General features: G+C 47.2%; 193 protein-coding genes and 1 tRNA gene (2 of these 194 cut by a window edge). 69 read left to right on the forward strand and 125 right to left on the reverse strand.

Annotated features, from left to right (window positions below; translation table 11 throughout):
• Positions 1 to 1,252: the beginning of a CusA/CzcA family heavy metal efflux RND transporter gene (locus QZT80_RS04115; RefSeq protein ID WP_295118068.1), read on the reverse strand. It extends 3,104 nt beyond the left edge of the window; only the first 1,252 of its 4,356 coding nucleotides appear in the window; the start codon lies at positions 1,250 to 1,252; its stop codon lies off the left edge, out of view.
• A 76-nt stretch (positions 1,253 to 1,328) separates the two neighbouring features.
• Positions 1,329 to 1,709: a hypothetical protein gene (locus QZT80_RS04120; RefSeq protein WP_295118070.1), complete on the reverse strand. Its 381-nt coding sequence runs from the start codon at positions 1,707 to 1,709 to the stop codon at positions 1,329 to 1,331.
• Positions 1,710 to 2,085: 376 nt separating this feature from the next.
• Between QZT80_RS04120 and QZT80_RS04125 the strand changes: the two genes are divergently transcribed.
• The gene (locus QZT80_RS04125; RefSeq protein ID WP_295118073.1) at positions 2,086 to 3,303 is read left to right on the forward strand and encodes a hypothetical protein; all 1,218 of its coding nucleotides are present in this window, start codon (positions 2,086 to 2,088) and stop codon (positions 3,301 to 3,303) included.
• Between the two features lie 120 nt (positions 3,304 to 3,423).
• Positions 3,424 to 4,371: a hydrogen peroxide-inducible genes activator gene (locus QZT80_RS04130; protein ID WP_295118076.1), complete on the forward strand. Its 948-nt coding sequence runs from the start codon at positions 3,424 to 3,426 to the stop codon at positions 4,369 to 4,371.
• Positions 4,372 to 4,448: 77 nt separating this feature from the next.
• Here QZT80_RS04130 and QZT80_RS04135 read toward each other — a convergent pair whose 3' ends face one another.
• Both QZT80_RS04135 and QZT80_RS04140 read right to left on the reverse strand, forming a co-directional pair.
• Positions 4,449 to 6,587: a carboxy terminal-processing peptidase gene (locus QZT80_RS04135; protein ID WP_295118079.1), complete on the reverse strand. Its 2,139-nt coding sequence runs from the start codon at positions 6,585 to 6,587 to the stop codon at positions 4,449 to 4,451.
• A gap of 205 nt (positions 6,588 to 6,792) precedes the next feature.
• Entirely contained in the window at positions 6,793 to 7,986 is a 1,194-nt protein-coding gene (locus QZT80_RS04140) for a PQQ-dependent sugar dehydrogenase (RefSeq protein WP_295118082.1), read from the reverse strand.
• 211 nt (positions 7,987 to 8,197) lie between these two features.
• Here QZT80_RS04140 and QZT80_RS04145 point away from each other — a divergent pair, with 211 nt between their 5' ends.
• The 3 genes from QZT80_RS04145 to QZT80_RS04155 all read left to right on the forward strand — a co-directional run bounded on the left by QZT80_RS04145 (position 8,198) and on the right by QZT80_RS04155 (position 10,447).
• Positions 8,198 to 8,740 (forward strand): hypothetical protein, encoded by a 543-nt coding sequence (locus tag QZT80_RS04145; RefSeq protein WP_295118085.1) that lies wholly within the window; start codon positions 8,198 to 8,200, stop codon positions 8,738 to 8,740.
• Entirely contained in the window at positions 8,721 to 9,095 is a 375-nt protein-coding gene (locus QZT80_RS04150; protein WP_295118088.1) for a type II toxin-antitoxin system PemK/MazF family toxin, read from the forward strand. The genes QZT80_RS04145 and QZT80_RS04150 overlap by 20 nt, the downstream gene beginning before the upstream one ends.
• A gap of 89 nt (positions 9,096 to 9,184) precedes the next feature.
• Positions 9,185 to 10,447, forward strand: a complete 1,263-nt coding sequence (locus tag QZT80_RS04155; protein ID WP_295118091.1) for an MFS transporter — start codon at positions 9,185 to 9,187, stop codon at positions 10,445 to 10,447.
• A 91-nt stretch (positions 10,448 to 10,538) separates the two neighbouring features.
• Here the strand turns inward: QZT80_RS04155 and QZT80_RS04160 are convergent, their stop codons facing one another.
• Together QZT80_RS04160 and QZT80_RS04165 are read right to left on the reverse strand one after the other, a co-directional pair.
• Positions 10,539 to 10,955 (reverse strand): YkgJ family cysteine cluster protein, encoded by a 417-nt coding sequence (locus QZT80_RS04160; protein ID WP_295118093.1) that lies wholly within the window; start codon positions 10,953 to 10,955, stop codon positions 10,539 to 10,541.
• Positions 10,846 to 11,769 carry a hypothetical protein gene (locus QZT80_RS04165; RefSeq protein WP_295118095.1) on the reverse strand — a complete coding sequence of 308 codons (924 nt, stop codon included), beginning with the start codon at positions 11,767 to 11,769 and terminating at the stop codon, positions 10,846 to 10,848. The genes QZT80_RS04160 and QZT80_RS04165 overlap by 110 nt, the downstream gene beginning before the upstream one ends.
• Before the next feature lie 470 nt (positions 11,770 to 12,239).
• Here QZT80_RS04165 and gcvP point away from each other — a divergent pair, with 470 nt between their 5' ends.
• Together gcvP and QZT80_RS04175 are read left to right on the forward strand one after the other, a co-directional pair.
• Entirely contained in the window at positions 12,240 to 15,113 is a 2,874-nt protein-coding gene (gcvP, locus tag QZT80_RS04170) for an aminomethyl-transferring glycine dehydrogenase (RefSeq protein ID WP_295118097.1), read from the forward strand.
• A 266-nt stretch (positions 15,114 to 15,379) separates the two neighbouring features.
• Positions 15,380 to 18,208: a TonB-dependent receptor gene (locus tag QZT80_RS04175; RefSeq protein WP_295118099.1), complete on the forward strand. Its 2,829-nt coding sequence runs from the start codon at positions 15,380 to 15,382 to the stop codon at positions 18,206 to 18,208.
• 52 nt (positions 18,209 to 18,260) lie between these two features.
• Here the strand turns inward: QZT80_RS04175 and QZT80_RS04180 are convergent, their stop codons facing one another.
• On the reverse strand, positions 18,261 to 18,770 hold the full coding sequence (locus tag QZT80_RS04180) for a DinB family protein (protein WP_295118102.1): 510 nt from the start codon (positions 18,768 to 18,770) through the stop codon (positions 18,261 to 18,263).
• A 72-nt stretch (positions 18,771 to 18,842) separates the two neighbouring features.
• Here QZT80_RS04180 and QZT80_RS04185 point away from each other — a divergent pair, with 72 nt between their 5' ends.
• The 4 genes from QZT80_RS04185 to QZT80_RS04200 all read left to right on the forward strand — a co-directional run bounded on the left by QZT80_RS04185 (position 18,843) and on the right by QZT80_RS04200 (position 22,750).
• Positions 18,843 to 19,124 (forward strand): hypothetical protein, encoded by a 282-nt coding sequence (locus QZT80_RS04185; protein ID WP_295118105.1) that lies wholly within the window; start codon positions 18,843 to 18,845, stop codon positions 19,122 to 19,124.
• A gap of 151 nt (positions 19,125 to 19,275) precedes the next feature.
• On the forward strand, positions 19,276 to 21,168 hold the full coding sequence (locus tag QZT80_RS04190; RefSeq protein ID WP_295118108.1) for a CocE/NonD family hydrolase: 1,893 nt from the start codon (positions 19,276 to 19,278) through the stop codon (positions 21,166 to 21,168).
• A gap of 102 nt (positions 21,169 to 21,270) precedes the next feature.
• Entirely contained in the window at positions 21,271 to 21,981 is a 711-nt protein-coding gene (locus QZT80_RS04195) for a hypothetical protein (protein ID WP_295118111.1), read from the forward strand.
• 55 nt (positions 21,982 to 22,036) lie between these two features.
• Positions 22,037 to 22,750: an FKBP-type peptidyl-prolyl cis-trans isomerase gene (locus QZT80_RS04200; protein ID WP_367112850.1), complete on the forward strand. Its 714-nt coding sequence runs from the start codon at positions 22,037 to 22,039 to the stop codon at positions 22,748 to 22,750.
• Between the two features lie 253 nt (positions 22,751 to 23,003).
• On the opposite strand, the gene QZT80_RS04205 is transcribed toward QZT80_RS04200, so the two are convergent.
• From QZT80_RS04205 to QZT80_RS04240, 8 genes are all read right to left on the reverse strand, one after another.
• A complete protein-coding gene (locus tag QZT80_RS04205; protein ID WP_295118114.1) occupies positions 23,004 to 23,999 on the reverse strand; it encodes a chorismate synthase in 996 nt (331 codons plus the stop codon).
• A 1-nt stretch (position 24,000) separates the two neighbouring features.
• Positions 24,001 to 25,287: a 3-phosphoshikimate 1-carboxyvinyltransferase gene (aroA, locus tag QZT80_RS04210; protein WP_295118117.1), complete on the reverse strand. Its 1,287-nt coding sequence runs from the start codon at positions 25,285 to 25,287 to the stop codon at positions 24,001 to 24,003.
• Positions 25,288 to 25,309: 22 nt separating this feature from the next.
• Positions 25,310 to 26,335, reverse strand: a complete 1,026-nt coding sequence (gene aroB, locus QZT80_RS04215; RefSeq protein ID WP_295118120.1) for a 3-dehydroquinate synthase — start codon at positions 26,333 to 26,335, stop codon at positions 25,310 to 25,312.
• Positions 26,336 to 26,366: 31 nt separating this feature from the next.
• Positions 26,367 to 27,455, reverse strand: a complete 1,089-nt coding sequence (locus tag QZT80_RS04220; protein WP_295118123.1) for a chorismate mutase — start codon at positions 27,453 to 27,455, stop codon at positions 26,367 to 26,369.
• A 55-nt stretch (positions 27,456 to 27,510) separates the two neighbouring features.
• A complete protein-coding gene (locus tag QZT80_RS04225) occupies positions 27,511 to 28,353 on the reverse strand; it encodes a prephenate dehydrogenase (RefSeq protein ID WP_295118125.1) in 843 nt (280 codons plus the stop codon).
• Between the two features lie 12 nt (positions 28,354 to 28,365).
• Positions 28,366 to 29,526: an aminotransferase class I/II-fold pyridoxal phosphate-dependent enzyme gene (locus tag QZT80_RS04230; protein WP_295118128.1), complete on the reverse strand. Its 1,161-nt coding sequence runs from the start codon at positions 29,524 to 29,526 to the stop codon at positions 28,366 to 28,368.
• Between the two features lie 19 nt (positions 29,527 to 29,545).
• Positions 29,546 to 30,373: a prephenate dehydratase gene (locus QZT80_RS04235; protein WP_295118131.1), complete on the reverse strand. Its 828-nt coding sequence runs from the start codon at positions 30,371 to 30,373 to the stop codon at positions 29,546 to 29,548.
• 1,095 nt (positions 30,374 to 31,468) lie between these two features.
• Positions 31,469 to 31,672 carry a hypothetical protein gene (locus tag QZT80_RS04240; protein WP_295118134.1) on the reverse strand — a complete coding sequence of 68 codons (204 nt, stop codon included), beginning with the start codon at positions 31,670 to 31,672 and terminating at the stop codon, positions 31,469 to 31,471.
• A 136-nt stretch (positions 31,673 to 31,808) separates the two neighbouring features.
• On the opposite strand from QZT80_RS04240, the gene QZT80_RS04245 reads away from it, so the two are divergent.
• Together QZT80_RS04245 and QZT80_RS04250 are read left to right on the forward strand one after the other, a co-directional pair.
• Entirely contained in the window at positions 31,809 to 32,375 is a 567-nt protein-coding gene (locus QZT80_RS04245; protein ID WP_295118136.1) for a sigma-70 family RNA polymerase sigma factor, read from the forward strand.
• 35 nt (positions 32,376 to 32,410) lie between these two features.
• Positions 32,411 to 33,502, forward strand: a complete 1,092-nt coding sequence (locus QZT80_RS04250) for a serine protease (RefSeq protein ID WP_295118139.1) — start codon at positions 32,411 to 32,413, stop codon at positions 33,500 to 33,502.
• Between the two features lie 98 nt (positions 33,503 to 33,600).
• On the opposite strand, the gene QZT80_RS04255 is transcribed toward QZT80_RS04250, so the two are convergent.
• The 9 genes from QZT80_RS04255 to QZT80_RS04295 all read right to left on the reverse strand — a co-directional run bounded on the left by QZT80_RS04255 (position 33,601) and on the right by QZT80_RS04295 (position 45,857).
• On the reverse strand, positions 33,601 to 34,335 hold the full coding sequence (locus QZT80_RS04255) for a carboxypeptidase-like regulatory domain-containing protein (protein WP_295118142.1): 735 nt from the start codon (positions 34,333 to 34,335) through the stop codon (positions 33,601 to 33,603).
• A 121-nt stretch (positions 34,336 to 34,456) separates the two neighbouring features.
• Complete coding sequence (locus QZT80_RS04260) at positions 34,457 to 34,642, reverse strand: CsbD family protein (protein ID WP_295118145.1); 186 nt, start codon at positions 34,640 to 34,642, stop codon at positions 34,457 to 34,459.
• Positions 34,643 to 34,712: 70 nt separating this feature from the next.
• A complete protein-coding gene (locus QZT80_RS04265; RefSeq protein ID WP_295118148.1) occupies positions 34,713 to 35,645 on the reverse strand; it encodes a hypothetical protein in 933 nt (310 codons plus the stop codon).
• Positions 35,646 to 35,906: 261 nt separating this feature from the next.
• The gene (xylA, locus tag QZT80_RS04270; protein WP_295118150.1) at positions 35,907 to 37,235 is read right to left on the reverse strand and encodes a xylose isomerase; all 1,329 of its coding nucleotides are present in this window, start codon (positions 37,233 to 37,235) and stop codon (positions 35,907 to 35,909) included.
• Positions 37,236 to 37,283: 48 nt separating this feature from the next.
• Positions 37,284 to 38,771 (reverse strand): FGGY family carbohydrate kinase, encoded by a 1,488-nt coding sequence (locus QZT80_RS04275; protein WP_295118153.1) that lies wholly within the window; start codon positions 38,769 to 38,771, stop codon positions 37,284 to 37,286.
• A 123-nt stretch (positions 38,772 to 38,894) separates the two neighbouring features.
• Positions 38,895 to 40,568, reverse strand: coding sequence for a sodium/sugar symporter (locus QZT80_RS04280; RefSeq protein WP_295118156.1), 1,674 nt, complete (start codon positions 40,566 to 40,568; stop codon positions 38,895 to 38,897).
• A gap of 215 nt (positions 40,569 to 40,783) precedes the next feature.
• Complete coding sequence (locus tag QZT80_RS04285) at positions 40,784 to 42,265, reverse strand: alpha-L-fucosidase (RefSeq protein ID WP_295118159.1); 1,482 nt, start codon at positions 42,263 to 42,265, stop codon at positions 40,784 to 40,786.
• Between the two features lie 9 nt (positions 42,266 to 42,274).
• Positions 42,275 to 44,656 (reverse strand): glycoside hydrolase family 95 protein, encoded by a 2,382-nt coding sequence (locus QZT80_RS04290; protein ID WP_295118162.1) that lies wholly within the window; start codon positions 44,654 to 44,656, stop codon positions 42,275 to 42,277.
• A 79-nt stretch (positions 44,657 to 44,735) separates the two neighbouring features.
• Positions 44,736 to 45,857: an FAD-binding oxidoreductase gene (locus QZT80_RS04295; RefSeq protein ID WP_295118164.1), complete on the reverse strand. Its 1,122-nt coding sequence runs from the start codon at positions 45,855 to 45,857 to the stop codon at positions 44,736 to 44,738.
• A gap of 269 nt (positions 45,858 to 46,126) precedes the next feature.
• Here QZT80_RS04295 and QZT80_RS04300 point away from each other — a divergent pair, with 269 nt between their 5' ends.
• Positions 46,127 to 47,101 carry a glycosyltransferase family 2 protein gene (locus QZT80_RS04300; RefSeq protein WP_295118167.1) on the forward strand — a complete coding sequence of 325 codons (975 nt, stop codon included), beginning with the start codon at positions 46,127 to 46,129 and terminating at the stop codon, positions 47,099 to 47,101.
• A gap of 64 nt (positions 47,102 to 47,165) precedes the next feature.
• Here the strand turns inward: QZT80_RS04300 and ilvA are convergent, their stop codons facing one another.
• From ilvA to QZT80_RS04340, 8 genes are all read right to left on the reverse strand, one after another.
• Positions 47,166 to 48,422 (reverse strand): threonine ammonia-lyase IlvA, encoded by a 1,257-nt coding sequence (ilvA, locus tag QZT80_RS04305; RefSeq protein ID WP_295118171.1) that lies wholly within the window; start codon positions 48,420 to 48,422, stop codon positions 47,166 to 47,168.
• 66 nt (positions 48,423 to 48,488) lie between these two features.
• Positions 48,489 to 49,532 carry a ketol-acid reductoisomerase gene (gene ilvC, locus QZT80_RS04310; RefSeq protein WP_295118174.1) on the reverse strand — a complete coding sequence of 348 codons (1,044 nt, stop codon included), beginning with the start codon at positions 49,530 to 49,532 and terminating at the stop codon, positions 48,489 to 48,491.
• An 84-nt stretch (positions 49,533 to 49,616) separates the two neighbouring features.
• On the reverse strand, positions 49,617 to 50,201 hold the full coding sequence (ilvN, locus tag QZT80_RS04315) for an acetolactate synthase small subunit (protein ID WP_295118177.1): 585 nt from the start codon (positions 50,199 to 50,201) through the stop codon (positions 49,617 to 49,619).
• A gap of 37 nt (positions 50,202 to 50,238) precedes the next feature.
• Positions 50,239 to 52,002, reverse strand: coding sequence for a biosynthetic-type acetolactate synthase large subunit (gene ilvB / locus QZT80_RS04320; RefSeq protein WP_367112851.1), 1,764 nt, complete (start codon positions 52,000 to 52,002; stop codon positions 50,239 to 50,241).
• On the reverse strand, positions 51,968 to 53,647 hold the full coding sequence (gene ilvD / locus QZT80_RS04325) for a dihydroxy-acid dehydratase (RefSeq protein ID WP_295118180.1): 1,680 nt from the start codon (positions 53,645 to 53,647) through the stop codon (positions 51,968 to 51,970). Before ilvD ends, ilvB begins: the two co-directional genes overlap by 35 nt.
• 309 nt (positions 53,648 to 53,956) lie before the next feature.
• Positions 53,957 to 54,859, reverse strand: a complete 903-nt coding sequence (locus tag QZT80_RS04330; protein ID WP_295118182.1) for a branched-chain amino acid transaminase — start codon at positions 54,857 to 54,859, stop codon at positions 53,957 to 53,959.
• Positions 54,860 to 55,340: 481 nt separating this feature from the next.
• Entirely contained in the window at positions 55,341 to 56,405 is a 1,065-nt protein-coding gene (locus QZT80_RS04335; RefSeq protein ID WP_295118185.1) for an aminoglycoside phosphotransferase family protein, read from the reverse strand.
• A gap of 15 nt (positions 56,406 to 56,420) precedes the next feature.
• Complete coding sequence (locus tag QZT80_RS04340) at positions 56,421 to 57,323, reverse strand: sugar phosphate nucleotidyltransferase (protein WP_295118188.1); 903 nt, start codon at positions 57,321 to 57,323, stop codon at positions 56,421 to 56,423.
• A gap of 128 nt (positions 57,324 to 57,451) precedes the next feature.
• On the opposite strand from QZT80_RS04340, the gene QZT80_RS04345 reads away from it, so the two are divergent.
• From QZT80_RS04345 to QZT80_RS04360, 4 genes are all read left to right on the forward strand, one after another.
• Positions 57,452 to 58,783, forward strand: a complete 1,332-nt coding sequence (locus tag QZT80_RS04345) for an alpha-L-fucosidase (RefSeq protein ID WP_295118191.1) — start codon at positions 57,452 to 57,454, stop codon at positions 58,781 to 58,783.
• A 60-nt stretch (positions 58,784 to 58,843) separates the two neighbouring features.
• On the forward strand, positions 58,844 to 61,102 hold the full coding sequence (locus tag QZT80_RS04350) for a family 20 glycosylhydrolase (protein ID WP_295118194.1): 2,259 nt from the start codon (positions 58,844 to 58,846) through the stop codon (positions 61,100 to 61,102).
• Positions 61,103 to 61,106: 4 nt separating this feature from the next.
• On the forward strand, positions 61,107 to 62,000 hold the full coding sequence (locus QZT80_RS04355; protein WP_295118197.1) for a 1-aminocyclopropane-1-carboxylate deaminase/D-cysteine desulfhydrase: 894 nt from the start codon (positions 61,107 to 61,109) through the stop codon (positions 61,998 to 62,000).
• Between the two features lie 115 nt (positions 62,001 to 62,115).
• Positions 62,116 to 62,790, forward strand: a complete 675-nt coding sequence (locus QZT80_RS04360; protein WP_295118199.1) for a hypothetical protein — start codon at positions 62,116 to 62,118, stop codon at positions 62,788 to 62,790.
• A 568-nt stretch (positions 62,791 to 63,358) separates the two neighbouring features.
• Here the strand turns inward: QZT80_RS04360 and lipB are convergent.
• Positions 63,359 to 64,078 (reverse strand): lipoyl(octanoyl) transferase LipB, encoded by a 720-nt coding sequence (gene lipB / locus QZT80_RS04365; RefSeq protein ID WP_295118202.1) that lies wholly within the window; start codon positions 64,076 to 64,078, stop codon positions 63,359 to 63,361.
• Between the two features lie 95 nt (positions 64,079 to 64,173).
• On the opposite strand from lipB, the gene QZT80_RS04370 reads away from it, so the two are divergent.
• On the forward strand, positions 64,174 to 65,229 hold the full coding sequence (locus tag QZT80_RS04370; RefSeq protein WP_295118204.1) for an RluA family pseudouridine synthase: 1,056 nt from the start codon (positions 64,174 to 64,176) through the stop codon (positions 65,227 to 65,229).
• Positions 65,230 to 65,412: 183 nt separating this feature from the next.
• Entirely contained in the window at positions 65,413 to 67,131 is a 1,719-nt protein-coding gene (locus QZT80_RS04375) for a gliding motility-associated C-terminal domain-containing protein (protein ID WP_295118207.1), read from the forward strand.
• Positions 67,132 to 67,271: 140 nt separating this feature from the next.
• Here the strand turns inward: QZT80_RS04375 and QZT80_RS04380 are convergent, their stop codons facing one another.
• From QZT80_RS04380 to QZT80_RS04410, 7 genes are all read right to left on the reverse strand, one after another.
• Positions 67,272 to 68,192 carry a hypothetical protein gene (locus tag QZT80_RS04380; RefSeq protein ID WP_295118210.1) on the reverse strand — a complete coding sequence of 307 codons (921 nt, stop codon included), beginning with the start codon at positions 68,190 to 68,192 and terminating at the stop codon, positions 67,272 to 67,274.
• A gap of 155 nt (positions 68,193 to 68,347) precedes the next feature.
• Positions 68,348 to 69,226 (reverse strand): anti-sigma factor, encoded by an 879-nt coding sequence (locus QZT80_RS04385; RefSeq protein WP_295118212.1) that lies wholly within the window; start codon positions 69,224 to 69,226, stop codon positions 68,348 to 68,350.
• Positions 69,227 to 69,231: 5 nt separating this feature from the next.
• Positions 69,232 to 69,783 carry a sigma-70 family RNA polymerase sigma factor gene (locus QZT80_RS04390; RefSeq protein WP_295118215.1) on the reverse strand — a complete coding sequence of 184 codons (552 nt, stop codon included), beginning with the start codon at positions 69,781 to 69,783 and terminating at the stop codon, positions 69,232 to 69,234.
• A gap of 67 nt (positions 69,784 to 69,850) precedes the next feature.
• Positions 69,851 to 70,429, reverse strand: coding sequence for a peptide deformylase (def, locus tag QZT80_RS04395; protein ID WP_295118218.1), 579 nt, complete (start codon positions 70,427 to 70,429; stop codon positions 69,851 to 69,853).
• A 60-nt stretch (positions 70,430 to 70,489) separates the two neighbouring features.
• Positions 70,490 to 70,912 carry a Holliday junction resolvase RuvX gene (gene ruvX / locus QZT80_RS04400; protein ID WP_295118221.1) on the reverse strand — a complete coding sequence of 141 codons (423 nt, stop codon included), beginning with the start codon at positions 70,910 to 70,912 and terminating at the stop codon, positions 70,490 to 70,492.
• A gap of 25 nt (positions 70,913 to 70,937) precedes the next feature.
• Positions 70,938 to 71,816 (reverse strand): UbiA-like polyprenyltransferase, encoded by an 879-nt coding sequence (locus tag QZT80_RS04405; RefSeq protein ID WP_295118224.1) that lies wholly within the window; start codon positions 71,814 to 71,816, stop codon positions 70,938 to 70,940.
• A 43-nt stretch (positions 71,817 to 71,859) separates the two neighbouring features.
• Positions 71,860 to 72,399 carry an RNA methyltransferase gene (locus QZT80_RS04410; RefSeq protein ID WP_367112852.1) on the reverse strand — a complete coding sequence of 180 codons (540 nt, stop codon included), beginning with the start codon at positions 72,397 to 72,399 and terminating at the stop codon, positions 71,860 to 71,862.
• Between the two features lie 78 nt (positions 72,400 to 72,477).
• On the opposite strand from QZT80_RS04410, the gene mutS reads away from it, so the two are divergent.
• Positions 72,478 to 75,087, forward strand: a complete 2,610-nt coding sequence (gene mutS / locus QZT80_RS04415; protein ID WP_295118227.1) for a DNA mismatch repair protein MutS — start codon at positions 72,478 to 72,480, stop codon at positions 75,085 to 75,087.
• A gap of 95 nt (positions 75,088 to 75,182) precedes the next feature.
• On the opposite strand, the gene QZT80_RS04420 is transcribed toward mutS, so the two are convergent.
• The 5 genes from QZT80_RS04420 to QZT80_RS04440 all read right to left on the reverse strand — a co-directional run bounded on the left by QZT80_RS04420 (position 75,183) and on the right by QZT80_RS04440 (position 83,977).
• The gene (locus tag QZT80_RS04420) at positions 75,183 to 76,484 is read right to left on the reverse strand and encodes a cytochrome c (RefSeq protein ID WP_295118230.1); all 1,302 of its coding nucleotides are present in this window, start codon (positions 76,482 to 76,484) and stop codon (positions 75,183 to 75,185) included.
• 3 nt (positions 76,485 to 76,487) lie between these two features.
• Positions 76,488 to 77,063 carry a redoxin domain-containing protein gene (locus tag QZT80_RS04425; RefSeq protein ID WP_295118233.1) on the reverse strand — a complete coding sequence of 192 codons (576 nt, stop codon included), beginning with the start codon at positions 77,061 to 77,063 and terminating at the stop codon, positions 76,488 to 76,490.
• Between the two features lie 68 nt (positions 77,064 to 77,131).
• Positions 77,132 to 78,853 (reverse strand): SusD/RagB family nutrient-binding outer membrane lipoprotein, encoded by a 1,722-nt coding sequence (locus tag QZT80_RS04430; protein ID WP_295118236.1) that lies wholly within the window; start codon positions 78,851 to 78,853, stop codon positions 77,132 to 77,134.
• 25 nt (positions 78,854 to 78,878) lie between these two features.
• Positions 78,879 to 82,220 carry a SusC/RagA family TonB-linked outer membrane protein gene (locus QZT80_RS04435; RefSeq protein ID WP_295118239.1) on the reverse strand — a complete coding sequence of 1,114 codons (3,342 nt, stop codon included), beginning with the start codon at positions 82,218 to 82,220 and terminating at the stop codon, positions 78,879 to 78,881.
• 722 nt (positions 82,221 to 82,942) lie between these two features.
• A complete protein-coding gene (locus tag QZT80_RS04440) occupies positions 82,943 to 83,977 on the reverse strand; it encodes a LacI family DNA-binding transcriptional regulator (protein ID WP_295118242.1) in 1,035 nt (344 codons plus the stop codon).
• Between the two features lie 369 nt (positions 83,978 to 84,346).
• Between QZT80_RS04440 and QZT80_RS04445 the strand changes: the two genes are divergently transcribed.
• The 5 genes from QZT80_RS04445 to QZT80_RS04465 all read left to right on the forward strand — a co-directional run bounded on the left by QZT80_RS04445 (position 84,347) and on the right by QZT80_RS04465 (position 92,417).
• Positions 84,347 to 85,222, forward strand: a complete 876-nt coding sequence (locus tag QZT80_RS04445; RefSeq protein WP_295118244.1) for an AraC family transcriptional regulator — start codon at positions 84,347 to 84,349, stop codon at positions 85,220 to 85,222.
• Positions 85,223 to 85,544: 322 nt separating this feature from the next.
• Complete coding sequence (locus QZT80_RS04450) at positions 85,545 to 86,129, forward strand: RNA polymerase sigma factor (protein ID WP_295118246.1); 585 nt, start codon at positions 85,545 to 85,547, stop codon at positions 86,127 to 86,129.
• 169 nt (positions 86,130 to 86,298) lie between these two features.
• Positions 86,299 to 87,315, forward strand: a complete 1,017-nt coding sequence (locus tag QZT80_RS04455; RefSeq protein WP_295118248.1) for a FecR family protein — start codon at positions 86,299 to 86,301, stop codon at positions 87,313 to 87,315.
• A 5-nt stretch (positions 87,316 to 87,320) separates the two neighbouring features.
• Positions 87,321 to 90,782 carry a SusC/RagA family TonB-linked outer membrane protein gene (locus tag QZT80_RS04460; RefSeq protein WP_295118251.1) on the forward strand — a complete coding sequence of 1,154 codons (3,462 nt, stop codon included), beginning with the start codon at positions 87,321 to 87,323 and terminating at the stop codon, positions 90,780 to 90,782.
• A gap of 33 nt (positions 90,783 to 90,815) precedes the next feature.
• Positions 90,816 to 92,417 (forward strand): RagB/SusD family nutrient uptake outer membrane protein, encoded by a 1,602-nt coding sequence (locus tag QZT80_RS04465; RefSeq protein ID WP_295118254.1) that lies wholly within the window; start codon positions 90,816 to 90,818, stop codon positions 92,415 to 92,417.
• Between the two features lie 83 nt (positions 92,418 to 92,500).
• Here the strand turns inward: QZT80_RS04465 and QZT80_RS04470 are convergent, their stop codons facing one another.
• Positions 92,501 to 93,316, reverse strand: a complete 816-nt coding sequence (locus QZT80_RS04470; RefSeq protein ID WP_295118257.1) for an alpha/beta hydrolase family protein — start codon at positions 93,314 to 93,316, stop codon at positions 92,501 to 92,503.
• A 99-nt stretch (positions 93,317 to 93,415) separates the two neighbouring features.
• On the opposite strand from QZT80_RS04470, the gene QZT80_RS04475 reads away from it, so the two are divergent.
• Positions 93,416 to 94,285, forward strand: a complete 870-nt coding sequence (locus QZT80_RS04475; protein WP_295118260.1) for an SPFH domain-containing protein — start codon at positions 93,416 to 93,418, stop codon at positions 94,283 to 94,285.
• A gap of 8 nt (positions 94,286 to 94,293) precedes the next feature.
• Entirely contained in the window at positions 94,294 to 94,470 is a 177-nt protein-coding gene (locus QZT80_RS04480) for a hypothetical protein (RefSeq protein WP_295118263.1), read from the forward strand.
• A gap of 97 nt (positions 94,471 to 94,567) precedes the next feature.
• Here the strand turns inward: QZT80_RS04480 and QZT80_RS04485 are convergent, their stop codons facing one another.
• Complete coding sequence (locus QZT80_RS04485) at positions 94,568 to 96,898, reverse strand: M1 family metallopeptidase (protein ID WP_295118266.1); 2,331 nt, start codon at positions 96,896 to 96,898, stop codon at positions 94,568 to 94,570.
• A gap of 35 nt (positions 96,899 to 96,933) precedes the next feature.
• Positions 96,934 to 97,530, reverse strand: coding sequence for a HupE/UreJ family protein (locus QZT80_RS04490; RefSeq protein ID WP_295118269.1), 597 nt, complete (start codon positions 97,528 to 97,530; stop codon positions 96,934 to 96,936).
• A gap of 68 nt (positions 97,531 to 97,598) precedes the next feature.
• Between QZT80_RS04490 and QZT80_RS04495 the strand changes: the two genes are divergently transcribed.
• Positions 97,599 to 98,087 carry a DUF6702 family protein gene (locus QZT80_RS04495; RefSeq protein ID WP_295118272.1) on the forward strand — a complete coding sequence of 163 codons (489 nt, stop codon included), beginning with the start codon at positions 97,599 to 97,601 and terminating at the stop codon, positions 98,085 to 98,087.
• Positions 98,088 to 98,619: 532 nt separating this feature from the next.
• Here the strand turns inward: QZT80_RS04495 and QZT80_RS04500 are convergent.
• The 30 genes from QZT80_RS04500 to QZT80_RS04645 all read right to left on the reverse strand — a co-directional run bounded on the left by QZT80_RS04500 (position 98,620) and on the right by QZT80_RS04645 (position 129,885).
• On the reverse strand, positions 98,620 to 99,912 hold the full coding sequence (locus QZT80_RS04500; RefSeq protein ID WP_295118275.1) for a phenylacetate--CoA ligase family protein: 1,293 nt from the start codon (positions 99,910 to 99,912) through the stop codon (positions 98,620 to 98,622).
• A 10-nt stretch (positions 99,913 to 99,922) separates the two neighbouring features.
• Positions 99,923 to 100,303 (reverse strand): holo-ACP synthase, encoded by a 381-nt coding sequence (gene acpS, locus QZT80_RS04505; protein ID WP_295118277.1) that lies wholly within the window; start codon positions 100,301 to 100,303, stop codon positions 99,923 to 99,925.
• A complete protein-coding gene (locus QZT80_RS04510) occupies positions 100,300 to 101,985 on the reverse strand; it encodes a C45 family peptidase (RefSeq protein ID WP_295118280.1) in 1,686 nt (561 codons plus the stop codon). Before QZT80_RS04510 ends, acpS begins: the two co-directional genes overlap by 4 nt.
• Before the next feature lie 11 nt (positions 101,986 to 101,996).
• On the reverse strand, positions 101,997 to 103,505 hold the full coding sequence (locus QZT80_RS04515; RefSeq protein ID WP_295118283.1) for an NAD(P)/FAD-dependent oxidoreductase: 1,509 nt from the start codon (positions 103,503 to 103,505) through the stop codon (positions 101,997 to 101,999).
• Positions 103,492 to 107,352: a trifunctional MMPL family transporter/lysophospholipid acyltransferase/class I SAM-dependent methyltransferase gene (locus tag QZT80_RS04520; RefSeq protein WP_295118285.1), complete on the reverse strand. Its 3,861-nt coding sequence runs from the start codon at positions 107,350 to 107,352 to the stop codon at positions 103,492 to 103,494. The genes QZT80_RS04515 and QZT80_RS04520 overlap by 14 nt, the downstream gene beginning before the upstream one ends.
• Positions 107,353 to 107,382: 30 nt before the next feature.
• Positions 107,383 to 108,588, reverse strand: a complete 1,206-nt coding sequence (locus QZT80_RS04525) for a DUF2062 domain-containing protein (RefSeq protein WP_295118288.1) — start codon at positions 108,586 to 108,588, stop codon at positions 107,383 to 107,385.
• A 15-nt stretch (positions 108,589 to 108,603) separates the two neighbouring features.
• Entirely contained in the window at positions 108,604 to 108,978 is a 375-nt protein-coding gene (locus tag QZT80_RS04530) for a 3-hydroxyacyl-ACP dehydratase (protein WP_295118290.1), read from the reverse strand.
• Entirely contained in the window at positions 108,978 to 109,601 is a 624-nt protein-coding gene (locus QZT80_RS04535; RefSeq protein WP_295118293.1) for a hypothetical protein, read from the reverse strand. The genes QZT80_RS04530 and QZT80_RS04535 overlap by 1 nt, the downstream gene beginning before the upstream one ends.
• Positions 109,579 to 110,211, reverse strand: a complete 633-nt coding sequence (locus tag QZT80_RS04540; RefSeq protein ID WP_295118296.1) for an outer membrane lipoprotein carrier protein LolA — start codon at positions 110,209 to 110,211, stop codon at positions 109,579 to 109,581. Before QZT80_RS04540 ends, QZT80_RS04535 begins: the two co-directional genes overlap by 23 nt.
• Complete coding sequence (locus QZT80_RS04545; RefSeq protein ID WP_295118299.1) at positions 110,204 to 110,980, reverse strand: polysaccharide deacetylase family protein; 777 nt, start codon at positions 110,978 to 110,980, stop codon at positions 110,204 to 110,206. The genes QZT80_RS04540 and QZT80_RS04545 overlap by 8 nt, the downstream gene beginning before the upstream one ends.
• On the reverse strand, positions 110,974 to 112,020 hold the full coding sequence (locus QZT80_RS04550) for a beta-ketoacyl synthase N-terminal-like domain-containing protein (RefSeq protein ID WP_295118302.1): 1,047 nt from the start codon (positions 112,018 to 112,020) through the stop codon (positions 110,974 to 110,976). The genes QZT80_RS04545 and QZT80_RS04550 overlap by 7 nt, the downstream gene beginning before the upstream one ends.
• Before the next feature lie 5 nt (positions 112,021 to 112,025).
• A complete protein-coding gene (locus tag QZT80_RS04555) occupies positions 112,026 to 113,222 on the reverse strand; it encodes a beta-ketoacyl synthase (protein ID WP_295118305.1) in 1,197 nt (398 codons plus the stop codon).
• Positions 113,222 to 113,479, reverse strand: a complete 258-nt coding sequence (locus tag QZT80_RS04560) for a phosphopantetheine-binding protein (protein ID WP_295118308.1) — start codon at positions 113,477 to 113,479, stop codon at positions 113,222 to 113,224. Before QZT80_RS04560 ends, QZT80_RS04555 begins: the two co-directional genes overlap by 1 nt.
• Before the next feature lie 7 nt (positions 113,480 to 113,486).
• A complete protein-coding gene (locus QZT80_RS04565) occupies positions 113,487 to 114,095 on the reverse strand; it encodes a hypothetical protein (RefSeq protein WP_295118311.1) in 609 nt (202 codons plus the stop codon).
• The gene (locus QZT80_RS04570) at positions 114,082 to 115,335 is read right to left on the reverse strand and encodes an NAD(P)/FAD-dependent oxidoreductase (RefSeq protein WP_295118313.1); all 1,254 of its coding nucleotides are present in this window, start codon (positions 115,333 to 115,335) and stop codon (positions 114,082 to 114,084) included. Before QZT80_RS04570 ends, QZT80_RS04565 begins: the two co-directional genes overlap by 14 nt.
• 35 nt (positions 115,336 to 115,370) lie before the next feature.
• Positions 115,371 to 116,441 carry a methyltransferase gene (locus QZT80_RS04575; RefSeq protein ID WP_295118316.1) on the reverse strand — a complete coding sequence of 357 codons (1,071 nt, stop codon included), beginning with the start codon at positions 116,439 to 116,441 and terminating at the stop codon, positions 115,371 to 115,373.
• Between the two features lie 50 nt (positions 116,442 to 116,491).
• Positions 116,492 to 117,649 carry a beta-ketoacyl synthase N-terminal-like domain-containing protein gene (locus QZT80_RS04580; protein ID WP_295118319.1) on the reverse strand — a complete coding sequence of 386 codons (1,158 nt, stop codon included), beginning with the start codon at positions 117,647 to 117,649 and terminating at the stop codon, positions 116,492 to 116,494.
• 8 nt (positions 117,650 to 117,657) lie between these two features.
• The gene (locus tag QZT80_RS04585) at positions 117,658 to 118,083 is read right to left on the reverse strand and encodes a thioesterase family protein (protein WP_295118322.1); all 426 of its coding nucleotides are present in this window, start codon (positions 118,081 to 118,083) and stop codon (positions 117,658 to 117,660) included.
• 26 nt (positions 118,084 to 118,109) lie between these two features.
• A complete protein-coding gene (locus QZT80_RS04590) occupies positions 118,110 to 118,763 on the reverse strand; it encodes a hypothetical protein (RefSeq protein ID WP_295118325.1) in 654 nt (217 codons plus the stop codon).
• Between the two features lie 5 nt (positions 118,764 to 118,768).
• Positions 118,769 to 119,197, reverse strand: coding sequence for a 3-hydroxyacyl-ACP dehydratase (locus tag QZT80_RS04595; protein WP_295118328.1), 429 nt, complete (start codon positions 119,195 to 119,197; stop codon positions 118,769 to 118,771).
• Between the two features lie 102 nt (positions 119,198 to 119,299).
• Positions 119,300 to 120,211, reverse strand: a complete 912-nt coding sequence (locus QZT80_RS04600) for a lipid A biosynthesis acyltransferase (protein WP_295118331.1) — start codon at positions 120,209 to 120,211, stop codon at positions 119,300 to 119,302.
• Positions 120,211 to 120,468: a phosphopantetheine-binding protein gene (locus QZT80_RS04605; protein WP_295118334.1), complete on the reverse strand. Its 258-nt coding sequence runs from the start codon at positions 120,466 to 120,468 to the stop codon at positions 120,211 to 120,213. Before QZT80_RS04605 ends, QZT80_RS04600 begins: the two co-directional genes overlap by 1 nt.
• A 99-nt stretch (positions 120,469 to 120,567) precedes the next feature.
• Positions 120,568 to 121,788 (reverse strand): beta-ketoacyl synthase, encoded by a 1,221-nt coding sequence (locus QZT80_RS04610; protein ID WP_295118337.1) that lies wholly within the window; start codon positions 121,786 to 121,788, stop codon positions 120,568 to 120,570.
• A gap of 130 nt (positions 121,789 to 121,918) precedes the next feature.
• Positions 121,919 to 122,647 (reverse strand): 3-oxoacyl-ACP reductase FabG, encoded by a 729-nt coding sequence (gene fabG / locus QZT80_RS04615; protein WP_295118339.1) that lies wholly within the window; start codon positions 122,645 to 122,647, stop codon positions 121,919 to 121,921.
• Positions 122,648 to 122,729: 82 nt separating this feature from the next.
• Positions 122,730 to 124,265 (reverse strand): histidine ammonia-lyase, encoded by a 1,536-nt coding sequence (gene hutH, locus QZT80_RS04620; protein ID WP_295118342.1) that lies wholly within the window; start codon positions 124,263 to 124,265, stop codon positions 122,730 to 122,732.
• 180 nt (positions 124,266 to 124,445) lie between these two features.
• Entirely contained in the window at positions 124,446 to 125,741 is a 1,296-nt protein-coding gene (locus QZT80_RS04625) for a hemolysin family protein (RefSeq protein WP_295118345.1), read from the reverse strand.
• A gap of 23 nt (positions 125,742 to 125,764) precedes the next feature.
• Positions 125,765 to 126,496 (reverse strand): ZIP family metal transporter, encoded by a 732-nt coding sequence (locus QZT80_RS04630; RefSeq protein WP_295118348.1) that lies wholly within the window; start codon positions 126,494 to 126,496, stop codon positions 125,765 to 125,767.
• Positions 126,493 to 127,086, reverse strand: a complete 594-nt coding sequence (locus QZT80_RS04635) for a phosphatase PAP2 family protein (RefSeq protein WP_295118351.1) — start codon at positions 127,084 to 127,086, stop codon at positions 126,493 to 126,495. The genes QZT80_RS04630 and QZT80_RS04635 overlap by 4 nt, the downstream gene beginning before the upstream one ends.
• A 1-nt stretch (position 127,087) precedes the next feature.
• A complete protein-coding gene (locus tag QZT80_RS04640) occupies positions 127,088 to 127,870 on the reverse strand; it encodes a class I SAM-dependent methyltransferase (protein WP_295118354.1) in 783 nt (260 codons plus the stop codon).
• Positions 127,867 to 129,885, reverse strand: coding sequence for an LTA synthase family protein (locus QZT80_RS04645; protein WP_295118357.1), 2,019 nt, complete (start codon positions 129,883 to 129,885; stop codon positions 127,867 to 127,869). The genes QZT80_RS04640 and QZT80_RS04645 overlap by 4 nt, the downstream gene beginning before the upstream one ends.
• Positions 129,886 to 130,036: 151 nt before the next feature.
• On the opposite strand from QZT80_RS04645, the gene glmM reads away from it, so the two are divergent.
• Positions 130,037 to 131,422, forward strand: coding sequence for a phosphoglucosamine mutase (gene glmM, locus QZT80_RS04650; RefSeq protein WP_295118359.1), 1,386 nt, complete (start codon positions 130,037 to 130,039; stop codon positions 131,420 to 131,422).
• A 275-nt stretch (positions 131,423 to 131,697) separates the two neighbouring features.
• Positions 131,698 to 132,825 carry a cysteine desulfurase family protein gene (locus tag QZT80_RS04655; RefSeq protein WP_295118361.1) on the forward strand — a complete coding sequence of 376 codons (1,128 nt, stop codon included), beginning with the start codon at positions 131,698 to 131,700 and terminating at the stop codon, positions 132,823 to 132,825.
• A 119-nt stretch (positions 132,826 to 132,944) separates the two neighbouring features.
• Here the strand turns inward: QZT80_RS04655 and QZT80_RS04660 are convergent, their stop codons facing one another.
• The 7 genes from QZT80_RS04660 to QZT80_RS04690 all read right to left on the reverse strand — a co-directional run bounded on the left by QZT80_RS04660 (position 132,945) and on the right by QZT80_RS04690 (position 138,115).
• Positions 132,945 to 133,340, reverse strand: coding sequence for a hypothetical protein (locus tag QZT80_RS04660; protein WP_295118364.1), 396 nt, complete (start codon positions 133,338 to 133,340; stop codon positions 132,945 to 132,947).
• Positions 133,341 to 133,475: 135 nt separating this feature from the next.
• Positions 133,476 to 134,231 (reverse strand): hypothetical protein, encoded by a 756-nt coding sequence (locus QZT80_RS04665; RefSeq protein ID WP_295118366.1) that lies wholly within the window; start codon positions 134,229 to 134,231, stop codon positions 133,476 to 133,478.
• On the reverse strand, positions 134,218 to 134,526 hold the full coding sequence (locus QZT80_RS04670; protein ID WP_295118368.1) for a hypothetical protein: 309 nt from the start codon (positions 134,524 to 134,526) through the stop codon (positions 134,218 to 134,220). The genes QZT80_RS04665 and QZT80_RS04670 overlap by 14 nt, the downstream gene beginning before the upstream one ends.
• An 80-nt stretch (positions 134,527 to 134,606) precedes the next feature.
• Positions 134,607 to 135,311 (reverse strand): LytTR family DNA-binding domain-containing protein, encoded by a 705-nt coding sequence (locus tag QZT80_RS04675; RefSeq protein ID WP_295118370.1) that lies wholly within the window; start codon positions 135,309 to 135,311, stop codon positions 134,607 to 134,609.
• Positions 135,289 to 136,548, reverse strand: a complete 1,260-nt coding sequence (locus QZT80_RS04680; RefSeq protein ID WP_295118373.1) for a sensor histidine kinase — start codon at positions 136,546 to 136,548, stop codon at positions 135,289 to 135,291. The genes QZT80_RS04675 and QZT80_RS04680 overlap by 23 nt, the downstream gene beginning before the upstream one ends.
• 195 nt (positions 136,549 to 136,743) lie before the next feature.
• Positions 136,744 to 137,103 carry a DUF4907 domain-containing protein gene (locus QZT80_RS04685; protein ID WP_295118376.1) on the reverse strand — a complete coding sequence of 120 codons (360 nt, stop codon included), beginning with the start codon at positions 137,101 to 137,103 and terminating at the stop codon, positions 136,744 to 136,746.
• Positions 137,096 to 138,115: a kelch repeat-containing protein gene (locus tag QZT80_RS04690; RefSeq protein WP_295118379.1), complete on the reverse strand. Its 1,020-nt coding sequence runs from the start codon at positions 138,113 to 138,115 to the stop codon at positions 137,096 to 137,098. The genes QZT80_RS04685 and QZT80_RS04690 overlap by 8 nt, the downstream gene beginning before the upstream one ends.
• Positions 138,116 to 138,388: 273 nt before the next feature.
• Here QZT80_RS04690 and QZT80_RS04695 point away from each other — a divergent pair, with 273 nt between their 5' ends.
• A complete protein-coding gene (locus QZT80_RS04695) occupies positions 138,389 to 139,690 on the forward strand; it encodes a DUF4270 family protein (RefSeq protein ID WP_295118381.1) in 1,302 nt (433 codons plus the stop codon).
• A gap of 15 nt (positions 139,691 to 139,705) precedes the next feature.
• Positions 139,706 to 140,950, forward strand: a complete 1,245-nt coding sequence (locus QZT80_RS04700) for a hypothetical protein (protein WP_295118384.1) — start codon at positions 139,706 to 139,708, stop codon at positions 140,948 to 140,950.
• A gap of 36 nt (positions 140,951 to 140,986) precedes the next feature.
• Here the strand turns inward: QZT80_RS04700 and QZT80_RS04705 are convergent, their stop codons facing one another.
• Positions 140,987 to 142,381 carry a GH1 family beta-glucosidase gene (locus QZT80_RS04705; RefSeq protein WP_295118387.1) on the reverse strand — a complete coding sequence of 465 codons (1,395 nt, stop codon included), beginning with the start codon at positions 142,379 to 142,381 and terminating at the stop codon, positions 140,987 to 140,989.
• Positions 142,382 to 143,326: 945 nt separating this feature from the next.
• Here QZT80_RS04705 and QZT80_RS04710 point away from each other — a divergent pair.
• The gene (locus tag QZT80_RS04710; RefSeq protein WP_295118388.1) at positions 143,327 to 144,367 is read left to right on the forward strand and encodes a formylglycine-generating enzyme family protein; all 1,041 of its coding nucleotides are present in this window, start codon (positions 143,327 to 143,329) and stop codon (positions 144,365 to 144,367) included.
• 60 nt (positions 144,368 to 144,427) lie between these two features.
• Here the strand turns inward: QZT80_RS04710 and QZT80_RS04715 are convergent, their stop codons facing one another.
• The 3 genes from QZT80_RS04715 to QZT80_RS04725 all read right to left on the reverse strand — a co-directional run bounded on the left by QZT80_RS04715 (position 144,428) and on the right by QZT80_RS04725 (position 148,415).
• Positions 144,428 to 146,749, reverse strand: a complete 2,322-nt coding sequence (locus tag QZT80_RS04715; protein ID WP_295118392.1) for a M56 family metallopeptidase — start codon at positions 146,747 to 146,749, stop codon at positions 144,428 to 144,430.
• Between the two features lie 40 nt (positions 146,750 to 146,789).
• Positions 146,790 to 147,146, reverse strand: coding sequence for a BlaI/MecI/CopY family transcriptional regulator (locus QZT80_RS04720; RefSeq protein ID WP_295118395.1), 357 nt, complete (start codon positions 147,144 to 147,146; stop codon positions 146,790 to 146,792).
• 102 nt (positions 147,147 to 147,248) lie between these two features.
• Positions 147,249 to 148,415, reverse strand: coding sequence for a carboxypeptidase-like regulatory domain-containing protein (locus tag QZT80_RS04725; protein WP_295118398.1), 1,167 nt, complete (start codon positions 148,413 to 148,415; stop codon positions 147,249 to 147,251).
• Positions 148,416 to 148,477: 62 nt separating this feature from the next.
• Between QZT80_RS04725 and QZT80_RS04730 the strand changes: the two genes are divergently transcribed.
• Entirely contained in the window at positions 148,478 to 149,563 is a 1,086-nt protein-coding gene (locus QZT80_RS04730; protein WP_295118401.1) for a TlpA disulfide reductase family protein, read from the forward strand.
• 133 nt (positions 149,564 to 149,696) lie between these two features.
• Here the strand turns inward: QZT80_RS04730 and QZT80_RS04735 are convergent, their stop codons facing one another.
• The 18 genes from QZT80_RS04735 to QZT80_RS04820 all read right to left on the reverse strand — a co-directional run bounded on the left by QZT80_RS04735 (position 149,697) and on the right by QZT80_RS04820 (position 166,549).
• Positions 149,697 to 150,830, reverse strand: a complete 1,134-nt coding sequence (locus QZT80_RS04735) for a TlpA disulfide reductase family protein (protein WP_295118404.1) — start codon at positions 150,828 to 150,830, stop codon at positions 149,697 to 149,699.
• Positions 150,831 to 150,909: 79 nt separating this feature from the next.
• The gene (locus QZT80_RS04740) at positions 150,910 to 151,998 is read right to left on the reverse strand and encodes a TlpA disulfide reductase family protein (RefSeq protein ID WP_295118407.1); all 1,089 of its coding nucleotides are present in this window, start codon (positions 151,996 to 151,998) and stop codon (positions 150,910 to 150,912) included.
• A gap of 9 nt (positions 151,999 to 152,007) precedes the next feature.
• A complete protein-coding gene (gene hisIE / locus QZT80_RS04745) occupies positions 152,008 to 152,601 on the reverse strand; it encodes a bifunctional phosphoribosyl-AMP cyclohydrolase/phosphoribosyl-ATP diphosphatase HisIE (protein WP_295118410.1) in 594 nt (197 codons plus the stop codon).
• Between the two features lie 48 nt (positions 152,602 to 152,649).
• Positions 152,650 to 153,405: an imidazole glycerol phosphate synthase subunit HisF gene (gene hisF / locus QZT80_RS04750; RefSeq protein ID WP_295118413.1), complete on the reverse strand. Its 756-nt coding sequence runs from the start codon at positions 153,403 to 153,405 to the stop codon at positions 152,650 to 152,652.
• A gap of 6 nt (positions 153,406 to 153,411) precedes the next feature.
• The gene (gene hisA, locus QZT80_RS04755; RefSeq protein WP_295118415.1) at positions 153,412 to 154,137 is read right to left on the reverse strand and encodes a 1-(5-phosphoribosyl)-5-[(5-phosphoribosylamino)methylideneamino]imidazole-4-carboxamide isomerase; all 726 of its coding nucleotides are present in this window, start codon (positions 154,135 to 154,137) and stop codon (positions 153,412 to 153,414) included.
• A gap of 3 nt (positions 154,138 to 154,140) precedes the next feature.
• A complete protein-coding gene (gene hisH / locus QZT80_RS04760) occupies positions 154,141 to 154,734 on the reverse strand; it encodes an imidazole glycerol phosphate synthase subunit HisH (RefSeq protein ID WP_295118417.1) in 594 nt (197 codons plus the stop codon).
• Between the two features lie 8 nt (positions 154,735 to 154,742).
• Positions 154,743 to 155,513 (reverse strand): tryptophan synthase subunit alpha, encoded by a 771-nt coding sequence (gene trpA / locus QZT80_RS04765; protein WP_295118419.1) that lies wholly within the window; start codon positions 155,511 to 155,513, stop codon positions 154,743 to 154,745.
• Positions 155,514 to 155,519: 6 nt separating this feature from the next.
• The gene (gene trpB / locus QZT80_RS04770; RefSeq protein WP_295118422.1) at positions 155,520 to 156,728 is read right to left on the reverse strand and encodes a tryptophan synthase subunit beta; all 1,209 of its coding nucleotides are present in this window, start codon (positions 156,726 to 156,728) and stop codon (positions 155,520 to 155,522) included.
• A gap of 8 nt (positions 156,729 to 156,736) precedes the next feature.
• Complete coding sequence (locus QZT80_RS04775) at positions 156,737 to 157,372, reverse strand: phosphoribosylanthranilate isomerase (RefSeq protein WP_295118425.1); 636 nt, start codon at positions 157,370 to 157,372, stop codon at positions 156,737 to 156,739.
• Positions 157,369 to 158,172, reverse strand: a complete 804-nt coding sequence (gene trpC, locus QZT80_RS04780; protein ID WP_295118428.1) for an indole-3-glycerol phosphate synthase TrpC — start codon at positions 158,170 to 158,172, stop codon at positions 157,369 to 157,371. The genes QZT80_RS04775 and trpC overlap by 4 nt, the downstream gene beginning before the upstream one ends.
• 10 nt (positions 158,173 to 158,182) lie before the next feature.
• Positions 158,183 to 159,175, reverse strand: a complete 993-nt coding sequence (gene trpD, locus QZT80_RS04785) for an anthranilate phosphoribosyltransferase (protein WP_295118431.1) — start codon at positions 159,173 to 159,175, stop codon at positions 158,183 to 158,185.
• Positions 159,176 to 159,211: 36 nt separating this feature from the next.
• Positions 159,212 to 159,781: an aminodeoxychorismate/anthranilate synthase component II gene (locus tag QZT80_RS04790; RefSeq protein WP_295118433.1), complete on the reverse strand. Its 570-nt coding sequence runs from the start codon at positions 159,779 to 159,781 to the stop codon at positions 159,212 to 159,214.
• Positions 159,782 to 159,783: 2 nt separating this feature from the next.
• Positions 159,784 to 161,193, reverse strand: a complete 1,410-nt coding sequence (locus QZT80_RS04795; RefSeq protein WP_295118436.1) for an anthranilate synthase component I family protein — start codon at positions 161,191 to 161,193, stop codon at positions 159,784 to 159,786.
• A gap of 271 nt (positions 161,194 to 161,464) precedes the next feature.
• A complete protein-coding gene (gene hisB, locus QZT80_RS04800) occupies positions 161,465 to 162,601 on the reverse strand; it encodes a bifunctional histidinol-phosphatase/imidazoleglycerol-phosphate dehydratase HisB (RefSeq protein WP_295118439.1) in 1,137 nt (378 codons plus the stop codon).
• Positions 162,598 to 163,638, reverse strand: coding sequence for a histidinol-phosphate transaminase (hisC, locus tag QZT80_RS04805; protein WP_295118442.1), 1,041 nt, complete (start codon positions 163,636 to 163,638; stop codon positions 162,598 to 162,600). Before hisC ends, hisB begins: the two co-directional genes overlap by 4 nt.
• Positions 163,639 to 163,649: 11 nt before the next feature.
• Entirely contained in the window at positions 163,650 to 164,933 is a 1,284-nt protein-coding gene (gene hisD / locus QZT80_RS04810; RefSeq protein WP_295118445.1) for a histidinol dehydrogenase, read from the reverse strand.
• An 11-nt stretch (positions 164,934 to 164,944) separates the two neighbouring features.
• Positions 164,945 to 165,802 (reverse strand): ATP phosphoribosyltransferase, encoded by an 858-nt coding sequence (hisG, locus tag QZT80_RS04815; RefSeq protein ID WP_295118448.1) that lies wholly within the window; start codon positions 165,800 to 165,802, stop codon positions 164,945 to 164,947.
• A gap of 243 nt (positions 165,803 to 166,045) precedes the next feature.
• Positions 166,046 to 166,549, reverse strand: a complete 504-nt coding sequence (locus QZT80_RS04820; RefSeq protein WP_295118451.1) for a sigma-70 family RNA polymerase sigma factor — start codon at positions 166,547 to 166,549, stop codon at positions 166,046 to 166,048.
• Positions 166,550 to 167,087: 538 nt separating this feature from the next.
• On the opposite strand from QZT80_RS04820, the gene QZT80_RS04825 reads away from it, so the two are divergent.
• Complete coding sequence (locus tag QZT80_RS04825; protein ID WP_295118454.1) at positions 167,088 to 167,330, forward strand: hypothetical protein; 243 nt, start codon at positions 167,088 to 167,090, stop codon at positions 167,328 to 167,330.
• Positions 167,331 to 167,439: 109 nt separating this feature from the next.
• Here QZT80_RS04825 and lepB read toward each other — a convergent pair whose 3' ends face one another.
• From lepB to QZT80_RS04840, 3 genes are all read right to left on the reverse strand, one after another.
• On the reverse strand, positions 167,440 to 168,393 hold the full coding sequence (gene lepB / locus QZT80_RS04830) for a signal peptidase I (protein WP_295118456.1): 954 nt from the start codon (positions 168,391 to 168,393) through the stop codon (positions 167,440 to 167,442).
• Positions 168,394 to 168,625: 232 nt separating this feature from the next.
• The gene (locus QZT80_RS04835; protein WP_295118459.1) at positions 168,626 to 170,314 is read right to left on the reverse strand and encodes a RagB/SusD family nutrient uptake outer membrane protein; all 1,689 of its coding nucleotides are present in this window, start codon (positions 170,312 to 170,314) and stop codon (positions 168,626 to 168,628) included.
• A 22-nt stretch (positions 170,315 to 170,336) separates the two neighbouring features.
• Positions 170,337 to 173,333 (reverse strand): SusC/RagA family TonB-linked outer membrane protein, encoded by a 2,997-nt coding sequence (locus QZT80_RS04840; protein WP_295118462.1) that lies wholly within the window; start codon positions 173,331 to 173,333, stop codon positions 170,337 to 170,339.
• A gap of 822 nt (positions 173,334 to 174,155) precedes the next feature.
• Here QZT80_RS04840 and QZT80_RS04845 point away from each other — a divergent pair.
• The 16 genes from QZT80_RS04845 (at position 174,156) to QZT80_RS04920 (ending at position 194,910) form a co-directional block, all read left to right on the forward strand.
• Complete coding sequence (locus QZT80_RS04845) at positions 174,156 to 174,848, forward strand: hypothetical protein (RefSeq protein WP_295118465.1); 693 nt, start codon at positions 174,156 to 174,158, stop codon at positions 174,846 to 174,848.
• Between the two features lie 223 nt (positions 174,849 to 175,071).
• A complete protein-coding gene (locus tag QZT80_RS04850) occupies positions 175,072 to 175,692 on the forward strand; it encodes an RNA polymerase sigma-70 factor (protein ID WP_295118468.1) in 621 nt (206 codons plus the stop codon).
• 119 nt (positions 175,693 to 175,811) lie between these two features.
• Entirely contained in the window at positions 175,812 to 176,981 is a 1,170-nt protein-coding gene (locus QZT80_RS04855) for a FecR domain-containing protein (RefSeq protein ID WP_295118471.1), read from the forward strand.
• 390 nt (positions 176,982 to 177,371) lie between these two features.
• Complete coding sequence (locus tag QZT80_RS04860; protein WP_295119244.1) at positions 177,372 to 181,343, forward strand: SusC/RagA family TonB-linked outer membrane protein; 3,972 nt, start codon at positions 177,372 to 177,374, stop codon at positions 181,341 to 181,343.
• Between the two features lie 11 nt (positions 181,344 to 181,354).
• Positions 181,355 to 182,785 (forward strand): RagB/SusD family nutrient uptake outer membrane protein, encoded by a 1,431-nt coding sequence (locus QZT80_RS04865; protein WP_295118474.1) that lies wholly within the window; start codon positions 181,355 to 181,357, stop codon positions 182,783 to 182,785.
• Positions 182,786 to 182,796: 11 nt separating this feature from the next.
• Positions 182,797 to 183,765, forward strand: coding sequence for a DUF1735 domain-containing protein (locus tag QZT80_RS04870; RefSeq protein WP_295118477.1), 969 nt, complete (start codon positions 182,797 to 182,799; stop codon positions 183,763 to 183,765).
• Between the two features lie 27 nt (positions 183,766 to 183,792).
• Entirely contained in the window at positions 183,793 to 185,181 is a 1,389-nt protein-coding gene (locus QZT80_RS04875) for a TlpA disulfide reductase family protein (protein WP_295118480.1), read from the forward strand.
• 239 nt (positions 185,182 to 185,420) lie between these two features.
• Positions 185,421 to 185,831: a hypothetical protein gene (locus QZT80_RS04880; protein ID WP_295118482.1), complete on the forward strand. Its 411-nt coding sequence runs from the start codon at positions 185,421 to 185,423 to the stop codon at positions 185,829 to 185,831.
• Positions 185,828 to 186,034 (forward strand): helix-turn-helix transcriptional regulator, encoded by a 207-nt coding sequence (locus tag QZT80_RS04885; protein WP_295118485.1) that lies wholly within the window; start codon positions 185,828 to 185,830, stop codon positions 186,032 to 186,034. Before QZT80_RS04880 ends, QZT80_RS04885 begins: the two co-directional genes overlap by 4 nt.
• Before the next feature lie 30 nt (positions 186,035 to 186,064).
• Positions 186,065 to 186,292, forward strand: a complete 228-nt coding sequence (locus QZT80_RS04890) for a DUF6268 family outer membrane beta-barrel protein (RefSeq protein WP_295118488.1) — start codon at positions 186,065 to 186,067, stop codon at positions 186,290 to 186,292.
• 96 nt (positions 186,293 to 186,388) lie between these two features.
• Positions 186,389 to 187,258: a lysophospholipid acyltransferase family protein gene (locus tag QZT80_RS04895; protein WP_295118491.1), complete on the forward strand. Its 870-nt coding sequence runs from the start codon at positions 186,389 to 186,391 to the stop codon at positions 187,256 to 187,258.
• A gap of 550 nt (positions 187,259 to 187,808) precedes the next feature.
• Entirely contained in the window at positions 187,809 to 188,372 is a 564-nt protein-coding gene (locus QZT80_RS04900) for a sigma-70 family RNA polymerase sigma factor (RefSeq protein WP_295118494.1), read from the forward strand.
• Positions 188,373 to 188,533: 161 nt separating this feature from the next.
• Positions 188,534 to 189,748 (forward strand): FecR family protein, encoded by a 1,215-nt coding sequence (locus QZT80_RS04905; RefSeq protein WP_295118497.1) that lies wholly within the window; start codon positions 188,534 to 188,536, stop codon positions 189,746 to 189,748.
• Between the two features lie 200 nt (positions 189,749 to 189,948).
• Positions 189,949 to 193,368 carry a TonB-dependent receptor gene (locus QZT80_RS04910; RefSeq protein ID WP_295118500.1) on the forward strand — a complete coding sequence of 1,140 codons (3,420 nt, stop codon included), beginning with the start codon at positions 189,949 to 189,951 and terminating at the stop codon, positions 193,366 to 193,368.
• A 20-nt stretch (positions 193,369 to 193,388) separates the two neighbouring features.
• Entirely contained in the window at positions 193,389 to 194,126 is a 738-nt protein-coding gene (locus QZT80_RS04915) for a hypothetical protein (RefSeq protein ID WP_295118502.1), read from the forward strand.
• Positions 194,127 to 194,145: 19 nt separating this feature from the next.
• Positions 194,146 to 194,910: a hypothetical protein gene (locus QZT80_RS04920; RefSeq protein WP_295118505.1), complete on the forward strand. Its 765-nt coding sequence runs from the start codon at positions 194,146 to 194,148 to the stop codon at positions 194,908 to 194,910.
• Between the two features lie 713 nt (positions 194,911 to 195,623).
• Here QZT80_RS04920 and QZT80_RS04925 read toward each other — a convergent pair.
• Both QZT80_RS04925 and QZT80_RS04930 read right to left on the reverse strand, forming a co-directional pair.
• Positions 195,624 to 196,784: a PepSY domain-containing protein gene (locus tag QZT80_RS04925; RefSeq protein WP_295118508.1), complete on the reverse strand. Its 1,161-nt coding sequence runs from the start codon at positions 196,782 to 196,784 to the stop codon at positions 195,624 to 195,626.
• A 76-nt stretch (positions 196,785 to 196,860) separates the two neighbouring features.
• Positions 196,861 to 199,197: a TonB-dependent receptor gene (locus tag QZT80_RS04930; protein WP_295118511.1), complete on the reverse strand. Its 2,337-nt coding sequence runs from the start codon at positions 199,195 to 199,197 to the stop codon at positions 196,861 to 196,863.
• A gap of 1,797 nt (positions 199,198 to 200,994) precedes the next feature.
• Between QZT80_RS04930 and QZT80_RS04935 the strand changes: the two genes are divergently transcribed.
• Both QZT80_RS04935 and QZT80_RS04940 read left to right on the forward strand, forming a co-directional pair.
• Positions 200,995 to 201,249 carry a hypothetical protein gene (locus tag QZT80_RS04935; protein WP_295118514.1) on the forward strand — a complete coding sequence of 85 codons (255 nt, stop codon included), beginning with the start codon at positions 200,995 to 200,997 and terminating at the stop codon, positions 201,247 to 201,249.
• A gap of 350 nt (positions 201,250 to 201,599) precedes the next feature.
• Positions 201,600 to 202,862 (forward strand): hypothetical protein, encoded by a 1,263-nt coding sequence (locus QZT80_RS04940; RefSeq protein ID WP_295118517.1) that lies wholly within the window; start codon positions 201,600 to 201,602, stop codon positions 202,860 to 202,862.
• A gap of 567 nt (positions 202,863 to 203,429) precedes the next feature.
• Here the strand turns inward: QZT80_RS04940 and QZT80_RS04945 are convergent.
• Both QZT80_RS04945 and QZT80_RS04950 read right to left on the reverse strand, forming a co-directional pair.
• The gene (locus tag QZT80_RS04945) at positions 203,430 to 205,175 is read right to left on the reverse strand and encodes a S8 family serine peptidase (RefSeq protein WP_295118519.1); all 1,746 of its coding nucleotides are present in this window, start codon (positions 205,173 to 205,175) and stop codon (positions 203,430 to 203,432) included.
• A gap of 26 nt (positions 205,176 to 205,201) precedes the next feature.
• Positions 205,202 to 205,633 (reverse strand): hypothetical protein, encoded by a 432-nt coding sequence (locus QZT80_RS04950; protein ID WP_295118521.1) that lies wholly within the window; start codon positions 205,631 to 205,633, stop codon positions 205,202 to 205,204.
• 503 nt (positions 205,634 to 206,136) lie between these two features.
• Between QZT80_RS04950 and QZT80_RS04955 the strand changes: the two genes are divergently transcribed.
• The 3 genes from QZT80_RS04955 to QZT80_RS04965 all read left to right on the forward strand — a co-directional run bounded on the left by QZT80_RS04955 (position 206,137) and on the right by QZT80_RS04965 (position 209,409).
• Positions 206,137 to 206,907, forward strand: a complete 771-nt coding sequence (locus QZT80_RS04955; RefSeq protein WP_295118523.1) for a hypothetical protein — start codon at positions 206,137 to 206,139, stop codon at positions 206,905 to 206,907.
• A 256-nt stretch (positions 206,908 to 207,163) separates the two neighbouring features.
• Positions 207,164 to 208,501, forward strand: coding sequence for a hypothetical protein (locus QZT80_RS04960; protein ID WP_295118525.1), 1,338 nt, complete (start codon positions 207,164 to 207,166; stop codon positions 208,499 to 208,501).
• A gap of 218 nt (positions 208,502 to 208,719) precedes the next feature.
• Positions 208,720 to 209,409, forward strand: coding sequence for a hypothetical protein (locus QZT80_RS04965; RefSeq protein WP_295118528.1), 690 nt, complete (start codon positions 208,720 to 208,722; stop codon positions 209,407 to 209,409).
• Here QZT80_RS04965 and QZT80_RS04970 read toward each other — a convergent pair whose 3' ends face one another.
• From QZT80_RS04970 to QZT80_RS04980, 3 genes are all read right to left on the reverse strand, one after another.
• Entirely contained in the window at positions 209,410 to 210,489 is a 1,080-nt protein-coding gene (locus QZT80_RS04970) for a restriction endonuclease (protein WP_295118531.1), read from the reverse strand.
• A 337-nt stretch (positions 210,490 to 210,826) separates the two neighbouring features.
• Positions 210,827 to 210,897, reverse strand: a tRNA-Gln gene (locus tag QZT80_RS04975).
• A gap of 170 nt (positions 210,898 to 211,067) precedes the next feature.
• Positions 211,068 to 211,547 carry a hypothetical protein gene (locus tag QZT80_RS04980; protein ID WP_295118534.1) on the reverse strand — a complete coding sequence of 160 codons (480 nt, stop codon included), beginning with the start codon at positions 211,545 to 211,547 and terminating at the stop codon, positions 211,068 to 211,070.
• A 411-nt stretch (positions 211,548 to 211,958) separates the two neighbouring features.
• On the opposite strand from QZT80_RS04980, the gene QZT80_RS04985 reads away from it, so the two are divergent.
• From QZT80_RS04985 to QZT80_RS05015, 7 genes are read left to right on the forward strand one after another with little or no spacing between them, the layout of a single operon-like run.
• Complete coding sequence (locus QZT80_RS04985; RefSeq protein WP_295118537.1) at positions 211,959 to 212,591, forward strand: hydrolase; 633 nt, start codon at positions 211,959 to 211,961, stop codon at positions 212,589 to 212,591.
• Positions 212,592 to 213,953, forward strand: coding sequence for an alginate export family protein (locus QZT80_RS04990; protein ID WP_295118541.1), 1,362 nt, complete (start codon positions 212,592 to 212,594; stop codon positions 213,951 to 213,953). It abuts the gene before it with no gap.
• An 18-nt stretch (positions 213,954 to 213,971) separates the two neighbouring features.
• Complete coding sequence (locus QZT80_RS04995; protein ID WP_295118544.1) at positions 213,972 to 214,667, forward strand: M17 family peptidase N-terminal domain-containing protein; 696 nt, start codon at positions 213,972 to 213,974, stop codon at positions 214,665 to 214,667.
• 11 nt (positions 214,668 to 214,678) lie between these two features.
• Positions 214,679 to 216,535 (forward strand): amidohydrolase, encoded by a 1,857-nt coding sequence (locus QZT80_RS05000; RefSeq protein ID WP_295118546.1) that lies wholly within the window; start codon positions 214,679 to 214,681, stop codon positions 216,533 to 216,535.
• 17 nt (positions 216,536 to 216,552) lie between these two features.
• The gene (locus QZT80_RS05005) at positions 216,553 to 216,984 is read left to right on the forward strand and encodes a DoxX family protein (protein ID WP_295118549.1); all 432 of its coding nucleotides are present in this window, start codon (positions 216,553 to 216,555) and stop codon (positions 216,982 to 216,984) included.
• 11 nt (positions 216,985 to 216,995) lie between these two features.
• Entirely contained in the window at positions 216,996 to 217,469 is a 474-nt protein-coding gene (locus QZT80_RS05010; RefSeq protein WP_295118552.1) for a DNA starvation/stationary phase protection protein, read from the forward strand.
• A gap of 4 nt (positions 217,470 to 217,473) precedes the next feature.
• The gene (locus QZT80_RS05015; RefSeq protein ID WP_295118555.1) at positions 217,474 to 218,148 is read left to right on the forward strand and encodes a YoaK family protein; all 675 of its coding nucleotides are present in this window, start codon (positions 217,474 to 217,476) and stop codon (positions 218,146 to 218,148) included.
• A 44-nt stretch (positions 218,149 to 218,192) separates the two neighbouring features.
• Here the strand turns inward: QZT80_RS05015 and QZT80_RS05020 are convergent, their stop codons facing one another.
• The 5 genes from QZT80_RS05020 to QZT80_RS05040 all read right to left on the reverse strand — a co-directional run bounded on the left by QZT80_RS05020 (position 218,193) and on the right by QZT80_RS05040 (position 221,438).
• Complete coding sequence (locus QZT80_RS05020; protein WP_295118558.1) at positions 218,193 to 218,657, reverse strand: VOC family protein; 465 nt, start codon at positions 218,655 to 218,657, stop codon at positions 218,193 to 218,195.
• Between the two features lie 52 nt (positions 218,658 to 218,709).
• Entirely contained in the window at positions 218,710 to 219,525 is an 816-nt protein-coding gene (locus QZT80_RS05025) for a helix-turn-helix domain-containing protein (RefSeq protein ID WP_295118560.1), read from the reverse strand.
• Positions 219,526 to 219,558: 33 nt separating this feature from the next.
• Entirely contained in the window at positions 219,559 to 219,777 is a 219-nt protein-coding gene (locus QZT80_RS05030) for a hypothetical protein (RefSeq protein WP_295118563.1), read from the reverse strand.
• 143 nt (positions 219,778 to 219,920) lie between these two features.
• Positions 219,921 to 220,823, reverse strand: coding sequence for an AraC family transcriptional regulator (locus tag QZT80_RS05035; RefSeq protein ID WP_295118566.1), 903 nt, complete (start codon positions 220,821 to 220,823; stop codon positions 219,921 to 219,923).
• Between the two features lie 213 nt (positions 220,824 to 221,036).
• A complete protein-coding gene (locus QZT80_RS05040; RefSeq protein ID WP_295118569.1) occupies positions 221,037 to 221,438 on the reverse strand; it encodes a response regulator in 402 nt (133 codons plus the stop codon).
• A 125-nt stretch (positions 221,439 to 221,563) separates the two neighbouring features.
• On the opposite strand from QZT80_RS05040, the gene QZT80_RS05045 reads away from it, so the two are divergent.
• Positions 221,564 to 222,907, forward strand: a complete 1,344-nt coding sequence (locus QZT80_RS05045) for an FAD-binding oxidoreductase (RefSeq protein ID WP_295118572.1) — start codon at positions 221,564 to 221,566, stop codon at positions 222,905 to 222,907.
• Between the two features lie 51 nt (positions 222,908 to 222,958).
• Here QZT80_RS05045 and QZT80_RS05050 read toward each other — a convergent pair whose 3' ends face one another.
• A complete protein-coding gene (locus QZT80_RS05050; RefSeq protein ID WP_295118575.1) occupies positions 222,959 to 223,369 on the reverse strand; it encodes a contact-dependent growth inhibition system immunity protein in 411 nt (136 codons plus the stop codon).
• A gap of 189 nt (positions 223,370 to 223,558) precedes the next feature.
• Between QZT80_RS05050 and QZT80_RS05055 the strand changes: the two genes are divergently transcribed.
• The 4 genes from QZT80_RS05055 (at position 223,559) to QZT80_RS05070 (ending at position 227,324) form a co-directional block, all read left to right on the forward strand.
• Positions 223,559 to 224,359, forward strand: coding sequence for a hypothetical protein (locus QZT80_RS05055; protein ID WP_295118578.1), 801 nt, complete (start codon positions 223,559 to 223,561; stop codon positions 224,357 to 224,359).
• Between the two features lie 497 nt (positions 224,360 to 224,856).
• Complete coding sequence (locus QZT80_RS05060) at positions 224,857 to 226,203, forward strand: alkaline phosphatase family protein (RefSeq protein WP_295118581.1); 1,347 nt, start codon at positions 224,857 to 224,859, stop codon at positions 226,201 to 226,203.
• Between the two features lie 235 nt (positions 226,204 to 226,438).
• On the forward strand, positions 226,439 to 226,987 hold the full coding sequence (locus QZT80_RS05065) for a hypothetical protein (protein WP_295118584.1): 549 nt from the start codon (positions 226,439 to 226,441) through the stop codon (positions 226,985 to 226,987).
• Position 226,988: 1 nt separating this feature from the next.
• Positions 226,989 to 227,324 carry a helix-turn-helix transcriptional regulator gene (locus QZT80_RS05070; RefSeq protein WP_295118587.1) on the forward strand — a complete coding sequence of 112 codons (336 nt, stop codon included), beginning with the start codon at positions 226,989 to 226,991 and terminating at the stop codon, positions 227,322 to 227,324.
• A 49-nt stretch (positions 227,325 to 227,373) separates the two neighbouring features.
• Here QZT80_RS05070 and QZT80_RS05075 read toward each other — a convergent pair whose 3' ends face one another.
• Both QZT80_RS05075 and QZT80_RS05080 read right to left on the reverse strand, forming a co-directional pair.
• Positions 227,374 to 229,401 carry a RagB/SusD family nutrient uptake outer membrane protein gene (locus QZT80_RS05075; protein ID WP_295118590.1) on the reverse strand — a complete coding sequence of 676 codons (2,028 nt, stop codon included), beginning with the start codon at positions 229,399 to 229,401 and terminating at the stop codon, positions 227,374 to 227,376.
• 17 nt (positions 229,402 to 229,418) lie between these two features.
• Positions 229,419 to 230,686: the 3' portion of a TonB-dependent receptor gene (locus QZT80_RS05080; protein ID WP_295118593.1), read on the reverse strand. 1,957 nt of this gene lie beyond the right edge of the window; 1,268 of the gene's 3,225 nt are visible here — the last part of the coding sequence; its start codon lies off the right edge, out of view — the gene reads right to left on this strand; its stop codon occupies positions 229,419 to 229,421.

The raw sequence follows: 230,686 nt of genomic DNA on the forward strand, positions 1-230,686 counted from the left end.
ACAAGGTTGATTCTACGATGATCACGGCACCGTCTACTATCAATCCAAAGTCGATAGCACCGAGGCTCATCAGGTTGCCCGATACGCCAAAGAGGTTCATCAGACAAACGGCGAACAACATGGATAGTGGAATAACGGAGGCTACGATGATACCCGCACGCACATTCCCCAGCAATACGACCAGCACGAAAATCACGATGAGCGCGCCTTCCAGCAGGTTATGCGTTACCGTATCGATGGCGTTATTCACCAGCTTGGTCCTGTCGAGGAAAGGCGCTATTTCCAGGCCTTCGGGCAGCGTGGCGCTGATCTTTTCGATCTTATCTTTTACACTGGCGATAACGCGGCTGGAGTTTTCGCCTTTGAGCATCAGCACAATAGCGCCTACCACTTCTTTATGCTGATTATAAGTAAGCGCTCCGTAACGGATGGCATGCCCGATCTGCACCGTAGCAATATCCCTGATCAACACCGGCGCTCCGCCTGTATTGTTCTTCACCACTACGTTCTCGATATCTTCTATACTTTCCACCAAACCCTCCGCCCTTATATAATACGCTGCAGGCTGGCGTTCGATATAGGCACCACCGGTGTTTTCGTTATTACGGTGCAGGGCGTCAAATACATCGTTCACGCCAATGTTCATACTCCTCAGCTTATCCGGATCGATCGCTACTTCGTACTGCTTCAGGAAGCCGCCGAAGCTGCTCACGTCGGCCACACCGGGTGTGCCCAGCAGTTGCCGGCGCACGATCCAGTCCTGGATACTGCGCAGTTCAGTGGCATCATATTTATCTTCAAAGCCCTTTTTAGGGCGTATCATATACTGGTAAATTTCACCAAGCCCGGTAGTCATCGGCATCATTTCGGGGGCACCCATGCCCTCCGGTATTTCTTCCCGGGCAATGGAAATACGCTCCTGCACCTGCTGGCGGGCCAGGTATTGGTCTACATCATCGTCAAATACCACGGTAAGCACCGAAAGGCCGAAACGCGATACGGAACGGATGTCTACAATACCCGGGATAGTGGCCATGGCCTGCTCTACAGGATAGGTAATAAATTGTTCTATTTCCTGGGCGGCCAGCGAAGGCGACACGGTAACCACCTGCACCTGGTTATTGGTAATATCCGGCACGGCGTCGATGGGTAGACGGGTGAGGGAGTATACACCACAGACCACCAGGACCAATGTAAATATGGCAACGATCAGTTTCTGCCTGATCGAAAAAGCAATAATCTTCTGTAACATGTATGAAATACAACGATAAATAATAACAGTCTGCCCGTATTACAGGCACTGTTTTTTACAACGCATTAATTACATGTTAACAGCGGGGTGGCTGGAAAATATTGATGAGGATATCGCGGGAGAAGAAGTGGCCCGTACGCGGCCCCTTGGTGGTTTCGGTTACCGTAAAGTGTTCGTTAAGGCTAAAAGATGCCACCGGCTCAAACTTGTGGCTGGCAAACATCGCATAACAATCGTCGTAATGGAAAGGCAGGTCCTCATGATCGTTATGGTATTTAGTCATGTGCTGCGCGTCGCAATAATGAAGATTGAAGAAGGAGAAAATGCTGATATCCGGGTTCTCCCGCTGGTGAAACTGGTAATGTTTCACTAGCGCCGACATCTTTCCCAGCTCCGGCATAATTACGTTACCGGTGCTGAAATGAAGGGAAAGCAGTATGACAAGCCATTGTTTCACTGGCAGCAAAAGTAATAAAAAAGGTTGAAGGCCGATGTTTAACCCTGGGTTAAATTACACTTCGTTATCAGTGAGTTAAGGCCTGATAGTTGCTGCATACCGGTCATGGGTAATTACCGCGCAGCCTTACTGCACATAAGGCTCAGCAGTGCTCGCCGCTCATCACATTAGTGATTTGAAGATAAACGCTTATGCAGTAGTATAAATTCTTATCTTTGTGGCTTGAAGTTTTTGGCATCATATTTTCTTAATATCTGAAACTTAAAAAAGGCCTGATTTCATGCTTAACCTTAAACCTGCGGAAACATTGATGTATAGCACTTTACATACGACAACGGGGCTGCAAGAAAAACCAAGTCTGAACAAAAAGCATCACATGAAATTAATTCGAATTGTGCTGCCATTACTGCTGCTTATCATTTCGCAGGCGGTTATGGCGCAAGATCCGGAGATTAAACCTCCGGTAATTAAAGCGACGCCGGATACAACTATCAAGAAGATCCTGGAAGAATTACAGAAGGTGACCGATAGCGACAAACAAAACTCCAGCACCATCCAGGTACTGATGCAGAGCCGTGAGATCGATAACCAGACGAAATACCAACTGATCAGGGACAATATTGTCAATGCCAGCGAAACGTATTATTTCCTCAATAAAAAGATCATCGACTTAAAATCACGTACCACTAGTAATAACCTGGACGTGTTCATTACCTCGCTCAACAACCCGGAGAGCAAGGAACTCGGCTTTTCACTCAGCGACCGCATCGTGGAACTGGTAGAAAAGATCATCCTGAAAGGCAAGTCCGATAAGAGCGACCGTAGCGGCAAACTCATCGAATCGACTAAATCTATCATCAACAGCCCGATCTTTAAAAGCCTTACTTCTCTTACTCCTCCCCTGGCGATTGCCAACTCGGTAATGACCTTCCTGCACAGCGTAAGCCAGAGCAATAAGGCTATTAACCAGAAGTCACTGCAGGATTTCGAGAAGGAACTGAATAAATACGTGATTTACTACACCGCCCTCAACGACGCGAACCAGAAGTTCGAGTTTGGCCTCAATTTTAATAAAGACCAGCTTTCCCTGTTGCAGGATAATATGTACGATCACCTCCTGTTTACCGTTACGGCGCTTAAAATGCCGCCTCCGAACAGGGGTAACAAAACCATCGCGGAAACACTCAACGACTTCTTCTTCGACTTTAAGAAAGACAAGGTGATCGATTATTTTAACAAACTGGAAGAAAAGTATACGTCTAAAGGAAAGCTCAACTACGAGAAATTGCTGCAGGAAAATGCGAACCTGAAAGAGGCGAACAATCAGCTGGAAGACCTGGTACTGCAAACCAAACGTTTCGAGAATCTTTATAACGAGTACTTTACCCTGCTGGACAGCTACCACACTAAGGTAAATGCCTCCCTAAAACTGGCGCAGGATAATGGCCTGGCGGAGAAAGGCATCATCGAGGTGAAACAGAATGAGTTCCGTGGTCTGAAAAACGAAGCTGTTAATGAAATACAGGCTTCCATCAACATCCGCGAACTATACACCAATGTAGAGAAAATCAAATACCGTTACAGGATATTCTAAACGGTTGACATATAAACTATTAAGGCCCCGGATAACGTCCGGGGCTTTTTTATGCCCATTTGTTAAAGTATTATAGCTTATTCGGTGGTTATAGATTTCATCAATATCTTTGTTGTTACCATGACAACTGTACAACTTGAATATATAGTCGCTGTAGACACCTACCGTAGCTTCGTGGCCGCCGCTGATAAGTGTTTTGTAACGCAACCCACCCTCAGCATGCAGATCCAGAAGCTGGAGGATGAGCTGGGCATTAAACTGTTTGACCGCAGTAAACTGCCGGTAGTACCTACGGAAATAGGTACGGCTGTTATTTCCCAGGCACGCACTATATTGAAGGAAAACTCCCGTATCAGGGAAATCATTTCCGATCAGAAAAAAGAGATACAGGGTGTGCTGAAAGTAGGTATTATACCTACCCTGGCCCCCTACCTGCTGCCCAGGGTGCTTACCGCCTTTATGAAGAAGTACCCCAGGGTAAAGCTGGAAATATGGGAGTATCCTACCGAGCAAATCATACAACTGTTAAAGCAGGAGCAATTAGACTGCGGACTACTGGCAACTCCCCTACACAACCAGCACCTCGAGGAGCATCCGCTGTTCTACGAGAACTTCGTGGTGTTTACGGCTAAGAACAATAAACTTTCTGAGAAGAAGGTAGTGAGCGCCGAAGAACTGGATATTAAGGAGGTGTGGCTGCTGAATGAGGGCCATTGTATGCGCAACCAGGTACTCAACATCTGTCGCGATAAATTTACCATGGGCGAGTTCCGTAACCTGGAATACAATACAGGCAGCGTGGAAACATTAAAGAAGATGGTGGAACTGAACGAAGGTTACACCATTCTGCCCGAGCTTTCTTTACAGGAGCTGTCGGCCCGGCAAATGAACATGGTGCGCTTTTTTAAGGCACCGGAGCCGGTGAGGGAGATCAGCCTCGTTACCCACCGCTACTTCATCAAGCAGGCCGTAATTGAGGCGTTTAAGAAGGAAATACTGGCCAGCGTGCCGGATAAGATGAAGGTAAAGAAGAGCAAGAAGATAGTAGATATTATTATGGAGAAGTAGCGATATTCCAACCTATAATGAAAAAGGGAACAGCCGTGAAAGCTGTTCCCTTTTTCTATTTAAACTTAAAAAAATGCTTAGTTAGCCACAGATGTAGCTGGTTTCAGTTTAGGGTAAGAAATACCGATAAGGTCATTCATTACATTCACTGCTTCGTCCAGGTAAACGTCCTTTGTTCTGATACGCAACCAGTCTTTGTTACGGGCCATTTTGGCGGAGTCGCCGGCCAGCCTGTCCAGATCCGTTTTAAGGCTGTGGATGTTAAGCTCTTTCGATTTCTCGTTAGCAGCATCGTATTTCTTCAGCGCGGCGGCATTTGCTTTTTGTTCAGCTTTGTAAGTCTGGAGGTTCAGGGAGTAATCCTTCTGCAAGTCCAGTTTCTTCAGCGTTGACACATTTTCTTTGATCATTTTGAAAGCTTCATTGCCAGCTATACGTGCTTCGCTTTTCTTTTTCAGCGCCTGCACATCTACAGGGTCGGCCCAGGTAGTGTAAGTAGCTTTAGGCACTTCGTCCCATTTCAGCGCGTCCTTATCTTTCCTTTCGCCTACTTCATAGTAAGGATCGGGGAGCTGGATATCGGCCTCCACGCCTTTGAGCTGGGTAGAACCACCGTTGATGCGGTAGAACTTCTGTACGGTCAGTTTCAAACCGCCCAGGCTGCCCAGTGCATCTGTTTTCACAAAACCGTCGAGTTCCAGCAACCTTTGTACCGTGCCTTTACCGAAGGAAGTGCTGCCGATGATTACCGCGCGTTTGTAGTCCTGCATGGCTGCTGCCATAATTTCGGAAGCAGATGCGCTGTACTCGTTCACCATAATGGCCAGGGGGCCATCATAATGTACGCTTTTATCCCTGTCGCTCTGCACCTGTACGCGGCCGCCACGGGAGCGAACCTGTACCATCGGACCGTCTGGTACGAAAAGACCGGCCATTTCCACTACGTCCGGCAGCGAGCCACCGGGGTTAAAGCGAAGGTCGAGTATGATACCTTCTACATTTTCCGCTTTCAGCTTTTTGATTTCTTTAGCCACGTCTTTAGCGCAGGAAGCACCATCGCGGTCGTTGAAGTCGGCGTAGAAGTCGGGAAGGTAGATGTACCCAATTTTATGGTCGCCATTGATAATGGCAGATCTGGCGAAAGTTTCGTCGAGGATGATCTCATCGCGCACGATGGCTACGTCTTTAATCGTACCATCAGTACTTTTAACGGTGAGGCGAACTTCGGTACCCTGTGCGCCACGGATCAGTTTCACCGCGTCTTCCACAGCGTAACCGGTAATGTCCACGGGTTCTTTTTCCGCCTGGGCCACTTTCACGATCACGTCACCTGCTTTCAGTTTACCCTGTTTCCAGCTTGGGCTACCGGTAACGATGCTGGTGATCTTGATCCTGCCGTCTTCTTCCAGCAACTGGGCGCCAATACCGTAGAACTTGCCGGCCATCATTTCCTGGAAATATCTTTTATCCGCAGGCGGCATGTAGTCGGTATGCGGGTCCATGGTGGTGGTGATCGCATTTACATACATGGCGAAACGGTCGTCGTCATTATCTTTTTTGCTTTGCAGGCGTTCGAAGTAGCGGTCGTACATTTTTTTCACTTTTGCACGTGCTTCTTCTTCCATCGCTGTTTCCGTTTTCACTTTGTAATCAGCTTTGCCTTTCTCTTTGTCCTGCAGTTCCTGCAGGTCGATGAGTTTTTCCATGGTGCGGTACTTCAGCACCTTACGCCATGCTTCTTTACGGGCCGCTTCGTCCTTAGGGAACTCCAACGCATCCACATCCAGCACTACTTTCTCATTCTTCGAAAAATCGAAAGGCTGTTGCAGTAAAGCCGGGTAAATAGCTGCCGCTTCTGCTACCCTTTTCTTCACAACTTCTGTAGTAGCCGTGAACAGGTCCAGCGATGCACCGTTCATCAGTTCATCGTCTACATGGTTTTCCAGGGTCTTCAGTTTGGCCACGTCGCCTGCCAACAGGAATTTCTTCTCCGGGTCAAGGCTTTTGATGTATTTATCAAATACTTCTTTGGAAAATGCATCATTAATTTCTTTAGGCTGGTAATGCCCTTCTTTCAGTATTTGCCCTACCAGCGACATTACCGCTTCGTAACGGCCGGGGGGATCACCTGCACTGCCATACCTGGCAAACGCAAACACACCGGCGGAAACAATGATCAGTAACACCGGGATTATCACTTTCAGTTTCATTCTCATATCATCCAGATTGAACGTTCTCAAATATAGGCCAAAACGTATGCCCGATACGGACTGGCACGGCGTTTTAACAAAAAATTACGCAGTATTCGCATCAATTTAACGATTTTATACAACATTTTGCGCGCCTGCCAGTCCTGGTTAACACTATATAACGCAAAAAAGTTGCCCTCTTTTATAAGGGCCGTTAAATTGACTATAATTGTCAGGCTTTAACCAGTTTATACACCGCTCCTTTAGGGTTTGCACCGGCCGGAATGCTCACCAGCACGTACAATTCCCCCGCTTCGTCCTGCCCCCAGCTGAGTATCTGCATATTGGCAGGTTTACCCACCAGTTCCAACTCCTGACCTGTCCATTTGGCACCCGCGGGTACCAAAGTCCACGATTTACCATTGTAGTCGCCGAAAACATATTGACCACGCAGCGCCGGTATAGCATTACCGCGGTATACATACCCACCGGTGATGCTTATACCCTGGTCGTGATCATATTCGTGGATGGGCTCGATAAGTTTGGTCTTATCTCCTTCCGATTCCCTGAAGCCGTGATAGCCTTCCATAATACGCCAGCCGTAGTTACCGCCTTTCGTAATGATGTCCACTTCTTCATATTTGTTTTGCCCTACATCACCTGCAAAGAGGCGTTTAGTGCCTTTGTCGAAAGACATCCGCCAGGCGTTACGCAGGCCGTAAGCCCATATTTCAGGCTTTATGCCCGGTTTATTAACGAAGGGATTGTCTTTAGGTACGCTATACGGAGTCCCGTTCACGTCTATACGCAGAATTTTACCCAGCCAGGTATCCATGTTCTGACCGTTACCGGTAGCACCGTGCCTGTCGCCTGCGCCACCGCCATCGCCGAGAGAGATGTAGAGGTAGTTGTCAGGACCGAAAGCAAGGTCGCCACCATTGTGGTTCGACTCCGGCTGTTCGATTTCCATTACCGTTCTTTTCGAGTCCTTATCCGCCAGGTCAGGATTGGCGGACGACACCTTATATTCCGCTACCAGGCTTTTATGATTGCTGCCTTTAGTTGATGATGGAACGCTATAATACAGGTAGAACTTGCCGTTTGATTTAAACCTGGGATGAAAGGCAATACCGAGCAGTCCGCGTTCGTCGTAGCCCGGGTTGATCTTTACCATTTCCGCGCTCACGTCGAGGAAAGGCTGGGGCTGCAGTTTACCGTTCCGGATAATCCATACGCGGCCTTCCTTCTGGCAAACGAACTGGCGGTTGCTGCCATCGCCGGGTACAGCCATGGCAACAGGCGAAAGGACCTGGTCGGTAACGAGCTGCAGTTTTACTTTTTGCGGCGGGGCCGGGGTATTAGAGGTGGCGTGTAATACCTGTGAGGGTAACAATGCAGCCAGTGCGAGCAATCGCAATAATTTCATGGTCGATAGTTATATGCTATAAAAATAGAGATTGCGGGTATATGGTGTGCAAGTATTTGACGAAAGGTAATTTTAAGCAGCTGACATGTTGAGTTTCTACTTCTTTTTTTTGAATGTTAATAAGTTTTTTTTCACCTGTAACCCTTTATCAGAAAGCGTTTGAAAAATGGTGCATGTATACACCTGACGCGAAAAACAGGAGTATCAAAAGGTGAATGTTGGAATCATTTTATGCTTTAACTTCGAAAAAAATAGCGAAAAAGGTATGATTCTATTCAACTATCATCGCCTGATTTTGCAAGAGCACAAAGTGAGCGAATCGCTCTCAAACCTTTTGCAGATCTACAGTTTGTTCAAAACCCGTTGGTTAGTCAGGAGGATCAACGAAAAGTTAACCCAACAACTGAAAAACTTTGAGGCGATACACCAGTTTCTTCTACTCAATCAGCCACATTTGAAAAACCAAAGGTTATTTCCGCACATGCAGATTTGCAATGCCGTGCATAAAACACTTTATCCTATGTGGGGCAAAGCAGAGCGGGCGCTTGAGAAAGCCGACGATCCTGAATTACGAAAGATTTTTGAGTTGCTACAACAGCTTATCAATGTCGTACACGACATCATTATTGTGTTGAGGCGTAACACCCGAAAATTCCGTCGCGCACCACGGTCGGAAGAAGCCAGAGCGGCTGTCCTAAGTTCTAACAAAGCCCTAGGAAGAATTTTATCTACATATGAAAGTAAGCCAACGTGATGTTTTTTTGTTACCCCATCCATTAGGAAACGAGAATGGGGAGCCGCATCCGCACATTGTACTATCCACTAACGACGCCAACCATTGTGAGGAAACCTTTATCGCAGTTATGTTCACCAGTTCTACTTTTACCGTTGATGAGTATTCATTTAAGCTGGACAACAGTATGTTTGAAAAACCACTGCAAAAAGAATATTCGCATGTCAGGATACACCTTGTGTGCCTGGCGGTTAACGAAGCAATCCTGTCACATAAGCTTAACAGGATGAAGGCCGGAGCGTTTGACAACCTGATGAAGGAAATTGGAGAGATGCTATTCGAATTCGAATTCCAACGACTCAGGCACCATCCTTAAAATTCAATTAATCTGCCGAAACGTAAACCCGGTTTAATACCGCATTGCCTATCTTTGCAGCACCATGTTCGGTGCTAAAATAAAACAGATTGGACAATACCATTAAACCAGACCCTTACGCTTCACTCCGGCTACCAGAATTCAAGTACTTCCTTGTGGTCCGCTTTGCGGTCATCTTCGCGCTGGCCATGCAATTTGCGGTAATTGAATGGAAGGTTTATGAATTGACGAACGATCCTCTTTCTCTCGGCCTTATCGGGCTGGCGGAGATCGTTCCATCATTCAGCCTGGCGCTGTTCGCCGGGCATATGGTGGATAAAAGAGAGAAGCGGGGCATACTGCTAAAATGTGTACTGGCCTACATCGTTATTGGCACTGCGCTGTTCCTGCTCACCTGGGATAAAGTGGTAGCGGGTATGGACAAGCGGCATGTCGTGAATCTGGTATATGTGATGGTGTTTTTCGGCGGTGTGGTAAGGGCCTTCGTATCACCTTCTACGTTTACCATGTTATCGCTGCTCGTGCCGCGTAACCTGTTGGCCAATGGGGCTACCTGGAGTACTTCGGCCTGGCAGATAGGCGGCATCATTGGCCCTGCGCTGGGCGGACTATGTATTCACTGGATGGGTGTACACTGGACGATGTTGCTGGTAGTGGGCATTTTCCTGCTGCCGTTGATCAGTCTACTCCAGATAAAACCCAAACCGATATTGTACAAGGAAGCGGGGGAATCGATCAAAGAGAGCCTCACGAAGGGTTTGAAGTTTGTATGGAATAAAAAGGTAATCCTGAATGCCATGTCGCTCGACCTGTTCGCGGTATTGTTTGGAGGCTCCGTAGCGATACTGGCCGTGTATGCGCAGGACATCCTGAAAGTAGGCCCACAGGGTTATGGGTTGATGCGTGCAGCCCCGGCAGTAGGCGCGTGTATTACCATGGTGATACTGGCTTACAGGCCGCTGGTTAATAAACCAGGCATCAAGTTACTGGCAGCAGTGTTTGGGTTCGGGTTAAGTATGATCGTATTCGGCCTGTCGAAGAACTTCGCGCTTTCTTTACTGGCGTTGTTCATGAGCGGCATGCTCGATGGTATCAGTGTGATTATCCGTCAAACCATCCTGCAATTGAAAACGCCGGATGATATGAGAGGCCGTGTAGCCTCGGTTAGCTCGATGTTCGTTGGTTCCAGCAATGAGCTGGGTGCCTTTGAAAGCGGAGTAGCAGCGAGGTTAATGGGTACAGTAGCATCCGTGGTGTTTGGGGGCTGCGTTACATTGGGCGTGGTAATTACAACGTACGTGATTTCACCGGCGATGCGGCAGTTGGATTTACGGGGGGATAAAAACGATTAGTGTTGAAGGCAGGTTCACTCTTCTCCCTGTCGCTTGCCTTCATCTTGCGGCGACCGGGCGTGCAGTAAATAAGAAAGGCAAAAATCCTCCGCTACCCTATCTTTTCACGCAATTTTTCCAGCACGTAATAAACGGCAGGACAAATCGTGCTGTTCAGGTAAGTAGTATTGGGTCTTTTGAAAAACTCATCGCTATCGGTGTATGGATAGTTACGGCAATCACCGGGGCGTATGTCGTAGATGCTGCACATATTGTCTTCACCCAGAAAGGTGCATGGACTGCCTTTTACCACGTAATCGCCATCCGAATCCAGGCGAAGGTACGACTCTATGAACACGGACTCCTTGAGTCCAAGTCCTTTGGAGATGCGCTTAATATCCGGCGTTTTAAAGCGGGGGCTAATTCCTTTGCAACAGCCTGCGCACTTTAGGCAATCGATTTGTTCGAAGGCTTCGTCGTGAAGGTCCGGCAACAGGCGCTCCGCTCCTTTTCCCTTTTTCAACTGCATCTTTTGCAGGAATTGTTTGTTGGCCTTCTGCTTTTCCTTCGCTTTCAGCTCCCACTTCTCCAATATGCCCGACATCTGCATCTTTTTCTGCAAAAGTAGGAAAATAAGAGGGTAGACAAGCAGTAGATCCCGGATCAGCCGGTGTTATGTCCGTCTTTTCGGCTACAGGGTGAGCATGGGGAGGCAGGGTAGCCGGGGCTGGTCGCCTTTCGGGCGCCTTCGCTCTCCCTTCGAAATCGTACTCTTCCACCACGCTATTGCCCGGCATGTCGAGCGCCGTTACTACAATGCGGCAAACAAGGGCACTTTCCACTGTCGCAGCAGCGATATATTGCCAGATGGAGGACTTGCACTTACTGGTTTTGCCGCGGTCCAGCACGATGGCAGGCCCGGTTTCGAGCAGGTTATCCGCCTGATCGTAGATCGAAATCGTCACCGCATGCACCATTACATTGTCTTTCGCCATCACTACGATAGCGCCACCAGGGTTGCCGGTGTAGCCACTGGCATCTACCTGCATAATTTCCGGGCCATGGAAATAATCCTTCACCGCCATGTTTTGCACATTGGCGCCAGCGGTGCGACGTTTATAGTACATTTCTTTCATAGCCGGGTTGGCCAATACTTCACCGGCGTAAATGTTAGCCGCGGAAAAGCGGTCCCTGGCCTTCTGCTGCGCGGGTTTACACGGACCCGGACGTTTGCTCGGCACCACCCCAATGCAGGTTTTACCGTTTCGCTGGTAAAACACGCAGATGTCACCGAACTTTCCACTGGCCCCATGCGTAATCGCATTGAACTTTTTTTGGATCATATTGCTGTTGTTTTAGATTGTTAATGAATGAGTTACCTGCCAAATGCAGGGGAGCAAAGAAGGCAAAAATCATGCCCTTTTCACCCATTTTAAACCATCGGAAACCACAGCAGGGACAGGCGTTTCGGGCAAACAGCACCCCTCAAAAGCTTACTGGAGGCCACCCATGCCCTCGGCCTGCCCTTAAACTGCCCTTCAACTGCCCTTTGCCCGGAACAATTTCGGGGGGTTGACTGTTGTTGGCATTAAGTAGCTGATAAGGATTACTACCGGTGAACGGAGCGTCGCAACGGCGGCCTTATTGCGTGTTCTGCCGCCCGTCAACTGATCAATAAACACTACTATGACAAATCGGCCCTGCGGAGAAAGGCATTTATCACCACTGTTTCCACATGGGCACGCCGCTTTTGGCCGTTGCTTAAAAAGATGATAGCTTTGCGCATTCTTTTCTAATAATACCTGCTTGTATAATGAATTTATTGGATATTCAACAAAATGAATTTGTTCACCGCCATATTGGGCCGAACGAATCAGAAACCCGTAAGATGCTTGCAACCATTGGCGAAACGGGTATAGATGAACTGGTGAACAAAACAGTACCGGCATCCATTCGTATGAACACTTTGCTGGACATACCACATGCGATGAGTGAACACGATTATCTCGTGCATCTGAAAGCGGTATCTCTAAAAAACAAGGTATTTAAAAACTATATCGGACAAGGTTATTACGATACGATTACGCCCAGCGTGATCCTGCGTAACGTGTTCGAAAACCCGGGATGGTACACGCAGTACACGCCTTACCAGGCGGAAATCTCCCAGGGCCGCCTGGAGAGCCTGCTCAACTACCAGACGATGGTGAGCGACCTTACAGCGCTGCCTATTTCTAACGCATCCCTGCTGGACGAGGCCACTGCCGCTGCTGAAGCGATGGCGATGTTCTTTAACCAGTTGAACCGCGACCATGATCACCTGGTACGCCCTAAATTCTTCGTAGATGCGAAGGTGTTGCCACAAACGATCGACGTGGTAATTACCCGCGCCGAGCCGCTGAACATCGAAGTAGTTACTGGTAACTTTACCACTGCCGCTATCGATGAATCTTACTTCGGCGCACTGTTACAATATCCTGATACAGAAGGTAACGTACACGATTACCGCACCTTTATCGATAAAGTACACGCTGCTGGCGCTTACGTAGCCATGGCTACCGACCTGCTGGCGCTTACGCTGCTGACCCCTCCGGGCGAACTGGGTGCTGATGCTGCTGTGGGTTCTGCCCAGCGCTTCGGTGTTCCTTTGGGCTTTGGCGGTCCGCACGCTGCGTTCTTTGCTACTAAAGATGAATTCAAACGTGCGATCCCGGGCCGTATCATTGGTGTGAGCATTGATGCCACCGGCGACCGTGCATTACGTATGGCACTGCAAACCCGCGAGCAGCACATCAAACGCGAAAAAGCAACGTCTAACATCTGTACCGCACAGGCACTGCTGGCTAACATGGCGGCTATGTACGCTGTGTACCACGGTCCTAAAGGCCTGCGACACATCGCTACCCGCGTTAACCTGCTCACCGCTGCTTTGGTCACTAAACTGAAAGCTGCCGGTGTTAAAGTACTGAACAACTCTTTCTTCGATACCATTAGCATTGAAGTGGCTGATGCCGCCGCGCTCCGCACTAAAGCTGAAGCTGCAGGCATCAACTTCCGTTATGGCACTGGTCATGTGGTTGGTATTTCGCTCGACGAAACTACCAGCCTGAAAGACCTGAACAATGTTCTGGAAGTATTTAACGCTGGTCATGTTGGTGTTTCTGATACCAAAAATGAAGCAGTGGTGCCGGCTGAACTGTTACGAGAGTCTTCTTACCTGCTGCACCCGGTGTTTAACACCCATCACAGCGAGTCGGAAATGATGCGTTACCTGAAGTTCCTGGAAAATAAAGACCTTTCGCTGAATACCTCGATGATCTCCCTCGGTTCCTGCACCATGAAACTGAATGCAGCTACTGAAATGATTCCTTTGAGCTGGGCACACTGGAGCAAAATGCATCCTTTCGCGCCTATCTCACAGGCAGCAGGTTACATGCAGATCGTGGAAGAACTGAGCGCCTACCTTTCTACCATCACCGGTTTCGACGCCTGCAGCCTGCAACCTAACAGTGGTGCCCAGGGCGAATACGCTGGTTTGCTCGTTATCCGCGAGTACCACGAAAGCCGTGGCGAAGGTCACCGTAACGTAATGCTCATCCCGATCTCCGCTCACGGCACCAACCCTGCGAGCGCTGTAATGGCTGGCTTTAAAGTGGTGATCGTAAAAGCACTGGACAATGGCTACATCGATGTGGCCGACCTGAAAGCGAAAGCGGCTGAACATGCAGCTAACCTGGCAGGTATTATGATCACCTACCCTTCTACCTACGGTGTGTACGAAGAGAGCGTGAAAGAAATTTGTAACGTGATCCACCAATACGGCGGACAAGTATATATGGACGGTGCGAACATGAACGCGCAGGTAGGTTTAACGGCTCCGGGCCTTATCGGCGCAGACGTTTGCCACCTGAACCTCCACAAAACATTCGCTATACCACACGGTGGTGGCGGTCCGGGTATGGGCCCCATCTGCGTAGCCAAACACCTGGCGCCGTTCCTGCCTTCTCACGTACATTTACAGGAAGGACAGAATGGTCACCAGCAGGCTAACGCCGTGTCAGCAGCGCCATTCGGCAGTGCGAGCATCCTGTTGATCTCTTACGCTTACATTCGTATGCTGGGCAACGTTGGTGTTCGTAAGGCTACTGAGTTCGCCATCCTGAACGCTAACTACATGAAAGCAAGATTGCAGAACGATTACGAAGTGTTGTACTCTGGTGTAAACGGTACCTGTGCGCACGAGTTCATCGTTGACCTGCGTCCGTTTAAAGCTACTGCGGGCATTGAGGCCGAAGATGTGGCCAAACGCCTGATGGATTACGGTTTCCACGCTCCTACCATGAGCTTCCCTGTAGCCGGCACCATCATGATCGAGCCTACAGAAAGTGAAGATAAAGATGAACTGGACCGCTTCTGCGACGCCATGCTGGCTATCCGCGAAGAGATCCGCGCCATCGAGAACGGTACTGCCGACAAAGCGAACAACGTACTGAAAAATGCACCGCATACACAGTTCGTGATCACTGCTGATGAATGGACGCGTCCTTACACCCGCCAGCAGGCAGCGTTCCCGCTGGAGTATATCAGGCATAACAAATTCTGGCCTTCTGTAAGCCGCGTAAATAATACGCATGGCGACAGGAACCTGATTTGCACCTGTGAGCCGGCGAGCGCTTATGCAGAAGCATAATTAACTTTGATTATAGTAAGAGGCCGGCGTAACAGCCGGCCTTTTTTCTTATCCAGCTCCATATATTCTGTATCCCTCATCGAAATAAGTAAACCCATCCTCCGTTTATAGACAGCAATACCCGTGATGTTACTAATGCGTATCATGGTAATGAAAACCCTTCATCCTCGAAAACTTATCAACTATACTGTTTTAACATTCCTTTAAACTAAAAAACCAGGATTATTACGAAATGTTCGTAATTTAGCACCCTAACCACTTTTAGCATGATGTTGCGTTACCTATTCCTTGCCGTTATGACCCTGCTTTCGAGCATCCATGGCTTGGCCCAATCAAAGATCAACTGGACGGGAAAAGTAGTTGATTCTACCACGAAAGAAATACTGGAACTTGCCACTGTAGCGGTAAATGATAGTAAAGACAGCTCAATGGTCACTTATACGTTGACTGATAATAAAGGGCATTTTAAACTTGAATCACTGCCGGTGGGTAAAACACTGGTGCTGTTGATATCCTACACAGGGTATAAGCAGTACAGGCGGGTGATAAAGGTTGAACCCGGCGAAAACAAAGACCTGGGTACTTTCATACTGTCTCCGAGTTCGCGGTCTTTAAATGAGGTAGTAGTTGAGGGCGAAAAGCCTCCTATCGCCTTTAAGAATGACACCCTGGAGTTCAACGCATCTTCCTTTAAAACCAAACCCAATGCGGTAGTAGAAGACCTGCTGAAGAAACTGCCCGGTGTAGACGTAGACCAGGATGGAAAAATAACGGTGAACGGCAAACCGGTATCGAGGGTACTGGTAGATGGTAAAGAGTTTTTCGGGAATGATCCTAAGATCGCTACCAAGAACCTGCCTAAAGAGATCGTGGATAAAATACAGGTGGTAGATACTAAAACCAAGGTGCAGGAACTCTTAGGGCAGAAGACAGATGGAGAAGATAAAACTATCAACATCACTTTAAAAGAAGATAAGAAGAACGGACTGTTCGGCCGTATTACCGGCGGCATAGGCACCCAGCATCGATATGATGCAAGCGCGATGGTGAATATGTTCAACAAGAAAAGACAGTTTAGCGTATTGGGCGCCGTTAATAACCTGAACAACACTGGTTTTTCGATGGATGATATGATGGGCGTTCAGAACGGTGGCGGCAACCGTGGTGTTGCGGTTTCTGTATCTGGCGGTAACATGAGTATTTCAGCGAATGGCATAACGCTTGGCGGTATAGGCGGCGAAGGTATCCGTCGCATTGCCACAGGAGGTATCAACTATAATGAAGATTTCTCCCAAAAGCTCAAAATGAACGGCAGCTACTTTTATAACTATGCCGATACCCGCACCGAAAGTTCGATCCGCCGCGAAAACATCAACCTGGATACTTCTACTTTTTATAATGAACGCAGATCGGGCGTAGGTACTTCGGAAAATAACCGCCTGGACATGAACCTGACTTACTCGATCGATTCCACTACCACACTGATCGTACAGCCTAACCTGTCGAACACGCAAAGCACCAACTTTGCACGCAGCATAGCCAGCACCACGAACGAAGACGGATCACTGATCAACTCTTCCAACACGGTTAACCGCTCTGAAAGCAACAACCTGAACTTCAGGAACAATATGAGCCTGGTAAAACAGCTGAACAAAAAAGGGCGTAGTCTTTCCTTAGAATTTAACAACAACTATGGCAAAAATACTTCAGATGGATATGTGGAAGCAGAGAACCATTATGTCATCGGCGGGCAGGACTCAATGACCCTGATTAACCAGTACACCCGCAGTATTGGCGACAACCAGGGCTACGGTGGTAGTATTACTTATATAGAGCCATTGAACAAAGTGCTGCGGCTCGAATTAAGGTACGGCGTAAACTACTCCCTTAACAACACCGAGCGCCGCACGTATAATTATGATCCTTCGAAAGGGTATGACGACCTCGATTCTTTGTACAGCAACAAGTTTCGTTCTACTACCCTGCAACAAACACCGCAGGTAACATTAAACCTGCAGGGCAAAAAATTCAGTGGTACGATCGGCGGCGGCATGCAGTTCAATACGCTTAAGAACTATTCTTACTTCCTGGATGATTCCATCACGCTGCGGCAGCAGTCGTTTGTCCCTAATACGCGGATTACCTATGCCTTCAGCAACTTTACACGCATTGGCTTAAATTATAGTCTTTATACGCAACAACCCACCATCGACCAGTTGCAGCCCGTGCAGGATAATACCAACACCTTGTTCCAGCGGCTGGGTAATCCGGACCTTAAAAGCGCCTTCCGCCATAACATCGGTTTTAACTTTAATACCGGTACCCCTAAAGGGTTCTTTATGGGACTGAACGGTAGCTTCTCCCCGGTTACCAATAACATTACCAACGAAACTTATTTTGATGAAAAAGGCGTGCAGATATCACGGCCGATAAACGTGGGCGGGAATTACGGAAGTAACATATTCATGTACTCTTCTTTCTCTAAGAAAACAAAAGACTGGAATCATCGCATAAACCTCAACGGTGGTGTTTCGATGAATAAATCCATCAGTTATACGACCAAGTCTAACAAAGAGCGGCTGGAGAACGAAACCTACAATTACAGCGTTGCTCCATCACTGAACTATAATATTACCTTTAAGGAACTGTTCGATATTTCGCCGGGTTACCGTATTAACTACCGGAAAAACACCAGCACCCTTAATGCGATGGGTAATACCGATTTCGTATCCCATACCGCGAGCTTCAGCAATGCGTTGTATTGGCCTAAGAACTTCGTGTGGGAAAACGATATCAACTACACCTATAACAGTAATATGTCGCCCGGTTACCGGAAAGATTTCACACTCTGGAACATGTCTGTTTCCAGGATGATGCTGAAAAACAACCGCGGCACCATCAAACTAAGTGTATACGACCTGCTGAACCAGAACACGTCTGTGCGCAGGAACGTATCGCAATACAGCATTGAAGACACGCAAACGATGATCGTACAGCAGTACTTCATGCTCAGTTTTACCTACAACATCAGCAGCTTCGGCGGGGGCACGGCACCTGCACGTAAAGCGGGCGGGCCAAGGATGATGAGGTTCTAAAAGATCTTTTAAACAATAACGCCGCCCCATTAACCGGAGCGGCGTTATTGCTTTAGAAATAGCGTTCTATCAATACCTGCCGGTGGTGCAATGCGTGACCGGCGGTAATAAATCCAAGACTGTTAACCGTTATAGGGCTGTTGCTCGCTGTGCCTGTACGCTGCAGTTCTGTTTCGTTCAGCGACTTAAACAGGTATTCGGTGGATGAGCGAACGGCCTTGAACTCAGCGATCATATCTATCCAATCCAACCCATCTACTCGGGCCTGTTCGGCATAATCGTTCTCTTCAAACGAAGCCAATGGCGTTTTATCTGCCCGCGCAATACGTAACGCCCGGTAAGCAAAAATGCGTTCGGCATCTGTGATATGCTGTAACACCTGCTTCACCGTCCACTTACCCGGGGCATAAGCATAATCGAGTTTATCAGCCGGTATTTGCTCAAAGAACGACACTATTTCAGGGGTGTTGGCGAGTATGGCGCTAAGGGCATCGTTCTGGGGCACCAGTTTAATGTAAGTGCCATAAAAGGGATTATAGTCACTGGTTGCTGGTTTTGGCATAACATTCAATTTTTTACAAAATTACACGTTTAAAGTTCGTAACCGGTATCTTTGATGTAACTGAAAATTGATATGGACCTTATTACCGCAGACATTACACTTCTCATTCCTTTCTTTCTGCACCTGGTGATATTTATACTGCTGCGCAAAAAGAGGCGGTTTATGTCGGAGGCGTTCGTACTCTCACTGCTTATCTACTGGATATTTTTCACCATCGTATTATGGCCCAGCCTGCCCGCTTTTATGGCCGTTATGTTTTTAGTGATGGGTGTGCCCATGCTGGCGCTGATGGCGCACCTGGTATACCTGATGCTGGCTGCCATCGTGTATGCCGTGGGTAAAAAAACAAATTAATATTCGCCCGCTGTCCCGTTCATACCTGCTGCGGGATGATCGCAGCATTGATCAACAGGTTAAAACGCAACTGACCCGTTCATCATAAAAGACAGATCCCCACTTTTGCTTTTCCCTAATTTGTAAGGGCAACATCTAAATTAGTTTGTTTATGAAGAAATGGCTGCTCCTGGCAGGACTAATTCTATTAATGGCGCCCGCATTTGCCGGGCAGATCAACGCCGACTCCCTCTGGTTCCGGGAACATTACACTAAGAAAGAAGTATATATCCCGATGCGCGATGGGGTGAAACTGTTTACCACCATTTACATTCCGAAGGATGAAAGTGAAAAACACCCGGTGCTGATGACGCGTACGCCCTACTCATGCGCGCCTTACGGCGAAAAAGAGTTTGCACCGTACTACAGGCGTTACCTCAATGTGTACCTGCGCGAAAACTACATTATGGTAACGCAGGACGTGAGGGGAAGATGGATGAGCGAAGGAGTGTTTGAGGATGTGCGGCCCTTCAATCCCAATAAAAAAAACAAGAAAGATATTGATGAAGCGAGTGATACCTACGATACGATCGACTGGCTGGTGAAAAACGTAACTGGTAATAACGGCCGTGTAGGCGTGTTCGGCATCTCCTACCCTGGTTTTTATTCTACCATGGCCGCACTCAGCAATCACCCCGCCCTTAAAGCAGTAAGTCCGCAAGCCCCCGTTACCGACTGGTTCCAGGGCGACGACTTTCACCACAACGGTGCATTTATGCTGGCCGATGCGTTCAGCTTTTACTCGTCATTTGGCAAACCCAGGCCTAAACCTACTACGGAGGGGCCGGCAGGTTTCGATTTCCCTAACTTCGACAACTACAAGTTTTACCTCGAAACAGGTGCCATTAGCAACTTTACTAAGCTCATGGGCGATAGCATCCTGTTTTGGAAAGATATGATGGCCCATGGTAACTACGATGCCTGGTGGAAAGCCCGCAACGTGCGTAACTTCACCAGCAATGTACAGCCGGCCATACTAACTGTAGGCGGCACTTTCGATGCGGAAGACTGCTTCGGTGCATGGAGTACTTACAAAGCGATAGAGGAGAAAAGTCCAAAAGCCAGTAACCGCCTGGTTATGGGCCCCTGGTACCATGGACAGTGGGCAGCGCAGGATGGTGGCCATTTGGGCAACATGCAGTTTGGCACCAACACCTCTGAATGGTACCAGCGAAATATAGAGATCCCTTTCTTTAACTATTACCTGAAGCAAAAAGGTGCAGAGCCTAAGATAGCCGAAGCCACCATCTTCTTCACCGGCGAAAACCAGTGGAAGACGTTTGCCAAATGGCCGCCGGCTGAGGCAAAAGAAACACCGCTTTACCTCGGCAGCAATGGTAGCCTGAGTTTCAGCAGGCCAACAATAGCAAAGGCCGCCACCTCCTACACCAGCGATCCGTCTAAACCGGTACCTTATACAGAAGACGTGCATTTTAACCGCACCATCAACTATATGACCGACGACCAACGCTTCGCTGCCCGCAGGCCGGACGTACTGGTGTTCCAAACGCCGGTGCTGGAAGAAGACATTACCCTCTCCGGCCCCGTACTGGCCGATTTACAGGTAAGCATCAGCAGCACCGATGCCGACTTCGTGGTAAAGATCATCGACGTATTCCCCGACAATTTCAGGTATGCGGAAGACGCTGAAAGCGAGCATAGACGTGTACCCTCCAGCACCTACCCTATGGGCGGTTACCAGATGCTGGTACGTGGTGAGATCATGCGCGGTAAATTCAGGAACAGCTTCGAAAAGCCTGTACCCTTCGTACCTGGTGTGCCCGCTGAAGTAAAATTCACACTACCCGACGTGGCACATACCTTCCGGAAAGGCCACAGGATTATGATACAGGTACAAAGCAGCTGGTTCCCTCTCGCCGACAGAAACCCGCAGCAGTTCATGGACATATATAAAGCCACGGATGCTGATTTCAAAAAAGCGGAGATCAACATCCTGCACGAAGCAGCCCATCCTTCGCAGATCGTGCTGCCTGTGCTGAAATGATATTAAACTTGTCCAGGATGAAGTCCCGGCCGGTTTCGGCCGGGACTTCATCTTTATGAATACCTTATCTTTACCATATTCACGTTAAAAACCCAAATTCACATGAAGCGCATTTTCTCCATTACATGTATGTTGCTCGCACTATTTGTCCATGCAACACAGGCACAGTCGTTAGACGGGGCATGGGAACTTAAAGACAGTTCTCCTGGTGTCACCGTATCGCTGATCATTGAAGGCAATTACTTTATGCAAAGTGTTTACAATGAAAGCGAAAAGGCTTTTGTTCAGAGCTTTGGCGGTACACTTAAAAAGGCCGGCAACAGCGACCTGGAAGTAAAAATGGACTTTAACACCGAGAACAAAGAGCAGGTAGGGCAAACCTTCACCGTGTCTTATTCCCTTTCCGGCAGCACCCTCAGCGTAGTGATCAACGGCGACGCACAGGAGTGGACGCGTAAAGACGATGGCAGTGGTCCGCTGGCCGCCGTATGGCGCATATCAGCCCGGGAGCAGGAAGGCAAAATGAACGAGATGAAGCCAGGTGCCCGTAAAACACTGAAGATATTGTCTGGAGGCCGTTTCCAGTGGGCAGCCATTAATACCGAAACCGGGGAGTTTTTTGGTACAGGCGGCGGTACTTACACCTTTAAAGACGGCAAATACACCGAAAACATCAAGTTTTTCTCCCGCGATGGCACCCGCGTAGGGATGTCTTTAACGTTCGACGGTAAAGTAGAAGGCGACAACTGGCATCATAGTGGATTGAGTTCCAAGGGCGAAAAGATTTCGGAGATCTGGACTAAAGTTAAATAAGAAGCTGGTATATATTGGATTTTGCCCTTATATTGCACGGAAATTTCATCAATCTATGATCAAGAAATGCCTGATTATCGGCGCAATAGGAGCACTATCCCTGCAAGCCTGTACTAAAAAAGTTGTTCCGGCAGCCACCGTGGTTGCTCCGGAGCCTCCAAAACCTTTATTGCAAAACGGTATGGATACCCTTAGCTTTGCGCTGGGTAAAGATATCGGCAACTCTATCAAAACGCAGGGTCTCGACAGCCTGAACATGGATGTGTTTATGACAGCCATCAAGTTTAGTCTGGCCGGTAAAGATACTTTGCTCACGCAACAAGAAATATCTATGTCTATATCAGATTATTTACAGAAAATGAAAACAGAGAAACTGACGAAGAACAGAGAAGCGGGTCAGAAGTTTTTGGAAGCAAACAAGACCCAGCCAGGCACCATCGTACTGCCCAGCGGTTTACAGTACCAGATCATGAAACATGGCACCGGTACTATTCCCAAAGCTACAGACAGGGTTAAAACACACTACGTGGGCACCCTCATCGACGGCACTGTGTTCGACAGCTCCGTTGAAAGAGGCGAACCAGCAGTATTCCCCGTTAACGGCGTAATCAGCGGCTGGACAGAAGCCCTCACCCTGATGCCAGTAGGTTCTAAATGGAAACTGTTTTTACCAGACAGCCTCGCTTATGGTGAAAGACAAGCGGGCCAGAAGATTTTGCCGGGAAGTGCTTTGGTGTTTGAGGTGGAGTTGCTGGATATTGTGAAGTAAGAATTATAAAATATATGGAGAAAAGCGTCCCGATGTTGTTTGGGGCGCTTTTTTTATGGGGGGGGCGTTTAGGATGTACGCGGACAGCTTGTTCGTTTATTGTAAACCGTATTTGATCACAAGGAAACCGGTTTAGCCGCACACGTCCAGACACCAGGTGAGGCTACGATCCATACACCGCCTCATTTCCACCAAACAAAAAAAGGCGCTGCAGTTCACACCGCAACGCCTTTCCGTATTTTACACTTTTACACTATTTCCAGATCCTAGCACGCTGGTTCTCCAGCAGCATGAAATCGGCCAGCACCATGGCTGTTACCGCTTCTAACACAACTGGTACGCGCAGTGCGATACAGAGGTCGTGGCGGCCTTTAACGCTAAAGGTGCCTACTTCGCCTGTAGTAATATTCAGCGTTTGCTGATCTTTTGGGGTGCTGGAGGTAGGTTTCACCGCAATACGGAACACCAGCTGGTTCCCGTTGGTAATACCACCTACAATACCGCCTGCATGATTGGTAGCTGTTTTACCGCTAGCATCGATGATGGCGTCGTTATGTTCTACACCTTTCATTTTAGCCGCTGCAAAACCAGCACCGAACTCAATGCCTTTAATGGCAGGAATCGCAAATACAGCGTGCGCAATAGCCGACTCCACCGAATCGAAGAATGGTTCGCCGAGGCCTATCGGAAGACCATCCACCACGCATTCAACAATACCGCCTACAGAGTCCTTAGCCGCTATTGCGGCTTCCAGTCCCTTTTCAGGATCAGGGAACCCGCCTATCTCCTTAATCGTTGCATTAACCTGAATACCATCGCCCAATATCTTTTTGGCAATCACCCCTGCGGCTACCAGGTTAAGCGTTAAACGGCCGCTAAAATGGCCGCCTCCGCGATAATCCTCGAAGCCTCCGTATTTGTGTGTAGCCACAAAGTCGGCGTGGCCGGGGCGGGGAAACTCACGCAGCTTATCGTAATCGGTGCTGCGGGTGTTGTTATTTTCAAATAAGATGGTGATCGGTGCGCCGGTGGTATGCTCTTTAAACACACCCGATTTCAGGAAAGGCAGATCGTCTTCCTTACGCGGAGTAGTGCCTTTGGCGCCTGCCTTACGGCGTTCCAGGTCGGGCAAAAAGTCCTCCTGCTTCAAAGGTAAACCCGCGGGTACTCCGTCGATGTTTACACCTACACATTCGCCGTGCGACTCGCCAAATACATGTACCCTGAATATTCTGCCAAAACTGTTCATACTAATGTTTTAATGCTGTTTCTGTACTGGTTACCGTTACGGTAGCGCCCAACTGTGCAATATGGTCGAAGAACTCGGGATACGATTTATTGATCGCTTCCGCATTCTCGATCTCCACCTCACCATCGGCCGTAAGTGCCGCTACGGCACAGGCCATGGCTATACGGTGGTCGTTGCGGGAATGTACGGCCGCGCCCTTAATGCCGGTGCCGCCATGTACATACATCACATCGCCATCGAGATCGATCTTAATGCCCATTTTACCGAATTCGTCCTGTAAGGTAAGTCCGCGGTCGCTTTCTTTGTGCGCCAGGCGACTTACGCCCAGTATTTTGGTTACACCTTTACAATTGGCCGCCAGCGCCACCAATGGTGGAAACAGGTCGGGACAATCAGTAGCATCGAATTCGAATGGTTTCAGCTCACCATTGTTACCAATGATCACGGTGTACAGTCCGGGCAGGATGTCTGCACCAGCGCTTTCCAGCGCCTGCAGGATAGCCTTGTCCGACTGTGCAGAACCGGTGTTAAGATGTTTCACTTCCGCCTTACCCGCTACAGCCGCAGCTACCAGCAGGAAAGCCGCACCGCTCCAGTCGCCTTCCACGGTATACTCTACCGCTTTGTACGATTGCTTTTTAGCAAAACGGAAACGCTCGAAATTATCATTCTCCACCTTTACGCCGAACAGCTCCATAATTTGCAGCGTAAGCGCGATATAAGGTTTGCTTTTCAGGTCTTTCACGGTAATAGTAGCATCTTCCGCCACGTTACCGAAAGCCATCAAAAGGCCAGTGAGGAACTGGGAACTCAGCGAACCATCTATCTCCACATTGTTAGCCTTTAACGGGCCGTGAATGTTGAGCGGCAGTTTGCCGTCTTTCGTTTTGCACTCCACGTCCAGTTTAGGCAATACCTCCGCAAAGAAGTCCATGGGCCTTGTTACCAGGCTGCCATGTCCCACGATCGTGATCGGCTTTTCAGATAATGCTGCTATAGGCGTAAACATGCGTATACCTAAACCAGATTCGCCGCAGTTGATTTCCGTAGAAACCGGCGCTACGCCATTGCTGGTAATTTCGTAATGATCGTCTTTTTTCACCACAGTGGCGCCCAGTCTTCCGGCTACGTCCAGCGCAGCCAGGCAGTCGTTACTGAGGCCCGGGTTGCGGATGATGCTGGTGCCCTTAGCCAGTAAGGATGCCGCTACCGCACGCTGCATAGCGCTTTTGGATGGATTGGCGGTAACGATGCCTTTAATGGTGCCGGGTGATACCTTTACTTTCATGCTTTTGTTTTTGTGTTACGCTTTACAATTCGTCCAGTAATTTTTTCAGCTCATCGATCGGTATCGGGTGCGTAACCGCCCTTCCGATGTCTTCAAGCAGGATGAAATGGATAAAATCCTTTTCTCTCTTTTTATCCAGCTTAAAAATGGAAAAAATCTGTTCCCTGTCCGAGGTTAAAGTAACCGGCAAATGATAATCGTTGATAAGCCTGATGAGGCGGTTCGTTTGTTCTGTGGGCAAACCTATGAGCTTTTCAGAGAACTTGGCGGCGGCTACCATACCGATGGCTACGGCCCGGCCGTGCGCAATGCTCTCTATCTTTTCCACTGCATGCCCCAGCGTATGGCCGAAGTTTAACCAGCGGCGTGAACCGTTCTCAAACTCATCTTCCAGCACGATGCGGGTTTTGATTTCCACTGAACGTTCTACCAAAAACTGCAGTACTTCCACGGAACGGCTTAAAGCCGCTTCCCTGTTTTCTTCCAGGTAAGTGAACAACGCGGCGTCCTGGATAGCTGCATACTTAATGATCTCCGCAAATCCATTGTGCCACTCATCGTCCGGCATGGTAGACGGCAGCGTATAATCAAACAATATGAATTGAGGCTGATTGATAGTGCCCAGCATGTTTTTATGCATACCATGGCTCACCCCGTTTTTACCGCCGATAGACGCATCTACCTGTGCCAGTAACGTAGTGGGTACAAAACCGAACGGAATACCGCGCATGTAAATGCTGGCGGCAAATCCTGTAAGGTCAGTAACCATCCCGCCACCAATACCTACCAGCATGGTTTTACGGTCGGCTTCCAGTTCTATCAGCCCGTTAATCACCTGCTCCACTACTTCCATCGACTTATGCTCTTCGCCATCAGGAATTACCAGCTTGCGCCAGCCCTTCAGCGTTTCGCCATAATGTTTGTCCACATTCTCATCCAGCAAAAGGATCGTGCGGCTCTTGTCCACATACTTATCCAATTCCTGTAAATCTGCTCCCAGGTAATACTCCGATTGTTGTGTCTGGAACTTGTATGATAACGTTGTCATATGTTCGAATAACCCTGCGGTTAGATTTTTATTATTGTTCGTTCATCACCTTGTTCTGGCGGTTGATGGATTCGAGGTGAACTGCGTCGAAGTATTTCTGGATAAAATCTTTTGACAGGCCCAGCTTGTCGCCTTTAGCGATGTTGCGGTCCAGTATCTCGTTCCAACGGTTGGTTTGCAGGATGGTGATGCCGTTTTCTTTCTTGTAAGCACCGATCTTCTCAGCGATTTTCATACGGTTGCCCAGCAACAGCATAATTTCATCATCGATCTGGTTGATCTGCGCACGCAGTTTATCCAGGGCAGAGTTGAATTCATTTTTATCGGTATGCTCGCGGCGCCATACGATGCCGTCCAGCAGTTCTGCAAATTTCTCAGGCGTGATCTGTTGTTTCGCGTCGCTCCATGCATTATCCGGATCGATGTGTGTTTCTACCATCAGACCATCGTAATCCAGGTCGATCGCTTCCTGCGATACAGCCTGCAGAATGTCGCGGCGGCCAGAGATGTGGCTGGGGTCACAGATCATTGGTAATTCAGGGTGGCGGCGTTTCAGTTCGATAGCCAGGTGCCACATGGGGGCATTGCGGTATTCGGTGTTGCCGTAGCTGGAGAAACCGCGGTGGATCAAACCAACTTTTTTAATACCAGCTTTCTGTATCCTTTCTACCGCGCCGATCCAGAGTTCCAGGTCGGGGTTGATAGGGTTTTTAATGAGAACGGGAACGTCCACGCCTTTTAACGCATCAGCGATATCCTGTACAGAGAAAGGGTTTACGGTAGTACGGGCACCAATCCAGAGAATGTCTACACCGAAATGCAGCGCATCTTCTACTTGTTTAGCGGTAGCTACTTCCACTGTAACCGGTAAACCAGTCAGTTCCTTTGCTTTCTGCAGCCACGGTAAACCTTTGGTACCAATGCCTTCGAAAGAACCGGGGCGGGTACGTGGTTTCCATATACCGGCACGTAATACGTCTACTTTACCTGTGGCAGCCAGCCGCTGCATAGTCGCCAGTGTTTGCTCTTCTGTTTCCGCGCTGCAGGGGCCCGATATGATCAGTGGCTTCTTATCTGATGTTGGATCGCCGAATTTCGTATTTGCTAAGATCTGTTCCATATGAAAAAGTGTATGTGTAAATTAAGAAAAGTGTTTGTTAATTAAGGATTTATGATTACTTCAGTATCTTTTTGATCTTGTTCGACTTCTGGATGAGCTTGTAGAAAGCATCGTAGTCCTCTTCTTCCAGCAACTGCTTCATGTGCTGCAGCTGGCTGATATGTTCTTCCAGCACGTCGAGTACATTATTGCGGTTGTGTTTAAAGATGGGCACCCACATGTCGGGCGAGCTTTTGGCAAGACGAACGGTGCTTTCGAAACCACCGCTGGCCAGTTCAAAAATGCGGCCCTGCTCCTTCTCCTTTTCCAGCACCGTAAGGGCAAGGGCAAAGGAAGTGATGTGGGAGATGTGTGATACATAGGCTGTGTGCAGGTCATGCTCTTCAGCATTCATATACACCAAGCGCATACCCACTTTGTCTACGATATTTTCTACGATTTCCAGCGCATCTTCTGCACTGTTCTTTACATCACAAAGCACCATGGTTTTGTTGGTAAAGAGGTTTCTTACAGCAGCTTCGGGCCCGCTATACTCGGTGCCGGCCATCGGGTGGGCGGCTACGAAGCGCTTCCGTTGGGGATGACCGGCAACGAGTTGTAATAATTTATCTTTTGTAGAACCCACATCCATCACCACATGGTCGGCTTTCACCTTGTCGAGGATAGAGGGCAGCAGCTTTAACATAGCATCTACGGGTATAGCCAGTATCACGAGTTGCGAGCGGCTCATCGCATCTTCCAGCGAAGCCGTTTCGTCAACAATGTTCAACTCACGTGCTTTACGCAGGTTGTCTTCGTTCTGGTCCACACCAATGATCCAGTTAGCCACGCCCTTTTCTTTAAGGCTGAGGGCCAGCGAGCCGCCAATTAAACCAACTCCTACTACCGTTGCGATCATCTTGTTTATAGTTTATTTAGATTGCTTTATCCTTTCAATGGCTTCTTCAAAAACCTTCTCATCTTTACAAAGGCTCACCCTGATATAACCGTTACCGTTAGCTCCGAAAATACCGCCGGGCGTAATAAATACACGCGCCTTCTGCAATATCTCATCGCTTACCGCGTAACCATCTGCATACCCCGCTGGCATCTTCGCCCATACGAACATGCCTACCTGGTTAGTATCGTACGTAGCACCAATGAGGTCGAGCAATTCGAATACTTTATTACGGCGGCCTGCGTATATTTTATTGAGCCCTTCGTACCAGTCTTTATCCAGTTCCAATGCTTTTACGGCGGCCATTTGTACGGGCTGGAACATACCACTGTCCATATTACTTTTGAAGCGCAACACCTCACTGATCCACTTTGCATTGCCAGCCAGCATGCCTACACGCCATCCTGCCATGTTAGACGATTTGCTCAGCGAGTTCAGCTCCAGTACCACGTCCCTGGCACCTGGTACGGCCAGCAGACTTTGAGGGTTATCGTTCAAAATAAAGCTGTACGGATTATCATGACACAGCAGTATGTTATGTTGCCTTGCAAATGCGATCAGCTTTTCGAAGAAGCCTGGTGTAGCCTGTGCGCCTGTCGGCATATGCGGATAGTTCACCCACATCAGTTTCACTTTGCTCAAATCCTGTTTCGCCAAAGCTTCCAGATCAGGCTGCCAGTTGTGCGCCGCTTCCAGGTTGTAAGTAACCGGAGTGGCACCGCTCAGTTGCACGGCAGAACGATAGGTAGGATAACCGGGATCGGGGATCAGCGCTTCATCACCTTCCTGTAAAAAGGTCATACAAATATGCATGATCCCTTCTTTAGAACCGATCAGCGGCAGTACTTCCGTTTCCGCATCCAGCTGCACGTCATAATATTTCTTATACCAGTTAGCAATGGCCTGCCTCAGTGCGGGAATACCTTTGTATCCCTGGTAGGCATGCGTATTAGGAAGTGCGGCGTTTTCATTTAAAGCCGCTACTACAGACGGATGCGGTGGCAGGTCCGGACTACCTATACCGAGGTTGATCACGTTGGCGCCTGCTTTGTTCATCGTATCTATCTCTCTTAATTTCTTAGAGAAGTAGTACTCTTCCGTATGCTGCAATCTCCTGGCTACTGAAATTTCCATGGTATTCGCTTTGGTGTGTTTATACGTGTGTTAATCCTTTCTTATAAATTCCCAGAATCGTCAGCTGGTCTGTTAATGGTTCTATTTTCTTTAATGCTTTTCTGAAGTGCTTCAGGTCTTCAAACTCCATATCTGCATGGAAGTAATACGTCCATTCTTTTGCCGGGATGGGGAACGACTGGATTTTGGAGAGGCCTATCCCTTCTGCCGCGATCATGCTCAGCACCTTGGCCAGGCTTCCGCTTTCGTTCGGTGTTTGGAAATATACAGAAGATTTGTTGGCATCTTCCGCAGGCTCCACACTGTTACGCGCAATAGCGAGAAAGCGCGTATAGTTGTTTTTGGCCGTATGAATATTGGGCGCTATTATGTCCAGCTCATAAATTTCGGCAGCCAGTTTACCTGCAATAGCGGCAATGGTTTTCGACTTCTTTACGTGTACATTTTTCGCGCTAAGGGCCGTATCTTCCGATTCCACCAGTTTGATGTGCGGGTACTTTTCCAAAAACGCCATGCACTGCAAAAGCGCCATGGGATGAGAATGTACCTCTCTTATATCTTCAATGCGCTGACCAGGCAAAACCATCAGGTGTTGATTGATCTGCAGGTATACCTCGCCCGTAACGTGCAGACCTGAGTTTTTAATCAGGCTGTAGTTAGGCAGAATGCTGCCGGCAATAGAGTTTTCGATGGCCATCATTCCGGCATCAGCTTCCTTACCTTGTTTCACTTTTTTTACCAGCTCTGAAAAGGAAGAACAGGCTTCAATTTCGGTTTGTTTGCCGTAATACCGCTGTGCGGCTAGCTGGTGAAAACATCCTTCAAATCCCTGAATTGCGATACGCATTGTTGTTAGTTAATGATTTTAATGATAGGTATCCGGATAATAAAAAAGAAAAAGGGCCCCTTGAGTCGGGACCCTTTCATTTTGCTTTAGCTTTTATGTCAGCCTGAATTTACAAAAGAGTCCCCTGCTTCTCCTGATAAAAGAAGTAAAAGAAAAAGTAAAAAAAGTAAAGGCAGAAACTCTTGTGTGACATATCAATTTGACTATAGTACATTAAAAAAGGCCTTCGGATAACCCGAGGCCCTTTCTTTATATTTTATCAGCATTTGACAAAAGGAACCCCGGCTATTTCTGATACCAGAAAAAGTAATAACCGTAAAAGTATCCAAAAGTCTGTTGCATTTTGTTTGCTTGTTAATTGTTCGACAAATGTAATGCAGGATTTTAATTTTCCAACCTATTAGGGTAAAAATTAAATTTATTTCACCAATAACTATATTTAGATAGATATTATTCAAAATAAGACCCTATTAAATTAATAATGATGATAGTTGTATCAACAACAATTCACTATTCAGCCGCCGTTGTGTCACTCCCTTCAGCGGCGGAATCATTTATGGGCGTTTTTATACAATTGTCGCAAACACCCCCGCGGATACTAAAACATGCCTCACCGTCCGCTCACCGTCCGCTTACCGTCCGCTCAGGTGCCGCTCAGGTTATATCCAGGTTATATCTGTCCTCCATGTTCGTACCTACATGAGTAGTGGGGTCAGGACAAGCTGAGATTGTTAATAATAAAATCGGCCCATCGTATCAATCATCTGCGTCTATCAGGTATAGTAAGCCGGCCGTTTTAGACATCTCCGCATTAAATTCTCTTGTCGCAACTATACCTTTGGCGCCACATTTACCCAAAAACACTACGCCTAACCTATTCATTAAGTTGCGCCCGGTGTATACACACAGTACCCTAAAAAAAGAAAGACCACATTCGATGAGATGATCCTCATATTGCCTGAAGCTGCCTAAGCCAGTCGGTGTATACACCTAACTTCTTAGTCAGCCAGCCCGGACAAACATGCCCTAAAAAAGGAAAGACCACCTTCCAGAGGAAGGTGGCCCTATAAAACCTTTATTTTGCTTTGCCTAAAATTAGTGAGCAGCAGCAGCAGAATCAACTGGTACGATAGCAGCAGAATCAACTGGTACGATAGCAGCAGAATCAACTGGAACTACAGCAGCAGAATCGATTGGAGCAGCAGTTGAATCTTCAGCTGGTTTAGTAGCGTTGTTGCAAGAAGCAGCGAAAAGACCCAGGGCCAGAGCGAAGAAAGATACTTTCAGTACGTTTTTCATGATTAATAAGATTTGAGTGTTTTAGAAAATGATATTTAACCTTTATACCGGATCAGAAGAAAGGTAACCCACTATTTTAAAAAAATATTTTTTTCGGTTACTTTGGGTTACTAAATGCAGTAAAGCGTATTAATAAGTGAGTAACAATCAACATATCGAAAGGGACCAGGAATTATTGGAAGGCTTAGCTAACAACGATGATAAGTCATTGGAAACCATCTATTCAGATAATTTTCCAATGATTTACAGGATGGTTTTACAAAATAATGGGTCGGAGGCTGACGCCAAAGACCTGTTCCAGGAGTCGGTGATCATACTATATGAAAAGGTGCAGGAGGGCGGATTTGTACTGACCAGCAAGCTGAAAACTTACATTTATGCCGTTTGCAGGCGTATTTGGCTAAAAAAATTACAGGGGCAGGCCTGGCAGGGCAGTATAACTGAAGAACTGGAGGCCATTACCCCCGTAGAGGATACCATAGAAGAGGCAGAAAAGCGGGATGAGCAGTATGGTATTATGGAAAAGGCCATGTCGCACATGGGAGAACCCTGCAAAACTATACTGGAAGATTATTACATCCACAAGCGCTCTATGCAGGAGATTTCGGAAAAATTCGGTTACACGAACTCCGAAAACGCCAAGAATCAGAAGTATAAGTGCCTGATGAGATTGAAGAAACTATTTTTTGCACAATATAAATAAAGTAGAGAGGGTCATAAGTGATGAATGATATCCACTTGATACAAGAAATTGAGCGATACCTCGCTGGCGAGATGAGCACACTGGAAGCTGCCGCCTTCGAGTCTAAACGCCGAACCAATCCTGAGGTTGACCAACAGGTAGTTGAACATCAACTGCTTGTGAAGCAACTTGAGGCATTTGGCAACAGGAAGAACCTCCTGGGTAAACTCAATGCTATCCACGAAAAAACTGATCTCCACGATCTGCGTGCCGAATTTGCGCCTAAAACGGCAAAAATACGGTACATGAACCGTCGCACCATTACTGCTATTGCAGCGGCTGCCTGTGTGGCACTGGTTACTTCGCTTTCCACCATCGCCATTATGCAGAAAGCGGCTAAGAAATCTACCACTGCACAGTATGAGAGCGTTAGAAGAGAACTGAACAACGTGCGGGCGTCTACAAATGAGATCATCGAAAAAATTACACCTAAAAAGGGAGCTCCGCTCAACCCGGGTAACTATGGTGGCACTTGTTTCGCGATCAACCGTTACGGCTATATGCTTACCAACCGTCACGTTATTGGGGGTGCCGATTCCATCTATATCCAAAATAACAAAGGTGAAGTTTTTAAAGCCATCAGCGTATTCGAAGATATTTCCAGCGATCTGGCGGTAATCAGGATTGCTGACTCGTCTTTCCGCAGTGCAGCGTTGCCTTACTCACTTAAACCTCAGAGTGTACGCCTTGGTGAAGAAGTATTTACGATGGGCTTCCCTCGTGACGAAGTAGTTTACGGTAAAGGCTACATCAGTGCGCAAACGGGATTTAATGGTGATACAATTACTTACCAGGTATCTATCCCGGTTCTCCCGGGTAACAGTGGCGCTCCCCTGCTTGACAACAGAGGACAGGTGGTAGGCATTATTGCTGGCAGACAACGTGCTTCCGATGGTATCGCTTTCGCGGTAAAATCAGCGAACCTCAAACGCCTGCTGGACGAAATGCCTAAGGAGAGCATCTCTAAAAAGGGTAAAAAAGATATCAAATCTAACACCGCCAGCCTGGAAGGCCTAAATCGTGAAGACCAACTGAAGAAACTGGAAGACTATGTATACATGGTGAAGGTGTACAAAGCAACAAAGTAAACACACTCGTTTATATAAAAAAAAGCATCCTCCCGGGGATGCTTTTTTTATATCGGCAGTACTCAGGTACAACAGGTTTTTATATCCATATAAAGTAACTACTTTTTATTCGCCCAGGTACGATAGCGATCGGTGGTCCAGTAGATGAGGTCTTCATTTAACATACCACGTAACTGGTTATAAGTGGGCTTGTTGGCATTCATGAAATTAAGCAGCGAATCGCCGGTAAGGCCAGTTACTTTGTTCACGAACTGCTTGGAGTACCGGAACTCAATATATTCTTCCACCTCGTTGGTTTCAAATTTCTCCTTAAATCTTCTCTTATCCTTTTCTCCCTGCGAATAGCGGGTGAAAGGGCTGAAAATAATACCAAAACCTTCGGGACGTTTGCTTTTATCTACAAGGCTTTTGTCTGGCACTTCCAATATATGGCGGAACTCATCGGCCCTGGCCAGGGAGTCGAGCTGATAGGCATTGTAACGGGAAGTAATTTCTACTGCCTTCAGGAAATGTTCCTCCACATCCAGTGACGCGTTATGCACTTCGGTGCCCCCGGTTTGTTTCACCACAAAGGTATCCGCGTGGTAACCAACATAAGAAAGTACGATGGTGTCGTTCTGATGGCCCGTAATTTTATAATATCCTCCTTTATCGGTGAATACACTTTGCCGGGTAGACAGGTTCCTCGCAGAAGCTGGGTATAAAATCAGGCGGGTAGATTTATCTACCAACTGCCCGCGGACTGTTACAGGGCTCAACTGCTGCGCGTGTGCGCCAACCGAAAGTATAACCAGGCCAGCGGCCGTAATAAATAAAGACAAATAGGATCTCATATCATCAAAACAAATTCGTAACAAAATAGTTAAACGTTCGGCGGGGTATATATTCCCGTTGTTAAATGTATCACAAAAAAAAAGCCGGTCCCCCATTAAGGAGACCGGATTCCTAATTTTTTTAAAAGGAATGGAGTAATGTGATCACTTCATCCCTGGATTTGCCAAGCTTAATCTGGATCCTACCGATCAGGCGATCTTCTTTTCCTTCTTCGTAGAGTAAATCGTCTTCCGTAAGCTCTGCGAAAAGTTGTTTGAGTTTGCCTTTGATCTCGTTCCACTGGCCTTGAAAAATAAATCTGTCCATAATTGTCAGGTTTAAGCGTGAACAATCAGGGGAAAATCACTTTTCAGAGGCCAAATCCGTGCCAAACGGATCAGCTCACCTTGATAGTCGTGGTGTAATCTGTGCTTTTACCGGCAGCCAGTCTTTTAAGCATAATGCCATTGTTGAATGCATCCGGAGGGGCACTCAGATTTTCTATGGCGATGCTGTTACGGTGAGGCGGTGTGTAAACCTGGAGTATCGGGTAACTCTCTTCGGGCGAAAGCGCGATGGTGATACCTTTTACCGGATCGTACAACCGGCACATTGGCTGAGGCTGTATGAAATTGAGGGTAAAGGAATTATCGAGTGTAACCCCGTTAAGGCTGGTCAGTTTTTTAAAGTTCTGGTAACGCACCAGCCTGCCGGTTGGGATCAGGCTGCTATCGAACTCCACTATTTCATTGGCAAAGAACTGCAGCTCCAACTGATCTACAGGTGTACCGGTAGTAAAGTACGGATGCCAGCCGTCCATGATCGGAATAGGACCGGTGTGACGGTTGGTAATGCGGGTGGATAGCTTAAGCTCGTTCCAGCCCATCAGCTTAAAATGTGTATGAATAGTAAAGGGGAACGGGTAACCAGGATCTTCACCATTATATTCGTACTCGAGTGTAATGGCTACGTGACGGGCAGTTATTTCCTCTTCAATTACTTCAAAGTTCGCGTCGAACAGCAGCCCGTGTATCGGTGATTTTTCGATGTTATATTCAAGACCATCCCATATATAGCTGCCATTTCTAAGGCGGCAGGCGAAGGGACTGAGTTTTACGCTTTTGAAGCTGGTACGTACTTCCTCGTTATATTCGTCGAGTCCGTTATAGTTATCTATGAGGTTAAGCGGTTTTCCGTCGTGTTGTATTTTAAAACCGTGCAACATGGCCCCGTAGTTGGGTACTATATCCACCTGTGTATTGTTAACATTATCCTTTAAAGTGATAACATAGAAACCGTTTTCTTCATTTCGATTAATGCTAAAGCCCATTGTCTTTCCTGAATTGTGCGGTTAAATTACGAAGTGTTTTAGATAGTTTCCGCAGATAGGTCAATAATTCTATAAAAGATAATGGCGGGGAGTGCCGGCACACCTCACTCAAATCTGCCATGGCATTGAATTTCCACACTATTAACAAATAAATCATAATCGGTTGGCGGATGTTGATTTTGTCAATTAACCCTTTATTTCAGACAACAAAAAAAGCGGGGAAAGGTTTAACCCTCCCCGCTTCAACCGTATCAAAAGCGATTAAATGTACCTGTTTACCAGGTTTTCCAGCCATTCCTGGCGTCCGCTGGTTTGTTTGGCCTCGCCATTGGCCAGGGCAAACGTGCGAAGATCTTCGAGCGTCAGTTTGCCTTCCTCAAACTCCCTGCCCTTACCACTATCAAACGAGGCGTAGCGGTCTTTACGGAATTGTTTGTAAGGCGATTCGCGCAGTATTTTATCAGCGATAATAGCCGAGCGGGCAAAATTATCGATACCACCGATGTGGGCGTGGAAGATATCTTCAAGGTCGGTAGAGTTGCGACGGGTTTTGGCGTCGAAGTTAACACCGCCGCCGGCAAAACCACCCGCTTCCAGGATCACCAGCATCGTTTCCACCATTTCGTTCAGGTTATTGGGAAACTGGTCGGTATCCCATCCATTTTGATAGTCGCCACGGTTAGCATCTATGCTGCCCAGCATACCAGCATCGGCAGCCGTTTGCAACTCATGCTGGAAAGTGTGGCCAGCGAGTGTGGCGTGGTTCACTTCGATATTGATCTTAAAGTCTTTGTCAAGGCCGTAATGACGCAGGAAGCCAATTACCGTTGCGCAATCGTAATCGTACTGGTGTTTGGTGGGCTCGCAGGGCTTAGGTTCGATAAAGAAAGTGCCTTTAAAGCCCTGCTTGCGCGCGTAATCGCGGGAGATAGAAAGGAAACGGGCCAGGTGTTCCTGTTCGCGTTTCATATCCGTATTCAGCAATGTCATATAACCCTCGCGGCCGCCCCAGAACACATAGTTTTCGCCACCTAAAGCGATGGTAGCGTCTATGGCATTTTTGATCTGTGTGCCGGCGTAGGCCAGTACAGAAAAATCGGGGTTGGTAGAGGCCCCGTTCATATAACGCGGGTGGCTGAACACGTTAGCGGTGCCCCAAAGCAGCTTAACGCCACTTTCGGCCTGCTTTAGTTTCGCATACTCTACGATGAGCTGCAACCTGGTTTCATACTCAGCCAGGCTCTCCCCTTCATCCACCAGGTCGATATCATGAAAACAATAGTAAGGTACATCCAGTTTGGTGATGAACTCGAAAGCCGCGTCCATCTTATCTTTCGCACTCTGCGCCGGATCGGGCGACAGCAGCCATGGAAATTGTTTGGTGCCCGGCCCGAAAGGGTCGCCGCCGGTACCACAGAAGGTATGCCAGTAGGATACGGCGAAGCGGAACAGCTCTTTCATGGTTTTACCATTGATCTTATGTTCCGGGTTGTACCATTTATAGGCAAATGGGTTGTCCGACTGTGGGCCTTCATATTTTATCTGCCCTATCTCCTTAAAATACTCCGTGTTTCCTAAAGTGATGCTCATATCTATAATTTTAAGTTTCCAGATAACGATCCAAATTACCGAATAATCTTAACCCTGCTTCAGCATTTGCTGCAAACCACCTTTCCAGTGGCCGTACACATCACCATAGGCCTTGCTGAGCGTAGCGTCCGGCTCTATGGTCGCCAGGCATTCCATACCATTAAAGGCATCCTTCATTTCCTTATAATAACCGATGCCTACGCCGGCAGCCCTTGCAGCACCCAGTGCGCCATCTGTGTTATATAACTCGATCGTTACATTCGCCGTATTCGCAAACGCCTGGCGGAACAGCGGACTTAAGAACATATTTGCCTTACCCGCACGCACCCGCTCGATTTTCAGGCCCATCTGGCGCATAATATCCATACCATACGTAAGTGCATACACGATACCTTCCTGACCTGCGCGCAGCAGGTGCTCCTGCTGATGAACGTTGAAATTCAGGTGCTGGAAGCTGCCGCCGAATGGTTTATTGGCGAGAATGCGCTCTACACCGTTACCGAAAGGATACACCCGCAACCCATCCGCCCCCAGTGGAGCCTTGGATGCCCGGGCATTCATATCTTCATAAGACGCCCCGCTCACCTGGTGCTTCAGCCAGCTGTTAAGAATGCCCGTACCGTTGAGGCACATCAGCACACCATTTCTTGTTGCTTCGGCCGTATGGTTTACATGTATAAAAGTGTTTACACGGCTTTCCGCATCGAAAGCAGGTTGATCGTGTACGGCATATACCACGCCGGACGTACCTGCAGTAGTGGCGGCCTCGCCGGGCTGCAGCACGTTCAGGGAAAAAGCGTTATTAGGCTGATCGCCTGCACGGTAAGTTACCGGGGTACCTTCAGCAATACCCAGTAATTCTGCCGCAGCTTTCGTTACCCGTCCCTGGTCGCCGAAGGTGGGAACTATTTTCGATAGCAGGCTTTCATCGATGCCGTAGAAGTCCAGCAGTGGTTTGGAGAGTTGCTGTTCTTTGAAGTCCCAGAAAATACCTTCAGAGAGGCCAGACAGTGTGGTGCAGGCCTCACCGGTGAGGCGCATGGCGATGAAGTCGCCCGGCAGCATAATCTTATCGATCTGTGCATAGGTTTCCGGTTCGTTTTCCTTTACCCAGCGCAGTTTGGAGGCGGTAAAGTTACCGGGGGCGTTTAACAGATGCTCCAGCGCATACTTTTCGCCAAGGTGTTGTAAAGCTTTGTTCCCTACACCAACGGCGCGGCTATCGCACCAGATGATGGAGGGGCGGAGGGGCTGCTGATTTTTATCTACGCAAACTAAACCGTGCATCTGGTAAGCAATGCCGATAGCCAGGATGTCTTTCGGTGCAAAAGCCTGTTGTTTTTTCAGCAGGGCTACTGCTTTCTGTACCTCTTTCCACCACGACTCCGGATCTTGTTCGGCCCAGTCGGCCTGCGGCACATTGATAGGTAATTCTTTGTCGGTGCTGGCGGCCGAGGCTACTGCTTTACCCGATACAGCGTCCAGCAGGGCGGCTTTAATGGAGGAAGAACCTATATCTAATCCTAAAAAGTACATAATCGCAGAATTTTCAAACTTGTTTAAAAAAGTAGTCCCTTTGTATTTCGGGTCGAAAAAATACAAAGGGACTACGAGAATATGAAAGATTAGCGGTGATTTTACGAAATCATACCCTATTCTTTACCAAAATATAGTGTAAAGTGCGATCAGGATGCCACAAATCAATACCGCGCCAAGGGTAAAGGCCGGGGCAGGCTTGAACATAGAAGCATCCACTTCCAGGCCTTTCGGATTGTTTTTGCTCTTAGGATCGGCCAGTGAGATGATCACCATACCTATTACACAGAACAGGAACACGATGCCCATACGGTCGATGAACGCAATTTCATAAATACCTTTTGCGTTGGGTACAGCCAGTGCAATGTTGTACAGCGGCGACAGATCCACCCAATTAGGCAGGAACTTCAGGAGGAACGACAGCGCCAGGCCACCGATCATCGCGAACATAGCAGCATTGGAGGTAGTACGTTTCCAGAAGAAACCGAGGATAAACATCGCGAATACACCTGGGGAAACGAAACCTGTATACTCCTGGATAAACTGGAAACCACCCTTTTTATCGATACCCATGAAGTTGGAGATCACGATAGCAATAACCATGGTAGTGATTACCACGATGCGGCCCATCCTCACTACATCTTTCTCAGTAGCGGCAGGTTTGATCAGTTTTTTATAGATATCGAGTGAATAGATGGTAGCGATAGAGTTGGCCTTACCAGCGAGTGAAGCCACTACAGCGGCTGTAAGCGCTGCGAATGACAGACCTTTAAGACCGATAGGCAGCATGTTCAGCAACACCGGGTAGGCGTTATCAGGATTGAGTTCACCATTTTTCACCATTTCCGCCTGCAGCATACCTTTCTGATGCATTACATAAGCCGCGATACCAGGCAGTACTACGATTACAGGCATCAACAGTTTCAGAAAACCAGCGAACAGCAAACCATTACGGGCCGTTTTAAGATCGGCGCCCAGGGCACGTTGGGTGATATACTGGTTACAACCCCAGTAGTTCAGGTTCACGATCCACATACCACCAATCAATACCGATAGCCCCGGCAGGTCAAGGAAACTCTTATCATCCTTATCTAATATCATGTGGAAATGATCGGGCGCCTGTGCGAACAGTTGTTTAAGACCACCTCCAACGCCAGGCGTACCGAATGTGTCGCCTACAAGGCTCAGCGCCAGGTAAGTAGTGGCCAAACCACCGAGTATCAGGAAAAACACCTGAATTACGTCCGTATAACCAATCACCTTCATGCCGCCCAACGTGATGAAGATCGCGAACACCGCGAGCAACACCATACAGGCATAGAAGTTAATGCCGGAAATAGTAGTAATGGCCAGTGCGCCGAGGTACAGGATAGAGGTAAGGTTTACCACCACGTACAGCAACAGCCAGAAGGCGGCCATGATCAGACTCACTGTTTCATTGTACCGTTGCGACAGGAACTGCGGCATGGTAAAGATCTTATTCTTCAGATAGATCGGCAGGAAGAACACCGCCACTACGATTAGCGTAGCCGCCGCCATCCATTCGTAAGTCGAAATGGCCAGACCAATAGAAAAACCATTACCCGACATACCGATGAACTGTTCCGCAGAAATGTTGGAAGCAATAAGCGAAGCGCCAATAGCCCACCAAGTAAGCGAACCCTCGGCCAGGAAAAAGTCTTTGGTATCGGTAGTAGCTTTCTTTTTACGACGGTAGATGAAGAAACCGTAACCCGCTACAACAATGAAATAAAAGAGAAATACCAGATAATCGTAGAAGTGCAATGAACTGTTCATGTGTTTTCAGTGACGTGGTAATTTGAATAAAAATTTGCGGTGTCAATATAGGATTTAAATTTAAATGTATAATCTACCCTTATTAAAAAGAGCTTAAAAAATTTATTTAAAATCTAAGTTCCAGCTGGCACATCCTCTAAAATAGTAAAATACAAATAAAAAAAGGAGATGTGGCGGTTTGCCCCATCTCCCTCTCCTACCTGGTTGAAAGCCGGTTATTTTACATTCGTTAGCTTAAATGTATAGGCATAATCGCCGGGCAATTCCTTTGCGGTGAATTTCGGCACGTCCAATTCGATACCACCGGCCACTTTTTTCCAGCCTATCTTTTTATCGGAACCCAGCAGTTTCACTGTAGTGCCGGCCGCAGGTGTTACATCTTTGATCAGCCACCTGCCTTCCGGTAATACGGGCGCGATGGCGTACAGATCGTTGCCTTTCGCAGTGAAAAATATCTGTTTTACCGCAAATTCCGGATCAGGATCTACCGTTTGTTTTAAGATGTATTCGCCGCTGGCCATATGGCCGCCTTTCTGTTTGTATTCGCGGTTACCGGCAGTCCATTGAGCGGGCTGTTTCCATTTGCGGGTGCCATAAATGGCCTCACCGTTTACAGCTAACCATTTGCCGATCTGCAACAACCTTTCCTGCATGATAGGAGGTATTTTTCCGTGTGCATCAGGACCGATATCAAGCAGCAGGTTGCCACCACTGCTCACAACATCGGTGAGCAACAGTACCAGGGCTTGCGGAGAGTTATAGTCCTCTATGTCCTCGTTGCGGTTATAACCAAACGAAAAACCCATGCCGCGACACTCTTCCCAGGGGCGGTTAAACTTAGCTCCCGCCTCGTATTCGGTGGTGTAGTAACCACCATGCTTCTGACGAATGCCTTTACCCCAGCGGTCGTTTACCACGATGCTTTCTTTTACCGGGCTTTCGTTATACATCCAGGCGATAATGTCCTTCGACTTCCAGGTAGTGTCGCTTTGCTCCCACTCTCCATCTGTCCAGATGATATCGGGTTTGTAGTTGTTCACCAGTTCCCTGATTTGTGGGAACATGTGTTCATCTACGTACTTTTCATATTGCTGAGAGGTGTATAAAGGGTTGTACCATTCGTACAGAGAATAGTAGTAACCCATTTTTACCGGTGTTTTCTTCACTGCAGTCGTCAACTCGCCCAGCAGGTCGCGGTGCGAGCCCGTTTCCATAGAGTTCCAGGGGCGGTTGAAAGCCTTGCTGGCTTCTTTACTGGGCCAGAGGGCAAAGCCGTCGTGGTGTTTCGAAGTGAGTACTACGTATTTGGCACCCGATTTTTCCAGCAGTTTAGCCCAGGCGTCCGGGTCGTAGTCCTCGGCTTTAAACTGGTCGGCGAAGCTGTAATACGAATAGTTTTCGCCGAATCGGTTTTTGTGGTAATTGTATACGGCAAGGTCGTTTGGACTGTTATTGCCGGACACCTGTTTTCTTTGCAGCCAGTACTGGTACCATTCGGAGTACACACCTTTAGGCGCCCATGCGGGAACCGAGTATACCCCCCAGTGGATGAAGATGCCGAACTTAGCGTCCTCGAACCATCCGGGTACCGGGCGGCTGTCAATAGATTCCCAGGTGGGTTCGTATTTCTTTTGTGCGCTGGCGGTAGCTGGCAGCAGCGCCAGGCCGAGCAGGATTTTCCTGATAGTTGTATTCATGCGTGGATTTTATTTCAATTGTTCGCCCAGTTCCATCACTTGGCCTTTGGCCATGGATACCGGAAAAAGCTTGTCTTTATACTTGATGATGGCATTATTGCCGGTAATAGCTTTGATCTTCGCCAACTGCAGTTCTCCGTCTTTCCATTCCATGGCTACTTCGAAGCCACCGCGTGCGCGCAGCCCACTGATTTTGCCCTCTTTCCAGGAGGGAGGTAGTGCGGGCAGTAATTCCAGGAAGTTGGTATGACTTTGCAGCAGGGCTTCGGTAATACCGGCGGTGCTGCCGAAATTACCATCTATCTGGAACGGTGGGTGTGTATCAAATAAATTAGTCAAGGTTGATTTGGAAAACAGTAACTGCAGGTGTTCCTGCACCTTCGCTCCATCTTTTAACCTCGCATAAAAGTTGATGATCCATGCGCGGCTCCAGCCGGTGTGCCCACCCCCGCTGCTTAAACGACCGGCAAGCGTACGCCTTGCTCCTTCGAACAGCGAAGGAGATTGTTCTGTGAGTTGCGTACCGGGATGCAAACCGAAGAGGTGCGAAATATGTCGGTGGCCAGGTTCGGCTTCTGTATAATCTTTGATCCACTCCATAATGCGACCGTCTGCCGTAAGTTTAGTAGGCGGTAACTGCGATAAGATGTCTTTCCATTTGGCTACCGAAGCAGAATCCGTGCGCAGGATGTTAGCCGCTTCTATACACTTTGTCAGGAACTCGCGCACTATCTGGTTATCCATGGTGGGACCGTATGAAATACCCGTAGGATCCCCGGTTACAGGGTGTTTGTATTTGTTTTCGGGTGATGAGCCGGGGGCGGTTACCAGGTAACCTTCGGGACTTCTCACCAGGTAATCTTCCACAAACAGGGCATGCTCCTTCATAACAGGATATGCATTTTGCTTCAGGAAAAGATAATCTTGCGTAAATGCGAAGTGTTCATAGAAGTGCAGGCACATCCAGGCGGAGGCCAGTGGAAAAGTGCCGAATGCAGCGTTAGCCTGCACACCCGTTTTGCCAAAGGCATCGGTAGCGTGGTGTACTACCCAGCCACGGGCATTATACATCTTCTTAGCCGTGATGCGGCCCTGTTCGCGTATGTTATTCATAAAGGCAAACAGCGGTGCCGTGGTTTCCGTGAGGTTACACATCTCCGCAGGCCAGTAGTTCATTTGTAGGTTGATATTAGTGTGGAAGTCTGCATTCCATGGAGCATCGATGGAGTTATTCCATACGCCCTGCAGGTTGGCGGGCAATACACCCGGACGCCGGGAACTACCGAGCAACAGGTATCGTCCGTATTGATAATAGTGCGTGATCAGCTCCGGATCTTCCGCACCTTTTTTCACGTTGGCCAGGCGTTCGTCCGTGGGCACTTCGGTTTTTGCATCACCCAAAGTAAAATTTACACGCTGCATGTACGAGGCATGATCGGCGGTATGCTTGAGTTTTGCGGCGGTATAAGCCTTCAAACGCGAAGTATTTATCAGCTGCTGCACTTTCAGCACCGGGTCGGCCGCTTTGTTGATATCCAGGTTGGCGAAGTCGTAATTAGTAGCACCTTGTATGTAAAGCACTAAAGCATCGGCCTTTTCCGCCGACAGCGCATCTTTGCTCCGCACTATTTTACCGCCTGTGTTAACCGCGCATACCATCCCTGCAAACTTCATGTGCAGCCCTTCGGGGCCGCGTTTAGTGGTGGTATTTTTATCATTGATCTGGCCCGACAGCAATAAGAGGTTGGCGCCGGTGGTTTTGGTGATACAATCTACCAGATGCCTCGAGGTATCTTTCGGATCGGGCCTGTCCAGCGTAAGCCTTGCATTGAGCGTACCGGGTTTATCAGCAGAAATGCGCACCATGATCACATTATCCGGTGCAGAAGCAAATACTTCTTCCTTATAGTTTACGCTGTTGTGGCTGAAAGTAGCCGTTGCCACGCCATTTGTTATATCCAGTTCACGGCGGTAATTAGAGAAGTCGGTGAAACCGTAATCGATGTTTACGTTCATCAGGGTTTGCTGCGAGCGAAAGTTACGGGCTACTTCGCTGCCGTTTTCGCTGGTAACCGCTACAAAGTTGGCCTGTGCCAGTTCCTGCGCTTCCTTGTTCTTTTCGGTGAACAGCAGTTTACGCAGCGAGTCCAGTACTTTATAGGCATTGGGATTGGCGTCGTTAAACTTAAGCCCACCCCATACACTTTCCTCGGTAATCTGAATAATCTCCTTATCAGGCCTGCCATACACCATGGCCCCCATACGACCATTACCAACGGGCAGGGCCTCCAGCCAATTTGCCGCAGGCTGCCGGTACCAGAGATTATTGGTTTGCGCACTCGCATGGAAAACGGTGGTAATAACCACCAGTATAGCATAGATCTTCTTCATATGGGAACGAGTTGTTTAAATTTAGTCTTTCCCTTTCACGGCTGCAAGCTTTGTTAAATACCCATCAGTAAATGCGAATTTAGTCCATCAATTCAGCCAGCTGCTTCGCCACGGCCGAGCCTATTGCTACACCCATACCGCCCATCCTGGCAGCTACAAATAACCTGGGCGATAACTGCTTCACAACAGGGCGTTTAGTGGTACCAAAGGCCATAATACCAGCCCAGCGCATATCTATGGTAAAGGGAATATCAGGGATAATGACAGTGCGCAACTTCTCTTCAAGGTCCTGCTGTATACGCATATTCAGTTCGAACGACGTGGTTGTTTCGCCTTCGAAGTCGAGGTTACGGCCGCCACCGAACAAGATGCGGCCGTCTATTTCGCGGAAGTAGTAATACCCTTCGTCGAAATGATAGACACCCTTAAAGGGCAGGCCTGGTATAGGTTGTGTAACCAGCACCTGACCGCGGCCGGGCGTAATATCTTCGGCGGGCAATAGTTGCTTGGCAAAGGCGTTGGTACAAATGGCGAGGCGTTGTGCCGTAAAACTGATGGTTTCGTTCATCCATTCGCGTTGTACGACCACATTTACGCCGTTTTCAGCCTCCTCGTAACCCAATACCTCACATCCGGTCTTAATCTCCACGCCCCGCTCAATGGCAAGGTCTATGAGGGCGCGCATCATTTTACCCGTATGTAATTCCCCTTCGCAGTTATTTTCTACCAGGGCTTTAGTGTTAAATCCGAAGCCCGCTATTTTTTCATTAGCCGGTAAGTAAGCAGGCATCCCTAAGATTGGCCAGAGCAGCTGGTTTACTTCTTCGATATGTGCAAGGGCATATGCTTCTTTTTCTGAAATAAGCTCGTAACTACCATTTTCGCGGTAGCCGATTCGCTGGTCGCCCAGGCGTTGCCGCAGCATATGCAGGCCGGCCTTGCGCAGTTCTACCAGGGCTACCACATGATCGGCAGGCATCGTTTTAAGGTCGGCCAGTATTTCGGTGAGGCTGCCAATGCAGGCGAACCCGGCGTTTCGGGTACTGGCGCCAGTGGGCATAATACCCCGCTCCAGCACGGCGATGCGCCGCTGCGGGTAGTTTTCCTTCAGCGTAATGGCTGCAGAAAGACCAGTAATACCGCTACCGAGGATGATATCATCGTACTGCAGCAGGCTTTGTTGTTCCCAGTAACTGATCATCTTGAGAAAGATACCAAAGTTTTTACGAACTGCGCAACAAGCCGGATAATACAAAACGGCTGGAACCGCCCACCTCACCTCCCACATTACAAAAAGTAAAAAAATATATAAATTATTTATATCTTGACAACATACAACCTATAAGTTACACAGAGGCGGAAGACAAATTATAAGATCGCACAACATTCGATAGCACACAACCCGCTATAAGCGATAGTTTCATCGATCCTATCCTTTTTGATGAGTATGGAAAACCCTTGAAAACCTACATGATGATGCAGCATTTGACGGCTTCGGTCGGATTATGTACCTACAACGGAGAACAATTTTTGCGCAGGCAAATAGACAGTATTCTCAGGCAAACCCATCCTGTGAAGGAAGTGGTGGTTATTGATGATTTATCTACCGACGGTACCAGGCAGATACTGGAACAATATGCCGGCGATCATCCCGGACTGTTCCGCCTTATCTTCAATACCGAAAACCAGGGCGCCAGGAAAAACTTTGAACAGCTACTTACCTTATGCAAGGGCGATGTGGTGTTTTTCAGCGATCATGATGATATATGGCTGCCACATAAAGTAGCCAGAATGATCCGCCATTTTGAAGAACACCCGGAAGACAAGGTGCTTTTTACGGATGCAACGATCATCAATGAAAAAGATGAGCAATTACCACATAGCTTGCTGGAAGTTAACCGCTTTACGGCCGAAACACAGTCGTATATCAAAACAAAAGACGACTTATTGAGGTACATGCTGCGCCATGATAAAATGGTTACCGGGGCAACCTTAGCTATCAGTAAAGAATTTATTCCTGCACTTGTTCCTTTTAAGCTGATGAACAAGTTTTGGCACGACGCCTGGATCGGGTATGCAGCGGTGAATGCGGGGGTACTTAATTACATCGATGAACCCCTTATTCAGTACCGTGTTCATTGTAACCAGCAGGTGGGTTGCGGCGAAAAGTTAGCGCAGCTCATGCAGGGCGTTGCCCCTATTCCTGAACTAATGCGCAACGAGATGGATCGGACCTGTAGTGAAGAAGATCTTATAAAACTGGTACATATCCGCAGGAAAAGAGTCAGGATGTTTAAACGGCTCAGCAATTTTTTACAGTTCAATCAGCAGATCATTGACGAAATACGCCGCGAATGTTACGATGCAGAGCGGGCGTTTAAGGCAAAACCTTTTCCGGTGAGATGGAAGCAGTCTATCAATATCATGTTAAACAGACCAGTATAGTACTAGCATACAGCATAAAAAAACGGCCACACATGGTGGCCGTTTTTTTATGCTTTTCATATCATTACACCAGGTAACCGAACAGGTTATCGTCCTTTTTCAGTTCTGTATAGTTAATATTGTATTTGTTAAGATTGGCGATGAGCGTTTCGTAATCCTCTTTATTTTTTAGCTCCACACCTATAAGCGCAGGACCGGTTTCTTTGTTATGTTTTTGTATGAACTCGAAACGGGTAATATCGTCGTCCGGACTCAGTACATGGTTTACAAATTCTTTTAAAGCACCGGGGCGCTGGGCAAAGCGGATGAGGAAATAATGTTTGAGGCCTTCGTACAACAAAGAGCGCTCTTTTATTTCCTGCATACGATCGATATCGTTGTTGCTGCCGCTTACCACACACACTACTTTTTTGCCTTTAATTTCTTCGGCAAAATCGTCGAGCGCGGCGATAGACAATGCGCCGGCAGGTTCTACCACGATGGCGTCTTCATTATATAAACGGAGGATCGTGCTGCAAATGCGGCCTTCGGGCACCAGTTTCATTTCGTCCAGCACCTCTTTACAAATCTCATAAGGAATCTGACCTACGCGTTTCACCGCGGCACCATCTACAAAACGTTCGATTTCAGGAAGTGTTACAGGGCCGCCATTTTCCAGCGCTTTAAGCATACTGGGCGCACCTTCCGGCTCCACACCCACGATTTTTGTTTGCGGGCTGTAAGTCTTAAAATAAGCGCCTACGCCGGAAGCGAGGCCACCACCACCAACCGGTACGAACAGGAAGTCGATATCCTGCAAATCTTCAAGAATCTCCACTGCTACGGTACCCTGCCCTTCAATAATTTTCAGGTTATCGAAAGGGGGAATAAACGTCATGCCTTTTTCCAGCGTGTAAGCCTGGGCTTCGATGGCGCAATCGTCGAAAGTATCGCCAACAAGGCGGATTTCAATGAATTCGCCCCCGAACATACGGGTTTGATTTACTTTTTGCTTTGGTGTAATAATGGGCATGAATACAACGCCGTGAATGCCGAGCTGTTTGCAGCTATAGGCAAAACCCTGGGCATGGTTGCCTGCACTGGCGCAGGTTACCCCTTTCCTCAACTGCTCCATTGGCAGGCTGCTAATGAGGTTATAAGCGCCGCGCAATTTGTAGGAGCGTACGATCTGCATATCTTCTCTTTTCAGATATACATCACACTTATATTTTCTCGAAAGGCTTGCACTGTAAGTAAGTTCCGTGCGACGGACCACTGGCTTCAGCGAACGGGCTGCCTCCAGTATATTTCGTACATCTACAAGGGTCAATAGTCCGGGCATTTTTTGATGGTTGGCTTTAAAAAATCAACCGGCTGCATATGCAGCCGGTTGACACAAATTTATGGTTTATTTACCAGGTCTGAGTTTTCTAACTGCAGCACCTGCCTGCCACATTTCGCTTTCGCGCAGTTCTTTCAGTTCTGCGTCCAGCTTTTCGCGGTAGTCTGGTGTGCTGTTTGAAGCGATAGAGCGGGCTGCTTCTTTACCAGCGGCAACGCTTGCGTACAGCTCGTCAAATACAGGCTGAGTAGCTTCTTTAAACTTCTTCCACCAGTCGAGCGCACCACGCTGAGCAGTAGTAGAACAGTTAGCATACATCCAGTCCATACCGTTTTCGGCTACCAGTGGCATCAGCGACTGTGTCAGTTCTTCAACAGTTTCGTTGAAAGCTTCTGATGGAGAGTGGCCGTTGCTACGGAGTGTTTGGTACTGGGCAGCGAAGATACCCTGGATAGCACCCATCAGTGAACCACGTTCGCCGGTGAGGTCAGAGAATACTTCTTTTTTGAAATCAGTTTCGAACAGGTAACCGGAACCAACACCGATACCCAGAGCGATTGCGCGCTGACGGGCTTTACCGGTTGCGTCCTGGAAGATAGCGAAGCTCGAGTTCAGACCCTGACCAGCCAGGAACAGGCGGCGCAGTGAAGTACCAGAACCTTTAGGAGCTACGAGGATTACGTCTACGTCGGCAGCAGGAATAATACCAGTCTGCTCTTTATAAGTGATACCAAAGCCATGAGAGAAATACAGGGCTTTACCAGGAGTCAGGTGTTTTTGCAGGGTAGGCCACAGGGTGATCTGACCAGCATCAGACAGCAGGAACTGAATGATCGTGCCTTTTTGAGCGGCTTCTTCGATTTCAAACAGGGTTTGACCGGGAACCCATCCGTCTGCAACGGCTTTATCCCATGTTTTGGAATTTTTCCTTTGTCCAATGATTACGTTGAAACCATTGTCTTTCAGGTTAAGCGCCTGGCCAGGACCTTGCACACCGTAACCGATAACAGCAATAACTTCATCTTTCAGAAATTCTCTTGCTTTCTCCATAGGGAATTCTTCCCTGGTTACTACTTCTTCCTGTACACCGCCAAAATTAATAGTTGCCATGTGTTTGTGTTTGTTTACCCGCTACCTCCAACGTAGAGAGAAGGCAGTGGCTGTTTGAAAATTTGCTTGTGATTGAATGTAGTTTTATAAAGATATGCCTGCCTTGTTGCTCTCGGGATGAGTAGTTCCAGGAGGTAAGTTATCTGCTTGTTTCTGCGATAAATTCTTCAGGTGCTCATGGAACCTGCGGCTCCATTTAACTATAGCTACACGGCCACTTTTCGTATACTCGATCAGCCCGTATGGTTCCAGTTTCTTAAGCAAATCCAGCAGTTCCTGCTGATGACCTGTTTTTTCTATCACGAAATAATCTTCGGCAATGGTAAGGATGCGCGCATGATTATCGCGGATAAGCCTTTCGATATTGCCGTTCTGTAACGATTTGGTAGATACTTTGTACAAAGCCAGTTCCTGGTAAACCACCTCATCTTCCTCATGCACAAATGCACGGTGAATTTCGATCAGTCGCTCGATTTGCAGTACGACTTTGTCCAGCAGTTCGCGGGTAGCCAGTACAGTGATCACGAACTTGTAAACGCCGGGTATCTCCGTTTCGGAAGTGGTAAGGCTGGTAATGTTGATGCGCCTTCTTGTAAATATAATGGTGATACGGTTGGTGATGCCTATGCGATCCTCCGTGTACACCGTTATTGTATATTCCTTTTGCATTGTTTCTGTGTTCTGTTAAGTGGTTAGGATGATGGTACTAGTCGAGCCTGATGGTTGAAATAGGCGCGCCTGCCGGCACCATCGGGAATACGTTGTCTTCTTTTTCCACCACCACTTCCAGCAAATATGCTCCTGGTGTACTCAGCATTTCGTCGATTGCGGCACCGATCTCGGCACGTTCGCTTACTTTTTTACCGGGGATGTAAAATCCTTTCGCAATTTGTACGAAGTCGGGATTGGTCATTTCGGTAGATGAGTAACGACGGTCGAAGAACAGTTGTTGCCACTGGCGCACCATGCCCAGGAAGTTGTTGTTCAGGATCACGATCTTCACACCAATTTTAGATTGATAAATCGTGCCCAACTCCTGTAGTGTCATCTGGAAACAGCCGTCGCCGATGATGGCCACTACTTCTCTTTCCTCTTTACCTACTTTAGCGCCCATCGCAGCTGGCAATGCAAACCCCATCGTACCCATGCCACCCGAGGTGATATTGGTATTGGGAGATTTGAAGCCATAGTAACGGGAAGCAACCATCTGGTGCTGACCAACATCGGTTACGAGGATGGCCTCGCCGCCGGTTTTCTCGGAGATCAGGCGTACCACTTCCGCCATTTTAAGTTCGCCCTCAGTAGGGTACAACTCTTTGTTGCGTACTTTCTCGTCTTCCTGTTTGTCCAGCTCTTTGAAAGAAGCCAGCCACTCTTTGGTTTCTTTCGGCTCTATTTTACCGATCAGTGCCTGCAATGCTTCTTTCGCATCGGCATGCACACCCACATCGGCCTTAATGATCTTATGTATTTCGGCTTCGTCGATTTCGATGTGTATCACTTTCGCCTGGCGGGCGTAGGTGCTTACATCGCCCGTAATACGGTCGTCGAAGCGCATACCTACAGCAATCAGCACATCACACTCGTTGGTGTTAATGTTAGGACTGTAGTTGCCATGCATACCAAGGTAACCCACGTACAGCGGATGATCTACCGGTACTGCACTTAAGCCCAGCAATGTAGAAGCGATCGGTATGCCTGCTTTTTCAGCAAAGGCAATGAGTTCATTTTGTGCATCGGAAATCAATACGCCATGGCCGCACAGGATGTACGGTCTTTTAGATGCATTGATCAGCGCCGCAGCAGCATCGATCTGTTCCAGGTCTAACACTGGTTTAGGATGATAACTGCGTATGTATTCGCAGGCTTCGTAAGCAAAATCGAGCTTCCCGAACTGTGCGTTTTTGGTAATATCAACCAGAACGGGGCCTGGGCGGCCGCTCTTCGCGATATAAAATGCTTTGGCAATTGCGCCTGGAATATCTTCCGGGCGGGTTACCTGGATGTTCCATTTGGTGATGGGCATGGTAATGCCTATCACATCCGTTTCCTGGAACGCGTCGGTACCGAGCAATGCAGCTGCTACCTGGCCGGTAATGGCTACCATAGGGGTAGAGTCCATATAAGCATCTGCCAAACCTGTTACCAGGTTGGTAGCACCGGGGCCGGAAGTTGCAAACACCACACCTGTTCTGCCAGAGCTGCGTGCATAACCTTGTGCGGCGTGCGTAGCACCCTGTTCGTGACGGACCAAAATATGATTGACCTGGCCTGAGACCTGGAAGTCGTATAAAGCGTCGTAAATAGGCATGATGGCTCCTCCAGGATACCCGAAAATGGTATCCACGCCTTCTGCGATCAGGGAACGGATCACCGCTTCTGCGCCGGTAATTGGTTCAGCTACCGGAGCTGGTGCGGGCCGCTTGTCAGACTTCTCAGTCTTCATCGGTAACACATCCTTCTGTTGCATCTTTAACATGTTTTGCGTACTTGAATAATATGCCCTTCGTTACCTTCAGGGCTGGTTTTACCCATTTGGCCCTTCTGGCCGCCAGTTCTTCCGGCGTCAACTTCACATTAATCGTATTGTTTATGGCGTCTATTTCAATAATATCGTCGTCCTGCACCAGTCCGATCGCACCGCCTTCTACCGCTTCAGGTACGATGTGGCCTACTACGAAGCCGTGTGTACCACCTGAGAAACGGCCGTCGGTGATAAGGGCTACGCTTTTACCTAAACCGGCACCAATGATGGCGGAGGTAGGTTTCAGCATTTCCGGCATACCGGGGGCGCCTTTCGGCCCTACGTTACGGATTACCACTACATCGCCTTTCTTCACTTTACCGCTGGTAATACCTGCGATCAGTTCAAATTCGCCATCGAATGTGCGGGCGGGGCCGGTGAACGTTTCGCCTTCTTTACCAGTAATTTTAGCTACAGAACCTTTTTCTGCGATGTTGCCATACAACATCTGGATGTGGCCTGTTGCTTTCAGTGGCGTTTCCAGCGGGAAAATCACGTCTTGTTTACCGAAATCGATATCTGGCACCGATTCCAGGTTTTCTGCGATGGTTTTGCCGGTTACGGTGAGGCAATCCCCATGCAGGTAGCCTTTCTGTAACAGGTATTTCATCACTAAAGGAACACCACCAATGTTGTGCAGGTCTTCCATCATGTATTTACCAGAAGGTTTCAGATCGGCGATCAGCGGTGTTTTGTCGCTGATGCGCTGGAAATCATCGAGGGTAAATTTGATATTCACCGCTTTGGCGATGGCCAGGAAGTGCAGTACTGCATTGGTGCTGCCACCCAGCGCTATCACTACCGTAATGGCATTTTCAAATGCCTTGTAGGTCATGATATCGGAGGGCTTAATATCTTTTTCGAGCAGGAGGCGGATGTATTTACCCGCTTCCAGGCACTCTGCTTTCTTTTCTTCACTTAAAGCCGGGTTAGATGAGCTGTAAGGTAAGCTCATTCCCAGCGCTTCAATCGCAGAACTCATCGTGTTTGCCGTGTACATACCTCCACAGGCACCTGCACCAGGACAAGAGTTCATTACGATACCTTTAAAATCACCTTCGTCCAGCTGACCTGCGATCTTTTGACCCAGGGCTTCGAAAGAAGAGATGATATTCAGGTCCTGCCCTTTCCATTTACCAGGGTGGATGGTACCACCATATACCATGATAGAGGGGCGGTCCAGGCGGCCCATCGCTATAAGGGAGCCTGGCATATTTTTATCACAACCGGGTACGGTGATCAGCGCATCATAGTACTGGGCGCCGCACACGGTTTCGATGGAATCAGCGATCAGGTCGCGGCTTACCAGGGAATAACGCATACCTTCTGTACCATTGCTCATGCCATCGCTTACGCCGATGGTGTGGAAGGTAAGGCCTACAAGGTCGTTTGCCCATACACCCGTTTTAACCTGCTGGGCAAGTTCGTTCAGGTGCATATTGCAGGTGTTACCGTCGTAACCCATGCTGGCAATGCCTACCTGGGCTTTTTTAAGGTCTTCGTCTGTTAAGCCGATGCCGTACAACATGGCCTGCGCAGCGGGCTGCGTAGGGTCCTGTGTGAGTGTTTTGCTGTATTTATTTAATTCCATCTTTATCAAAAAGTTTCCTTGTATACCGTAATTTCTGACTTAAAGTTATCCGCTGAAGCGTCCAAATTCCAAAACTGTAATTGTTCCTTTCCCGGTGGTCAACTAGTTCATTTTCGGCCCAAACCCTTTACTGTAAACGAAATGATGAATTCCATTTTACGCCGTTCAAGGTCTTGGGAAAGGTATTTTCCGGTTCCGGGGAGGGTAAAATACAGCCGTCCGGAAGGGAAAATAGTATCCAATACCGCTTCCCTGGTAAGGGAAGCGGTGTGGTAACTATTATATTGAAAACCCAATTAGCTTAGTGAATTAAGCTACCTGTGCTTCGCGTTTAAATTCTTTTTCGAGAACTTTCGCCTTGTAAGCCTGCTGAATGGTCTTACCGAGAGATTGGGCGAATGGTTTGGAGAACTGCTGACCGTCGAGGGAATCCCAACCTACGATTTCAGCAGCTGTACCGCAATAGAACACGGCTTCGGCTTGTTTCAGCTCTTCAATCGTGAAGAACTTCTCTACCAGGGGAATACCCAGTTCGGCGCAAATTTCGATCACAGTGGCGCGGGTAATACCTGGCAGGATGTTTCCCGGGGCCGGGGTATAAATGGTACCGTCTTTTTCGAAGAACAGGTTTGCACCCGGGCCTTCTGCAACATTACCATTGATATCCAGCAGCAGGGCCTCATCATAGCCTTCTGCCTTAGCTTCCTGAGAAGCCAGGATGGAGTTTACGTACAAACCAGCCGATTTAGACTCGATTTTGAACGCTTTCGGGTTCGGACGCTGGTAAGATGAAGTTTTTACGCGGAGCAGTTTCTCGCCCAGGTAAGCACCCCATTCCCATGCACAGATCATTACATGCGCTTCTTCAGCCGCCTTTAATGTCATGTTTGGCGGACAGAATACCAACGGACGGATGTAAGCTTCTTCAAGGCCGTTCAGTTCCAGCACTTTGTAGCAGGCATCTACCAGTTCTTTGTTGGTCCACTTGTAAGGAATGTGGATCAGCTCACAGCTGCGGCGGAAACGGTCGAAATGTTCCTCTACCTTAAAAATCTTCACTTCTCCGCTCTCCGTTTTGTAGGCGCGTAAACCTTCGAATACGGCATAACCGTAGTGGAGAGACTGACCGTACAGGTCCATTTTTGCTTCCGACGCTTTTAAATACTCGCCGTTGAAGTACAGAATCGTGTTCTCGTTGTAATAGCTATACATAGAAATTGGAATTTGTCAAAAAAAAACGCCTTCCTCTTTGCGGAGGAAGGCGTTCTATATCTTTAGTCATTATTACGCGCGCTGTTATCCTCCATGCTGCTGGTGGCTAATAATGACAACGACGATCACGACCAATGTGATAGCCCAGTTGAGCTTTGGTACGATGTGATTCATTTTGTTATTGTCTTTATTTACCCACATGGGAGATTATCGTTCTTTTTTTGTGAACACTACAAATGTATTGGGCTTCATCAGAAAAAACAATACAATGCCCAATATTTTGAAATATATCAACCAAAGCTGTGTTTTTTGATAAAAACGAAATAAAACTGGTATTCTTTGGTGTTTTTTAAAGAAGTATGGGAATCCGATAGGGAATATTTAATTGTTAACCGTACGCTTTTAGGGCATTTTCCAACTATCCGCATAAAAAACCGGCTCCGTGTACACGGAGCCGGCCAGTATTTCTTGTTTATTGATGCTAATTAAGACAACGGTCTATTACCTGCTGTAACTCCTTTTCCTTTGCCACCAGTGCCTCCAACAGGGTAAGCTGGTTTTGGGCCCGGTTAAAGTTATGCCCGGCGTATTTAATCGGGTAATACACATCTCCATTGAGGTAATCCGTTAAAAAGCGGATGCCCTGCATATAGATCATGAACTTACCGGCATAAAAAAGGTGTTCCTTTTCGGTTTGGGTAAGCGTACTGCCTACTTCCGACAGATACCCTTTCATCAGCGCTTCGTAGTAGTCGTTGCGCACGGTAATGCGGCTAAAATCCTGCTCCTCCTCGGAAACCGGGCATACATAAGTGCGCACCATATCGCCCAGGTCGGAAATGAGCTTGCCGGGCATCAAAGTGTCCAGGTCGCATACACAGAGGCCTTCGAAACTGCCTTTTTTCAGCAATACGTTATTGATCTTCGTATCGTGGTGCATCAGGCGGTCGCCGAAATCGGGATCGGTTTTGAGTTTTTCGAAGGTAACGGCGATATCAGAAAACCGCAGGAACGCTTCTATCAGCGCTTCCGAAAACCGTTTTCTTTCTTCAGGCGCTGTACGAATTGCATCCTGGAAGGCACTGTAGCGGAGCGTCAGGTTGTGAAAGTCGGGGATGGTGGCACGGAACTGACGCATGTCGATCCCGGCCAGCAAACGGGCCATCTTTCCAAACTCCTTCGCTGCTTCGTAAGCCTGCTTCGGATTATCGGCCTGGTCTACGCTCATCGATCCTTCTATGAAGGGAATAAGGCGCCAGTATTCATCTTCAAAAAAGAACAACTCCTCTCCTTCCACCGTTCTAACGGGTGTAATAAAGAGGTATTCGGGCGAATGTGTGGCCAGGTAATCGGCCGCCAGCCGTTGGTTTTTGGCAATTACCCAGGGTTCTTTAAACACATTCGTGTTGATCTTCTGCAGAACATATTTACTACCGTCTTTTCCAGATAACAGGAAAGTACTATTGATGTGGCCCGATCCGAACCGTTGCATCTCATAGTCGGCAGCATTAAGCCCAAAGGCCTTTACGATCACAATATTTACCATTCTATTAAGTGGTTCTTACTTCCAGAGATTGTCAGGATATTCCCCTGCGTTAACGAGTGCTGTAAGGGACGCCTGTACACCAGGAGCGTCTTCCTTATAAGTTACGCCGAACCACTGTGCGCTGGTCGGGATCACATTTACCACGCCGTTACCGCTGCCGATAAACTGGTCAACCACCAAAGGAATGAAGAACTCAGATTTCGCTTCGTTCCTGTGTTTTTCCAGGAAGTTCGCGAACAGCTTTTCGCTGAGCGGGAACACAGAAGGATGGAAAGCGAAGAAGTTCATGGAAACACTTGTATCTGGCGTCAGTTCATGTTTAGTACCGTCGGCATCCTCAAATTGTATTTTACCATCTTCCAATGCTATTTTAGTACGCTCGGTAATAGAAGCGAGATTGCTGTTAGCATCCACCTGGCAAACACCACGAGATACTGAACCGTGTTCGCTCACTGTTTTACCCAGCTGGTAGCCGATAAGGGCGTAGGTGCTGGCGTTTACATCGCCTTTCAGGAAAGCGGCGGCTTTCTCGAATGCATCACGACCATAAAAGTCATCGGCATTGATTACAGCAAAAGGCTCATTAATAGCATCTTTCGCGCAAAGCACGGCGTGTGCGGTACCCCAGGGTTTAGTCCTGTCGGCAGGTACATCAAAGCCCTGCATGTAGGCACCCATTTCCTGGAAAACATAAGCTGTTTCTACCTTTCCGTTCAGCTTAGGTTCAAATATCTCTTTAAATTCTTCTGCAAACTCCTTACGTATAATGAATACGATTTTGCCAAAACCCGCACGAATAGCGTCATAGATAGAATAATCTACGATCGTTTCTCCGCTGGGGCCAAACTTCTGGATTTGCTTCAAACTGCCGTAACGGCTTGCCATTCCGGCAGCAAGGATTAATAACGTAGGTTGCATTTGTTGATATTAGTTTATATTTTTCACGCTTATCTTTGAATATCGGGGGCTAAATTTAATCATAAAAGTATTTCGATCTATATTCTTTTTCCAGGAAGACATTATTTTAAATAACCATAACATAACAGATGAACAAATTAATTGTGACCGGAGCCATACTGTTGCAGCTGGTACAGCCCGTATTGGCGCAACAAAAAACAGACCCCCAGGAGATTAATGAGAAAATGCAGTGGTTTGCCGATGCCAAACTGGGAATATTTATCCATTGGGGCATTTACGCGGTGAACGGGATCGACGAATCATGGTCGTTCCATAACAGGAAAATCAGTCACGCCGACTATATGAAGCAACTGAAAGGCTTTACCGCAAAGAACTACGACCCGCAGGCCTGGGCCGATCTTATTAAAGAATCGGGCGCACGGTACGCGGTAATTACTACCAAACACCACGACGGCGTAGCCTTATGGGATACAAAGTTCGGCAAACTGGACGTAGCCAAGGCTACACCCGCCAAACGCGACCTGTTAACGCCTTTCTTTGCCGCCATCCGTAAAAACGGTATTAAAGCAGGTGCGTATTACTCACTGCTCGACTGGACTAACAACAATTACCCCGGCTTCTTAAAAGACAGCAGCCGTTACGATATCAAGAAAGACCCTGCCCGCTGGCAGAACTTCCTGGACTTCAACAATGGCCAGATGACGGAAATCGCTACCCGCTTTAACCCGGACCTGTGGTGGTTTGATGGCGACTGGGAACGCAGTGCCGATGAGTGGAAAGCGACAGATGTTAGGAAAATGCTTTTATCGCATAACCCTAAAACCATTATCAACGGTCGCCTTACGGGTTATGGAGATTATGATACACCGGAACAAAACTTCCCGGTAGTAAGGCCCAATTTTCATTGGTGGGAGCTGTGCATGACCATCAACAATAACTGGGGTTATCAGCCGCAGGATACCAATTGGAAAACGCCGTACGAAGTGATTACTATCTTTGCCGACGCGATCAGCAATGGCGGAAATATGCTGCTGGACATTGGCCCGAAAGAAGACGGTACCATTCCGCCGCAACAGGTGAATGTATTGAAAGAACTGGGTAAGTGGAACAAGAAACACGAAGCAGCCATCTTTAGTACGATCGGCGGCCTGCCACAGGGCCACTTTTACGGACCTACCACCATGTCAAAAGACTCATCTGCTATATATCTTTTCCTCGCCGGCAAAGTAAGCGGGCAGGTAATGATCAAGGGACTGGATAACAAGATCCAAAGTATTAAAGTAGTAGGCAACGGAACCAGCCTTACGCATAAAATAGTAGGTAAAATATCCTGGAGCCCCGTGCCAGGACTGGTATACATACCGGTGCCCGAAAATGTGCAGGATGAATACATGACCGTACTCGAAGTAAAACTGGACAAGGCCGCTAAACTTTATCGCGGTAAAGGCGGACTGAATTGATAAACGGCGAACAACATTTTTTTAATCCACTCATGTATAATTAAACACAGCAATTGATCTATGAAGAAGCTACTCTTATCGTTGATGGTGTTGTTTGGCATGCAAACCTATGCGCAAACGTCAACAGCCCCCAACATTATTCCCGCTCCGCAGTCGATGGAGGTAAAACCGGGAAGTTTTGTATTAACCGCTAAAAGCGCCATTGGTTTTAGCGTTACCGCCAGCAAAGCAGGCGGCCTTTTTAATGAGTTTTTGCAAACCAATTACGGGTTTAAACTACCCTATGCAAAAGTTGTATCCAGCGTAAATTTTATTGAGGACGCCACCTTGCCTGCCGAAGGATATGAACTTACCGTAACCAGCAAAAGCATCACCCTAAAGGGAAATGGCGCCGGTTTATATTATGGTATTCAAACACTGCAACAGCTTGTGCCGCTCACAAAAGGCACATCACTGAGTATTCCGAACGTCGTAATCAAAGACGCGCCACGCTTCGCTTACCGCGGACTGATGCTCGACTGCGGACGTCACTTCTTCCCGGCATCTTACGTTAAAAAGTACATCGACGTAATGGCACAGTACAAATTGAACCGGTTACACTGGCACCTTACAGAAGATCAGGGCTGGCGTATAGAGATCAAGAAGTACCCACGCCTGCAGGAAGTTGCGTCTAAACGCGACGAAACAGTAATTGGTCATGCCGGCCGCAGTAAAGAATACGACGGCAAGCCTTACGGCGGTTACTATACACAGGAAGAAATAAAAGATATCGTGAAGTATGCCGAAGCGCGTTACATCACCATCATTCCCGAAATAGAAATGCCCGGCCACGCACAGGCTGCACTGGCAGCATACCCTTACCTGGGTTGCACCGGCGGTCCGTACAAAGTAGGCACTACATTCGGTGTGATGAACGAAGTGTATTGTGCAGGCAACGATTCTGTTTTTGCTTTCCAGGAAGGCGTGCTGGACGAGGTACTGGCACTGTTCCCGAGCAAGTACATCCACATTGGTGGCGACGAATGTCCTAAAGACCGTTGGAAAACCTGTCCTAAATGCCAGGCGCGTATTAAAGCGCTGGGGCTAAAAGACGAACATGAATTACAGAGCTACTTCATTGGCCGCGTAGAAAAATACCTGAACAGCAAAGGCCGCAACATTATAGGATGGGATGAAATACTGGAAGGCGGTTTAGCCCCTAACGCCACCGTAATGAGCTGGAGAGGCGAAGCAGGTGGTATTGCAGCGGCCAAACAAAAGCACGATGTGATCATGACACCCAATACTTACCTGTACCTCGATTATTTACAGGGTATTCCGGCAACAGAGCCAATGGGCATTGGCGGGTACCTTCCATTAAAAACAACGTATGGCTACGAACCTTATTCTCCCAACCTGACAGCAGAAGAACACAAGTACATCATAGGTGTACAGGGCAACGTTTGGACGGAGTATATACAAACACCGGAAAAGGCCGACTACATGACCTATCCGCGTGGACTCGCATTGGCAGAGATCACCTGGTCGCCCGCCGGCAAAAAGAACTACGAATCGTTCCTGAACAGGCTGCCGGACGAACTGGCCCGTATGGACAGGCAAGGTGTTGCGTTCCGCATTCCGGAACCCGAGGGACTCGAAAACAGTGTAACATCTACCGTACAAACTACCGCTACGCTTAAACCTTCGGTAACAGGCGCTAAAATCTATTACACCCTGGACGGTAGCGAACCTACCACCTCCAGCGCTGTATACACCGCCCCGGTAACTATTGCTTTAGGCGCTATCGACAACAAAGTGCTGAAGTGCATCGTAGTAACACCGGCTGGCCGCAAAAGCGCCGTTTACAGCGCCACTTACCTGCGTAAAGACTACAAGGCTGCCGAGAACGTGAACCCTTCTAAAAAGGGCGTTAATTTCGAGTTTACCAATAGTCGTGTACGCAGGGCTGCCGACCTGGGTAAAACCAAGGCCGATAGCACCGGTGTGATGGCTGGCTTCGACATCCGCAGCTTCAGCAAAAAAGACATTTATGGCATTACCTACACCGGTTGGTTTAATGCAGAAACCGACGGCCTGTACGAGTTCAGAACCAACTCCGACGACGGCTCGCTGCTGTACATCGGCGATGAGCTGTTAGTAGCTAACGACGGCGAGCATGCACCACAGGAAAAAACAGGACTGGCACCCTTGAAAAAAGGCTTCCACAAAATAAAAGTACAGTACTTTAATGCGGGGGGCGGTCAAACCCTGAGCGTACAAGCCGGCATTAAAGGCAAACAAAGTATTAACTTGCGCAGTGTGCTGTATACGGCGCAGTAGCAAGATGATATTGAATTTCGACACCAGCAACATATTACAATCCTTTTCAGCAACATGGCTGCCTGCTACCATACAGGCGGCCATGTTACGTTTAGACCGTATCCATCCTGAGATACAGGGGAATAAATGGTTTAAACTGAAGTATAACCTGCAGGCCGCGGAGCAGGCCGGCAAAAAACGTATACTCACGTTCGGAGGCGCGTATTCCAATCACCTGGCTGCCGTGGCCGTGGCCTGTAAACTAATGCAGTGGCCCTGCACAGCTATTATCCGGGGCGAAAGGCCGCCGGTGCTGAGCTATACACTGAAAAAGGCCGGGGAGATAGGCATGGAGTTGCAGTTCATCAGCCGTGAATATTACAGTAACAAAGAGCAACGCGATTGGGAAGCGATGTTCCCGGAACATTATATCATTCCCGAAGGTGGCCACAACGCCCTGGGGGCAAAGGGTTGTGAAGAGATATTGTCGCTCGCCCCTACTGCCTCTTTCAGCCATATTTTATGTGCGGTGGGTACCGGTACTACTTTGGCCGGACTTATTAATGCGGCTAAGCCAGGACAGCAGGTTTGGGGGATTAGTGCGTTAAAAGGCGCATTGTCATTGCAAACAGAAGTAGCCGGACTGCTAAACGCCGGCGCTACAAGCAATTGGCAGTTACTGCACCACTTCCACGAGGGTGGATATGGGAAAATAACCCCGGCGGTTATCAGTTTCATGAACAGCTTTTTCACGGAAACGGGCATACCGCTGGACGGTGTGTACACAGGCAAAATGATGTTGGCATTGAAAAAACTCGTGGAGCAAGGGCTTATTACTGAGGGCGATAGCGTGTTATGTATCCACTCAGGCGGGCTGCAGGGCAATCTTTCATTATCCGAAGGCGTTCTATGCTATTAAAAAGGGTTCATTATATTTGAGTACTTATGTATTTTTGCCAACTTATTGATTGAATGGTTTTAATTGTATGAAGCAGATTGTCAGATTACTATTCGCTGCGGGAATCCTAATTTTATTGAACACTACAGCAAAGGCACAGTTAGTGAACCCGCCGGTATTGCCTAATTTCCAGGCGCTTATAAAAACCGGCAAAATTCAGCTGGACTTCATTTCAGGCTTCCGTGGCGTGTCGTCGATAGGCGTACAGCGCTCACTGGACAGTGTGCTGAATTTCAATACCATTGGCTACATTGCCGACGCTAATGCGATGCGGGCCACCTACGTGGATAATAAGCCCCTGCCTGGTAAAAACTTTTACCGACTGCTTATAACCTTTACCAGCGGCCGTTTTATGTACACTAAAACCTTTATGGCCTTAGAGGACAGCACCATCAATGCCAATACAAAACTCTCCGCCAGCGATATCAGGGAAATGACTTCCAAAAACCCGCCGGGCGAGAAAAAAGATAAAGAAGTTGTGATTCCATGGAAGCCATCGAACTATGTATACACCACCGCCGACGGTAATATCAACATCAAACTCCCGGAAGCGCCTAAAAAGAAATACAGCGTTAAGTTCTTCGAAGCCAACGGTGCGCCGCTTTTTGAAATAGACCAGGTAATGGAGCCATTCCTGATTATCGAAAAAGCCATTTTCCTGCATGCAGGCTGGTTCAATTTCGAGATACATGAAGAGGGTAAGGTGCTGGAAAAATGGAACTTCTACATACCGCTTAATTACAAATCTTAATAAAGCAGAGCCGGGTGATGAACCCGACTTTTTCTATGCTATTAAGCCCCCGTTGCGTCGCACACTTCAGCAGCAGGAAGGGGGCTGAACAATCATATACGTTTATTTGAAGTCCCGGGACTGGCATTTCCTAACGCCCGGAAACAACAGTGGGAATAGGCATCTCCGAAATTTTAGCCGCTGAAAGCCTTGCTTGGAGGCACCCAGGCCCTTTGCCTGCCCTTAAACTGCCCTTTCCCTGCCCTTTCCCTGGTATAAAAAGCGTTCAACCGGCCGCCTCCCCCAAATGGCGAAGCCTGGAGAATTAACCTACGGTACTTCTACCATATATGTTTGATAATCATAAGAATAGTATCTACGTCCCTGGGCAATCCTGTACCCAGCCTCAAGCCCGGCGTGGGTTTTTATTACCTTCCCGGGGGGTAGGTACAGAACCACTGGTGACCCCAGCTACGCTGCAACCACCCGGTTAAGGCGAATGAAAAAACGTGTTTAGAAAGCTGACCAGTAGTATTACTGTCGCTGAAGTGTGCGACGCAACGGTGGATGAGGAGAGAGAGGAAGATGGTTACCCCATATCTTCCCAAATCATATCGGCACCAAATACTTCCCCGAAGTGGCGGCTAAGACGGGCTTTCACTTCGGCCTCATCTACCGGACGGCCCAGTTCCTTATCGAGGGAGGCCACCTGTTTATCGGCGATGCCGCAGGCGACGATGTTGCCGAAATAGCCAAGATCGGTGTTAACATTGAGGGCAAAGCCGTGCATGGTTACCCAGCGGCTGCAACGGATGCCCATAGCGCAGATCTTACGGGCTTTAGCCGGATTGCCGGGTTCGAGCCAAACGCCTGTTTCGCCGGGCGAACGGCCGGCGGTAATACCGTATTCGGCCAGGGTGCGGATAATCACCTCCTCGAGGTAACGCAGGTATTTGCCGATATCGGTAAAAAAATATTCGAGATCAATAACCGGGTAACCGACGATCTGGCCGGGGCCATGAAAGGTAATATCGCCGCCACGGTTGGTGTAAACGAAGTTGATGCCCTTTTCCTGCAATTGCTCGTTGCTGATGAGCAGGTTTTCGAGATGCCCGCTTTTGCCGAGGGTGTATACAGGTGGATGCTCGCAGAAAAGCAGGTGGTTAGTGGTCACTTCACCGGTAACAGCCTCGGGGTGGTTACGCTTATCGGCCTTAATGCGCACATTGTGCTGCAATAACGATTCCTGGTAGTTCCAGGCCGTGTCATAAGCTATGTTCCCGAGATCCTTAACCCTTACCTGTGTCATAAACCCTGCTTCATTTGAGGCGTCAAAATTAACTAATAATCCGCAAACACCGGCCGGGCCGCCACAATTACGTACCTTTGCAAAAATTTTCATACATGACCGACGAAATGCTGGAGCTGGAAGACGAACTGGAAAGCGGGGAAGGCAGCGAGGAGATATACGAGCGTATCAATATGGTGGTAGACAGAGGCCAGGAACCGATCCGCATCGATAAATTCCTGCTCACCCGTATACAGAACGCTACCCGCAACAAGGTTCAGCAGGCCATTGAAGACGGAATGGTATCGGTGAACGATAAACCGATCAAATCCAATTACAAAATCCGTCCGCTGGACAAGATCATCGTACTTTCCAACAGGAACCCGGAAAGTACGGAGACGCTGCCCGAAGAGATGCCGCTGAACATCGTTTACGAGGATGAGGACATCATGATCATCAATAAACCCGCGGGTTTGGTGGTGCATCCTGGTTGTGGCAACTATACCGGCACCCTGGTGAACGGCCTGGCTTATTACCTGAACGAAGATAAAACCACCCCCATACCGGACATCCCCCGGTTTGGACTGGTACACCGTATCGATAAAAATACCAGTGGACTGCTGGCCATCGCCAAAACCGATAAGGCCATGAACGACCTGGCCAAACAGTTTGCCGCGCATACCGTGCAACGCCGCTATATAGCTCTGGCATGGGGCGATTTTGATGAGGACGAGGGTACTGTTGAAGCCCACGTTGGCCGCCACCAGCGCTTTCGTAAGATCATGACCGCGTATCCCGATGGAGAATATGGCAAAGAGGCCATTACACACTACAAAGTACTGGAACGTTATAACTACGTAACCCTCATCGAATGCAGGCTGGAAACCGGCCGTACGCACCAGATAAGGGTGCATATGCAGCATATTGGTCACTCCCTGTTCAACGACGACTCCTACGGCGGCAACCGGATTGTAAAAGGAACGGTGTTCGCTAAGTATAAACAGTTCATCGACAACTGTTTTGAGGTGATGCCGCGCCACGCACTGCACGCCCGTACGCTTGGGTTTATACACCCGCGTACCCGCCAGCCTGTGCATTTTGAAAGCGAGATGCCCGAAGACTTCAAAGCTGTGCTTGAAAAGTGGCGGCGTTATTCGACCGCCCGCAGTTAAAATATTATCCCGCCGGTGCCTCCGGCGGGATAAATCTTTCCCCCTATACATACACTAATTTATCCCCTTCACCGTTTAATAGCGAGCTCCCCCATTAGCATAACAACTGTATCTATTAATTATTTTATAGAAAACATTCTACATATCAATAATTCTGCTAATTTAGAGCCACCATACTTGTTGATGAAAAGCCTTTTGAAATACCAGCTATGCCTACTCATACTGCTGCTTACGTACGCAGCGGGACGCTCCGCCCCCCGTACAGCTGCTACCAGGGTACTTCTTACGAACTTTATTTACAGCTCTACCTGTCTTAATGATTCGATCTCGTTCAGGATTACCGACGACATTGATGAAATTGACTCTGTGAAATGGAACTTTGGCGATCCGGCTTCGCTGGGGCTCGACTCTACCAACAGGGAACAGGGGGCAGGACATGTATACAGAGCCGGCGGTACCTATACAGTAACGCTTCGTGCTTATCGCGCGGGGGTAGAAGATATTACTACACAAACCATCACGATCGTACAAAAGAAGATCGTGAACATGCCGCCGGATATTACGCTTTGCGACAGCACTGCGTTCGCTATCAATGTAATAGTAGATCCATCTACACCATTAACCGGGATGGAAGTTATTACCTGGCAGGATACGATACCCGGCACGCTTAGCTTCAACGTAACAGAAATGGGCACTTACAGGATCAAATTCGATGGCTGTCAGCCAGACGATTCGACCAACGTATTCTATTCCCCCGTACCCGATTTTGACCTGGGAGCCGACTTAAACCTTTGCACCGACGAAATAATTACACTGGACGCTACCGCGCAAAACGCCGACTACTTATGGAGTAACGGTGAAACCACACCTACCATTACCGTGATGAACAACATGAGCGGCACCTACATGGTGGAAGCCACTGTTACTGGTTGCGGTGTATACAGAGATACGATAACGGTTAACTTCAGCGGTATGCCACAACCATTTTCACTCGGTCCCGACACCCTGTTATGCGCCGGTGAAACCATCAGGCTGATTGCCAATGTGCCCAGTGCTACAGGAGCAGTAAGATGGAGTAATGGCGTAAGGAACATCAATTACATAGACGTAAGCACGCGCAACAACTACTGGGCGCTGGTTACCACCAATACAGCCCTCGGCACCTGCGATGTGATCGATACGATTGCCGTGAACTATAATCCCCTTCGTGATGTAAACCTGGGTAACGATACCACGGTTTGCCGGGGAGAAGAACTGGTACTCACGGCCAACTACGGCACCGGCAGTTACCTCTGGCAGGACGGATCGAAGCAGGCCACTTTCTACGTAGATTCGCCCGGCTACTATTATGTACGTGCCCAGATCGGCCGCTGTGTTTCCACCGATACCATTCGTGTGAACTACGACGATACGCTGCGCGTGAATCTTGGTCCGGATACATTGATTTGCCGCCTCGACAGGTTTATCTTATACCCTAATGGTGCCGGCACAAATTACAAGTGGCAGGACAGTAGTACGGTAGCCTCCTTTACCGTAACAGCACCCGGCATTTACGCTATAGTGGCCGACAATACCTGTAACCGCTCCACCGATTCGGTAGAAGTAAATATGCAGCAATGCGACTGTACCGTCTTTTTCCCGACGGGTTTTAGTCCGAACAACGACGGTACAAACGACCACTTCCGGCCCGTATACCGATGCCTGGCACAGGATTACAAACTATGGATATACAATCGCTGGGGAGAGCTGATGTTTTACACCACCGATCCAACCGTATCATGGACAGGCTCCTTAAACGGGAAACCCTGTACTACGGGAACTTATGTATGGATAGCTGATTATAAGGACAGTACGACCGGCAAGCAGTACAACCAGCGTGGTACGGTTACGCTTATACGATAACGATGTAAACTTCTGCATAAATAAACGCTCTGCCGGACGGTGGGGCGTTTTTGATTTTGTGACAGGGGATGCGAAGGTTTGCGAGGCACAAAAAAGGGGCGGTGTATACACCGCCCCTTCCAATATCTTCCTCATTACTGCTACTGCTTAAAATCGTAAAAACGAGCCGTAAAATCAGCCGTTTCCCGCTTCTTCAGCGGAACATCCCAGGTACCGTTGTAAGTGATCAGCGAGGGTACTAAAAGGTCGCCCGTCTTCGTCATCTGCACTTTCATCCTTACATTAAAATCGAACACCACCGTTTTATAGGACAATGAATAATTACGACCCACGATCTCCCAGGTTTCTTTATTAAAGAACGTTACCAGTTCATTGATCACGATTTCCGAACGGTCTACCTTATTCAGATTATCACGCGGGATAGCCGAAAACACGTAACAATCCGTACCATTAAATTGCTGGGAAGTGATGGAGAAAGTATACAGCTTCATTACATCGGGCGTAAAAATCGCTACCTTATTTCCTACGATAGGCACACCGGATATAGGTTTCCCTGGATTAAAGATCAGCTGTTTCAGTTGTGATTTATGCTTTTCCATACTGCCCCTGCCTTTTTCAGTATCCTGGCCATTATCGCATATTTTACCGGTAGTAAAAAAGAGGTTGGCATATAATTCGGCAGTGTAGTAGTTGTAATTCTTCTTCGCCGTGTAAAAGTCACCCGTAGTTTTCTCGTCGATCACCTCCATATGCCGGCAAACACCTTCTACTATCTGGCGGGTATGGCTTTTAAGGGAGGCTTTTACTTCTTTCTTTTTAGAGAAAACCTGTATGTCGTTATCGGCTGTAAAGCTTACCTGGCGCAGGTGTTTAAAAGCCATATAAAATGTCGTATCCTCTTCTACCCTTTTAATAAATCCATTTACATCAAAACCAAATCGTTTTGCTTTTACCACTACTTCGTCGAGGTTCACCGTCATGCCTTTATAGCGCGCAGTGTCCTGGGCAAAACATGGCAGGCTACAGTATAATAATAACAGGGAGAAAAGAATTTTTCGCATCGGGCAAATTTAAGAAATTACACGGACCTTCAGGGACCGCCCCTTATATCTTCAAATTCCAGGCCAGTGGCAGGAATACGGCTACAGGCAATACAGTAGCGGGCGTTGGCCAATGCTAACGAAGAAGTGCAAACGTTTAAAAGAAATGTTAAAAATCAGGAACCAGCTACTTTGCCGGCTACAAACATCTGAGTGAGCGTGGGGGTTGGGCTGCCGCCTTTCTTCTCAAGGGTAACAGCAAACATTTTTGCTTCCCCTGAAACAGCTTTCATTTTCTGGAGGGTTTTAGACAACTCTCCCATTTCGAACACACCGGCATCTACAGGTTTGCCATCGATAATGGCCCAAAGCTGGTACTGTTGGTCGGCCTGTGGTTCGGGCAGGTTATTGATGGTAATCATCACTTCCTGCGAAGTTTCGTTCCAGAACACCGTAGCCAGTCTTTCAGGATGCTGTTTGGACACGTCGCCCATTTTCACCATCCTGGTGGTGGGGTTCTTGATCATCGCGAGCGTGCGCTCGGACTCCTGGAATTTAGCCTGGTAAATTTCGTTCTGTGCAACTACACCGCGATTCTCTTCGAGCAACGCAACGTACTTGCCTTTATATTCTTCGTAACGATTTAAGTAGATCACATTAAATGCAGCACTGGCCAGGAAAAGCACGATGGCCGCGGCGGTACCTATCTGCCAGTAACGCAGTGTGCGTACAGGAGTACCTTCAGTTTCCGGCGTTTCGTCATAAATGTAACGTGGTTTATCATCCACTGCATCTACCGACTCAATACTGGAATTTCCATCATCCTCAATAATGCGGAATATCCGGCTCCTCACATCTGCGGGAACAGGCTTTGCATGCGCAGTAGCAACAATTTCCAGGTACGCTTCCATATCAAGCTGGCAGGCTTCTACCGCAGCTTTTACTTCCGGGAACTGGGCCATTGCAGCGTACAACTCCTTAACATCCTGTTCGGATGCGGAGCCTGCTACGTAGCTCTCAATTATACCAGATGATATGTAACGTTGAACGTCCACTTTGCTTACTGTTGTTTTAATATATTTCTTAACTGAATAATAGCATTACGCATTCTAGTTTTCACAGTACCCAACGGGATGTCAAGCACCTTGGCAATTTCTTCCTGGGTGCATCCTTTAAAGTAGGCCAGATCTATAATTACTCGTTGCTCCTTGTTAAGCCTCTCCAATACTTTAACAAGGCCAAGATGATCCACTGACGGGTTTACTGTTAATTGACTCGTATGTGAATATACGTCGTTGCTTATGTCCTGGATTTTCTGATCTAACTTATATGCTTTGGAACGTAATGCGTCTATCGCAGTATTGCGCGCTATGTTTAACATCCAGGTGAACAGACGTCCCTTTTCCGCATCATACTTTTCGATGCTGCGCCATATTTTCAAAAATACTTCCTGGAGAATGTCGCTGGCTATAGTTTCCTCATTAATGACTTTAAGGACCACTCCATGTAATGCGGGAGCATAGTGATCATATAGATAACCGAATATCTGCTGGTCGCGTGCCCTAAGGCCAGCTACCAGTTCAGCTTCTGTATATGTTAGAGCGGATCCCAATTAAAAAGTCTATAATTTAGCGTTACTAAAATAAAGAAAAAAATTACAATATGAAATATTATTTTCTTTATTTCGGGAAAGTCATCTTATAATCCACCCTTATTTTACCTTTGGAAATGTCGTCCAGCTTGCTTTTCAGCATCCTTTTCTTCAATGGCTTCAGGTGGTCGATAAATAATTTACCGTCGATATGGTCGTATTCATGGAAAATAACCCTGGCGGTAATACCGGTAAAGGTTTCCTCGTGGGGCTGGAATTGCTCGTCCACATAACGGATGCGTACAGTTTCAGGACGATATACGTCTTCCCTGATTTTCGGGATGCTCAGGCAACCTTCGTTGTAAGCCCAGTCATCACCATCAGTATCAACGATATGGGCGTTAATAAATACCTGTTTAACACCCTTTTCGCCGGCGTACTCCTTTTTTTCATCTTCCTCCATATTCTCAAATATCTGCTCGCTGTCGATCACAAACAAACGGATAGCCCTGTTGATCTGAGGGGCTGCCAAACCAACACCGCTTGAACCGTACATTGTTTCCCACATGTTCGCAATGAGTTTTTCCAAATCCGGGTATTCCGGTGTAATGTCTTTGGCTACTTCTCTGAGTACCGGGTGGCCGTATGCTACTATAGGTAATATCATTATAAAAAGATGTTCTGCTTCAATTTAAATGGCAAAAGTAATTTTTTTAAGGGAATATTTTTAAAACCCGCCTCCCTGCGAGCGCAGGTACTCCTGTAATATAATGGTAGCACTAATTTCATCTACCAGGCCCTTATTCTGCCTGTCCTTTTTCTTTAACCCGCTGTCGATCATGGTTTGAAAAGCCATTTTAGAGGTAAAACGCTCGTCCAGTTTCTTCAGGGGCATATCGGGAAAGTGCTTTTTGAGGATACGGATACACTCCACCACGAGGGCTGTGCCATGCGTGGCGGTGCCATCGAGGTTCTTGGGCTCTCCTATCAGTATAAGTGATACCTCTTCGGCCTGGAAATACTTTTTAAGGTAAGGTATCAGTTCGTGCGAAGGCACTGTGATCAAACCGCTGGCAATAATCTGTAAAGGGTCGGTTACCGCCAGCCCTGTGCGCTTTTTACCGTAATCTATCGCCAATATCCTCGGCATATTTCTTTCTTTTAAGGTGGATGGGTTACCAGCCGATAATGAGCATATCGGCAATGGCAAATACGCCGAATACCACGCTGGCAATACCGTTGGTGGTCATAAATGCGATATTCACTTTACTGAGGTCGTTAGGTTTAACCAGTGTATGTTGTGTAACCAGCATTCCTGTAAACACCGCTGCGCCAATCCAGTACAACCAGTGGAAATTACCCAGTATACCGATCGTAATCACCAGCGCACCTGCTATTACATGCAATACTTCTGAAAAACGCAGCGCTCCGGCTTTACCCAGCCAGGCTGGAATAGAATGCAGCTGCTGCGAACGGTCAAAGTCTTCATCCTGCAACGAATAAATAATATCGAAACCCGATACCCAGCACAACACCAGGCACGACAGCAATACGGGCAATACCGCAAAATGACCGGTAACCGCCAGGAAGGCGCCAACGGGAGCCAGCGAAAGGCCCAACCCCAGTACCAGGTGACAAAGTGATGTGAAACGTTTGGTATAACTGTAGCCCAGCACCACGATCAGCGCTACCGGGGAAAGGAAAAAGCATATTTTGTTGATGAACCAGGTGGTAGCCATAAACAACACCACGTTCACAATTACGAATATCAGCGCTTTGTTGGCTGAAATAATACCGGCCGGGATTTCACGTTTCGCCGTGCGGGGATTACGTTTATCTATCTCCACATCCAGCCAGCGATTAAAGGCCATGGCGGCGCTGCGGGCAAATACCATACACATGATCACCAGCAAAAACACCCACCAGTTCAGAGAACTCGCCTCCGTGGTAGTAGCCAGGAAGAAGCCGATCATAGCGAAAGGCATGGCAAAAATGGTGTGACTGAATTTAACCAGTGAGAGATAATTATTGACTGTTGTTGTAGCAGGCATCATCTAATGTTTTTTAAATCAGGGGGTTATATCACAGGATGAAAATTCAGGCTTGCTGTGCCTTAAGTTTGCAGAATATGTCCCAGATCACTATACCGGTGCTAACAGAAATATTAAGCGAATGTTTCATGCCCGATTGCGGTATTTCGATGCAACCGTCCGCTATCTTCATTACTTCCGCATCTACCCCACTTACTTCGTTACCAAAAACGAGCGCCAGCGGCTTTTCACGCCCCGGCTGAAAATTATCGAGCATATGGCTGCCCGCCGCCTGTTCGATGGTGAAAATATCGTAGCCATTCTCCTTTAATTCGGTAACGGCCTCCATGGTCGTGGGAAAATACTGCCACTCTACAGTTTCAGTAGCACCAAGCGCTGTTTTCTGAATATCGCGGTGTGGCGGAACAGGTGTATAACCACAAAGTACAATCCCCTGCACCAGGAAGGCATCGGCGGTGCGAAACACCGAACCCACGTTGTGCATGCTCCTCACGTTATCCAGCACCAGCACTACGGGCGTTTTGTCGGCCGCTTTAAACTCAGCCACCGTTTTACGTCCTAATTCATCCATACTTAATTTTCGCATACCTGCAAAGATAGTTAATACTTAATTGATACCCACCCGGCCTTGTACGGAAACCGATCCATTACCTATATTTGCGCCATGGCAAAAAACAAATCGGAAGAAACGCCCCTCATGTTACAGCATAAGGCCATCAAAACCAAGTACCCGGATGCGGTACTGCTGTTCAGGGTGGGCGACTTTTATGAAACTTTTAATGAAGATGCGGTCATTGCAGCCCAGGTGTTAGGGATCGTACTCACCAAAAGGGCCAATGGTTCTGCGTCTTATATAGATCTGGCAGGTTTCCCCTACCATTCCCTGGACACTTACCTGCACAAACTCGTTAAAGCAGGTTACCGGGTAGCCGTTTGCGACCAGCTTGAAGATCCCAAAACGGTGAAAGGCATCGTTAAACGCGGCGTAACCGAAATGGTAACGCCTGGCGTAGCCGTAAACGATAAACTGCTCGATAACTCCACCAACAACTTCCTGGCCGCTGTACATATCGGTGAAAACACCACGGGCGTATCCTTCCTGGATATTTCTACCGGCGAGTTCTTCGTAGCACAGGGCAACACCGAATATATCGACAAACTGCTGCAAAGCTTCCGCCCCGCAGAAGTACTGTTCCCCAAACAACAACAAAAGAATTTCCGGAGCCTGTTCGGGACCAGGTTCTATACTTATACGCTGGAGGAATGGATTTTCACCACCACCTACGCCAATGAGATCCTGCTCCGCCACTTCGAAACCCATTCCCTCAAAGGTTTTGGTATTGAAGGGCTGGATGAGGCGGTAATAGCTGCAGGAGCCACGCTGCATTACCTGAAAGATACGGAACACCCGAACCTGCAGCATATCACCAGCATACAACGTATAGACCAGGACGATTTCCTTTGGATGGACCGCTTCACCATCCGCAACCTCGAACTGCTGCACAGCAACGTGGAAAACGGCAAATCGCTGCTTTCTGTGCTGGACAATACTGTATCGCCAATGGGCGCCAGGCTGCTCAAACGCTGGATCGTATTTCCCCTCCGCGATATTACGCTCATTAATGAACGCCTGGATGCGGTAGAACTGTTCATCAAACAATCGGATCTTGCCAAAACCCTGCATCATCATTTAAAGCAGGTAGGCGATCTGGAAAGGCTGGTGTCGAAAATACCACTGAAGAAAATTAATCCACGTGAAGTAATGCAGCTGGCCCGCTCGCTGCAACAGGTAATCGCCATTAAGGAACTGCTGCATAAAAACGGCAACAGTTACCTCGAACGGCTTAACGAACAGTTGAACCCGTGTAACCACATCCTCGAAAAAATATTGCATGATATTTCCGACAATCCGCCGGTGCTGGCCAATAAAGGCGGTGCGATCCGTGAAGGTGTGCATGAAGAACTCGATAAACTGAGAAAGATCGCCAATTCGGGCAAGGAATACCTGCTGCAAATACAACAGAAGGAAAGTGAAGCTACAGGCATTCCATCTCTTAAAATAGCATTCAACAACGTGTTCGGTTATTATCTGGAAGTAACCAACACGCACAAAAATAAAGTACCACCTGAGTGGATCCGTAAACAAACGCTGGCGAATGCCGAACGTTACATTACGCCGGAACTAAAGGAGTACGAAGAAAAAATTGTAGGTGCGGAAGAAAAGATCCTTGTGCTGGAAATACAACTGTTCGAAGCATTACTGGCGCAGTTGCAGGACTATATACAGCCGGTGCAGTTAAACGCACAGGTAATGGGTAAACTGGATTGCCTGCTTTGTTTTGCGAACAATGCGGTGCAGAACAAATACCGCCGCCCTAATGTAACTGAAAGTGAAACCCTGGAAATACAGGATGGCCGCCACCCCGTAATTGAAAAGGGCCTGACCCCGGGAGAAGCCTATGTAGCCAATGACCTGCTGCTGAACAAAGAAGATCAGCAGGTGATCATTCTTACCGGCCCCAACATGAGTGGTAAATCGGCGCTGCTGCGGCAAACGGCTATTATCACACTGATGTCGCATATGGGCAGTTTTGTTCCGGCAAGCCGTGCGGATATTGGTCTTACCGACAAAATATTTACCCGCGTGGGTGCCTCCGATAACCTCAGTGGTGGCGAATCGACCTTCATGGTGGAAATGAATGAAACGGCGAGTATCATCAATAATATTACGCCGCGCAGCCTGATCATACTCGATGAAATTGGTCGTGGTACCAGCACCTATGATGGCATTTCCATTGCCTGGAGCATCGTAGAGTACCTGCACGACATGACCTTACATCGCCCCAAAACCCTTTTCGCCACTCACTATCATGAGCTGAACGAACTGGAAAACAAACATAACCGCGTAAAAAACTTCCATATCACGAATAAGGAAGTAGGCAATAAGATAATTTTCCTCCGTAAACTGGCATCGGGCGGTAGTCGCCATAGCTTTGGTATTCATGTAGCCAGGATTGCAGGCATGCCTCCACAGCTTATTCAACGGGCTGATGAAATATTATTGCAACTCGAAGCCAAACATATCGATGCGCCGTTAGAACAAACGGTGAAAGACATTGCATCTGCTCCGCCTAGAATGCAGCTTAGCATTTTTGACACGCACAGCGATACGTTCAAACAAATGCGCGAAATGCTGGAAGCTGTGGACATAAACCGCCTAACGCCGGTTGAAGCACTGCTGAAGCTGAATGAGATTAAGGGGTTATTGAGTTAAAGTATATGAAATAAAAAGAGGCTGTCTCATAGCGATGCGCAGCCTCTTTTTATGCTGGTACCTGAATTCGTTTAAGCCATCCTCAGCGCCTTCCTTTACAGTTCCCGGGCTTCGTCTCCGGGCTGGTATGGCAGGAATACCATTAGTAGCGTAAGCATTTCATCCGTCGTTTTCATATCCCCTGCAGAGAACACCATCTTGGGCGGGCTTGAAGGATTGTTAGGATTGCCGGCAGTGTTATCATAAGTACCTTCCACCGTCAACACACTTTTCTCCGGTATTTTCACCAGTGTTTTAAAGCGATATATTTCCTGCCAGCGGAAATCCCAGTCGGGAATATTTACCAGTTTAATGGTATCGCCTGCAGGAGTAACAGCATACGCTTTAAATGATTTACCCAGCACGTGCATATGCGGCCAAACATATAACAGCGACTGGTCCATCATTGGCGTAGTAACCTTTACCTTAAAGGTTTTCACCTGGTTAGCCGGAATGTAAAACATCGGCTGAATATCCTTTTCTCCTATTCCTCCCGAACCAATACTAATGACCTTCACCTCACGTTTTACAGGCGTTTTCTTGAAGAACAGGTTGATTGATGCTACGTTCTTTTCATCCTTCGCTATCGGCGCATAATGGATAGTAAGCAATACTACTCCCCTCTTAGGCATAATCCATCCCATATCTTTCGGGTACGACTCGTAAGTTGTACCAGGTATCCACCCGCCGTAATAAGTCATCTTCTTCTTAAAAGGAAGGTATTGATCATATTTAGTACGATCGTCTTCCGTAAGATTGATAAAGGGCGCAGGTGTTTTTATATCGATACTTTCTTCCACGGGGTGTATGGCGAAATTTGCGTGGTGAATCGTTTGTTTGTTGTTGGATACGAACTCTAGGGCTTCCACGTTCATGGAATCGCCCAGTTCGAATGGTATTTTAAATACGATGAAACGTTCGAGGTTATCTCCCTTCACTTCATAAGCCTGATCGATAGTGAGGGTGAGATCCGGTTTGCGGGGATATTGCGTTCCGGCAATAAACGCAGGTGTTTTAGGGGCAGGGCCTTTGCCTTCCGGCGCCTTTTGATCTACCCACTTTTTGATGCGGTCTACTTCCGCATCACTCAGTTTACGTTCGTTGGCGAAAGTAGTGTAGTGAGGATCGGGCTTCCATGGCGGCATGTAACCACTTACCACCACATCTTTAATAAATGATGCGCGTTTTGCCACGTCCTGGTAGGTAATGAGTGAGAATGGCGCAGCTTCTCCCGGCCGGTGGCACGGTGTGCAACTGCGGTGAATAATGGGAGCAATATCTTTATTGAAAGTGATATCCTGCGCGCCTGCAAAATGGGCGCTCAGTATTAAACACAGAAAGGCGAGGCGTTTGAACATACGTTAAAATTCGTTGATTAAGCAACCAATAGGTTCGGTGTTAGTTTGTTTAACAGTGGCGCCGGCGGCGAGGCTACCGATGGCGGAAGAAAGATAATGCTCACTGGCACGGGCTCTCTTTTTGCCCAGGGCAGTCACCCAGTTATCGATAAGGCCGCGGTAATACACCTGGCCCGCGTGATCCAGCACAACAGCTTCCGGCGTAACCGTTGCCTGCAACGCTTTCACCAGCTTCATATTTTTATCCGTCAGTATAGGGAACCGTATTTGATAGTCGTCGGCAAACTTAGTGATCTGCTTACTGCTATAGGTATTGCCGGGTATGATCCCGTAGAAATTAACCGATGGGTTTTGCTGTTGCAGTGTTTGTAGAACAGGGCTGTAGTTTTTACAGAGCGGGCATTCGGGAGAGAGAAATACGAAAACGGTGCCGGCTTTACCAGGTGTGATATAGGCCGTTTCTCCATTCGTTTTTAGTAAGCGGTAAGACTTGATAACAGGTAATAAATTCTTTTCCTGAGCAAAGCTCAATTGAAAGATCAGACCCAGGATTACCAGTAATAAGACTTGCTTTTTCACTATACTAATTTACAAAAAAACTCCAGGCTTTAGGCCTGGAGTTTTTCCTGTATTCAATTCATTTTTTACTATTTCTTATCCCACCATACGCGGCCGAAGATGTCGTTCGGCGCTGTGCCAAAATCGGGATCTTTTGCCATGTCGTCGATCGCCGCCGTAATATTTGCGAAGTTACGGTTGGTGATCTGCGGAAGCTCGATCAAAGCTCTTCTCGGCATAGGCTGTTCAACGCCATCAGCGAGAATACGTTCGAAAGCCACTGTAGTAGTCGTATTCGGCATGCCGGTACGTTTGTACAAAGACCAAGCTTCATTTGCCTGTTTAAAGTAGTGCAGGTACTCCTGAGAAGCAATTTGATCCAGTGCTTTAGCCGGGTCATATTTTACCTTAGGATTATTCTCGTAATAGTTATCAGCGTCTGTTGCCGTTGCGGCTGCGTATTCATAAACTTTAGCAGTACCGGCAATCTCGCTGTAATACAATACAGAAGCTACAACCGCAGCTTTATAGTAGGTGGCCGCAGATCCGGTAGTCAGTATACCTCGTGCTATCAGTTCTGCCCTATGGAAATTTAGCTCAGAATAAGTAAGCATCGGGAATGTTACTTTACCGTCTCCCGCTGTATTGGTTCTTGGATCAGTTAAGCCAGGTGTGAACAGGCGGTACTGAACTTCAGATAACGTATCAACGAGGGCTATGGTGGTTGGACTCATTTGTATTTGTGCACGGTTATACCAGCGTACGTTTGCAGGAGCCACAGCCGCATCCGGGCTTGTAAAGCTACCGAAGTAACGACGTGCAGGTACTGTGCTGCCAGCCGGCAGTTTCTTCTGCGAAACGAGAGAATCTACGTTAGTTTTGTAGTATTCGTTTGTCTGGTAGATCATTCTTAACCTCGGATCATTTGTTTCCCACATCAGGTCAACAATTGGTTTAGATGCGCGCCAAATACCGCCGTTACCGGTCATATCCCAGTTGCTACCTACGCCGGTATGCTGAAGACCTGTAATGAACTGTAGGTTATCGGCATTGCTGGCAAAAAGATCCGCTTCATTAGCAAACACCTCTGTAGCAATAGTCCTTAGCTTTTCCGGATTTCTTTTCATCAAACGCATTGCGATTCTCACACGAAGCGCATTCGCTGCTTTTACCCATTTAGCCGTTTCACCTTTGTAGTAAAGATCGGCATTACCATAACTGATCTGTGTTGCGTCTCCTGCCTTTAAAGTGGCAATCGAAGCTTTCAGACTTTCGTCGAAGGTGTTAAAAAGCTGCTCCTGTGTATCGTACACTGGTGTTAAAGTACCATTGTAACGAGCCTGGAAAGCCTCTTTATACGGCATGCTACCGTTTATTTCTGTAGTATAAAATGCGTAATATACTTTAAGTATATCGGCAATCGCTATCTGGTTTTTATACTTTGCTGCGTCAGCCTTAAGACCGGCCAGGTAGGCAACATCGGAGAGTACGTTACCAGTTCTTGTGTAGAAGTAATTTCTACGCTGGTTGAAGTTACCGACTTCAGACATGAAGGTTTTACCATTACCCGCAACAGGTGTATGGTACTGCATCCATGGCATCATAATGCGGTAATAGTCGTAAAAATATTCGTAATCAGCATCAAACATCGCAATACATGCGTTCGTGAATTGCTGCTCAGGTTCGATACCGTACAATATAGCTGGATCGGTGTTATATTTTGTATATAGCTCCTTGCTGCAAGACGACCAGGAAAGGGCGCCGACAACAGCCAGAACTATCATACTTTTCTTATTGGATAATATTTTCATGATTACTCTTTTAAAATGAATCAGTCTAGAAAGAAGCATCTACCTTGAAACCAATGTTTCTCATGTAAGGCAAACCACCATATTCAGCAAAACTACCAGAACGGTTGTTCAGGAAGCCCATTTCAGGATTGATATTATCTTTTGTGGTGTTATACAGATATCCCAGGTTACGTCCGATCAGGCTTACACGCAGTGTATTCAATTTCAGCATAGAGGCAGTTTTAGCAGGCATAGTGTAGCCAACAGAAACTTCTCTTACAGCTACCCAGCTATTTTCGAATGTTGAATATTCGCGGATACCGGTAGCCCACTGTGTTAACCTTGCATAGTACAATCTTGCACTAACTGGTTCAACAATTCCTTGTTTCACCGCGTCTGCATAACTCATACCGCCTACATCGTGTACTACGCCATTTGGAGCAGTGATCTTGATACCATTTTCGAACACACCGTCCGGGATAATACCATCGTCGAATGTAGAAGTTACCTGGCCGTTAGTGTACACGTTACGGGTCAGACCGCCAAATTCTGCGGATCTGCCAAACACGGTGCTGCCGATAGTACCACCGTTAGAACCGTACTGGTGAGTAGCAGAAGCCATCATACCACCTATTTTGCTATCGATCTGGAAACCGACGTTGAATTCTTTATAGCGAACATTCTGGATAGTACTCAGCATGAATTTCTCCATCATTGTTCCCAGTTCCTTATTACCCTGTCCTAACTCTGAACTACGGTAGAAGCTACCATTTTGTTTCAGCACTTTCTTCCCGTTGTTAGGATTATCCATTGGGTTGCCGGAAGCATCTTTCGCCTGGTATTTAGCATAGCCATAACCAGTGATGATAGTGCCGTACTCTTTTCCCGGCATTGCTACAGAATACATATCCGCACCAAAAGCCTGCTGCAGCGTGTAAGAAGTTACACCTTCTGCCAGAGAGAGAACTTTGTTTTTGTTACGGGCAAAATTGACTGTTGCATCCCACTCAAAATTTTTAGTTTGAACAGGTTTAACATTTAAAATGATCTCGATACCCTCGTTCTGGATGTTACCGGCATTCAGCACTTTTGACTGCATACCGGACTCCGTTGGCAACTGGAAGCCCAATATTTGATTCTTACTATTTTTCTTGTAGTACGCCCCGTCTAAACCGATACGATTATTAAGGAAGCGCAAATCTACACCCACCTCAAACTCATAAGTGTTTTCGTTTTTCAGGTTAAAGTCAACCAGCTGGCTACCGTCAAAACCATAGCGGGGAATAGTACCATCTGCTGAATTATAGTTACCTAAATAAGCATAGTTACCACGGCCAGTCAGCCATGAGTCAGCACCCAGACCTGTTACGGCATAGCTTGCACGAAGTTTACCAGAAGAAAGGAAGTCGAAGGACGGTTTATCTTTCAGTACTTCTGTGAATAACCACGATAAACCAACACCAGGATAGAAGTAAGAAGGATTACCATGACCATCGCGAGGATAGAGGAGTGTTGAGTTCCAGTCATTTCTTGCGCTGAAGTTCAGGGTAAGCATGTCTTTCCAGGTCAGATCACCGTAGAGATAAATAGCGTCCATCGCTTTAGAAGATCCGTATACGATACCACCCTCTGTGCCGGGAGCATTAACGGAGTTACCGAGGAAGAATTTACCAGGAGCTTTAAGACCACCATTAGTATAAGAACGGCTGAATTTTTCAGGCTCGTAACGCTGAGATTCTCCACCTGCACTTAAAGACAGATTCAAATCTTTTGACAACTTACGTTCAGCGCTCAACAATGCCTGTAAACGAGTGTTACGGCGAGTCGAAGCCCGTATGCTGTAATCACCGCCAGCAAAGTTAACACCAGTACCCCAATTCTCGGTAGTTCTGTCGGTATTAGCGTCATTGATGTTACCTCTCAGTAACAACGTAAGCCATGGAGTAATGTTAGCTGTGATATCAAGGTTTGCCAGCAGAGTTTTCTCCGCTTGCAATGTATTGTTATACTCCTGCGCGAAGAAAATGGAAGCCAGACCATACGGATCGTTCTGGGCAACACCGCCGTTAGGATCTAACCACCTGTCTTTCTGCATCCAGTATTTCGTATCGTAGTTACGTGGGTTGAAATAAGCCAGCGCGAATAACGGGCTATTGTTACCGCCTTGTGCCACCGGATTTTTAGACTCACTGATAGAGTAGTTTACACTCGCATCAATGTTAATAAAGGAAGTTACCTTTTGTGTTGCCCTAATGGCGAAGTTATTTCTTTTCAGGTTAGTGTTAGGCGTGATGAAGGTGTTGTAAAGATTAGAATAAGATGCTCTGAAAGTACCTTTTTCTGTACCGCCTTCCACAGATACGTTAGTATTAACTAAACGTCCTACCTGGAATGCATCTAGCACGTTATTAGGTTTAGCGCTCCATTCGATCATCCTTCCATCGATGTCTTTAACAGTTTGCCCGTTAAACCTGGGGCCGAAACTCCAGAAGAAGTTATTTGGATCTACCATATCGTTGCCATCTGCATCTTTTGCAAAAGTAGGAGCGATACCTGCACCAAACGCATTCTGAAGATCTATAGCTTTGTAAGCTTTGTCAAATGTTTCTGAATGGCTTAAAGTAACACCCAATCCTTTTCTGGCGCGTCCCTTTTTAGTAGTGATGAGCAATACGCCGTTCTGAGCCTGCGAGCCATACAAAGCGCTTGCAGCAGAACCTTTCAGTACTGTAACACTTTCATAATCATCAGAGTTGAGGTTCTTCATCTGGTTACCGAAGTCCTGACCGCTCCCCCAGCTGTCCGCACCGGTTGTACCTGGCTCCAGGATCACACCGTCGATTACTACCAGCGGCTGTGTATTGCTTCTTAAAGAAGAGTTACCACGGATACGGATGCTCGAAGAAGACATTGGACCACCGTTACCGGCACCAACAAATACACCTGCCACTTTACCAGCAAGTGCGTTCACCACGTTAGCGTTAACCGCTCTTGTGAGTTCTTCGCCTTTAACTTCCTGGATGGCGTAAGATACCCTGCGGAGATCTTTTTTGGTACCGAAACCGGTAACCACGAACTCAGTCAGGTTTTTGCTGTCTTCAGAAAGTGTAACGGCAAAGCTGTTGCTATTAGCAACGCTTATTTCTTTTGGTAAGAAGCCGAGAAACGAAAATAAAAGTGTGGCATTAGGATTCACTTTAATGCTAAAGTTACCATTAGCATCTGTGATGCCACCATTAGTTGTGCCCTTTTCGCTTACGGTAACGCCAGGCAGGGCGCCACCCTTTGCATCCTGCACCGTACCCGATACGGCCTTCTTGTCCTGTGCGAAAGCAAATTGCGAACACATGCCAACAAGGACCGCAATTAGAAGTAGCGATCTTTTCATTGTTTACTGTTTTTTTTGATTAATACGGATATAAGTATAGCATCTTCGATAAACTACCTTCCACCGGGAATGATCCGCTTGTTCATACCGAAACACAAACGTGCTTCCTGAACATACGTCCATAAAGGTGGGCAATTAGTCCCTGATTATTTTGCGTTGATCTCAATAATTAAATACATTTTGGAAATCCTCTGTACATGCAATTGCACAACGTGTCCACTGTCTTTTCGTTCACTGTTAAGTTTCGTTCACTGTGTTGACTACCATTTTACCGGTACACTCCCCCTATTCATTCTTCATAACCTTTTACCGGAATTAAGTTAATAGTTACAGATCTGGTTGACGTTGACTGTTAACTGTTGTAACCGTTCTTTTGCATAATTTTTTCTTCAATAAACTTCCAGGACTACCGGGTCAATCCTGACTTATATAAAGGTATGATTATCGCCGTAAACGCGGCTTACCGTTCATCCTTTGTTATTCACTGTTAAATATTACCCGGCTTAATGCGTAAAACGTTTTAGCGTTGACTTTTATTTCTCTGCAACTCATATTTAGCAATCGATAATATAAGTAGCTGGCATAAACTTAGAGAAAGTTTTCTTATTCACCAATTTTAACATAATTTTTTTTGTCCGAAATTGAACTAGATTAATTTACTACAATATTACAGTAATAAAATATCAGAAAACGCGAATTTAGGATAACGTTTTATTTCTCCGTTAAATTTTTGAAGCCGCCTTTTTAGAACACGACCCACGTTTAACTAATGTAGCGGGCAGTACAACCTGGTTGATCTGGTTAGTATTATTATTTAATTCGTTCATCAGCACCTGGATCACGCTGCGGGCAATATCGCCGATGGGTTGCGACACGCAGGTAATGCCAGGACTGTACAACCGGAACAGGTCGTGGTCATCGAAGCTGATGAAGGCAATGTCCTCCCCTATTTGCAGGCCAAGGTCTTTCACCGCCTCTATTCCATATATACCCAGGTAGTTGGTGGTAAAGAAAATGGCGTCGAGGTTGGGAATTGATTTAATAAAAGTTTTAATCTCCTCAATGTTTTCCTCCCTGGTAGCGGTAAAAGCCAGTTTCTTCAGCATTTTACGCGGAAAACCCGAGCGATGGGCTTTCATGGCCGCCAGGAAGCCGTCGAGACGCTCCTTCATCTGTATTTGCTCAGAGGTGATGGTGACTACGGCTATTTTTTCATAACCCAGCTGCATCAGGTACTCCGCCGCATCATAGGCGCCCTGGAAGTTATTTACCATAACATAGTTGGTAGGTATGTGCGGGAGGTAACGGTCGAGCAGCACCATTGGTTTACGGGCATGCTTGAGCGCTTCGATATCTTTATCTAAGTTAACGGTAGGCGTAATAATATAACCGTCTACCTGCCTGTACTCCAACACCTCCAGCAACCCTTTGGCTTTCTGAAGATTGTCTTCTGTACTGCCATACAGCACTTTATAACCGAATTTATCGGCTTCTTCTTCCACAATCTTGGCCACATTGGCAAAGAAGTGGTTGGCAATATCTTCTACGATAAGACCAATTGTTTTGGTTTTACCAGTGCGCAAGCCCCGGGCTAGCTGGTTCGGTTTATATTTAAGCTTCGTGGCCAGCTTTAATATCTTTTTACTCACCTGGTCGCTTATACGTTTCTCTTTGGCTTTGCCGTTCAACACAAACGAAACAGTAGTAGGCGATACTCCGGCTTGTTTGGCTATATCTTTAATGGATACTCCTTTCATGGTTATTTGACAGTTGCTGCTTAATCGATTTAGCGATAAGTAAGATACACAAAAATCTTACTTCTACACATTTTTCTGGCGAATTCTGCTAAATATTTTCGGCAATTTAGCGGAATTACCGGTCATAACTGAAAAGATGGTTTAGAAACCATAGTTTTTGAAGGAGAAAAAGGCTGGAATAAAACTTTATATATATATTAGGTGAAGAAAATTTCAGAATGCTGACAATTCACTACATGTTTTATTTCAGACTTGTAGTTTTTTAACTTAATTTACATATTTTGGCAACCGATCCCCTTTAAAGGGGATAACTGACTACGGGATTAGCGTATTTTATATTCATAGGACTTAAACAATAAGGAAGCAAACATGAAACCCATTCTCATTAAAGTGGGGGCCTTTGCCGACAACCAGATCACCATTATAGAGCGGTGCGACCCGCATTTCAATACTCCCTTTCACTTTCATCCCGAATGTGAGCTGGTGTATGTTACTGAAAGTCACGGTAAAAGGATCGTGGGCGACAGTATAGAAAGCTTCGACGTGGGCGACATGGTTTTTCTCGGACCCAACATTCCACATGTGTGGTATAACGACGAGGCCTATTATAAAGGTCTTGAGGAGTTGAAAGCCCGTTCTGTGGTCATTTACTTTCCAAAAGACATTTTCGGCGACAAGTTTTACGGACTGCCTGAAACCAAAGCGCTTACCGATCTTTTCCACCGTGCGCAACGCGGTATGAAAATTATCGGTGACACGCACGAACAATTGAGGGACGAAATTCTGACCCTGCCCCGTAAAGAAGGCCTGGAACGAATTATTTCCCTGCTGCAAATCCTTAAAACACTGTCGGAAACGAAAGATTGTTATTACCTGGCCAGCACGGGCTACTCTCATGCCTACAATGCCAAAGACAATCACAAGATCGACGATGTGTTTAAGTATGTAATGAACAACTTCTCAAAAGAGATATCGCTGCACGATGTAGCGGGCATCACCAACCTTTCGCCACAATCGTTTTGCCGTTTCTTTAAGAACAGGACGAAAAAATCGTTTGTACAGTTCCTGAACGAAGTACGGATTGGCCATGCCTGCAAACGCCTTACCGAAGAGGATTGGTCAATCGCCGAAATAGCTTACTCATGCGGATTCAAGAACCTTTCGAACTTCAACCGCTTCTTTAAAGAAATAGTAGGCAAAACACCCAAAGAATATAAGAACGAACTAAGAATTAAAGAAGACTAAATACGACACGACCAACTCATTTATAAATAGCCGCGCTCCCGGACACTGCGCCGGGAGTAGCGGCAAGATCCCCCAAAACCCTTTATCCTTAGAGACTTACAACTTTCCAGCTGCCCAAGCCTTACCATATAGCGTAGTTTTCACATCTCTAATTTTTAGCCGATACCCGAAAAAAAATCCATAATTTTATTTTGAATTACTATTTTCAACATCAGTTAGCCAGGTACCAAACAGTAAGAAGATCCGCAAAACACACATCAGATAGTAACCACAATCAACGACAGACAAGGCGGATAAATTCATTATCAACCAAACATCATAGATGTTCAGTAACTATTCCGACGAACAGCTTTTGTCGCTTTTAAGGCAAGATGATATAACGGCGTTTAATGAAATATACGCCCGTTACAGCCGTCCCCTGTACCTGTACATTACCAGCAAAACTGATACTGGTGAGGTTTCCAAAGATATTTTGCAGGACCTTTTTACGTCTATATGGGAAAAGCGGCATACGCTGGCCATTCAGCAATCCTTAAAATCGTACCTGTACCAAACGGTACGTTACAAGATCATAGATGTATATCGCCGGAACGCTACCTATCGCAAATACCTGCAACAACTTATCGAACACTTTGACGCACAGCCCAATAATATTTCCGACACCATGGACCATAAAACCCGCGCGTACGAAGTGCTGGAGGCCATAAACAGATTGCCGGAAAAGATGAAGGAAATATTTATGCTCAGCCGATTCGAAAACCTGAGTATCGAGCAAATAGCCAGTCAACTGGACCTTTCGCAGCAGACGGTGAAAAACCAGATATCCAAAGCCCTGAAAATATTGCGCACCCACTCCGCCCAGGCCGACATCGTAGTAATAGCCTTACTGATAGAGGGTTTACGTTAACTGCCCAATGTTGGACCTCCGCTGAAGAGTGCGACGCAACGGCAGTTGAATAGTAATCCCAAGGCTGGTCTCCCCCCTCCTTTTCCTTTCTTAAATATTTTTTTAGCCCCGGATGGTACTAAAGTAACCTGGCGCCGACTTCTTTGTATACACACCAAAAAATACAGTCGTGGATATTGAACAGATCAAAAGAGTGCTGGACCGCTATACGCAAGGAAAGTGTACGCCCGATGAAGTGAAGACAATTGAGCAATGGTTTGCCAGCATTAACCAACACCAGACGAAACTGATAGATGATGATTTTCTGCAGGCACAACTGGAGGAGGTGCGTTTACGTATCCACGAAAATATGCAGGCACCTGTTAAACCGCGCAGGAACAAGATCAGAACATTGTTATACAGCGGCCTCGCCGCAGCAGTAATAGCAGGTGTGGCTTTCACTGCCTATCGTTTTATGGATGTTAAGCCTAATAACCTAACTGGAACGATCAATAAAACAAGATCGAGCAAAACGATTAAAGACGGGTATGTGGAAGTAGTGACCACCAAAGGCGCTACGGAAAGAATCGTGTTATCAGACGGCAGCACCGTGGTGGTAAACGCTTCGTCCAAACTGCGTTACCCCGTTAAGTTCGGCACCTCCGACCGCAGTATTATACTGGAAGAAGGAGAGGCATTTTTTAAAGTAGCGAGCGACCCCGCAAGGCCATTTACCGTGCATACGGCGGAACTTTCGACTACGGCGCTTGGCACATCGTTCAACATCAGGGCATATTCGCATGAAAACAAAGTAGTAGTAGCGCTGCTTACCGGAAAAGTGAAAGTAGAAGAGCAGGCGAAAAAGAATAGTAACGAAGCCCCGGTAATACTTATGCCGCAGGAGCAACTGAGTTACAACCGTAAATCGCTGAGCATGATCAAATCGATGTTCGGCAAACAGGATGATATAGTGGGCTGGAAACACGGCTTCCTCGTATTCAAAGATGCATCATATAACGAAGTAATAACCGAAATCGAAAACAGGTACGACGTCACCGTTATCAACCAAACTGAAAAAACCGCCTGGAATTACACTGGTTTCTTTAAAGACGAAAGCCTGCAGGACGTCATAGAAACCATCTGTTTAACCAAAGGCATAAGTTACTCCATTAAAAACGACACAATTTTTCTTCAAAGCAAAAATTAGTACGTATGCAACAATTCCTACGCGTAATATGTATATCCGTAGGTCTTGTAACTATACTACCGCTGGCAGGCAACAAGTTTGCCCATGCGATAGCTATGTCGCAAGACACCAAAAATGTAAACCTTACCATACAGGTAAAGAATAAGAATATGGAGGAAGTATTTGCTGATATTTCCGCCAAAACAGGAATGAGTTTTCACTACGATAAATCGGAGCTGGACCTCAAAAAGAAAGTAACGCTGAACTGCAACAAAGTACCCATAGACGAGGTATTACAGCAACTGAGCGAACAAACGGGCTTTAAGTTCACCCGTAAGAGTAACAAGATTATTGTGGGGGCGGAAGTAAGCAGCCCTTTGGCCAACGTAGCCCTGCTAAACGCCGCCGCCATTGAAAAAGAAGTACGTGGCACGGTGCGCGATGCTAAGGGCGGAGGTTTACCAGGCGTTACGGTGATGGTAAAAAACACGAACCGCGGCACACAAACGAATGCAAACGGTGTGTATGTATTAGGTGCCGAAGTGGGCGAAGTGCTGTTGTTCCGCTCTGTCGGTTTCCTGAACAAAGAAGTGGTAGTAGGCAGCAGCGATGTGATAGACGTGGTGCTGGAAGAAAATGTGAAATCGCTGAGTGAATTTGTGGTGACGGCTTTGGGTGTACAAAAGAAATCGAAAGAACTTACCTATGCCACACAACAGTTAAACAGCGATGATCTTACCAAAGTGCGTGATGCTAACGTAATCAACAGCCTCGCAGGCAAAGCGGCCGGTGTAACAATTACCAGAAGTGCTTCCGGCATCGGTGGTTCTTCAAGGGTGGTACTACGCGGTAATAAATCGACCCGCGAAAACCAGCCGATGTATGTGATCGACGGGGTGCCGATGGCGAACTTTACACCTGCGCAACCTACAGATGTTTGGGGACAGGCATCGGGGTTAACAAGTACCAGCGGTCGTGATGGTGGTGATGGTATTTCGAATATCAATCCGGATGATATTGAAAGCATTAATATACTGAAAGGTGCATCGGCAGCGGCTTTGTATGGCAGCCAGGCGTCGAATGGTGTGATTATTATCACGACTAAAAAAGGTCGCGCAGGGAAAGGAAGGATTGATTTCTTCTCTGACCTTACGCTGGAGAAACCCTCCGTCCTGCCAAAACTCCAGTACAGCTATGGCCAAACTGAACCTCAAACCGCTACCAACACCGGCTCTGAAGGCAGCTGGGGCGCTAAAGTAAATGCGCCCGACCATGTGAAGGATTTCTTTAAAACCGGCACTACCTGGACAAACGGCATTTCCTTCAGCGGCGGTAATGAAATTGCGCAAACCTATTTCTCTTATTCCAATACGACGAATAAAGGTATTATTCCCACCAGCAAATTCGACCGCCACACCCTTAACTTCCGGGAGACGCTGAAACTGCTGAACGATAAATTATCGCTGGACGCAAACATCACTTTCCTTACACAAAACTCTCATAACAGGCCCACATCCGGTTTGTATTACAATCCGCTTACAGGGCTTTACGTCATGCCGAGAGGACTTGATTTCGACAGCTACCGCGACAACTTCGAGTACCACTCTCCCCTCCGCAACCTGAGTTTGCAGAACTGGTGGAACATTAATGAAGATAAAGGATGGTCGGGCAAAGACGAACAACAGAACCCATACTGGACGTTGTACCGCGACATCCGCACCGATAAACGCGATCGTGCCTTATCATCGCTGGCAGTTAAGTACCAGCTGCTCGACTGGCTCACCGTGCAGGGCCGCGGAAGTTTTGATAAGTCGTTTGATGAATACCAACTGAAGGCATATGCCGGCACCCAATCGGTATTGGCGCCAGCGAGAGGACGTTATACACTGGAGCGCGAGTACAACACACAACTTTACGCCGACGTATTATTCACGGCCAATAAAAAGTTTGACCTGTTTAGTGTAGGAGGCAGCCTTGGTTCCAGCATTACCGATGTAAAGGCGCACGACAGGATACTTACCGATGTGAATCCTTACAGCACCAACGGCCTTAACTTCCCCAACCAGTTCTCCGTGGCCAATATACTCAGCTCTTCGCTGGATGTGGTGCAGGGCATAGAACGTAAACAAACACAGGCCGTTTTCGGCAGCGCGCAGTTAGGGTATAAAGATTACCTGTTCGTGGACCTTACCGGGCGTAACGACTGGAGCAGCACGCTGGCATTTACGCCTACTGCAAACAAAGGTTACTTCTACTACTCCGCAGGTATTACCGCTGTACTGAGCGAAATGGTGAAAATGCCTGCCTTTGTCAGCTTCGCCAAAGTAAGGGCCTCCTTCGCCAAAGTAGGTAACGATATCTTCCCATACGCCACCAATCCGTCTGCCTTTAACTACCGCATATCACAGGGTTCCAAAAGAGAAGAAGTAAATCCACGCGGCCCGTATCCCAGCACTTACCTGGAGCCGGAAGATAACCGCAGCTTCGAAGTTGGCGCCGATTTGCAGTTGTTCGACAAACGGGTGATGCTGGATGTTACGTACTATAACAACAATAACTTCCGGCAGTATATGGAAGTGCCGGCACCATCCGGCTCGGCGTACACGATCTTTTACCTGAACCTTGGTCAGATACGTAATACGGGCGTAGAGGCGATGTTAACGCTGATACCGGTAAGAAACAAACTGATAACCTGGACCTCCAATATCAACTTCGCACAAAATAAAAACGAGATCGTTTCACTGACCAACAAAGACATTCCTGGTGCAGATGAAAATAACTTCTTTAAGATCACTGAATTTGGCGTAAACATGTTCGGTTCGTTCCTGAAAGAAGGCGGTGCCTGGGGCGACTTCTACACCAATAAAGAGGTTGTGAGAAATGAGCAGGGACAATTACTGGTAGAAGATGATGGTACCTATATAAAAAACAACAGCGCGTTCAGGAAACTGGGCAACCCGAACCCTACCTTCACTTTGGGCTGGAACAACACGATCGATATCAGCGATTTTTCTTTGAGCTTTTTGATTGATGGCAGGTTTGGTGGCAAAGTAATGAGCATTACACAGGCCACGCTCGATTTGTATGGAGTTAGCGCTGCTTCTGCCGATGCAAGGGATGCAGGTGGTATTACATTGCCCGGTAATGTGGTAAAGAAAAGTGACGGCAAACCATTTACCGGTAAAGTAGATGCGGAAAAATATTACAATGCTATTGCAGGTCGTGCGGGCGTAGGTGAGTTCTATGTATACGACGCCACCAGTATCCGTCTCCGCGAACTGGCGCTGAGTTACAAACTACCTATCCGTTCGAAAGTAATACGTAACGCCAGCATTGGATTTATTGGCAGGAATCTCTTTTTCCTCAAGCGTGATGCGCCGTTCGATCCAGAAACATCTATGGGTACCGGCAACGCGCTGCAAGGCATTGATGTATTCGGAATGCCTGCCACCAGGAGCTTTGGAGCAAGTCTGAAAGTAGGATTCTAATACAATTATATTCATCGATATAACTGCAGACCAATGAAAGCAATTAAACATAAAATATACGGTAAACTCCTGCTAACGGGCCTTGGTGCATCGGTAGTACTGGGGGCCTGTACCAAGAACTTCGAAAAACTCAATACCAATCCGTATGCTGTAACGGAAGATGCCGCGCAGGGCGACTTTAAGATACTGGGCGCGCCAATCAGGCAGATGCAGATGAACATTTATACGGTGGACCCAACCTGGGTAGCGCAACTGCAAACAAACCTGAACAGCGATATCTATTCCGGTTATATGATGTCGCCCAACCCTTTTGGCACAAACAGTAACAACATAACCTATGCGTTGCACGATGGCTGGAACGACTTTATCTGGACCACGCCTTACACCAACATTATGCCCGCCTTTAAATATATTGGCGCCCGCGCAAAAGGTAAGTTCGACCAGTTTTATGCCTGGGCACAAATACTGCGGGTAATGGCCATGCACAGGGTGAGCGACGTGTTCGGCCCCATCATCTATACTAAATATGGCGTCATTAATCCTGATGGAAGTATTACCTACGATTCGCAGAAAGAGGCCTATTACGCGTTTTTCCAGGACCTTAAAGAAGCCATCGATGTACTTACGCCACTGGCCATCAATCCACCTGCAGTAAAAGCCTTTACTGACGCGGACCTGGTGTATGCGGGCAACTATACACAATGGGTAAAGTTTGCAAACAGCCTTCGCCTGCGCCTCGCTATCCGCATTGCAAAGGTAGATCCGCAGAAAGCACAATCGGAAGGTGAAGCCGCACTCGCTAATCCTGCTGGCTTAATGACGACTACGGGCGATGACTTCAACATAAATATTGCACCTGTACTACATCCGCTTAATACTTTCTCCGGCGTTTGGACCGACATCCGAATGGGAGCGCCGATGGAGTCGTACCTCACTGGTTACAGCGATCCGCGTCTTTCCAAATACTTTAAGTCTTCTTCGGAATATAAAGATGCATTTAAAGGCATTCGCCAGGGCGTGGATTTACCGGACAAAAACGTGTATGTAAACTTTTCAGCGCTCGCTGAACGCCCTTCTACACTGCAACTACTCACGGCTGCAGAAGTATGGTTCCTGAAAGCAGAGGCCAAATTACGCGGCTGGAACGGGATTAATGAAAGCGTACAGGAATGTTACGAGAAAGGGATCGAAACGTCTTTCGATCAGAACCGCGTAGCATCAGAATTGACCAGGTATAAGAATGATGCGGTGAGCAAACCTGCGCCTTATATAGATCCGAAAAATAACGCCAACAGTATTACTGCGGCAGATCCACATCTTAGCACCATTACCATTAAATGGGACGAAGCGGCTACGTTCGAGATAAAACTGGAACGCATCATTACCCAGAAATGGATCGCGATATTTCCTGACGGACAGGAAGCGTGGACAGAGTACCGCCGCACAGGATACCCCAAACTGTTTCCTGTGGTGCTGAACAAAAGTAACGGCACCATCAATACAGAAACAGGAATCCGCAGGATCAACTTTGTAACCACAGAGAGAACGACCAATGCGAAAGGGGTTGAAAATGCGGTAACACTACTGGGTGGTGCCGACAATGGCGGTACACGCCTTTGGTGGGACAAACTTTAACTATAGTAGCGATAGCCATAATAGTAATAACTACATTCACGAGGTTGTAATGCGGCCGGGCCTGTTGAGGCCCGGCCTACTTTTTACAAACCGGAAAAGAACCGCTTAAAGAAGGTTTCCTGGTAAACAATGGCGTTACTCCAGTAATCCCAGTTGTGGGCGCCGGGCCGCTCTGTATAATCATGTGTGATGCCATTCTTCAGCAGCACTGCATGTAAGTTCCTGTTTACATGGATGAAAAAGTCTTTTACCCCACAATCGATGATCAGTTTCAAATCTCCGTCTTTCAACTGGCTGGCCACATTCACCACGGTATATTTGTCCCAGTTTGCTGCATGGGTAGCACTATCACCTAGCCGTTTGGCAAGCTCCCAGTTCTTTGGGAACGGCCGGATGTCTACACCACCGCTCATACTACCGGCAGCACCGAATATATCCTGATGACGGATAGCCAGGAACAATGCGCCGTGCCCGCCCATACTAAGTCCCGCGATAGCGCGGTGCGCGCGGTCGGGAATACTGCGGTAATGCGCATCGATGTAAGCCGGTATTTCGCGGCCCACGAAGGTTTCATAACGCATGGTACTGTCTATCGGGCTATCTAAGTACCAGCTGCCAAAACCGCCATCAGGACAAACGAAGATCACCGAATCCCTGTCCGCGAGGATTTTAATGACAGGCACTTTTTTAATCCAGTCGCCATGATTACCGCTGTAGCCATGCAGCAGGTAAATAACCGGGTAACGCTGCTTCGACTTTTTATATCGATCAGGTGTAACGACCACGCACTTGAAAGAGGCGCGCATGGCGGTGCTGGGAATGGTTATGGTATCTACCCGGGCAGCGAAAGAAAATGCGGGAATAATCAGTAATAACGTGAGATAAAGTAAACGATTCATGAAACGGTGCTGTTTAAGACCCGAAAAATAGATTTTTCCCGCCAGAGTTTTTTGTTTAAGTTTGATATCATTTTGATATCATAATAAAATATCCCCTTTATGGAAAAGAACATTAAACCCGTGTCTGGCTACCTTGCCTTTGTATTGGCCATCGTCACATTTGTGGGCGCTGCCTTTTGTTTTGCCGCTTACTCCTCTAACCAGTTCCCGATGCTGTTTATATTTGGAGCGCTGCTGGCCATCACCTTCATATTTATATCAAAAGGTATAATGGTGATTAACCCTAACCAGGCACGCGTGCTGACGTTTTTTGGCAGTTATGTGGGCTCTGTAAAAGACAATGGCCTGTTATGGGTAAACCCGCTTTATAAGAGGGGAAGCATATCACTGAGGGCCGAAAACCTGAACGGGCAGCAACTGAAGGTAAATGATAAGATGGGCAATCCTATTGAGATAGCGGCTGTAATTGTATGGCAGGTACGCGATACTTACAAAGCAGCTTTTGATGTGGCCAGTTACCCGCAATATGTGCAAATACAAAGCGAGGCTGCTGTTCGTCACCTGGCTACCACCTGTCCGTACGAGCGCCTGGAAGACGAAAATGCCGAGATTACTTTAAGAGATGGCGGTGATAAAGTGAACAGCATGTTGGAAGCGGAGTTGAACGAACGCCTGGCCCCTGCCGGTATTATGGTACTGGAAGCCCGCATCAGCCACCTGGCCTACGCTCCGGAAATTGCCGGCGCTATGTTGCAACGCCAGCAGGCCACGGCCATTGTTGCCGCCCGTAGTAAAATCGTGGAAGGTGCGGTAGGTATGGTGGAAATGGCGCTCGAAATGCTGTCGAAAAAACAGATCGTGGAACTGGATGAAGAAAAGAAAGCCGCTATGGTAAGTAATTTAATGGTCGTACTTTGCGGTGAAAAATCGGCTCAACCTGTATTGAACACAGGCACCATTTATCAATAATCTGCCGGATGAAGGACAAAAAATCATTTGTGATAAGGATGGAAGCCACCACCTACGAAGCCCTGGAAAAGTGGGCGGCGGACGAGTTCCGTAGTGTGAACGGACAAATGGAATGGATCATCGCCAAGGCGTTGAAGGAAGCAGGGCGTGATCCCAAATCCAAAGAGAAAAAAGAAAAGAAATAAAGGAACGGAGGGTCGGTTAAACAATTGCCTCACTCCATCAGGAAATAAAAATAGGCTGCCCGATGAGCAGCCTATTTTTATGCATGGGTATCATTACTTATTGCCTCGTTGCACGCTGCATCGGGTTGCCGCCTGTAGAGGCACCGCGAACAGGAGCTTCGGACTTGAACAGTTCGAATTTGGAAGGAACTGCCGTACGCGGCCACATGTTGTTAGCCTCGTTAATGTCAGCAGTTTCGCGATAAGGATCTACCAGGATGGCGCTTACCATTTTATCTTTTGCAAACACTTTGGTGAACTTATATTCATTCTTACGCCAGATGTACGCAGGTACTGATTCTACTTCTTTCGTACCATCGGTGAACGTCCATTCAATGATTACGGGCATTACGAGGCCACCTACGTTGGAGAATGTCAGTTCATAAAAGTTCTTTTTGCTGTCGTAAAGTTTTTTCTCTTCAGGAGAAAGACTGCCGGTGAATTTACCGAAGGCTGCTTCCTGCTCGGGTGTAGCAGCGTAACGGTCCCATTTGTTGTAGAAGTCGAGCAGGCTTGTATCCTGGTCTACAGCGAATTTAATACCTGCTTCCTTATTACGTTTACGGGCAATGTGATCGGCATTTTTAGCAGCCAGTTCTGCATCTCCTTTATTTTCGATAGCAGGGTTCTTGCTGTCCATGCGATACCATTTCACGCTATCCAGCGAAATATCTACCGCCTCGGTGGTAAAGAACCATCCGCGCCAGAACCAGTCGAGATCTACGGCAGAAGCATCTTCCATTGTACGGAAAAGATCGGCGGGTGTTGGATGTTTAAATGCCCAGCGGCGTGCGTACTCCTTAAAGGCAAAGTCAAACAACTCACGGCCCATTACGGTTTCGCGGAGAATGTTAAGTGCGGTGGCTGGCTTGGCGTAAGCATTAGGGCCAAACTGGGAAATGTTCTCAGAGTTGGTCATAATAGGTTCCAGCACGTCTTTCGGCATCTTCATATAATCCACGATCTTATGTGCAGGGCCACGCTGTGAAGGATAATTATTGTCCCACTCCTGCTCTGCGAGGAACTGGCAGAACGTATTCAATCCTTCGTCCATCCACGTCCACTGGCGTTCGTCGGAGTTTACGATCATCGGGAAAAAGTTGTGCCCTACTTCGTGAATGATCACACCGATCATACCGTATTTGGTAGCTTCAGAGTAAGTACCATCTTTCTCGGCACGGCCGTAGTTAAAACAGATCATCGGGTATTCCATACCGTTAGCTGCTTCCACGGAAATAGCCACCGGGTAAGGATATGGAATAGTATGTTTTGAATATACTTTCAGCGTATGTGCTACTGCTTTAGTAGAGTACTTGCGGTAAAGCGGGTACGCTTCGGGGCCGTAGTACGACATCGCCATTGTTTTTTTACCTTCTACATTCGTAGCCAGTGCATCCCAAACAATACGGCGGGACGATACCCAGGCAAAGTCGCGTACATTCTCGGCGTCGTACACCCAGGTTTTACGGGCAGTGGCCTTGTTTTTCAACGCCTGCTGCGCCTCTGCGAGCGTTACTACTTCCAGCGGCTCTTTCGCAGTTTGTGCCTGCTGCCAGCGCTGGAACTGCGCGCCGCTTAATACTTCCTTATAGTTCTGACATTCGCCGGTAGCACCTATGATATGATCGGCAGGAACGTTCAGGCGAACACGGAAGTTGCCGAAAGTAAGTGCAAACTCACCACGACCGGTAAACTGTTTGTTTTGCCAGCCCTGGAAATCTGAATACACGGCAAGGCGGGGGTACCATTGTGCCATCGTGTACAGGTAGTTACCATCTTCTTTAAAGAATTCATAACCACCGCGACCACCAACCGTCATACGGTCGGTGATGTTGTACCACCAGTCTACTTTAAATTTCAGCTTTTCGCCGGGCATTAGAGGTTTAGGCAAATCGATGCGCATCATCGTTTGGTTAACGGTGTAGGGCAGTGCGGCACCATTAGCATCCGTTAATTTTTCGATGTGGATGCCCACGTCAGCGCTGCTGCCAAGAATACCGTTTACCTGGCGCATGGTCATACGCTCGCCCATTTTGCTACCATCGAAGCGTTGGTTATCGCTTGTTGCTTTATGCTCGTTCTCGTCCAGTTGCAGCCATATGTAGGTGAGCGGGTCGGGAGAGTTGTTGAAGTACGTAATGGTTTCGGAGCCGGTGAGTTTTTGTTTCTCATCGTCCAGCGTAGCGCTGATGTCGTAATCTGCGCGTTGTTGCCAGTATTTAGGTCCGGGAGCGCCGGAAGCCGAACGGTACATATTCGGGTCCTGCAACATTGTGCCAAGCTGTTCAAACTTGTTGCCATGGTTAGAGCCAGGGTTGTTCTGCGCTATCGCAGCCAGGTTGCCTGCCATCAGCATTGCCAGTAAAGCATAGTGTTTCTTCATAAACATATACGAGCCTTCTAGATTTTGTTTGTATGGTTGTGTTATGCCTTGGTAAAGAGCATACTAAATCGTTCCACTGTCATTAAAAAAGCAACACCAAAAATGGCGGAAGAAAGAAACATAGTCCAGTCCCTTCTTTTTACATTGGTTAAATTCACCACTATGCCTGCAATCAGCAGTATAGCCGTTACAATCAGCAGCTGCCCGAATTCCAGCCCCACGTTGAACGCGAATAACGGCATCAGCACATCACCCGTACCCAGCAGGCTTTTCAGGTAATTGGAAAAACCCATCCCGTGAATAAGACCGAAAAACAACGCCAGTATGTAACTGAGCAACACTTTATCGGGCGCCGTGTCTTTGTTTTTGCGGAATACGTTGGTTAAAGCAGTGATCACAATGGTGACCGGTATCAAAAATTCAATAAATGCCGAGGGCACTTTAATGAAATTAAGCACGCTCAAGGCCAGGGTAATGGAATGGCCGATCGTGAAAGCAGTTACCAGGACCAATACTTTTTTCCAGTCTCTAAGCAGATATACAGCGCACAGTGCCGCAATAAACAAGATATGGTCGTATCCTTCCAAATCTGCGATATGTTGCCATCCAAGCTGAAAATACATCGCAAACTCACTCATCGCGTAAATTTTCTATAATTTTGGTAATTATACCTACAATAGGTCAATTATTAAAATATTTGGGTCAAATGGGGCTATTATTTTGTAAATGGCTGCTGCCGCTCTACCTGGGCAACATGCATCCGTTTTATGTGAGTGTAACAGAAATCCGTCATAACAACGCCAAACAAAGGCTGGAAGTGAGTTGCAGGGTATTTGCCGACGATTTTGAGAACACGCTCAAAAAAACCTACAATACCTCTTTCGATATCATCAAACCCACCAACCGTAAGCTGGTCGATTCCCTGGCGGCAGATTACATCAAAAAACACCTGATCGTTAATATCGACGGAAAAACCGTGCAGTTGCAATATCTCGGCTATAAGATCGAAGAGGATGCCGCCTGGTGCTTTTTCGAGTCGAAAGTAGGCCCAAAGGTGAGTAAAGTGCGGTTAAAAGACGATTTGCTGTTCGAATCACATGATTCACAGGTAAATATGGTGCATGTAATCGTGAAGGACGAACGGAAGAGTACTAAGCTGGATAACCCGAAGGCGGATGCGGAGTTTAACTTCTAACAATGATGTTTTTTAAACCAAAATATCAGATTTCACTAAAATTAGGCACTTTTCATATCAACCCAGGAGCCCGCAAGCAATAAGTCGATTCTTTTTGTATCAAGCCAGATACTTTTGACATGTCCGTACATTCTTTTTGTATCGACGGCCGATTCTTTTTGTATCGACGTCGATACCGTTCCCTATCGGGTCGATTCTTTTTATATCGTTCCCGATTCTTTTTATATCAACGCCGATTCTTTTTGTATCAACGTCGATACCGTTCCCTATCGGGTCGATTCTTTTTGCATATGCGGAGATACTTTTTATATCAAGCTACATATCAGTTGGTATCAGGCTTGATTCTTTTTGCATCAACGCCGATTCTTTTTGCATCAACCCCCGATTAGTTTTACATCAGGCCTGATTCTTTTTGCATCAGCGTCGATTCTTTTTACATCAAATTTCCTCCCGTTAACTTCTGGGAACAAGCTTTGGGAATCCTGCTCATCCGCCGTTGTGTCACTCCCTTCAACGGCAGTAACACTATCATCTACTTCCTGTTATCCACAAACTTCACCGGTTTCCTGCTTCCTTCCGGGAACTGGATTTTCAGGATTTCCTGCATGCTGCAGTAACGTAGTTGAGGGATTACGCGCAGTTTACCCTGCAGGTACGAGCGTACCTTGCGGTCCATCTCCTCCGACTCTTCGGTGGTATTGAGGTGGAGTAATATTTCGTCGGTGCCTATTTCGTTGGAAAATACTTCTACCACAAACTCCTTCACCCCTTCCATATCACTTAATAAATCGAACAATGCAGGCGGATATAGCGTGGTGCCTTTGTACTTGATCATCTGTTTACGACGGCCAATTATGGGCGACAAACGCAGTGTCTGGCGGCCGCAGTCGCAGGGGGCTTCATAATACTGGCAGATATCGCCGGTTTTGTAACGCAGCAGTGGCATGGCTTCAACGCCCAGCGTAGTAATAGTTACTTCACCAGGTCTGCCAGGCGCTACCGGCCGGTCGTTCTCATCCAGCAACTCCACGATCAGCAACTCCGGATGATGATGACCACCCTGCCCTGCATTACACTCCGTAAACGCTGTTTGCATTTCGGTGGAGGCGTAAGTAGAAAACAGTTGTATGTCCCACTTATCAGTAATCTTGCGGCCCAGCACGTTCAGCGAGAAATCTACATTACGGATGTTTTCACCGATACACACGGCTTTTTTTACAGAAGATGCGTTGATGTCAATATTATGCTCCTCCGCATACGCCATCAATTTGAGTATGAACGACGGAACAGCCACAATGGTAGTAGGTTGTATGCGTTGTATATTTTCCCATTGCAGCGAAGGCACACCCGGGCCTACGCGCAACACACCTGCACCCAGTTTACGGATGCCCTGGTAATACGCCATGCCTGCCATAAACTGCCGGTCGAGCGTAAGCATCAGCTGAAAAATATCACTATCCGTGCCATTAGCGCAGGAAAACGAAATGTATTCGTTGTAGCTAAGGCGGTTTAAGTCCTTTTCGGTAAGCGGCAATACTACTGGTTTCCCCAGCGTACCGGATGTAGTGGTGTACTCTGCGATCTTACTTTTATCAACACATAAAAAATCCCAGTTCCGCTGTTGCAGGTCTTCTTTACCTACAGGCGGAATTTTGGCCAGGTCTTCCAGGCTGCGTATTTCATCTGTATTGATGTTATGCTGCGCGAACCACTCTTTGTAAAAAGGAGAAAACTGGCGCAGGTAGCCCAGCAAATGTTGCAGCTCCATTTCCTGGAACTGTTTGATCTTATTTTTGGGTTGTAATTCTATATCGGGAATGTACATAGACTAACTTTTAATCAGCTTCAATGATCACAAATGCAATGGCCATTGTTTTTACATGCGAAAGGGATACAGATATCTTGCAGATATTTTTTTCAGCATACAACCTGGTGGCTGGCTCCAACAGGAAAATAGATGGTTTGCCGGCGTCGTTATTGTGTACCTCTATCTCATTAAAATTTACGCCGCCGTTTCCCCAGCCGGTACCGAGGGCTTTTAAGAACGCCTCTTTAGCCGCAAAACGTGCTGCATAACTTTCATACTTCGATGCCTGCTTTTCACAATAGGCAATTTCATCTGGTGTAAATACCAGCTCCCGGAAGCCCTGCCCTTTTTGAATTTTGGCGGCTACCCGTTCTACTTCGACTATATCAGTTCCTATTCCGAGAATCATGGCTTTCCGTTAATGAGTTTAATGCGCTCGCGTACATAGTTCTCTTCCGGCATGGTAGCAATTACTTTGGTAAGTGCCTGCTGGTAATATGGCAGGGCTGTTTTGAACTCCTTGCGTTTATACCAGTAATCGCCGGCCAGCACATAAGCATGATAGTACTGCGGGTTATCCGCTATCATTCTTTTTACATCTACCTCTTTTCCATCTATCACATCCTGTTTCAACTTTCTGAAATCAACAAAACGTTTGTAGTCATCGGTCAGCAAAAATGTATCGGCCGGGATGATATTGGCGCTGTCGCACACCTCATGATCGCTTTCCAGGCCGTTCATCGCAAATATCTTATTTAAGTCGTAAGCCACAAATTCACCCAGCTGCCAGGGTGCGGCCGATACCCAGACTTTAAGCTGTTTAGGTTCAAATACGATGGCGTGGTGTGCGATCAGCTGGTTCACCGCTTTCTCGTTTCCCATGCCGATATTGGCCTCATCTATACCTTTCTGATCGCGGAGTATGTTGATGGTCTTTTGTACAGTATTAGGCCCGTTGCGTTGTAATAACTGTGCCAGGCGTTTGTAGCGGTAAGGCGAAGCACTTTCTTTCATCTGCGTTTCGTTCGACGAAAGGTGCGACAATTCAGTACTTTGAAAGTGATTAGCGCAGGTAATTTCATCTCCCTTGGGATCGTATAATGCAATGGTATCGGGTGTTTTCTCGATCAATGCAGCGCGGTTATCGGCTGCTGAGCCTACGAGGAAAGATTCCGCTACGAACATCCTGCGTTTCTTCGCAATAGCGTAAGCCTCCTGTATATTCTTCGCATATTGCAATATTTCTCTCGCCACCAATGATACTGGTGTGGCCGATCCGGAAGGCATATCGGTTTTAGCGGCATTAATGGTAACGGTAAGTCCCTGGTCGTTCATGCCCGACACCACGCCTGTAAAACCTCCCCAGGTAACCATCATAAACTTATAGCCCTGCTCTGGTTTATAAAAAGCGATGATCTTATCTTCTGCAAACTTATCACCCACATAAAAATCAAAGTTGCGGCCAATAATTAAATTACTGTCGGCAGAGCGGCCGTTCCAGGTACCAAACGATGTACAACCCACCAGCGCCATGCTTTGCAGGGCATGACCAATATCGTGCGCGGCATGATAGTTCATAATACGCTGAAAGTTGGTGCCGATAAAATCGTAGTCGTGCGAAGCGGACAAAGACACACCATAAATTTCCTGCTGGTATTCCGGTATAACGCTCTCCAGCAAATGCCGGTTAAAAAAACCGATAAAGTATTTCAGGAACTTCAGGTAACTCTGCGAAGGCACCATTTTCTTCAACTGGCTGGTAAACGCCTCTTCCTGCCGTACCACCAGTTCCTCTGCCAGTTTGCCATAGGTCACCCCTCTCTCAAAAGGTTTACCCTCTATGTACATTTCGTACAAGCCGCTTTTGCTTTTGCGAAACCAGTTGTTCCCCAGCGTGTAAGCTGTGGTGCTTATTTGTTTACGCTGCCACTCCATACTGCTTTTGTCTGCGATCTCAGGCGGGTCCATCCGTCCGGCACGCACTACATAAAACACCAGGGCGAGTATCAGCACCAAAAAAACGCCTGCGATCCATAACAGGACCTTCCCAAACTTTCGCCAACCGCTGCTGCGCTTTTTTATCTTTTCCAATGTGCTGTTATTTATGCCTTATTAATCTCTGTTATCAAATTTTCCATTCCCAGCAACTCCGAGGAAGTTACAATCGCACTCATCGTTACACCAAGAATACCATGCAAGTTCAGGTTTTGCCCTGTAAGATACAAATTAGGTATCCGGGTACGGGGCGAAATGAGCGTACGCATGGGGTCACTACTATCTTTCAGGAAGCCATACATACTGCCGTCGGCCGTACCCATATAGTCGCGGAACGACAATGGGGTGCCTACCGAGTAGGACTGTATGCACTCCCGGATGTTGGGATAAGTGTTTTCTAATATATCGATAATCTTTTCCGCCTTCTCCGTTTTAAACGCTTCATACCCGTCTCCCCGGTAACTTTCCTGCGATACGACATTGTAAGTATCGGCCCAGGGCGCCACTTCTTCTGCCCGCATGTACGACAAGGTGGAAATACCGTCCGCAAAGCCGTCATCGCGGCCATTGTTCTGGAAATACACGGCCACTGTGCCCGGCCAGGTATCCGGGGTATACTTCACGGCGGCCCATACATCATCCGACTGGTGCAGGTACAGGTTATAATTGAGATAGGGGAACGAGTCTGGTTTTAATACGATGTTTACCATCAGCGCGGACACCGAGTTCTCCAACGTGTTTAAACGGCTTCGGTAGGCGCCACGGATCATATCGCTTTCTAATAAATCCAGCGTGCGGGCGGGGTGTACGTTGGATATGAAGTGTTTACCGCCAATTTGTTCGCCGCCGGCAATGGTTACATGTGTTACCACGCCACCTTCTTCTTTTATCTTCACCACTTCTTTATGCCTTTCTACCACGCCCCCATTGTTTGTAATAATCCGCGCAAGGAACTTGGTTATTTGCGAACCACCGTTCACACAGCGCCACGAACTTTCGATGTAACTGTTCGTAATGAGCGCGTGTACGTAAAAAGGCGTGGTTTCCGCCACACCGGCATACAGGATATTATTACCGGCCAGCACCTGGCGCAGTTTTTTATTCTCCGTAAGACTATTAATGAAATAGTAAGTATTGATCGTCAGCACTCGCTCCTTCTCCTGTGCAATACCTGCCCGCAGATTGTACAGCGGAAAACAACTGCACACATCTTTAATCGCCGCGCAATACTGTTGTATCGCGGCTTCTTCGTCCGGAAAGTATTCGAGTAATCCTTTGATGAAGCGATCGTAACCCTGCGCCAGTTTATACACCACCGGATCATTGTCGAAAATGATGTGATCGAAACCATCTTCGTCCAGCCGTTTGAGCTTCAGCTTATCCATGATGCCCAGGTACTTAAATACCTGGTGCAGGTTCTGCCCTTCTTCCAATCCACCAATGTAATGCACACCACTGTCGAACAGTACCTTATCGCGGCTGAACGTTTGCAGGCAGCCACCGGCCTGTTTATTCTTTTCCAACACACAAACATGGAAGCCGTGTTTTGCGAGGATAGCCCCACAAACCAGGCCACCAAGGCCGCTACCGGTAATGACTACGTCAAACGTGCGCATGCTGGTGTTTAAGTACAAAAATGATATTAGACGTAAACTTCGTATTATCTATCTGTTCCAGCAACACGCCGTGTTTCGCCGCCAGTTCTTTAATAGTGGACGCTTTCAGGAACGATAATTCATTTTCTGTTTTATTAAAGCCGAACAACTTCGTAGAGAACAGTTCTGTAAGTTTAGTCCCCTTATGCCTTTCCTCCAGTTCCGCATTACCATCACGGATAATAATGATACCGTCCGGATTTAACTGTTGTATACATCGGGTGATTAGCAGCTCCTGCGCTTCAGGACGCAGGTAATGCAACACGTCGCTAATGATAAAGGCATCGTGTGGACCGAATGCGTAAGTGGTCGCATCGGCATGTATGAAGTTTACGTTGTCGTTACGCAGGTAGCAATGATTAGCAGTAGCGATCTTATCTTCATCATAATCCAGCCCTGTTACTTCCCTGCCCTTTTCTACCCAGTGCAGCATGTAACTCAGGAAACCGTATCCGCAGCCAATATCCAACACCTTACCCTGTTTAGGCACCAACTGGTTAAAGAGCTCGTAATTGTTTTCCATTTTGGTTTTGATACGCATGTACCATTCCAGCACGGGACCTTTGTAGATATAGTTGTAGATGAGCTGCTCCCTGAAGTAACGCGGCGTTTCGGTTTCACTGCGCAGGCTTTCATATTCCTTCTTAAAGTGACGGCTGATCGATTTCGTTCTTGCCGCATATCCCTCACCCCAGCTTTTATCTTCGTGTGAGATGCGTGGCAGGTACTTTACCGACACTGTTCCATCCTTCAGTAAAAAGTCGCTTTTCGACATGGTATACCCCGTGCCATGTATCAACACGGGCTGCACATCCAGTTGTAATTGCTCTGCCAGGTAAAAAGCACCTTTATGAAAGCGTTTGATAGTGCCGTCCGGCGAACGTGTGCCTTCCGGGTAAATCACGATGGAATATCCCTCCTGTACCTTCGTACGCAGTTTCTCCACGCTTCCCTCTGCACCCTCTGCCACCGGGTAATAATCTGCCATACGCACTACCGCTCCGAATACAGGCGACTTCCACACCCACTCGTTCGTTAACAGCACCACACGCGGGTTTAACATGGTCGACACCAATATATCCAGGAACGACTGGTGATTGCTGATAATTATCGCCGGCTTTTCTTTTGCATGTACCGGTTCATTGATAATGCGTTTCTTAAAGTTGCCCATGATATACAACACCGACCAGGTGTACTTCGATAACAATACATGGTACAGGTATTTGATGCGCAAACTTTTCACCGGGTTAAGGCGCAGGAATATCCAGCCGATAACCGTCATCAGCAGACTGCCGAATACGAAGTAACCCATGGAAAATACCGACTTCACCCAGCCATGCAGCGTCCAGGGGGCGCGGCCTTTCTTCACCCGGTTGGTGATGAGCCAGTTGAAAAAGAAGGGGATCATTACCTGCGAGATGAGTACTACGCAACTGATGCCGATGATGGCGATAAGAGCGATGGAGCGCAACGAAGGATGTTCTGCAAATATCAACACGCCTAAACCAAGTATCGTAGTAATCGCTGAAAAGAAGATAGACGATTTGAACGATGGTAAATGTTTGCTGCCGGAGCGGTATTCCTGCAACAATCCATCCATGGTAAATATGCTGTAATCATCACCCAAACCAAAAATGAAAGTGGAGAGGATGATATTGACGATATTAAATTTGATGCCAAACAAACCCATGATCCCTAAAATCCACACCCAGCTAAGCGCCATGGGAATAAAGGTGATAAGCGCGAGTTCTATTCGGCCGTAAGAAATTAGCAGCGCGAGAAACACGAGTGTGGCGGTCATCCAGGCAATGCTGTTAAACTCTTCCTGTATCAACTCTGCCAGGCGGTTGGCCGTGTATTGTTTGTCGAAAATAACGGTATGTTCTCTGCCGTCCAAAGCGGCGTATATTGCTGCCTTCTTAGCCGGGTCGGCCTTTAAGATCGTTACGATAGAGGCGCTGCCTGGTTTCTCTGTAATAAAATCGCTCAGGAAGCCGGTTTGCATTAACCCGGATGCTTCCGGTTTTAATACTTCGTACTGTTTATTCAACAGGTTTTCGAAAGCGGCAAAGGCTTCCGGCTTAAACTTATATTCCGCAGCTTCCCGGTGAAGATCAGCCAGCAGTTGTTGTTTCTTTTCTTTAGTCCAGTAAGCATTCCAACGGTTGATGCGGATGCGTTGTTCTGCTTCAGAAAGCATCAGTCCATTTACGCCGGATACTTTTTTTACCGCCTGCTCTTTCGAAAGTTGGGCCAGCAAAGGTTCTATATCTTCGCGATGTTGCAATGCCTCATCGAGGTTTTTACCTTCGGAGATGAGATAGATATTTTGGGCAGTGTACTGGTTGATGCGGTTCAGTTTGTCTTCAGCAACCTTTAACTTAGGCTGCATAAAGTTCATCCGCATCATATCACTTTCAAAACTTACTTTTCGCGCAGTGAAGAAAAATACTACTGTAAGCGCCAGGATGCCGTATACGAGGTACTTGTTACGTTCCGGCCTATATTCCGCCAGGCGGTCGATGATATTGTGCGACGCTTCGCCCACTTTCGGCTGTTTGCCTAAAACGATGAAATGCGGTAAAAAGATAAGCGAGAACAGCGCAGCGCCCACAAGACAAAAAGCAGCGAAAAGGCCAATATCCTGCAACATCGGCGACTTTACGAACTGCAGGCAAAGGAAACCGCCGATGGTGGTCAGTCCGCCCACCGTCATCGGGATGGCGAGGTCTTTGATCACCTGGCGTATATCGGGCAAATGCCTGTAGTGATTGAAAATATGCAGTGAATAGTTAACCGCAATACCCAGCACCACGCATCCACCCCCTAAAGCAATGACAGAAATACTACCCTGCACCAGGTACACCACCGCGAGCGAAAACAGTGCGCCAAATACCACGGGCATCATTACTAATACAGGCGCCCGTTTACGGCGAAAGAACAGGGCTATCAGTATGATCAGTAACACAACGGTGATGCCCTGCGTAAAGATCGTATCGTGGCGAAGCTGCTGCGCATTACCCACAGATACGGCCGTAGCGCCGAAGTACGACGCTTCTGTGCCCGGATATAATACCTGTAAACTGTCCAGCGATTTATCCAGTTCTTTTAAGAACAATGCATTTTTACCGGTAGCACCGGGAGGATTAGCCGGTGTAATAAAGATCATCAGGTGACGGTAATCTTTCGTCACCACAAAATTATCGTAGAGGTCAAACTGATCGTCGTACTGCAAGTGCATCAGCTTTTTTACGCCCAACCAGGAAATACCTACGGGGTCTTGCTGCACCATTTGTTTTAATACCAGTCCGGCAGGCGAGATCAGTGTATTGTAATTATTGGCCAGCGCCTCTTTCAGCATGGCAGGTGTGAGAAGCGTATCAATGCGGCCATAGTCCTGCGCTTCCAGGAACACAGGCAGGTTACTGCGGATAGTGCCCATCAGTTCAAGCATAGCAGCATCTTCCGTCTGGGCCTGTAACGTTTTAATATAAGGTTCGAATACGGGCGACCGTAGCTGTTCGCTCAGTGAAGTGGCAAACTCAGTCAGACTGTCTGGCGCGATGGATGCCGTTGTATCTTTCTGCGAAATGGTCACCACCAGTTTATCGGCAAACTTTGAGCTTTGCAGAAATTGCTGTAAACGATCGATCTTTTTATCGCGGGGGAGTATCCGGGTAATATCTTCCTCCAGCCGTATGCGTGAAGCAAAAAAAGCGGCCAGTGCAAAACTCAGTATGGTAAATAACCACAGTAAAGGTTTGCGCTTCTCAAAGAAGTTGTAGATCGATATAAAGAATATGCCCATAAATAATTTAACAACAAATATTAACAGCCGCTATTTTACCTGCTCCTGCCTGGCCACGCCCCTGCGGAACACGGCAAACAGTACCCAGGTAAACAATCCACTCACAACACCCGCTACAATGGCCAGCGTAATGCTGCCATAGATGTATTGTACCAGGTTCATTTTTATATTCTCCAGCGACAGGCCTTTGTGAAACAAAAGCAATGTCGCATCCTCTCCTACCCAAATTCTTCCCATCAAAAAACTAAGGAACACGATGAAGGGGATCATTGGCGGAATACTGATGTTGGCCGCAATAATCACCAATCCCTTATTTAACCGCATCCAGGCGGCTAATAATAACGCTACCAACATCTGGAAACCCCATATCGGCACAATGCCCATAAACACGCCAAATCCTACGGAAAAGGCCTTTTTCGCGTTCGACTCCTCCCGGTTCAGCAAATGATCTTCCAGGAACTGCCGGCGATTTTCCCGTTTCAGTATATAACGGATAAAATCGCGTGGTTTGATATAAAAGAAACTGATTAGCACCAATACCGTATTGAGAATAGTAATACGGGTGATGTCCATAACAGGACGGAAATGCGTAATACGCTCGCCTTTCGGCGGATAATATACTTTGATCGGCGTCCATTCCACCTTAATCCCGCTCCAGGCCGCACGCACCATTACGTCCACTTCAAACTCATACTTGTTGCACACCGAACGTATGTTGCCGATTTTATGCACGGGGTATAAGCGGAAACCACTTTGCGTGTCTGGCGCTTTAATACCGGTTTCCACATAAAACCAGAAGTTGGAAAACTTGTTCGCATTGGTGTTTTTGCCGGGCATGTTTTCCTGTTGCAGGTTACGCGCGCCGATCACCAGCGCATCGTTGCCTTCGTCCAGCTTATCCAGGAAAACCGGCAGATCACTTGCAAAGTGCTGACCATCGGAGTCCATGGTAATTACATGCCGGTAGCCCTGTTGCAGTGCGTAACGGAAACCTTTGCGAAGCGCATAACCTTTGCCACGGTTGGGCGTGTAAGCAACTACCTGTAACTGGGGGAATTCCTCCAGCACTTTTGCGGTAGCGTCTGTAGCGCCATCGCTTACTACTACCAGGTGACGGGTATAGGTTAATACGGAACGGATAACTTCACCAAGGGTGGTGGCATTGTTGTAGGTAGGGATGAGCACACAGGCGTTGTGAGCTTCAAAACGGGCGTCGTATATAGGTGGCTGTTGCATTATCTGATTAACTACTCAGGCGGATTTAACATTGAAAAGTCCCTGGAACTTCAGGAACGTTACCTCACCGCTTTTTATCACGGCCGTTACTTTAATATCCTCTGTTTCCTGCAGCACATACTTAATTTCCACGTCTACTTCCGGCTGCTTCGTCGGATCTATCATGTTCAGGAACTTCATGTTGGCCGACTTGCGGATCATCACGTCCTTACTCAGCGCGCTGCCCAGTATTTCCTGTACGGTTTGCATCATACAAACACCCGGCACTACCGGCTGCCCGGGAAAGTGACCTTCGAATACGGGGTGAGCGGCGTTCCAGGTGATAGTGGTATTAACGACTTCGCCTGTTTGCTCCTGCTGTTTTACGGTGTAAAGTTTTCCTGCTAACATTATTTTTTAACTCGTTGTGATGAGATATTAAATTTGAATTTGCGGTGCGCTATGTCTATCGAATCCGGAATGCCTTCATGGTAGTCCTTCATCCATAAATCTACAACCGGTTTCCGTTTCGAGCCATTCTCCACTTTAACCAATTCGCTGCAATCTTTTGTAGTGATGTAATACACCGCACCTTTATCCAATGGTACTTTCACGTATTGCTGCCCTTCACGTTCGAGTACTGCTGCTTTCGAAAAATCGTATCGCATCAGCAGCATTTCAAAATCTTTACGTAGGGTTTTTACTACGGCCTTTTTATCCATCTTCGCCATGACGTAGTGCTTTGTAAAACCTCCGCTGCTATCAAAACCAAAGTCGAAGAACTTAAAACCCATCTCGTTGGTAAACACGATCCGCATGCTGCTGTCTTCCATCTTTTTAAAAAGCAGTAAACCACTGAAGTGATTACTCAACACATCTACCTGCGTATTGTATATCACGGTGCCATTGTACTGTGGGCGGAACTGCTCCACACAATGTGCATTGCCGGTGGTGCGCTGCAGACCTTTGTAGGCAGATGTGCAGCCGCTCAACAGGCCAATAACGAGCAGACTATTTAACAGCAAATACTTCATCGCCGATGTTTACGTTCACTTCTTTATTCACAAAGCTCATTACCGTATCGTCGCCGCCCGATTCCTGCATCTGTAATTTTGTTACGGAGTAATCTTTCTTATCTACCCACAACACTATCTTTTTAAAATACTCTTTTATTACTTTAGATACCGGTGTCATTTCCAGTTGATAAAACTGGTTGTTCTCAAACACCTTTGTGCTGAAGTCGGGATTGTTCAACACATTACCCTGCACACAATCGGCCGTTATTTTACTCACCTGCTGAAATACCTTGCTCGATTTAGACGAGATGCGGTTCTCTTTCTGGCTGTCTTTTGTTTTAATGTCTTTGCCGTTAATGATCACAAGATAATAGGAAGGCTGCTGGTATTCCATTCTCACCTTATCTTCTTTTTTGAACCAGAACTTTCCTTTACTGGTGATCTTTTCGCTGAGCATGCTCAGGTTTTTCTCCTGCACAAAATCGCTCTTGATCGTTTTGGTGTTTTGCGAAGTTTTCGAGAACTGTTGTTTAAACTGTTCGGGGTTAGCCACAGGTTTAAAGCCCGGACTTTGCGCAAAGGCCATCACATTCATCAAACAGCAGCAAATAAATATCCATTTACGCATATGCGGGTATATTTAACATTTTATCGATCCTGACAATAGAAAACCCTTTATCACGCAGGGTTTTAATCAATTCAGGCAATATCTGTACCGTAATACGGCAGGTATCGTGAAACAGGAAAACATCGCCCGGATTTACCTTATACAGCACTCGCCTTAACAGTTCGTCTTCTTTCTTCAAAACCGTGTCCAGCGAGCGTATGCTCCAGCCTACCGTGGTATAACCGCCCTGGCGTATGGCTTTTGCCAGCGACGGGTTGGTTACGCCATAAGGCGGGCGAAATAATTTAGGCTGAAGACCAATGGCGTTTTCAATAGCCGCATCGGCCAGGCGCATGTCGTACAACATTTTGGCGGGCGTAAACAAATCGAACCAGAAATGATGCGAATTGCTATGGTTCCCGATTACGTGCCCTTCGGCATGCAGCCGTTTCAACAGTTCCGGATTTTCGGCCGCACGATATCCTATACAAAAAAAAGCTGCAGGCACCTGGTGCTGCTGCAGTATATCAAGTATTTCAGGCGTATACGCTTCCGCCGGTCCATCATCAAACGATATAGCCACCACCTTATCCCGGGTAACCCCCTTATTAAGCACCGGCGTAAAAAAGCTAAGCGAAATATCGGTAGCACCCCAGGCTAGTATAGCGGTGAGGCATACCAGCATCATCATCCATACCCACCAGTGTACCGGACCATCCATAAAATGCACCACCATGGCGATACAAAAGGCCGCAGCAAACAAAATGCGTATGGTATTGAACTTTAGCATGCCTTTAAGAGCAGCAGCGAATAGTGCGTGCCCTGGTACTGGTTAATGATTAATACATTTTTAATAGCAGATGGGGCCGTACCGCTTAACAACACCGCTTCCGGTACCTGCTGTGTGCGAATGATGTTATGCCCTAGCCAGGTAGCAAATGCCGATGCAGTAGGATATTCACCGCTCAGGTGTTTAAACCCTGCAATCGCCTTTCCGGGGAACAACTTACGTTCCAGCGCACCCATCACCATATCTTCGTCCGCATTGCCGCTACGCCCGGATATGACTACATCCGGCATCACATCTCCTAAATATTCTTTTATAAAGACCGCTGTTTCGACAGCCCCCGAAGGTTTATAAAGTGTAGCCGGTGTTTGCATTTCGGTTACTGCATTTCCCTTTTCCGAACTTAATACGAAAAAAGCCGACCCTTCCCCATTAATAGTACCCTCGCCCGGCGTTTGTAACAAGTCAGCACTGTTGCTAATACTGTTGCGGAACAAACCGAAGCGTGAAAGTATGGTATGACTGTGATCGGTAATTTCATCGAGGCCGCCAGTGAGTATATGTTTGGCGTTACCTTCCTGTAATATCATCATACTGTCGAGCAGCGCGTTCTCGAATGAAAAAGCGCGGTGTACGAACGTATTGTTGTAAGCGTGGCAACCCAGCATCAGTGCTATCTGGCCCGCTACTGTATTATGTGTGCTTTGTATAAACGCAGTAGGTGTAAGCATTTCCTCCTGCTGTGTCACCATTTTATTTAGGAACACGCTGGTATCGGCCAGGCAGCCGTAAGCGGTGCCGGTGATAATGGCATCGGGCATGGTAATGCCGGCATCCTGTAAGCTAAGCTGTGAAGCACCTACGCCCATCTTAATTACCCGGCTCATACGGCGGATCATTTTAATATCGATCCACTGTTTGTAATCGGGGTCGGCTACTGCCAGGCGGTTACCTTCGTACGACTTCACACTTTCCAGGAACGGGCCACCAGCCGCAGTTTCCTGCGGAGATATACAACCAGCTCCTTGTATGTATGCTTTCATTCCTATTATCTTGAAAAAATTACACTCGAACAGTTACCGCCAAAGCCAAACGAGTTGGACATTACATGCGGCAGATCATTACCGGTACTAAAAGTTGTGACAGGCGAAAAAGGCAGTTCCTTCATACGTGTAGTAAACTGCGCATTCGGATAAATAATTCCTTCTTTTACCGCCAGCGCGCTAAACACCGCTTCTATGCCACCGCTTGCCCCCAGCGTGTGCCCGGTAAACGATTTGGTGGAACTTGCCGGCGGAACATCCTGTCCGAACAGTTTCACGATCGCTGTACCTTCCGACACGTCATTGTTTTGCGTACCGGTGCCATGCAGGTTAATGTACGCCACCTCCGAGGCCGCCACACCACTCATCTCCAACGCACCCTTCATGGCCAGGTAATTACCTGTACCCTCAGGCGAAGAAGCTGTTTGATGATAAGCATCGTTCGCGTTGGCATAACCACTTAAACTGCACCAGGCGCCGTTTGGCAACTTTGCCGCCACGGCTTCCGATACTAATACCACGTAACCCGCACCTTCGCCAAGATTAAGGCCGGTACGGGTATCGTCGAAGGGCCGGCATTTCTGCTGGTCCAATATCATTAAGGTATTAAAACCGTTGAGGGTAAAACGAGTAAGCGCATCGGTGCCACCGGCTATCACCACATCTACAATACCGTTTTTGATCAGGCGCGAGCCGTACATTAATGCATTGGCAGCAGAGGAACAGGCGGTGGAGATAGTGGATACATGATGTTTCACACCCAACGCATCGGCCACCAGTTCTGTTACGGCACCACATTCATGGTTCACCACACCGCGCAAATGTCCTTTGGCATTATCCGGAAGAAACTCGTTCATGAAGTCTTCCGTTTTATCCATACCACCAACGGTGTTGGCGGAAATAAAACCAGCGCGGTAATTGGTAAGATAACCGAGCCCGGTGCTTTCCCATGCAGCTTTGGCGGCGATCATGCTTAACAGGGCGGTGCGACTGGTATGTTTCGGCAAACCGGCCATCTGCGCCAGTGTATCGTTATCAGCTTTTACTTCAGCTACGGGAAAAGTATCCTTGTGAACAGAGCGCAGGTATTGCATCGGGGCCATGCCCGGACGCATACTGGCAAACGATCCCAGGCAGGCGTCCAGGTGGAGGCCTATGCCGCATATTACGCCGCCGCCTGCTACCAGCACCTTACCGCTCATTATGCTTTTTGATTAGCGGTGATAAATTCGGCCATCGTGCGTATAGACTGAAAAATCTTCGGTCCGTCGTCAGGGTTGGCCATACGAATGTTGTAGTGCTGCTGCATTAAAACGATCAGTTCCAGCGCATCAATGGAATCGAGCCCCAGGCCGTCTTTGAACAGCGGCTGATCGTCGCCGATGTCTTCCGGTTTTACTTCCTGTAAATTCAATTGCTCGATGATCTGGGCTTTCAGATCTGCCATCAACTTTTCCATCTTTATTTTATTGATACAATTTTTCTATTTGCCCGGCGGTAAACGGTAATGCCGCCCCTCTCCCCTCTTTTTCCACTAAAAACAAGACTGCTTCAAAGTCCTCGTGGTATTGTTCTATCCAGCCACAGATACAGGCCTGTGCGGCGTTTGTATCCAACAGCTGTTGCACATAAGCGGTCATAAAAGGGATATCGAACTGTTCCGATACAAAAAAGGCATTCTCTCCTTTAAACTTATGCCGTATGCTGATTTCGCCGGTTACTATGTTGGGCAGGGTATACACGAACAAAGCAGGACTGGCAATGTCCTGCACGGTGTCGTAATACCTTTCGTCGGTATCCAGACTTGCGCTGCGGTTCGCAAACACCAGTGCTGTATCTTCCTGCGGGTATTTATCCATCGGCATATCCTGTAGCAGCACTTCCGCCGCCATCCAACCCAGTTTGCTCAGCAGGTCCATTTTATGGAACTTCTGGTACTGGCCGGCGAAGCGGTCGTACAAACTACGGAGGAACTCCTGCAAACCTGCAGATTGTTCATCTACCAGCACCTCTCCGTTTTTAATTACATGGAAAGGTCTGATAATAGTATATGCGTTCAGTTTATTTAACGTCAAGGTCCTGCATTTTATCCGTCACACCAATCATCCTGGCCAAACGTTTCGGCAGTGTATCGTGTTTGGCTACATAGGGGTTCGTTGTATCCCATACATAACCCGCCAGTACCGAACAGATTTGCCGTTTAATCGTTTCATCCGGGTCTTTACGGAAGAAGATGGTATCCAGTGTGCCCTCGTACCATGCCATTACGTACGAACGGAATACGTTCACGCCCTGCATGGTAGGCTCCATATATTCTTTCTCCCAATCTACCGCTTCACCTTTCAGCTTCCTGATCACCAGTTTCGCCGCCGTCTGGCTGGAAACGGTAGCCAAAGTTACGCCGGAAGAAAATATCGGGTCCAGGAACTCGGTGACATTGCCTGTCAGCACATATCCTTCGCCATAAAACTTATCGGTAGTAGCCGACCAGGATTCCAGTATCCTCGGTTCAAAAACCAGTTCTACATCGCGGAAACGTTCCCTGGTAAAAGGTTCCGCTTCCAGCATGGCGCGGTACTTTTCTTCATTGTTACCTTCAAATCCTTCGAAGAAATCAGGCTCACTTACAAAACCCAGCGACGTAACACCGGTGGAGAATGGAATGATCCATATCCAGGTGCCTTTTTTGTGTACCACGGCGGTAATACGGTTAGGTTCTGCATCCATGTACCGCTTTTTATCAACCGTATGTGCAAACAGCGCTTTACGCGGCTGCAGTACAGATTCTTTTTCGAGGTTAAACAGCTTGGGTATTACCCGGCCGTAACCGCTGCCGTCTACAATAAAACGGGCTTCAATCTCTTTTTTATTTCCGTTGATGTCTTCCACTGTTGTTACAGAATCGGAGCCATTAAAACGGATGGCTGTAACGGTTGTTTCATATTCTACCGGCACCCCCATTTCCTGCACGGTATCGGCCAGTGTGGTATCAAAATCGGCGCGGGGCACCTGCCAGGTCCACTTCCAGCCATCTGTATACTGGTTCTCGAAAGTGAAGTCACAAATCGCATCGCCCTTTACAAACTTAGCGCCGTACTTCTTCTGGAAGTCTCTTTTTTCGAGCGCCTCCACGAATTTAGCTTCGGTGAGCGCCTCCATACATCTCGGCAAAAGACTTTCACCGATCACAAAACGCGGGAACTTCTGCTTCTCCACAATTTTAACGGTATAACCTGCCTGGTGTATGATAGATGCAGCTACCGTTCCCGCAGGCCCGGCACCTATCACTAATACGTCCACTTTTTCTGTTTGCATAAAGGGTTAATTGGTTGTTATAGGTTGAGTTTGAGTTATGCTTTTTTACATTGGAGCAACGTGTAACTAAGGCCCATACTATGATTTTCGTTTACGATCTGCAATCCTGCCTTTTTCACACATTCGTAAAACACTTCTGAAAAATACATCTGGCTGTTGCCGTTGGCCATCGCCGTGAAATACAGGGAAGTTTGCTGGAGGCAGAACGCGGCTGATTTAAACACCTGTTTGTCCCAGAAAGGCTCTAATATGTAAACACTACCATCGTCGGTAAGCGCCTCACGACAGCGACTGAGGATCGAGGTGATTTCGTCTTCAGAGAAGCAGTCGAGGAACTGGCTCATCCAAATTACGTCGAATCCGGTAGGGAACGGAATGCTTTCGTCCAGAATGTTATTTACATGGAATGAAACGCGGTCGATGTAACCTGCTTCTGTAATATTTTTAGTGGCACGGGCAACCTGGCCGGGCAAATCGAAGATGGTGATCTTCACTTCGGGGTCGTGCGCGAAGCAGGCCATGGTAAATTTACCGGTGTTGCCGCCAATGTCCAGCAGCTTCAGCGGTTTATCCTGGAATACTATCGGTAATACCTGTGGAAAGGCGAGATCGGAGTAATAGTGGTCGAAGTTGTACCAACTGGCGCCTTCTTTTGGCGGCAGAATGGTAAGACCTTCATAAATGGTTTCCCAGGGGCCTAGTTCTTTCAAACCTGCCGGTTTGCCTTCTGTAATAGCTTCCTGGAGGTGGAACATACCTTTGTAACAGATATCGTTACTAAAGTCCATATTGATACGGGTCAGGTAATCATGCTCGATAAAGTGACCGGTTTTGGTAAGTACGTACTTCTTTTCTTCGTTGATAATCAGCATTTCCATACCCAGGCCTGCTTCTACCAACACGCGAACGCCGTAACGGGTCAGCCCTGTTTTTTCGATGATCTCTTCAATGGTTACGCCTTTCATCCCGTTTTCGGAGATGGCTTTGAGTATACCCAGGTCGCGGAGCGCTTTGGCTGCCTGAAATACTACGGGTGCAAACGCTATCCACAGGGCGGCTTCCTTGGCCTGCAAAGCTGTTTTCGTTTCCTTGTTAAAGAATTGCATGCTGTTGTTTCTCTGATTTAAGTGTAAATAATTACCGGGGTACCTATCTTTTAACTATTGTTTTTACCAAACACCATGGCCGCGTTACAGCCGCCAAAGCCCGAGGTGGTTTTTACAAAATATTGCATCTCACGCGCCAGCGGACTTCCCGAGCAAACATTCAGCGGCAGAGGCACGCCATGTTCGCTGTATCCCTTCGTAGGTATAACCAGGTTATCGTTCAGCGAACGCATCCCGATAATCGCTTCTACCAGTCCGGCCGCGCCCAGTGTATGCCCGTAATAACCTTTAAGACTATTTAACGGCGTATCCTGTAAACCGGCGTAGTTAAATGCTTTTGCTTCCATTTCGTCGTTGTACAGCGTGGCGGTGCCATGCGCCGATACAAACCCTATATCTTCAGTTGTAAGTCCGCTATTTTTGATGGCCTTTACCACCGCAGCTCCCAACTCCTCGCCCGTACGGGAAGGCCCGGAAATGTGGTTGGCATCGTTACTCGAAACACCTTCGCCCAATTTAATGGCCGCTTTGGGTGCTTTAGAACGATCGGCCGTTAATATTACCGTGGCCACTGCCTCTCCTAATGTAATACCGTTACGTTCGGCGTCAAAAGGTTTACATGGCTCGCTGCTTACCGCCAAAAATGACTGAAAGCCCGATAGCACAAATTGCGTAAATACGTCGGCCCCGGTAACGATCACATGATCGTACTGGCCTGAGCGTATCATACGCTGCCCGATGATCATGGCCAGCAACCCTGAAATACAGGCGTTACTGATAACGACGGGCTTATTGGTATGACCAAAAAAGGCGGCTATCTTCTGCGCAGCAGGGTAAAGCTGCAGCGCGGAAGGTGTAGCCGCATTATCACCAATCAATTCTATATTTCCTTTAGTGGTAGAGAGTACAAACCCGGTTCGCGCATCTCCCGCCGCTATTGTTGTTTGCGCCAGCGCATCTTTAATGGAAAGAATGGCCAGTTGCTCGAACTTCGTGTACGTTTCACCGCTCACGTTCCGGCTGCCCGGTAAGTCACTCATTTGTTCGGCCGTAATGACTGCGCCGTAAAAAGACGCAGCCGCCAGGGATGGATCGTTGTGCTTACGGATAGCGCTGTCGCCACGGCGAACAGCCTCGTAGTTGGCCGCCGTGGTGTTTCCCAAAGGAGAAATAATATTATCTGCTGCTACAAAAACGTCTTTCATCATTCAACAGATTATATTACCCCATGTTGTTGTTTCCACGACTGGAAAAACTCCGGGGCTACCAATTGCAACTGGGCCTGGTCCTTATCCAGAAATACCTGTACGGTAGATCCTGTAGCTACTATATCCCTGGTAGCTGCGTTGTATAAAGTATATTCAAACCTGATTTTTGCGGCCGCAGTGTTTATGTAGCGTGTTTCCACGATCACACTGTCGCCGTAACGGAGTGATTTTTTATAGTTGCATTCCACGCTTACTACCGGCACGGTGTACCCCTGTTTGTAAATATCCAGGTAGCGTAAACCATATTTGTTCCCGAAAGCTTCCCTCCCGTCTTCAAAATAACGTACGTAGTGGCCATGCCACACAATGCCGAGCGGGTCGGCCTCATTAAATTTTACCAGGATCTCTGCTCGGTCACTCAATACTGCTTGCATGAAATGTTTCCCTACTATTTTAAAAATTACTCGCCGCTGTATTTGGCTCTCCAGGTTTTGTATTGTTTTTTATCGATGTCTTCGATGATCTCTTTTACCGGGCCAGCCCAGTAATTACGGAAACCGAAACCGCCGAAACGACCAACTTCACCGGTTAAACGCTCGGTAAACAGTACTTTTTTAGAGGCCAGGTCTACTATTGTTACATAGTAAGATGCAGATTTCTCGGTTTTGCTGAAGGCTTCGCAAACGAAGAGGATGCCCAGACCTTTGTAGTCGCCGAAGTTGTAACCTTTTACCACCGCTGCAACGTCTTCTGGTTTCAGGCGGTGAAAATCAGCAGATTTGGAAGATTTGATCTTGTCTGCATTGATCTTACGGTTTTTTGCATGCGATTCTTCCAGGTCTGTATCGATACGGCTTTTCTTGAAAGCTTCAGCGAGCTTGAATTTTTTAGGTTCATTTACAACCAGGTCGTTGATGGCGGGCAATTGTTTGTCCACAATATCATCCTGGTTAGCTGCTTCGTCGCCGATAAGGCGGAACTGTGTAAAGTCGATACCAAAGTAAGTTACCTGTTTGTCAGAGTTAAACAGATCTTTAGCCGTTGATTGTGCGTTAGCATTAAAGCCCAGCACCACTGTAGCAAATGCTGCGAAAAGTACTTGTTTGAGTTTCATATTTATCAGTCTTTATTTTGAGGGACAAAGATTTTCATTTCACATTCGGCCAGCAGGCGTCCGTCCTGGAACACGCTGCCTTTGGCAATAGTGGCACCCATTACCTCTCTTTCGATGGAGATAAGGGTTTCTATCTGTGTGCCGGCGGCCGGTAATTCCAATACTTCCAGGTGGCTGATGCCGCCAATATAACCGATAGGCACTGGCTCGTTGTTCTGTTTGGCCAGGTACCCCACCCTTACAGCAGCCGACTGGGCGATGTTTTCTACCAACCCGGGAGGCATAAGAACGCCATTATCTACAAAAAGATTGTCGGGCTCCACGTCAAAACCGGTACGCAGTTCCTTATCATCCGCACGCAACAGCCTATGCACCATTACGATGGGAGGACGCTGAGGAATGTATTGGGTAATCTCTTCTTTAGTAACTAACATCGTAAACAGTTATGTTTTAAAACCGCACGCGCAAATGTAAGACTCCTTTTTCTAAAGTTTATACGATGATTATAGTTGGCTATCCTGCAATTTAAGGAAGTTTCAGGCTTTATCGCCAGTGGGGGTGGCTGAGGATTTGTCCCAGAAGTCGTAATAATTAAACCATTGCACAGGATATTGCTTCACTTTTTCTTCCATAGTAGTGGCAAAATCGTGTATGGCTTCCTGTATGCCCTCCCTTCGCTTTCCATGATATTCGCGGGGTGGGGTGGCGTAAAGGTGATAATGGGTAGACGTTTCTTTGAACGCAAATACCAGGGAAACTGGCACTTTGAAGGTACTGGCCAACTGGAAGGGCCCCATGGGGAAAAGGGCCTCTTCGCCCAGGAAAGGTACCTGCACGGTTTTATTGCCGGGCATAAACCTGTCGGCATGCATACACACCAGCTCCTGCTTGTTTAGTGCATCGGCGATGGCGTAAATATGGGAAAGATCGTTTTTAAGCACAATGACGTTCACCACCCGTTCGCCGGTTATAGAGGAAAGGTAACTTTTCACCTGCTCATGCTCCCCGTCGAACATTACGATGTTGATTTTGGTTTTCAGGCGGGTAAACAGGTGCCCGGCCACTTCCCAGTTACCCAGGTGGGCACTGAGTAATATACCGCCCTTACCGCCGGCCACCATATCATGCAGGTGCTGTTCACCGTCAAATTCGAACGTAAAGGGATTGGGAATACCGGCCATTACCACTACTTTGTCGATCAGGGTTTGGCCGAACACGTAATAATTGGAATACAGGCAACGTAAGCTACGCCACCTTCCATATCCGATTTTCGTATTAAAATATTTGAGAATAGCCCGGGACGAGCTATGGGAGAATAAAAAATAATACGCGGCAGCTATATAAAGGACTACATATGCTGCACGCACGCCACCTCCATATCGCAACACGTAAACAAATATGCTATAGCCCAGTTTGTTTCCCTTGGATTTACCTTGCCATGAAGGCATTACACGAGCGCTTTTTGATTCAAACGAGCAATTACATAATCATAAAAATCCTGGAAGGTTACTATACCCGCAAAATCCTCGGGCTTTACCTTAAATCCAAAATTATTCTCGATTACTACCACCAGGTCGATATAATCCAGGCTGTCCAGCTCCAATGTCGCTTTCAGGTTCGCCCCGGGAGTAATATTACCGGGTGCCACTTCAAATTCCTCTACCAGGAATGCGTTCGTCCTCGTTATGATCTCGTTAACTTCCATAATTATTTTAGTTCCAGATATAGGTTGAAAGAGTTAAACAATACTCCGGTCATTTTCATGCCGGAAGGTGCATCTTGCTGCAAAATTAATAAGAATAACTCAATCCCACTTCCTGATTACCAGGGAGGAATTAGTTCCACCGAAGCCAAAGGAATTGGACAAAAATATATTAAAATTCTTATTAATAGTACTGGTAACGAGGTTTAACCTGGCAGAATCCTCATCCGGGTTCTCAAAATTGATGTTTGGGGCAATAAAACCCTGTTCCATCATGATCATTGAGTACACAATCTCGCTAGCCCCTGCCATCCAGCACTCGTGGCCGGTCATCGACTTAGTGGAACTGATGGGTGGCCGGCTTTCGCCGAACACCTGGTGTAGTGCCCGGGCTTCGCTGGCATCGCCGGCAACGGTGGAGGTAGCATGTGCGTTAATATATTGGATATCATGCGGTTGTAAACCCGCATCTTTCAACGAAATTTCAAGGGAGCGTACCGGCCCGTCTACACTGGGGTTGGAAATATGGGCACCATTGGAAGAAAATCCGTAACCAAGCACCTCTCCCAATATCTTCGCCCCACGGCGTTGTGCCGATTCCAGGCTTTCGAGGATTACCGTCGCCGCTCCGCCACTGGGCACCAGCCCGTCACGATCGCGGTCAAATGGCCTCGACGCCTTAGCCGGGTCGCCTTCGCGAACGGAAAAAGCTGCAATCGCGTCAAAGTTACCCATGGAGTAAATATTGATTTCCTGGGCACCACCGCACACCACGGTATCCTGCATACCATTTTTAATAAACATATAACCCAGTCCAATAGCATGCGAGCCGCTGGCGCAGGCAGCACTCACACTGAAGTTGATACCTTTTAACCGGAAGATAGTGGCGAGGTTCATATTTACCGTAGAGTTCATAGTCTGGAACACAGAACCGGAACCTACGAGCATGGTGTCGCGCTTTTCGCGCATAATATCAGTAGCTTCTACGATGGGTTTGGAAGAACTGTCGTTGCCAAACAATATCCCCACCTCCCGCTGCTCGATGTAATCCTGGTCGAGGCCGGCCTGGGCCAGCGCCTCGCGGGTAGAAACATAGGCAAATTCCGCCTGCTCCGGCATCATCATCCTGGCACGACGGTCCAAAACGCCCTTAAGATCAGGACGTTCAACAAAGCCGGTGAGTGCCGACCTGTAGCCAAAGTCTTTCCGCGCCGGGTCGTAAATGATACCGGAGCGGCCTTGATATAATGAATCTTTCACTTCCTCCTGGTTCTTCCCGATACAGGAATACACACCGAGGCCTGTAATCACGACTCTATTCATAATCACCAGTTGTTAAAAGGCGCAAAGCCCCTTCGTAATTTTACCGGCCTTGTAAATGCAAAAGCCGGGCCGTTACAAAAGAGCTGATTTATTTTCACCAAAGTTATAGGTAACGTAATACACTACACGCTTACGAATACAGCCCCCCGTTTATGGAGAGCACCTCGCCTGTAATGTAGGAGGCGCCTTTGGAAGCGAAGAAGGCCACTGCTTCGGCTACTTCCTCGGGGGTACCAAACCTGCTCATAGGCACCTGCGCCGACAGTTCCTTCTCATTCAGCTCGGCCGTCATATCCGTACGGATAAAACCGGGAGCTACCGCATTAACGGTAATACCCCGCTTGGCCACTTCCTGGGCCAGGGCTTTGGTAGCACCAATGATACCGGCTTTGGCAGCGGAATAGTTTACCTGGCCGGGTGTTCCTTTAAGGCCCGACAAAGAAACCATGTTGATAATACGGCCGTAACGTTTAAGCAGCATGCCGTTCAGCACCTGCTTGGTTACATAATAAAAACCGTCAAGGCTGGGACCCAGTACATTACGCCACTGGTCCACGTTCATCCAGAACATCAGCACATCCTCACGAACACCGGCATTGTTTACCAGTACTTCAATATATTTCTCTTTATTACCTTCTACCCAGCCTCCAAGTACGCGCTGCACTTCTTCGGCATCGCCTACATTAAACTGCAGCAATTCGCCATCGCTGCCTTTGGCACGCACCGCTTCCAGTGTTTCGTTGGCGGCCGCTTTGTTTCCTTTATAATTAATCACCACATGGTATCCTAATTCTGCCATCTTGATGCAAACCGCTCTGCCAATACCCCTGGACCCTCCTGTAACTAATGCACACTTCATCGTGTAATGTTTATTGGTTTTATAACGCCCATTCTTCCCGGAGCAGCCTTTCGGCCCACCCCTTCCAGCTAAAATGCTCTATTTAAAAAATATGGACAGGTTCCGTTGCCATCAGGTATGCCTTTATGTTCTTCACATCATTAAACCTTGGCGCATCATCAATAAATTTAGGGAAAATTGCCCTTACCTCCTGATATATCTTGTGTGATGCCGGCGACAGTCTTTCCTGGCAATTCAGGTAGTCAATGGCCTGTAAAAGGGTCATCATCTGTACCGACAGTACTTCAAAAGTGTTCTCTATCACACGGTTAGCCATCATCGCCGAGTTACAGCCCATGCTCACAATATCCTGGTTATCATTATTGTTGGGGATGCTGTGTACGCTCATCGGGAACGAAAGGGTCTGGTTTTCGGCAACAGTAGAGGTAGCGGTAAACTGTACGCCCTGCATACCGAAGTTGAAGCCCAGTTTGCCCAGGTTCATGAACGGCGGGAACTTATGGTTCAGCTTATCGTTCATCAGGTAATTCAACTGGCGCTCCGAAAGCATGCTCAGTTTGGTGATCGCGATCTTCACCTTGTCCATTTCCAGGGAAATGTAGTCGCCATGGAAGTTACCGCCATGGAAAACGTTCTGCTGGTGATGATCTACAACCGGGTTGTCGCTCACGGAGTTCAACTCCTCCACTACTACGCGCTCGGCATGTACCAGGGTATCGTAAACCGGGCCCAGTACCTGTGGAACACAACGCAGGGAGTAGTACTCCTGCACCTTATCTTTAAATATCTCTTCTTCCAGTTCTTTGTACAGGTGATCCGGACGGTGACGTACCATTTTGCTGCCTTTCAGCACGTTACGCATGATTTCGGCCACTTTGTTCTGTCCCACGTGTTTCTTAACGGCGTTGAGTTCGGCACTCAGGTGATCGTCGAACGCTTCCACTACTTCATTAATAATGGCAGAAAGAACTGTACTCCAGGCCAATAGCTGTTTGGCGTACAGGATGTTCACCAGGCTAACGCCTGTCATAGCGGAAGTACCGTTAATTACCGCCAAACCTTCGCGCACATGCACCTGGATGGGTTTGAGGCCCAGTTTGGCAAATACGTCGGCCGATAACTGAATTTTATCTTCATACACCACTTCCCCTTCGCCTATGAGCGTGTGCGCCAGATGCGCGAGCTGTACAAGGTCGCCGGAAGCGCCTACACCGCCATGTTCGTATACACAAGGGTAGATATTGTGGTTAATCATATCTCTCAGCAGTTCTACCACCTCGGGGTGAATGCCGGAAAAGCCCTGCATAAAGCTGCTGAGGCGGGCAATCATTAAACCTTTGGTAACCAGTGGGGGCAAAATTTTGCCGGCGCCGGAACTGTGACTGCGGATAAGATTGTACTGGAGCTGGTGCGTATCCTCATCGCTGATGCGGTACTGGGCCATAGGACCAAAACCGGTATTAATACCGTAGATCAGCTTCTTAGCGGAAAATGTTTTCAGAAATTCGAAGTTTGCCTTCACGTTCGCTACCGCAGCAGCGTCCAGTTTCACCTCCGCTCCTGACAACACCTGCTGCACCTCGTTTAGAGAAAGCAGCTTACTTCCTATTACAACCATTATCTTAAATTAAATTATTTGATTATGTAAAAAAGTGATCAAAATTAGTATAAAGCCGGCTTTATCCCAGCACCTGGCTTAAAAATATTTTCCGGGGCACGCACTACGTCAATCCACTGAAGTACAGCAGATTCTACACAGCAGAGGTTAGTTATGCATGGCAACACAATTGCATTATAGTTAGTCTTCGTCTTCTGTTTCTGCAGGTATGTGAACCAGTATTTTATCTATCCGGTGCGCATCCATATCTACTATCTCGAACGTAAACTTGCGCCACTCGAACTTTTCGCCGGTATGCGGAATATGTTCAAGGTGATGGAGGATGAAACCTGCAAGCGTATCAAATTCCTGCTCAAATTCCGCCATCCAGTCTTCTTTATCAAACTCACTGAGGAAGTCGTAGAACGGAATTTGTGCATCCACGAGGTACGAGCCGTCTTCACGGCGCAGCATCGTGTAATCGTCCTGGCCGGTTTCGGGCATGTCGCCCACAATTGCTTCCAGGATGTCGTTAAGGGTGATCATCCCGAGGAAAGTACCATACTCGTCTACAATGAAAGCGGCGTGTATCTGGGTTTCCTTGAACTTTTCGAGTACCTGGTAAGCAGAGTTGTTATCGGGGATAAAGAGGGGTTTCTTCATCACATCCTTCAACTGCGCGCCTTTACCGGCGGCATACAGGTCCTTAATATTGATGAGGCCCTTCACGCTGTCTATTTGCCCATGACAAACGGGGTAAATAGAATGCGGGCTGGATTTAATCTTCAGTTGATAACTCTCCGCCGGTTCTTCGATATCGAGCCAGATAATATCCGTACGGTGCGACATCAGCGAGGTAATGTTACGGTCGCCGAGGTGAAACACACGTTCTATAATTTCCTGCTCTGTTTCTTCGATCGCGCCCGAATTAGTGCCCTCGTTAATGATGGCCTTAATTTCCTCCTCCGTTACCAGGCTGTCGCTACTGGCAGTTTTCAGGTTAAAGAACTTTACCAGTACGTTGCTCGATTTACTGAGCAGCCATATAAAGGGAAAGGTAACGCGGGAAAGGAAATTCATGGGCTGGGCCATCGCCTTGGCGATGGCTTCGGGGCGGGCCAATCCGATTCGTTTAGGCACCAGTTCGCCCAACACTAACGACAGGTAGGTGATGATGATCACGATTACCGAAGTAGCGATGGCGCTGCTGTAAGCCTGAAGAGAGGGAATGTTGTTGAACACAAAGGCCTGAACGTCTGCCTTCAGTTTTTCACCGGAGTACAAACCGGTTAAGATACCGATGAGCGTAATGCCAATCTGGACCGTGGATAGGAATGTATCCGGGTTATTTGCGAGTTTTAGAGCTGCTCTAGCTTTTTCGTCCCCTTTGTTTGCCGCGTTTTCGAGCCTGGCCTTGCGCGCAGAAACCAGTGCTATCTCCGACATAGAGAATATTCCATTCAACAAAATGAGGACGAGGATAATGACGACTTCCATAATACAAGCCTAAAAATAAAGAATTATTCAAATATTAGCGTAAGAAATGCGAGTAATAACCCAAATGTAATAGCTACCACCTTTCTTTTGCTCAGTTCATGGTGTTTGGTGCCACTCTCGTAAAATATGGTAGTGGAAATATGCAGGAAGGCACCCACTACCAGCGCCACCATATAAATTAAGGACTTTGTAACCACCTGAAAATGACTGCCCAGCTGAGCCGCCAGTATTGCGGAAACCGGTGTTACACAGGCAAATATGATCAGTATCCGCCAAAGTTTAGCCCTGGGCTGATGCGCATGCATCATTACCGTAATAAGGGTCAGGGCTTCCGGCACTTTATGCGCCATCACCCCCATCATCAGCGAAGGCAGGGCCGACTGATCGGTATAATTGAATCCCAGTGGAATACCTTCCATAAATGCGTGCAGCGACAAACCGACCAGCAGCGGGAAAATAGCAACATGGTGATGATCGCCCGACGGCAAATGGGTATGACCATGTTCCATGCCATGCGATAACTGTTGCAGCGCTACCTGCAGGAAAAAGCCCAGCACAATGTAAATGCCCGCCTCATGACCCAGCTCGTGGTACACTTCGGGCAGCAGGTGCATGATGGTGATGCCGAACAGGAAGGCGCCCGTAAACGCCAGCATGTAAATGGGCAGGTTAGGACGCAGGTTGCGTACCAGCATGGGTATCATGCCGCCAAACACTGTTGCGATCAAAATGAGTATTAAATATATCCAGTTCATGTTGTCTGCTCCTGTTCAGGTTCCGGATCGGGTTCCAGCCTTATTCTGCGCTGGAAAAATCCGCCGCTTAAAATGCCTATCATCATGCCCAGCACCGCGCCGCCCACAATATCCAGCGGAAAGTGTACGCCTACGTATACCTGCGAATAACAGATAATGGCTGCCCAGAAAAAGAACAGCCAGGCATACCCGCGAAATACCCCTCTAAGCGTGATAAAGCAAAAAGTAGCCAGCGCAAAGTGGTTGGCGGCATGGGATGATGTAAAACTGCCGCTGCGTGGATAATAACCCACCAACACCCTTACGTACGGCGAAAGTACCGGATCGTTAAACGGCCGCAGGCGACCTACCGCTGATTTAAGAAACCCACTGGTTTGATCGGCGATGGCGAACGACACGATAAAAAACACGATCCAGAAAAATCCTTTCCAGCCAAAGTTGTAAACGGCAAACACAATCAGGAACAGGTACAGCGGTGCCCATACATAGGGCTCCCGCAGCCATGGCAGTATCGCGTCCAGGAAAGGACTGGTCCACTGACCATTGATATTAAAAAAGAGCCGGAGGTCGAATCTTAAAAGGCTTTCCATATTATTGTTTTGTGGCAACAATGATCAACCTGGTCGAGTGTTGCTCATGAAACGGGTTAAAGTGGTAATCCCCGAATATATCGTTGATCTGTAAACCCTGCCGGGCAAACATCACTTCAAAATCTGCTTTGCTAAAGGCGTTTACGCTCTCGGTAAACGACAGGCGCAGCAGCCGTTTCTTATCCAGTATATTAATCTCTTTGAGAAATTTTTTATCCTGCATTTCGCGGTGAATATCAAATACTACCTCGTCCTTCTCTTTCACTTCGCTGGCTACCAGGTGACTGGCCACGTAATGGCTGTTCAGGTAATCGAGCACCAGCCGGCCGCCGGGTTTAAGGGCGTTTTTGATGGTGCGCAGCGCATTATCGTTTTCGCGCTGGGTGTCGAAATAACCAAAGCTGGTGAAAAAGTTAAAGGCCACGTCGAAGTAATTGATCACGAAAGGCAGGCGCATATCGTGCTGGTAAAAACTCAGGTGGTCGTTTTCCAGCTTGCGGGCTATTACAATACTTTCTTCTGAAAGGTCGATCCCGGTTACGGTATATCCCTTGTCGGCCAGGTATTTTGCATGCCTGCCGCGGCCACAGGCCACGTCGAGCATTAGCGCGTCGGGCACAGGGCGTAAGTATCCCAGCAGCTTGTCGATAAACGAAGCGGCTTCCTTTTCATCCCGGTTGTTATACAACAGGTGATAGTAAGGTGAATTGAACCAGTCTTTAAACCAATGCTTTGCTGCTTCCATATCCATAACGGGGGGCAGCTCCTCCTCGAATGCTATCACCCCTTTTTATTATTAAACATCAAATATCGTGTGCTTTCGTAAAAGCCGCGCGTTAAGTTATCCATTTTCCTTGCAGTGTCCACATTCTCCTTTTTCACATCTTTCAGCGGATCGGCCGACAAATCGAATAAGGCGGTTTCGCCAGTTTCCGGATTTATCTCATAAAGATAACGTTCTCCGATGAGGGCGTGATAAGGCTGGAGGTTTTTATTATATACCATAAAGGCGTACCGGTCATGACGGCTGCTATCCAGCAGGTTTTCGCCTAATGTGTAGTTTTTTACGGGCATACCCACCAGCGAGGCCACTGTAGGGTACACATCTACCAGGCTGCCCACTGCTTTAATACGTTCCGGGGCAACATGGCCGGGATTATAAATGATCAGCGGCACATGGTGGCCACCTGTCGCCATTTCCACTTCGGGCTTTTCCATAAAGTGGTAAGGGTTGAGCTTGATGTTATGATCACCGAAAAACAGGAATACGGTATTTTCAAGATACCCATCTTCCTTCGCTTTCTTCATCAGGTGCCCGATATTATAGTCCAGGTAACGGATACCGTTAAACTGATCTACAGACAAAAAGCCGGATTGTTTGAATTTGGCCATGTCTATATCTTTCTCGGTTACACGTTTGAAGTCGCCCGCACCAGGCGTGGTGGTAAAGGGTTCGTGATTATCAGCCGTCTGGAGAAAGGCTATGAACGGTTGTTTGCGGTCGTTAGCCGCCTTAAATATCGCGCTGGACTCGGTGATAAGGTCGTAATCGGATACGCCCCAAACATCGGCCTTGGGTGATTTGAAATAACCTTCCTCGAAAATCCTGATGCCCTCCACATTATTGGTAAACACCGCCCGGATGTTGGCCCAGTTGGTATTGCCACCCAGCAGGTAGTACTTCTCATACCCCGTAAACTGGTCCATAATCACCCGCTGATCCACGATATTAGGGTGGCGGGAGGCGGTTTTATTATTACATACGTCTGGCAAACCGGTGGTAATACCGAACACCGAACGCGCCGTACTCATTACCGGGATGTAGAAGTTCTCGAAAAGTATCCCGCTGTCGGCCACGGCCTGTAAGTTAGGCGTAGGCATCATGGGGTTATTGAACATGCTGGTGATGGAAGCGCCTGTGGACTCCATCATCACTATAATTACGTTAAGCCTGGGTTTACTGCTATCAGCCGGAATGTTGCGTACGAAGTTGAGTTTCAGACTGTCGGGCTGCTGTATACGCAGGTAATCGGCCATATAAGGATACACCCGGCGTGTTTTTTCCAGGTCGTACGTATCGTCGTGGGAACTGAAGTTGGAAAAAAAGTACAGTACCGGGTTGAGGGCCAGGCTGGTAATACCATTATCGCGGGTGAACATGGCCTGGCTCCAGCGGAGGGGGAACCATGCGAAGTTGCCGTAAATACCCGCGGCGAAAAGTAATATCATACTTAAGATCCAGGCAACCAGAGCGCCACTGCGGGTTTGGCGGCCTTCCTGCCCGGCATGATAATAAAATATGCGGCGGTACAGGAAAATAACACAGGCCATTAATATAATAATACCAATCGTTCCTTTAATTACAGGATAACTCTGCCAAACCATCCTGGCATTATCGGCTTTTTCGCCGGAAGCCAGGAAACGCGTGATAGAGGGATCGACGCGCAGGCCCAGGTAAGCATAATGGCCCAGGTCGATGGCGTAAAAGAAGATGAGCAGCAGGTACACCAGGAAAAGATAGATAAAGTTGATGCGCTTTAATATACGGTTGGCAAACAGGTGGTTACGGGCCATTACGGCAATGAGGGCCAGGGGGGCCATAATAACCAGCGCCAGGCGTAAATCGAACTTCAGGCCCAGGTACCAGGCTTTGGCAACGGAAGAAGTGGCAGCAACGGCAGGTTTGAAGAAAAAGAAGTAGAAAATAACCCTAAAAAGGACCAGGAACAGGAACAATGTCAACGACTGAACAATGATATAGCGGATGTACCTGGGAATGCGGAGCCAAATGTCCTTCATTTTAATAGTTGAGCTGTTTATTTTTTAGCTAAGCTGCAAATATATGCGAAAAATGCACACCATGGCGGGGTTGCTAAATACCTGCTAATCAATTCTAGGTTTTCTGATGGCGTTTTGTTTATCTTTGCCTTCCTAAAAAAATCCAACAAATTTGGCACTGATCAAATCTATCTCTGGCATTCGCGGAACAATTGGCGGTAAACCGGGCGAGGGACTTTCACCCCTGGATGTGGTGAAATTCACTGCGGCCTATGGTACCTGGTTGCTCCGTCAGAACAGTGAAAACAAAAAAGTGGTAATCGGCCGGGATGGACGTATTTCCGGGGAAATGGTGACAAACCTCGTTTCCTCCACCCTCATCGGATTGGGTATAGATGTGGTAGACCTGGGTCTTTCCACCACCCCTACCGTGGAAATTGCCGTTACCATGGAACAGGCAGCGGGTGGTATCATCCTCACTGCCAGCCACAACCCTAAAGAATGGAACGCCCTGAAGCTGCTGAACAGCGCAGGCGAGTTCATTTCAGGGGAAGATGGCGCTACCCTGCTTGAAATTGCAGCTAACGAAGACTTTGTTTTCGCTGACGTAAACAAGCTCGGTACCTATAAAACTGACGACACTTACCTTCAGAAACACATCGACGCGGTAGTTAACTACCCGCTGGTGGACGTTGCCGCTATTAAAGCACGCAACTTTAAGATCGTGGTAGATGCGGTAAACTCTACAGGCGCTATTTTCGTTCCCGCCCTGCTGAAAGCACTGGGTGTAGACGATGTGATCGTACTGTTCGGCGAAGTAAATGGCAAATTCAGCCACAACCCTGAGCCACTGCCTGAAAACCTGACCGCGCTCTCTAACGAGGTAGACAAATCCAAAGCGGATTTCGGTATAGCTGTAGATCCTGACGTAGACCGCCTCTGCTTCGTTTGTGAAGACGGTGGCATGTTTGGCGAAGAGTATACCCTGGTAGCGGTAGCCGATTATATCCTGAAACACAGGAAAGGTAACACCGTTAGTAACCTCTCTTCTACCCAGGCCCTAAAGGACGTAACCCTCAAACATGGCGGTGCTTACTACCCTTCTGCAGTAGGTGAAGTGAACGTGGTACGTAAAATGAAAGAAGTGAACGCGGTGATCGGCGGCGAAGGCAACGGCGGCATCATTGTTCCCGACTTCCACTACGGCCGCGACGCCCTTATCGGTATTGGCCTGTTCCTTAGCCACATGGCTACGCTGCAGAAAAACATGAAGGCGATCCGTAACTCTTACCCCGACTATTTCATTTCTAAGAATAAAATAGAGCTGGACAAGGGCATCGACGTGAAAACGATCTTCGAAAAAATTAAAGGCAAGTACAAAAACCAGCCTATCAATACGGAAGATGGACTGAAAATCGAGTTCGACAAAGACTGGGTGCATTTGCGCACATCTAACACCGAGCCGATCATCCGCATCTATTCCGAGAGCCAGAACGAAACTACCGCCGATAATATCGCCAAGCGTATTATGCAGGACATCAGGGAGTTCATGCTCTAAGGCCTGTTTGAGAAAATATTTGATGTGTACCGGCCCGGATCTTATTCCGGGCCGGTATTTTTTTGTCAGGATAATATCATTTTGTTCCGCCTGCTTACTACCGTTGAAGGGAGTGACACAACGGCGGCCCAATAGAATTGCTGCCGCCTGCCTCCCCCATCTCCCCATTTCCCTACCGTTGTTCCTTTTTCCGTTTTACATTCTCCCCTTTTTTTGGGAAATTTGCTTCGCTTTAAGGAGCGCCATTATAATTTATATCAAAAACCACCACCACCTTGGAAAGAATTTATTTTGACAACGCAGCTACCACTCCGCTGGATAAAGAGGTATTGGACGTGATGCTGCCGTACATGACAGAAAAGTTCGGGAACCCTTCCTCCATCTACTCTTACGGACGCGAATCTAAACTGGGTATTGAAACTGCGCGTAAAAGCGTGGCTAAGATCCTTAACGCGCACCCGGGAGAGATCTTTTTTACCTCCGGGGGTACCGAAAGCAGCAACACTGCTATTTCTGCGGCCGTTCACAACCTCGGCTGCCGCCACATTATCACCTCTCCCATTGAGCACCATGCCACCCTGCACGCTACAGATCACCTGCACTGCAAAGAAGGCATTAAGCTCTCCCACGTTAAACTGCTGCCTAACGGGCACGTAGATATGGACGACCTCCGCAGCCTGCTCGCCAATTCGGAAGAACGCTGCCTGGTTACCCTGATGCACGCCAACAACGAAATCGGCAACCTGCTGGATATTCATGCCGTTGGCCACCTCTGCAACGAGTTTAACGCCATTTTCCACTCTGATACCGTGCAAACCGTTGGTCACTACCCGTTCGACCTCCGCAACACACCGGTACACTTCATTAACGGCGCCGGCCACAAATTCCACGGACCTAAAGGTGTTGGCATCCTCTATATCAACGAGAATGTTAAAATCGATCCGTTTATCCATGGCGGTTCGCAGGAACGTAACATGCGCGCAGGTACCGAAAACCTGTATGGCATTGTTGGTTTTGCCAAAGCACTGGAACTGGCTACTACGCACCACGAAGAACACAGCACGTACATTAACAGCATCCGTATGTACATGGCTGAGCAGCTGCAGCAACACATTCCCGGCGTTACGTTCAACGGCGACCTGTTTGGCCGCAGCCTGTACACGGTACTCAACGCAGCTTTCCCTAAATCAGAGAAAACCGAGATGATCCTGTTTAACATGGACATTAACGGTATTTGCGCTTCGGGCGGCAGTGCCTGCACTTCCGGTGCCGACGCAGGTTCTCACGTAATCAGGGGGATCAACAACGATCCTAATAAGATCGCGGTGAGGTTCTCTTTCTCTAAACAGAATACAAAAGAGGAAGTAGATAAAGTGATAGCGAAACTGAAGGAGCTGATGTAGTTCTTTCCTCGAAAATATAAAGAAAGCCGTCCCGAGGGGCGGCTTTCCTGTTTTAAAAAACCTTGCCATTACCTGGCAAGGCTCAACTGTTTTGCGGGGGTATAAGGGGTAAGGAAATGTTAGTGTACCGGAATCAGGTCGGTGTTTTCTAAAGGGATCCATTTGTTTACCTGGTCGACTTTGGTTTCGATCACGTTTAATCGTTCGCGAATTTCCTCCAATCCTCTGTCAGTATTATCGAACCTGTGATCGATGACCTCCAGTTGGTGATCTGTTGAATCGAATCTGCGCCCGATGATCTCAAACTTAGGCCCCATCTCTTCCAATTTGCGATCAGACAAATCGAACCTGTTGGCCATCACCTCGAACTTGCGATCAACGTCCCTAAACTTGCTGTCCATTTTGCCTTCCAGTACTTTGAACTTCGTATCCATCTTGTGTTCCAAAGCCATAAATCGATTATCCATCGCCACTACCTTTGTTAGAATCTCCTGTAACATATGTGTTTCTGACATAAGCGAAATTGATTTTAACAAAAGTAGCGAAGTGTTTGAAAGTCAATCAAGCTTTATGCGCGTGTTGGTGGCAATTTGTGTTGATGTAGATTCTAACACAATAGACCAGATGCTGTTCTTCTATTTAAAATGGTATTAGACACCTAACTTATCTAACAAAAATCTTTTTATCCAAATAGGTAGATCACTAAACCCGTAAAATAGATCAACAGTGGAACCATCCGTAATTTCTCCTATCAACCTATATCGACTGTTTAGTGAATTATCAATCAGGTAGCAACGATTAACATAGGGAAGCATATCATAAAGCAGGTCCATCGACTTCTCATACCGCTCCCGTATCTTATCCTCGGCTACAGGATGCCCACCCTTTTTTACCCGTTCAGAAACACGGTTAATGTTAATTTCTACAGAAACTGTACCTACGAAATACAGATAAGTTCGATAACCTGCGCTCAACGCATCTTTAAATATTTGCAACTTGGAAGAATGCGACATTACCGTTTCAAATGAGAACGTACTTCCCTTTGCTAAAAGAAGCCGCCGTATATACTCCGATATAATAGCCGCTTCATACGAGTTGCTTCCTTCACCAATGAGAATATTATTATTTGAAAACTGGAGATCAATTTTATAACCTTCGGTCACTGCCTTTTGTAACAGGGTGGAATTATGCAGATATTGGTCAAACTCCTGGGATGTAGACTCTAGATCGTAATCAGCCAGATTTAAAAATTTCCTTTCCGCTACGGTTTTCTCGATGTCATCAGCATTTATATAGAGTCCCGTATCAATCGCACGTTTTCGAACTTCCTTAATAATAGAACTTTTACCGGAGCCGTTGGGCCCTCCGAAAACACGCATTCGTTTTGTATTGCTACCTTTTGACATTAACAGTGATGCCCTTTTTAAAGGTTAAATCATGTTTAATATCCTCGGGTTCCTCTACCTTTTTAATGCGTACAATACTTTTATCCGCCAATCTCCTAACTACCCATCCATCTTCAAAATAGGTAATCGGCAGTCCAAGCGCCAGATTTTCGTTAACTGCATTGGTTGCTGCATGGCGTCCGGCTTCTTCTAAAAAAGACGTGTTATTACTATCCTCATAGTAGCTCAGACTCTCCCATTCATTTTCTAAATGCTGTTTGATATGTTGGGTTATTTCCTTCGCCTTTCTTCTCATCGCACCTTGTATGATCTGGGTGATAAATTAATACTCATTACCATATGAAGATACGGTATTTTTCGAGTCTGAAAAAATCGTCAGGAATTCTTCGTAATCAACTCATAAAACTTATCCCTGTACCCCTCGCTAATCGGTATATACTGGTTCGCTATCACTACAGAATTCTTCTCCACGGAATTGATCTTATCGAGCGATACTAGGTACGAACGGTGTACCCGGATGAACTTATCCCTGGGCAGGCGCGATTCGAAGGATTTGAGGCTCTTAAGCGTTAATACGGGCTGGTTGCGTGTATAGATCTTGATGTAATCTTTCAGCGCTTCTATGTAAAGGATATCTTCAAAATTAACTTTTATGATTTTGTACTCTGTTTTTACAAAAATGTAATCTGCGGATGCTGCCAGTTCGCCACCACTTTTTTGCTGCACGCTCAAATACTCGTACACTTTGGTAACGGCTTTCATGAAACGCTCGAAAGGGATGGGCTTTAACAGGTAGTCGACGATGTCGAGGTTAAAGCCATCGAGCGCATACTCCTGGTAAGCAGTGGTGAAAATAACGGCGGGCGGATTTTTAAGCGCCTTCAGGAATTGAATGCCGTTGATATCGGGCATCTTGATGTCCAGAAAAAGGAGGTCTACCTGCTCTTCCTGCAGGTAGCGGAGGGCCAGTGCGGCGTCCTCGAATTTCGTTAGCTGCATGGGGAAAGGAACTTTGCGGGCAAAGTCCTCTATGATCTCCAGCGCCAGTGGTTCATCGTCAACTGCGATACACTTCATCATGGTTCAGCACAATTTTTAAGTCAGCAATAAATTCGTTTCCGTTTTCTTTTACAGTTATTTCATGGGCGCCTGCATACATCATATCGAGGCGCTTTAATGCATTTGTTAGTCCTACGCCGCCTGCCTCATCCGGCTTCTGCCGGATGATTTTGTTGCGTACCAGCATGTTCAGGGACCCGTTGTTTATAACCAGTTGAATGATAATGTAAGCTTCTTCGGAATAACTGATACCATGCTTAAAAGCATTCTCCACAAACGGGATCAGCAGCATGGGTGCTATTTGCAATGTTCCGGCGTCGCCCGCCACGGTATAATCTACCGTAATCGATTTTGGCAAACGCAGTTTCTGTATGTCAATATAATCGTGCAGGTAACGCAGTTCGTTTGCCAGTAGCACTTTGTCTTCGTTGGCCTGGTAAATCATGTAACGTAGTATCGTCGACAATTTAACCAGGGCATGTTCGGTTTCGGGTGACTTTTTATGCGCCAGGGAGTATATCGTATTCAGACAATTAAATAAAAAGTGCGGGTTGATCTGGTTCTTCAGGAATTTCAGTTCTGCATTAAGATTAGCCACCTTCAACGCTTCGCGCTGTTTCTCGCTTTTAAACCATTCAATGCCTATTTTAATAAAGCCGCTCATGAACAGCATCAGTAAGGTGAACATCACTGTACGCCGCAATACCTGCGGAATAATAAAATCGCGGAACACATTATCCTCTGGCGGAAATGGCCGCGCCAGTATCGCCGAATCCGACATACCCCGCACACGCATTGCCCTCCGGGATTCGAAGTGACGTACTCTGCGTGAAGTGTCAAATTCATCGAACCGTGTGTGCATCACTTCATCCGGCCCCCCCTGCGTACGGTACACCACTCTTCTTCCATCGCTGCTGGCAATAGCCAAACCTATATGCGGCCGCTTCATCATATCTCCCATGAACTGGTACTCTATAATTGCCTGCTGCAAAGTAATTACAACGATCAGCAACAGTACGGAAGCAATGTATAAACTGATCTTCTTTAAGGTAAAGAACCGCGGTATCAGTACATACATATTAAGATAGAAAAGCCCTATCAACACTAATGTGTTTACGATCTCCTTATAGAAAAAGGAATAGTCGCTCACCTGTATGCGGTAAGCAAAAAACGGGAACATAAAAAAGCAGAGCCATGCAATAATATGCAATACGACGACGACCAGCTTGTTCCTGAAAATGTGCTTAATTGGCTTCATGAAATTAATCGCGTAAACTTAGCCTGAAATGGGTTAAGTTCTTGTTAAAAAGCGCCCCTGTACATCCTTATGCGGTTAACTAAAAGTTAAAGTTATTGCATTGATCAGCAGGGAGTTAATTAAACGTTAAATACTGTTACACGCATGTTAACACACGCATGTAACAGTATTTAGTCAGGTCAAATAATATATAAGCTAGTGCTGTATCTGCAATGCTGCAAGCTCGGCTTTGGATATGGCCGGCGACTGGTGCTGCATCAGTTTTTTCACGATGAGATCGCCCACACGAATGGCGTCTTCTTTCGAGGAGAAGGGCTGCTTTCCTTCCAGTACAGGGATTCTGTCCTGGCTGATATAGGTTTTACCGCCTGCATTGATCTTATAACCCCAGCCACCTGCGGTTTCAAAAGGTACTACTTCGAGTTGTACCATGCCCGCAGGATGATGGTGGGTAGCGGTAGAAGATGTAAAAAACACTTTCGCTACGGTGAAAAGTAAGAGCGTACCAATGGTAAGCGCCACTATCCACTTTGTGATGGACTTTGGCTTAGTCATTTTCATTGTAGGTTGCGGTTGGATCAAACTCCCACAGATCTTCGAAAGGCAGGCTGGCACTGTTACCCAGGCCTACATATCCCCTGTTATTAATACTGAATGCAATAGCACCGCTACGGGCTAATCCCTCAAAGCTGCGCTTCTGGTCCCACACGTCATTAATCGGATCGTACTCCCAAACATTGGTGGTTAAACCGCTTTTGGAACCGGTGGCAATGTATCCCTTGTTGTTCATTACGAAAGCCACACCGTTGCTGGACACCATATCGTAATCGTTATCGTAATCTTCATCACTTACGTTAGATATCTTACGCTTTTCTGTCCATTTATTGGCAGCAGTACTGGCAGGATCGAACATGTACATGTCGTTTACGCTTAACGTTTGACCGGTGTTGGGGTTGGAACCCGTTACCACATACGCTTTATCGTTAATTACGAAAGCAACCGCATCGGAACGTTTGTTGCCGCTGAACGATTCTTCTTTGCTCCACGACTGTGATGCAGGATCAAAAGAATAGAAGTCTTTCAGGTAGTTACCATCATAACCGCAGGTTACATAACCTTTGCCTGCAACACCGAAGGCGGTAGCGCTGTAACGTGCAGTGCCAGCGAATGGAACACCCGGCTCCCACTTATCGGTAGCTGGTGTATATACCCAGGTATCGTTCAGTTTATTTACGCCATCGTAACCGGTGGTTACATAACCAAGGCCATTTACAGCAAAGGCTACTGCGCTGTTACGGGCTGCGCCTGGCAAATCGGCTACCTGTGTCCAGGAATTGGAGGTCTGATCGTAATACCAGAAATCTTTCAGCCTGTTGGTGCCGTCGTAACCGGTACCTATATAAGCCTTATTATCTATTACGAACGAAACGGCTTCTCCCCGGGCTACCCCTTCGAGTGAGGAACGGCTGATCCAGTTCCCAATCTCTTCCGTATCATCGTCTTTGGAGCAGGAGGCAAGAAATACGCCGGCTGCCAGCAGAACCCAGGAATGTCTAACATTGAACATAAGCAATTACAGTTTTTAACAGCGCCAAAATTATCCGGGGAACTGTTAGGGTGGATATAAAATAGACGGAATACCTTTTTTAAGGGGATGAATATTGCTATTTCATCTGCCAATCCAGCGAAATGGCGATTTCACGCTATCTCAGGCCTGTCCTGCTCTTGACGGCAAACAGCGGGAAACTTATCACGTTCATCGATAAATAAGGGCAACTGGCATATTTAAACATTTCTTTCGCGCCCTCACGTTATAAACTTGTGCGTTGTCTTTTAAACTATGCGCAAAATATCATGCTTATTAATAGCAGTTTCGGCCCTTTACCTGGCGTCCTGCGAAAAGAGTGGTTTCAGTTACGAGGATGTAACTACGGAAAACGGTGCCGGTTATATATTACTGGATACTTTTTCGGTGGATGTGAAAACGATCCAGTTGGACTCGGTACCCAGTTCGGGATTGGGAGTCATCCTCAATGGTTATTATAACGATCCGCTGTTCGGAAAAATTACAGCAGGGTCTTTTTTTGAAATGACTATGCCCAGTGTGCGCAGCATTGAGAATAATATGGTGTACGATTCGGTGGAGCTTATCCTGCGCGGTAATGGCTACTATTATGGAGATACTACGGTACCGCTAAACATCAGCGTATACCAGCTTACACAAAATATTAAACTGGCAGATAACAGTAGTTCCCTTTATACACACAATTCATTTGCCACCGCCTCCTCTCCCTTAGGCACCAAACAAACGTACCTGCGGCCTTTAGAGAAAGATACGGTAAGCATTCGCCTCGCGGATACCAAAGGCCGCGAAATATGGGATTTGTTCGCAGCAAAGGCTAACGAAGTATCCGGTGATGCGCAATGGCTCGACTACTTCAAAGGGCTGGCCATAAAAACCGGCACTACTAACGTGATTTATGGCTACGATGCCAGCACTGCGGTAATGCGTATTCACTACCATATTAACAGCCTGGAACGTGGTACCAACTATTTCGAGTTCCCACTGTCTAACACGGCCTACCAGTTTAATAATGTACAGGCCGACCGTACAGGCACGCCTATCGCTGCACTTAACACCACCAATAACAGCATTCCTGCTGATCAACTTGATAATGCGGCTTACATACAAGGTCTTACGGGCGTGGTGACGCGCCTCGATCTGCCCTCTATTAAAAAACTGCAGGAGCTGGGCCGTTTTGGAAAGATCGTTAGCGCAACACTGGTTGTACAACCTGTCAGGAACACTTACATAAGGGCGAATATGCCTTCTAAAACAACTTTGGTAGAAGCCGATACGAAACAGAACAGGGGCGATACACTGACGGGCAGCAGCACGGGCGGTTACCAGTACGGCGACTTCACTTACGACGCACTGTACAACGAAAACACCAGCTACACGTACGACCTTACCAGCTATTGTAATGCAGAACTGGCGGCGGATAACATTACTACCCGGGGATTGCTGATGATGCCTACCTACTTCGACTTTCATACGCGGTTCGACAGGCTGGTGATTGGCAATAAGGTGAACGCGAAAAACAAAATGACTTTTAAAATTTATTACCTGTTGTATAAATAAGTGCGAACGATACTCATGCAAACAAAACTATACCTTACACTTTGCGGATGCAGCCTGATGCTGCTGGCAGCTAAGCAAACCAGCGCACAAAAAGGCATGAACTCCCTTTACTCTTCCTATGGTATTGGCGACCTGGAAGACAAGGACTACAGCCGCAACTTTGGCGTGGGCAGCGCAGGTATCGGCCGCCGGTCGGGCAACTACCTGAACGAATTAAATCCGGCCAGCTACAGCGCACTACCTACACAACGTTTCTTTTTCGAAGTATCGGGCGCAGGCAGAATGATGCAGTACAGCACTTCTACCTACACGCAAAGCGCAGGTGACCTCAACTTCAAGAAAATAGCTATGGGCTTTAAAGCCGCTAAACCTTGGGGCGTAAGTATTGGGGTTACGCCATTCAGCAACATCGACTACAAAGTATTAAATACAAAATATATCACTGGTACACCCACCGGTGTTAGAAGTGCCATAGAGGGTTCCGGGGGCCTGACCCGGGCGTACTTTTCCAATGCAGTACAACTGGGCAAACACTTTTCAGTGGGTTTGTCCGGAGCCTTTCTATTCGGCAATGTTACCACCACCGACAGTACCGGCAGCACCGGCGCATCCAGCGATGTGTTTACTGAAAATGCACGTTCACTCCGCAACTTCAACCTTACCTCCGGCCTGCAGTACAGCGGCCGCGTAGGCAATATGATACTGGGCGCCGGCCTTACCTATCGTATGCAAACGAAGCTGCGCTCATCGCAAACGTTTACGATCAAAGACAATTCGGACAATACCTATTATGAAGAAGATGTACGCACCAGCGATTATGTAATTCCCGCGCAATACGGCGCCGGCCTTTCGCTTACAAACGGCCGGCTGACGGCGGTGGCCGATTATAAAATGGCCGACTGGGCCGGCAAAAACAGTAACGAAAGCGATTACATTTATACAAAGTCACAACGCGTGGCCGGTGGTTTGGAGTACAGTTTTTACAAGTATTACCTCAACAGCCGGGTAGAAGGGTTGTCGTTACAACTGGGCGCCAACTATCAAAATTCGTATATGAAAGTAAAGGGGCAGGACATTCGTGATTTCGGCATCACAGCCGGTGCGTCTTTGCCGGCAGGTAGTACTTTACGTTACTACGTAGGCCTCGAAGTAGGGCAACGTGGTACACAAAACAAAGGATTGATCCAGGAAAACTATCTGAACATTGTATTCAGCTTATCCATGCGCGACCTATGGTTCTTTAAGCGGGTGGAATACTAAGATATTTAAAGACGGTGTACGTTAAGAAGCGCGGGCCTAGGCATTTATGCCGGCCTGCGTTTCGCTTTTAAGCACATGCCTGAACCCCAGGAAATCGCTGAACCATTTACCGGAAGCTTTGATCGTACGTTGCTGTGTAACATGATCTACATGCACCAGTCCAAACCGTGCACGGTACCCTTCGGCCCATTCAAAGTTATCGGTGAGCGTCCAGGCGAAGTAGCCGTTTACGGGCACGCCTTCGCGTTTAGCCTGCAACACGCCCGCCAGGTATTCACGGAAATAACGGATGCGCTGCGCATCGTTCACCACCCCGTTTTCCATGTTATCGTTAAAGGCTGCGCCGCTTTCAGATACAATGATATTTTTTACTCCTTCGTACGCACCAAACTGTTTGAGGATATTGTACATGCCCACACCACTTATCTCCCAGCCCAAAGCCGTTACAGGTACATTACGCGAGCGTGGTTTTACCTCCGACACATTTACGTAAGGCATAAACGGATTATGCCGCACCACCAGCGGGAAGTAGTTCTGCACCCCGATAAAATCGAATTCGAAAGGCAGTTTATCCCAATCGCGCCACATGGCGTAACGGCGTTCTATACGATGAAGCAGGGGAAAGTCATCAGCAGGATAACGCATGCCCAGTGAGGGTTCTATAAACAAACGGTTAAAGAGCGCGTCGGCTCTGCGGGCCGCTTTAATATCGGCTTCGCTCTGGGTATTGGGGATGATGTGTGAGCAGGAAAACGTAGTGCCCACGTTCGCATTTTTCACTTCATCCCTTACTACACGCCCGCCTTCTGCCTGCGCCAGTGCTACGTGATGCACTGCGGGTAAAAAGTAAGAGAGCCCGAATTTGCCCGGGGCATGTACCCCCAGCATATAACCCAGCGAGGTAAATCCGAAAGGTTCGTTCAGAATGATCCAGTTTTTCACCTTATCGCCAAAAGCCCGCGTAACCACCGTTACATAATGTTCAAACGCAAACACAATACCCCTGTGGCACCAGCCGCCTTTGTTCTCAAGCGCCTGCGGTAAATCCCAGTGATAGAGGGTAACGTAGGGTTCGAGTCCCACTTCAAGGCAGGTGTCGATCACTTTGTGGTAAAAATCGATGCCTGCCTGGTTAACCGGCCCTGTACCCTTGGGTAAAATACGTGGCCAGGAAATGGAGAAACGGAATACGGAGAAGCCCAGGGCCTTTGCCAGCAGTATATCATCGCGGTAGTTCACATAAAAATGGCAGGCCTGTTGTGCATGCGTACCATCCTTGATCTTACCTTTTCGTCCGCTGAACGTATCCCAGATAGAGGCGCCTTTCCCATCCGCATCGCAGGCGCCCTCGTTCTGAAAAGCAGAAATTACTACTCCCCAGGAAAAGTCGTCCCCGAAATCATTACGCGAAAAGGATGCAGGCAGGATCATATTAATCCCGAAATTAATGCTTAACCCACTTACCCTGTATTATAATTTTGTTAATAAGGTGGGGCAAGCCACGGAATAAACCATCAGCCGCCGTTGTGTCACTCCCTTCAGCGGCATCTCTCTCCCCATCATTTTAAAAAAGGTAAGAGGAACGGTAAGCTCCTCTTACCATATATGATGAAGCCGCAACCGTCAGGAATTTTTCAAACCAATATGTCAAAGAACTTGTGATGACAAGGGAAGCTTTTCCTCCCAGCCATTCGTGATCGCACATTGCCTTTTTAGCATCTTCCGACGGTATAAAAGGTATGGATCACAGTCACAAATGCAAAGGTACTATCATGAAATGCCGGTTCGGGTTACAATGGGACGAAGCTTAGAGAACGTTGGGACGAAGCATATAGAAGCCTGGGACGAAAGCCCTCATCATCCTCTGAAACTCTTTACCAGCAAGGGATACAACTCATATAAACACCTTACAAATATTCAATTAATTCAATTTCAGATCGTTGAAGACTTACAAAACGGAAATAATTGCCAAAAGTCGCTCCAGATATACTTTCTTCCGGCGAAGGTATATCGATCCTATATCGATCCTTTAATAGCCGTGTGCAGGGGCGCGGGTTTCAGCGGAAGCGGGTATAGGATGGATAAAGGATCGATATAGGATCGGTACGCATCACATTGTTCGGCAAAAAGGCACTCAGCCGACGGACGGCAGGTTTTATTGTGTGCCCTCCTCAGCGGGCGTCACCCTGTCCGGCGTCGCGAGGAACGAAGCGATGACGGGGAGAGAAATGCCGCTGAAGGAATGACACAACGGCGGCTGGGGAATGGCTTAAAACCCATTTTAAAGGCCCAAACGCGGCACATCGCTTCAAATACGAACAAGCACCTGCAGGCGATGCAGGAGCTTAAAATCCTGCTTTCTTTTATTACATTTGGATGATGACTAAGCGTATTTACAACACACTGGCGGCAGGCGCGCTGGCCTGCCTGGTGGCCTGCGGACAAACACCTCCCAATAAACAGGAGGTGAAAAATCCGGCCGACAGCCTGAACCGCATGGTGCTCATTCCAGGTGGGGAGTTTGACATGGGCGCGGATGACGATCAGGGGCAGCCCGACGAGTACCCGAAACATAAAGTACAACTCGACTCGTTCTGGATGGACGAACACGAGGTGACCAATGCCGAATTCGCGCTTTTTGTGAAAAGCACGGGTTATAAAACGGTGGCAGAAAAGCCGGTGAGTATGGAAGAGATCATGCGTGAACTGCCGCCCGGCTCGCCACAACCAGACAGCAGCATCCTGGAGCCCGGCTCGCTGGTGTTTACACCGCCCGACCATGCAGTGCCTTTAAATGATGTATCGCAATGGTGGCAGTTTATACATGGCGCCAACTGGCTGCACCCACTGGGGCCAGATAGCGACATCAGGGGTAAAGATAATTATCCCGTAACGCACATCGCTTATGACGACGCGGTGGCTTATGCCAACTGGGCCGGCAAACGCCTGCCCACCGAAGCCGAATGGGAATATGCGGCACGTGGCGGCCTCGCCAACCAACCTTACCCCTGGGGCAGCGAATTACTTACAGAAGGTAAAACCAAAGCCAATACGTGGAACGGCCATTTTCCATATGAAAACACACAAACCGACGGCTTCTACGGACTGGCACCGGTGAAAAGTTACGGCGCCAACACTTATGGCCTGTACGATATGAGCGGCAACGTATGGGAACTTTGCGCCGACTGGTTCCACAGCGATTATTATAAAAGTCTGACTGGTATAAGCACGAACCCGAAAGGCCCCGAACAGGGTTACGATGCAGAAGATCCCGGCACGGTAAAACACGTGATACGCGGCGGCTCGTTTATGTGCAGTGATGAATATTGTAAAGGTTACAGGGTATCGGCCAGGATGAAAACCTCGCCCGAATCGGGGTTATCTAACTTAGGTTTCCGGTGTGTGAAAAGTAAATAAAAAAATAAGGGGGAAGAATGGATATTCTTTCCCCTTCTGCATCTGCGTGAGTATAAAATTCTATTGTCTGATGATCTTTTTTGTATAAGTTTTACCGTCTACCAGCACCTTCACATAATAAGTACCTGCAGGCGATTTGCTCAAATCTACAAGCGACCTGGCAGCAACGCCGCTACCATTGCTCTTTTCGCTATATACCACCTCGCCGTTTGAATTAAAAACTTTCATTTCAGATTTACCACTTTTCGATCCTGGATAGTCAACAGTGTATCTGCCATCACTTGAAGGATTGGGATAAACGCGGAGCGCTTTATTGCTGGTATTTCTGGCAGCAGCAAACTTCGCCAGGCTTTCTTTTTCTGAATCAGCCGCAGCTACCTTTTTAAGTTCGCCACCTTTCTTAGTGGTGATGATGATTACTCCATGGTTCCCCCTGGGCCCGTAAAGGCTGGCAGCGCTTTGGTCTTTTAATACACTAATCGATTCGATGCTGTTAGCATCAATTCTCTGCAGCACGTTGGAGTCGCTCATTTTTCCGTCCACTACGTACAACACATCATGAAGACCAGATGTGCCGCGGGAGGTGATCCTGAGCGGCTGGCGGGTTGAATCAACGTGACCCGTAAACCTTATATTCCTGCCAACAACCGTACGTACCGAATCAGGCGTAAATACGAACAGGCTCCTGGAGTGATCGTCTGCCCCGCCGGAAAAACCGTTCTGTCCGGACCTGTAGATTAAATTCACGGGTGTTTGATCGCCCGCCTGTTTGGTTTCTACGTATACATAACCTTTCTGGTTCTCCGTTTTAAGCGTTACCGATTTAAGACGGTCGCTGCTTAACGCCCCTACTTCTTTTTCAGAAGAAGGTTTGCCATCCAGTACATATTCGTAATCTTTACCCGCGAGGCGGGTAACTGATACTGGCCGACCGGCGTTATTGCCCGCTCCAACAAATACAACGTCCTGTCCGGGTTTACTGCTAAAAGCATAAGTACCGGTAAGGCGAGATGGCGGTGCTACGCTGCTGGATATGCCGATAACTTGTCCCTGTACCGTACGTGGTCTAACACCGCTCGCCTGGCGATTGCCATAACCGGTAACCGTAACTTCCTGAAGCGGTTTACTCTCAAGCGATTTAGCGGTACCAGCTTGCGCGTTGCCGTAGCCGGTTACTACTACTTCATCCAGCCTGCTTGTAAATTCTACAGGTTCTACAATTTGACCGGCTGTAGCTAAAAACGTCAGCTGCGCCTTTAAATATGTTGTGTCAACCTTTCCTGCCTTTTGCTGCACTTCCTGCAACATCAGTTGCAGTGGCTTTGGATTGCCGGTACTATCATTCAGTTCGATAGTAATTGTTTTACGCGGTTTTTTAGTGGTATCTGCTTTACCTGTTACTACTACTTCTTCCAGCGGTCTCTTTATGTTCTCCACTTTTACCGGTGGAATGGTATCTGTTTCTTCAACAAATAATTGTGGGATGGTGCCCTGCCCTACCGGCGCCAGTTTAACGCCCGCACGGCTAAAGTTAAGTGTGAGCACGAGCACGCTTACCATACAGCCCAGTACTAAATACCGGACCACCTGGTAACGCGATGATCGTTCTTTATTCATCATCATAATACGGTTTTTGAGATGTGAAAAATTGAAATTGTTTGCGATGGCCGTCGCGTATGGAGCTCCACTTACTTTTAAAAGGCTGTATTGGTAAACTTTAGCGTCTACCCCCGCCCGCAGCATCCTGCGGTCGGTAATAAATTCAAGGTTTTCACGGATGGCTGTTTTCATCAGCCAGGCGCCCGGATTAAACCAATAGAAAACATTGTTCACTTCTCCCATCATCACATCGGCAGAATGCCATTCTTTAACATGTATCTGCTCGTGGCTGATTACTGCTTCCAATTCTTCGCCGGAGTGCAGGGAGGGATTTAAATAGATATTCTTAAAGAAGGAAAAAGGTGCCATCTCTCTTTTCACGATCCTCACTTTCGAGTTTCTCACCTTTGCCTCTTTCGAGGTCATATGAAACACCAGCAACGACAGCAACTGGAATAACAAACGGATCGTCATTACCGCCACACCGGCCCAAAACACGTAGGTCAGAAACGTCCATACGGTAAATTCCGCTGCCTCAGGCGCAGGTCTTAACGCGTTAAAGTCGGGCACATAATATACTACCGTTTCCAGCGCACTTCCGTTACGGTGGAAGAAATCATTGACATCCACCAGCGGAAATACCGATGAAAACACAATTCCTGTAAGCAGGAAAAAACGGTTGAGCGTGTAAAAGGTGAGCCTTCTTAATCCCAGGCGATATGCCAGGTAAAAGAGGCTGAGTGCCACATTCGCCTTCAACAGGTAGATAAAAAGATCAGGCATACAGTTTACTTGTATGGTGAAAGAATTTTTAGTTGCTGCGTTATTTCTTCTCTATCATACGGATGATCTCTTTCAGCTCATCCGGGCTTATATTTTTTTCCCTGGCGAAAAAGGTCACCAGTTCTTTATAAGAATTTTCGAAATAGTCTTTCACAAAACCACTCATGAACTTACGGGTGTAGTCGCCTTCTTCTATCAGTGGCGTATATTCATATACGTTACCTATTTTAGTGCTGCCCAGGTACCCCTTCTTTTCCAGGTTCTTAATGGTAGAAGCCAGTGTGGTGTATGGCGGAACAGGTTCCGCATGTGCCTCCAGGAAATCCTTCACAAACCCCTTCCCTATTTTCCAGATGGACTGCATGGCAGCTTCTTCCTGTTTGGTTAATTTTTCCATATAAGATGTGTTATATCACATAACGAATGTACGGAAGTTTCGTATATCTACGAACATTTCGTAGCATTTTTATAAAAAATATTTCAAGAGATTAATTTACAGTCACTTACCATTATCACGATAGTCGAGCGGCACCATTTCCGCCACCTTTTCCCAGGCCCAGTAGCCTTCATATACCAGGTCGGCCGGTGCTTCCACGTTCCCGTTTTCATCTACCCCAACGGTGGGCACAAACAAATGCACCATGGAAGTTTGCGGATAACGTTGCCCTGTGCCGCGGCCTTTACTCTGTGCATAGTCTAATGGTTCTTTTTCACGCTGATATATGACCTGCAGATAGTTCCTGAAGTGTAACACCATCCCTTTTTGCTGTGCGGGCTGGTGGAAAAGGCTGTCGTAACTTACCGCACCGGTATATAAGTAATCGGCATAACGGGGGCCAAATGTCTGCCGGGGATTAATCAGCTGCCGCGGCAGCGTATCGCCGGGTTCGCGGGGCTCGGGCGTGTTACTCCGCACCTGGCGCACCACCTTATTCACTTTAAATCCATCGGCTTCCAGTTGTTTCGCCATCAGGCTGCGCATAAAATGCAGGGAGGAACCACGGTAAGCGGTGAGCCTGCGCGCCTCCCACCTTTTTTGCTGCCGGCTGTTCTTTGCCTTCATTTCCTGGAACTGCGGGAAACCATAATACAATACATAGTTCTGCTTATAGTCGTTCACATAACCTTGTAACAGGTACTTTATGCGATAGCCCAATACCGGGTTCTCTATTTCCAGCATACCGTCCGACTCGGCCGTTAGCAGGCGCTGCGAGTGATCGAACTGTATATTAATGATCTCGTCGTTCAGTATTTTACAGGAAGCGGCAGCGGTGCCTGCACCTAAAAAGGTTTGGCGGAATACCCGCAGCCAGCTCTCGCGTTGCGGATCTTTTCTGATTATGACTTCACTTAACTGCCCCGTCTTAGGTTTAAGTTTAAGCGTAAAGGTCAGGCTGGTATCCTGTAACATCACCGGCACTACCAGGGCTTCGTAACCCAGGTAAGATACGATCAGCTCGTAACGGCCGTTGGGTATCTTGTTTATTGAAAAGCTGCCTTGTTCGGTGGTACGGTCGCCCAGTGTGGTTTGACTCAGGAAAACGCTGGCGAACGGGAGTGCGGCTCCATCCTTTTCACTGATTACTTTACCTGTAATCCGGCTTTGCGCAAACAAATCAGTAATCAATAAAATACCCAGTAAGCTGGCAGTTAAAAATTTATTCATCTTCAATAATATCATTAATTACGAAACTTTCGTAAATTTACGAAAAGTTCGTTTCAATCCATATGAAATCTCCCCTTCTCCTTCCGCTGCTCATCCTTTGTGTATGTTGTAACCTCTGTTTTATACCAGGTAACATATTCCGCATAAGCGGCGTATTAAAGGGCGCGCCCGACAGTACGCTGCTTTACCTATATAAAGGTATTCGCAAAACAGATTCTGCATATGTACTTAATGGTAAATTTTATTTCTCCGGGCAGGTAGCAGCTCCGGCTGAGCAGTTAATTATCCGTACATCGGATTTCAGCGAGGCGAAGTATATGTGGGTAGAGAATAAAGAGATAAGTGTGGAAGGAGAGAAAGGAAAACTTCGGGAGGCGGTGGTAAGAGGCTCTGCAGCGCAACTGGAAAATGAACAACTCGATATTTTGCGTAATAGATTATACGCAATCCGCGATAGCATTAAAAAAATTCATAGCGCCGATACTTCCGGCGTATCGAAACTGACACTAAAGAAAGCGCAGGATGATATTGAAAAGCAGCTCCGGCAAACCGACCGCGATTTCATCCGCCAGCATCCATCTTCAATAGTAAGCGCTGTACTTGTAAGCACTTATGCCAGCAGTTGGGGCCGCGACACTACTGCTGTTCTATATAAACTACTTAATGCAAGTATTCAGCAAACCAGGTACGGTAAAGATGCTGCAGCGTTTATACGACTTAACAGGCCTGTAGATATTGGCATGCCTGCACCATTGTTCACAGCTCCCGGCATCAACAATGAAAATATTTCCCTGGCGTCGTACAAAGGCAAAGTAGTACTGATAGAATTCTGGGCCAGTTGGTGCGGCCCCTGTAGAAAGTCTAATCCCGAACTGGTAAAGTTATATGAAGAATTTCACCCGAAAGGACTGGAAATACTTGGTATTTCTTTAGATGAAGACAGAGTGGACTGGGAAACCGCTATCAAACAGGACAAACTTCCATGGCCGCAGGCAACTGATCTCAAAGGACCCAAAACAGCACCGGCACTTATCTACGGCGTATCCGCCATCCCCGACAATTTTCTTATCGATGTGAATGGTAATATTATCGCCCATCGTTTAAACACCAAGGCACTTAGGGAAAAACTATCTGAACGTCTTCAATAATGCTTAAGCCCTCGTGTTCTCCTGCCTGATAGGAAGATGGAAATAATGAATATTCACGGGGTGGCGTACTCGTAAAGACAAGGGGCACTTCAACACTGAAGTACCCCCTTTATAAGTTTGGATGATGGTTATGTTAATCTGCCATCAACTCTTCCAGTTTTCTTTCCAGCGCTTCGCCGCGGAGGTTTTTACCAATGATGCGGCCTTCCGGATTTACGAGGTAATTTTGAGGAATAGCCCTGATGCCGTAAAGTTTGGCCACAGCATTACCCCATCCCTTTAAATCACTTACCTGCGACCATGTGAGCTGGTCCTTCTCAATGGCTTTGATCCATTTATCTTTCGAATCGTCAAGCGAAACACCGAATACGGTAAAGTTTTTATCCTTATACTGATTGAAAGCTTTTACCACATTAGGGTTCTCCGCCCGGCAGGGACCGCACCAGCTAGCCCAGAAATCAACCAGCACATATTTACCACGGAACGACGACAGGCTGACAGGTGTGCCTTCGGGCGTATTTTGTGAGAAATCGATAGAGGGCTGGCCTACAGTAGTTTTCTTAGCAATATCCAGTCGTTTTGCAAAAGCCTCGCCCGATGGACTTTGCTTTACTTCATCTGACAGGTTATTGAAGATGGGCTCTATTTCCGGAATATTGATATCGTATCCCGCCAGGTTGTTGATCACGTAAATACCGATGGAGGTGTGCGGATTTTGTTTAAGGTAAGCCCGGAGCGTGGCGCTACGTTTACCATCCAGCTCCTCGAACTTCGCCTCAAGTTTTTTCATTCCCTCTTCATCTTTGGCATCGTACAGTTTGCGGTATTGCTTTTGGAGGTCCGACGACTTTTTCACCAGCGATGATTCCATTGCTGTCAGCTTCGCCAACTCTGTTTGTGCTGCGCCGCCTTTTACTTCGGCATCTCCGCTGATGTCGGTGATGTTTACCGTAGTAGTTCCCTTATCGATGAAAAACTTCGCTATTTCTTTACGGCTCTTGCCTCCCGGCTTTTCCGGCACTTCGAGGTACATAAAGATAGAGGCATACACAGGTTCTTCCAGTTTGCCTTTGAACACAAACTGGCCATCAGTTACCTCGGCACTATCTACCTTGTTCCCCCAGGCCTTGCGCATACTGATGTACACCTTACCTGGCTGGTTAATGGCGGATGTGCCTTTAATATCGTAGTTGATTGATTTTGTTTTGGGTTGGGCCCACAGTGCCCCCGGCAGGAATAGTGCAGCTATCAGGACTATTCGTTTCATACTCACTGTTTTTGTTTATTACCTGCAAAAATCCCCTTTTAGCGAAGGAAAACCAACGCTATTGTGATAAACGGTTCGGCTATTTCAGCAGTTCCGCCAGGGTAGCTTCCAGTTGTTCGCCGCGCAGGTTGCTCGCCACTATACGCCCTTCCGGGTCTACCAGGAAGTTAGCGGGAATACCCCGTACGTTATACAGGCGTGCCGCTTTGTTGTTCCAGCCGCCCAGGTCCGACACCTGCGTCCAGGCCAGTTTATCTACGGCAATGGCTTTCAGCCAGTCGTTGCGTTCTTCGTCCAGCGAAACCCCGAGTATGGTGAAGTTCTTGTCCTTATACTTGTTGTAAGCGGCTACCACGTTAGGGTTTTCCTGCCTGCACGGGCCGCACCAGCTCGCCCAGAAATCGATCAGTACATATTTGCCGCGGAACGACGACAGCTTTACAGGTTTACCCTTTTCATTGTTCTGGGTAAAGTCCTTCGCCATCACCAACGGTTGTTTGCTCTGGTTTACAGACGCCAGGTGTTGTTCTATCATACTGGCATACTTCGACTTTCTTACCTCGGGCTTCAATGTCTGGTACAAATCATCCAGTTCGTCGGGCTGCAGGCGGTTGCTCAGTTCGTGCAGCAATAACCAAAGGCTGGCCAACTGATCGGGGTGTTGGGTGATAAAATCTTTACCAGCCTGAATAACACCTGTATTAAACGTTTCTGCTTTTTTACGGAAAGCTGCCTTGGCCGCTTCATCGTCGCCACCAATTTGTGCCGCTTCGGCATTTAATTTGGCCGCCTGCCTGCTAAACGAACGGAAAGTGCGCTGGTACAGTTGCATGTATTTCGTTTCCTCGTTCACCTTCATGGTATTAGCCAAAGGGAAATGGGCAGTATCCAGGTCCAGTTCCAGCGGATCTTTACGTGGCACCAGCAGCAGGGGCATGTTATTATCTGAGAACATCAGTGCAAAAACTTCTGCTTCAGGGTCTTGTTTAACGCTAAACCGGAACTTTTCCTCCTTAATTACAGCGGAATCCAGCGGACGGTCGCCGGTATCGTTAAACAGGTAAAGGGTTCTACCGTTTGCGCCTTTAATGGTACCGCTAATGGATTGCTGTGCATGGGCACAAACGGCCGAGGCGAGTAATGCTACAGATAAAAAGAGGTTTTTCATTATTCCGGTTTATTTATGCCTGTCTTTCAACACATTAATGATGTCTTCCAGCTTAAATCCTTTAGCCTGCAATAAAATCAGGTAATGGAACAGCAGGTCGGCACCTTCGTCGAGAAACAGGTTATCGTTATTGTCTTTTGCTTCAATCACCAGTTCCACCGCTTCTTCTCCTACCTTTTGCGCCATTTTATTAATGCCGCGGGCATACAGTTTAGAAGTATAGGAAGCTTCGGTAGGATTACTGATCCTGTTGGCAATGATCTCTTCCAGTTTAGCCAGGAAATCGCTGCTTTCATTCTTCTCGTCCCAGCAGGTATCTGCGCCGGTATGGCAAACAGGGCCTGCGGGATCGGCTTTGATGAGCAGGGTATCCTTGTCACAATCCACCTTAACGTCTTTCACGTACAGGAAATTGCCGCTCTCCTCTCCTTTTGTCCATAACCGCTGTTTAGAGCGGCTGTAAAAGGTCACTTTGCCTTCCTCCATGGTTTTGTCGAAGGCCGCCTGGTCCATGTAACCGAGCATCAGCACCTTGCTGGTAGTGGCGTCCTGTATAATGGCAGGCACCAGGCCGTCGGGAGATTTCTTAAAATCGATCTGCATAAATATAATGAATAAGCTATATATCGGTATACCGCCCGTAAAATTACGTTAGAAGCGGATAGAAAGGTTACGTTGGTACAGGTACTTTTTGAGGTCCTGTATTTCCATCTCCTTATAATGGAAGATACTGGCTGCCAGTGCTGCATCAGCCTGTGCAATCTCAAACACGTCCGCAAAATGCTGCATCGTACCTGCGCCGCCCGATGCGATAATGGGCACGCTCAGGTCTTGCGCCAGCCGGCCGGTAATATCCAGGGCAAAACCCTGTTTGGTACCGTCGTTGTTCATAGAGGTGAGCAGTATTTCGCCAGCGCCACGTTCCACAGCCTCTTTGGCCCAGTCGGTGGTTTTGCTTTCGGTTTTAACACGACCTCCGTTCAGGTATACATACCAGTCGCCGTCCTCAAATTTGGTATCGATGGCTAATACCACACACTGGCTGCCAAATTCCTGCGCCAGTTCGTTCAACAGTTCCGGCCTGCGAAAGGCGGCGGAGTTTACAGATACTTTGTCTGCCCCGGCGTTCAGCAGTATACGTACATCTTCCACCGAACTAATTCCTCCACCAACGGTAAAAGGAATATTAATATGGCGGGCGATGCGTGTAACCAGTTCTGCCAGGGTTTTCCTGCGTTCTACAGTAGCCGTAATATCGAGGAATACGAGTTCGTCTGCACCCTGCTCTGCATACAAAGCACCCAGTTCAATGGGATCGCCGGCATCGCGGATGTTTTCGAAGTTCACTCCCTTTACGGTCCTGCCGTCTTTAATATCCAGGCAGGGTATAATGCGTTTTGTAAGCATAGCTTTTTAAACGTTGAATTGTTTGAGTTCGCTGATAGAGATCCTGTTCTCGTAAATGGCCTTGCCAATAATAGCCCCCGCACAACCAGCTTCCTGCAGGGCTTCCACGTCGCGGATATTACTCACGCCACCGCTGGCAATAAAGTGGATGTTGTTAAAACGCTCCAGTATCTTTTTATACAAATCCACCGAAGGCCCCTGTAACAATCCGTCTTTAGAGATATCGGTACAGAAAACGTTCGTCACACCTTTGTCTACATTCGACTGTAAAAAGTCGTACACGCTCAGCTCAGTTGTTTCCAGCCAGCCGCCTACTGCTATGTTCTCCCCTTTTACGTCGGCGCCTAAAAACATTTTATCTGCTCCGTATTGTTGCAGCCAGCCAAAGAAGATCTCCGGCTGCTTAACGGCCACGCTGCCAATGGTAGCCATCGCCGCGCCGCTTTCAAACACAATACTGATGTCCTTATCTGTTTTAATGCCTCCACCGAAATCAATCACCATGTTTGTTTTACCGGCAATATCTTCCAGCACTTTCCAGTTTACCACCGCGCCTTTTTTAGCACCGTCGAGGTCTACCAGGTGCAGGCGCGTAATACCTGCATCTTCAAATTCTTTCGCCACTTCCAGCGGGTGCTCGTTGTACACCGTTTTTTGTGCATAGTCGCCCTGTGTAAGGCGAACACATTTACCGCCGATAATGTCGATAGCGGGAATAATTTCAAAAGGCATTATCTATAAGTTCAAAAAGCTTTCAATGAGTTTCTCTCCGTGTTCCGCACTCTTTTCGGGGTGGAACTGTACGGCGTAAAAGTTATTCTTCTGCAAAGCAGCGCTGTAATTGATCACGTAGTTCGCGATAGCAGTAGTTTCCGAGCCCAGCTCGGCATAATAGCTATGCACGAAATACATGTACGCGTTCTGCGGTACGTGTTCAAATATCTTACTGTGTAAACCGGTAATGTTGTTCCAGCCGATCTGCGGGATCTTCAGCAGGTTCTCCACCGGTGAAGTAAATTTCTTTACGTTCAGGTCGAAAATGCCGAGGCATTCGGTGTTGTTTTCCTCAGAGTGTTTACACATCAGCTGTTGCCCCAGGCAAATGCCAAGCGTAGGCTGCTCCAGGTTTTTGATCACCTTATCCAGGCCTTTTTCCTGCAGGTACTTCATAGCACTGCTGGCTTCTCCCACACCGGGGAATATCACCTTATCGGCCGCCTGTATCTCTTTCGGATCGTCGGTTACCACGCCTTCGATATTCAGGCGTTCCAGTGCGAACAGCACAGAGCGGATGTTTCCAGCGTTGTATTTTATAATAACGGTCTTCATAATCTGTATTAGTTGATGATCGCCTTTACAAACTGGTTAACAGTTTGCGGTACATCGTTGCTTGTTTCCAGTGCTTTTACGAACGCGCTGCCAATAATGGCGCCGTTGCTGTAAGCACTTGCCGCCTCAAAAGTAGCTTTATCTTTTATACCAAACCCAATCAGCACCGGGTTTTTAAGCTGCAATTTTTTGATGCGCTCGAAATACTGCTTCTGCCCGGCAAACTCTTTGTCCTTACCAGTAGTAGAGGACGAAGACACTGCATATACAAATCCCCTGCTCAGCCCGTCGATTTTACGGATACGTTCATCACTGGTTTCGGGAGTGATCAGGAAGATAAGATGCAGGCCATGTTTTTCGAAAAGCGGTTTGTATTCATCCTCGTATTCGTCCATCGGCAAATCGGGCAGGATGATACCATCTACGCCGGTAGCGGCACAATGTTCGAGGAAGTTCTCCACGCCAAACTGCAGTACCGGGTTAATATAACCCATCAGGATAATAGGCAGGTTTACACGTTGCCTTACATCTTTCAGTTGCTCAAACAATTTCTTAATGCTCATGCCATTGGCAATTGCTTTTGTGCTGCTGGCCTGTATTACCGGCCCATCTGCCAACGGGTCTGAAAAGGGCATGCCCAGTTCTACCATATCGGCGCCTGCCGCTTCGAGCGACTGCATCACCCCAACAGTATCATTGATAGCGGGGTAACCTGCGGTGCAGTATATATTGAGAATGTTGTTTTGCTTTTTGCTGAACAATTGGTCAATGCGGTTCATTGCCTATTATTTTTTAAGATTTTTAATATAGGTTTCCAGGTCCTTGTCGCCACGGCCCGAAAGACACACGACCACTACATCCGTTGGCTTCAGGTCCAGCTCTTTCAGCTTGGCCAGCGCGTGTGCGCTTTCCAATGCGGGAATAATCCCTTCCAGGCTACACAACTCGTAAGCCGCCTGCAGCGATTCTTCGTCCGTAGCATTCAGGAACAAACCACGGCCGGTATCGTACAGGTGAGCGTGCATAGGGCCTACTCCGGGATAATCAAGCCCTGCGGAAATAGAATGCGGCTCTACGATCTGCCCGTCTTCGGTTTGCATCAGCAGGGTTTTACTGGCATGTATCACACCTATTTTACCCAACTGCGAAGTAGCCGCCGAATATCCACTGTGAACACCTTGTCCCGCCGCCTCTACCGCCACCAGTTTCACGCCCTCATCTTCTGTAAAATGAAAGAAGGTACCGGCTGCATTACTGCCACCGCCCACACAGGCTACTACATAATCAGGCAACTCACTACCTGTTTTCTCTTTCAGCTGTGCCCTTATCTCTTCACTGATCACCGACTGGAAACGCGCTACCATATCAGGATATGGATGCGGGCCTACTACAGAACCAATGATATAATGCGTATCAACCGGGTTATTGATCCAGTCGCGGATGGCTTCGTTAGTAGCGTCTTTCAGGGTTTGACTGCCGCTGGTAGCTGCTACCACGGTAGCGCCCAGCATTTTCATACGGGCCACGTTAGGCGCCTGGCGTTGTATATCGACACTACCCATGTAAACAATACATTCCAGCCCCATTAACGCACACACCGTAGCCGTAGCCACACCGTGTTGGCCGGCACCGGTTTCTGCGATAATACGCTTCTTACCGAGGCGTTGCGCCAGTAATATCTGCCCGATGGTGTTATTGATCTTATGTGCGCCAGTATGGTTAAGGTCTTCGCGCTTCAGGTAAATTTGCGCACCGTATTTTTCGGAAAGCCTTTTAGCCAGGTATAACGGGGACGGACGGCCAACATAATCTCTCAACAGGTCTTCAAACTCCTTTTGAAAGGCGGGGTCGCTCATGATCTCCATATATTTCGTACGCAGCTCTTCTACGTTCGGGTACAGCATTTCGGGGATGTATGCACCGCCGAATTTACCGTAATACCCTTTCTCATTTACATGATACTTAGATCCCTTCGTGTTAACCGCAATATTCATCGTCCTAATTATTTTACGGGTGAGTGTTTGATGTTGTTGATGAAAGCATGTACCTGGTCCATATTTTTAACACCAGGTGCTGTTTCAAATTTGCTGTTTACGTCCACTGCATACAAAGCGGGCAGTCCCAGCTCCATTACAGCTTCTGCATGCGAGGGGCCAATCCCCCCGCTCAGGAAAAATGGTGTTTTAAAAGGGTACTGCGATAGCAGCGCCCAGTCGAACAACTTACCGGTACCGCCATATTCGGCGCCGGCGGTATCAAAAAGAAAGTAATCGCATACATATTCATACCGGGCTACGGTATCAAAAAGCCCAACACCGTCGCCAATGCGGAAGGCTTTGATCACCACTGCCGATTCTCTCACAGTGGCACAGTAGTCAGGCGTTTCATCGCCGTGTAACTGCGCTACGTCCAGGCCGTAGTCCTTGATGATCTGTAGCACCTGCGACAAGGGAGCGTTTACGAACACGCCTACCTTTTTTATGCCTTTACCGGTTTCGCGTACGGTACGGGCATCCAGTTTATTACCAACGAAACGTGGTGAACGTTCGTAGAAAATAAAGCCGGCATAGTCGGCGCCGCCTTCTATGAGCAGCTTTAACTGTTCTGCTTTGGTAATGCCGCAGACTTTTACTTTCATATAGCTTTCAGTTGTTCCTTTAATGTATTGGCAAAGGCTTCAAATGCGGCCGGCGGGTTCTCCTGTTTCATGAAATGTTCTCCGATCAGGAAACCATCGAAGCCGGCACGTTTCAGCGCTACAATGCTTTCAATATCATTGATGCCGCTTTCGGCTACTTTATATTTATCGGAAGGTATTTCTTTGGCCAGCTCAAACGAACGGTTAATATCCACCGTGAAGTTGGTGAGGTCGCGGTTGTTTACGCCCACCAGGTGCACCGATGGCGCTACCTTTTCCAACTGGGGCAAACTGTTTACTTCCAGCAGCACTTCCAGTCCAAGGTCTTCTGCGTATTTAGCGAGATGGGCCACTTCTTCCTTCGTTAAACATTCGGCGATCAGCAATACCACATCGGCACCAATAGCTTTGGCTTCGGCGATCTGGTACTCATCTATCACAAAATCTTTACGGAGAATAGGAATGCGGTTGATGGAGCGGGCCACCTGCAGGTCGTCTATAGAGCCACCGAAATAAGGGCCGTCTGTAAGGACGGAGAGGCCCGATGCGCCAAAGCGGGAGTACGCACAGGTAACGTCTTTCACGCTAAACTTGTCGTTGATAATTCCCTTCGATGGCGATTTACGCTTAAACTCGGCAATAATGCCTGTTTTATCCGGCATACGCAGGAACTCGCGCAGGGAGAAGGGACTGCACCTGTACAGGGGTGACAGGTTCAGGTCTTTAATGCTGCGCTGTTTTTTGCGCTCTTCCACTTCTACCCGTTTGGTTTCCACTATTTCCGATAAAATATTTTTCATGCCCTAGAGTTTATTGAAGACTGATCAATTTTTGGAACGATTGATATGCTTTGCCCGATTCCAGCGAAGTTACTGCCGCCTGGAAGCAGGATTCGTAATCGGCGTAAGTACCGAGGCAGTGAAGCCCCATGGCCGAATTGGCCAGCACAACAGAATTTTGCGCCCATGTACCTTCTCCTTTCAGCACTTTCACAAATATCTTCGCTGCTTCTTCGGTAGTGGCACCACCGTAAATATCCTGTGGCGTTACTTTCCGTTTACCCAGCGCTTCCGGTGTCCAGTTGTGTTCTCCTTTATTGGTAATCACTTTGGTATCACCTGTAAGAGAAATCTCATCGTAGCCGTCGAGGCTGTGTACAATGGCAAAACGCTTGTCGGTTTGCTGGAAAAGATAGTTATAAATTCTGGCCATTTCAAGGCTGTACACGCCTATGAGCTGCGATTGGGCGAAAGCAGGGTTCACCAGCGGGCCCAGCATATTAAAGAAAGTGCGTACACCTAACTGTTTGCGGATGCCGGCTACATTCTTCAATGCAGGATGAAACATTGGTGCGTGCAGGAAACAGATGCCTGCCTCTTCCAGTTCCTTTTGTAATGCACCCTGGTCGTTTTTAAACTTATAGCCTATCAACTCCATTACATTGGATGCGCCGCTTACAGAAGACACGCCATAGTTGCCATGTTTGGCCACCTTTCCACCGGCGCCTGCCACGATAAAGCAGGAAAGGGTGGAAATATTAAAGGTGTTCTTCTGGTCGCCGCCGGTACCAACAATATCCAGCACGTCGTGACCATTAAGATCAACCGGCACACACATTTCCAGCAGTGCATCGCGGAAACCGAGCAGTTCGTCGATCGTAATGCTGCGCATCAGGAAAACGGTCATGAAGGCCGCCAGCTCACTATCGTTGTACAATCCTTTGGATATACCAGTCAGTATTTCTTTTGCCCCTTCGCGGGTAAAGGTTTTATGTTCGAAAAGGTAGTTAAGTATTTTTTTCATGTTGATGATGTTAGTGGTTGAGAAAAAAGGAAACTTCTATTTCTCCAGCCAGTTCCGCAAAATCTGCTCTCCTTTCGGTGTAAGCACACTTTCGGGATGGAACTGCACACCGCTTACATCATAAGTTTTGTGTTGCAGGGCCATTACAAAACCATTTGCATCGCGCGCGGTTACTTCCAGTTCGGCCGGTAGTGATTTTTCATCAACCACCCATGAATGATAACGACCCACTTCCAGTTCGTCGGGCAGGTTGTTAAACAGCCTTCCGCTGCGCGAGATAACATTTACAGGCGTAGCCACGCCATGATATACTTCAGAAAGATTGATCAGTTTTCCGCCAAAGGCCTGGCCAATGGCCTGCTGACCAAGACATACACCAAATATAGATTTGGTGGCTGCGTATTCTTTGATCAAAGGCAGCAGTAAACCTGCTTCCTCCGGAATGCCCGGGCCAGGCGAAAGAATGATCTTATCGTAGGCCTTCACGTCCTCCAGCTTGATCTTATCGTTACGGTGCACGGTAACTTTACCGTTAATGATCTTTTCCACCAGGTGCACCAGGTTGTAGGTAAAAGAATCGTAGTTATCGAAAACGAGGATGTTCATTGTCAGATGTTTTGAGCCTTGATAATGGCCTGTTTCAGTGCATTCAGTTTATTGTTTACTTCTTCCAGTTCGGAGGTGGCTACCGATTTGGCCACTACTCCTGCGCCTGCCTGGTAGTACAGCGTATTGTTTTTGCTCAGCATCGAACGGATCATGATAGCATGATTAAAATCGCCGTTAAATCCAACAAATCCTACGCAACCGCCATAGAAGCCACGCGAAGTGGGTTCATAACGGTCTATCAGTTCCATGGCCTTAAACTTGGGAGCGCCGGAAAGGGTGCCCGCAGGGAAGGTATCGGCCAGTATACTGAAAGGCGGGGTTTTACCGTCGATATCGCCGGTTACTTCGCTAACAAGGTGAATAACATGGGAATAAAAATGGATTTGCCTGTACGATGTTACTTCCACATTGGTAGCGTGGCGGCTCAGATCGTTGCGGGCAAGATCTACCAGCATTACGTGTTCCGCGTTCTCCTTCGGATCTTCCAGCAACTGCGCAGCGAGTTGTTTATCCTGCTCGTCGTTGCCTGTACGCCTGAACGTGCCGGCAATAGGGTGGATCACCGCTTTACCGTTACGCATGATCAACTGCGCTTCGGGCGAAGAGCCCATTAATTTATAGTCGCCGTAATCGAAGTAAAAAAGGTAGGGAGATGGGTTGATGGAGCGGAGGGCGCGGTATACATTAAACTCGTCGCCGGAAAATTGCTGGTTAAAGGAGCGGGACAGTACGATCTGGAAAACATCTCCGCGGAAGCAGTGTTCGCGGCCCTTTTCCACCATCTGTATGTATTGCTCCCCTGTCATATTACTCTTCTCTTCTCCAACCGGGGCAAAAGGATAAGCGGGGAAGTCTTTGATGCGGATCAGCGATTCGATCTGGTCAAATTCGCTCTCCACCCCGTCTATCGCGTTTTCGCATAAGTACATCTCATCCTTGAAGTGGTTAATGACGATCACATACTGGTAAAAACGATAGCGCATCAGTGGGATCGTATTACCGTTGGTTTCGCGCTTCTGGAATTTGATGGTTTCGAAAAACTGAACGGAATCGAACGTGCTGTAACCGTAAAGTCCTTCAGTAAAAGGCACGGGACTCTTTTCCGTAAAGGTGAAGCTTTGGAGGAAGTTATCCATTTCTTTCAAAACTTCCGCAGGGCTGTTCAATTGCCTGCGTTCCGGTTCCTTATTGGGGTACTTGAACTCGAAAATATCCGTAGAGGTAACCTCAATGCCAGCAATGGGTTTGATGGCAATAAAAGAATAACTGTTTTCGCTGGCATGCGAGTCGGTGCTTTCCAGCAATATAGACCCGGGGAATTTATCCCTGATGCGCAGGTAAATACTTACCGGTGTATACACATCGGCCAGCATCTGTTTGAATTTCGTCCGTACCTGAATCTGTTTCATGATGGAACTCAGTGTATGCTTTTGTACCGGGCGTTTAGCCCGGGGATGGCTGAATAATACTTTCGGATATCCTGCTTCTTTCTCCGTTCCGGAACCGGCCTAAAAAGCAGAAGGCCCGCTGTGTACAGCGAGCCTTCAAATATTTGTAATACAAACATGGCACTGTTACACAGCGTAAGCTCTGGAAACGTGCCACCAATATTTGTATGTGAAAGTCTTTGTCATATCGGGAACAAATATGCAAGGAAATCCGCACAATTACAAATTTATTTTAAAGCACGCCTTTTGTACTCGGAAGCTGCATATTATCGGGGTTGCGCTTCACTGCCATTTTGATTGCCTTGGCAAAGGTTTTGAAGATGGCCTCTATTTTATGATGCTCGTTATCTCCCTCTGCCTTGATGTTCAGATTGGCCCGGGCCGCGTCGGAGAAGGATTTAAAGAAGTGGAAGAACATCTCTGTAGGCATCTCTCCTATCTTCTCTCTCTTAAACTCCGCGTCCCAAACAATCCAGTTACGACCGCCGAAGTCGATGGCTACCTGGGCCAGGCAGTCGTCCATAGGCAGGCAGAAGCCGTATCGTTCTATCCCTCTTTTATCGGCCAAAGCGGTACCAATGGCCTCGCCCAGTGCAATACCGGTATCTTCTATGGTGTGGTGTTCATCTATATGCAGGTCGCCTTTTGCCTGTATGTCCAGGTCAATACTGCCGTGGCGGGCAATCTGGTCGAGCATATGATCAAAGAAATGTAAACCTGTGCTGATATTGGCTTTGCCGGTGCCGTCGAGGTTTAATTTAATGCGGATATCGGTTTCTTTGGTGGTACGTACATGTTCCACCTGGCGTAAACCTACTTTCAGGAATTCGTAGATCTTAGCCCAGTCGGTGGTTTCAAGTGCTACCACTTCCTGTAGTTTAGCCGCATCTCCACTCACTTCCGCAGCGCCCAGGGAGCTGTCTTCTTTCATCCAGATGGCTTTGGCGCCCAGGTTCTGGGCCAGTTGCACATCGGTAATACGGTCGCCTATCACGAAGCTGTTCGCCAGGTCGTACGTGCCGTCCATATACTTCGTAAGCATGCCGGTACCGGGTTTGCGGGTAGGTTTGTTTTCGGCAGGCAAACTACAATCGATGCAGATATCAGAAAACACTACGCCTTCACCTTCAAATGAACGCAGGATGTGGTTTTGTGCGGGCCAGAAAGTATCTTCTGGAAAAGACGCCGTGCCCATACCATCCTGGTTGCTCACCATTACCAGCACATAATCCAGTTCTGCAGCTATCTTCCCGAGGTAAGTAAATGCTTTGGGATAAAACTCCACCTTGTCCAGACTGTCGATCTGGTACGTTGGTGGTTTTTCTTTGATCATGGTGCCGTCGCGGTCTATGAACAGTATTCTTTTCATGCTTGTAATGCGTTTAACAGTTTAACGTTTTCTTCCGGTGTACCTACGGTAATACGCAGGCAGCCTGCACACAGTTCTACTTTGGAGCGGTCGCGCACAATAATGCCCTGTTCTACCAGCTTATTATACAATCCTTTCGCATCCACGGTTTTGGCCAGTACGAAGTTGGCGTCGCTGGGGTATATTTTTGTTACCACGGGCAGTTTGGCCAAACCTGCTACCAGCTTCTCGCGCTCGTCCACTGTTTCTTTAATCCAAACATTCACACGCTCCATATTCTCAAGTGCTTCCAGCACTAAGTCCTGTGAAGCCTGGTTGATATTATAAGGTGGTTTGATCTTGTTCATCACATCGATGATCGGCTCGCCCGCAAAGGCCATCCCTACACGTAAAGCTGCGAGTCCCCATGCCTTCGACAGTGTTTGTAACACTACCAGGTTAGGATATTCTGTCAGTTCCTGTATAAATGTTTTTTGTTTGGCGAAGTTGATGTAAGCTTCGTCGATTACCACCACACCATCGAAGTTGTTCAGCACCATTTCAATATCCACGCGGTTAATGGAGTTACCGGTAGGGTTATTGGGCGAGCAGATAAAGATAAGTTTGGTATTGGCGTCGATGGCTTCTTCGAGGGCGGGGAGGTCTAACTGGAAATCTTCGGTGAGGCTTACTTTACGGATAACGGTGTCGTTAATGTTGGCACTTACTTCGTACATGCCGTAGGTAGGCGGACAAAGCACCACGTTATCGATGCCGGGGCGGCAGAAGGCGCGGTAGAGTACATCTATACATTCATCGCTGCCATTACCGAGGAAGATGTTTTGTGGCGGCACGCCTTTTATATCGGCCAGCTTGTATTTGATCTTCCATTGCATGGGATCGGGATAACGATTGTAATCCTTTTCCAGTGGAGAGCCGAAGCTGTTTTCGTTAGCGTCCAGGAAAACGCCGGCTTCTCCTTTAAACTCATCTCTTGCGGATGAATAAGGCACCAGCCTTTTAATATTATCGCGGAGTAAATTATTTAAGTCGAACATGATTCAGTACATTAATTGTTGATTGCTTTTAAACGAACAGTAACGGCCAGTTTATGTGCATCCAGCCCTTCTGCCGCGGCCATGGTTTCTATCACCGGCCCAAGTTTTTGTAACCCTTCGCGGCTCAGTCGCTGGAACGTGATCTTTTTCACAAAGCTATCGAGCGATACACCACTGTACGCAGTGGCATAACCGTTGGTAGGTAAAGTATGGTTGGTGCCCGAAGCGTAGTCGCCTGCACTTTCAGGAGAATAATTACCGAGGAATACAGAACCTGCATTTACCACCCGGGCTGCAATAGCTTCGTCGTCCTTACAGGCCACGATCAGATGTTCCGGCGCATAAGCGTTCAGCAGCTCCATCGCATCGTCGAGGTTTTTCACCAGCAACAGTTTACTGTTATTCAGCGCCTGTTCCGCAATATCGCGGCGGGGCAGTTCTTTCAGCTGTGCTTCCACAGCCGCCTGCACATCAGCGATCACTTTTTCCGAAGTGGTTACCAGCACTACCTGGCTATCCGGACCATGCTCCGCCTGCGATAACAGGTCGGCTGCCACAAATTCAGGTACACAGGTATCGTCGGCCAGCACGGCAACTTCCGAAGGACCAGCAGGCATATCGATCGCTAACCCGGCTTTGCTTACCAGTTGTTTTGCGCAGGTAACGTACTGGTTACCCGGACCAAACACCTTGTACACCCGTGGCACGCTTTCGGTACCATAAGCCATAGCGCCTATTGCCTGTACACCGCCTATCTTAAATACACGGGTGATACCAACGAGTTGTGCGGTGTAAAGAATTGCAGGGTGAATACCATCTTTACCGGCAGGGGAACAAAGCACAATTTCTTTACAACCCGCCAGCTTAGCCGGTATACCCAGCATTAAGATGGTGGAGAACAAAGGTGCAGAGCCACCCGGAATGTACAAGCCTACCTTTTCGATGGCAGTGGCGCGGCGCCAGCATTGTACACCGGGCATGGTTTCTACCACGGTTGTTTGTTCCTGTTGCTGTTGATGGAATACTTCGATATTACTTTTAGCCTGTTGTATAGCAGCTTTCAGCTCGTTGCTCACCTCAGCGGCAGCGGCAGCAAATTCAGCTTCACTTACACTGATATCTCCCAGTTCGGCCTTATCGAACTGCAGTGCAAATTTGCGTACAGCTACGTCTCCGTTGGCTTTCACCTCTTCAAGTATAGCGGCCACCCTGGCTTCCAGGTCGCGCGTATCAAATGCGGGCCTTTGCAGTAACTGGTTCCAGGTGCTTTTTTCCGGGTAACGGATATATTGCATCGCTTTAATTTTTAAATCACCATTTTTTCGATCGGCACTACTAAAATGCCTTGTGCGCCGGCGGCTTTCAGGCTTTCGATAATGTCCCAGAAGTCGTTTTCGTTCAGTACAGAATGTACAGAGCTCCAGCCTTCTTCGGCCAGTGGCAGTACGGTAGGACTTTTCATACCGGGCAGCAGGCTGATAATCTTAGCCAGGTTATCGTTAGGGGCATTCAGCAATACGTATTTATTGTTCTTCGCCTTCTTAACAGCTTTAATGCGGAACAGCAGTTTGTCCAGGATCTGGGTTTGTTCTGCCGTCAGTTTTTTATTGGCGATCAGTACTGCTTCCGATTTCAGGATGGTTTCTACTTCCTTCAAACCATTCATGAATAAAGTAGAACCGCTGCTTACGAGGTCGCATATAGCATCGGCCAAACCAATACCGGGTGCAATTTCAACCGAACCGCTGATCTCGTGAATTTCCGCCTTAATGTTATTTTTATCAAGGAACTGACCGAGTATTACGGGGTAACTGGTAGCAATGCGCATATTCTGCATATCGCTTACCGTGTTGTACTCCATTGTTTTGGGAACGGCCATTGATAAACGGCATTTACCAAAACCCAGTTTCTCGATCGCATCTACCGGGCGGTTTTTCTCCAGCACAACGTTTTCGCCAACGATACCGATATCGGCTACGCCATCTTCCACGTATTGCGGAATATCATCATCGCGCAGGAAAAATAGTTCCAGTGGAAAGTTGCTGGCTTCTGTTTTCAATTTGTTAACACCGTTGTTCATATCAATTCCGCATTCCTTCAGCAGTTTGATAGAATCGTCGTGTAAACGGCCTGATTTCTGGATCGCAATTCTAAGTTTTTGCATTGTATCTGTTTTTGGCCGGCTCCCGGCAGCCTTAAATAAAAAAAGGCCTACCGGAACCGGTAAGCCTTTGATGATGTTTTTATATCTTTTAAGTACATAAAATCATCCCAGCCCACCGCTCTGGTAAGTATGATGATGATGTGTATGTACGTTGTTATTTTTCATTTCGGGTACAAAAGTAACAAGTATTATGGAAAATGCAACTATTTTTTTCCAAATGCCTGCACCGCCTTGGATTTGGTGCTAAAAATTCTCCAAAAGCCTTACTCTCAGATGCTTTAGGGCCAATTTCATGTGCGTTTTTACCGAATTGATGGAGATGCCCATGTTATTGGCCGTTTCCTGGTACTTTTTATCATCAAGATAAATAGAGGTAAAAACCTGTAGTCTTTGCGGGGGCATTTCGTTTACGGCATGCGTGAGCATTTCTTTTACTTCCCTGCTGTAAACCTCCGGTAACACGTAATCACGGAGGGTTAACTGGTAATCGAGTTGCCTTACTTCCTGGAAAGCCTTTTTAGTGAGATGATTAAAACAACGGTTCTTAACAGAAGTCCACATATAACGCTCAATATCGTCGATGCGATAGTACTCCCGTTTTTCCCAGATGTCGGCAAACAGGTTTATTACAATGTCCTTCGCATCCTCCCTGTTTCCAAGAATAGCATACGCTGCGATGCAAAACACCTCATACTTCTGCCTGTAAATTGTTTCAAATGTAGCTGCTTCCATTTTTTTGTAAAACATTGCCCCGTCCTCATGTTAGAAAACATCAGAACGCGGGTCTTAAGCTATTAATAAACGGACTGGAAAATAACAGGTTACACAATGCGACGATGAAAGTTATGCCTCATAAGGCTCCCAAAGTTGACAAACTAATCCAAACAATTCACGCCGCAAATCTAAGCAGGATGGTGGGACTTTAAAAGCGTTCGCTTGTTAATGTGTGGTTAAACGGGGCAAAAAGAGAAATTGGAGGCCAGGAATGGCCTCCACTACTATAGACACTTAATAAATGCCATCGATGCACATTAAAGTACCGATGTAATAAGAAGACCAATAAAAAGACCTTAAGGGTGAACCGCCTGAAAAATATCTTAACATATTATATATGATAAAGTGTTTTCGCGTTGGATGTAAACGCGTTCAATTAAAAACTTCGTTATAAATTTTAATGGATTTCGTATTTTGTAAGTCTTAACGTTACGAGTTAAAAATGGGCACAGAAAAGATAACATGCCCCGTGGTGATCGAAAAAAACAGGACTAGCCATATTCTCATTAATATGCGACCGGACAAGAGGAAAAAAATTGATACGTTATTACTGAAGCAACTTTCGGGTAGCTTATCTTCTGCCGAAACTGCCGCACTGCAGCAGTTTACAGACGAACATGCTGACGTGAAGGCACTACAACTGGCCCTGCAGGCACGCATGCATACGCCTGAAGCGCAACTGTTTAAACAAAGCCTCGATGCCGATAAGGACTGGACGCAGGTACTACTGCGAATAAACAAAAACAAGCAGTAATTATCTCACTGTAAGTGTAAATTGGGATGGTTCATTATAACGCTGATATTAGTAATCGTTTATTCATCGGCGTTATTCAACCGGATTTTCGCATTACGCCAATACTTGTTTACTGGTTCGTCAGGTCTATATTGATACGACCTCTCGTTTTTCCCCAATATGTAAATAGCGCTTTGCCTACAATGGAATCCTTTGGCACCGGACCTTCATAGCGGCTATCCAGGGCATTATCGCGATTATCGCCCATAATAAAATAGTGACCCGCCGGCACCCTGATCCCCTTCATGGTATGAAAAGAAGTATCTAGTATTCTTGGCGTTTTGTACACGCTATAACTATGACCGTTTGGTAGTACCTGCGTAAAAAGCTGTTTTTTTATGGGACTGCCAAATTCATCTCCAGGATCAAACTCCCCCTCCTTGTGTGTTACCTCACTCACCAGCTTTTCAGCACAAACCCTGCCGTTGATAACAGGGTTGTTGGCCAGGATGTCCAACTCATCGCCCGGCAAACCTATTACACGATGAATAACGTAATGGCCATTGTGTATGTATACTACCATGTCGCCATACGCTATATCCTCATTGTTATATGCACGTGTGTTTACAACAATTCTATCGCCTACAAGCAACGTTGGTTCACTGGATGGACTAGGAATGATAAATGTACTGACACCCAAAACGTTAAAAAAGTTATTAGCACCCCATACCAACATCACACCAAATGCGGCCAACAGGTGATAATACCAGGTATTAAATGGCTTAGGCTCATATTTAATCTGCCTTTTAGAAGCGGTTACGGCGGCCTCTATCATCAAAAAAAGACGAAAACTGGTGTCAACTAAGGTTAAAATTATGAAGCCATAAAATGTAAAAGCCGTTCCGCAGAGGCCTGCAATAATTAAGCAGGTATAGTATCCTACGAAATAAAAAACCGCCTTTTTCAATTGTCCGTTGTAAAGCTGGCCAAGGCCTGGCAAAAATCCGAGCAAAAATGCGATCAATGGGTTTCGCGGTTTGTTCTTTCGGTCTAATTCCCCGAGATCAATATTGGTAACGGACATAGTAGGTATTTAAGGGTAGCTGCAAGATAGAAAAGAAATTTCCTGGCACTGCATATTTTTTCGCTGAGGCTGAAGAAACAAACACAGCCTGACAAGCTGTATGCTGTAAATCTTATACGGATTAACAATCGGCTTAACGCTATTTCACTCTTCATAAGAAAAAATGCTGGTGAACAAAAAAAAGCAGCCGGCTTTCGCCAGCTGCTCCCATTTATCAACCAACCTTCGCTCATCACTCATACCCATTGGGTTTGAGTAATTTGTTGGCGTTGAGGGCTCTTTGAGGAATTGGAAATACGCTTCTGTCTTTAGCATCGGTTGGTTTATCCCACCACTCGCTGCCGAAACGGTCCCAGCGTACAAGATCGGTGCGGCGGTGACGTTCGCCTATAAATTCGCGGCCAAGTTCTATTACGAACTCGTCGTCGGTTAGTTTGGCGAGGTTGTTTACGTAACTGGTGGCAGCCCAGGCAGCATCGGGGAAGTTGCGTTTGCGCACGGCATCAAGATTGGCAGCAGCACTGGCTTTGTCGCCCGCACGATACTGACATTCGGCCAATGAATAGTATATTTCTGCCAGCCTGATTTCTGCTACTGAGTTAAACATAAACAACTCTTTGGTCATCGGTAACCATGGGAACTTCATCAGCCTCGGGCCTGAATTTTCTTCGCCTGTATTTACATGCGAGCCTTCGGACCATCGACCACCGGGCTTTTCGGAAAAACGGCCTACCATGTCTACATAAGCCAGTGGTTTACCATTATACTCTTCTGAACCTTTTACCGTTTTGGTGCTATCAAACCCAAAACCGGCAGCATAGTTAAACTCATACTGCTGGCCGATCAGGAAGAAGCCCTCGTAAGTGCCGCTTGCATCGGTGGTTTTAAATGGCTGCTTACGTTTGTCTGTAGCCTCGTAACGTTCGTAAGGCATGCCCAGCTTGTAAGCCATCAGGTTACCATCCACATCGCGCGAAGGGGTAAGATGAATACCGTTCCAGCCACCCCAGTCGTTATCCAGCGAATAACGGGCCTGGTAGTGCATAGTGGCATTGTACATCCAGCCCATTTCGTAAGTGTTTTTCGCATGGGCAAACTCAAACAGATTTTCGGGCGAGCGGTAACCTTTAATACCAGAGCGGAATGGGCCGCGGTAATCGGCATCCAGTGAATAAGTACCGTACTTGCCGCTGATGATGTCCTGCGCAACAGTGGCACAATCGGTATACCTTGGCGTGCCTGTCCATTTTTCAGCGTTCAGGTAAAGGCGCACCAGCAGTGCTGCAGCGCTGCCCTGGTCCCAACGGCTTACCTTACCGTTTTTAGGAAGACCAGGTAACGATTCTTTCAACTCTGTTTCTATGTACGCAAACACTTCCTGGGGAGTGCTTTGTGCCTCCAGCTTTTGCGGATCTTTGTAAATAGGCACCGTGCGGAAGAAGTCGATGAGGAACAGGTAGAACCATGCACGCAACGTTCTCAACTCCGCAATGTGCTGGGCTTTGTCGGCCTCCGTGAAACCAAACTTAGGATAGTCAAGTGTTGTGATATCTTTTATCACCACGTTACACTGACCAATCCCCTGGTACGGACCAACCCATCCGCCGTTAATATGACCATCGTCTACGTTCCAGGTATGACCGTGCATGCGTATCCAGTCGCCACCATCGTAACCGTGTTTACCTTTCTGCGTCCACACAAAGTTATCGGCAGTCAGTTCGCTTAATATCCAGCGGTCGCCATCCCAGCCACACCAGTGACCATGTTCGTAGGGGCGTACCACGGCAGCAATAATGGAGTTTTTATCCTGGTAATAGGTGCTTGACGGCAATATATCGAAAGGCTCCTCGTCCAGGTTCGTACAGGCCGAAGTGCCCAGTATCGAGCAAAGGAGCAGGCCGCATATTTTCTTTATGTTCATGTCTGTAGTTTTTAAGTTGATACTAGAAATTAACCTGCGCACCAAGCGTGAATGTGCGGGTAATAGGATATACATCCAGGTTGCCATAACCGGGCGTTAAGCCGGTAATACCCACCTGTGTAGGGTCCAGACCCGTAAATTTGGTGATGGTGAATACGTTGCGCACAGCGCCATAAATCCTGAAGCTGTTTACCTGTTTGACAGGCAGCTTCGGCGACCAACCCAATGTGATGTTATCCAGTTTGAAGTAATCGCCTTTTTCCAGGAAGTAGTCGGTGATCAGTTTGGTGGAAGTAATCTGACCGTTGCGGCCATACGCATCTTTCAGCAGGTTAATACCCGGCTCGGCCTGCAGGCCATAGTACATCTGGTAAAGGTTCATGATATCGTAATCGAAACGCCCGCGGAAGTAAAGCGACAGATCGATGGTTTTGTACTGGAAGGTATTGCCCCATGAAAGTTCATAATGCGGCGCACCGTTACCAATATAAGCTTTGTCGGTACCCGAGCTGGCAGTAGAACCAAGGATCTTTTCCTTACCTACGATACCATCTTTCCAAACCATGATTTTACCCTCATCGTTAACGCCCGCATATTTATAACCCCAGAAGCTGCCCAGTTCCACACCAGGTTCCAGGCGATAAGCCGGGCCAGGGTTACCGGGAGAAGGAAGGTCCTGCAGGTAACGGATGTTACCAGTATACGTATCATCCGACCATGACACCAGTTTAGATTTCAGGTAAGAACCTGTAACATTTGTAGTGTAACGGAAGTCGCCATTATCCACTACGTTGTAGTTCACGGTAAGCTCTATACCCTTGGTGCTGGAAGTTCCCACGTTCACGAACATCTGCTCGTGCAGGAACGCGCCCACAGGCACATCGTAGTTATCGAGCAACTCTTTACTCTGCCGATCGAACAGGTCGATGCTACCGGAAAGTTTGTTATTAAAGAACGCGAAATCGATACCCAGGTTATAAGCGATAGCCTGCTCCCACTGCAGGTTAGGGTTGAAGTTGTTACCCGGCCCATACACCCTTATCCACTGCCCCATATCGTTGAGGTAGCGGCCATAAGCAGTATACTTGGCCAGGGAAGTGTAACGTGGGAAACCAGAGCGGCCGGCAGAACCATAAGAGAAACGCACTTTTAATTCATTCACCGCGCTATTGCCTTTCAGGAAGCCCATGTTGGAAACACGCCAGGCTGCGGATACGGCAGGGAACAACCCCCAACGGTTGTCTACACCAAACTTGCCGTTACCTTCATAACGCAGCGAGCCGGTGAGGAAGTAAGTATTATCGTAATTATAACTTACACGACCGAGGAAAGCGGCAATTTTCTCTTTGCTCTTCCACGAATCCATACCCAGGCGACCTTCTTTGTTGTTCCAGTTACCTGCGTCAAGGTTGTTGTATTTAAAGGCATCAGAAATAAAGTCCATGTTTTCTGCCCAGAAACCCTGGTTGTTAAATTCCTGGTAGCTGTAACCGGCCATTACAGAAAGATCGTGCTTGCCGAAACGCTGGTTGTAATTGCCGAGCCACTCCAGCGTGTAATCCGTCCAGGTTTCGTTTTGCAGGCGGCCACGGCCTACACGACTGTTCTGGATCGATTCGGCCGATTTAGAGGTATAGTATTCGCGGCCCATACGTTCGTGTCCCTGCCTGGCAAGTTTCAGTTCTGTATTCAGGTTTTTGAGGATGTTCAGTTTCACGTTAAGGTCCATGATAGAATACTTCTGATCGGCGCCGTTTTCCCTGGCTTTCAGGTTCTGTACCGGGTTATAGGTATCAAAGCCCTGCAGCGTATTATACATCAGCGGATTAGTGGGGTCCATGATGGGGAGGGTAGGGTTAAGTTTTATAGCCATTTTAAAGGCATCGTAGTTGGTATATTCCTCTTTGGTAACTCTTTGGGAAAGATTGCCCGAAAACTCCAGCAAACCGTCTAAAACACGCTGCTGGAAGTTAGCACGGTAACCATACTCCCGGCGTGAAGTAGCGATATCGATACCGTCCTTAGTACGGAAGTTGCCGGAAAGACGGAAAATACTGTTTTCGCTACCGCCACCAACGGTAAGGAAATGGTTTACGCCGAAGTTGTCTTTGCGAATGAGTTCATCATACCAGTCTACCCTTGCACCCCGGTCGGTATCCCGGTTTTTGGCAAGAAACTCTTCGGCAGAAAGAATTTCAGGTCTGGCCGCAATGGCATCATGCTCAGCGTAACTGTCGTAAGTAAGGCTCACTTTTCCGGCTTTACCTTTTTTAGTTTGAATGAGGATAACGCCGTTAGCGCCACGTGAGCCATAAATCGCCGCCGCTGATGCATCTTTCAAAACGTTGATTGATTCAATGTCCTGTTGAGCGATGTTGCGGATATCGCCGCCTGGCATACCATCAATAACGATCAATGGTTCAAAACCCGCACCAATAGAGCCAACACCGCGTACCTGGATAGTAGCGCCGCTGTTCGGGTCCGCCGCTGCGGTGTTAGATACGGCCACGCCGGCAACCTTACCTTCTATCTGCGCCAGCGGACTATTAAACCCGCCCTGGATGAAGTCTTTGCTGCTAATAGAGGTAACCGCATTGGTGAGGTTCTTTTTTTGTACAGAACCATAGCCCACCACCACAACATCCGTAAGCTGGCTAACAGATTCTTTCAGGTCGATGGAAAGGTCTGCTGCCTCCCCCACCGTTACTTCTTTTGTTTCGTAACCGAGGTAGGTAACGACCAGTACGGCGCTATTATCGGGCACCGATAATTTGAATTTGCCCTGTGCGTCTGAAAAGGTACCGGTAGTGGTGCCTTTTATGCGAACGCTCACATTAAACAGGCCCTCACCTTTGGCATCTTTAACAGTGCCGGATACCTGCCTCGATTGGGCGAATGCGGCCGTACAGCATAATAAAAGGAGGGCAGCGAACAATGCTCTTTTAGCTAAAACGCTAGTTATAAATCGTTTTAGCAAACAGTCCAGCGTCCGCATGGGGGAGTAAACTGATTTTTTCATGATGATCTATTTTTGGTTGAGTGGAAATGATTTTTGTTCAGGCAATACGAAGCTGTTCACACAGATGGGCTGTGCGTTCGTGGTTGAGTGAAAGGTATTGTCAATGATGCATTAAACCATTAACCTGGCGTTCGGCCTGTACACCGGTGGAGCCGGGCAGGCGGAAAAAGGTTACGGCATAGCGTTGACTGCTTGTGTGTTTGTTTCATACGTGAATGCAATAAGTTTAGTCATGGGATTTCCATTACACTACTGGGTAAGCCTGCTGGTGCGGAACTTCTACGCAATCCTGCCGGGGGTATCTCTGTCTTTTTTTCTCATAAATCCATTGCTTATGCTTTAGCTACAATGGTAATACTCACTGCTACAATCCTTTATACCAGAAGGCTAAACCGGTTTTTCATCTGTTCCTGTTACTTAGAGTTTTTGAAATGGCGCGTTGACAATTTAGTTTGAAAGTGTTGTGATTTTAATTCTGGTTAAAAATGCGCGTATCAATTTGGGTTTAATACGCTGTTGACTGACGTGGAATACTTCGTGAATATCGGAAATAATTTCAAATTATCAAGCTACTGGTTAAAAAATATCAATCATGAACTTGCCCGTCTTGTGGCTAAAAGGATGTATTTCCTCGTGCGTTGTGAAAGAAAGTTACAAAATGCCACCGACTTTTCAAAGCAGCATTACAGGAACGGCTGATAATAAAAAAAGTTTGCCTGCCGGATAGTACCAATTCGTTTTTGCGTATTCTATAAGTAAGTCAGTAAGCCGTCAGGCCTATACAGGCAATGTATTTATCAAAAAACTCAACCAGATCGATTCATGAGAATGTCTAAAATGTTTCCGGCCATTGCCGGGCTCGCGTTTTTCTTTATTGCCTGCGGCGACAGCGACGATGTGAAAGCGCCGGCCTCCTTTACCTTTGTGAATGTAATGGCTACGGCGAGGCCCTCCATCGCCACCTTTACGCCCGGCCCTGTAAATTATGGCGGTGTAAAAACCGTAGCTTACAGCGCCAGTTTCCAGTACACTGTTAATCCGGGCCTTTCGCCGCTGTACGTAGTACAAAACAGCGATACTACCAGGCCATTGTTCAGCGGCTCGGTAAACCTGTTACCAGGCAGCATCAACACTTTTTACCTGATTGGCGACACCACCAGGCCCGATACGCTGTTTACCCGGGAAACCGTACCGCTGTATACCGACAGCAGTGCAGGACTTCGTATAGTACATGTTTCGCCCGCCAGCCAGACTGTTACCGTTAACGTGAAAGGCGCTACGGATAAAGAATTTGCGGATGTAAGTTACAAACAGACCAGCATCTTTAAAACCTACCCTGTAAGGGCAACAGGCAACAGCCGCATCCTGGAATTGCGTAATAAAGCCAACGACAGTCTGCTGGTTACTTTTACCTGGAACTATACCATCGGTCGTAATTACACATTAGTATTTACGGGGGATGTGATCAATAAACAGCCGGCTGCACTGAAGGCGTTTGCTGTAAATAACTTTTAGGCTGGTACCAGCGTTTTTATAAAGGAGGAAGGAGGAGTTGTTCCTCTTTCCTCTTTTAAGATTACCCCAGAAAAAGGCTTCGCCATTCATTAACCTCTTAACCAGCGGTTAAACCAGCTTCACCGTTCATTAAACCGGTTTAACCAGCGGTTAAACTTTTTGCCCCTCCCCTCACGGCACCCCATCTATCCCTTCCTTAGAATTCCGGCTAAAATTTTATAGCTTGCGGAACATATCAACCAGCCATCTATTATTGCCTGCAAATCAATCATATGAAGAAAAAGCGCTGCTAAAACAGGTAGCAGCCGGAAACGAAGCGGCATTCAATCAACTTTTTGAGCGGCACCGTAACGGCGTTTACCTGCATGCCCTTACCTACGCCAAATCTCCCGAGTTTGCGGAGGAACTTGTACTCGACATATTTATGAAGATCTGGGACAACCGCGAACGGCTGCCCGAGGTCGATCATTTCCCGGGTTACCTGTTCATTCTTTCGCGCAACCAGGTTATTTCGGCCATGCGTAAACGGCTGGAGCAGCCGGTTACCGATATGGACCTCACGCAGTGGGCAACACATGGCATGGGGCCCGACAAACACCTGGAGTTCAAAGAAGTGCAGGTGATGCTGGAAAAGGGTATTGCGGCTTTATCCCCACAGCAGCGTACTGCCTTTACGCTTAGCCGCCACGAGGGCAAAACGTATGATGAAATTGCAGCGATCATGGGCATTTCGAAACGCACGGTGAATTTTCATATCGTAGGGGCCCTAAATACCCTGCGCCACTTTTTTTATTCGCGTACGGCCCCGCTGCTGGCCTACCTGGTTACTTTTCTTTTATCCTGATAAAAAATATTTTTCACTTACCCTGTTTGGCCGCCTTTTTTCTGCGTCTTTAATAACAGGACAGATTAAGCGGACCGGCCCGCACTATTCATATGGAAATAAACAAGCTCAGAGAATTGATGGAAAAGTATGCTTCCGATAGCCTTTCGGAGCCGGAACGCCTGCTTTTGCAACAATACACGAACGATCCGGAGCAAAGGGCCGATGTGGAAGCCGTATTAGAAGAAAGCTACCTGTCCGGCGAGTACACTACGGCCGAACCGCCCGAACGGGCAGCACGCCTTCATCAAATGTTGCAGGCCCGCATGCACCCCGCAACGGAAACACCGGTGCGCCGTATCCGTACCAAACGTATTTATTGGGCTGCCGCTTCTGTACTGTTACTGATGGCAGCAGGCATATATTACTGGTCGGCCCGCACCACCGAAAACCTTACACCATCGATAGCCACAAAAGGCACGGATATACAACCAGGTAAAAATGGCGCTATCCTTACCCTGGCCGATGGCTCGGAGATTGTGCTGGACAGCCTTAAAAACGGGCTGGTAGCACAGCAAACGGGTACACAGGTAATGCTCAGCAACGGGCAATTACAGTACAACGCCAGCGGACAGCCCAATGGCGAAATGCAATACAATACTATCAGCACGCCTAAAGGCCGGCAGTTCCGGGTAACATTACCTGATGGTACTATCGTGTGGCTGAATGCAGCGAGTTCCATCCGTTACCCTACTTTTTTTGCTGGCAAAGACCGTCGGGTGCAGGTAAACGGGGAGGTATATTTCGAAGTGGCACAAAATGCACAACAACCATTCAGGGTATCTGTAAATAATAAAGAAGAAATCGATGTACTGGGCACCCATTTTAATGTAAATGCCTACGAAAACGAACAACATATAGAAACTACCTTACTGCAGGGCAGCATAAGGGTGTCTACCGTTGCTGCCTACTCATCAAAAGGCGTAACACTTAAGCCCGGGCAGCAGTCACAAATTACGCCAGGCGGCGGCCAACCTGATATTCTGGTTAGCGATGCTGTAGATACAGATAAGGTAATGGCCTGGAAAAATGGCGCTTTCAACTTTGACAATTTAAGCCTGGATGAGGCCATGCGTGTGCTTGAGCGCTGGTACGATATCGAGGTGGTTTATGAGAACGGTATACCCGATATACAATTTGGGGGAGAAATAGACCGTAATGTAAGTTTATCAGAATTATTAAAAATACTGGGCAAAACCAAACTGAAATTCAGGATAGAAGAGAACAGAAAGCTTGTCATTATAAAATAGTAAAGACAATAGATATGCATAATGTGGATGATGGCCTCCCAACCGGGCCAAACAACGATGTATTGCCTGTACCGGCTTACCAAACGCTTCTAAAATTTTTACCAGCCACTCCCGGCAACGAAATACTGGCTTTTATGCTAACATAAACCGGTAAAAAGAAACCGCCACGGTTCGCTCCCGTGACGGCAGATCGATTTAGTGTCACTCATTATTTAACAACCAAATCAATTGCAATTTATGCAAAAAACTGCGAATTGGTCTGGACGCGGCATTGCCATGCCCTATCACCGGCAATGCGGACGCCAGCCAGAAACCAAAATCATGTTAGTGACGCCATGGAGGCTACAAACAACTGCTCCAGGCAACACTTTCAAAAAATTAATGCTGGTGATGAAATTGACTGTATTTCTCCTTACGGTAGTTTTAATGAACGTGTACGCATCCGGCTCGGCGCAATCGGTTACGCTGTCCGGTAAAAACATGCAGCTGAAAAAGGTATTTTCTGCCATCAAGCAACAAACGGGCTACCATGTGTTTTTTGAAGCAGAAACGATGAATGCTGCAAAAAATGTTTCGTTTAATGTGAACGATATGCCGCTACAGGCGTTTCTCGATATTATTCTTAAAGATCAGCCGCTGGCTTATGAAATAACCAGCAAAACGATTTCCATCATACCTAAAAGTAAACCGATAGTACCGGCGCTGCTGAAAGCTGCTGCCGAAGAGGCAGCACCGCTGGCGCCGGCTTTCGTTTATGGCACCATTGAAACTTATGCTGGCGAACCGGTGAGCGGGGCATCCATAAGGGTAAAAGGAACCAACCAGGGCACGGTGACGAATGCCAAGGGCTACTTTTCGCTGGAAGGTATTCCGGATAATGCTGTACTGCTGGTATCCAGCATCGGCTTTAAACCGGTTACTATCGGTATCCGCACGTCTGCTACCGGGTATACGGCGTATGCAATGGATAAGGTGCAGGCGGGTGATATAAAAGCCACCGCAGGCAATAATGTTACGCTTTCGATAAAACTGCAGGCCAGCATCAACGAACTGGACAAAGCAGAAGTGGTATCAAAAAGAGCGGCCGGGGTGCCGGTTGAAATGAAGAACCGCCGCCACCAAACGTTATCACAGTTACTGGAAGGCAGTGTACCGGGCCTCACGCTCAAAACAGAGATCACGACCACGCACGACCTGTTCCTGAATGGCAACGACCTGGAAGAACAATATGAGCGGTTTAAACGCAATGGCCTGGATATGTCGCAATACCCAACTTACGAAAGCTACCTGAAGTTTTACTACGACATGTCGAACCAGGCCTATACGCCAGGCGGTAGTACTATCCCCCAGCAGCGCGTGAACTATACCACTCAGACCACAAACAGCGGCGTTATACCGGAACTGCGTGGGGCCAGTGGCTTTACCGGTGGGCAATCGGGCCTGTTAGTGGTGATCGACGGCTTTCCGCAGGATAACTTCCCGGCCGATTACCCGATGAATAACGTAGAATCGATACGGATTATAAGGGACCCCGCGGAATGTGTGAAATGGGGGCCAAAAGCAGCAGGTGGTATTATCATGATCACAACCACTGGCGCACAACCTGGTAAACTACAGATCAACTATAGCACTAACCTCTTTTACTCGGAACGACCCGATAATAGTAATGGAGCGATGCAACTGGCTTCCAGCAAAGAGATACTGGATTACTATAAGGAAGGTTACGATAAAGGACTCGCAGGCTATCTGCAAACGGCGAATGTAAACATGCTTACACCCGCCCAAAGGATGTTGTATTACCTCGGTAAAGGCACACTGTCACAAAGCGTTTTCCAGCAACAATGGGATTCCATGTCGCTGCTCTCTAACCGCGGCCAGCTACGTAACCTGCAACAGGATATTTTCTCGCACAACCACACGCTGTCTGTAATGGGCGGCAGTAATGCTTACCGGTTTAATGTAAGCGGCACCTACAGGTACGGTAAAAACTCCGCAAGGGGCAGCCATGCGGAAGACTTGTTGCTGAACATTAAAAACGACCTTAGGCTGTTCAAAGGAAAGCTCGTTGCCAGCCTCGATGTAAACACAATTAACAGTACTTCTAAAGACCCTGGCGCTACTTCTATTTCCAGTATGGACCCGTATGAAATGCTGGTAGATAAAGACGGCAGTTATGTTTACAACAATTATGAAGTAAGCCCGGAACTGAATAACACCATGCAGCAACTCGGCTTCTTCAATTATGGTATTAACCCGATAGAAGATCAGCTAAACAGTTCGATCAAAACAAAGATATCCGGCTTTAACTCAAGACTGAACGTACAATGGGACCTCGCTAAAAACCTGCAATGGTCTACTTCGGTACAGTATAATCCAAAGCACAACAGCAGCGAGAACTGGGATGGTATCCGTTCGAGTACCGCGAGAAGAAAGATCAACGAATATGGTATTGTACGTAACGCTGCATCAGGCAATGTAATCGACTTTTATGTACCGCCTGGCGACATCATGCGCAGGTCTTCGAGCAACTCCGAAGTATGGAACGTTCGTTCGGGCCTGACTTACAAACTGAAGCTGGGCAATCATACCATTCTTGCAGGTGCGGGTATGGGCGCGGGTAGTGAAAAAACTACTATCAACCCGGACACTACGCTCTACGGTTACAATAAGACTACAGGTACGGGCCTCCCCATCATGTATACTGGTCAAACATCTTTATCTAACTACCTGGGAAGAGCGGTTTATCCGCTGGAATTACTGCTGCGCAGCATGCCCGCCGAAACCATTTCGCGGAACACGTCTTTTAACGGCAACTTTACTTATTCATACAAAGACAAATACGAGTTTAATACGGGGTATGCTTCTGTATTCCTGCCAATTAGCGGCGGAAGCGAATCATACGCCAGTCTTACGGATTATTCCGCTACCGGCACCTGGAATATGCATCGTGAATCCTTCTTCCATATTCCCTGGATCAATTCTATGAAACTGTCTGCACTGTTCGAGCAGGTGCGGTTGCCCGAATTACCGGCCACCTTATCGGCCACCCGGACTTTACAGACACTCTGGAACACTAACAGCATATTCGTATCTGCTTTTACACCTGCGCAACTGAACGGGCAGGTAAGTACCAATATCGGCGGCCAGTACCAGGTAGGCCTGTCAGGCGAACGCATTACATTCAATGTGCGGTACAACCATCCTTCACAGGGCGGCGACCAATTATCCGGCGGACTTAACTGGGATATTACCAGGGAGCGCTTCTTCCGCTCCAAAACGATCAGCAGCCTGTCTCTCGACGTAACCGTGGCCGACATCAGTCCTTACCAGGGCCTTGCCCTCATGATGTCCACCAACACGCCTAAAGCCGGTGGCGGTTACAGTATGATCAGTGTAACTAACTTCGAATTACTGCCTGCCCATCAACAAAACCAGGAGGCACATGGCAGAATAGGTATCCTGAAAGATCGTTTTACTTTCGATATCAACTTTTACCGCAGTACCCGTACCGGCATTGCGTATGGCACCTTCCCTACCGATCCGGCCACAGGCCTTGGCGCGCAACCTAACTATAGCAAGATGTTGAACAAGGGGGTGGAAATGGCATTGATGACGAAAATCATCGATAATAAAAACTTTCTGTGGATGATGAACCTGAACGGTGCGTACAATGTGAACGAATCGCTGAATGCCCCCAATGTTAATTTCTCTATGACGCGGGATTACCTGACCGCTACCCGCGATGGTTATGCTACCGATAACATATGGAGTTACAACTGGGCAGGACTGGACGCTACTGGCAATCCGCAGGTATATAACAGTAAAAAAGAAAAAGCCGCCATGCCCGATTCCGCCAGCCTCGTTTACAGCGGCAGGCTGCGGGCTCCATGGACAGGTGCAATTATCCAGAACCTGGAATACAAAAATTTCTTCTTCAGCGCCCGCGCCATGTTAAGTATGGGGCATGTGTTCAGGGTGTATACACCCGCGCCGTCCGGCATACTGGACAAACACGAACTCATCTCCAAACGCTGGAAGCAGGCAGGCGACGAGGCATTTACCGATGTTCCGGTAATGGCAGCGGGGAGTATTTCAAGATCGCTGGTGATACAAAACTCCACCAACACAATTGAACCTGCCGACAATCTCCAATTGAGAGAAATACAGTTTGGCTGGTCGGCCCCGGCTACTATGTTGAAAAACAAACAGGTAAAAGGTCTCACCATTTCAGCGCAGGTACGTAATGTGGCAGTGTGGGCGCGCAACAAATATGGGATAGATCCTACGATTGTATCCAACAACGGTCTTGTAGGTTACAAACAGCCTGTCCAGTATGCGTTAAGTGTGAATTTGAATCTCTAAAAAAATTATTTATGAAGATATTTTCATTACCCGCAATATGCCTTGTACTGGTAGCCACACTCGCTACCGGTTGCGAAAAATTCCTGGGCGTGCGGCCAGACACCAACCAGGCTAACCTTTACAAAGTAGCCGATTTGCAGGAAATGCTGAACAGCAGCGGCATGGGCGAACCAAACTTCGTGATCGCCGATCTTGTAAGCGACGACATAATGATTCCCGAGCGCCTGCTCACCGAGCTAAATCCCAACTCCTATTTCACAAAGGCCCATATCTGGGGCCCTACTGTATGGGAAGTAGCCGATGTTGATCCGGTTTATAACAGCGCCTATAAGTGGATACTGCAGATGAACATCATTCTCAACTATATCAATGAAACCAATGATGGCACTCCCGCCCAGAAAAGCCTCATCAGCGCCCAGGCAAAAATAAACAGGGCCTACTACTACTATCAGCTACTGAATCTTTACGGACCAGCCTACCAGGCCGCTACCGCTGCTACCGACCTCGCCGTACCACTGGTGCTGGCACCCGATGCATCGCTTAAACCGGCACGTGCTACTGTTAAAGCAGTATATGATCAAATTGTAAAAGACCTGGAAGATGCCGTGAATACAAGCAATCTGCCCGACTTTGGTGTGGACGTTATCCATCCCGGTAAAGCGGCTGCGTTGGCCATGTTGGCCAAAACTTACCTGTATGCAGGCAACTATGCCAAAGCACAGGAAACGGCCGGGGCGGCCCTGGCTATCAGATCTGCCATTCTCGATTTCAATACCTTTTCATTTGTAAACCCACCTACGCCCGCAGCAGGTGTGATTAACAAACCTATGCTACTGAGAGACCAGACCAATAACCCGGAAGTCTTGTTCGCGAAAGTATGCATCGACTATACCTATTTCTCTACTTTTAAAGCTACGCCGCTGATCAGCGACGACCTAAGCACACTACTGGGTACAAAAGACCTCCGCTTTTTATATAATTTCTACAAGCTAACCACCAACACCCGCTACAGTTACATGATTTACGCCAGCGCAGGCATGCAGTTCAACTATAGCATTGGCGTACCGGAAATGATGTTGATCAGAGCGGAATGTTTAGCCCGGGATAATGGCGGCAGTGATGCAATAACCCTGCTGAACCAGCTGCGCCTGAAACGTTTTAAAACGGCGGACTATGCAGCGCTTACTTACACCAATGACGAAGATGCGTTGAAAGCTGTTCTTGATGAAAGAAGAAGAGAACTGTTCATGCGCGGTGGCACCCGCACCTTTGACCTTAAGAGGTTAAACCTGGAAACTGCCTTCAAAAAAGACCTGGTAAGGAAATCCGATGTAACCGGCAATGTAATCGCTACGCTGCCCGCCGGTTCACCACGATACCTGTTCCCGTTCCAGCCAAGCATCATCGCCAACAATCCCTTAATTATTCCCAACGAACGCTAAAAAAATTATTCATGTATACTTATAAATATACGTTGCTCGCCATGCTGCTGTTTTGCACAGCGATGGTATCGTGCAGCAAAGACGATGATACGGGGCTTGACTTCGATGTGGTAAAAAGTCTTTCGTCCACCAACATACTGCCAACCGGCGATGGTGCGGCGGTAGTGTCGGACGGTAAACTGTTATTCGAAGGCAGTAAACCAGGTGCCTTCTTCCCCATCCTGAAGAACTTAAGCGGAAAAGACGTGGAAGTAACAGCAAGAATAGATACCAATCCTGCACTGCTGCGCATCTACGATAGTCTTTATCATACTACTTCACCCGCCATAACGAACGGCCTTTTTACATTGGCGAACAATGGCAGGTGTATTATCAAAGCCGGACATTACAAATCGGCAGATTCGATCGGCATTTTGCCGGGTACAGCGGCAACATTTGCGCCCGGTAATTACCGTTACGTGGTACCGGTGGTGCTGGAAAGCAAATCTGCCAACCTGCTGAAGGCCCGCATTATGTTCGTGAAATACAATGTAACCATCACCAATGCCTACATCTCTTCGGCATCTACCGGTAGGAATAACATTGTGCTCACGGCCATTTCCGTTGTTCCACAAATGCCCTCGCCACTGATCAGGGTAAACCTGGAATCGGCTATCGCCAGTACGTCTAAATATGCGATAGAAGCGGTTAACTCACAGGAACTTACAGATGCTTACAACGCTAAATTCCAGACGGCTTACAAACCATTCCCGGCAGGCTCCTGGGTTTTCAGTACCGATTCAACTACGATCAATGCCAACACCCTGTCATCGGCCAATGGTTTCACTCCCATATTCAGGCCCGACCCTACGAAATTCCCTGTAGGCAGCACTTACATCATGGCACTGAAAGTAAAAGATCCCAAGGGCGTTGGATTAACGACCACGGAAATACTGGCCAGCAAAAATGTGCTGTTCGCCATTATTACTTCAGTACAATAACATCATCCAATCATAAAATACGGAAACATGAAAAATAGGATTACAGGGCTACTGACCATGGGCGCAGCGTTACTTTTCGGACATACAGCGCACGCCCAGGTAAACATGAAAACGCTGGCCACCAGCAAAGAAGAAAGCCATTTTGTACTGGCATACAAAGCTTATGACAGTGCAGGCCGCAAAGCTGCCGCCGACTCTGTTGTTGCTTTTGCCAAAAAGAACATCCCGCAGAGTAAGGCGATGCGTGCGGAGTTGGTACAAAAGATGCAGCAGGAAAAAGACGTCCTTAAAAGAGAACAGCTTTTTAAACAATGCGTTGACGCCTATCCAATCCGTAACATTCCCGGCATCTTCGTAGTATACGATTACATGCGTGCAGGTATCGGCGCACACTACGCTACAGAGGGCAATTCCGCTAAGGCAAAACAATATGCCGACGAAATGGAATACCCGTTTTGGGCGGGAGAAGGTCGTATGATCATTGCGAACGCGCTGTTGAAAAAAGGCGATACCGCCACCGCTACCGGACTGGTTTTAAAGGCTGTAGAAACCGGCCGCGCATTCGTAAATCCCAAACCCGGCGACAATGAGGCGCAATTTGCAGCGGTAGGTTATCCTTACTCCAACCTTATGTATGCCAACCTGATGTACCGTCAGGGGAATTATGATACCGCCCTGGTGTATATGGAAGAAGCTGCACGATACAATGCCCGTGGTGAGGGTGATTATTACCTGCTGCACGCCCGCATTCTCCGCGCCCTGAATAAACTTCCGGAAGCACAGGCAAAACTCGAAACGTCGGTAATTACAGGCAAATCCAACCAGGTAAGTCTGAAAGAACTACAGGAAATTTACCAGTTACGTAACGGCAATACGAGTGGATTTGAAACTTATGTTGCGGGACTTAAAAACAAAATGAAAGCCGAAACTAAAGCCAGGGTTTCGAAAGAAATGATAGACGAACCGGCGCTTGCATTTGCACTGAAGGATTTGAACGGCAATAGTGTATCGCTGGCCAGCCTGAAAGGAAAAGTAGTAGTACTCGACTTCTGGGCCACCTGGTGTGGCCCCTGCAAAGCCTCTTTCCCTGCTATGAAAAAGGCGCAGGATAAGTTTAAGAATGATGGTAAAGTACAGTTCCTGTTCATCGACTGCTGGGAAAGAGCGGAAGATTACGAGGAACTGGTAAAGAAGTACATCACGTCTAACAAGTACGACTTTTCTGTATTGTTCGATCCGAAACCTGCGGAAGGCAAATCGGTAGCAGAGCATTACGGAGTAACCGCCATCCCTGCCAAATTTGTGATTGATGGAAATGGCAGGATCAGGTTTAAAATGGCAGGCTTTACGGGGGGCGAAGAAGCTGCCGTAGAAGAGCTGTCGGCCATGATTAACATGGCCAAAGGAAGCAATTAACCCACAGTAACCAATAAAGAAGAAAGCCGCTGCAGTTTATCTGTAGCGGCTTTTGTGCTTTGGGACCTGGCATTAAATCACTGTAATGCAACCTGACATAAATTATTGCGGCCAGGCGCCCCGACAACGGCAGCCGCAATAAAGTTGCAGCCTGCCAGGGGCACGAAACTCTCGAACGCTCAAAAAAACTCATCAAAATGTAAAGTATTCATTACATTTGGTAACGTAAAGGCTACATTATGAAAGAAAATTCCTTCCCCTACAATTACCGGCTTAAAGCGCTGGGTATACTGATTATGCTCGCCGGCGTATTCAGTTTTTTCCAGCAATACATCAGGAAAGATGTTTTTGATGCCAATGAACTGGCTGTTGGCTTAAGCTGGGGTTTGGTATTCTTTTTTTTCTCCAAAGAGAAAAGGGATGATGAGATGATACATATATTGAAATTTAAAGCGCTAACCAGGGCGGTGATCATCTCGTTCGCCATCACTCATCTTTATAACTACCTGATGCTGAACTGGCGCCTTGAACGCGAAAAAGACATTATCCTCTCCATATCTGCCTATCAATTCCTGGCGCTTACATTACTGATCGCCACCGGTATATTTTATTACATGAAACATCAGGCCTCGTTAATTGAAGAAAAATGAAGAATCTTATTAAGGTAGAACGAGCCAGGAACAATGTAACACAGGCTGAACTGGCAGATAACGTGAAGGTGGCAAGACAAACAATTATCGCCATTGAAAGCGGGAGGTTCGTACCGTCTACAATGCTGGCATTAAAGATAGCGAAGGTACTGAAGTGTAGCGTAGATGTGCTTTTTGAGCTGGAGGAAACGGATTGGCAGTAATACGGACCTACCTGCCCCCTAAATTCACCCATGATAAAGGGGTTTGAAATGTCTGCAGCATATAATGTAAATGAATGCCTACATTTACACCTTATTGCAGAAATGAATGGAAAAATGGCTTTACTGGAGCAGGATGAAAAAGACAAGATGTTCTCACACATGTACCTGGTAACAGGCTTTCGCCCTGAAATGAAACCAGCAAAAAAGTATCCATATCACTCACTGCCGGCATTAATGCCTGGCGGCCTGCACAAATGAACAGCAAGTTTAGCAGCAAGTTTAATGACAGAATACTATTTCCGGGCAACTCCTTATGCATCGGCTGGTTTTAAAATTGGATTTTAAGTTTTAGCGATGAAGCAAACATTACAGAATATTGTAAACAAGAGTGTTTACGGCTTTTTTTATGCCGTTAGCCTGATGCCAGTGACTTTTTTATATGCAATCGCTTCTTTCGCGCATTTCCTCGCTTATTACGTTATTGGATACAGGAAAGCAGTAGTCATTCAAAACATTGCACGTTCCTTTCCTGAAATGAAATATGGACAGGTACGCAGCATTGTAAAAAAGTTCTATGCCTCTTTCTTCGCCTATTTTGCCGAGATGATAAAGAGTATTTCTGTTTCGGAGAAAGTGCTGGATAAGAAGATAATATTTGAGAACCTGGAGATTATAGACAGTCATGTGAGCGCAGGAAGAAATATAATTGCCAGTATGGGGCATTGCGGCAACTGGGAAATGCTGAATTTTATGCCTTATAAGCTTCAACACGACATGTACGCTGTTTACAAACCCCTTCAGTCGGCAATGATGAACAAGCTGATGCTCAGACTCCGGTCGCGCTTTGGTATGAAGATGATATCCGACAAATCGGTTGTACGTCATATACTGACTCAAAAATCATCGCCGGCCGTATACCTGTTTCTGGCCGATCAAAGTCCCCGGACGAAAGAAGAAAAGTATAAATTCGAGTTGCTGAACCAGGAAACCTATTTTTTTTCAGGTATGGAAAAGCTGGCGCGTGTGAGCCGATCGGCAGTTATTTACCTGCACATTACACAGTTATCAAAGGGCAGTTACAAAATAACGTGCATGCCCATATGCTCCGAAGCCGAATCCATGAACGAAGGAGAAATAACCCAAAAGTATGTCGGGCTGCTAACGGAAAATATCAAAGAAGCACCAGCCGGCTGGCTGTGGACGCATAAAAGGTGGAAAAGATAGGTGGGCTGATCGAGATCATGAAGTTAAACAACGAATAGACTACTATGCAACTAGCTGGATTACTTGCTTAAATACGTTTATAAACATGCCGCATTTTTGTAAGAAGTAAATATCGAAAATACAACCACAAGGTTCGGGGTTGTCCGGCTTTGTACCATACATGGATCTGAACCAACAAACAATTAAAAGTCAACAACATAATTTGGCTGCATCTATGCGAAAAAGGGAAGATCCGCTTTTAGAGCGGATCTTCCCTTTTTGTTACCCGAGATAAATCATTTTCAAACCAATTTATACAGATAATCAATAGCTTAGGCGGAATTTGATTAAATTCTGGGTAGAGAGTGGCAGCTTTTATTTGCGCCAACGCCTTTCTTCAGGCCACGATGTCTTTCAACTATAAGCTAATATTTTTATCAAATAAGCTTAAAGAATACCATTGCCTGTGGTAACAATAAGTTAATATGAATATTCATTAAGTCGCTTCCTGATTGCCTATTTTGCTACAGAATTTAAAGTCATAATGGCAAAAGGGGAAATAGATAGATTTATGGAACTATGGTTGGAAGGCGATGAATCGGCTTTCAAAGGCGTTGTTAATCACTATTACCATCAAATGTATTCCTTCGCACTCCAAATGACCCACAACCGGGAAGATACGGAGGAATTAGTCATGAATTCATTTCTCAGACTGTGGCAACATAAAAACCGGGTCATTTATGTGTCCAGGCCCGACGAGTATCTTTTTGGTATCCTGCGCCGGGAAGTCGCGGGCTACGCCAGAAAGCGCGTATTGGTAGCAGAACCTATGGAAAATATCGAACCTGGAGAATTAGGAACAGTAGAACATCCGCAGTTTAATATAAAGGAATTGCGGGCAAAATACCAGGCGGCCCTGGACAAACTCACACCCAGACAAAGAGAGGTCTTTCAGCTCAGCAGAGAGCAGGAACTAACCCAACAGGAAATCGCCAACACCACAGGCCTATCCATAAATACCGTGGGCAACCACATGAACGCTGCGCTCAAGGTTTTTCGAAAAGAGATGAACGAATACCCCAACGCACTACCTGCGATTTTCTTTAGCTTCACAACTGCCGAACTGCTTTTCTGATAATCTCCTTACTCCCACCCACATCAGGTTAATTAACATTAACAGCCCCGCCCCGTATGTTAACAATTTATGAACTCGCACTTTTCATCTAGTGGCTAACAGCGATTTTCTCATTGTTTATAATAGATGGCATGCTGGTATGCCCGTAAACAATGAATGAAATGAGCCGACCATCAAGAGAAACACTCATCCGTTACTTTAGGGGAAAATGTCTTCCGTACGAGATTGAACTGGTAGAACTATACCTTTCCATGCATACCGACAACGAATACGTGGAAGCATGTATAGCAGAAGTGTGGGACGAACTGACGCCTTCCCAATCTAATTCAGTTGACAACGATCTGGAAAAATTTAGGGCAGAACTAGACCAAAGGAAAAGAACATGGGTACAACTTCCCGCATTGGATGACCAGGAAAAGGCCCAGCCTTCTGTTTTCCTACTTCCCGCGTGGATAAAAGCTGTTGCAGCTGCCGTCATCCTTATCGCGGGTACAGCATTGGCAATTTACACTACACAGCTAAAGACTTCCGAAACCCAGGTTGTAAAAACAAAAGACATGTTGTCCGGAAATGACAGGGCATTACTCACCTTATCTGACGGTTCAACCGTTTCTCTTTCAGGCCAGGCAAAAGGTAAGATAGCGGTACAACAAGGATTTACGGTCGAAAATACCGGCGAGGGCGAAATCGTATACAGGTCAACAGGAGGTGACACTGCTAGGACCAACGCTTATAACAGCATCGCTACCCCTAATGGCGGTCAGTACGTGGTGTCCCTGCCCGACGGGTCGAAAGCCCGGCTGAACGCGGCCTCTTCCCTGACCTATCCCGTTCACTTCTCTGGCAAAGAACGCCGCGTAAAGATGACGGGTGAAGTGTACTTTGAGATAGCCAAAGCCATTAACAATAAAAATAAGCACATTCCATTCTTCGTAGAAACGGACTGGCAGGAGATACAGGTGCTGGGTACCATGTTCAATGTAAATGCCTATACCGATGAGCTCCAACAAATGACCACGCTGGTGGAAGGCAGTGTACGACTGAAATCCAATGCTAACGGTTCCTATACAATGTTGAAACCCGGTCAACGAGCCTTGGTAGGAAATTCGGTCACGGTTTCCGATGCCGACATGAAACATGACCTCGCATGGATAAACGGTAAATTTATTTTCCAAAGGGAAGAGCTTGGGAGCATCCTACGAAAAATCTCACGGTGGTACGATCTTGAAGTCGAATGCCCACCCGAACTGGCGAACATAAAGTTTACGGGTAAGCTTTCCCGAAACCAGCCCATCTCGGCAGTGATAAAAATGATTTCCGCCACCAATAAAATAAACATTCAATTAAAAGAAAGGAGGATCATCGTGAAAAAATAATTAGCCACAGACATGACCTAACAAAATAGGCGGAGATGCTAGAACATCTACCGCCAGATAATTAAGGTTATTTGAAAAAATGCGCGAACAGTTTTAAAAACAACAAAAATTATTTAGACAATAATATGAAAAATCCACTCGTGGGCAAACCCACCAGCAACAATTTTCTACACAGACCTTTCAATCAATTCATGCGTGTTATGAAAATCACCATGGTATTAATGACCTGCTTTATCATGCAGTTGAGCGCAGCTACTTACGGACAGAAACTCACGATAAACAGACAGAGCGTTCCGCTTGCAGTTATTCTGGAAGAAATAAACGAGAAAACAGGATATGATTTCTTTTATGATGCTGACATATTTGATGGAATGCCAAAAGTATCGCTTAATGTCAGGAATGCAGCAATTGACGAAGTGCTGTCCCTCTGTTTTTCTGATCTACCCTTTGATTATACCATCAATAGTAAGATTGTCACCATCAGGAAGATTTCTAAAGGCGCGCTCAATGTCCCCGTCCAGCAACCCGGCCGCATCTCCGGCAAAATTATAGACGAACGCGGTGCTCCCCTTCCAGGAGCAAGCGTAAAAATTGTACAGACCAATCAGGCCGTACAAAGTAATGTAGATGGGAGCTATAATTTTACCGTTGCCCCTGGCACTTACACCATCGAGGTAAGCTATATCTCCTTTCAGACCAAGCGTGTTACCGAAGTGGAAGTGAAAGCCGGAAAGTTGACCAATCTCACCATCGTCATGAAATTGGCAACCAGCAAACTCGCCCAGGTTGTGATAACGGGCAACTTCAAGAAAGAAAGCACCGCAGGACTGTATGCCCGCCAGAAGAATGAAGCAGGTATCTCCAATGGTATCAGCCGGGAGCAAATAGGCGCATTGCCCGACAAGAGCGTGGGCGAAACCCTTAAACGTATATCTGGCGTGAGTACCAACGACAACCGCCGTGTGGTGGTACGTGGTATTGCCGAACGTTACAACCTGGCCATGATGGACGGTGCTACCCTGCCAAGCACCGACGTACAGGTGCGTGATTTTGAGTTTGACATTGTGCCCAGCAATCTGGTGGATAACGTAACGGTAAGCAAAACAGCAACGCCCGATATGAGCTTCGGTTTTGGCGGTGGATTGGTACAGATCAATACCATGGCGATTCCCGACAACAATTTTACGACTTTAAACTTCGGCTACAAATATATCAATGGCAGCACCGGTAAAGATTTCCTGGGATATGGACGTGGTAAGAACGATTATCTGGGTTTTAACGACAAGAGCAGGGATCATTTTCCCGATGGGTTATTAACGTTCGGAGGCAAGTCGTTTTACAACCCGACCAGCCCTTATAGTTCGCCCACCCAGGCAGAGCTTGACGCAGGTATGGTAGCCGTAACACCCGAAATGATTGGCGAGCAGAACAAACGCATTGGCGGATTGGCACGTTTGGGTACACGTACCTATAAAACAATGCCGGGACAGAACTACCAGTTTAGTCTGGGGCGAATCTACAACCTTAAAAACAGCCGACTGGGATTTGTAGGTTCTTTAAGCTACCGAAATGAGCAGTCTATTGACGACATCAGCCATTATGAACGTGGCAGATGGGAACATCTTGGTAGCCCCGTTTACGATGTTGAAACAGGCAAAGAAAAGGACGAAAGTACCGCCAAACAATATAATTTCAACACCAGCTGGGGTGCACTGCTCAATCTGGGATGGAGTGCCAAAAACCACAAGCTTACTTTCCGAAATTTCCTTTCCCGCTCTTTTGCCAACCAGTTTTTCCGTTTGGAAGGCTTTAGCAACGACCATCCGGCAAATTATGGTGAAAATCCTGACATAAGGGAATACGACCGCCCTAAATTCATCGACCTGCTGCAGAACCGCATTAACGGCGAGCACCGTTTTGGCAATTTCGGGTTCGACTGGAGCGTGGCCCGCAACAAGATCAGCAACCTGGAGCAGGATGCTGTAGATGCCAATCTTGCGCTCTGGGAAACCATGAACGGTAAAGTGTACAGGTATTTTCCGCAGGCAACCACCAATACGGGTAATTATACGCTTACCCGCTCGGAGTACAAATACGAAGAAACCAACCTGATGGCAGAAGCTGCCGTCAAGTACAATTTCAACGTGTTGGGACAAAAGCAACTCTTCAAGACTGGATTTCAGTACAGGGATACCAAAGGGAAATACAACTGGAATATCCTGCCCATAGGCAGTGCCAGCAGCAGCAGCAATGTACAGTACCTGCATATACAGGACTGGGCATCTCATTTGGATTTTAGCGATCCGCTAAAGGACATTTACTATTATCCCGGAGGCTATGATGCGAATTATTATGAGGGCAAGAACAACAATCAGGCATATTATGTCATGCTGGACAACCGCCTTACCAATTGGATCAGATTGGTATGGGGCATACGGGCAGAGAGCTATGTGTACGAGAAGTTAAAAGACGGTGCTTCCGACTTTTACGGACAGGCAACCATGAACAATGCCCAAAAGGCCCGCTTTGTGGATCCCGCAACAGGCAACCTCGTGCACCGCACACTCGATGCCAGTGCCGAAGACCTTAAATGGCACTACCTGCCCTCGGCAAACCTGACACTTACACCGCTCAAAGACTTTAACATCCGGGCCTCCTATGGCAAATCGGCCATCCGTCCGTCGCTGATCGAGAACTCTAATTTCTCCCGTTACAATTACGTATATGGTCGCATGCAGCGCAATGTGGGGGTAATTTCCACCTTGATCGATCATTACGATTTACGTCTCGAATGGTATCCCGGAGCCGGAGAAGTGATTTCGGCAGGTTATTTTACCAAACATTTTAAAAACCCCGTAGAGCTATACCTCGATATCTTTGACAGCAGCGGTTCCATTGACCTGTTTACGCAAAACTCAGACTATGCCGATGTAAGGGGATGGGAATTTGACCTGCGCAAAAGTCTGGGCTTTATTTATCCCGACTTCAAAGTGCTGGGCGATATATATGTAAGCGGTAACCTGACCTTACAGACTTCTGAAGTACAGGCAAGTACATTCAAGTACGAAACAATGGGAGAGGGAAAAGATAATTACGATAACGGTTATACCTACCGCACCAAGACTCTTCTGAAAGAGAAACGTCCCTTGTATGGACAGGTTCCGGTAATATATAATTTGGGACTGCAATATGCAGGCGAACGTTTGGGAGCGAATATCGCCTTTAACCATACCGGTTACAAAACCCTGACCGTGGGCATGTTGCCCCAATATTCGGAAAGCGAACGCCCCCGTAATCAGCTGGATGCGCAGTTGAGCTACAAGTTCCTGAAAAATAAAAAGTTGGAAACCAGGCTAAACATGAGCAACCTGCTTAACAGTGCATACCGCTTTTACAACAATTCTACTGCAACGTACAAAAGAAAGCCGGGAACCGAGAACACAGCCATGACGGAATGGTCTGATATTTTTGAATGGCAATACGGATTTTCCAATAAATATGAAGAGGGCTATTACGAAACTTCGGAAGATGGCAAGACCAAAAAACGCATAGGCGATACCAATACCTTCATCCGTAAGGTTGGTACTTCGTTAAGTCTGTCAGTGTCATATTCTTTTTAATTTCTTATACAATTAATATCATGAGAACAATGAAAATATTTTATGCCGTACTAACTGGTGCATTCCTGTTGGTACTGGTAGCCTGCAATAAGCGTGAGGATGATTTCTTTTATACAGGAGAGGCATTAACTGTTAAACTAATAGGTTACAACGGTAGTAGTGAGGAGTTGGAAATAAAAGTAGATACGTTCAAATTCAAACGCACTGTGTCTGCAAACGAAACCATTAATCAAAGCGATGCCTATCTGTTTACAGATAACCAGCGTACCGCTAAGCTGACCGTCACCGAAAAGGGCACGGGTAAGCTGGTATTAGAAAGAGAATTGGAAAAAAGCGAAAAAAATGTAACGGTTAATCTCTTCTATACAAATGATGGGATAGTTCCCTACAATCCTCCACCGGTCAACCCCAATACCAATATCGTAGGTGTTTTTATTACCAAAAACCAGCAGACAATTACTACGGCAGATATAGCTGTAACGTTATCTGGAAATGTTATCACCTTTTTAGCCCAAAACGTTCCTCCCAACCAATGGTTCTTTTTTGAAACGGACTATATACCTACTGTTCCTGCAACGGAACGTATTCTGTTTCGCCGGGCCGGGACTACATTAGGGTATTATCAGAATAGCACAGGTAGAAATATCTTTTCCAACTTCCCTTTATTTCCCGTAGATGGAACGAAAGGAGCGCTTCGCAGCTATATTATAACAGGCAGTACGGGAATTATAAATATCGCTGCAACCAGAGTGTTTTAAAGTATAAAATAGTAAAATCATGAACCCATATTTAAAGAATACAGCTATTATCGCTCTTATTGCAGGTTTCTTTACCGCATGCAATAAGGATATAGAAACCACAAAAGCGGTTGCTTTTGATATTGTTGGGTATAATACCAGCAACAATGATCTGGAAATTTCGGTAGACACGGTCGTGTTTTCAAGATTTCCTATAGCGGCAAATTCAGTGGTTAGCTTTGGGAAGTCGTACACCTATCCATCGGTCAAACGTGAAGCGCAGATCAGTGTTAAGGACAAGCAGTCGGGCAACGAGGTTTGGAAACAAACCGTTCGCTTGTCGGATGCAGAGCTGGAGCAGTTCTATCCCTTTGTATGGCTGGATGGACAGGTATTGGCGGTCAATCCCCCAACTGCCGATGCCAACACCAATAAAATTGGCTTCTATGTGCACTATCCGCAAAGCAACGATCCAATTGATATTTTTATTAAGAACGAAGCCGGACAGGCGGCCTACTTCGCAAAGAACGTAACACCCGGCACCTGGGTGTATAGCGATTACGTCACACCTGAGGGCTTTTTCCAAAACCCGAACGGTGACTTTTACATTCATTGTACCAAAGCCGGTACAACTGATAGCTGGGCATTTGACAACAATGAGGCGAAAAGTAAAGTGTCTAACAATAATAACGGTACTTTCTTTCCGTTGCACCACACCCAAAAGGGCAATGTGCGCTCCTATTTTATTACACCCGGTATGTACCAAATGGAGTTGATACGGTTGTTTAAAAAGCCACGGAATTAGTTGTATGAAAGCCATTGGCCAGCGGGAGCATCTTGTTGGTCTTGCAAATCTTTAATTAACATAACGGGCTTTAGTAACAAAAAAGAAGATCCGCTCTGAGAGCGGATCTTCACTACCTGTTACCGGGGATGAAGCGTTTTCGAACCAGTTTATACAGATAATCAATTCCTTAGGACGAAATAATGCACTAAAAAACGTAAAAAAATCCCCCACTCAATGAGCGGGGGATAACTCCCGATAATCGGGTTAATTTTTGAATTAAATCCGACAAGTAAAAGGTGGTTAGCGCTCTTTGCGAACCCCTTTGAATGGCTTGCCGTCAGCTTTTTGATCCATAAACTTTCCAGTTGAGGTATCCCTTTTCACAAAGGTCTTTGTTTGTGGATTGTATGTCTGACTCCTTCCAGTTACTTGACCGTTGCGGTGTCCATCTCCGGACTTTCCGTTTCTAGCCATGACTAAAAATTGACATCATGATGGCAGCTATTTATTACTGAGGCGCTTGCCGCCCAAGTGACGATTTGCAAAGATTAAGCAAATAGCCTATCTTTACAACGCAAGAAGATGCCTCGAAACATTCATTGCGACCAAAGCATCGTCAACAGTTGCTTTGGTTTTTTTATTCTAAAGCTTATTAAGTTCAAAAGCGTAATTATAGCTGATCTTTCCCTTTAAGTAAACGTTTAAGAATTTCTCTGGCGCTAGCATCATCTTCACGTCCCGGCTTTCACCTGCGCAGTAACACGGTTTGCAGATGACAATTTGTTCGCCGGCTTTTTCTTCTTCTTCTTTCTACCCCACCATACCATAAAACCGGTAACCGGCAACGATGCCGAGATAAGCGACGCAAAGAACATCGCAATACGCCCCGGCAACCCCGCAATGCCGCCTACATGGATGTCGTAGTTCATCCGCGCCACTTTTTCCGCAAGGGTTGCATCGGCATATTTGCCCAGGTACGGCACTGGTATCTCTTTACCGGTATACTGATCGAAGTAGCAGTAGTCCGCATTGTGGGACTGTTGGCTGCTGGGATAGGCACGCGCCACTATGGGAGCTGAGTCATTGATGGGCAGGGATAGGGCAAGAACGGCAGCATCGTGGTACCGCTGCCTAAACTGATCAAACACCTGGTTGATGGTGGTGCTGTCTTTTGCAGGCGCATTCCTGTCAGAATTGACGGCGATGGCACCAGGCCTGGTTTTCCCACCGCTGAACACCCAAAATTCTGCCTGCGCCATCCACTGGAAGCTCCACACCAGGCCCGTTAAGGCGGCGAACAATACGATCCAGCTGGCATAGAAGCCTAACACATTATGCAGGTCATAGTTGAGGCGTTTAGGGGACGTGTCCCATTTAATGCGGAAGCTTGTTTTTCTACGCGCCTTGTTGCGGGGCCACCACAGCACGATCCCGCTAACCAGGATGACCAGGAAAACAAGGGTGCCGTAGCCGACTACAAGATGGCCGATATCCTGGGGCAGCCAGAGGTACATATGCCCATCGATGATAAAGCGGAAGAACTCGTCCTTCCGGTCGAGCACCTTTTCCACGTTACCGGAGTATGGATTCACATATACGTTGAAATAGTAGTAAGGCTTTTTTTGATAGAACTGCACCACGGGCGCTTTGCCCGCCTCTTCATACAGGATGCGGAACGCCTTTTTGCCGTTCATGGCCTGCTCTGCGACGGCGCGTATATCCGTCACCGGTTTATACGGTTTGTTTTCCACCGTTACGAAACGATAGGGCTGCGTAAATTCGGATATTTCGGGTTGCCAGGCATAAATAGCGCCGGTAATGGAAATAATAAATACAACGATTCCTGAAATGAGGCCCAGCCACAGGTGCAGCCAGCCGAAGATCTTTTTCATGTTCATACGCGATATGCAATAACGTAAAATGAAGACACCTGCCTGGTATCTTCATTTTACGCCGGTTGGCCAATGTTTAGAATTTGATGGTGAGATTCACTGCCCAGTTACGTGGCGGCTGTGGCTCGCCCCAGGGGCCCCAGTACATCTCGTTGGTAATATTGTCCAGCTTCACCCCTACGCGGTAACCCGGACGGTCGTAGAAGATCGTGCCGTTAAACACAGTATAGGCGGGGAAGTAGGTGAGGTTGTTATTGTCGAATACGATGTCTCCGTTGTACACCGCACCGGCGCCAATACCCAACCCGGATACTTTTCCGCTGTTGATGCGGTAGCTGATCCACGTGTTGGCCGTGTGTTTTGCACCCGATGCCGGCGGACGCTTGCCTACAAAATCTTTCGCCTTGGTGATCTCTATGTCATTGAAGCCATAACCAGCCAGGATGTTGAGGCCGGAAATGGGATTGGCAATCACCTCCGCTTCAAAACCTTTACTTTTCCAGGTGCCATCCTGGTAATAGATGGTAAGGTCGGTATTATCCTGACGGATTTTGTCTTTTACTGCAATGTCGTAAGCACTCAGTGTTACGCTTAATTTACTTTTCAGGAGGTCGGCTTTAATACCACCTTCCCACTGGTTCGCCTGCTCCGGCTTAAACACATTGCCGTTACGGTCTACCTGTGCGGAATAGCTAAAGCCGTTCTGGTAATTCGCGAATACAGACAACTGATCTTTCACCACCTGGTACACTGCACCGAATTTAGGGGAGAAAGAAGACTTGTTGTAGTTGCCGGTCGTTTTGCCGGTAGCCAGGGAATAAGTTCCTTTAGCATCTACTCTATCCCAGCGCACACTTGCCATAACGAGTAACTGATCGGTAAGGTTCACTACGTCGGACACGTAAATGCCGTAACGGTCTGTATGGCTTTTGAAGTAGTTCGTGGGTTTCATACCTGCCAGGCGCCTGTCTACATCTTCTCTCATTAAGATAGGCGTTGTTCCGGTGGTAGATATTGTATCGTGCATGTAGTTCAGGATGTAAGTGGGCTGGGTAATATCCGCCAGGTAGTCGGCGCCCATCAGTACGCGGTGTTTGATAGCACCGGTGTGGAACTCACCATTCAGGTTCTGCTGGATCTGGATGGTGTTGTAGTTATGGCTGTACTTTTGTACGCGCCTGGACAAGGTTTCGCCGGTGCCTAACAGCGTACCGCTGAACTGGTACTGCTGGCGGGCATTTACGCCGCCGGTAGAAAATATGGTGGTCGTATTCCAATTGCTGTTGATCTTATAGTTCATGGTAGCAAACAGGTTATAACCGGGGAATACGGACTCCAGGTCGTTGGAATAGAACGTGCGTTTGTAGTATTTCGCCATCGCGGCTTTATAGTCGGCCGGAGCACCCAACGGGTTGATGTAGGCGATAGCCTGTGTACCAGCGTTGCGGAACATTTCCACATCTATGAGGAACGAAAGGCGGTCGCTCGCTTTATAAGCGAAAGAGGTTGCCAGGAAGTAGTTACGCCTGAAACCTGCTTCCTGGAAGCTCTCCTGTCCCCAGCGACCAAGGTTTACACGCAGCAGCGCGGTTTTGTCTTCGTTCAGCGGTGCGTTGATGTCTGCCGTGATGCGGTTCAATCCCCAGCTGCCGGCCGTGAAGTTGAGGTCTGTCCGGAAGGTTTCGAAAGGTTTTTTGGTCACCCTGTTTACCAGGCCGCCGTAAGATACCGCACCGCTACCAAACAAAGTACCGGAAGGGCCTTTCATCACTTCGATGCGCTCCAGGTTGGCCATGTCTACCGTAATCAGCTGGTTGGCCACCATGCCGTTGCGGATGTAGTTAGCAGTACGGAAACCACGGATGATGGTAGACGTACGGCCGTTACTCACCGTTTCGGTAGAGTTGACGCCGGCCACGTTTTTGATCGCGTCTTTATATTCAAGGATGCCCTGTTCTTTAATGATCTCGGAGGTGACGATGTTGTATACCTGCGGGTTTTCCAGGTTTTTCAGCGGCATACGGGCCACGTAGTCACTCTCTTTTTTAGCGAATTTATTTTTGCCGCTGGCGATGATCACTTCCTGGAGCGTTTGCTGCGAAGCTTTCAGCTGGAAGTTTTGCTCCACGGTTTGACCGGCTGTGATGTTCACCGTAAAACTGATCATATCATGCCCTGCCACGAATACTTCTGCCAGGTAGGTGCCGGGCGCCACGTTCCGGATAACATAAGCGCCGTTTTCGTTGGTAACGGTTTGCTTGCGAGCGTCTTTCAGGCGAACGCCTACGCCTGGTACTTCCGTACCGTCTTCCGCCGTAACGCGGCCTTTGATCGCGCCGTAGTTAATTGTCTGTGCAGTCGTTGTCCTGATCATGACGAGCATGAAGAGGCTTATAATGGTAATTACTCTCATGGAAAGATGTTAAGGTTAGGCTGATTACAGGATTCAGTAATCGAGGCGCAAAGTTAGAAGAAGGACAAAGGGTGTGTAGATCAAATGCGGAATTTGATTTACGCTAACGGGAAATCTTCCGTAATCAATTACAAAAAGGGCGACTAACAAGTGGTCGTTGCACAACTAAACCATAGGCATAATAAGAAAGCACAACAAACCTTACCGTTTGTTGTGCTTTCTTATTATAGCATATTGATAATCAAATGTTTGATTTGTATAATTTATACTATGCAAGACAAGAAAGATTATCAGGAGAGACTGTTCATTCAGTTCCTGCTCTCCGACTACGTTCCTCAAGACAATTTTTACAGGCAATTGAAGTCAATAGTTTATTTTAGCTTCTTATATGCATCAACTGCTAAATATTATGGAAGTGAAGGGCAGAAAAGTATAGACCCGGTAGTTTTTATGAAGTTGATGTTGGGGGGATTTAGAGAATCTAAACAGCGATCGAAGGATTATCTCCACTTCTAGGATGCGCATAGATATTCTGTATTTCATAGGTTATGATTAGATGAAGAACTTCCCTGGCATTCCATGCTTAGTCCCACTCGTCAACTTTATGGAGAAGAAGAGTTTATGACTTTATTTAAACTGGTATTGAAACAATGTATGGATAAGGGTTTGATATCAGGTAAGCGTCAGGCGGTCGACAGTGTATTTTTTTTCGGCATTGTTTGCGGGTATTTCAACCGGCCAATACTTGTTTCTTCTCTTTAATTTGATACGGATGTGGACAGGGCAACAATCGCTTTTATTTCGTCTTTTTCGCCAGTTTAAAATGGGCGCAAATGAAGGAGTAAAACATTGCCTCTTAGTTTAATCTTGAGCGTATTTTTTGTGGAGGCGGGAGGTCTTGTGGAAGGGAAAAAATGATTGAGCTTTGGGCAGAACCAATGGTAGAACAACCCGCGATTTTCGGCGAGTTTCGGCGGAGGTGGCCTTGAATGGAGGTAAAATAGAAAAACCGCTACAGAGTAGACCTGTAGCGGTTTTAGAGACTTTTGAAACCCGCGGAGAAGGGTTTCGTTGTAATACCTGTTACCAAGGATGGATTCGAACCACCAAACAACTGTAAATCAACAATAAACATCAGACTGCACAATAGCAAAAAAAAGAAGATCCGCTCTACGAGCGGATCTTCACCATCTGTTACCCTTGACGATTTTTTTTCGAACCAATTTATACAGATAATCAGTAAGTTAAGCTGATTTCTCTCGTTACACTGTTAGGCAAGACACCCCTTCAGCAATCATAAAGAGTCATAGCTCCGGCACTCCGCTTTCCGCTGAATGGCATTGTGAGCTTTGTGACTACGGTGCTAAGGGAGAATAATGAAGTTTTAGGCTACACGATGCAGAAAACCTAAAAGCAGCGAAAAACATATTCCTATTTTGGTGAGTTTATTATTGGAGGGCTGAAAATATTTTTTTGCATTTTAGTACCAATAGCACTTTATGTTGCTTTTAAAAGGTATAAAAAAACGTAAGGTCGTATTTCATCTTATTCGCACCCATCAATTATTTCGCTTTTTTTATTGCCATCAAACCCATTGTATTTTTCACCACTCATTTCGGCTGAGAAGTCAATGCCTCCACGCTGGAAATTAAGAATTTCACCTACGATGGATATGCAGATTTCAGTAAGGCTTATTTTCATATTGGTGCTGCAAATGCAGATAATGATTTATTATTAAGCATTGATTTAAACCTCTATAATAGTTCATTACAGAAAATATTTTTACATAATAATTTCATGGTGGATCTTCAATTACTCACCCTCGATCCGCATGGTAACACCTGGCAAATTAACAACCCAGACGCTAAAGGCATTCTATTTCCCATTAACAGCGACAATCAATTTGACATCATCGAAATTCCTCCTAAGTCCTTTAAGGCATTCCATGCAACGGCCATTGATATCCCGAATAAATTTCTTTTTTGGTGGACTAGGGATATCCTAACAAAGATAGCCCCAGGGACCTTAGTTGGTCAAGTAGCGTTAGGATAACGGTAATGGAACCTGATCACGGTCAACATTTATCCGAGACCCCATTACTATTCACCGTAGTGGCCCCCATGTCCAAAGGTCTACCGGCCAGCCAACTTCCCCGTAGTTTGAAAACTAGATCTACTAACTAAGTCAACCGACTGATACCATTTACAACAATGGTCACTAAGAGCAGTCAACATAGGACTGCAATCCGTTGCAAGGAAATGCGTACAAAAGAAGTATTAAATGAAATGTTTTTACCGAACACCTATACACGGATTGTTTTAACATCTCGCCTCTATTGTCAATATCGGTTAAATCGTTATATTCCATGCCTAAAATTAATCGTACACCTAACCCCAAACATCATGGCTTTAATTGATAATCTCCTGAATAACATTAAGGGGACGTTTAATCGGTTCTTACTCACCACCAAATGCTTGCTATACCGACACCAACAATTAACGGCGGGGTTATACAAAAGGAACGTGGTCTTATTTGATCCACTTCACTACTGCTTAATTTGTCAGTTGATTTTCTTTGCTGCCATCCATTCGGTCAACAACAAGGATACTAATCGATTCTCCGTATTATTTTACGATATAGTTCAATGCTCGAATCCATTAAAAATATTTTTTGCCCTGATCCCGACCACTATAATTTATTACAGCGTTGGGGAGATCATTAGTCGAGTGTTCATTAAACTAAAATTTGAAAAAGCTATTTTTAAAGCGTTAACTTTTTATTACACAGGCTTTGCACTACTCTGCTGGTCGGTGCTTCATATCATTAGAGTCTTCGTGTTAGCGATCGCCTTCCCTACCAGCGACCGCCATGGACGCGCGATTATATATGCCCTAATAGATTCGCAGGATCGCTATGACACCATTTATACTGCCTTCATGATAATATTTATCGGATTTTGCATGATAGCACCCTTTCTTTTTCTCCTTTCATTTTGCCGCTACAAACTGTTGGTCAGGTGGTACTTTGCACTCCTGATACCCGTGACTTATCTGGCCTATGTGATGGCGGTCCGCCCCATTTTATTTTTCGCCACTCACTTTGGCACTGAGGTAACTGCTTCCAGCTTGAAAGTATCAGATTTTGAATTTACTGGCGATCCGATATTCAAAACCGGGATTTTTCAATTTGAAGTAGGCGATTCAATGACAGCAGATGAGGTAAAGATAATAGTGGACCTCAATCTATATAATAGTTCATCCCAACCCATTTATGTGGTTAATCGGTTTGTGATGGACATCAGCTTTGAAACGGCCCGACCCAGGGCCCCGGATTGGAAGATTGTAAGTAAGGAAAGCAAAGCAATCGTGTTCAGTTCGGCACCAGATGGTCGCCATGATATGATTAAAATACCGCCTAAATCGTATATGGCGATCCGAGGTCATGCCATCGAAATCCCAGACAAGGCCTTATTTAGTTGGGGTAGTTCGGAGCGTAAAAAAACGAAGTTTGACAACCACGAATGGTTTTCTTTGGTCCACTTTAAATTTAGTGATGCCGAACAAAAAGAATTTCAGTGTAAGACCGCTTTACTTCGGTCAGAGATACGATGGGCACCCGCCGATGGCACGGTTGCCAAACAGGAACGCAACCATGCTATCCCCTGATTGTAGGTAGCCAGGTACAACCCATCGCTGACCTTAATGGCAGCCGACATGGCCCGCTTTGTGAATGCTGTAGCCCACGAGGGCGGCGCCTTGGTTCTCCATCCTTTTTTTGATGATAAGGATGCCGTCCTAAAAAAATTCATCTGACACCTGAAGTGGGTCGCTAGGGATTTCCATTGTTGACCAAGTTAGCCATATTACAAGATAGCAGCGCATCTCACGGGCAGGAAATAACAAAAAAAGAAGGGGGCAAAAGCCCCCTAATCATTGCGTATTGCTAGAATTATAATTAAAAAATTTGCCTCGTTACTTCTTCCCATTTGCCTCAATCACAAAATGACTTTCTTCTGTTGTCTTTACCCCTGGGACAGATTTTAGTGCTTCTATTCTGTCTGTCCCCTCCACTGAAATGGTTCGGGTAAATGGCCTTGATTTTATGACATTGAATCCCAGTGCCTTCACCGAGGCTATCACCGTTTGAAAATCAAACTTCTGGTCTATGGTAACGATAATATTGTTTAACATCTGAAAATGGAACCTTTTGGCCCCGAAAATTCATGATTAAAGTTACGTTTTTGTCCTCAAATATACCAACCCTGCCCCCACTTCGGTCGCAGGATGCGGTAATGGGTCGGCATTTTTCTCCAATTTGGCCCAAATTTCCGACGCTTTCTGGTTTAGGTCCTCCTGCCAATACAGCGCCGCAATGCCTGCTACATAAGGGGACGCAAGCGATGTGCCAGAGGAGGCCACTACTCCCTTATTAACGATATTAGCCGTTAAAATATTGACTCCCGGCCCAGTAATATTAACGGGATGACCGTTTGCAGGCACCTGGGAGCAAGCCTTTTTGTACATCTTAAAGTCTTGATCTACAGCCGATACGGCCATAATGGAAGGACTATTTGCTGGCGCGCCAACGCCCACTTTTATCCCATTATCCCGGTCAGCAAAATTACCTGCGGCTGCAACAATAAGGCATTGATTTACAAGGGACATCTGCGCAACATCTTCGAAAGCCTGGGAAAAAGGCTGCTTTTCATGGGCAAAAGGTAGTCGAGAGAGGGAGAGATTGACAATATGACATTTTTTAGACAAAGCCCATTCAATGCCATCGATCACCGGTTCATCTTTACCTGGTCCAGCTTTTGGCAAAACTTTACCACAGTAAAGATCAGCTTCATAGGCCACCCCGATACGCCTACCACCCACCATTTCGCTCCCGCCTGCAGCGATGGCGGCCACCTTTGTCCCATGTCCGTTCGTATCAACGTAATCTTCGCCATCGATAAAACTTTCCTTTTCAATGATCCGTCCTGCAAAAAGCGGATGGGTATTATCAATACCGGTATCGAGAATGGCTACTCGGATTCCTTTGCCAGATAGGTGAGTACCAACCACATTCGTGGCTATGTTGCCCCAGGTAACATTGCCACCATCTGCAAAAGGAGGAACGGGTTTGGAAGTAGTGTTATCAGCCAAAGCCTCATTATACCGGGCAGGTTCCCCGTAGCGAAAAAACTCCGTTTGGTTGATCAGTTTTTCAATTATAGGTGCTTGGCCTTTGCGGAAAATGACCAATCGACACCTGGGAAAAATCACGCCATCGGCTTTTTGAATGGCTATTGTCGCGGGTGTGCGTTTGCCCTTGCGTGTGAACTCATAGATGGTTTTCAGGTTTACCCCCACACGCCTGGCCGCTTTCTTCATTTTGGTAGTCGAAGTACTACGGTCCATCAGCACTAGGTGACTACCAGTAAAAATGGGTCGTTGCTGCTCGTCTACAACAGGCTCCACTTCCGCAACGTGAATATATTCCTTGACAGGCGCATTGACCTTCGCCAGCCTTCTTTCTTGAGCAGCCTTTACCGCTTTGAGCGCCCTTTCTACGGACTCACGCCTTGCCGTCTGCATGCCACCTTGCGGTTGAACAACGTTTTGTAGCACCATTAATACCAGGTTGACCGAAGCGGGGGTAAGAAGGCCCAACCGATAACCCAAAAGGTGAGGATATTGCTGTCCGATAAACTCATTGACTTTCCCTAACGTAACAGCAGGATGATAGGCTTGGCGCCTGATTTGCTTTACCGTGTTAAGGATCACGATCGCATCGTCGCGATCCTTAACCGGGATTGTATTGACAAAAGGTTTTGCCCGGACGCGAATAAATTGCACGCCTTTGCCGGCCTTGGAATTGCCCGTTTTCATCCGGCGTCCATAAAAATTCGCCGAATGACCCTTTACTTTCGGTTTCTTCTTTGGGCTTTGTTCCTGTTTTTTAGCGGCCCTGATCGATGAATTGCGTGCAGCCATGCGCTCTATATTGTTTTAGTGGGAAACTACGATTTGGCAAATTCCGGGAAAGCGGCTCTAGGAATGGCCAGGGTAAAAACGGCCGTGACAATGGTCCCCCAAAGTTGGATGGATGCTCCCCCAATGATAAACCCTTCGAATGGGCCACCAAAGCAGCATACCCATAACAAAAAGGAGATCCAACAAATGATGATTGTTCTCCAGGCCTTAATCTTTGCAATTTTATACAAATAGTAGGGCGCAACCGCGACCATCAGCCCATAGAATACCCACTGAGGAATGCTACGGCCACCATCAGCGCCAGTAGCGGCTTTAATGATGTTGAATATCGAAATATAGACGGTGATCAAATCAACCGGCACCAGTTTTACCAGCCGGTCCATATAGGAAAAATCAGGGGCCGGTTCGTCTGATTGCGTCGTAACGCCTTTTATCGGTAGAATAATATCCCTAGGCATTGTGGAAATATATTTTGGTTTATAAATGAGCAATATTGGGAGGTAAGGGAGCAAACGCTATGGGGCAGCGGGATTGATCGAATTACCGGAGCGAATCGTTCATCACTAAATTGTTTAATAAAAACTGATCTATTAAAAATACACATTTTTCTTTCAATCCAACACCTAAACGACTATCCGAAGCCTGTTGAAGTAAAATTGTTACTGACTACGACTGTCTTGCTTGAGTTAATATGCAGGCCAGGCAAGGGTTCTGGCGGCCCAAAAAAACAGGCTGGAGAAAACCCCAGCCTGTCCACTTTAGTTACCGGGGATAGATTGCTTTCGAACCAGTTTATACATATAATTAATAACTTAACCCTAAATATTTGACAGAAATCGTTCTGGCCTCGATATGTAGAAACGCTCATTAGTGCCCGGAATGCCGAACATTTTTTGAAATAGACAGAACCTGCATAAATGCTTATCTTGTTATATCGCAAAACATCTTCAAAATAAATGTAATGAACGAAGAATTTACTTCCTTTTCAGCCTGCTCTGCAAGGCTTATGGGTTCCTTTATAAGCCTTAAATTTTCACTCTCATGTATAAGTCAAATAACCCCATCTGAAACATCGGGGTGGGCGGCCAGGCTGGAAAAAAATGTAGGTAACAAACTGTCTGACCTAGGCGTGCATGGAAGGATTAAGGGTGCTTTAGAAAATGGCGAATTTGCGACAGAATATATTAAATTTTCCGCCCTTACCAACGCGATTATGAGTTTTTCCTCTACGACGGAATATTTCATAAAAGATATTATTCAACTCTGTCTACAACGAAGCAGCAAATTGAGAATGCACGCCTTCTCCCAATTTGAGATTTCGGCATTGATGCTAGAAAATAACAAATCTATTGACGAAATAAAGCTTCATCTCGTTCAGCGGCTTTCTTCTACATATTCCAAGGGGGGATCATTCAAAGACAAAATAACAAAGGCATCGACCTTCTTAATATTAGATAACGGCTGGCAAGAAAAACAACTATTTAAGGCATTGGACTCAATTTTTACTATGAGAAACCATATTGCTCATAATAATACAGACTTTCTTGAAACCATAGAGCTACAATCTAATGAAGGGCCGCTTTCCATCAAGAGAAGCTCATCAAGTGAAGAATTTACAAACTTCACTATAAAGTTTGTTGAAATTTTAAATGAAGCGTACGCCTATCTGATTAAATGGGATAAGCAATGTTTAATAAGATGGAACGCGGATAATTTCATTGCTCGAAAATAGAGCGTCAATGGCAGCTTGAAACCCTGCGTTAACTCAAAATCATTGCTGAAATAGGAGGTTTATCATAACGCATATTTGATTAAAAAAGCGTATCTTAACGATGCTTCCCAAACCGAAAAGAAATTATACTAGGATCTATTTTGTCTGTATTCTCATCGGTGCGCACAACTTAATTCATTGTAAAAATTTTACCGACTAACGAAACGTTACGTTATATCGGTAAACCACCCACAATCCTTGCTCCAAAATTCTTATTATGGAAAATGGCCGCTACCTAACATCTTTTCTCGAAATATCAGTTGAAACAGATCTGAATCTATCAAACCTTGCCTTATTAGACAACGCTGCCCAAGGCACCTACTACCACGAATATCTCCACTACATACAAGATATTACAACTTGTAGTGGATTATGCAAGATTTGGCGTGCTTTTGACTGTCTTCGTCAACTCATATCATCGATTCAACCAAATGACGTAATAGACGTGAATGCGCCAATGGACAATGCTGTTGCTACAGAACAAAAAAGACATCTAGACTTCCTGGAAACCTTACGTGGCAGCGGCCAAATTAGAGGAATCTCTATTGAGCTGGCTGACAGCTACAATATAGTAGAAGTATTGGAAGAAAAAAATCCGCTAATCCTTGACTACTATGCAAATTCTTCTGCAACTGCAATCAAATTGAGACTGCAAAGTCCCCTACCAGAGACACGTGAAAAACACTTTACTTTTGGAGAAAATGCAGTATCTGAGACGATGGCTTATTTAGTAGAACGCAAATTCTATCCTGATCTCCAAGCCCTTCCCCGTTACCCTTACAAAGTAGCTACCGACTTAGTCCACCATCTTTATCCGGATCTTGTTGCTTGTGATGAAATTATTTTTTCGCTTTGTGATGCTTCATTACTCTACAATATGCCTGGCTGGGCATTTTCCCAAATCATCCGACGGATGGCCGCTCAAAACATAGTTCCTATAAACGGTCGCGAAGTTATTGACTTTGCTTATTCATTTTACGATGAAATAGAATGGAACCACAATGAATATTCGAGGTATGCAATCCAGTCTATCCAATTCATTAGTGACGCACTATACGGCCACAACTATTATACAGCGACCAAAGATCTGTTACAGGCAAGTGTTGAAAGAGGAATGTTGATTCGGCAAGAAAACCCTTACTTCTTAGTTGATATTTTCACTCAAAACCAGCCATTAAGTCCCGAATTTTATATGACTTTTAATTTCCTAGGCGGCCCTCTCTCAATTAACAACAATGGAGGGAGATGGGTCCGAGTGCCACTTGGAATGGAAGCGCTGCAAGACATGGCGGATCCTTCTCATTTTCGCGTAGCTTGGCAATTAAGTAAGTTTTTACTTGAGGCGGAAAGACCTTGTAGCCTAATAAGATGTTGCCGATCAGCCGATAACCGTAATATCGATCACCGTTGTGAACACAGTCCATGGCAACGTGTTAATGACGAAAATGGATGCCCTTACGCCGCAGCTTGGGCCTTATATGGCTTCCATAAAAAAGATTTCTATCTGAACGGAGTTTTAATACAACAGAGATCTGAAGATGTATTACCGGAGTAGCACCCAGTTTAATATTTGATGCTAAAACTAAGACTCGCCTAACAACCTAGATATTGACTTCAATCAGTGGTAGAGTGCAAAAATTCTAATTTTTTTACAATTAGCACATATTTTAAATCGACATTCGGGCAGACTTACGCATGATTATACTTCAATTTGGTATTTTCCATTAATAGAAAAAATAAAATCATTTTATTATAACCTACAATTACGGTAACATGACAGAAGTAAAAGTACCAGAAGCCAATGGGCTTGATAAAGTATCCTTACTGCTGAAGTTTGCCTTCAATTCGGTACCAGGCGGGGCGATCCTCTATGAACTTTACACCTTTATGGTGCCCAACAGCTTAGAAAAGCGGCGTGATCGCTTTTTTTCTGCCCTCGTTGAAAGAATGAATCGATTAGAACAAGAAGGAAAGATCCTACTAGATCGTTTGCGAGATAGTGAAGAATTTCACGAGATTTTGATGGAAGCCACCCGGCAGGGCATTTTAACAGCAGATGAGGAGAAACGAAAGGCTTTCGTAAATATAATTCTCAATTCCGCTTTGGGAAACAGCCCTGACCATCCTACGTCTATGATCTTCCTCGGAATGATGCGAGAGTTTACGTCCTTACATATTAAAATGTTGGTCTACTGCAATGACCCCAAAGCTTATTTAAACAACATTAAAATTAGCCAAGAAATGTTTCGAGGATTGAATACCTCGCAGGTATTTGACTATTTGTTTCCTCAGAAAGATGGATATGAGTCTATTTTGGATAAAGTTCATGCCGATTTATATACGCCACATTTAATCTATGAAATCGGAGTGTCTTCCTCTATCGATGATTGTATTATCGGTAGAATAAAACCGTTGGGAGAAAATTTTTTAAAGTTTATTACCGAACCTCCCCTAGACATATAATTATTTTTTTGCGTTTCCATACTTGAGTATCCAGTTAACCAGATGCATGTAATCCCGTAACGACAGTTGGTATTCATGTTTTTTCTCAAACGCCCTAGCGTCCGCTGTAAATGAAGAGGTTGTCACCATCATAGCGCGAGTGGCTCTCGCATCACAAAGCGTACCGTAAAGGGTACGCACCAGCTCTACTCCGATTTTCCGATCTTCCCGGTATTTTTTGGCTTCTACCAAACACAATACCTTCCCCTCTTCTGAATTGCGACGCGCCAGAATATCAGCTCCTCCGTCCCGGGTTTGTTTTGTGAGTTCCACTTCCCATCCCATATCCTGAAGTAATTCAGCAAGCATTTTTTCAAAATCTCTTGGACTAAGCGAGTGCACAGCCGAAGGCTCCTTTTTTAAACGAGCAATTAATTCACTGTCGGCGGCCACGATGAGGGGTTGATACGTGGAAATAATCTGTGTTTCTGGCACGATTATACGGCCAGGCAAGTCGTATAAGGGGACACTATACATGTCTGCAAAATGTTGTGCCATTCGGATAATGGCGGCAGGCGAACCGGCGGCTTCTTGCAGCAACATTTCACTTTGCGCAAATAAAAGTGGCGGCGTCACTTTCAACAGCAATCTCCTTGCATCTGAATCTGTTAAGGGGCCAACTTCTAAATGTCGGGCGAGCATATTTGAAGGTGTATCTCGAAGGAATATAGTTGTATCGATATCACGATTACTAAATAAGTAGTTTTTTATCGACTGCTGTTTCTCTGTGGTCATACTGCCTGCATCGTCAATGACGACCAAATTAGTTTGCCCATTTAAAGTATTTCTTTGCGCAGAAAATGACAACATGATTTCATCCAGTAGTTCGCGCGGACCCAAGTCCTTAGTGCTTATCCAAATGGGCTCATAGGCTGCTGCATTGGTAACAAACCAGTGTTTTAGTAATGCTGTTTTCCCATAGCCTGATTGACCACAAATTGTTATTATTTTGTCCTTATCGGAACTGTAAAGATTTCTATCTAACCATTGCAGCTCAGTCCTTCTACCAGTAAAAAGCTCTTCGTTTTCTAGTCCAAACATGTCCTTGAAAGTTTAATTGTTTACGTGCCTTCGTGTCAGATAAACTATTACCTTACAAAGCACTATTCACTAAAATACAGATTTTCGAAATGGGGTGACGCGGACACTTCGTAGGTTAGCTGGGGTTATTCCTCTGCACCCGGCCGAGGATAAAAAGACTATAGTTTGACCTTCTCTGTCAAGAGAAAAATGGGATATTTCGAAAAGTTCGATGTCGTTCAGTTCAGTACCGCATATGGATTCGAACCAACAAACAATTGCAAATCAATAATTAACACACCGGGGCGAAATAATAAAAAAAAGAAGATCCGCTCTACGAGCGGATCTTCACCATCTGTTACCCGACCTGGATTCGAACCAAGACAAGCAGAACCAGAATCTGCGGTACTACCATTATACTATCGGGCAATCTTACTTCGGTAGAAGGGCAAAGATACTAAACACCGGGTATTTAGTCCAAAAAAACATACTGTTTTTTTACGTTTTACCTCTTCCGTATGCGTTTAAAAGGCTTAGTTATCAACCTTCGCCCCGCTAACCGGGGTGCAAATATACTTAAGCCTTTGGAAATACAAAATTTATTCTTCATCCATCTCGCCCTCGGAAAGATCGTCGACCGAAACGGGATTTTCGCCATTAAACAGTACAGATACGCCGTAGGGCTCGCAAATTGGCAAATCGCCTTCGGAAAAATGGAGCAGCCATTCTTCACCGGGATAAAATATAAAAGTAGGTGTGTACACCGGGAAATGATCGGGCGGCATGGACAATAATTCATCGGCGGCTTGTTGGTCGAGCCCGAAAAACGCAGGGTCGCCTTTCAGCTGCTCCTGCAGGAACAGGATACCTCTTTCTATCCAGTTATCCTCGGCATTTACCACGTTACGGCAATGGTCCATGTTGATTACAGCAAGATCGCTGCTGCCTTCCAGCATAATGTTGACGGGCACTTTTCCATCGGCCCTGCCTTTCCACAAATAAATATCTTCTGGTCCGCTGTAAAGCTCAAGCGTACCCAATACAGGGTCCTGTAATGTTTCTCCGGTAAATTTTTCCATCGGCAACAATTTAAATCGATTCTTAAACTTTTTTTAATGCAACCTGCTAAGGAGGGCCGTTGAGTGTTCTAAGACCTGGCGGCAGGCGGCCAGCCGGTCAGCATGACTTAAGCTAAGTTTGGATAAGTTTCCTGCGCACAAGTTAACAAGAAAGTAGAAAATATCACCTGAATTTTGAAATGCACCCGGGCAAATGGGTTTTCGCTCCTTTCCCTACCCTGTTTTCTGATAAATGTATAACCATTCCCTTTGTTTATCCATTGTACCACAACTGGACCAGGGATAATTTTACACCAGCTGTTTAACGAATTCATCTGCTTTTAAATAAACCGCAATTCCTGCACCGGTAACGATGCCTGGCAACGCCATCTTCAAAACAATTAACATTCTTCAACAACAAAAATATACTACATGACAATTTCTCCCAAACTGCTTGATCCCACTAACCACGCGCTGGTCCTTATCGATTTTGAAAGCCAGATGGCTTTTGCTGTAAGTAATATCGACATCTCTTTACTGCGCATCAACACGGCTATCATTTCAGGCGCCTCTAAAATCTTTAATGTGCCTACTATTGTTACTACCGTGGCCGAGCGTAGTTTCAGCGGCCCCGTGTTCCCGGAAATCGAGGAGTTTTACCCGATCGCTACTTCGGGTTACATCGACCGGACTACTATGAATAGCTGGGAAGATGTACCTGCTTACAATGCGATTACCGGTACCGGTAAAAAGAAGATCGTACTGGCCGGACTGTGGACCAGCGTATGTATCGTTGGTCCGGCTTTATCGGCACTGGCGGAAGGTTACGAAGTATACATCATTACTGACGCCTGTGGTGATGTAAGCACCGAAGCACATGAACGCGCCATCGAGCGTATGATACAGGTGGGTGTACAACCTATGACGTCTATCCAATACCTGCTGGAATTGCAGCGCGACTGGGCACGCCAGGAAACTTATGGTGCTGTTACCTCGCTGATGAAACGTTTCGGCGGCGCTTACGGCGTAGGTATCCAGTACGCACACACAATGCTGGCGCACTAAGTGAAGGTCACTGTTTCATATATCGTTGTTGCGCTGGTTTGCCTGGCGCAACAACCTTTATTCGGCCAGCAGTTTAAGCTGATGCGCTTTAATGAAGACTACCCCCTGCCTGATCCCAACAGTAACTGGTACCAGCATTTAAAACATGTGGGCGATAGCACCTGGTATGTATCATTCGGCGGGGAAGCCCGCTATGAATATGTATTAACAGTGAACGAGGATTGGAGTAAAGAAGGCGACCGTACCGACCAGTACAACTTACAACGCTACCTGCTGCATGCCGACGTACATCTTGGAAAAGCAGTACGCCTGTTCGCACAACTGGGCAGCGCCTTTCAACTGGGCGGTAAATACGAAGCGGGGCCACTGAACGAGGACAACCTGAATATACAGAACCTCTTCGTAGACGTAAGTCCCCTGCATCAGCCTGCACAAACACTCACTATACGCATAGGCCGACAGGAACTGGATTACGGCACCGGACGACTTATTTCTGTGAGAGAGGGCACCAACGCCCGTAAATACTTCACCGGCGCCAAAATCATGTACACCACCCCGCGATTCGGGATCGATGCATTGATGATGATGAACGACGAAGTAAGGCCCGGTACCTTCGACAATACCGCCAGCCGCGAAATCAATCTCTGGGGCACCTACGCCTGGCTCGCCATTCCCGCCAGCGGTAACTTCGATTTTTATTACCTGGGCACGCACCGCGACGAAGCAAGATTTGAAGAAGGGGTGGCGAAAGAAACGAGGCACACGATTGCCACGAGGTATTGGAAATACGGTGGCGGCTTTATCTACAACCTCGAAGCAGCTTACCAGTTCGGCTCCTTCGGCCAGGACGACATACAAGCCTGGACGCTGGCCATAGACCTCGGTTATACGTTCGAGCACCTTGCCTGGAAGCCGTCGGTGAACCTGCGTAACGATTACATTTCGGGCGACGGGCAACCGGGTGATGGTAAACTGCAAACCTTTAACCCATTATATCCCAAGGGTGGTTACTTTGGTTTTAATCCAAGGATAGGGCCTGCCAATCTCATCGACCTGCATCCTTACCTGTTGCTTACCCCCGGCCCGCGTTTATCGTTGCAGGCGGATGCTGTGTTTAACTGGCGGTATGCTACCAGCGACGGCATTTACAGGCCCAGCGGGAACTTTAACACATCGGGACTGGGATCTGACAAACGTTACATCGGTACGGCTTACCTGCTTAGCGCCGACTACAGCTTTTCGACATTCATAAAACTCAGTTGCGGCGCGCAGTACTTCCATACGGGGGCATTTATTCACGACATCGTAAGCGCACCCGCTAACTCCTGTTTCTTTAATACACAACTTTCTTTCCGTTTCTAAATATTCAAACTGATGATCATGAGAAAAACGATTTTATACTTTTCCTTTATGCTGGCAACACTGGGCGCGTTTGCCCAAACGTTGCCTGCCATTGGCACGGCTGCGGTTGTGGGTAAGGTGGATGGTATTGCCATTGAGGCGAAGGTACAAAGCCCCTCCGCCCAGCCCACTCCCCTGCAGGTTGCCTGCCTGTTCGAATACACCGAAAATGATTTAACCAACCCGCCTGCCCTGCCAGCTGCGCTTAACGGCATGTTACACCTGGACGAAGCGCTGCACGGCATCATTACTGAATTACGTAAAAGTGGCAGGTTCACGGGGCATGCCTACGAAACACTGCTGATCACGCCTCCTGCAGGTACCATTCCGGCTAAAAAACTACTGCTTATCGGGCTGGGCGACCGTAATAAATTCGACGCATCTATTATGGTAACGGTAGGTAGTATAGGGATGCGTGAGGCCTTAAGACTGGGTGTTACTGCCTATTCCCACGCCAGTGATCTGAAAGATGCAGGCATCGATTCGCCTACTGCACTGGTGGCGGAGAATGTGTTAAAGGGTGCGCTGGAAGCTCATCGTACGCAGGTTTTCCTGAAAGAAAAGAAAATGTCGGACCTCAAACCGCTCAGCAAAATCACTTTACTCGCCGGCCCGGCCTTCTATGCACCATCCGGCGAGGCGTTGAAGAAGGTAATCGCATCTTATCACAACTAATTACTGCCACTATGACTGCCGATATGATCCTTTACAACGGGAAAATACATACCGTTGACAAAGAAAATCCAACCGCCACTGCTGCGGCTATCAAAGACGGAAGGTTTGTTGCGGTGGGCAGCGACTTCACGGTGATGCAGCTGAGTGGCGATAACACCACGCTCATCGACCTGAAAAGGAAATGTGTGATACCGGGCATTAACGATTCGCATACGCACCTGATACGCGGCGGTCTTAACTACAACCTGGAACTACGCTGGGATGGCGTGCCTTCGCTGGCCGATGCTATGCGCATGCTCAAACACCAGATAGACCGTACGCCATCGCCGCAGTGGGTAAGGGTTATAGGTGGATGGTCGCTGTTCCAGTTTGCGGAAAAACGACTGCCTACACTGGCGGAACTGAATGACGTAGCGCCGGACACGCCTGTGTTCCTGATGCACCTGTACGACCGTGCACTGCTTAACCGTGCTGCGTTAAAGGCCGTTGGTTATACTAAAGATACGTCCGCCCCGCCCGGTGGTGTTATTGAACATGATGCGAACGGTGAACCTTCGGGCCTTTTACTGGCCGCTCCGAACGCCATGATCCTTTACTCCACCCTGGCAAAAGGCCCCAAACTGTCGTACGAACACCAGTTAAATTCGACCCGGCACTTCATGAAAGAACTGAACCGCTTCGGTATTACCAGCGTAATTGACGCGGGCGGCGGTTTCCAGAATTACCCGGACGATTATAAGATCATTGCCGAACTGCATAGCAAAAACGAACTCACGTTACGCATTGCCTACAACCTTTTCACGCAAAGGCCTAAGCAGGAATATGAAGACTTTGATAACTGGATAAAATCGATCAAACTACACCAGGGCGATGATATGTATCGCCACAATGGTGCGGGTGAAATGCTGGTATTTTCGGCGGCCGACTTTGAAGATTTCCTTCAGCCCCGTCCAGACCTATCGCCTGATATGGAGAAGGAACTGGAAAAGGTGATACGGCTGCTGGTGAGCAACCGCTGGCCTTTCCGCCTGCACGCTACTTACAACGAAAGCATTACCCGCTTCCTCGATGTGTTCGAAAAAATAGATCGTGACATTCCTTTTAACGATCTGCATTTTATTATCGACCATGCCGAAACCATCGACCAGCGCAATATAGAAAGGGTGCGCAAACTCGGTGGCGGTATCGCTATCCAGTCGCGCATGGCTTTCCAGGGCGAATATTTTGTGGATAGATACGGCCACTCTGCCGGCGCACACACGCCACCCGTAAAACAGATGCTGGACATGGGTGTACCGGTAGGCGCAGGCACCGATGCCACGCGTGTATCGAGCTACAATCCATGGGTAGGTCTGTACTGGCTGAGCGCGGGCCGTACGGTAGGTGGTTTACAGTTGTACGACGATGATACCAAACTGAGTCGCGAAACGGCATTGGAGCTGTATACCCGCGGCAGTGCATGGTTCTCGAACGAGCAGGATAAAAAGGGGAGTATCAAAAAGGGCATGCTGGCCGATGTGGCGGTGCTTAACAGCGACTACTTCGGTATAGCGGATGAAGACATTAAACACATAGAGGCCGACTTAACGATCGTTGGCGGTAAAGTGGTGTATGCAAAAGGGGAATTCTCTCCCTTTGCCCCTCCTACTATTCCCGTATTACCCGACTGGTCGCCGGTGAAGGTGTACGGTGGTTACTTTAACGCTAAGTCCAAACTGGCCGATACCATTGCTACCACTGCCCACCACTGCTCTGGCAGTTGTAGCGTACACGGGCACAACCACGATGTGGCACGAAAAAGCGATATCCCGGTTAATAATTACACCGCTTTCTGGGGTGCGCTGGGTTGCTCCTGCTTTGCTTTTTAGGAATATTTTAAACTGATATGATGATGATGGAGTTGATTAAAACATTACTGTATTCCGATTTGGGCAATGCCGTGAGTAATGGCGCCATGCTGGTTTTCCGCGTGCTGCTGGCGGTGGAACTGTTCAGGGTACACGGACTGAGAAAGTTTACGGGCGAGAAGGAAATAGTGCCTAACCCTTTAGGGCTGCCCGCTGTTATTAACCAGTTCATGGCCACCTTTGCCGATACAGTTGTACCACTACTGGTGATACTGGGCATTGGCACCCGGCTGGCGGTTTGGCCCACGATAGGCGTTACCGCGGTAGGTTACTTCGTGGTACACCGCCACGACTCAATAGCCGTAAGGGATGTGCCTTACGTGTACACCATCTGCTTTTTACTGATCGCATTTGTAGGCCCGGGCGCTTATTCGCTCGACCATTACCTCTATTCTTTACTAAACAAATAAAACAAAGTAATATGCAACCTCACATTGGTATTTCCGCCGAAAACCTGGCCACGGTTTCACACGCGCTTAGCAACATACTGGCCGACGAATTTATGCTGTACGCTAAAACCCGCAGCGCACACTGGAACGTAGAAGGTGCAGACTTCTACAACAAACACCTGTTTTTCGAAGGCCAGTATGAGCAGCTGGACGAGATCATGGACAGCGTGGCAGAACGTATCCGTTACCTCGGCCACTACGCCCCTGCCACCTTACATGAGTACTTAAAACTCACCCACTTCTCTGAAAGGCTGCCGGACGATAACAGCTCGGCCACCTTTATTAAACACCTGCTGGAAGATCATGAAAGCCTGATCATTCACCTGCGCGGCAACATCGACCTGTTCGCCAATGAACTGAAAGATACCGGCACCAGCGACTTCATTACAGGCCTGATGGAAACACATGAGAAAATGGCCTGGATGCTGAGGGCGCATTTAAAATAAGTTTATGGAGCAGAATAACACCATCAAATACATTACGCTGCTGCTTACGTTTTGTGCAGGCTTTTGCGATACTGCTACCTTCGTGGCCGCCGACGAATTATTCTCGGCCCACGTTACCGGCAACTTTATCGTATTTGCCTACGACATCGTGAACTATTCCGATAAACAGGCATGGCTAAAACTGCTGTCTTTCCCGGTGTTTATTGTATCGGTAGCTGTTGGTGGCAGGATTATCTCGAAGGCAGGTAACAAGTACACCATACTGGTAATAGAAGGTTTGCTGATGCTGTTGTGCGGAGGGGCTATACTGGGAATGGAATACAGCGGCAGTTTACCAAAACCGGTATTGTTTACCATAGCCATGGTACTGGTATTTGCCATGGGTTTACAAAATGCTTTCAGCAGGTTGTTTGCGAAAGAAACCTACGGCCCTACTACCATCATGACCGGTAATGTAACACAACTGGCGCTTGACCTGGAGCAGGGTTTAAGGAATAAGTTCGATGATGGCATAGGTGCCGCTGTGAAGCGGCAATCCATCACACTGAGCGGCTTTTTAGCAGGTTGCCTGGCCGGCGGCGTACTGGCGCAACGGATGGGACTGGGCGCAGTGGCCCTGCCCGGCGTGCTGCTCGTACTGATGTGCGTGGCCTGTTTCCCCCTGGGGAAAAAGAATTAGTTAAACAAAAGCCCGGTCACCTCGCGATGACCGGGCTTTTATCTTTATTGCGCCTGGTAATGCACCAGGTCAATACCCACTCCATTAGGGTCCTGTATGGCAAAGTGCCTGTCGCCCCAGGGCTCGTTGCGTATATCGATCTGGATCTTTATGCCCTTTTTCCTGATCTCACTATATAGTTTGTCCACATCATCTACTTCAATCGTAAGGTACATTCCTTCACCTTTAAACGCTTTGTGAAACAAGGGCTGCTGCGAAGGATGATCGGGCAGCAGGAAGCTTATTTCGGCCTGTTTGCCCGGGGTGTGCAGCAATAGATAAAATTCGTTTTCGAAGGTTACGCCAAAGCCCAGCACTTCCGTGTAAAAAGCCTTGCTCTCGGCGAGTTTGTTGGTGATAATACCTGCATTCAGTTTCATGGTCCTTTGTTTTTGGGTGATGGTTTTCTTTTGTGCCTGCGCGGTAACGCTGAGTGCCGCCAGTAGCATGATTGTTAGTATCCGTTTCATGATGTAAAGGTCTGCCTTTACGTGCTGCCAACATTGTAAAAATCGGACATAATCAGCGGCCGAATGCTTTGGAGGGTGTAACGCCGTAGAAGTTTTTGAACTCTTTAATGAAATGTGCCTGGTCGTAATAACCTGCATCAAAAAAGAGTTTGTTTTGCCTCAGGCTTTGGCTGGAGGGTTTGGCGCGCAGGATGTTCTGGAAGCGCACCACCTTGCTGAAGGTTTTGGCCGTGTCGCCTATATAAAACTCAAACAGGCGGCGTAACTGGCGCGGACTGATACCCGTATCCAGGCCGGTTTCCACATCTACTACCCCTGCGTTTTCAAGAATAAGCGCCATGGCATTGTACAGGCGGGCATCGGCATTAAACTTTAAGTTGGATAAGCAATCCAGGAAATACTTATCCAGTATCGCTTTCATTTCAGTGATAGATTGCTGTGCATGAAAACGGTTCCTGATAAAATCAGCGGTAGCAGGAACAACGGCATCCAGTGGTGAAGCCTGGTTGCTGAGGGTGGCGGCGTTGATATTAAATAGTTGCGGGAACATTGTGGGCAGAAAACGAATGCCTACGTAGTTAAATGTATTATCGAGCGCAAACTCCGTATACTGCTTGCAAAAACCCATTACGAAGTGTTCTTCCGGATGACCGGGCTCAAAGAAAATATCGATACAACCATCGGCCACTACGCGGTAAGTGAACACCTCGTTAAGCGGCTGTTGGGTTTTAAGTTGCCAGTAACAATAAATAAACGGTTGCAGGCTTTCGTCGGGCAAAAACTCGGCGTACGTAACATTCGTGGCCGATTGTTTTACGGTAGGCTGTATGGGCCGGTAAAGCTGTCGTATATACCCGGGTATCTCCAAAATGCGAAGGATTTTGGAAGGAAAGATACAAATCTAGTTGCTCTTTTTCCCCTTCGTAACAGCGCTTCGTTGAAAGTTCTCCATCACACGATAAAGATCTATCGCCATCTTTTCGGGGCTTATACCATTTTCGGACTGGCCCTGTGGAAACATCTTGTACATCATCTTCAAAATCTTATCGAAACCCTGTGTTGCCAGAATTTCCTCGTCACTCTTTTGCGTAGCATTGGTTATAAGAAACTGTTTCTTCATCACGGTATTGATATTAGCGAATGTAGAAATTAAAATGAAACAGTGATTCGCAATTCGCCTGTAGGCCTGTCAATCGTGTTGGTTGTTGGGTATCCTTACTATTGATCTGTAATACGAATATAAGATTTTTCAATGCCCAAACTTTAATCTCCCCGTTCCAGTTCGTGCCTGAAACGGGTAAAGTTCATGCCGGTTTTTGTTTTAAAATATTTAGAGAAGTGAGCAATGTTATCGAAACCCAAATGGAACGCGATCTCTTTCATACTTCCCCTTGAAGATAACAACTGACGTTTGGCTTCGTTGATGATCTGCTGCTGGATATGGTAACTGGCGGTAAATCCTGTCACTTTCCTGATGGATGTGTTGAGGTAATTAGGGGTTACCATCAGGGACGATGCGTATTCGGCCACTTTCTTTTTACGCAGGAACTCTTTTTTCAGCATCAGCCTGAACCGGATGGTCAGTTCGCCTTCGCGGGTAACAACGGGTGCGGGCTTTACGGCTTCCAGCCTGCGCGATAAATAGATCATCAGCAGGCTCAGTAAACCGGTGAGTATTTCATCACGCATCCATAAATTATTCTGGTACTCGCGCTGCATTTTACTTATCACTTCTTCCAGCTCGCGCTGTATGTCGTAGTCGGCCCGCAGGGTGAGCAGTTGCATATTGAGATTGTTCTGCTCCAGGATGCTGGCAATTTCTTTCAGGTGACTGCTTACATAGAGGAAGTCGGGGGAGAAACTGAGGTAATGTCCCGTTGCGCCGGGAGCTAAACGGAACCGGCGAAGCTGCCCGGGTGCGAGTAAAAAGATCTGCTGCGGTTTCACTTCGCACACTTGCGAATCTACCTGTATCCACCCACTGGCTGATTTACACCATAAAATCTCAAAGTGTTCGAGTCGTTTGGGCGCATCATCCTCCCAAAAACTTTCGCCTGCACTGCCGGCAAGGTCATATAAACTGAACTGTTTGGAGAAAAGGCAGGTGTTACGATTTGCCTGTAATACAGGCGGCCTGCCGGCGCTGAAGATAATGTTGCTATGCATATACAAGTCCTTTAACGGAATTGCATAACATTTGCAATCGGAATGCCGGGTTTACAATCCATTGAATTACAATGAATAACAACCAATTACACGGGTCGTTTTAGCGATATTTCGCTAATGGTTTCGGAGGTTTTAATGAAATGTCGCTAACGTAACAATCCTCCACACAGGAAAGATACCCGGGTGGAGGATCGCTTCAATACGTTTGTTGGCTTAACACTCGTACATCTCTTCCTGCAGCAATTCATTAATGGCTTTACAGAGTTGGGTGCGGGTGAAAGGTTTTTCAAGGAAAATATCGGCGCCGCTTTCCAGCGCAACGTCTTTTGCTGCAGCGTCCATACCGGAGATCATCACGATCCTGGTATCCGGGTAATTATCTTTGATATAACCGATAAAATCGAGTCCGTAACCATCTGGTAAACGGTTATCGAGAACAACTATAGCAGGTGGTGTTTGTTGAAAATATTCCACAGCTGCGGTAATGGATTTTACATGTTCCACTTCCAGTCCCTTGCCGTCGAGCAGCAGGTTAATCAGCAGGCACATTTCGCCTTCGTCCTCTACAATCAGTAATTTCTGCGCTATGGCGGTTGATGTGGTATTGTTTGGCATAATCTGGCTTTTTAGAGATATACATTTTGTGTACATCTGGTATATAATAAAAACCATACCAACCGCTCGTTTTATGTTTTCCGGGGAACAAGTGATATATTTAAGCGATTTTTAAAGTAATACGTATGCCAGTTCAGAAAACGGAAAAGCTCACAGGTTGGGGAAATTACCCGGTAGTTGAATCATTTACAGGCTCTATCCGCGATGCGGGAGATGTTAAACAGGCCCTGGAACAGTATACACTGGTGCCCCGGGGACTGGGCCGCAGTTATGCCGACCAGGCGATAAATGACCACAACTTTGTGGGGGATTGTACCCATATGAACCTGTTCATGGGCTGGAACGAGGCGGAAGGCATCCTGGAATGTGGTGCAGGGGCCAGTCTTGAAGAGATCATCACCGCTTTCGCCCCTAAAGGCTGGTTACCGATGATTTGTCCCGGTACCAAGTTCGTGACCATCGGCGGCGCTATTGCCAACGATATTCACGGTAAAGCTCACCATACCGACGGCTCCTTCGTCAACTGTGTAGTATCGTTCACCATCCTGCTGGCCGATGGTAGTATCGTTACCGCCTCCCGCAATGAGTACGCCGACCTGTTCTGGGCCAACTTCGGCGGACTGGGCCTGCTCGGCGTGATCCTTACCGCTAAGATCAAACTGCGGAAGATCGAAACCACGTACTTCAAACAGAAATCTATCAAAATAAAAAACCTCGACCACATGCTCGAGGCGCTGGATACGTACGACCACGAGTATAACTACTCCGTAGCCTGGATAGATGCACTGGCCAAAGGCAACAAAACCGGCAGTGGTGTGCTTACCCTCGGTAACGCGGCCAAATTCGGCGACCTGCCCGATAACCTGAAAGCCAATCCGCTGAAACTGCACCCTACCAGCAAACTGGCCGTGCCGTTCTTCATGCCCAACTTTACCCTCAACAACCTCACGGTAAGGGTACTGAACAAGGTGATCGGTTTCGTGCAAAACTCCCCCAAAGAGTTTATCCACTACGAAAAGTTCTTCTTCCCGCTCGATGCGATCAATAACTGGAACCGCGGGTATGGCAAAAGAGGTTTTGTACAATACCAGTTCGTCATCCCCGAAACCAACGGCAAACAGGTACTCACCGAAATCCTTAACATGATTGCCGACAGTGGCTGTACGCCGTTCCTGAACGTGTTTAAAAAGATGGGCGACGGGCAGGGTTTACTCTCCTTTCCTTTTAAAGGTTACACGCTGGCCATCGACTTCCCGGTAACGAAGAAGTTATTCGAGTTCAGCCCTAAACTGGACAAGAAAGTACTGGACGCAGGCGGCAGGTTGTACCTGGGTAAAGACGGGCTGCTGGAAGAAAGTATGTTTAAAGCCATGTATCCGCAGTATACAGCGTGGATGGACGTGAAACGGAAGTATGATCCTGATGGAAAATTCAGTTCTAATATAGGCAGGCGTTTGGGCTTAAGCTGATGCGCCGCTTCGTGATATAAGTATAACGCCTGGCATAACCGCCGGGCGTTTTTATTTGGCGAACAGTTGTTCAAATTTCGCGATCGCGTCCTGCATTTTCCCATTCACTTTCCAGTCGGCCCCCTTCTGTGCTTCCACGATCATCCCCTTTAACCGCAGCCCTGTTTCCATATTGCCCTGCCAGGTAGTTTCCGGCATCGAAACCGCAGCCAGTAACAGGTCGCCAGGGTAAAAACGTGTATCCGTCATCAGGTCCTTCTCCAACACCTCCATTACCGAAGGCAGGATGTAAGGGATACCGATGTCCTGAGTAAGCAGGGTACGCAGCTCGTTGAGCGACAAGTCCTTAATCTTCTTTTTCCGCGCATTGTGGCAGGTTTCGATCAGGATGGTCGGGAACTTTTTATACTCCCAGATCTTGTTTTCGAGCGTTTCGATAGTGTTGTCGAGATAGGTATTCATAGGTCCTCTGCGTAAATGGTGGATTCACAAATATATACATTTAATTATCTATATTAAAGATTCCTGCCTTTAATCTACCAATCGAACAAATCAGTTAGAAATATATGCGCCTGAAGAATATATGTTTTTCGATCAACTTTATAACTCGTTGTTTGTTATAACTGTTCACCATTAAAACTATGTAAAATCATGGCAAAACAACAAGGAATATTCCCCTTCACCGGGAAACTCGGAAACGTCATCGGCTACTATGCCAATGGCCAATATATTACCCGCAGCGCCCCTGGCGAAGTGCGGCAAACACAGGCTACCCGTTATGCCTCCAAAGACTTCGGCAATGCCAGTAAGGCGGCGGCTACGCTGCGGCATGCCATAGCCCGCGAAATAGACCTTCGGCACGACAGCAGCTTCACTAACCGCCTCAACAAGGCAATGGGCGAGGTATTGCGGGCAGACTGGCAACACCGTGCGGGCAAACGGGTGGTGCAAACAGGCAACCTGCAAAAACTGTCCGGCCTCCGCATCAACCGTAACTGTATTCTTAAGACCGACGTGCTGGTACAACGCACCTTCGACGGCAGCATAGCCGTTACCGTAGTGGACCCGACAGGCCAATTCCCGGCCAAAGTACAGCACATGCAGTTCCGCGCTATTGCTATATGCCCCGACTTCGCACTCGGTTTGTCTAAAACCATCGCATCCGAAAGCATCATGGTACAAAAGCATGATGACCTGGGCGAGCTTGTCTTCAACATCCCCGTAAAGCCAGGCCAAACCGCCATCGTGATCGTAGAAGCAATTGCCTACAGCATGACCATGGGCAGGTTAAGCAGGATGCAGTACAAGATCTATAACGCCGCAGATGTGGTAGCCGTAGTACCCGCGGTAAAAAAGGTGGCTGCAGGCAAGGATTACAGCAGTGCGCCGATGTTGTATGAGCATGCGCCATTCCCTTTAACAGGCATATTTTCCGCGGAAAGCCCTGGTTAGCATTTACGTTTATGGGGATTAATTTGCTGTAAGGCCGGCCTTGCTGTTGAGAGAGGTATATCTGCACCGCTATTTTAGCGGTTTTTTTGTGTTTTGTGGCGATGGGTTTTCATTTTTTGAAGGATAATTAAGGGTGATTTTTGGAGTGAGATGGGAAAAAGTTGCTTTTGCGGGGGCTTCGCGATGAGAGAATAGCAAGTCCGCGTTTTGTGCGGGGCATCTGTGATTACAGTGGTGTTATAGTAATGGTACATCAGGCTCACAGTGGGTCTGGTACATATCAACAAAAAACGCCCCCTTCCTGTAGCCTACTCTTTTATATACAGTAGCCACTACTCTCTTTAGCAGGCTATCCGATATACAAATTGCTTTTGCTATGCTGAACAATCACGATATACAATTACAGTGCATAAACTTAACCTAAACTTCATCCTCTCTCCCACCTCCCCAGCCCCAAAATCCCGAAATTCGCGCCCTGATAAAAACGACTCAATCCAATGAAGAAAGTTCTTCTCGCGCTCGGCGCTTTCCTGTTATGGAACACCGGCGCACACGCACAGGAAAAGCATGTGATCCTTATTAGCATAGATGGTTTAAGACCCGAATTTTATAAAGACCCTTCCTGGAACATGGTGAACCTGCGCCAGGGAATGGCGGAAGGCAGTTATGCAGAGGGAGTAGACGGTGTATTCCCTACCGTTACTTATCCTTCGCACACCTCTATTATTACTGGCGTAAAACCGCTGAAACACGGCGTACTTTACAATACACCTTCAGAACCTACCGGTGTTACGGGTAAATGGATATGGGACTATTCTACCATTAAAGTACCTACGATATTCAGCCAGGCGAATGCGAAGGGATTGAAAACGGCCTCTGTTTACTGGCCCGTATCCGCAGGCATGCCTGTTACCTACAACATCCCGGAATTCTGGTACCTGCCTGCAACAAAAGGCGGTAAGCGTATTACCATCAAAGCACTCAGAGATAGCAGCAAGCCAGCCGGATTATTTGAAGAAATAGAGCAATTCGCTACCGGTAAAATCGAAGAAGAAAACTGGAACGATAACTATCTGACCATCGATCAGAACCTGGCCCGTGCCAGCGCTTACCTGATCACCAAATACAAACCTTCGTTACTGGCGGTACACCTGGTAATGGTCGACCACTTTGAACACGAGCAGGGCCGTGAGGGCGATAAAGTACGCGCGGCGGTGGCCAATGCCGACCATTGCGTTAAAGTGATCCGCGAAGCGGTAGAGAGAGCAGGTATTGCTGCCAACACTACGTTTATCGTGACCGGCGATCATGGGTTCGTGAACGTTCATTCGAACCTGGCACCGAATGTATTGCTTGCTAAAGCAGGCCTGTATAATCCCGATAAACCGCAAGACTGGAAAGCATATTTTCATACTGCGGGCGGAGGGGCTTTCCTGCATCTGAAAGATAAGAACGATACTCAAACAAAAGAGAAAGTACTGCAACTGCTGAAGGGCTTACCTGCTGCTCAACAAAAAACCTTCATCATTAAAACCCGTGACGAACTGGATGCCATTGGCGCTGATCCTACCGCTATACTGGGCATCACCACAGAACAGGGTTATGCCTTTTCCGGCGCTGCTACCGGCGAATTTATTCGTGCACGCAAAGGTGGCACGCATGGTTTTTATCCTGATTTTAAAGAGATACAAACAGGTTTTGTTGCCTTTGGTAAAAACATTAAGAAAGGTGTGGTGATCCCGAAAATGGGGCTGGTAGATATTGCACCGATCATCAGCAAACTGTTACAACTTGAGTTGCCTGCGGGTGACGGCGTGTTGTTGAATGGTGTGTTTGTGAAATAGTTTTTGGTACTATTATTACGGAGGCTGCCGCATTTTGTGGCAGCCTTTTTTTTATTCCCGGGAGAAAATTTATATTGCATTTGCCTTCCCAAAAAGACCTGCCCATCTTAATGTATTTGCTTTTAAAATAGCCCATTTAAATCAAATACAAGTTGTTGTTATAAAAGACTTTCGAGTTTAATAATCAAATCGTTATGTCTGTTTAATGAAAAATTTGTTAACCTATAAGTTGCGCATGGAAATTATTTGTATCTTTGAGAAGAGGCATTGTGAAGATGCTTTGTGGGCGATTAAATTTCATGAAAACATGCCCGATGAATTTAACCGGTTGTTTGGTTTATGGAATGATCATGAATACGTTAGCGCCTTCTGTGAAGCGCACGAAGACAAACTACAAAGTGTTTTTGGGCAGGGCGTTACAGTAAACGATGCGGTAGATGAGATTATCGATGAAGCGGTATTACTGGAGCGTCAACTTTATTATTTTTTCCGGTACAAAAAATTACAGGAAATATTCAGACCACTCCATAATAACGTTTATATGCTACACGCTCTTCAACAATCCAAAGCAGCACCCATCCTGAAAAAACGGAGCCCTGCACTTAGGATTTATGCACTGAGAATGTCGGCCAATACATTCATCATCACCGGCGGCGCCATCAAAATGACCCGTACCATGTGGGAAATGGAGCATTTGCAAAAAGAACTGCGAAAGCTCAACATGGCGGTAACCTGGCTAAAAGAAAATGGCCTTCACTCATCTGAATCTTTAAACGACTTTTGATATGAATATTAACGATAAACTTCGCGAGCTGTCCGGTGGCAAAATGAGTTCCTGGATGGAAGAGGCGCCTGAAAGAATTGCATCCTGGGAGAGCTGGCGGCGAAACTCCGGGAAAATAGCCCTGCACGTGCTTCAAACGTTGAGGGATAAGAACATGAGTCAAACAGAACTCGCGACCCGTATGGGGGTTTCCCGGCAACAAGTATCTAAAATCGTAAAAGGGCAGGAAAACTTCACGCTCGAAACGATCTACAAACTGGAAACTGCCCTCAACATCAAATTGATCACGATTGAGCCCTGGCCAGATAAGAAAAAGAGTTCTTCAAAGAAAAAATAAAGCCGCGGCTAAACAACCGCGGCTCTCTCATTTTATCAACCATTTAAAACTAATTATAGCCGGGATTCTGATAAGCCCTCTTCTCCTCTGCCGTTAATGGCTTACCATTAATGGTAGTCGCATCTATCTGTAAAGAAGGAATTGGCCTCAGCTTGTGAAAGTCTTTGACATTCGGCGCATCCAGGTTAAACAACACCGTGCGGGGAACCAGCGTTTCGGTACGCACCAGGTCTTCCCAACGGTAAAACTCACCACACAACTCTCTTGTACGTTCATTCAGCATAAAATGAATGAAACGGTCCGCAGTACTGGTAACTGTGGGTGGATACTGTTCACTCGCGGCATTGGTCGTAAACAGGTCCTCTGTTGCCGTCATAGCTGCCACCGTATTGGTTACATCGCCCTGTGTACCACCATGCACCTGCCAGAAGGCGGGATTTTTAAACTCCCCGTCTCTGTATGCAGCACGCCTTCTTACTTCGTTGATATAAGGCAGCGCTCTGCCATACTCTCCCTTACGTCCCAATGCCTCGGCAGCAATAAGATAGGTTTCGCCAAGGCGGGCCATGTTACCATTACGTACGCCTCTTTCCTCATTGTAGTTAGGTGTTACACGTACAGGATCGAGGTGCTTCACCAGTGCTAACCATTTATTATTGTTGATGCCTTCTGCTAATGCACCGCCGGCTGCCCTGTAATAACGCGCATATACGTTAAAGCGGAAGCGGGTGGTATTGGCCAGTTCGGCAGCGGTAAGTGTAGTGTTCCTATCGTTCACAATAAACAATGCAGCCGTATCACCGTTACCGTAACGGGGTTTACCTATCAGTGCGGGCGTTGGTGCATCGGCAGCAGTGAACTTAGGCACTACGTTATCTGCAGCGGTAGTGCTGCCATTATTGCGATAGTACACGGTGCGGAAGCTCTTATAAAAACGCGAATCGTTCTTGCGGTCGAACAGGTCCATGGTATAATCGGTAGGCCTCAAACGACGGTAAGGACGCATATTGAAATTATCGACCGTTCTTAATAAACCTGCAATACCACCATCGTAAGCCATCATATAAAACAAATGCGCACGGTTACCACTGCTGCTGTTAAGGCTCGATACATTACTGAACTGCGCTGCAAAAATGATTTCCTTGCTGGCCTGCGCGGCCTGGAACTCAGCATAGTCAACCGCATTTACGCCGCTCGCATAGTTGGTATTGTATGGAGGATCGCCGTTAACACCCACTGGCGGAGTGGTTACCTGCGGATATCCTTTGGGATACACACCTTTCCATAGATTCATATAGTTGGGCTCCAATATGTAGTTGCCGGAGCTGATCACCAGGTCTGCAAAATAAAAAGCACTATCCATATCGGTAGCCTGTTGACCACGCTGATCGGTTACGGCACTGCCACGGGTAAGGTATACTTTAGCGAGGAAGTGATTGGCCGCACCTTTTGTTGCCCTGCCTAAATCTGAGGTAAGCGGTGCCAGTGTTTCGGAAGCATATCGCAGGTCGGCAATGATCTGTTTGTACACATCGGCCACACTTGCCTTGGGAAAATCGCTGCGGGCACCGGTAGCGGTGTTTAATACCAGGGGCACACTGCCAAACTGTTGTACGAGCTGGAAGTAATAAAAGGCCCTGAGAAAACGTAATTCAGCAATACGCTGGTTCTTCGCCGCCTCGGTAGAGAGTGTGCGCGAAGCCGGGTTGTTGTAGAGGGGAAGGTTCTCAATCCCCAGGTTACAACGGTTAATACCGAAGTAGTTATTCGTCCATAAACCATCCAACAAACCCTGGGCGGGGTTCAGGAATGATTCGTCGTAGGTATTGTAAAACGAATAGTTAAACTGGTCGCCGAGGCGGAACTCGTCGGTACCAAAGTTGTATAATGCATACACCTGTTCGTTCTCATATTTCCAACGGGTACTGGCGTACGCCGATTTCACCAGGTCTTCGAGGCCCTGGTCGGTTTTATAGTAGTCGTATGTAAGGGTGCTTACCAGTTCTTCCTTCACGAACTTTTTGCAGGAAGTACCAAAGCTCAGCACACATATTATCAGTAAAAGATACTTTTTCATAACTTCTTTTTTAAAAATTAAAGGCCTAAACGCACACCAAACAACACGCTGCGGTAGTTAAACGAAGTGGGGCCCGGAGCGGAGGTGGAACTGGTGGGGTAAGAGGATAAGTAAGGAACGGTTTCCGGATCGGCCGTTTCGTAATCAGAAAACAGGAAGGGGTTGAGCACGTTTACATATGCGCTCAGGCTGGGTATCCTTAACTTATCCAATAACCTGCGCTGGAAGCGGTAAGTAAGGGAAATGTTTTTCACTCTTACAAAATCGCCTTTCCGGAAGCCCATTGCCTGCCAGTACTGCTGGATGTCGATGGTGTTATTGGCCTGTGCATACTCGTTAGACGGGTTTTCCGGTGTCCAGTAATTCACTTTAAAGGATTGATAACGGCCGTTCAGACTGGGCCTCATCTCCCTTATCAGCGATCCCTGACGCATATATACAAACACGTTTAACTCGAAACCTTTATAACTAACGGTGTTACTGATGCTGGCTGTCCACCTGGGATTGTGCGAACCGAGTACCTGTTTGTCCAGCTCTGTAATAAGGGTATCAGCATTTAAATCGGCTACATAGGCACGGCCCGGCTGGTAAGCTGCATTTGTTTTGTTACCGGTTTTTTGCCAGAAGTAATCGTACAATATGCCTCCTTTAACGGTATCTGCATACTGGAACACTCCTTTGAAATTATAATCGTAATAAATGCTCAGCGGCTGACCAATGAACCACTGGCTCGCTATATTATCATTCTTAGTTTCCAGGCGATTGATCATCTCTTTATTCAACCCGAATATGAAATCGGTCGACCACATAAAGCCATCGGGTTTATTAATATTGAGGGTCGACAAACTGAACTCGATCCCTTTATTTTCTACCTCACCCACATTCACCTGCACCGTGGAAAACCCGCTGGTAGAAGGTAAACGTTTACTCAGTATCTGGTTACTTTTTGTTTGATACAAATCCACCGTACCGCTGATGCGGTTGTTCAGGAAACCGAAGTCGAGCCCGATGTTGGCGGAATTTGTTTTTTCCCAGGTAATATCCAGCGGCAGGGTGTTGGGGCCATAACCCTGTGCGGCAGAAGGCCCGAAATTATACGGCGTTCTTACCAGCGTACCGCCTGCCAGGTAGGGACTGATACCGGCATTACCTACAGAACCGTAACCCAGTCTGAGTTTCAGGTTGTCCACGTAACTAACGTCCTGCATAAACTTCTCCTGGTTAATTCTCCACGACAATGCACCGGAGGGGAATACCTGGTGCTGGTTGCCGGCTGGCAGTACAG

This window comes from uncultured Chitinophaga sp., from assembly GCF_902168175.1.
Classification (GTDB): domain Bacteria; phylum Bacteroidota; class Bacteroidia; order Chitinophagales; family Chitinophagaceae; genus Chitinophaga.

Coding starts and splice junctions, on each gene's coding strand:
- QZT80_RS04240 (WP_295118134.1), bottom strand. CDS start 31,672: ATGAAAAACGTACTGAAAGTATCTTTCTTCGCTCTGGCCCTGGGTCTT.
- QZT80_RS04930 (WP_295118511.1), bottom strand. CDS start 199,197: ATGAGAGTAATTACCATTATAAGCCTCTTCATGCTCGTCATGATCAGG.
- QZT80_RS04460 (WP_295118251.1), top strand. CDS start 87,321: ATGCAACAATTCCTACGCGTAATATGTATATCCGTAGGTCTTGTAACT.
- QZT80_RS04660 (WP_295118364.1), bottom strand. CDS start 133,340: ATGTCAGAAACACATATGTTACAGGAGATTCTAACAAAGGTAGTGGCG.
- hisB (WP_295118439.1), bottom strand. CDS start 162,601: ATGAAAAGAATACTGTTCATAGACCGCGACGGCACCATGATCAAAGAA.
- QZT80_RS04575 (WP_295118316.1), bottom strand. CDS start 116,441: ATGCAATTCTTTAACAAGGAAACGAAAACAGCTTTGCAGGCCAAGGAA.
- hisH (WP_295118417.1), bottom strand. CDS start 154,734: ATGAAGACCGTTATTATAAAATACAACGCTGGAAACATCCGCTCTGTG.
- QZT80_RS04130 (WP_295118076.1), top strand. CDS start 3,424: ATGACAACTGTACAACTTGAATATATAGTCGCTGTAGACACCTACCGT.
- QZT80_RS04795 (WP_295118436.1), bottom strand. CDS start 161,193: ATGAAACAGATTCAGGTACGGACGAAATTCAAACAGATGCTGGCCGAT.
- QZT80_RS04720 (WP_295118395.1), bottom strand. CDS start 147,146: ATGGAAAAATTAACCAAACAGGAAGAAGCTGCCATGCAGTCCATCTGG.
- QZT80_RS04330 (WP_295118182.1), bottom strand. CDS start 54,859: ATGTATAGCTATTACAACGAGAACACGATTCTGTACTTCAACGGCGAG.
- QZT80_RS04690 (WP_295118379.1), bottom strand. CDS start 138,115: ATGTTCAATGTTAGACATTCCTGGGTTCTGCTGGCAGCCGGCGTATTT.
- QZT80_RS04180 (WP_295118102.1), bottom strand. CDS start 18,770: ATGCCAAAACCAGCAACCAGTGACTATAATCCCTTTTATGGCACTTAC.
- ruvX (WP_295118221.1), bottom strand. CDS start 70,912: ATGCCGAGGATATTGGCGATAGATTACGGTAAAAAGCGCACAGGGCTG.
- QZT80_RS04585 (WP_295118322.1), bottom strand. CDS start 118,083: ATGCAAGCAGTATTGAGTGACCGAGCAGAGATCCTGGTAAAATTTAAT.
- QZT80_RS05000 (WP_295118546.1), top strand. CDS start 214,679: ATGACTGCCGATATGATCCTTTACAACGGGAAAATACATACCGTTGAC.
- ilvA (WP_295118171.1), bottom strand. CDS start 48,422: ATGCCCGGACTATTGACCCTTGTAGATGTACGAAATATACTGGAGGCA.
- QZT80_RS04370 (WP_295118204.1), top strand. CDS start 64,174: ATGACCGACGAAATGCTGGAGCTGGAAGACGAACTGGAAAGCGGGGAA.
- QZT80_RS05070 (WP_295118587.1), top strand. CDS start 226,989: ATGAATATTAACGATAAACTTCGCGAGCTGTCCGGTGGCAAAATGAGT.
- QZT80_RS04955 (WP_295118523.1), top strand. CDS start 206,137: ATGAACGAAGAATTTACTTCCTTTTCAGCCTGCTCTGCAAGGCTTATG.
- QZT80_RS04290 (WP_295118162.1), bottom strand. CDS start 44,656: ATGAAGAAGATCTATGCTATACTGGTGGTTATTACCACCGTTTTCCAT.
- QZT80_RS04265 (WP_295118148.1), bottom strand. CDS start 35,645: ATGGGCTTTAGCATTAATCGAAATGAAGAAAACGGTTTCTATGTTATC.
- QZT80_RS05055 (WP_295118578.1), top strand. CDS start 223,559: ATGGCAAAACAACAAGGAATATTCCCCTTCACCGGGAAACTCGGAAAC.
- QZT80_RS04475 (WP_295118260.1), top strand. CDS start 93,416: ATGGAAAAGAACATTAAACCCGTGTCTGGCTACCTTGCCTTTGTATTG.
- QZT80_RS04665 (WP_295118366.1), bottom strand. CDS start 134,231: ATGTCAAAAGGTAGCAATACAAAACGAATGCGTGTTTTCGGAGGGCCC.
- QZT80_RS04295 (WP_295118164.1), bottom strand. CDS start 45,857: ATGATCAGTTACTGGGAACAACAAAGCCTGCTGCAGTACGATGATATC.
- QZT80_RS04140 (WP_295118082.1), bottom strand. CDS start 7,986: ATGAAATTATTGCGATTGCTCGCACTGGCTGCATTGTTACCCTCACAG.
- hisF (WP_295118413.1), bottom strand. CDS start 153,405: ATGCTTACAAAACGCATTATACCCTGCCTGGATATTAAAGACGGCAGG.
- QZT80_RS04925 (WP_295118508.1), bottom strand. CDS start 196,784: ATGAAAAAGATCTTCGGCTGGCTGCACCTGTGGCTGGGCCTCATTTCA.
- QZT80_RS04275 (WP_295118153.1), bottom strand. CDS start 38,771: ATGTACTTTTTAGGATTAGATATAGGTTCTTCCTCCATTAAAGCCGCC.
- QZT80_RS04550 (WP_295118302.1), bottom strand. CDS start 112,020: ATGAAAGCATACATACAAGGAGCTGGTTGTATATCTCCGCAGGAAACT.
- QZT80_RS04530 (WP_295118290.1), bottom strand. CDS start 108,978: ATGTTAGCAGGAAAACTTTACACCGTAAAACAGCAGGAGCAAACAGGC.
- QZT80_RS04905 (WP_295118497.1), top strand. CDS start 188,534: ATGAGCCGACCATCAAGAGAAACACTCATCCGTTACTTTAGGGGAAAA.
- QZT80_RS04675 (WP_295118370.1), bottom strand. CDS start 135,311: ATGATGAAGTGTATCGCAGTTGACGATGAACCACTGGCGCTGGAGATC.
- trpB (WP_295118422.1), bottom strand. CDS start 156,728: ATGAATATTGCGGTTAACACGAAGGGATCTAAGTATCATGTAAATGAG.
- QZT80_RS04185 (WP_295118105.1), top strand. CDS start 18,843: ATGGACCTTATTACCGCAGACATTACACTTCTCATTCCTTTCTTTCTG.
- QZT80_RS04885 (WP_295118485.1), top strand. CDS start 185,828: ATGAAGAATCTTATTAAGGTAGAACGAGCCAGGAACAATGTAACACAG.
- QZT80_RS04535 (WP_295118293.1), bottom strand. CDS start 109,601: ATGAAGTATTTGCTGTTAAATAGTCTGCTCGTTATTGGCCTGTTGAGC.
- ilvB (WP_367112851.1), bottom strand. CDS start 52,002: ATGCAACAGAAGGATGTGTTACCGATGAAGACTGAGAAGTCTGACAAG.
- QZT80_RS04835 (WP_295118459.1), bottom strand. CDS start 170,314: ATGAACATAAAGAAAATATGCGGCCTGCTCCTTTGCTCGATACTGGGC.
- QZT80_RS04980 (WP_295118534.1), bottom strand. CDS start 211,547: ATGGAAAAATTTACCGGAGAAACATTACAGGACCCTGTATTGGGTACG.
- QZT80_RS05045 (WP_295118572.1), top strand. CDS start 221,564: ATGCCAGTTCAGAAAACGGAAAAGCTCACAGGTTGGGGAAATTACCCG.
- QZT80_RS04480 (WP_295118263.1), top strand. CDS start 94,294: ATGAAGGACAAAAAATCATTTGTGATAAGGATGGAAGCCACCACCTAC.
- QZT80_RS04970 (WP_295118531.1), bottom strand. CDS start 210,489: ATGTTTGGACTAGAAAACGAAGAGCTTTTTACTGGTAGAAGGACTGAG.
- QZT80_RS04865 (WP_295118474.1), top strand. CDS start 181,355: ATGAAGATATTTTCATTACCCGCAATATGCCTTGTACTGGTAGCCACA.
- QZT80_RS04470 (WP_295118257.1), bottom strand. CDS start 93,316: ATGAATCGTTTACTTTATCTCACGTTATTACTGATTATTCCCGCATTT.
- trpD (WP_295118431.1), bottom strand. CDS start 159,175: ATGAAAAAAATACTTAACTACCTTTTCGAACATAAAACCTTTACCCGC.
- hisG (WP_295118448.1), bottom strand. CDS start 165,802: ATGCAAAAACTTAGAATTGCGATCCAGAAATCAGGCCGTTTACACGAC.
- xylA (WP_295118150.1), bottom strand. CDS start 37,235: ATGAGCATCACTTTAGGAAACACGGAGTATTTTAAGGAGATAGGGCAG.
- aroA (WP_295118117.1), bottom strand. CDS start 25,287: ATGAAAGTAAAGGTATCACCCGGCACCATTAAAGGCATCGTTACCGCC.
- fabG (WP_295118339.1), bottom strand. CDS start 122,647: ATGAAGTGTGCATTAGTTACAGGAGGGTCCAGGGGTATTGGCAGAGCG.
- QZT80_RS04845 (WP_295118465.1), top strand. CDS start 174,156: ATGAGAATGTCTAAAATGTTTCCGGCCATTGCCGGGCTCGCGTTTTTC.
- QZT80_RS04345 (WP_295118191.1), top strand. CDS start 57,452: ATGAACAAATTAATTGTGACCGGAGCCATACTGTTGCAGCTGGTACAG.
- QZT80_RS04225 (WP_295118125.1), bottom strand. CDS start 28,353: ATGATCGCAACGGTAGTAGGAGTTGGTTTAATTGGCGGCTCGCTGGCC.
- aroB (WP_295118120.1), bottom strand. CDS start 26,335: ATGACAACGTTATCATACAAGTTCCAGACACAACAATCGGAGTATTAC.
- QZT80_RS04935 (WP_295118514.1), top strand. CDS start 200,995: ATGGTGGATCTTCAATTACTCACCCTCGATCCGCATGGTAACACCTGG.
- QZT80_RS04635 (WP_295118351.1), bottom strand. CDS start 127,086: ATGGAAAGCCTTTTAAGATTCGACCTCCGGCTCTTTTTTAATATCAAT.
- QZT80_RS05030 (WP_295118563.1), bottom strand. CDS start 219,777: ATGAAGAAACAGTTTCTTATAACCAATGCTACGCAAAAGAGTGACGAG.
- QZT80_RS05020 (WP_295118558.1), bottom strand. CDS start 218,657: ATGAAACGGATACTAACAATCATGCTACTGGCGGCACTCAGCGTTACC.
- QZT80_RS05040 (WP_295118569.1), bottom strand. CDS start 221,438: ATGCCAAACAATACCACATCAACCGCCATAGCGCAGAAATTACTGATT.
- QZT80_RS04700 (WP_295118384.1), top strand. CDS start 139,706: ATGCAAACAAAACTATACCTTACACTTTGCGGATGCAGCCTGATGCTG.
- QZT80_RS04900 (WP_295118494.1), top strand. CDS start 187,809: ATGGAACTATGGTTGGAAGGCGATGAATCGGCTTTCAAAGGCGTTGTT.
- QZT80_RS04280 (WP_295118156.1), bottom strand. CDS start 40,568: ATGAACAGTTCATTGCACTTCTACGATTATCTGGTATTTCTCTTTTAT.
- QZT80_RS04350 (WP_295118194.1), top strand. CDS start 58,844: ATGAAGAAGCTACTCTTATCGTTGATGGTGTTGTTTGGCATGCAAACC.
- QZT80_RS05015 (WP_295118555.1), top strand. CDS start 217,474: ATGGAGCAGAATAACACCATCAAATACATTACGCTGCTGCTTACGTTT.
- hutH (WP_295118342.1), bottom strand. CDS start 124,265: ATGGTTGTAATAGGAAGTAAGCTGCTTTCTCTAAACGAGGTGCAGCAG.
- QZT80_RS04790 (WP_295118433.1), bottom strand. CDS start 159,781: ATGAACATCCTCGTTTTCGATAACTACGATTCTTTTACCTACAACCTG.
- QZT80_RS04625 (WP_295118345.1), bottom strand. CDS start 125,741: ATGGAAGTCGTCATTATCCTCGTCCTCATTTTGTTGAATGGAATATTC.
- gcvP (WP_295118097.1), top strand. CDS start 12,240: ATGAATTTATTGGATATTCAACAAAATGAATTTGTTCACCGCCATATT.
- QZT80_RS04540 (WP_295118296.1), bottom strand. CDS start 110,211: ATGCGTAAATGGATATTTATTTGCTGCTGTTTGATGAATGTGATGGCC.
- QZT80_RS04465 (WP_295118254.1), top strand. CDS start 90,816: ATGAAAGCAATTAAACATAAAATATACGGTAAACTCCTGCTAACGGGC.
- ilvC (WP_295118174.1), bottom strand. CDS start 49,532: ATGGCAACTATTAATTTTGGCGGTGTACAGGAAGAAGTAGTAACCAGG.
- QZT80_RS04630 (WP_295118348.1), bottom strand. CDS start 126,496: ATGAACTGGATATATTTAATACTCATTTTGATCGCAACAGTGTTTGGC.
- QZT80_RS04355 (WP_295118197.1), top strand. CDS start 61,107: ATGATATTGAATTTCGACACCAGCAACATATTACAATCCTTTTCAGCA.
- QZT80_RS04840 (WP_295118462.1), bottom strand. CDS start 173,333: ATGAAAAAATCAGTTTACTCCCCCATGCGGACGCTGGACTGTTTGCTA.
- QZT80_RS04410 (WP_367112852.1), bottom strand. CDS start 72,399: ATGCGAAAATTAAGTATGGATGAATTAGGACGTAAAACGGTGGCTGAG.
- QZT80_RS04600 (WP_295118331.1), bottom strand. CDS start 120,211: ATGCCTTCATGGCAAGGTAAATCCAAGGGAAACAAACTGGGCTATAGC.
- QZT80_RS04205 (WP_295118114.1), bottom strand. CDS start 23,999: ATGAACAGTTTTGGCAGAATATTCAGGGTACATGTATTTGGCGAGTCG.
- acpS (WP_295118277.1), bottom strand. CDS start 100,303: ATGATTCTCGGAATAGGAACTGATATAGTCGAAGTAGAACGGGTAGCC.
- QZT80_RS04380 (WP_295118210.1), bottom strand. CDS start 68,192: ATGCGAAAAATTCTTTTCTCCCTGTTATTATTATACTGTAGCCTGCCA.
- QZT80_RS04895 (WP_295118491.1), top strand. CDS start 186,389: ATGAAGCAAACATTACAGAATATTGTAAACAAGAGTGTTTACGGCTTT.
- QZT80_RS04520 (WP_295118285.1), bottom strand. CDS start 107,352: ATGGGCATATTCTTTATATCGATCTACAACTTCTTTGAGAAGCGCAAA.
- hisIE (WP_295118410.1), bottom strand. CDS start 152,601: ATGCAGATCGATTTTAAGAAATCTCCCGACGGCCTGGTGCCTGCCATT.
- hisC (WP_295118442.1), bottom strand. CDS start 163,638: ATGTTCGACTTAAATAATTTACTCCGCGATAATATTAAAAGGCTGGTG.
- QZT80_RS04450 (WP_295118246.1), top strand. CDS start 85,545: ATGTTCAGTAACTATTCCGACGAACAGCTTTTGTCGCTTTTAAGGCAA.
- QZT80_RS04730 (WP_295118401.1), top strand. CDS start 148,478: ATGAAATCTCCCCTTCTCCTTCCGCTGCTCATCCTTTGTGTATGTTGT.
- lepB (WP_295118456.1), bottom strand. CDS start 168,393: ATGTCCGTTACCAATATTGATCTCGGGGAATTAGACCGAAAGAACAAA.
- QZT80_RS04595 (WP_295118328.1), bottom strand. CDS start 119,197: ATGTTAGTTACTAAAGAAGAGATTACCCAATACATTCCTCAGCGTCCT.
- QZT80_RS04995 (WP_295118544.1), top strand. CDS start 213,972: ATGAGAAAAACGATTTTATACTTTTCCTTTATGCTGGCAACACTGGGC.
- QZT80_RS04560 (WP_295118308.1), bottom strand. CDS start 113,479: ATGGAAAAGTTGATGGCAGATCTGAAAGCCCAGATCATCGAGCAATTG.
- QZT80_RS04920 (WP_295118505.1), top strand. CDS start 194,146: ATGAACCCATATTTAAAGAATACAGCTATTATCGCTCTTATTGCAGGT.
- QZT80_RS04125 (WP_295118073.1), top strand. CDS start 2,086: ATGAAATTAATTCGAATTGTGCTGCCATTACTGCTGCTTATCATTTCG.
- QZT80_RS04605 (WP_295118334.1), bottom strand. CDS start 120,468: ATGGAAGTTAACGAGATCATAACGAGGACGAACGCATTCCTGGTAGAG.
- QZT80_RS05005 (WP_295118549.1), top strand. CDS start 216,553: ATGATGATGATGGAGTTGATTAAAACATTACTGTATTCCGATTTGGGC.
- ilvD (WP_295118180.1), bottom strand. CDS start 53,647: ATGGAATTAAATAAATACAGCAAAACACTCACACAGGACCCTACGCAG.
- QZT80_RS04890 (WP_295118488.1), top strand. CDS start 186,065: ATGATAAAGGGGTTTGAAATGTCTGCAGCATATAATGTAAATGAATGC.
- QZT80_RS05050 (WP_295118575.1), bottom strand. CDS start 223,369: ATGAATACCTATCTCGACAACACTATCGAAACGCTCGAAAACAAGATC.
- QZT80_RS04725 (WP_295118398.1), bottom strand. CDS start 148,415: ATGAATAAATTTTTAACTGCCAGCTTACTGGGTATTTTATTGATTACT.
- QZT80_RS04880 (WP_295118482.1), top strand. CDS start 185,421: ATGAAAGAAAATTCCTTCCCCTACAATTACCGGCTTAAAGCGCTGGGT.
- QZT80_RS04695 (WP_295118381.1), top strand. CDS start 138,389: ATGCGCAAAATATCATGCTTATTAATAGCAGTTTCGGCCCTTTACCTG.
- QZT80_RS04500 (WP_295118275.1), bottom strand. CDS start 99,912: ATGTACATTCCCGATATAGAATTACAACCCAAAAATAAGATCAAACAG.
- QZT80_RS04485 (WP_295118266.1), bottom strand. CDS start 96,898: ATGTTTATGAAGAAACACTATGCTTTACTGGCAATGCTGATGGCAGGC.
- QZT80_RS05065 (WP_295118584.1), top strand. CDS start 226,439: ATGGAAATTATTTGTATCTTTGAGAAGAGGCATTGTGAAGATGCTTTG.
- QZT80_RS04375 (WP_295118207.1), top strand. CDS start 65,413: ATGAAAAGCCTTTTGAAATACCAGCTATGCCTACTCATACTGCTGCTT.
- QZT80_RS04230 (WP_295118128.1), bottom strand. CDS start 29,526: ATGGAAATTTCAGTAGCCAGGAGATTGCAGCATACGGAAGAGTACTAC.
- QZT80_RS04495 (WP_295118272.1), top strand. CDS start 97,599: ATGGGGCTATTATTTTGTAAATGGCTGCTGCCGCTCTACCTGGGCAAC.
- QZT80_RS04525 (WP_295118288.1), bottom strand. CDS start 108,588: ATGCAACAGCCACCTATATACGACGCCCGTTTTGAAGCTCACAACGCC.
- QZT80_RS04910 (WP_295118500.1), top strand. CDS start 189,949: ATGAAAATCACCATGGTATTAATGACCTGCTTTATCATGCAGTTGAGC.
- QZT80_RS04285 (WP_295118159.1), bottom strand. CDS start 42,265: ATGAATACAACTATCAGGAAAATCCTGCTCGGCCTGGCGCTGCTGCCA.
- QZT80_RS04160 (WP_295118093.1), bottom strand. CDS start 10,955: ATGCAGTTGAAAAAGGGAAAAGGAGCGGAGCGCCTGTTGCCGGACCTT.
- QZT80_RS04445 (WP_295118244.1), top strand. CDS start 84,347: ATGAAACCCATTCTCATTAAAGTGGGGGCCTTTGCCGACAACCAGATC.
- QZT80_RS04915 (WP_295118502.1), top strand. CDS start 193,389: ATGAGAACAATGAAAATATTTTATGCCGTACTAACTGGTGCATTCCTG.
- QZT80_RS04875 (WP_295118480.1), top strand. CDS start 183,793: ATGAAAAATAGGATTACAGGGCTACTGACCATGGGCGCAGCGTTACTT.
- QZT80_RS04965 (WP_295118528.1), top strand. CDS start 208,720: ATGACAGAAGTAAAAGTACCAGAAGCCAATGGGCTTGATAAAGTATCC.
- QZT80_RS04670 (WP_295118368.1), bottom strand. CDS start 134,526: ATGAGAAGAAAGGCGAAGGAAATAACCCAACATATCAAACAGCATTTA.
- QZT80_RS04860 (WP_295119244.1), top strand. CDS start 177,372: ATGAAATTGACTGTATTTCTCCTTACGGTAGTTTTAATGAACGTGTAC.
- QZT80_RS04235 (WP_295118131.1), bottom strand. CDS start 30,373: ATGCGTATCGCAATTCAGGGATTTGAAGGATGTTTTCACCAGCTAGCC.
- QZT80_RS04710 (WP_295118388.1), top strand. CDS start 143,327: ATGATGACTAAGCGTATTTACAACACACTGGCGGCAGGCGCGCTGGCC.
- QZT80_RS04165 (WP_295118095.1), bottom strand. CDS start 11,769: ATGATCCAAAAAAAGTTCAATGCGATTACGCATGGGGCCAGTGGAAAG.
- hisA (WP_295118415.1), bottom strand. CDS start 154,137: ATGCCTTTTGAAATTATTCCCGCTATCGACATTATCGGCGGTAAATGT.
- QZT80_RS05035 (WP_295118566.1), bottom strand. CDS start 220,823: ATGCATAGCAACATTATCTTCAGCGCCGGCAGGCCGCCTGTATTACAG.
- QZT80_RS04195 (WP_295118111.1), top strand. CDS start 21,271: ATGAAGCGCATTTTCTCCATTACATGTATGTTGCTCGCACTATTTGTC.
- QZT80_RS04985 (WP_295118537.1), top strand. CDS start 211,959: ATGACAATTTCTCCCAAACTGCTTGATCCCACTAACCACGCGCTGGTC.
- def (WP_295118218.1), bottom strand. CDS start 70,429: ATGATATTACCTATAGTAGCATACGGCCACCCGGTACTCAGAGAAGTA.
- QZT80_RS05075 (WP_295118590.1), bottom strand. CDS start 229,401: ATGAAAAAGTATCTTTTACTGATAATATGTGTGCTGAGCTTTGGTACT.
- QZT80_RS04515 (WP_295118283.1), bottom strand. CDS start 103,505: ATGCGCACGTTTGACGTAGTCATTACCGGTAGCGGCCTTGGTGGCCTG.
- QZT80_RS04645 (WP_295118357.1), bottom strand. CDS start 129,885: ATGAAGGACATTTGGCTCCGCATTCCCAGGTACATCCGCTATATCATT.
- QZT80_RS04940 (WP_295118517.1), top strand. CDS start 201,600: ATGGCTTTAATTGATAATCTCCTGAATAACATTAAGGGGACGTTTAAT.
- QZT80_RS04190 (WP_295118108.1), top strand. CDS start 19,276: ATGAAGAAATGGCTGCTCCTGGCAGGACTAATTCTATTAATGGCGCCC.
- QZT80_RS04135 (WP_295118079.1), bottom strand. CDS start 6,587: ATGAGAATGAAACTGAAAGTGATAATCCCGGTGTTACTGATCATTGTT.
- QZT80_RS04200 (WP_367112850.1), top strand. CDS start 22,037: ATGATCAAGAAATGCCTGATTATCGGCGCAATAGGAGCACTATCCCTG.
- QZT80_RS04870 (WP_295118477.1), top strand. CDS start 182,797: ATGTATACTTATAAATATACGTTGCTCGCCATGCTGCTGTTTTGCACA.
- QZT80_RS04175 (WP_295118099.1), top strand. CDS start 15,380: ATGATGTTGCGTTACCTATTCCTTGCCGTTATGACCCTGCTTTCGAGC.
- QZT80_RS04580 (WP_295118319.1), bottom strand. CDS start 117,649: ATGATGAAAGACGTTTTTGTAGCAGCAGATAATATTATTTCTCCTTTG.
- QZT80_RS04300 (WP_295118167.1), top strand. CDS start 46,127: ATGATGATGCAGCATTTGACGGCTTCGGTCGGATTATGTACCTACAAC.
- QZT80_RS05010 (WP_295118552.1), top strand. CDS start 216,996: ATGCAACCTCACATTGGTATTTCCGCCGAAAACCTGGCCACGGTTTCA.
- QZT80_RS04150 (WP_295118088.1), top strand. CDS start 8,721: ATGAAAGTAAGCCAACGTGATGTTTTTTTGTTACCCCATCCATTAGGA.
- mutS (WP_295118227.1), top strand. CDS start 72,478: ATGGCAAAAAACAAATCGGAAGAAACGCCCCTCATGTTACAGCATAAG.
- QZT80_RS04440 (WP_295118242.1), bottom strand. CDS start 83,977: ATGAAAGGAGTATCCATTAAAGATATAGCCAAACAAGCCGGAGTATCG.
- QZT80_RS04255 (WP_295118142.1), bottom strand. CDS start 34,335: ATGAGATCCTATTTGTCTTTATTTATTACGGCCGCTGGCCTGGTTATA.
- QZT80_RS04685 (WP_295118376.1), bottom strand. CDS start 137,103: ATGACTAAGCCAAAGTCCATCACAAAGTGGATAGTGGCGCTTACCATT.
- QZT80_RS04715 (WP_295118392.1), bottom strand. CDS start 146,749: ATGCCTGATCTTTTTATCTACCTGTTGAAGGCGAATGTGGCACTCAGC.
- QZT80_RS04705 (WP_295118387.1), bottom strand. CDS start 142,381: ATGATCCTGCCTGCATCCTTTTCGCGTAATGATTTCGGGGACGACTTT.
- QZT80_RS04570 (WP_295118313.1), bottom strand. CDS start 115,335: ATGCAAACAGAAAAAGTGGACGTATTAGTGATAGGTGCCGGGCCTGCG.
- QZT80_RS04740 (WP_295118407.1), bottom strand. CDS start 151,998: ATGAAAAACCTCTTTTTATCTGTAGCATTACTCGCCTCGGCCGTTTGT.
- QZT80_RS04335 (WP_295118185.1), bottom strand. CDS start 56,405: ATGGTAAATATTGTGATCGTAAAGGCCTTTGGGCTTAATGCTGCCGAC.
- QZT80_RS04340 (WP_295118188.1), bottom strand. CDS start 57,323: ATGCAACCTACGTTATTAATCCTTGCTGCCGGAATGGCAAGCCGTTAC.
- QZT80_RS04590 (WP_295118325.1), bottom strand. CDS start 118,763: ATGAAACTCAAACAAGTACTTTTCGCAGCATTTGCTACAGTGGTGCTG.
- QZT80_RS04820 (WP_295118451.1), bottom strand. CDS start 166,549: ATGTTTTACAAAAAAATGGAAGCAGCTACATTTGAAACAATTTACAGG.
- trpA (WP_295118419.1), bottom strand. CDS start 155,513: ATGAACCGCATTGACCAATTGTTCAGCAAAAAGCAAAACAACATTCTC.
- QZT80_RS04610 (WP_295118337.1), bottom strand. CDS start 121,788: ATGAATAGAGTCGTGATTACAGGCCTCGGTGTGTATTCCTGTATCGGG.
- ilvN (WP_295118177.1), bottom strand. CDS start 50,201: ATGCAAAAGGAATATACAATAACGGTGTACACGGAGGATCGCATAGGC.
- QZT80_RS04430 (WP_295118236.1), bottom strand. CDS start 78,853: ATGAAAATATTATCCAATAAGAAAAGTATGATAGTTCTGGCTGTTGTC.
- QZT80_RS04960 (WP_295118525.1), top strand. CDS start 207,164: ATGGAAAATGGCCGCTACCTAACATCTTTTCTCGAAATATCAGTTGAA.
- QZT80_RS04855 (WP_295118471.1), top strand. CDS start 175,812: ATGGAAAAGTATGCTTCCGATAGCCTTTCGGAGCCGGAACGCCTGCTT.
- QZT80_RS04735 (WP_295118404.1), bottom strand. CDS start 150,830: ATGAAACGAATAGTCCTGATAGCTGCACTATTCCTGCCGGGGGCACTG.
- QZT80_RS04260 (WP_295118145.1), bottom strand. CDS start 34,642: ATGGACAGATTTATTTTTCAAGGCCAGTGGAACGAGATCAAAGGCAAA.
- QZT80_RS04945 (WP_295118519.1), bottom strand. CDS start 205,175: ATGGCTGCACGCAATTCATCGATCAGGGCCGCTAAAAAACAGGAACAA.
- hisD (WP_295118445.1), bottom strand. CDS start 164,933: ATGCAATATATCCGTTACCCGGAAAAAAGCACCTGGAACCAGTTACTG.
- QZT80_RS05060 (WP_295118581.1), top strand. CDS start 224,857: ATGAAGAAAGTTCTTCTCGCGCTCGGCGCTTTCCTGTTATGGAACACC.
- QZT80_RS04435 (WP_295118239.1), bottom strand. CDS start 82,220: ATGAAAAGATCGCTACTTCTAATTGCGGTCCTTGTTGGCATGTGTTCG.
- QZT80_RS04420 (WP_295118230.1), bottom strand. CDS start 76,484: ATGTTCAAACGCCTCGCCTTTCTGTGTTTAATACTGAGCGCCCATTTT.
- QZT80_RS04490 (WP_295118269.1), bottom strand. CDS start 97,530: ATGAGTGAGTTTGCGATGTATTTTCAGCTTGGATGGCAACATATCGCA.
- QZT80_RS04555 (WP_295118305.1), bottom strand. CDS start 113,222: ATGAGCGGTAAGGTGCTGGTAGCAGGCGGCGGCGTAATATGCGGCATA.
- trpC (WP_295118428.1), bottom strand. CDS start 158,172: ATGAAAAATATTTTATCGGAAATAGTGGAAACCAAACGGGTAGAAGTG.
- lipB (WP_295118202.1), bottom strand. CDS start 64,078: ATGACACAGGTAAGGGTTAAGGATCTCGGGAACATAGCTTATGACACG.
- QZT80_RS04775 (WP_295118425.1), bottom strand. CDS start 157,372: ATGAAAGTAAAAGTCTGCGGCATTACCAAAGCAGAACAGTTAAAGCTG.
- QZT80_RS04680 (WP_295118373.1), bottom strand. CDS start 136,548: ATGAAGCCAATTAAGCACATTTTCAGGAACAAGCTGGTCGTCGTCGTA.
- QZT80_RS04405 (WP_295118224.1), bottom strand. CDS start 71,816: ATGATGCCTGCTACAACAACAGTCAATAATTATCTCTCACTGGTTAAA.
- QZT80_RS04220 (WP_295118123.1), bottom strand. CDS start 27,455: ATGGAACAGATCTTAGCAAATACGAAATTCGGCGATCCAACATCAGAT.
- QZT80_RS04825 (WP_295118454.1), top strand. CDS start 167,088: ATGCGACCGGACAAGAGGAAAAAAATTGATACGTTATTACTGAAGCAA.
- QZT80_RS04950 (WP_295118521.1), bottom strand. CDS start 205,633: ATGCCTAGGGATATTATTCTACCGATAAAAGGCGTTACGACGCAATCA.
- QZT80_RS04545 (WP_295118299.1), bottom strand. CDS start 110,980: ATGCTAAAGTTCAATACCATACGCATTTTGTTTGCTGCGGCCTTTTGT.